General features: G+C 55.2%; 210 protein-coding genes, 9 tRNA genes and 5 pseudogenes (2 of these 224 only partly in view). 133 read left to right on the top strand and 91 right to left on the bottom strand.

The genetic code is table 11. The annotated features are described in order from the left end of the window. The 3 genes from recJ to lysS form a co-directional block, all read left to right on the top strand. Positions 1-1,199, top strand: the 3' portion of a protein-coding gene (gene recJ, locus AC4OVU_RS17835) for a single-stranded-DNA-specific exonuclease RecJ (protein ID WP_110292277.1). Its footprint begins 535 nt before the window's first position; 1,199 of the gene's 1,734 nt are visible here — the last part of the coding sequence; its start codon lies off the left edge, out of view; the stop codon is at positions 1,197-1,199. Positions 1,200-1,289: 90 nt separating this feature from the next. Next, positions 1,290-2,388, top strand: a protein-coding gene (gene prfB, locus AC4OVU_RS17830; protein WP_096147815.1) for a peptide chain release factor 2 whose coding sequence is annotated in 2 segments (ribosomal slippage) — positions 1,290-1,364 and positions 1,366-2,388 — 1,098 coding nt in all. Because the reading frame shifts where the segments join, the coding sequence is not laid out codon by codon here. A gap of 9 nt (positions 2,389-2,397) precedes the next feature. Beyond that, on the top strand, positions 2,398-3,915 hold the full coding sequence (gene lysS / locus AC4OVU_RS17825; RefSeq protein WP_003863452.1) for a lysine--tRNA ligase: 1,518 nt from the start codon (positions 2,398-2,400) through the stop codon (positions 3,913-3,915). 48 nt (positions 3,916-3,963) lie between these two features. On the opposite strand, the gene idi is transcribed toward lysS, so the two are convergent. After that, positions 3,964-4,506: an isopentenyl-diphosphate Delta-isomerase gene (gene idi, locus AC4OVU_RS17820; protein ID WP_003863454.1), complete on the bottom strand. Its 543-nt coding sequence runs from the start codon at positions 4,504-4,506 to the stop codon at positions 3,964-3,966. A gap of 163 nt (positions 4,507-4,669) precedes the next feature. Here idi and actS point away from each other — a divergent pair, with 163 nt between their 5' ends. Then, complete coding sequence (gene actS / locus AC4OVU_RS17815; RefSeq protein WP_022651807.1) at positions 4,670-5,410, top strand: amidase activator ActS; 741 nt, start codon at positions 4,670-4,672, stop codon at positions 5,408-5,410. Between the two features lie 80 nt (positions 5,411-5,490). Next, positions 5,491-5,564, top strand: a tRNA-Gly gene (locus AC4OVU_RS17810). Between the two features lie 251 nt (positions 5,565-5,815). Here the strand turns inward: AC4OVU_RS17810 and AC4OVU_RS17805 are convergent. Continuing rightward, entirely contained in the window at positions 5,816-6,241 is a 426-nt protein-coding gene (locus AC4OVU_RS17805) for a hypothetical protein (RefSeq protein ID WP_110292278.1), read from the bottom strand. 511 nt (positions 6,242-6,752) lie between these two features. Here AC4OVU_RS17805 and AC4OVU_RS17800 point away from each other — a divergent pair. From AC4OVU_RS17800 to AC4OVU_RS17780, 5 genes are all read left to right on the top strand, one after another. Beyond that, positions 6,753-6,896 carry a hypothetical protein gene (locus tag AC4OVU_RS17800; protein ID WP_181419208.1) on the top strand — a complete coding sequence of 48 codons (144 nt, stop codon included), beginning with the start codon at positions 6,753-6,755 and terminating at the stop codon, positions 6,894-6,896. Positions 6,897-7,155: 259 nt separating this feature from the next. Then, positions 7,156-7,824 carry an isochorismatase family protein gene (locus tag AC4OVU_RS17795; protein ID WP_023295377.1) on the top strand — a complete coding sequence of 223 codons (669 nt, stop codon included), beginning with the start codon at positions 7,156-7,158 and terminating at the stop codon, positions 7,822-7,824. A gap of 223 nt (positions 7,825-8,047) precedes the next feature. Next, positions 8,048-9,223, top strand: coding sequence for an OmpP1/FadL family transporter (locus tag AC4OVU_RS17790; protein ID WP_063150902.1), 1,176 nt, complete (start codon positions 8,048-8,050; stop codon positions 9,221-9,223). Positions 9,224-9,286: 63 nt separating this feature from the next. Continuing rightward, entirely contained in the window at positions 9,287-9,916 is a 630-nt protein-coding gene (locus AC4OVU_RS17785) for a winged helix-turn-helix transcriptional regulator (RefSeq protein ID WP_015571785.1), read from the top strand. 100 nt (positions 9,917-10,016) lie between these two features. Next, positions 10,017-10,628, top strand: a complete 612-nt coding sequence (locus AC4OVU_RS17780; protein WP_023295375.1) for an outer membrane beta-barrel protein — start codon at positions 10,017-10,019, stop codon at positions 10,626-10,628. 59 nt (positions 10,629-10,687) lie between these two features. Here the strand turns inward: AC4OVU_RS17780 and AC4OVU_RS17775 are convergent, their stop codons facing one another. Next, on the bottom strand, positions 10,688-11,086 hold the full coding sequence (locus AC4OVU_RS17775) for a hypothetical protein (RefSeq protein WP_110292280.1): 399 nt from the start codon (positions 11,084-11,086) through the stop codon (positions 10,688-10,690). A 171-nt stretch (positions 11,087-11,257) separates the two neighbouring features. On the opposite strand from AC4OVU_RS17775, the gene AC4OVU_RS17770 reads away from it, so the two are divergent. Beyond that, positions 11,258-13,240 (top strand): alkyl/aryl-sulfatase, encoded by a 1,983-nt coding sequence (locus AC4OVU_RS17770; RefSeq protein ID WP_110292281.1) that lies wholly within the window; start codon positions 11,258-11,260, stop codon positions 13,238-13,240. Positions 13,241-13,342: 102 nt separating this feature from the next. Here the strand turns inward: AC4OVU_RS17770 and AC4OVU_RS17765 are convergent, their stop codons facing one another. The 3 genes from AC4OVU_RS17765 to AC4OVU_RS17755 all read right to left on the bottom strand — a co-directional run bounded on the left by AC4OVU_RS17765 (position 13,343) and on the right by AC4OVU_RS17755 (position 16,043). Further along, complete coding sequence (locus AC4OVU_RS17765; protein WP_023295372.1) at positions 13,343-14,227, bottom strand: SDR family oxidoreductase; 885 nt, start codon at positions 14,225-14,227, stop codon at positions 13,343-13,345. A 61-nt stretch (positions 14,228-14,288) separates the two neighbouring features. Continuing rightward, positions 14,289-14,678 carry a YdeI family stress tolerance OB fold protein gene (locus tag AC4OVU_RS17760; protein ID WP_003862868.1) on the bottom strand — a complete coding sequence of 130 codons (390 nt, stop codon included), beginning with the start codon at positions 14,676-14,678 and terminating at the stop codon, positions 14,289-14,291. 384 nt (positions 14,679-15,062) lie between these two features. Next, positions 15,063-16,043, bottom strand: coding sequence for an IS5-like element IS5 family transposase (locus AC4OVU_RS17755; protein ID WP_000019403.1), 981 nt, complete (start codon positions 16,041-16,043; stop codon positions 15,063-15,065). A 53-nt stretch (positions 16,044-16,096) separates the two neighbouring features. Here AC4OVU_RS17755 and AC4OVU_RS17750 point away from each other — a divergent pair, with 53 nt between their 5' ends. The 4 genes from AC4OVU_RS17750 to AC4OVU_RS17735 are packed head-to-tail and all read left to right on the top strand — an operon-like array spanning position 16,097 to position 18,508. After that, on the top strand, positions 16,097-16,519 hold the full coding sequence (locus AC4OVU_RS17750; protein WP_491928760.1) for a hypothetical protein: 423 nt from the start codon (positions 16,097-16,099) through the stop codon (positions 16,517-16,519). A 9-nt stretch (positions 16,520-16,528) separates the two neighbouring features. After that, positions 16,529-16,975, top strand: a complete 447-nt coding sequence (locus tag AC4OVU_RS17745) for a DUF421 domain-containing protein (protein ID WP_006811854.1) — start codon at positions 16,529-16,531, stop codon at positions 16,973-16,975. Positions 16,976-16,986: 11 nt separating this feature from the next. Beyond that, on the top strand, positions 16,987-17,505 hold the full coding sequence (locus tag AC4OVU_RS17740; RefSeq protein WP_110292282.1) for a 2-oxo-tetronate isomerase: 519 nt from the start codon (positions 16,987-16,989) through the stop codon (positions 17,503-17,505). A 16-nt stretch (positions 17,506-17,521) separates the two neighbouring features. Further along, positions 17,522-18,508: an SDR family oxidoreductase gene (locus AC4OVU_RS17735; protein ID WP_015571781.1), complete on the top strand. Its 987-nt coding sequence runs from the start codon at positions 17,522-17,524 to the stop codon at positions 18,506-18,508. Here the strand turns inward: AC4OVU_RS17735 and AC4OVU_RS17730 are convergent, their stop codons facing one another. The 7 genes from AC4OVU_RS17730 to AC4OVU_RS17700 form a co-directional block, all read right to left on the bottom strand. Continuing rightward, the gene (locus AC4OVU_RS17730) at positions 18,509-20,134 is read right to left on the bottom strand and encodes an alpha-amylase family protein (protein WP_017382873.1); all 1,626 of its coding nucleotides are present in this window, start codon (positions 20,132-20,134) and stop codon (positions 18,509-18,511) included. An 8-nt stretch (positions 20,135-20,142) separates the two neighbouring features. After that, the gene (gene cydB, locus AC4OVU_RS17725; RefSeq protein ID WP_015571779.1) at positions 20,143-21,153 is read right to left on the bottom strand and encodes a cytochrome d ubiquinol oxidase subunit II; all 1,011 of its coding nucleotides are present in this window, start codon (positions 21,151-21,153) and stop codon (positions 20,143-20,145) included. Beyond that, positions 21,153-22,556: a cytochrome ubiquinol oxidase subunit I gene (locus AC4OVU_RS17720; protein WP_017382872.1), complete on the bottom strand. Its 1,404-nt coding sequence runs from the start codon at positions 22,554-22,556 to the stop codon at positions 21,153-21,155. Before AC4OVU_RS17720 ends, cydB begins: the two co-directional genes overlap by 1 nt. 70 nt (positions 22,557-22,626) lie before the next feature. Beyond that, the gene (locus AC4OVU_RS17715) at positions 22,627-23,499 is read right to left on the bottom strand and encodes a manganese catalase family protein (RefSeq protein ID WP_015571777.1); all 873 of its coding nucleotides are present in this window, start codon (positions 23,497-23,499) and stop codon (positions 22,627-22,629) included. A gap of 17 nt (positions 23,500-23,516) precedes the next feature. Beyond that, positions 23,517-24,023, bottom strand: a complete 507-nt coding sequence (locus AC4OVU_RS17710) for a ferritin-like domain-containing protein (protein ID WP_017382870.1) — start codon at positions 24,021-24,023, stop codon at positions 23,517-23,519. 60 nt (positions 24,024-24,083) lie between these two features. Further along, a complete protein-coding gene (locus AC4OVU_RS17705) occupies positions 24,084-24,581 on the bottom strand; it encodes a YciE/YciF ferroxidase family protein (protein ID WP_003862851.1) in 498 nt (165 codons plus the stop codon). A gap of 90 nt (positions 24,582-24,671) precedes the next feature. Continuing rightward, the gene (locus AC4OVU_RS17700) at positions 24,672-24,860 is read right to left on the bottom strand and encodes a con-10 family general stress protein (RefSeq protein ID WP_015571775.1); all 189 of its coding nucleotides are present in this window, start codon (positions 24,858-24,860) and stop codon (positions 24,672-24,674) included. A gap of 453 nt (positions 24,861-25,313) precedes the next feature. Between AC4OVU_RS17700 and yjdI the strand changes: the two genes are divergently transcribed. Both yjdI and AC4OVU_RS17690 read left to right on the top strand, forming a co-directional pair. Next, on the top strand, positions 25,314-25,544 hold the full coding sequence (gene yjdI, locus AC4OVU_RS17695) for a 4Fe-4S mono-cluster protein YjdI (protein ID WP_015571774.1): 231 nt from the start codon (positions 25,314-25,316) through the stop codon (positions 25,542-25,544). Positions 25,545-25,554: 10 nt separating this feature from the next. Next, positions 25,555-25,827, top strand: a complete 273-nt coding sequence (locus AC4OVU_RS17690; RefSeq protein WP_003862848.1) for a GNAT family N-acetyltransferase — start codon at positions 25,555-25,557, stop codon at positions 25,825-25,827. A 595-nt stretch (positions 25,828-26,422) separates the two neighbouring features. Here AC4OVU_RS17690 and AC4OVU_RS17685 read toward each other — a convergent pair. Continuing rightward, entirely contained in the window at positions 26,423-27,652 is a 1,230-nt protein-coding gene (locus AC4OVU_RS17685) for an amino acid permease (protein ID WP_003862847.1), read from the bottom strand. 116 nt (positions 27,653-27,768) lie between these two features. Further along, positions 27,769-28,233, bottom strand: a complete 465-nt coding sequence (locus tag AC4OVU_RS17680; RefSeq protein WP_110292283.1) for a multidrug/biocide efflux PACE transporter — start codon at positions 28,231-28,233, stop codon at positions 27,769-27,771. Between the two features lie 101 nt (positions 28,234-28,334). Between AC4OVU_RS17680 and AC4OVU_RS17675 the strand changes: the two genes are divergently transcribed. The 3 genes from AC4OVU_RS17675 to AC4OVU_RS17665 all read left to right on the top strand — a co-directional run bounded on the left by AC4OVU_RS17675 (position 28,335) and on the right by AC4OVU_RS17665 (position 31,473). Continuing rightward, positions 28,335-29,201 (top strand): LysR family transcriptional regulator, encoded by an 867-nt coding sequence (locus AC4OVU_RS17675; protein ID WP_015571771.1) that lies wholly within the window; start codon positions 28,335-28,337, stop codon positions 29,199-29,201. Positions 29,202-29,293: 92 nt separating this feature from the next. Further along, positions 29,294-30,472, top strand: a complete 1,179-nt coding sequence (locus AC4OVU_RS17670; protein ID WP_015571770.1) for an acetyl-CoA C-acetyltransferase — start codon at positions 29,294-29,296, stop codon at positions 30,470-30,472. A 317-nt stretch (positions 30,473-30,789) separates the two neighbouring features. Next, positions 30,790-31,473, top strand: a complete 684-nt coding sequence (locus AC4OVU_RS17665) for an oligogalacturonate-specific porin KdgM family protein (RefSeq protein WP_003862842.1) — start codon at positions 30,790-30,792, stop codon at positions 31,471-31,473. 206 nt (positions 31,474-31,679) lie between these two features. Here AC4OVU_RS17665 and AC4OVU_RS17660 read toward each other — a convergent pair whose 3' ends face one another. Then, the gene (locus AC4OVU_RS17660) at positions 31,680-32,855 is read right to left on the bottom strand and encodes an oligogalacturonate lyase family protein (RefSeq protein ID WP_023295371.1); all 1,176 of its coding nucleotides are present in this window, start codon (positions 32,853-32,855) and stop codon (positions 31,680-31,682) included. 300 nt (positions 32,856-33,155) lie between these two features. On the opposite strand from AC4OVU_RS17660, the gene kduI reads away from it, so the two are divergent. The 3 genes from kduI (at position 33,156) to araE (ending at position 36,545) form a co-directional block, all read left to right on the top strand. Next, positions 33,156-33,992 (top strand): 5-dehydro-4-deoxy-D-glucuronate isomerase, encoded by an 837-nt coding sequence (gene kduI, locus AC4OVU_RS17655; protein ID WP_032649391.1) that lies wholly within the window; start codon positions 33,156-33,158, stop codon positions 33,990-33,992. A 63-nt stretch (positions 33,993-34,055) separates the two neighbouring features. Beyond that, complete coding sequence (gene kduD, locus AC4OVU_RS17650; RefSeq protein WP_063405182.1) at positions 34,056-34,817, top strand: 2-dehydro-3-deoxy-D-gluconate 5-dehydrogenase KduD; 762 nt, start codon at positions 34,056-34,058, stop codon at positions 34,815-34,817. 312 nt (positions 34,818-35,129) lie between these two features. After that, the gene (gene araE / locus AC4OVU_RS17645) at positions 35,130-36,545 is read left to right on the top strand and encodes an arabinose-proton symporter AraE (RefSeq protein WP_023304357.1); all 1,416 of its coding nucleotides are present in this window, start codon (positions 35,130-35,132) and stop codon (positions 36,543-36,545) included. Positions 36,546-36,629: 84 nt separating this feature from the next. On the opposite strand, the gene AC4OVU_RS17640 is transcribed toward araE, so the two are convergent. From AC4OVU_RS17640 to AC4OVU_RS17620, 5 genes are all read right to left on the bottom strand, one after another. Then, positions 36,630-37,916, bottom strand: coding sequence for an ABC transporter substrate-binding protein (locus AC4OVU_RS17640; RefSeq protein ID WP_017382862.1), 1,287 nt, complete (start codon positions 37,914-37,916; stop codon positions 36,630-36,632). A 13-nt stretch (positions 37,917-37,929) separates the two neighbouring features. Continuing rightward, positions 37,930-39,057, bottom strand: a complete 1,128-nt coding sequence (locus tag AC4OVU_RS17635; RefSeq protein ID WP_491928759.1) for an ABC transporter ATP-binding protein — start codon at positions 39,055-39,057, stop codon at positions 37,930-37,932. Between the two features lie 12 nt (positions 39,058-39,069). Next, the gene (locus AC4OVU_RS17630; RefSeq protein ID WP_032649385.1) at positions 39,070-39,972 is read right to left on the bottom strand and encodes a carbohydrate ABC transporter permease; all 903 of its coding nucleotides are present in this window, start codon (positions 39,970-39,972) and stop codon (positions 39,070-39,072) included. After that, positions 39,965-40,855 carry a carbohydrate ABC transporter permease gene (locus AC4OVU_RS17625; protein WP_006811834.1) on the bottom strand — a complete coding sequence of 297 codons (891 nt, stop codon included), beginning with the start codon at positions 40,853-40,855 and terminating at the stop codon, positions 39,965-39,967. The genes AC4OVU_RS17630 and AC4OVU_RS17625 overlap by 8 nt, the downstream gene beginning before the upstream one ends. A 568-nt stretch (positions 40,856-41,423) precedes the next feature. Continuing rightward, a protein-coding gene (locus AC4OVU_RS17620) for an IS1-like element IS1A family transposase (RefSeq protein ID WP_238023931.1) occupies positions 41,424-42,121 on the bottom strand; the annotation gives its coding sequence in 2 pieces (ribosomal slippage) (positions 41,424-41,872 and positions 41,872-42,121; 699 coding nt in all). A 55-nt stretch (positions 42,122-42,176) separates the two neighbouring features. Between AC4OVU_RS17620 and wzz(fepE) the strand changes: the two genes are divergently transcribed. Further along, positions 42,177-43,313 carry an LPS O-antigen length regulator Wzz(fepE) gene (wzz(fepE), locus tag AC4OVU_RS17615; protein ID WP_032669284.1) on the top strand — a complete coding sequence of 379 codons (1,137 nt, stop codon included), beginning with the start codon at positions 42,177-42,179 and terminating at the stop codon, positions 43,311-43,313. Between the two features lie 33 nt (positions 43,314-43,346). On the opposite strand, the gene AC4OVU_RS17610 is transcribed toward wzz(fepE), so the two are convergent. Beyond that, positions 43,347-43,670, bottom strand: coding sequence for a cupin domain-containing protein (locus tag AC4OVU_RS17610; protein WP_110292284.1), 324 nt, complete (start codon positions 43,668-43,670; stop codon positions 43,347-43,349). 135 nt (positions 43,671-43,805) lie between these two features. Here AC4OVU_RS17610 and AC4OVU_RS17605 point away from each other — a divergent pair, with 135 nt between their 5' ends. After that, positions 43,806-44,498, top strand: coding sequence for an aspartate/glutamate racemase (locus AC4OVU_RS17605; RefSeq protein WP_015571762.1), 693 nt, complete (start codon positions 43,806-43,808; stop codon positions 44,496-44,498). On the opposite strand, the gene AC4OVU_RS17600 is transcribed toward AC4OVU_RS17605, so the two are convergent. Beyond that, positions 44,493-45,419 (bottom strand): LysR family transcriptional regulator, encoded by a 927-nt coding sequence (locus AC4OVU_RS17600; protein WP_047734891.1) that lies wholly within the window; start codon positions 45,417-45,419, stop codon positions 44,493-44,495. The genes AC4OVU_RS17605 and AC4OVU_RS17600 overlap by 6 nt on opposite strands. A 120-nt stretch (positions 45,420-45,539) precedes the next feature. Here AC4OVU_RS17600 and lysA point away from each other — a divergent pair, with 120 nt between their 5' ends. Further along, the gene (lysA, locus tag AC4OVU_RS17595; protein ID WP_017692727.1) at positions 45,540-46,802 is read left to right on the top strand and encodes a diaminopimelate decarboxylase; all 1,263 of its coding nucleotides are present in this window, start codon (positions 45,540-45,542) and stop codon (positions 46,800-46,802) included. On the opposite strand, the gene AC4OVU_RS17590 is transcribed toward lysA, so the two are convergent. Then, complete coding sequence (locus AC4OVU_RS17590; RefSeq protein WP_003862814.1) at positions 46,772-47,809, bottom strand: LacI family DNA-binding transcriptional regulator; 1,038 nt, start codon at positions 47,807-47,809, stop codon at positions 46,772-46,774. The genes lysA and AC4OVU_RS17590 overlap by 31 nt on opposite strands. 299 nt (positions 47,810-48,108) lie before the next feature. Here AC4OVU_RS17590 and AC4OVU_RS17585 point away from each other — a divergent pair, with 299 nt between their 5' ends. From AC4OVU_RS17585 to AC4OVU_RS17570, 4 genes are all read left to right on the top strand, one after another. Then, a complete protein-coding gene (locus AC4OVU_RS17585) occupies positions 48,109-49,434 on the top strand; it encodes a PTS sugar transporter subunit IIC (protein WP_032649375.1) in 1,326 nt (441 codons plus the stop codon). A gap of 7 nt (positions 49,435-49,441) precedes the next feature. Beyond that, the gene (locus AC4OVU_RS17580; protein ID WP_110292285.1) at positions 49,442-50,869 is read left to right on the top strand and encodes a glycoside hydrolase family 1 protein; all 1,428 of its coding nucleotides are present in this window, start codon (positions 49,442-49,444) and stop codon (positions 50,867-50,869) included. A gap of 78 nt (positions 50,870-50,947) precedes the next feature. Then, positions 50,948-51,721 carry a GntR family transcriptional regulator gene (locus tag AC4OVU_RS17575; protein WP_110292286.1) on the top strand — a complete coding sequence of 258 codons (774 nt, stop codon included), beginning with the start codon at positions 50,948-50,950 and terminating at the stop codon, positions 51,719-51,721. Continuing rightward, positions 51,718-52,194 (top strand): GNAT family N-acetyltransferase, encoded by a 477-nt coding sequence (locus AC4OVU_RS17570; RefSeq protein ID WP_017382852.1) that lies wholly within the window; start codon positions 51,718-51,720, stop codon positions 52,192-52,194. Before AC4OVU_RS17575 ends, AC4OVU_RS17570 begins: the two co-directional genes overlap by 4 nt. Here the strand turns inward: AC4OVU_RS17570 and galR are convergent. Continuing rightward, positions 52,149-53,171 (bottom strand): HTH-type transcriptional regulator GalR, encoded by a 1,023-nt coding sequence (gene galR, locus AC4OVU_RS17565; RefSeq protein ID WP_003862806.1) that lies wholly within the window; start codon positions 53,169-53,171, stop codon positions 52,149-52,151. The genes AC4OVU_RS17570 and galR overlap by 46 nt on opposite strands. A 617-nt stretch (positions 53,172-53,788) precedes the next feature. Between galR and aas the strand changes: the two genes are divergently transcribed. Then, a complete protein-coding gene (gene aas, locus AC4OVU_RS17560) occupies positions 53,789-55,948 on the top strand; it encodes a bifunctional acyl-ACP--phospholipid O-acyltransferase/long-chain-fatty-acid--ACP ligase (protein ID WP_033487605.1) in 2,160 nt (719 codons plus the stop codon). Continuing rightward, positions 55,941-57,134 (top strand): lysophospholipid transporter LplT, encoded by a 1,194-nt coding sequence (gene lplT, locus AC4OVU_RS17555; protein ID WP_491928758.1) that lies wholly within the window; start codon positions 55,941-55,943, stop codon positions 57,132-57,134. The genes aas and lplT overlap by 8 nt, the downstream gene beginning before the upstream one ends. Before the next feature lie 93 nt (positions 57,135-57,227). Here lplT and AC4OVU_RS17550 read toward each other — a convergent pair whose 3' ends face one another. The 3 genes from AC4OVU_RS17550 to mutH all read right to left on the bottom strand — a co-directional run bounded on the left by AC4OVU_RS17550 (position 57,228) and on the right by mutH (position 59,440). Next, positions 57,228-58,268, bottom strand: coding sequence for an NADP(H)-dependent aldo-keto reductase (locus tag AC4OVU_RS17550; RefSeq protein WP_023295360.1), 1,041 nt, complete (start codon positions 58,266-58,268; stop codon positions 57,228-57,230). Positions 58,269-58,400: 132 nt separating this feature from the next. Then, positions 58,401-58,619 (bottom strand): YgdI/YgdR family lipoprotein, encoded by a 219-nt coding sequence (locus AC4OVU_RS17545; RefSeq protein ID WP_003862794.1) that lies wholly within the window; start codon positions 58,617-58,619, stop codon positions 58,401-58,403. A 128-nt stretch (positions 58,620-58,747) separates the two neighbouring features. Next, positions 58,748-59,440 (bottom strand): DNA mismatch repair endonuclease MutH, encoded by a 693-nt coding sequence (mutH, locus tag AC4OVU_RS17540; protein WP_033487604.1) that lies wholly within the window; start codon positions 59,438-59,440, stop codon positions 58,748-58,750. 683 nt (positions 59,441-60,123) lie between these two features. Between mutH and rppH the strand changes: the two genes are divergently transcribed. The 12 genes from rppH to recD all read left to right on the top strand — a co-directional run bounded on the left by rppH (position 60,124) and on the right by recD (position 78,486). After that, positions 60,124-60,654 carry an RNA pyrophosphohydrolase gene (gene rppH, locus AC4OVU_RS17535; protein WP_003862791.1) on the top strand — a complete coding sequence of 177 codons (531 nt, stop codon included), beginning with the start codon at positions 60,124-60,126 and terminating at the stop codon, positions 60,652-60,654. Positions 60,655-60,666: 12 nt separating this feature from the next. Further along, entirely contained in the window at positions 60,667-62,913 is a 2,247-nt protein-coding gene (gene ptsP, locus AC4OVU_RS17530) for a phosphoenolpyruvate--protein phosphotransferase (RefSeq protein ID WP_015571752.1), read from the top strand. Positions 62,914-63,141: 228 nt separating this feature from the next. Next, positions 63,142-64,017 (top strand): prolipoprotein diacylglyceryl transferase, encoded by an 876-nt coding sequence (gene lgt / locus AC4OVU_RS17525; protein ID WP_003862787.1) that lies wholly within the window; start codon positions 63,142-63,144, stop codon positions 64,015-64,017. 6 nt (positions 64,018-64,023) lie between these two features. Beyond that, positions 64,024-64,818 (top strand): thymidylate synthase, encoded by a 795-nt coding sequence (gene thyA / locus AC4OVU_RS17520; RefSeq protein WP_015571751.1) that lies wholly within the window; start codon positions 64,024-64,026, stop codon positions 64,816-64,818. Between the two features lie 184 nt (positions 64,819-65,002). Further along, positions 65,003-65,467 carry a prepilin peptidase-dependent protein gene (locus tag AC4OVU_RS17515; RefSeq protein WP_110292288.1) on the top strand — a complete coding sequence of 155 codons (465 nt, stop codon included), beginning with the start codon at positions 65,003-65,005 and terminating at the stop codon, positions 65,465-65,467. Next, positions 65,458-66,018, top strand: a complete 561-nt coding sequence (locus AC4OVU_RS17510) for a prepilin peptidase-dependent protein (RefSeq protein WP_015571748.1) — start codon at positions 65,458-65,460, stop codon at positions 66,016-66,018. Before AC4OVU_RS17515 ends, AC4OVU_RS17510 begins: the two co-directional genes overlap by 10 nt. Beyond that, positions 66,015-66,413, top strand: coding sequence for a DUF2509 family protein (locus AC4OVU_RS17505; RefSeq protein WP_017382846.1), 399 nt, complete (start codon positions 66,015-66,017; stop codon positions 66,411-66,413). The genes AC4OVU_RS17510 and AC4OVU_RS17505 overlap by 4 nt, the downstream gene beginning before the upstream one ends. Further along, the gene (locus tag AC4OVU_RS17500) at positions 66,398-66,721 is read left to right on the top strand and encodes a prepilin-type N-terminal cleavage/methylation domain-containing protein (protein ID WP_023295356.1); all 324 of its coding nucleotides are present in this window, start codon (positions 66,398-66,400) and stop codon (positions 66,719-66,721) included. The genes AC4OVU_RS17505 and AC4OVU_RS17500 overlap by 16 nt, the downstream gene beginning before the upstream one ends. A 12-nt stretch (positions 66,722-66,733) precedes the next feature. Next, positions 66,734-70,108: an exodeoxyribonuclease V subunit gamma gene (recC, locus tag AC4OVU_RS17495; RefSeq protein WP_077580450.1), complete on the top strand. Its 3,375-nt coding sequence runs from the start codon at positions 66,734-66,736 to the stop codon at positions 70,106-70,108. 139 nt (positions 70,109-70,247) lie between these two features. Continuing rightward, a complete protein-coding gene (ptrA, locus tag AC4OVU_RS17490) occupies positions 70,248-73,130 on the top strand; it encodes a pitrilysin (RefSeq protein ID WP_032619114.1) in 2,883 nt (960 codons plus the stop codon). Then, positions 73,127-76,669 (top strand): exodeoxyribonuclease V subunit beta, encoded by a 3,543-nt coding sequence (recB, locus tag AC4OVU_RS17485; RefSeq protein ID WP_110292289.1) that lies wholly within the window; start codon positions 73,127-73,129, stop codon positions 76,667-76,669. The genes ptrA and recB overlap by 4 nt, the downstream gene beginning before the upstream one ends. Beyond that, on the top strand, positions 76,666-78,486 hold the full coding sequence (gene recD, locus AC4OVU_RS17480; RefSeq protein ID WP_063150926.1) for an exodeoxyribonuclease V subunit alpha: 1,821 nt from the start codon (positions 76,666-76,668) through the stop codon (positions 78,484-78,486). The genes recB and recD overlap by 4 nt, the downstream gene beginning before the upstream one ends. Positions 78,487-78,519: 33 nt before the next feature. Here the strand turns inward: recD and argA are convergent, their stop codons facing one another. Beyond that, positions 78,520-79,851 carry an amino-acid N-acetyltransferase gene (gene argA / locus AC4OVU_RS17475; RefSeq protein WP_110292290.1) on the bottom strand — a complete coding sequence of 444 codons (1,332 nt, stop codon included), beginning with the start codon at positions 79,849-79,851 and terminating at the stop codon, positions 78,520-78,522. A 227-nt stretch (positions 79,852-80,078) separates the two neighbouring features. Here argA and amiC point away from each other — a divergent pair, with 227 nt between their 5' ends. Further along, the gene (gene amiC / locus AC4OVU_RS17470; protein ID WP_017382840.1) at positions 80,079-81,332 is read left to right on the top strand and encodes an N-acetylmuramoyl-L-alanine amidase AmiC; all 1,254 of its coding nucleotides are present in this window, start codon (positions 80,079-80,081) and stop codon (positions 81,330-81,332) included. An 89-nt stretch (positions 81,333-81,421) separates the two neighbouring features. Here the strand turns inward: amiC and AC4OVU_RS17465 are convergent. The 3 genes from AC4OVU_RS17465 to AC4OVU_RS17455 form a co-directional block, all read right to left on the bottom strand. Beyond that, positions 81,422-81,498 (bottom strand) — tRNA-Met (locus tag AC4OVU_RS17465). Positions 81,499-81,542: 44 nt separating this feature from the next. After that, a tRNA-Met gene (locus AC4OVU_RS17460) sits at positions 81,543-81,619 on the bottom strand. A gap of 171 nt (positions 81,620-81,790) precedes the next feature. After that, positions 81,791-81,867: transfer RNA gene (locus AC4OVU_RS17455), tRNA-Met, on the bottom strand. Between the two features lie 208 nt (positions 81,868-82,075). On the opposite strand from AC4OVU_RS17455, the gene mltA reads away from it, so the two are divergent. Then, positions 82,076-83,173 carry a murein transglycosylase A gene (gene mltA / locus AC4OVU_RS17450; RefSeq protein WP_015571742.1) on the top strand — a complete coding sequence of 366 codons (1,098 nt, stop codon included), beginning with the start codon at positions 82,076-82,078 and terminating at the stop codon, positions 83,171-83,173. A 75-nt stretch (positions 83,174-83,248) separates the two neighbouring features. Further along, a complete protein-coding gene (gene tcdA, locus AC4OVU_RS17445; RefSeq protein ID WP_006811804.1) occupies positions 83,249-84,055 on the top strand; it encodes a tRNA cyclic N6-threonylcarbamoyladenosine(37) synthase TcdA in 807 nt (268 codons plus the stop codon). Here tcdA and csdE read toward each other — a convergent pair. Both csdE and csdA read right to left on the bottom strand, forming a co-directional pair. After that, a complete protein-coding gene (gene csdE / locus AC4OVU_RS17440; protein WP_017382839.1) occupies positions 84,046-84,492 on the bottom strand; it encodes a cysteine desulfurase sulfur acceptor subunit CsdE in 447 nt (148 codons plus the stop codon). The two genes, tcdA and csdE, sit on opposite strands and share 10 nt — an antisense overlap. Then, positions 84,492-85,697, bottom strand: a complete 1,206-nt coding sequence (gene csdA / locus AC4OVU_RS17435) for a cysteine desulfurase CsdA (protein ID WP_015571739.1) — start codon at positions 85,695-85,697, stop codon at positions 84,492-84,494. The genes csdE and csdA overlap by 1 nt, the downstream gene beginning before the upstream one ends. A 191-nt stretch (positions 85,698-85,888) precedes the next feature. Here csdA and AC4OVU_RS17430 point away from each other — a divergent pair, with 191 nt between their 5' ends. The 4 genes from AC4OVU_RS17430 (at position 85,889) to rlmM (ending at position 88,913) form a co-directional block, all read left to right on the top strand. Continuing rightward, positions 85,889-86,116, top strand: a complete 228-nt coding sequence (locus tag AC4OVU_RS17430; RefSeq protein ID WP_015571738.1) for a YgdI/YgdR family lipoprotein — start codon at positions 85,889-85,891, stop codon at positions 86,114-86,116. Positions 86,117-86,467: 351 nt separating this feature from the next. After that, positions 86,468-87,385, top strand: a complete 918-nt coding sequence (gene gcvA / locus AC4OVU_RS17425; protein WP_003862758.1) for a glycine cleavage system transcriptional regulator GcvA — start codon at positions 86,468-86,470, stop codon at positions 87,383-87,385. A gap of 39 nt (positions 87,386-87,424) precedes the next feature. Then, positions 87,425-87,820: a DUF423 domain-containing protein gene (locus tag AC4OVU_RS17420; protein ID WP_003862756.1), complete on the top strand. Its 396-nt coding sequence runs from the start codon at positions 87,425-87,427 to the stop codon at positions 87,818-87,820. Further along, entirely contained in the window at positions 87,813-88,913 is a 1,101-nt protein-coding gene (rlmM, locus tag AC4OVU_RS17415) for a 23S rRNA (cytidine(2498)-2'-O)-methyltransferase RlmM (RefSeq protein WP_003862754.1), read from the top strand. The genes AC4OVU_RS17420 and rlmM overlap by 8 nt, the downstream gene beginning before the upstream one ends. Positions 88,914-88,970: 57 nt before the next feature. Here the strand turns inward: rlmM and xni are convergent, their stop codons facing one another. From xni to queF, 5 genes are all read right to left on the bottom strand, one after another. Then, on the bottom strand, positions 88,971-89,726 hold the full coding sequence (gene xni, locus AC4OVU_RS17410) for a flap endonuclease Xni (protein ID WP_023295348.1): 756 nt from the start codon (positions 89,724-89,726) through the stop codon (positions 88,971-88,973). Positions 89,727-89,838: 112 nt separating this feature from the next. Further along, complete coding sequence (locus tag AC4OVU_RS17405; RefSeq protein ID WP_015571736.1) at positions 89,839-91,206, bottom strand: L-serine ammonia-lyase; 1,368 nt, start codon at positions 91,204-91,206, stop codon at positions 89,839-89,841. A gap of 62 nt (positions 91,207-91,268) precedes the next feature. Then, positions 91,269-92,558 (bottom strand): HAAAP family serine/threonine permease, encoded by a 1,290-nt coding sequence (locus AC4OVU_RS17400; RefSeq protein ID WP_003862749.1) that lies wholly within the window; start codon positions 92,556-92,558, stop codon positions 91,269-91,271. A 504-nt stretch (positions 92,559-93,062) separates the two neighbouring features. Further along, positions 93,063-94,427: a nucleotide 5'-monophosphate nucleosidase PpnN gene (ppnN, locus tag AC4OVU_RS17395; RefSeq protein ID WP_003862748.1), complete on the bottom strand. Its 1,365-nt coding sequence runs from the start codon at positions 94,425-94,427 to the stop codon at positions 93,063-93,065. Positions 94,428-94,544: 117 nt separating this feature from the next. Further along, positions 94,545-95,387, bottom strand: coding sequence for an NADPH-dependent 7-cyano-7-deazaguanine reductase QueF (gene queF / locus AC4OVU_RS17390; RefSeq protein ID WP_015571734.1), 843 nt, complete (start codon positions 95,385-95,387; stop codon positions 94,545-94,547). A 69-nt stretch (positions 95,388-95,456) separates the two neighbouring features. On the opposite strand from queF, the gene syd reads away from it, so the two are divergent. The 8 genes from syd (at position 95,457) to AC4OVU_RS17350 (ending at position 103,791) form a co-directional block, all read left to right on the top strand. Further along, complete coding sequence (syd, locus tag AC4OVU_RS17385) at positions 95,457-96,002, top strand: SecY-interacting protein (RefSeq protein ID WP_017382836.1); 546 nt, start codon at positions 95,457-95,459, stop codon at positions 96,000-96,002. Between the two features lie 632 nt (positions 96,003-96,634). Further along, positions 96,635-96,964 carry a YqcC family protein gene (locus tag AC4OVU_RS17380; protein ID WP_017382834.1) on the top strand — a complete coding sequence of 110 codons (330 nt, stop codon included), beginning with the start codon at positions 96,635-96,637 and terminating at the stop codon, positions 96,962-96,964. Continuing rightward, a complete protein-coding gene (gene truC, locus AC4OVU_RS17375; protein WP_045141978.1) occupies positions 96,961-97,746 on the top strand; it encodes a tRNA pseudouridine(65) synthase TruC in 786 nt (261 codons plus the stop codon). The genes AC4OVU_RS17380 and truC overlap by 4 nt, the downstream gene beginning before the upstream one ends. A 15-nt stretch (positions 97,747-97,761) precedes the next feature. After that, entirely contained in the window at positions 97,762-98,211 is a 450-nt protein-coding gene (locus tag AC4OVU_RS17370; protein WP_015571732.1) for a flavodoxin, read from the top strand. A 308-nt stretch (positions 98,212-98,519) separates the two neighbouring features. Beyond that, positions 98,520-99,875, top strand: coding sequence for a galactarate/glucarate/glycerate transporter GudP (gene gudP / locus AC4OVU_RS17365; RefSeq protein WP_003862734.1), 1,356 nt, complete (start codon positions 98,520-98,522; stop codon positions 99,873-99,875). Then, positions 99,875-101,215: an enolase C-terminal domain-like protein gene (locus tag AC4OVU_RS17360; RefSeq protein WP_045333289.1), complete on the top strand. Its 1,341-nt coding sequence runs from the start codon at positions 99,875-99,877 to the stop codon at positions 101,213-101,215. Before gudP ends, AC4OVU_RS17360 begins: the two co-directional genes overlap by 1 nt. 15 nt (positions 101,216-101,230) lie before the next feature. Next, on the top strand, positions 101,231-102,568 hold the full coding sequence (gudD, locus tag AC4OVU_RS17355; RefSeq protein ID WP_032619132.1) for a glucarate dehydratase: 1,338 nt from the start codon (positions 101,231-101,233) through the stop codon (positions 102,566-102,568). A gap of 77 nt (positions 102,569-102,645) precedes the next feature. Further along, positions 102,646-103,791: a glycerate kinase gene (locus tag AC4OVU_RS17350; protein ID WP_110292597.1), complete on the top strand. Its 1,146-nt coding sequence runs from the start codon at positions 102,646-102,648 to the stop codon at positions 103,789-103,791. 50 nt (positions 103,792-103,841) lie between these two features. Here AC4OVU_RS17350 and barA read toward each other — a convergent pair whose 3' ends face one another. Next, a complete protein-coding gene (barA, locus tag AC4OVU_RS17345; protein ID WP_110292596.1) occupies positions 103,842-106,601 on the bottom strand; it encodes a two-component sensor histidine kinase BarA in 2,760 nt (919 codons plus the stop codon). A 57-nt stretch (positions 106,602-106,658) separates the two neighbouring features. Between barA and rlmD the strand changes: the two genes are divergently transcribed. From rlmD to eno, 5 genes are all read left to right on the top strand, one after another. Beyond that, positions 106,659-107,957: a 23S rRNA (uracil(1939)-C(5))-methyltransferase RlmD gene (gene rlmD / locus AC4OVU_RS17340; protein WP_110292595.1), complete on the top strand. Its 1,299-nt coding sequence runs from the start codon at positions 106,659-106,661 to the stop codon at positions 107,955-107,957. A gap of 51 nt (positions 107,958-108,008) precedes the next feature. Next, complete coding sequence (gene relA / locus AC4OVU_RS17335; RefSeq protein WP_110292594.1) at positions 108,009-110,240, top strand: GTP diphosphokinase; 2,232 nt, start codon at positions 108,009-108,011, stop codon at positions 110,238-110,240. Between the two features lie 67 nt (positions 110,241-110,307). Continuing rightward, a complete protein-coding gene (mazG, locus tag AC4OVU_RS17330; protein ID WP_017382826.1) occupies positions 110,308-111,099 on the top strand; it encodes a nucleoside triphosphate pyrophosphohydrolase in 792 nt (263 codons plus the stop codon). A 223-nt stretch (positions 111,100-111,322) separates the two neighbouring features. Then, complete coding sequence (pyrG, locus tag AC4OVU_RS17325; protein WP_003862718.1) at positions 111,323-112,960, top strand: glutamine hydrolyzing CTP synthase; 1,638 nt, start codon at positions 111,323-111,325, stop codon at positions 112,958-112,960. A gap of 82 nt (positions 112,961-113,042) precedes the next feature. Continuing rightward, positions 113,043-114,341 (top strand): phosphopyruvate hydratase, encoded by a 1,299-nt coding sequence (gene eno / locus AC4OVU_RS17320; protein WP_110292593.1) that lies wholly within the window; start codon positions 113,043-113,045, stop codon positions 114,339-114,341. Positions 114,342-114,393: 52 nt separating this feature from the next. On the opposite strand, the gene AC4OVU_RS17315 is transcribed toward eno, so the two are convergent. Continuing rightward, entirely contained in the window at positions 114,394-115,218 is an 825-nt protein-coding gene (locus AC4OVU_RS17315) for a MurR/RpiR family transcriptional regulator (RefSeq protein ID WP_015571725.1), read from the bottom strand. A gap of 166 nt (positions 115,219-115,384) precedes the next feature. Here AC4OVU_RS17315 and AC4OVU_RS17310 point away from each other — a divergent pair, with 166 nt between their 5' ends. Genes AC4OVU_RS17310 through queE form a run of 3 tightly spaced genes read left to right on the top strand, consistent with a single transcriptional unit; the run spans position 115,385 to position 118,377 of the window. After that, positions 115,385-116,944: a maltose/glucose-specific PTS transporter subunit IIC gene (locus AC4OVU_RS17310; RefSeq protein WP_491928757.1), complete on the top strand. Its 1,560-nt coding sequence runs from the start codon at positions 115,385-115,387 to the stop codon at positions 116,942-116,944. After that, positions 116,944-117,651 carry an N-acetylmannosamine-6-phosphate 2-epimerase gene (locus AC4OVU_RS17305; protein ID WP_045349483.1) on the top strand — a complete coding sequence of 236 codons (708 nt, stop codon included), beginning with the start codon at positions 116,944-116,946 and terminating at the stop codon, positions 117,649-117,651. The genes AC4OVU_RS17310 and AC4OVU_RS17305 overlap by 1 nt, the downstream gene beginning before the upstream one ends. A gap of 54 nt (positions 117,652-117,705) precedes the next feature. Beyond that, positions 117,706-118,377: a 7-carboxy-7-deazaguanine synthase QueE gene (gene queE, locus AC4OVU_RS17300; RefSeq protein ID WP_015571722.1), complete on the top strand. Its 672-nt coding sequence runs from the start codon at positions 117,706-117,708 to the stop codon at positions 118,375-118,377. A 17-nt stretch (positions 118,378-118,394) separates the two neighbouring features. Here queE and AC4OVU_RS17295 read toward each other — a convergent pair whose 3' ends face one another. Together AC4OVU_RS17295 and AC4OVU_RS17290 are read right to left on the bottom strand one after the other, a co-directional pair. Continuing rightward, complete coding sequence (locus AC4OVU_RS17295; RefSeq protein ID WP_110292592.1) at positions 118,395-119,792, bottom strand: MFS transporter; 1,398 nt, start codon at positions 119,790-119,792, stop codon at positions 118,395-118,397. Positions 119,793-119,819: 27 nt separating this feature from the next. Beyond that, positions 119,820-120,989, bottom strand: a complete 1,170-nt coding sequence (locus tag AC4OVU_RS17290) for a M20 aminoacylase family protein (protein ID WP_047738382.1) — start codon at positions 120,987-120,989, stop codon at positions 119,820-119,822. Between the two features lie 171 nt (positions 120,990-121,160). Between AC4OVU_RS17290 and AC4OVU_RS17285 the strand changes: the two genes are divergently transcribed. Further along, on the top strand, positions 121,161-123,515 hold the full coding sequence (locus tag AC4OVU_RS17285; RefSeq protein WP_491928756.1) for a helix-turn-helix domain-containing protein: 2,355 nt from the start codon (positions 121,161-121,163) through the stop codon (positions 123,513-123,515). Here AC4OVU_RS17285 and queD read toward each other — a convergent pair. Continuing rightward, complete coding sequence (gene queD / locus AC4OVU_RS17280; protein WP_110292590.1) at positions 123,500-123,865, bottom strand: 6-carboxytetrahydropterin synthase QueD; 366 nt, start codon at positions 123,863-123,865, stop codon at positions 123,500-123,502. The genes AC4OVU_RS17285 and queD overlap by 16 nt on opposite strands. 303 nt (positions 123,866-124,168) lie before the next feature. Here queD and cysJ point away from each other — a divergent pair, with 303 nt between their 5' ends. The 3 genes from cysJ (at position 124,169) to cysH (ending at position 128,520) form a co-directional block, all read left to right on the top strand. Next, positions 124,169-125,974, top strand: coding sequence for an NADPH-dependent assimilatory sulfite reductase flavoprotein subunit (gene cysJ / locus AC4OVU_RS17275; protein ID WP_032619140.1), 1,806 nt, complete (start codon positions 124,169-124,171; stop codon positions 125,972-125,974). Further along, a complete protein-coding gene (cysI, locus tag AC4OVU_RS17270) occupies positions 125,974-127,686 on the top strand; it encodes an assimilatory sulfite reductase (NADPH) hemoprotein subunit (protein ID WP_015571717.1) in 1,713 nt (570 codons plus the stop codon). Before cysJ ends, cysI begins: the two co-directional genes overlap by 1 nt. Before the next feature lie 99 nt (positions 127,687-127,785). Continuing rightward, on the top strand, positions 127,786-128,520 hold the full coding sequence (cysH, locus tag AC4OVU_RS17265; protein ID WP_017382820.1) for a phosphoadenosine phosphosulfate reductase: 735 nt from the start codon (positions 127,786-127,788) through the stop codon (positions 128,518-128,520). Between the two features lie 93 nt (positions 128,521-128,613). Here the strand turns inward: cysH and AC4OVU_RS17260 are convergent, their stop codons facing one another. Next, positions 128,614-129,657 (bottom strand): aminopeptidase, encoded by a 1,044-nt coding sequence (locus tag AC4OVU_RS17260; protein ID WP_110292589.1) that lies wholly within the window; start codon positions 129,655-129,657, stop codon positions 128,614-128,616. 237 nt (positions 129,658-129,894) lie between these two features. On the opposite strand from AC4OVU_RS17260, the gene cysG reads away from it, so the two are divergent. The 11 genes from cysG (at position 129,895) to AC4OVU_RS17205 (ending at position 138,603) form a co-directional block, all read left to right on the top strand. After that, positions 129,895-131,253, top strand: coding sequence for a siroheme synthase CysG (gene cysG, locus AC4OVU_RS17255; RefSeq protein WP_047055867.1), 1,359 nt, complete (start codon positions 129,895-129,897; stop codon positions 131,251-131,253). Positions 131,254-131,262: 9 nt separating this feature from the next. Beyond that, a complete protein-coding gene (gene cysD, locus AC4OVU_RS17250; RefSeq protein WP_006811770.1) occupies positions 131,263-132,171 on the top strand; it encodes a sulfate adenylyltransferase subunit CysD in 909 nt (302 codons plus the stop codon). A 9-nt stretch (positions 132,172-132,180) separates the two neighbouring features. Continuing rightward, positions 132,181-133,605 carry a sulfate adenylyltransferase subunit CysN gene (gene cysN / locus AC4OVU_RS17245; protein ID WP_045615866.1) on the top strand — a complete coding sequence of 475 codons (1,425 nt, stop codon included), beginning with the start codon at positions 132,181-132,183 and terminating at the stop codon, positions 133,603-133,605. After that, complete coding sequence (gene cysC, locus AC4OVU_RS17240) at positions 133,605-134,210, top strand: adenylyl-sulfate kinase (RefSeq protein WP_015571713.1); 606 nt, start codon at positions 133,605-133,607, stop codon at positions 134,208-134,210. The genes cysN and cysC overlap by 1 nt, the downstream gene beginning before the upstream one ends. 58 nt (positions 134,211-134,268) lie before the next feature. Continuing rightward, positions 134,269-134,595, top strand: a complete 327-nt coding sequence (locus AC4OVU_RS17235; protein ID WP_032649313.1) for a DUF3561 family protein — start codon at positions 134,269-134,271, stop codon at positions 134,593-134,595. Between the two features lie 79 nt (positions 134,596-134,674). After that, positions 134,675-134,986: a cell division protein FtsB gene (gene ftsB / locus AC4OVU_RS17230; protein ID WP_003862095.1), complete on the top strand. Its 312-nt coding sequence runs from the start codon at positions 134,675-134,677 to the stop codon at positions 134,984-134,986. Positions 134,987-135,005: 19 nt separating this feature from the next. Further along, complete coding sequence (gene ispD, locus AC4OVU_RS17225; protein WP_110292588.1) at positions 135,006-135,716, top strand: 2-C-methyl-D-erythritol 4-phosphate cytidylyltransferase; 711 nt, start codon at positions 135,006-135,008, stop codon at positions 135,714-135,716. Next, positions 135,716-136,195, top strand: a complete 480-nt coding sequence (ispF, locus tag AC4OVU_RS17220) for a 2-C-methyl-D-erythritol 2,4-cyclodiphosphate synthase (protein ID WP_015571711.1) — start codon at positions 135,716-135,718, stop codon at positions 136,193-136,195. The genes ispD and ispF overlap by 1 nt, the downstream gene beginning before the upstream one ends. Then, positions 136,192-137,241 (top strand): tRNA pseudouridine(13) synthase TruD, encoded by a 1,050-nt coding sequence (truD, locus tag AC4OVU_RS17215; protein ID WP_017692760.1) that lies wholly within the window; start codon positions 136,192-136,194, stop codon positions 137,239-137,241. Before ispF ends, truD begins: the two co-directional genes overlap by 4 nt. Next, the gene (gene surE, locus AC4OVU_RS17210) at positions 137,222-137,983 is read left to right on the top strand and encodes a 5'/3'-nucleotidase SurE (RefSeq protein ID WP_017382816.1); all 762 of its coding nucleotides are present in this window, start codon (positions 137,222-137,224) and stop codon (positions 137,981-137,983) included. The genes truD and surE overlap by 20 nt, the downstream gene beginning before the upstream one ends. After that, positions 137,977-138,603 (top strand): protein-L-isoaspartate(D-aspartate) O-methyltransferase, encoded by a 627-nt coding sequence (locus tag AC4OVU_RS17205; RefSeq protein ID WP_015571709.1) that lies wholly within the window; start codon positions 137,977-137,979, stop codon positions 138,601-138,603. Before surE ends, AC4OVU_RS17205 begins: the two co-directional genes overlap by 7 nt. A gap of 94 nt (positions 138,604-138,697) precedes the next feature. Here the strand turns inward: AC4OVU_RS17205 and AC4OVU_RS17200 are convergent, their stop codons facing one another. Beyond that, positions 138,698-138,838, bottom strand: coding sequence for a peptidase (locus AC4OVU_RS17200; RefSeq protein WP_223230135.1), 141 nt, complete (start codon positions 138,836-138,838; stop codon positions 138,698-138,700). Here AC4OVU_RS17200 and nlpD point away from each other — a divergent pair. Together nlpD and rpoS are read left to right on the top strand one after the other, a co-directional pair. Then, on the top strand, positions 138,771-139,844 hold the full coding sequence (gene nlpD, locus AC4OVU_RS17195) for a murein hydrolase activator NlpD (RefSeq protein WP_258364700.1): 1,074 nt from the start codon (positions 138,771-138,773) through the stop codon (positions 139,842-139,844). The two genes, AC4OVU_RS17200 and nlpD, sit on opposite strands and share 68 nt — an antisense overlap. Before the next feature lie 59 nt (positions 139,845-139,903). Further along, entirely contained in the window at positions 139,904-140,896 is a 993-nt protein-coding gene (gene rpoS, locus AC4OVU_RS17190; RefSeq protein ID WP_013098493.1) for an RNA polymerase sigma factor RpoS, read from the top strand. 50 nt (positions 140,897-140,946) lie between these two features. Here rpoS and AC4OVU_RS17185 read toward each other — a convergent pair whose 3' ends face one another. Both AC4OVU_RS17185 and AC4OVU_RS17180 read right to left on the bottom strand, forming a co-directional pair. Next, entirely contained in the window at positions 140,947-141,324 is a 378-nt protein-coding gene (locus tag AC4OVU_RS17185; RefSeq protein ID WP_049133119.1) for a DUF4440 domain-containing protein, read from the bottom strand. Positions 141,325-141,455: 131 nt separating this feature from the next. Continuing rightward, positions 141,456-141,749, bottom strand: a pseudogene (locus AC4OVU_RS17180) (MFS transporter); the annotation flags it as partial. Positions 141,750-141,870: 121 nt separating this feature from the next. Here AC4OVU_RS17180 and AC4OVU_RS17175 point away from each other — a divergent pair. Continuing rightward, complete coding sequence (locus AC4OVU_RS17175) at positions 141,871-142,758, top strand: LysR family transcriptional regulator (RefSeq protein ID WP_023304325.1); 888 nt, start codon at positions 141,871-141,873, stop codon at positions 142,756-142,758. Here the strand turns inward: AC4OVU_RS17175 and AC4OVU_RS17170 are convergent. Beyond that, the gene (locus AC4OVU_RS17170) at positions 142,755-143,162 is read right to left on the bottom strand and encodes a MarR family winged helix-turn-helix transcriptional regulator (RefSeq protein ID WP_015571704.1); all 408 of its coding nucleotides are present in this window, start codon (positions 143,160-143,162) and stop codon (positions 142,755-142,757) included. The two genes, AC4OVU_RS17175 and AC4OVU_RS17170, sit on opposite strands and share 4 nt — an antisense overlap. Positions 143,163-143,335: 173 nt before the next feature. Between AC4OVU_RS17170 and AC4OVU_RS17165 the strand changes: the two genes are divergently transcribed. From AC4OVU_RS17165 to AC4OVU_RS17155, 3 genes are read left to right on the top strand one after another with little or no spacing between them, the layout of a single operon-like run. Then, the gene (locus tag AC4OVU_RS17165) at positions 143,336-143,938 is read left to right on the top strand and encodes a non-oxidative hydroxyarylic acid decarboxylases subunit B (RefSeq protein ID WP_003862111.1); all 603 of its coding nucleotides are present in this window, start codon (positions 143,336-143,338) and stop codon (positions 143,936-143,938) included. Continuing rightward, entirely contained in the window at positions 143,928-145,355 is a 1,428-nt protein-coding gene (locus AC4OVU_RS17160) for a non-oxidative hydroxyarylic acid decarboxylases subunit C (RefSeq protein WP_032649307.1), read from the top strand. Before AC4OVU_RS17165 ends, AC4OVU_RS17160 begins: the two co-directional genes overlap by 11 nt. Before the next feature lie 10 nt (positions 145,356-145,365). Continuing rightward, complete coding sequence (locus tag AC4OVU_RS17155; protein WP_003862116.1) at positions 145,366-145,587, top strand: non-oxidative hydroxyarylic acid decarboxylases subunit D; 222 nt, start codon at positions 145,366-145,368, stop codon at positions 145,585-145,587. 139 nt (positions 145,588-145,726) lie between these two features. On the opposite strand, the gene mutS is transcribed toward AC4OVU_RS17155, so the two are convergent. Continuing rightward, complete coding sequence (gene mutS, locus AC4OVU_RS17150; RefSeq protein WP_017692766.1) at positions 145,727-148,288, bottom strand: DNA mismatch repair protein MutS; 2,562 nt, start codon at positions 148,286-148,288, stop codon at positions 145,727-145,729. Positions 148,289-148,401: 113 nt separating this feature from the next. Continuing rightward, complete coding sequence (locus AC4OVU_RS17145) at positions 148,402-148,632, bottom strand: SymE family type I addiction module toxin (protein WP_017692767.1); 231 nt, start codon at positions 148,630-148,632, stop codon at positions 148,402-148,404. 175 nt (positions 148,633-148,807) lie between these two features. Between AC4OVU_RS17145 and AC4OVU_RS17140 the strand changes: the two genes are divergently transcribed. Beyond that, positions 148,808-149,152, top strand: a complete 345-nt coding sequence (locus AC4OVU_RS17140; protein ID WP_022649174.1) for a nitrous oxide-stimulated promoter family protein — start codon at positions 148,808-148,810, stop codon at positions 149,150-149,152. A 61-nt stretch (positions 149,153-149,213) separates the two neighbouring features. Here AC4OVU_RS17140 and flhA read toward each other — a convergent pair whose 3' ends face one another. The 6 genes from flhA to hypA all read right to left on the bottom strand — a co-directional run bounded on the left by flhA (position 149,214) and on the right by hypA (position 154,961). Next, positions 149,214-151,286 carry a formate hydrogenlyase transcriptional activator FlhA gene (gene flhA / locus AC4OVU_RS17135; protein WP_110292586.1) on the bottom strand — a complete coding sequence of 691 codons (2,073 nt, stop codon included), beginning with the start codon at positions 151,284-151,286 and terminating at the stop codon, positions 149,214-149,216. Between the two features lie 62 nt (positions 151,287-151,348). Next, a complete protein-coding gene (gene hypE, locus AC4OVU_RS17130; RefSeq protein ID WP_110292585.1) occupies positions 151,349-152,359 on the bottom strand; it encodes a hydrogenase expression/formation protein HypE in 1,011 nt (336 codons plus the stop codon). Next, positions 152,356-153,477, bottom strand: a complete 1,122-nt coding sequence (gene hypD, locus AC4OVU_RS17125) for a hydrogenase formation protein HypD (protein WP_110292584.1) — start codon at positions 153,475-153,477, stop codon at positions 152,356-152,358. Before hypD ends, hypE begins: the two co-directional genes overlap by 4 nt. Before the next feature lie 3 nt (positions 153,478-153,480). Beyond that, positions 153,481-153,753 (bottom strand): HypC/HybG/HupF family hydrogenase formation chaperone, encoded by a 273-nt coding sequence (locus tag AC4OVU_RS17120; protein ID WP_047732514.1) that lies wholly within the window; start codon positions 153,751-153,753, stop codon positions 153,481-153,483. Further along, positions 153,744-154,607 (bottom strand): hydrogenase nickel incorporation protein HypB, encoded by an 864-nt coding sequence (gene hypB / locus AC4OVU_RS17115; RefSeq protein ID WP_045328201.1) that lies wholly within the window; start codon positions 154,605-154,607, stop codon positions 153,744-153,746. Before hypB ends, AC4OVU_RS17120 begins: the two co-directional genes overlap by 10 nt. Positions 154,608-154,610: 3 nt before the next feature. Then, positions 154,611-154,961: a hydrogenase maturation nickel metallochaperone HypA gene (gene hypA, locus AC4OVU_RS17110; RefSeq protein WP_015571694.1), complete on the bottom strand. Its 351-nt coding sequence runs from the start codon at positions 154,959-154,961 to the stop codon at positions 154,611-154,613. A 210-nt stretch (positions 154,962-155,171) separates the two neighbouring features. On the opposite strand from hypA, the gene hycA reads away from it, so the two are divergent. The 9 genes from hycA (at position 155,172) to hycI (ending at position 162,953) form a co-directional block, all read left to right on the top strand. Then, entirely contained in the window at positions 155,172-155,636 is a 465-nt protein-coding gene (hycA, locus tag AC4OVU_RS17105) for a formate hydrogenlyase regulator HycA (protein ID WP_017382804.1), read from the top strand. Positions 155,637-155,709: 73 nt separating this feature from the next. Continuing rightward, a complete protein-coding gene (locus AC4OVU_RS17100) occupies positions 155,710-156,318 on the top strand; it encodes a 4Fe-4S dicluster domain-containing protein (RefSeq protein ID WP_017382803.1) in 609 nt (202 codons plus the stop codon). Then, positions 156,315-158,129 carry a formate hydrogenlyase subunit 3 gene (gene hycC / locus AC4OVU_RS17095; protein ID WP_110292582.1) on the top strand — a complete coding sequence of 605 codons (1,815 nt, stop codon included), beginning with the start codon at positions 156,315-156,317 and terminating at the stop codon, positions 158,127-158,129. The genes AC4OVU_RS17100 and hycC overlap by 4 nt, the downstream gene beginning before the upstream one ends. 1 nt (position 158,130) lies before the next feature. Next, positions 158,131-159,054, top strand: coding sequence for a respiratory chain complex I subunit 1 family protein (locus AC4OVU_RS17090; protein ID WP_017382801.1), 924 nt, complete (start codon positions 158,131-158,133; stop codon positions 159,052-159,054). A gap of 15 nt (positions 159,055-159,069) precedes the next feature. Beyond that, positions 159,070-160,779: a formate hydrogenlyase subunit HycE gene (gene hycE, locus AC4OVU_RS17085; protein ID WP_015571690.1), complete on the top strand. Its 1,710-nt coding sequence runs from the start codon at positions 159,070-159,072 to the stop codon at positions 160,777-160,779. A gap of 9 nt (positions 160,780-160,788) precedes the next feature. Continuing rightward, positions 160,789-161,331 (top strand): formate hydrogenlyase complex iron-sulfur subunit, encoded by a 543-nt coding sequence (locus tag AC4OVU_RS17080; protein WP_110292581.1) that lies wholly within the window; start codon positions 160,789-160,791, stop codon positions 161,329-161,331. Then, entirely contained in the window at positions 161,331-162,098 is a 768-nt protein-coding gene (locus AC4OVU_RS17075; protein ID WP_032669323.1) for an NADH-quinone oxidoreductase subunit B family protein, read from the top strand. The genes AC4OVU_RS17080 and AC4OVU_RS17075 overlap by 1 nt, the downstream gene beginning before the upstream one ends. Beyond that, positions 162,095-162,505 (top strand): formate hydrogenlyase maturation HycH family protein, encoded by a 411-nt coding sequence (locus AC4OVU_RS17070; RefSeq protein WP_017382798.1) that lies wholly within the window; start codon positions 162,095-162,097, stop codon positions 162,503-162,505. Before AC4OVU_RS17075 ends, AC4OVU_RS17070 begins: the two co-directional genes overlap by 4 nt. After that, positions 162,498-162,953 (top strand): hydrogenase maturation peptidase HycI, encoded by a 456-nt coding sequence (hycI, locus tag AC4OVU_RS17065; protein ID WP_017382797.1) that lies wholly within the window; start codon positions 162,498-162,500, stop codon positions 162,951-162,953. Before AC4OVU_RS17070 ends, hycI begins: the two co-directional genes overlap by 8 nt. An 88-nt stretch (positions 162,954-163,041) precedes the next feature. Here hycI and AC4OVU_RS17060 read toward each other — a convergent pair whose 3' ends face one another. Together AC4OVU_RS17060 and ascF are read right to left on the bottom strand one after the other, a co-directional pair. Further along, on the bottom strand, positions 163,042-164,466 hold the full coding sequence (locus AC4OVU_RS17060) for a 6-phospho-beta-glucosidase (RefSeq protein ID WP_110293105.1): 1,425 nt from the start codon (positions 164,464-164,466) through the stop codon (positions 163,042-163,044). Between the two features lie 18 nt (positions 164,467-164,484). Further along, a complete protein-coding gene (gene ascF / locus AC4OVU_RS17055; protein WP_017382795.1) occupies positions 164,485-165,936 on the bottom strand; it encodes a PTS cellobiose/arbutin/salicin transporter subunit IIBC in 1,452 nt (483 codons plus the stop codon). 189 nt (positions 165,937-166,125) lie between these two features. Between ascF and AC4OVU_RS17050 the strand changes: the two genes are divergently transcribed. From AC4OVU_RS17050 to AC4OVU_RS17035, 4 genes are all read left to right on the top strand, one after another. Further along, on the top strand, positions 166,126-167,163 hold the full coding sequence (locus tag AC4OVU_RS17050) for a LacI family DNA-binding transcriptional regulator (protein WP_322934345.1): 1,038 nt from the start codon (positions 166,126-166,128) through the stop codon (positions 167,161-167,163). 133 nt (positions 167,164-167,296) lie between these two features. Continuing rightward, positions 167,297-167,842 carry an electron transport protein HydN gene (hydN, locus tag AC4OVU_RS17045; RefSeq protein ID WP_017382793.1) on the top strand — a complete coding sequence of 182 codons (546 nt, stop codon included), beginning with the start codon at positions 167,297-167,299 and terminating at the stop codon, positions 167,840-167,842. Between the two features lie 6 nt (positions 167,843-167,848). After that, the gene (hypF, locus tag AC4OVU_RS17040; protein WP_110293106.1) at positions 167,849-170,065 is read left to right on the top strand and encodes a carbamoyltransferase HypF; all 2,217 of its coding nucleotides are present in this window, start codon (positions 167,849-167,851) and stop codon (positions 170,063-170,065) included. Between the two features lies 1 nt (position 170,066). Then, positions 170,067-171,089 carry a HoxN/HupN/NixA family nickel/cobalt transporter gene (locus tag AC4OVU_RS17035; protein WP_033487574.1) on the top strand — a complete coding sequence of 341 codons (1,023 nt, stop codon included), beginning with the start codon at positions 170,067-170,069 and terminating at the stop codon, positions 171,087-171,089. Positions 171,090-171,215: 126 nt separating this feature from the next. On the opposite strand, the gene norW is transcribed toward AC4OVU_RS17035, so the two are convergent. Both norW and norV read right to left on the bottom strand, forming a co-directional pair. After that, positions 171,216-172,349, bottom strand: coding sequence for an NADH:flavorubredoxin reductase NorW (gene norW, locus AC4OVU_RS17030; protein ID WP_062938583.1), 1,134 nt, complete (start codon positions 172,347-172,349; stop codon positions 171,216-171,218). Then, positions 172,346-173,794 carry an anaerobic nitric oxide reductase flavorubredoxin gene (norV, locus tag AC4OVU_RS17025; RefSeq protein WP_015571679.1) on the bottom strand — a complete coding sequence of 483 codons (1,449 nt, stop codon included), beginning with the start codon at positions 173,792-173,794 and terminating at the stop codon, positions 172,346-172,348. Before norV ends, norW begins: the two co-directional genes overlap by 4 nt. Before the next feature lie 187 nt (positions 173,795-173,981). On the opposite strand from norV, the gene norR reads away from it, so the two are divergent. Further along, on the top strand, positions 173,982-175,496 hold the full coding sequence (gene norR, locus AC4OVU_RS17020; RefSeq protein WP_017382788.1) for a nitric oxide reductase transcriptional regulator NorR: 1,515 nt from the start codon (positions 173,982-173,984) through the stop codon (positions 175,494-175,496). Here norR and gutQ read toward each other — a convergent pair. The 7 genes from gutQ to srlA all read right to left on the bottom strand — a co-directional run bounded on the left by gutQ (position 175,493) and on the right by srlA (position 180,420). Beyond that, positions 175,493-176,458 carry an arabinose-5-phosphate isomerase GutQ gene (gene gutQ / locus AC4OVU_RS17015; RefSeq protein ID WP_015571677.1) on the bottom strand — a complete coding sequence of 322 codons (966 nt, stop codon included), beginning with the start codon at positions 176,456-176,458 and terminating at the stop codon, positions 175,493-175,495. The two genes, norR and gutQ, sit on opposite strands and share 4 nt — an antisense overlap. Then, entirely contained in the window at positions 176,451-177,224 is a 774-nt protein-coding gene (gene srlR / locus AC4OVU_RS17010; protein ID WP_015571676.1) for a glucitol operon DNA-binding transcriptional repressor SrlR, read from the bottom strand. The genes gutQ and srlR overlap by 8 nt, the downstream gene beginning before the upstream one ends. A gap of 63 nt (positions 177,225-177,287) precedes the next feature. Continuing rightward, positions 177,288-177,647, bottom strand: a complete 360-nt coding sequence (gene gutM, locus AC4OVU_RS17005) for a transcriptional regulator GutM (RefSeq protein ID WP_015571675.1) — start codon at positions 177,645-177,647, stop codon at positions 177,288-177,290. Between the two features lie 84 nt (positions 177,648-177,731). Beyond that, the gene (gene srlD, locus AC4OVU_RS17000; RefSeq protein WP_017382786.1) at positions 177,732-178,511 is read right to left on the bottom strand and encodes a sorbitol-6-phosphate dehydrogenase; all 780 of its coding nucleotides are present in this window, start codon (positions 178,509-178,511) and stop codon (positions 177,732-177,734) included. A gap of 14 nt (positions 178,512-178,525) precedes the next feature. After that, complete coding sequence (srlB, locus tag AC4OVU_RS16995) at positions 178,526-178,888, bottom strand: PTS glucitol/sorbitol transporter subunit IIA (RefSeq protein ID WP_017692786.1); 363 nt, start codon at positions 178,886-178,888, stop codon at positions 178,526-178,528. A 12-nt stretch (positions 178,889-178,900) separates the two neighbouring features. Next, positions 178,901-179,860, bottom strand: a complete 960-nt coding sequence (gene srlE, locus AC4OVU_RS16990; RefSeq protein ID WP_023304307.1) for a PTS glucitol/sorbitol transporter subunit IIB — start codon at positions 179,858-179,860, stop codon at positions 178,901-178,903. Further along, positions 179,857-180,420 carry a PTS glucitol/sorbitol transporter subunit IIC gene (gene srlA / locus AC4OVU_RS16985; protein WP_015571673.1) on the bottom strand — a complete coding sequence of 188 codons (564 nt, stop codon included), beginning with the start codon at positions 180,418-180,420 and terminating at the stop codon, positions 179,857-179,859. Before srlA ends, srlE begins: the two co-directional genes overlap by 4 nt. 251 nt (positions 180,421-180,671) lie before the next feature. On the opposite strand from srlA, the gene mltB reads away from it, so the two are divergent. From mltB to AC4OVU_RS16890, 19 genes are all read left to right on the top strand, one after another. After that, a complete protein-coding gene (mltB, locus tag AC4OVU_RS16980; RefSeq protein WP_015571672.1) occupies positions 180,672-181,772 on the top strand; it encodes a lytic murein transglycosylase B in 1,101 nt (366 codons plus the stop codon). A gap of 290 nt (positions 181,773-182,062) precedes the next feature. Beyond that, positions 182,063-182,716, top strand: a complete 654-nt coding sequence (locus AC4OVU_RS16975) for a metal ABC transporter ATP-binding protein (RefSeq protein ID WP_017382783.1) — start codon at positions 182,063-182,065, stop codon at positions 182,714-182,716. Beyond that, positions 182,713-183,573 carry a metal ABC transporter permease gene (locus AC4OVU_RS16970; protein WP_015571669.1) on the top strand — a complete coding sequence of 287 codons (861 nt, stop codon included), beginning with the start codon at positions 182,713-182,715 and terminating at the stop codon, positions 183,571-183,573. Before AC4OVU_RS16975 ends, AC4OVU_RS16970 begins: the two co-directional genes overlap by 4 nt. Before the next feature lie 14 nt (positions 183,574-183,587). Further along, positions 183,588-184,466: a metal ABC transporter substrate-binding protein gene (locus AC4OVU_RS16965; RefSeq protein ID WP_045338370.1), complete on the top strand. Its 879-nt coding sequence runs from the start codon at positions 183,588-183,590 to the stop codon at positions 184,464-184,466. Between the two features lie 129 nt (positions 184,467-184,595). Then, on the top strand, positions 184,596-185,093 hold the full coding sequence (pncC, locus tag AC4OVU_RS16960) for a nicotinamide-nucleotide amidase (RefSeq protein WP_003862172.1): 498 nt from the start codon (positions 184,596-184,598) through the stop codon (positions 185,091-185,093). Positions 185,094-185,182: 89 nt separating this feature from the next. Next, positions 185,183-186,241 (top strand): recombinase RecA, encoded by a 1,059-nt coding sequence (gene recA, locus AC4OVU_RS16955; RefSeq protein WP_015571667.1) that lies wholly within the window; start codon positions 185,183-185,185, stop codon positions 186,239-186,241. Between the two features lie 68 nt (positions 186,242-186,309). After that, positions 186,310-186,810, top strand: coding sequence for a recombination regulator RecX (gene recX / locus AC4OVU_RS16950; RefSeq protein WP_110293107.1), 501 nt, complete (start codon positions 186,310-186,312; stop codon positions 186,808-186,810). A gap of 131 nt (positions 186,811-186,941) precedes the next feature. Beyond that, positions 186,942-189,569 (top strand): alanine--tRNA ligase, encoded by a 2,628-nt coding sequence (gene alaS, locus AC4OVU_RS16945; protein ID WP_110293108.1) that lies wholly within the window; start codon positions 186,942-186,944, stop codon positions 189,567-189,569. 241 nt (positions 189,570-189,810) lie between these two features. Further along, entirely contained in the window at positions 189,811-189,996 is a 186-nt protein-coding gene (gene csrA / locus AC4OVU_RS16940) for a carbon storage regulator CsrA (protein ID WP_000906486.1), read from the top strand. A gap of 342 nt (positions 189,997-190,338) precedes the next feature. Then, positions 190,339-190,431: transfer RNA gene (locus AC4OVU_RS16935), tRNA-Ser, on the top strand. Between the two features lie 4 nt (positions 190,432-190,435). Beyond that, positions 190,436-190,512: transfer RNA gene (locus tag AC4OVU_RS16930), tRNA-Arg, on the top strand. A 64-nt stretch (positions 190,513-190,576) separates the two neighbouring features. Next, positions 190,577-190,653: transfer RNA gene (locus tag AC4OVU_RS16925), tRNA-Arg, on the top strand. 64 nt (positions 190,654-190,717) lie between these two features. Next, positions 190,718-190,794, top strand: a tRNA-Arg gene (locus AC4OVU_RS16920). A 64-nt stretch (positions 190,795-190,858) separates the two neighbouring features. Then, positions 190,859-190,935, top strand: a tRNA-Arg gene (locus tag AC4OVU_RS16915). Positions 190,936-191,052: 117 nt separating this feature from the next. After that, the gene (yqaB, locus tag AC4OVU_RS16910) at positions 191,053-191,619 is read left to right on the top strand and encodes a fructose-1-phosphate/6-phosphogluconate phosphatase (protein WP_015571665.1); all 567 of its coding nucleotides are present in this window, start codon (positions 191,053-191,055) and stop codon (positions 191,617-191,619) included. Further along, positions 191,616-192,044 (top strand): YqaA family protein, encoded by a 429-nt coding sequence (locus AC4OVU_RS16905; RefSeq protein ID WP_017692791.1) that lies wholly within the window; start codon positions 191,616-191,618, stop codon positions 192,042-192,044. Before yqaB ends, AC4OVU_RS16905 begins: the two co-directional genes overlap by 4 nt. 83 nt (positions 192,045-192,127) lie before the next feature. Then, complete coding sequence (gene gshA, locus AC4OVU_RS16900; protein WP_023295314.1) at positions 192,128-193,672, top strand: glutamate--cysteine ligase; 1,545 nt, start codon at positions 192,128-192,130, stop codon at positions 193,670-193,672. 152 nt (positions 193,673-193,824) lie between these two features. Beyond that, complete coding sequence (luxS, locus tag AC4OVU_RS16895; protein ID WP_017382778.1) at positions 193,825-194,340, top strand: S-ribosylhomocysteine lyase; 516 nt, start codon at positions 193,825-193,827, stop codon at positions 194,338-194,340. Between the two features lie 53 nt (positions 194,341-194,393). Continuing rightward, positions 194,394-195,158 (top strand): AraC family transcriptional regulator, encoded by a 765-nt coding sequence (locus tag AC4OVU_RS16890; RefSeq protein WP_003862181.1) that lies wholly within the window; start codon positions 194,394-194,396, stop codon positions 195,156-195,158. Here the strand turns inward: AC4OVU_RS16890 and leuA are convergent. The 13 genes from leuA to AC4OVU_RS16825 all read right to left on the bottom strand — a co-directional run bounded on the left by leuA (position 195,145) and on the right by AC4OVU_RS16825 (position 209,956). Further along, positions 195,145-196,800, bottom strand: a complete 1,656-nt coding sequence (leuA, locus tag AC4OVU_RS16885) for a 2-isopropylmalate synthase (protein WP_110293089.1) — start codon at positions 196,798-196,800, stop codon at positions 195,145-195,147. The genes AC4OVU_RS16890 and leuA overlap by 14 nt on opposite strands. 185 nt (positions 196,801-196,985) lie before the next feature. Next, the gene (gene emrB, locus AC4OVU_RS16880) at positions 196,986-198,533 is read right to left on the bottom strand and encodes a multidrug efflux MFS transporter permease subunit EmrB (protein ID WP_006811709.1); all 1,548 of its coding nucleotides are present in this window, start codon (positions 198,531-198,533) and stop codon (positions 196,986-196,988) included. A gap of 16 nt (positions 198,534-198,549) precedes the next feature. Next, positions 198,550-199,722 carry a multidrug efflux MFS transporter periplasmic adaptor subunit EmrA gene (gene emrA, locus AC4OVU_RS16875; protein ID WP_017382776.1) on the bottom strand — a complete coding sequence of 391 codons (1,173 nt, stop codon included), beginning with the start codon at positions 199,720-199,722 and terminating at the stop codon, positions 198,550-198,552. 130 nt (positions 199,723-199,852) lie between these two features. After that, on the bottom strand, positions 199,853-200,383 hold the full coding sequence (emrR, locus tag AC4OVU_RS16870; RefSeq protein ID WP_017694792.1) for a multidrug efflux transporter EmrAB transcriptional repressor EmrR: 531 nt from the start codon (positions 200,381-200,383) through the stop codon (positions 199,853-199,855). Positions 200,384-200,697: 314 nt separating this feature from the next. Beyond that, positions 200,698-201,882, bottom strand: a complete 1,185-nt coding sequence (locus tag AC4OVU_RS16865) for an MFS transporter (protein WP_017692795.1) — start codon at positions 201,880-201,882, stop codon at positions 200,698-200,700. 173 nt (positions 201,883-202,055) lie between these two features. Further along, positions 202,056-203,051, bottom strand: a complete 996-nt coding sequence (gene proX, locus AC4OVU_RS16860) for a glycine betaine/L-proline ABC transporter substrate-binding protein ProX (protein ID WP_017382774.1) — start codon at positions 203,049-203,051, stop codon at positions 202,056-202,058. Between the two features lie 9 nt (positions 203,052-203,060). After that, positions 203,061-204,125 (bottom strand): glycine betaine/L-proline ABC transporter permease ProW, encoded by a 1,065-nt coding sequence (proW, locus tag AC4OVU_RS16855; RefSeq protein ID WP_015571659.1) that lies wholly within the window; start codon positions 204,123-204,125, stop codon positions 203,061-203,063. Further along, the gene (proV, locus tag AC4OVU_RS16850) at positions 204,118-205,320 is read right to left on the bottom strand and encodes a glycine betaine/L-proline ABC transporter ATP-binding protein ProV (RefSeq protein ID WP_015571658.1); all 1,203 of its coding nucleotides are present in this window, start codon (positions 205,318-205,320) and stop codon (positions 204,118-204,120) included. Before proV ends, proW begins: the two co-directional genes overlap by 8 nt. Positions 205,321-205,653: 333 nt before the next feature. Next, the gene (gene nrdF / locus AC4OVU_RS16845) at positions 205,654-206,613 is read right to left on the bottom strand and encodes a class 1b ribonucleoside-diphosphate reductase subunit beta (protein WP_017382773.1); all 960 of its coding nucleotides are present in this window, start codon (positions 206,611-206,613) and stop codon (positions 205,654-205,656) included. Between the two features lie 9 nt (positions 206,614-206,622). Next, on the bottom strand, positions 206,623-208,767 hold the full coding sequence (gene nrdE / locus AC4OVU_RS16840; protein WP_110293135.1) for a class 1b ribonucleoside-diphosphate reductase subunit alpha: 2,145 nt from the start codon (positions 208,765-208,767) through the stop codon (positions 206,623-206,625). Then, positions 208,740-209,150 (bottom strand): class Ib ribonucleoside-diphosphate reductase assembly flavoprotein NrdI, encoded by a 411-nt coding sequence (nrdI, locus tag AC4OVU_RS16835; protein WP_110293134.1) that lies wholly within the window; start codon positions 209,148-209,150, stop codon positions 208,740-208,742. Before nrdI ends, nrdE begins: the two co-directional genes overlap by 28 nt. Next, positions 209,147-209,386: a glutaredoxin-like protein NrdH gene (gene nrdH / locus AC4OVU_RS16830; protein WP_017382770.1), complete on the bottom strand. Its 240-nt coding sequence runs from the start codon at positions 209,384-209,386 to the stop codon at positions 209,147-209,149. Before nrdH ends, nrdI begins: the two co-directional genes overlap by 4 nt. A gap of 243 nt (positions 209,387-209,629) precedes the next feature. Continuing rightward, a complete protein-coding gene (locus AC4OVU_RS16825) occupies positions 209,630-209,956 on the bottom strand; it encodes an ElaB/YgaM/YqjD family protein (protein ID WP_017382769.1) in 327 nt (108 codons plus the stop codon). Between the two features lie 158 nt (positions 209,957-210,114). Here AC4OVU_RS16825 and AC4OVU_RS16820 point away from each other — a divergent pair, with 158 nt between their 5' ends. Next, the gene (locus AC4OVU_RS16820; protein ID WP_006811693.1) at positions 210,115-210,459 is read left to right on the top strand and encodes a DUF2002 family protein; all 345 of its coding nucleotides are present in this window, start codon (positions 210,115-210,117) and stop codon (positions 210,457-210,459) included. Positions 210,460-210,491: 32 nt separating this feature from the next. Here AC4OVU_RS16820 and alaE read toward each other — a convergent pair whose 3' ends face one another. Continuing rightward, entirely contained in the window at positions 210,492-210,941 is a 450-nt protein-coding gene (gene alaE, locus AC4OVU_RS16815; protein WP_015571653.1) for an L-alanine exporter AlaE, read from the bottom strand. A 496-nt stretch (positions 210,942-211,437) separates the two neighbouring features. On the opposite strand from alaE, the gene stpA reads away from it, so the two are divergent. Beyond that, positions 211,438-211,845 carry a DNA-binding protein StpA gene (gene stpA / locus AC4OVU_RS16810; protein ID WP_110293226.1) on the top strand — a complete coding sequence of 136 codons (408 nt, stop codon included), beginning with the start codon at positions 211,438-211,440 and terminating at the stop codon, positions 211,843-211,845. A gap of 34 nt (positions 211,846-211,879) precedes the next feature. On the opposite strand, the gene AC4OVU_RS16805 is transcribed toward stpA, so the two are convergent. Continuing rightward, positions 211,880-212,059, bottom strand: a complete 180-nt coding sequence (locus AC4OVU_RS16805) for a YodC family protein (RefSeq protein WP_015571651.1) — start codon at positions 212,057-212,059, stop codon at positions 211,880-211,882. 342 nt (positions 212,060-212,401) lie between these two features. On the opposite strand from AC4OVU_RS16805, the gene AC4OVU_RS16800 reads away from it, so the two are divergent. Further along, positions 212,402-212,560 (top strand): YqaE/Pmp3 family membrane protein, encoded by a 159-nt coding sequence (locus tag AC4OVU_RS16800; protein ID WP_003862203.1) that lies wholly within the window; start codon positions 212,402-212,404, stop codon positions 212,558-212,560. Here the strand turns inward: AC4OVU_RS16800 and AC4OVU_RS16795 are convergent. After that, positions 212,557-213,486 carry a LysR substrate-binding domain-containing protein gene (locus AC4OVU_RS16795; protein ID WP_110293225.1) on the bottom strand — a complete coding sequence of 310 codons (930 nt, stop codon included), beginning with the start codon at positions 213,484-213,486 and terminating at the stop codon, positions 212,557-212,559. The two genes, AC4OVU_RS16800 and AC4OVU_RS16795, sit on opposite strands and share 4 nt — an antisense overlap. 320 nt (positions 213,487-213,806) lie before the next feature. On the opposite strand from AC4OVU_RS16795, the gene AC4OVU_RS16790 reads away from it, so the two are divergent. From AC4OVU_RS16790 to AC4OVU_RS16765, 6 genes and pseudogenes are all read left to right on the top strand, one after another. Then, positions 213,807-214,412, top strand: coding sequence for an ankyrin repeat domain-containing protein (locus AC4OVU_RS16790; RefSeq protein WP_110293224.1), 606 nt, complete (start codon positions 213,807-213,809; stop codon positions 214,410-214,412). Positions 214,413-214,520: 108 nt separating this feature from the next. Further along, positions 214,521-215,051 (top strand): annotated as a pseudogene (locus AC4OVU_RS16785) (acyl-CoA synthetase FdrA); the annotation flags it as partial. A 1-nt stretch (position 215,052) separates the two neighbouring features. Then, positions 215,053-215,358 (top strand): annotated as a pseudogene (locus AC4OVU_RS16780) (site-specific integrase); the annotation flags it as partial. Next, positions 215,355-217,342 (top strand): annotated as a pseudogene (locus AC4OVU_RS16775) (DNA-binding protein). The pseudogenes AC4OVU_RS16780 and AC4OVU_RS16775, both read left to right, overlap by 4 nt. Positions 217,343-217,356: 14 nt before the next feature. Continuing rightward, the gene (locus AC4OVU_RS16770) at positions 217,357-217,743 is read left to right on the top strand and encodes a hypothetical protein (protein ID WP_001625709.1); all 387 of its coding nucleotides are present in this window, start codon (positions 217,357-217,359) and stop codon (positions 217,741-217,743) included. A 96-nt stretch (positions 217,744-217,839) separates the two neighbouring features. Continuing rightward, a complete protein-coding gene (locus AC4OVU_RS16765; RefSeq protein ID WP_491928755.1) occupies positions 217,840-218,265 on the top strand; it encodes a hypothetical protein in 426 nt (141 codons plus the stop codon). Between the two features lie 50 nt (positions 218,266-218,315). Here AC4OVU_RS16765 and AC4OVU_RS16760 read toward each other — a convergent pair whose 3' ends face one another. The 7 genes and pseudogenes from AC4OVU_RS16760 to AC4OVU_RS16730 all read right to left on the bottom strand — a co-directional run bounded on the left by AC4OVU_RS16760 (position 218,316) and on the right by AC4OVU_RS16730 (position 225,278). After that, complete coding sequence (locus AC4OVU_RS16760; RefSeq protein ID WP_032718102.1) at positions 218,316-218,630, bottom strand: hypothetical protein; 315 nt, start codon at positions 218,628-218,630, stop codon at positions 218,316-218,318. A 19-nt stretch (positions 218,631-218,649) separates the two neighbouring features. Next, positions 218,650-219,036, bottom strand: coding sequence for a hypothetical protein (locus AC4OVU_RS16755; RefSeq protein WP_001625705.1), 387 nt, complete (start codon positions 219,034-219,036; stop codon positions 218,650-218,652). Positions 219,037-219,066: 30 nt separating this feature from the next. Further along, positions 219,067-219,345 (bottom strand): hypothetical protein, encoded by a 279-nt coding sequence (locus tag AC4OVU_RS16750; protein ID WP_001625704.1) that lies wholly within the window; start codon positions 219,343-219,345, stop codon positions 219,067-219,069. Positions 219,346-219,598: 253 nt separating this feature from the next. Further along, entirely contained in the window at positions 219,599-220,801 is a 1,203-nt protein-coding gene (locus tag AC4OVU_RS16745) for a relaxase/mobilization nuclease domain-containing protein (RefSeq protein WP_248899742.1), read from the bottom strand. Between the two features lie 8 nt (positions 220,802-220,809). Continuing rightward, positions 220,810-221,193 (bottom strand): hypothetical protein, encoded by a 384-nt coding sequence (locus tag AC4OVU_RS16740; RefSeq protein ID WP_001624489.1) that lies wholly within the window; start codon positions 221,191-221,193, stop codon positions 220,810-220,812. A 203-nt stretch (positions 221,194-221,396) separates the two neighbouring features. Beyond that, positions 221,397-224,283 (bottom strand): annotated as a pseudogene (locus AC4OVU_RS16735) (TrlF family AAA-like ATPase). Positions 224,284-224,327: 44 nt separating this feature from the next. Then, on the bottom strand, positions 224,328-225,278 hold the full coding sequence (locus tag AC4OVU_RS16730) for an Abi family protein (RefSeq protein ID WP_072003729.1): 951 nt from the start codon (positions 225,276-225,278) through the stop codon (positions 224,328-224,330). Between the two features lie 598 nt (positions 225,279-225,876). Between AC4OVU_RS16730 and hxsD the strand changes: the two genes are divergently transcribed. Next, the gene (gene hxsD, locus AC4OVU_RS16725; protein WP_039102433.1) at positions 225,877-226,149 is read left to right on the top strand and encodes a His-Xaa-Ser system protein HxsD; all 273 of its coding nucleotides are present in this window, start codon (positions 225,877-225,879) and stop codon (positions 226,147-226,149) included. Continuing rightward, a protein-coding gene (gene hxsB / locus AC4OVU_RS16720) for a His-Xaa-Ser system radical SAM maturase HxsB (protein ID WP_032718095.1) crosses the window boundary here: on the top strand, positions 226,149-227,172 show its 5' portion. The gene runs 365 nt beyond the window's last position; 1,024 of the gene's 1,389 nt are visible here — the first part of the coding sequence; its start codon is at positions 226,149-226,151; its stop codon lies off the right edge, out of view. Before hxsD ends, hxsB begins: the two co-directional genes overlap by 1 nt.

Genomic DNA, 227,172 nt, shown 5'->3' with positions numbered 1-227,172 from the left:
TGCGCGACTGCGATTTCCCGTCGAAATCGCTGGCCGGAGTAGGGGTGGCATTTTATCTGATGCTGGCGTTACGCACGTTGCTGCGAGATAAGGGCTGGTTCGAATCGCGTGGGATTGCCGTGCCGAACCTCGCGGAGTATCTCGATCTGGTGGCGCTGGGAACCGTGGCGGACGTGGTGCCGCTCGATACCAATAACCGTATTCTCACCTGGCAGGGCTTAAGCCGCATTCGGGCGGGTAAATGCCGTCCGGGGATTAAGGCGCTGCTGGAAATTGCCAACCGCGATCCGCTGAAGCTTGCGGCAAGCGATTTAGGCTTTGCCCTCGGCCCGCGCCTGAACGCGGCGGGGCGGCTGGACGATATGTCGGTTGGCGTCGCGCTGCTGCTGTGCGAAAACATCGGCGAAGCGCGTGTGCTGGCCAGTGAGCTGGACGCACTCAACCAGACCCGTAAAGAGATTGAGCAGGGGATGCAGGCTGAAGCGCTGACCCTGTGCGAAAAGCTGGAGCGCAGCGGTGATACCCTGCCGGGCGGGCTGGCGATGTATCACCCTGAATGGCACCAGGGCGTGGTGGGCATTCTGGCGTCGCGCATTAAAGAGCGTTTCCACCGCCCGGTGATTGCGTTCGCCCCCGCCGGGGACGGCACGCTGAAAGGCTCCGGTCGTTCCATTCAGGGACTGCATATGCGCGACGCGCTGGAGCGTCTGGATACGCTGCATCCGGGGTTGATGATCAAGTTCGGCGGTCACGCGATGGCGGCAGGCCTGTCGCTGGAAGAGGCGAAGTTCGACGAGTTTCAGCGTCTGTTTGGCGAACTGGTCACCGAGTGGATCGATCCGGCTCTGTTGCAGGGTGAAGTGGTTTCTGACGGTGAGCTTTCACCGGCTGAAATGACCATGGAGGTGGCGCAGATGCTGCGCGATGCCGGCCCGTGGGGGCAGATGTTCCCGGAGCCGCTTTTCGACGGACGTTTTCGTTTGCTGCAACAGCGCATCGTGGGCGAACGCCATCTCAAAGTGATGGTGGAACCGGTCGGCGGCGGACCGCTGCTCGACGGCATCGCCTTTAACGTTGATACCTCCATCTGGCCGGACAACGGCGTGCGCGAGGTTGAGCTGGCCTATAAGCTGGATATTAACGAGTTCCGCGGTAACCGCTCCCTTCAGATCATCATCGACAATATCTGGCCAATTTAGCGTCAGTAATCTCTATAAAAAAGGGCGTGGATTCGGTACAATCCCGCTCTTATCACCGCATTTTGACAAGCTCATAAAAGAAAACAGACCATGTTTGAAATTAATCCGGTAAAAAACCGCATTCAGGACCTCACGGAGCGCTCTGACGTTCTTAGGGGGTATCTTTGACTACGATGCCAAGAAAGAGCGTCTCGAAGAAGTAAACGCCGAGCTGGAACAGCCGGACGTCTGGAACGAACCTGAGCGCGCTCAGGCGCTGGGTAAAGAGCGTTCCTCCCTCGAAGCCATCGTAGATACGCTGGATCAAATGGCGCAGGGTCTGGAAGATGTTTCTGGGCTGCTGGAGCTGGCTGTCGAAGCCGACGACGAAGAAACCTTTAACGAAGCCGTGGCAGAGCTCGACGTGCTGGAAGAGAAGCTGGCGCAGCTGGAATTCCGTCGCATGTTCTCCGGCGAATACGATAGTGCTGACTGCTATCTCGATATTCAGGCAGGTTCTGGCGGTACCGAAGCGCAGGACTGGGCGAGCATGCTGATGCGCATGTACCTGCGCTGGGCGGAAGCGCGCGGTTTCAAAACCGAGATTATCGAAGAGTCCGAAGGTGAAGTGGCGGGTATCAAATCCGTTACCATCAAGATTATTGGCGATTACGCCTACGGCTGGCTGCGAACTGAAACCGGCGTTCACCGCCTGGTGCGTAAGAGCCCGTTCGATTCCGGCGGCCGTCGTCACACCTCCTTCAGCTCCGCGTTTGTCTACCCGGAAGTGGATGAAGATATCGATATCGACATCAACCCGGCGGACCTGCGTATCGACGTTTACCGCGCATCCGGCGCGGGTGGTCAGCACGTTAACCGTACGGAATCTGCGGTGCGTATTACCCACATTCCAACCGGGCTGGTAACACAGTGCCAGAACGACCGTTCCCAGCATAAGAACAAAGACCAGGCCATGAAGCAGATGAAAGCGAAGCTTTATGAGCTGGAGATGCAGAAGAAAAATGCTGAGAAGCAGGCGATGGAAGACAACAAGTCCGATATCGGCTGGGGCAGCCAGATCCGTTCTTACGTCCTTGATGACTCCCGCATCAAAGACCTGCGTACCGGGGTTGAAACCCGCAACACGCAGGCGGTGCTGGACGGCAGCCTGGACCAATTTATCGAAGCAAGTTTGAAAGCAGGGTTATGAGGAACCAACATGTCTGAACAACAAGCACAGGGCGCTGACGCGGTAGTCGATCTTAACAACGAACTGAAAACCCGCCGCGAGAAGCTGGCAGCGCTGCGCGAGCAGGGCGTGCCGTTCCCGAACGATTTTCGTCGTGACCATACCTCAGACCAACTGCACGCAGACTTCGACGGTAAAGAGAACGAAGAGCTGGAAGCGCTGAACGTTGAAGTGTCCGTGGCGGGCCGCATGATGACCCGTCGTATCATGGGTAAAGCGTCCTTCGTGACCTTACAGGACGTTGGCGGCCGCATTCAGCTGTACGTCTCTCGTGACGACCTGCCGGAAGGCATCTACAACGAGCAGTTCAAAAAGTGGGACCTCGGCGATATCCTGGGCGCTAAAGGTAAACTGTTCAAAACCAAGACCGGTGAACTGTCTATCCACTGCACCGAACTGCGTCTGCTGACCAAAGCCCTGCGCCCGCTGCCGGACAAGTTCCACGGTTTGCAGGATCAGGAAGCGCGCTATCGTCAGCGTTACCTGGATCTCATCTCTAACGATGAATCCCGTAAGACCTTCAAAATTCGCTCCCAGATCATGGCCGGTATTCGCCAGTTCATGGTTAACCGCGACTTTATGGAAGTAGAAACCCCGATGATGCAGGTGATCCCAGGCGGTGCCTCTGCCCGTCCGTTCATCACCCATCACAACGCCCTGGACCTGGACATGTACCTGCGTATCGCGCCGGAACTGTACCTGAAGCGTCTGGTGGTCGGCGGTTTCGACCGCGTGTTTGAGATCAACCGTAACTTCCGTAACGAAGGTATCTCCGTACGTCATAACCCAGAGTTCACCATGATGGAACTCTATATGGCGTATGCGGATTACAAAGATCTGATCGAGCTGACCGAATCCCTGTTCCGCACCCTGGCGCAGGACATTCTGGGCACCACCCAGGTGCCTTACGGTGAAGAGGTGTTCGACTTCGGCAAGCCGTTCGAAAAACTGACCATGCGCGAAGCGATCAAGAAATACCGTCCGGAAACCAACATGGCGGATCTGGATAACTTCGACTCTGCGAAAGCGATCGCTGAAAGCATCGGTATCAAGGTTGAGAAGAGCTGGGGCCTGGGTCGTATCGTGACCGAAATCTTCGAAGAAGTGGCCGAAGCGCACCTGATTCAGCCGACCTTCATCACCGAATACCCGGCGGAGGTGTCTCCCCTGGCGCGTCGTAATGACGAGAACCCGGAAATCACTGACCGCTTCGAATTCTTCATCGGTGGCCGCGAAATCGGTAACGGCTTTAGCGAGCTGAACGATGCAGAAGATCAGGCGCAGCGCTTCCAGGATCAGGTTAACGCGAAAGCGGCAGGCGACGACGAAGCGATGTTCTTCGACGAAGACTACGTGACCGCGCTGGAGCACGGCCTGCCGCCGACGGCTGGCCTGGGTATTGGTATCGACCGTATGGTGATGCTGTTCACCAACAGCCACACCATCCGCGACGTGATCCTGTTCCCGGCGATGCGTCCGGTGAAATAAGCCTTTAAGACGTAAAAAAAGCCCCGTGCGTTTATCGCCGGGGCTTTTTTATTGCGCCGCGAAGGCGCTGAGTTTTTCACGCGCGGTGTTCGCTTCCTGCACCATCCACGGGCTAAATGCCCACGGTGTGGCGTCCAGCGCGCGGAATAGCGCGTCCAGCTCCACCCACTGATACTCCATTACTTCATCGTCATTGATTGCGAGGGTATTCGTTACGCGGGCGGCATAGACCGGGCAGATTTCGTTTTCAACGATCCCTGACGGGTCGGCTTCACGGTAGCGGAACTCCGGGGCAATGGGGGTGATGTCTGTGATTTCGGCGCCGACTTCAAAGCGGCAGCGGCGGATAATCGCCTGCTCTGTCGCTTCGTCGGCCTGTGGATGGCCGCAAACGGAGTTGGTCCATACGCCGGGCCAGGCTTTTTTACTTAATGCGCGCCGGGTGATCAGACATTCTCCATTAGCGTTAAACAGCCATGAAGAGAAGGCCAGGTGTAGCGGGGTGTGTGACGTGTGCGCGGCGTACTTCTCCTGAGTGCCAATCACCTTTCCCTGGTCATTTACCAAAATAACGTGTTCTTGAATACTCATTGATGCTCCAGTGCCAAAATGCTTAATGGTTCAGCACCATCAGCGGAATTATTATACTGCATTCTTATGCGAACGGTTTGGCCCACAGAGCGGAAAAGGGCATGACCCGCATCAGTTTGGGCTGCTATCATAGTGCGCCATTCACGCTGACCGAGGAGCTGTTTTGTTTGCAGGAAGCCTGACGAGAAACCCGATCATTGCCGTTTTCTGCCTGACGCTGACGCTACTTGTAGCAGGATGCTCGGGGAGTAAATCTTCGGATATGGGCAGTTATTCCGGTGCAGTCTATACCGTTAAGCGCGGGGACACGCTCTACCGCATCTCACGCGCCACGGGAACCAGCGTGAAGGAGCTGGCGCGCCTGAATAATATCTCTCCACCGTATACTATTGAGGTAGGGCAGAAGCTCAAGGTTAACGGCGGTTCCTCCTCAGGGAAAAAGTCCTCAACGCGTAAAACAGCCAAAGTCACGCCATCCTATCAGGTGCCTAAATCATCCTGGCCGCCGGTCGGTCAGCGCTGCTGGATCTGGCCTGCAAGCGGAAAAGTGGTTGCGCCGTACTCGCTCTCGGAAGGTGGCAATAAAGGTATTGATATCGCTGCCGCACGCGGCACACCGGTTTACGCTTCAGGGGCCGGGAAGGTGGTCTATGTCGGTAACCAGCTTCGTGGATACGGTAACCTGATCATGATTAAGCATGGTGAGGACTACATTACGGCGTATGCGCATAACGACACGATGCTGGTCAATAACGGGCAGAACGTGAAGGCGGGGCAGAAGATTGCGACCATGGGCAGTACCGGGACGGATACGGTTAAGCTGCACTTCCAGATCCGCTATAAGGCTACAGCCATCGATCCGCAGCGTTATCTTCCGGCGCAGGGCAGTAAGCCGAAGTGTTAAGTGATTATTTAATCGCCACTTAGTGGGGTAAAGGCTTGTATGAAGAGGCGTAAGGTCTATAATGCCTTACGCACCTCAAAGCGGGCGTAGTTCAATGGTAGAACGAGAGCTTCCCAAGCTCTATACGAGGGTTCGATTCCCTTCGCCCGCTCCAGAATTTCCCCAAGTAGAACCGTTCAAAAACTTTCTTTATTTCAGTAGGTTGCTCAGTAGCGCTGACTAACTTGTTTAGGCGTTATGTCCTGTAGAGCATTGACGTCCTCCCTGCACACGAAATGCAGGTAACCCTCTGACAGTCTTATGAAATCGCTGTGCTTCGCTTGTCTTCTAACCTCTAAGGGGCTTAATGGTTTCTGTTGTCTAAAACCAGAAGAGAAAGAGCCAGCGTGGCAGCTGGCTATGTTTTTAGTATGGTGATGCGGTTAAATAGACAGGGACGGAGTAGATCGAGCCACCTGCCAGATAATCCGCAGGGCTGTGAAAGGTGTAAATGGTTCCCTTCACGGAAAGGTAGATCGCATTATTCTCGACCTTCTTCAATGCATCTTTGTCCGTGGTGATCATGAAAGGCTGGTGATCGTTCTCCAGACTCGCCATAAACACTTTATCATCTTTGGTTACATCATAGAGATAGAAACGGTAGGAAAAGCCTGTGGTGGCTCCTGCACTCGCTTCTGTGATGTAAAGATTAGCCAGATTGTTAACTTTCACCTTCTTAATAATCACTTGCTCAAGTGGTGAGAAGTACAGCAAGTTGTATATCCCATAGGCGACAACAGCCAACAGGATCAGAAGTAGATACCGCTTCTTAAAAACCTGTGCGTTTTGCATAGTCGATACCCGCTCTTATCCAGTACTGGTCGTTAGGATCATCACCGTAAGGCGTTGAGCCAAACCAATCACCAAAAGCCGGATCCGTTGTTCCTGCGCGGCTTTGCGTTAAGCCATAGGTAAGCTGGAATAGACATTTTCACTTTTTCCTCATGCTGTTATAAAAAAAACCATAGAGAAAGTGTACCTATGTGTGAGAGGGCAATAAACGATTAAATCTAACAAAATCATTAATTTAAATGTGATTAAATTTGAGTTAAGTTAAACTAAAGGGAAGGTAGGCATTGCACCCTCTCGATTATTGCAAAGCCCGTATGTAATCTGGCAAGGCTTTCAATTGGCTATCTTTCATCGCCGGAACAGGAATACCCCTATCAGTCTTTCCTGTACTGGCGTACCTGCTTCCCCCTTTCGTTCATTGTTATGATCGGTTGTCGGCATAACACGCTAAGTTGCACATTTCCTGTACCCTGGATACCCTGAGATTAATCCTAATAACTCAAGGGTGAGTATGGCTACCGGGAAGAGAAAGAACCAAAAGGAATCACCTGAAGAAGAGTTAGATCGCTTGCTGGGTGAGCTTGAACTCACAGAGGAGCAACGGGAGTTTATCGAATCCATGCGGGAGGATAAGGGCGATCCCAGTAGTGAGTAACGCTTGCCTTCAGCCGAGCGAATACGAATGGCCGCATAACGGCATTGTAAAGATCTCTTCTCCTCATGAGGGCTTTCCGTCAGCGTCGATGGCTCAGCGAACCGTGCCAGAAATTGTCCTGAAATGATGCGGTATTCAGACCGGATCGGACTACTATTCATTATGATTTATCAATGCATTATACCCTGACCATGTGCATGTAAAATCGCGGAGCCGGGAGAGTTGACGGCAATGTAAAAGAAATCATGAGGAAAGAAATATGGCTGCTACAAACGGTATGATTGATACTGATGACGCTGTAATTTTACTCATCGACCATCAGAGTGGCTTATTCAACACGGTACGTGATGTGCCTGTGCCAGACCTTCGTAACTATGTGACAGCGATTGCCAAAGTTGCCACGCTTTTAAATATCCCGGTGATCACCACGGCCTCTGTTCCTGACGGTCCCAATGGCCCGCTCATCCCGGAAATTCACAAATATGCACCCCATGCCGTGTATGTTCCACGCACCGGGCAGATTAATACCTGGGATAATCCGGCGTTTGTGAAGGAAGTGGAAAAGACGGGCAGAAAGACCCTGATTATTGCCGGCACGCTCACCAGCGTCTGCATGGCGTTCCCTGCGGTTAGCGCTGTCCAGGAGGGGTATAAGGTTTACTGTGTTGTGGATGCCTCGGGGAACTGGTCCAAAATCGCGACCGATACCACCATCGCGCGCGTGGCTCAGGCGGGGGCGATCCCTACCGATACGTTTGCCATTGTCGCTGAATTAATGAGAACCTGGAACCGCGCGGAAGGCTCTCGCTTTGCTGAGATCCTGGCAGAGCATGTCTGTCCGGAATATAAGTGCCTGATTGAAAGTTTCGGCAAAGCTCAGGAAATTGCCAGAACGGGCCCGGAAACCAATCTGGAGCATTATAAGTAAGTCCGGATAAATCTGTATAAAAGTTCCTGGATTTTATCGTCCTGTACCTGAACGTATTACAGGTGCAGGACGTAGCGGCGTCGTATTCCGGACGTCGCTGAATTGTCAGAGATATTAAGAGGGGCTGAACCGCGCATAATTTAAAATTAAACCCTCTTCCATTTTACGTCATCAGGCGCCCCTGTTATATCTGTCGGCCAATTTTTTATTTCCTGGATCGCAGATGAAAACACGACTCCTCCTGTGCGCGGGCTTATTTGCCGCCTCCAGTGCCCATGCCAGCGCCCTCTATTTTTATGAAGCCGGCACCGAAGATACCGCGCTTGCCGGAGCAGGGCAGGCGGCTCGTGCGCAGGACGCCTCGACAATCATGACCAACCCTGCTGGCATGACGCGCCTGCCGGATCATATGGTCACTGGCGGGTTACAGGTTATGGATGGCTCCATCGACAACCAGCTGGATAACCATGCCCATCAAAGCCCCGGCGACGTGATGAAAACCATCCCGAATGCCAGCGCCTTTTATAGCCAGAAGATAAACGATGATCTTTATGCCGGGATCGGGCTTTACGGTAATTACGGTCTGGGGATCGATTACGGTAGCTGGGCGGGCGACAGGCTGATTAAAAAAAGTACCCTGGTTGCAATGACGCTCAGTCCTTCACTGGCATACAAGCTCAACGACCGACTCTCAATAGGGGCGTCCGCCAACGTTAATTACGGTTATTTCTCGCTGACCCGCAACGTTAATGATAATGACTATCGGCAGCATGATGAGGACTGGGCCATGAGCTATCGGCTTGGGCTACTCATGCAACTGACCGACCAGACGCGAGCCGGTATTACATGGAACAGCGAGACGAACTATCGCTACTCTGTTGACGGCAAAGCTCGCATGCAGAATGGCGCCTACGACCTGCCGGTGTCGGCACAAATCAGCGCGCCGCAGCAAATCATGCTCAGTCTTGTGCATGATATTAACCCGCGGTGGTCGGTTATGGGCGATCTCGGCTGGCAGGACTGGAGCCAGTTCGGTGCCCCGCAAATCGTCGTTGGGGATCGGCAACTGAACAACGTCAGCCGCCTGAAGGATACGTGGCACGGCGCGGTGGGCGTGCAGTATCGTCCAACACCTCAGTGGCGACTGAATATCGGTGTGGCGTTCGACAGCTCGCCGTATGAGAGTCAGAGTGATGTGGCCTTAACTTTACCCACCGGGGATGAGTGGCGATTTGGCACGGGAGCCCAGTATCAGATCACCCCGGCCAGCAATATTGGTATTGCCGTGTCGTATCTTCATATGCAGTCGTCGCATGTGAAATCCCCGACGGCGTTTGCCGGAAGTTACGATCATCCTTATCTTTGGTTTGCCAGCGTCAACTACAGCTATCAGTTTTGATCGGCTAACCGCTTAAAATATATGGTCTATAATGGCAGATATTGAATGTCAGAAGGTTGTACCATGCATATTTTACCGCCTGTTCGACCCGAAAAATCCATCGAACGACTGACCGCCATCCTTGAGCCGATAGCGGAGAAAGTGCACGTTGTTCCGCGTAAACGACTCACCTGGTTACGGAAGGGGAAACAGCAGATGTACCTCTTTCTGGAAGGAGAGCTGTCCCTGCTGCGGGCTTCGGATGGACTGGTGGTAGTGACCGTTTACGAGCCGCATTTGTTTGGTATTGCAGAGATGATCCAGCCTACGCAGGGGCACCTTCTCCGTGCTGAAAGAGAGTCGACTATTTTACGTCTCGATGCGGACAAGGCGGCTGAGTTGTTTCGTGCCGAGGGCGTCTGGGAGGATGTCGCCGCGCTGCTCTCATACCATACGGCCTATTTAATATTCCGTGATGCCCAGGTACTCCAGCAGCGTACCTATTCCGTTATTCGTAACCACCTTCAGGAAATGATTTTGCTCCCGGAAGAGACGCGTTTGCGTACCACGATTCTGGAATATATCCAGGATCGTACGCTGCTCTCTCGCAGCAGTATACTCAATGTATTATCTGCCCTTAAGCAGGGGGAATATATCGCCTTTAAGCGCGGTGGATATCTGCTTGAGGTCAGACATTTACCCGAGTCATTCTAGCGGAAGTTTAAAATTAAACAGAAATGCAATTAACGCTACCGTTAATTTTCTATATCGTTTGCTTTCTCAGATTTAACATTATCAAGTAAACGGTATATTTATGAAAAAGACAGTTATCGCATTGATTATGGCTAATGCATTTACCGCCACTTCCGCGTTCGCCGCCGCTGATGCGGGCACCTGGTATAGCGGGGCGAAATTCGGCTGGTCTCACTATTTTGATACCAATATGGGTTCAAAAGCGTTTGAGAACACGCATTCCGATCACTTCGATTTTAACCATGATAATGTCGGCGGGGGTGTTTATACGGGTTATCAGATTACCCCATGGCTTGCGGTAGAAGGTGGTTATGATTATTTAGGTAACATGCAGATTAAAGGTCAGCATGGCGCCGGGGCGCAAATGAAGACGCAGGGGCTGCAAATGTCTCTGAAGGCCAGTTATGCCCTGACCAGTGACTGGGATATTTACGGCCGTGCCGGCGCAATGGGCTATCGCGCTGAATCCGATGTAAGTGGTCACAATCGTTTTGAAACCGGTGTGCGCCCGCTTGCAGCCGTGGGTACTGAATACGCTTTCAATAAAAACTGGGCGGGCCGCCTGGAATATCAGTGGGTAAGCAACGTGGGCAATGTTAACCAGATCGGCGTGAGCAGCGACCTGAGTTCCGTCACCGCAGGGCTTAGCTATCGCTTTGGTCAGTACGACTGATGCCCGTGATATGCCCATTAATAAAAACCCGGCTGCTTATGTTGCCGGGTTTTTTATTTTCAGCTGGTGAATAACGGTTCAAGAATGATATGAATATTTTGCAGGCCCGTGACATTATTATCTTTCAGGTATTGCTGATTAACCATATCTAACTGTTCCAGTTTGGTCAGCGAGGCATAGACGCGTTGAACGTCACTGTCCGCAACAAAAATTTCTTTTGCGGTGGTGTCTTGTAGATACTGTGATTTTACGCTGCGCGTTAAGGTCTCGAACTGCTGTTTATTTTCCTGATAAAGAGACGCGATATGCGATATCTGTGCCTGCGGCGGTTTTTCCCCCGGCAACACCAGTGGAATTTGCAGATGATTAATTTTTTCAACATTGTCTGGTTGGGGAGAACTACAGGCTGTTAATGTGCTGAGGGTTAATACAGCGAAAAAGAACGGCAGGCTCTTCATCGAATCACTCCGGGGAAATAACTGGACTCAGCATTATCCCTTAAGGACGCAGCGACGAAAGAATAAACTAATTTATTTATAAACGTTATCTCCATAGGTTAAAGATAAGCCTGGTGATAGCCTCCTTTCCCCCCATGTACCGCCAGCGTGAATATAACTCCTCGAGGAAGTATGAAATTTAAAACTCTCGTTAGTGCGATAGCCGTTGCTGGTCTGCTATTAGTGTCGTTGACCTCATTGCCTGTCCTGGCACAAAAGGAAGGGAAGGGAGCCACTGCCCATACGAAAGAGATGAATGATGCACTTTATGATCAACTGCCCTTCTTTGATAAGACGGATTTCCGAAATGCGCACAAAGGCTTTATTGCCCCGCTGCCACCCGCGGTGATTAAAGGCGAAAAAGGCGCCGTTATCTGGAACCCCCAGAAATACGCTTTTATCAAAGAAGGGCAAAAAGGGCCGGATACCGTCAACCCGAGCCTGTGGCGTCAGGCGCAGCTGAATAATATTGGCGGTCTGTTTGAGGTCACGGAAGGCGTCTACCAGATCCGTAACCTCGATCTGTCGAATATGACGGTTATAGAGGGCAAAGAGGGGATCACGGTTATCGATCCGCTGGTGTCTGCGGAAACGGCCAAAGCGGGCATGGATCTTTACGTTCAACATCGTGGCAAACGCCCGGTTGTTGCCGTTATTTATACCCATAGTCATGTCGATCATTATGGCGGCGTGCGTGGCGTAGTCGATGAAGCGGGAGTGATAACCGGCAAAGTGAAAGTCTATGCTCCAGCAGGTTTTATGGAAGAGGCGGTATCGGAAAATATCATGGCCGGAAATGCCATGAGCCGCCGTGCCAGTTATATCTACGGAAACCTGTTAAAGGCCAATGTAAAAGGTCAGGTAGGGGCGGGTCTGGGGACGACCACCTCAGCCGGGACGGTCACGCTTATCGCGCCCACTCACGCCATTACCGAAGACGGGCAGAAAGAGATCATCGACGGTCTCACCTATGATTTTATGCTGGCGCCGGGGTCGGAAGCGCCGTCTGAAATGCTCTGGTATGTGGAAGAGAAAAAGCTGATTGAAGCAGCGGAGAACGTCACTCACACCCTGCACAATACTTACTCGCTGCGCGGGGCGAAAATACACGATCCGCTGGCATGGTCAAAATACATCAATAACGCTCTCGATCGTTGGGGGGATAAAGCGGAAATTATAATCGCGCAGCACCACTGGCCCACATGGGGTAATAAGAAAGTGGTGAAGCTGATGAAAAGCCAGCGTGATATCTACCGCTATATCAACGACCAGACGCTGAGGCTGGCGAATAAAGGGCTGACGAGGGATGAGATAGCCGCTAATTTCGCCCTGCCTTATGGGCTGGCAAAATCCTGGGCAGGCCGTGGCTATTACGGCTCGGTAAGCAACAATGTCAAAGCCACCTATGTCTACTATCTTGGCTGGTTCGACGGCAATCCGGCGACGCTCAATGAACTGCCTCCGGTCGAGGCGGCGAAAAAATATGTCGATTACATGGGCGGAGCCCGCGCGATCCTTGAAAAAGCCCGGGTTGATTATGCCCGGGGAAATTACCGCTGGGTGGCGCAGGTGATGAATAAAGTCGTTTTTGCCGATCCCAATAATAAGGCGGCGCGCGAACTGGAAGCGGACGCGTTTGAACAGCTGGGATACCAGGCTGAGTCAGGACCCTGGCGTAACGCCTACCTCACCGGTGCGCAGGCGTTGCGTAACGGCGTGAAGAGGATGCCGACGCCCAATACCGCCAGCCCGGATGCGGTCCGTGCCATGTCGACTGAGATGATTTTTGACTACTTCGGCGTTCACCTTAACGGCGTCAGAGCCGCGAATGCCAGAGGGATTTTTAACGTTGATCTGGGTCGCGAGGGCGGCAAGTACAAGCTGGAGCTGGAGAATGGCGTGCTGAACCATAGCGCCAACGCTCAGGCAGAAGATCCGGATGCAACCATTACGCTCAGCCGCGAAACGCTGAATAAAATCATCCTCAAAGAGACCACGTTGAAAAAGGCGCAACAGGCAGGAGAGGTGACGATCGTCGGCAATGCCGCGAAGGTAAACGAAATGCTGCGCTGCATGGAGAGCTTCAGCTTCTGGTTTCCTGTCGTCACCCCTTAAACGTAAAAAAGGCTGCTTTCGCAGCCCTTTAGCTTTCGCCTGCAACAATTTGCCGGGTGGCAGCTTCGCCTTACCCGGCCTACACTCTGCGCGCCTTGAGCGCTAGATGACGCCATCCCCGCCGTCTGAACACCACACCTGCCCGGAGGTGTATGAACACTCATCCGAGGCCAGGGTGACATACAGCGGTGCGATCTCCACGGGCTGTCCCGGGCGTCCCAGAGGGGTACTCTCGCCAAAATGTTTCACTTTTTCCTGTGGCTGCCCACCGCTGGGCTGAAGCACGGTCCAGTAAGGTCCCGGCGCTACCGCGTTCACGCGGATCCCCTTCGGTCCCAGCTGTTTCGCCAGCGCTTTGGTGAACACCGCCAGACAGGCTTTGGTCTGCGCATAGTCAAGCAGTACGGCGCTCGGTTTCACCGCCTGTACAGATGAGGTGTTAATGATGGAGGCGGGGGCTTTCATGTGGCGCAACGCCGCCTTTGTGATCCAGAAAGGCGCATAGACGTTGGTCTTAAAGGTCGCGTCAAAATCTTCCGTGGTCAGTTCTTCCAGCGACTCACGGTACTGCTGGCGGCCTGCGTTATTCACCAGGATATCCAGCCCGCCCAGTTTTGAGACGGCCTGCTCCACAAGGCTCTGACAAAAAGTTTCGTCCCGCACATCGCCCGGAAGCGCGACGGCATTCCGTCCTTCCGCTTTAATCAGGGCGATGACTTCCGCTGCGTCTTCTTCCTCTTCCGGCAAATAGTTAATCGCGACATCTGCCCCTTCGCGGGCATAGGCAATGGCTACCGCGCGTCCTATGCCGGAATCGCCCCCGGTAATTAGCGCCTTCTTACCGGCAAGACGACCATGCCCTTTGTAGCTCTTCTCGCCGTGGTCGGGTACGGGTTCCATCTCTGAGGCCAGGCCCGGTGGCGTCTGAGGCTGCTCCGGGAAAGGTGGCGTTGGGTAAGCGTTCGTACGTTGTTCATTATCACTCATAGCTAACTCCTTGTTAGGGGTGAGATTTGATGGATAGTTACAGCGTTAACGCTTCGCTGAATTATTTTTGCAAGTGGCTGACCCGCACTACGGGTGGGGATGATTTTTTATCGAGCGAGCCGCTAATACTGATCATGTTGTCAGGTTCCACGGTTCTGTCGTCAAATACGGCTTTCGGGATAATAACGTCGATTTTCCCGGTTTTATCCTGGAAAACGTATTTATCGCCATTGCCATCAATAAGATTGCCGCGCAATGAAATAGAGGCACCATCATGCATCTCTTTGGCCTGAGTAATGGTCATAATGCGCGCATCATCGGTACCACGATAACCGCTGTCCAGCGCATGCGGCGGTGGCGGCGCGTCACCCTTTTGTAACCCGCCGTTATTATCTGCCCATGCAGTAGGGATAATTAATATTAACAAGGCTGAAATCACTGATAATTTCATCTGATATCCTTCATTTTGGATGTCTTGACTTATTAAGTATTGTTGCTATTCCTTTATGTGGCAAATGTGATAAGTCTTAAAAGCATTTGCACAGGAAAATCATAAATTTCGGCAATTAAGCGAAACGGTGACCACAGCCATGGAACCAAAAAATGAAAAAGTGCCTGGGATAAAAGAGAGTAGCCGTTTACTGACGTTTGAGTATGCATTTCGCCAGGTGGGTTTTATTGTGCTGTTAGGGAAGGTGCGAATAAGCGGGGAAATTCTTCTCGGCTGACTCAGTCATTTCATTTCTTCATGTTTGAGCCGTTTTTTCTCCCGTAAATGCCTTGAATCAGCCTATTTAGACCGTTTCTTCGCCATTTAAGGCGTTATTCCCAGTTTTTAGTGAGATCTCTCCCACTGACGTATCATTTGGTCCGCCCGAAACAGGTTGGCCAGCGTGAATAACATCGCCAGTTGGTTATCGTTTTTCAGCAACCCCTTGTATCTGGCTTTCACGAAGCCGAACTGTCGCTTGATGATGCGAAATGGGTGCTCCACCCTGGCCCGGATGCTGGCTTTCATGTATTCGATGTTGATGGCCGTTTTGTTCTTGCGTGGATGCTGTTTCAAGGTTCTTACCTTGCCGGGGCGCTCGGCGATCAGCCAGTCCACATCCACCTCGGCCAGCTCCTCGCGCTGTGGCGCCCCTTGGTAGCCGGCATCGGCTGAGACAAATTGCTCCTCTCCATGCAGCAGATTACCCAGCTGATTGAGGTCATGCTCGTTGGCCGCGGTGGTGACCAGGCTGTGGGTCAGGCCACTCTTGGCATCGACACCAATGTGGGCCTTCATGCCAAAGTGCCACTGATTGCCTTTCTTGGTCTGATGCATCTCCGGATCGCGTTGCTGCTCTTTGTTCTTGGTCGAGCTGGGTGCCTCAATGATGGTGGCATCGACCAAGGTGCCTTGAGTCATCATGACGCCTGCTTCGGCCAGCCAGCGATTGATGGTCTTGAACAATTGGCGGGCCAGTTGATGCTGCTCCAGCAGGTGGCGGAAATTCATGATGGTGGTGCGGTCAGGCAAGGCGCTATCCAGGGATAACCGGGCAAACAGACGCATGGAGGCGATTTCGTACAGAGCATCTTCCATCGCGCCATCGCTCAGGTTGTACCAATGCTGCATGCAGTGAATGCGTAGCATGGTTTCCAGCGGATAAGGTCGCCGGCCATTACCAGCCTTGGGGTAAAACGGCTCGATGACTTCCACCATGTTTTGCCATGGCAGAATCTGCTCCATGCGGGAGAGGAAAATCTCTTTTCTGGTCTGACGGCGCTTACTGCTGAATTCACTGTCGGCGAAGGTAAGTTGATGACTCATGATGAACCCTGTTCCATGGCTCCAGATGACAAACATGATCTCATATCAGGGACTTGTTCGCACCTTCCTTAGCTATTATCGTGGCCGCGATAGCCGGCCTGTTTTCCAGCGGCGCGGTCAGCGACGTGGAGAAAACAAACGAAGCAAAATCCCTGACCCTGAGCTATGAGCGCTTCGGTCGCCGCCAGACCGAATCGCGGATGGCACTGACGTTTCCGGTGACGTCTGAGGGGAAATATACCCTCAGCATGACCAGCGAAAGCAGCGACGCGTATGAGCCAGGCAGCGTCTGGCCACAGCCGGACAGCATGTACAGCCGGGGGAATACCCTGTTTCTCGTCTACGATCGTTTACAACAGACCGATAAATTTACCGTTTTGTTATTTATCACGCCGTCAAAAGCAGGGAAGTGGACAAACAGTATCCGCGTAAACAACGAGCCAGATATCCATTTCTGGCAGTTTATTTACCCCTAGGAGTCGAATATGGACATGGTTTTTCGTGCCCTGGCAATTTACCTGTTTCTGGTCATTGTGTTTAAAGTTGCCGGGCGACGCGCTCTGCTACAAATGACCAGTTTTGACCTTATTTTGCTCTTAATTATCAGTGAGGCGACACAACAGGCGCTGCTTGGCGAAGATTTCTCCGTCACCGGCGCGATGATTACAATAACGACGCTGGTGGTTGTGGATATTATTTTTGGCCTGCTGAAAAAATATTTTTCCACTGTCGAAAATATTCTTGATGGCACGCCGGTGATATTGGTGGAGAACGGTGTTCCCCTTGCCGATAAACTGAAAAAGGTCGATGTATCCTGTGATGATATATTGGTATCAGCCCGCCAGAATCACGGTATTACAGAATTGAAGGAGATTAAATACGCTATTCTTGAGCGTAATGGTCATATTTCTATTATTCCTGACGAAAATTAAGGGGCAACGCGATGAGCAACCTTATTCACGACAGCAACAGCACCATCAGCGAGCTGACGAAAAAGCTCGCCACTCAGCTTACGGACAGAGGTTTGCGGTTAACCACCGCAGAGTCCTGTACCGGCGGCAATCTCGCTGTTGCGCTTTGTGCCGAAGAGAACACGGCGGAATTTTATGACGTTGGCATGGTGGTGTTCAGCGATGCGGCGAAGGAGAGGATCCTCGGCGTGCGGCACGAAACCATTGAGCGCTTCACCGCCGTCAGTGAACAAACGGTGACCGAGATGGCCGCTAAAATTCGCGAAATTGCCGAGGCGGATATCGGCCTTGCCATCAGCGGCTATGCGGGACCGGAAGGCGGCGACGATGGCACCGCAGCCGGTACGGTCTGCTTCGGCTGGAATATTTGCGGACAGACCGAAACCTGCACCGTGCTGTTTTCCGGTGAATGTCAGGATGTGGTGGATAAAGCGGTGCGTTATTCCCTGTCTGAACTGATCGAAATACTCTCCGGCTGGGATAACGTCTGAAACAAGGGGAAAGGCTATGGCTGTGATCGTTATTACCGGCGGTACGGCGGGCGTGGGGAAAGCCACGGCGCTGCACTTTGCCAAAGCGGGCTACGATGTGGGCATCATTGCCCGCGACGAGCAGAGCCTGCGCTCCACAGAAGAGGAGTTGCGCCGTTTTGGGATCAACGCCCGTGCCGTTCAGGCCGACGTGGCCGACAGCAAGGCGGTGACCGATGCTGCTAACGAGATTGAATACCGGCTTGGGGCCATCGATGTGTGGGTGAATAACGCTATGGGCGGGATGCTGGCGCCGTTTCGCACCATGTCCCCGGAGGAGTTTCGCCGCGTCACCGAGGTGACCTATCTGGGCTATGTTAACGGCACCCGCGCCGCGCTGGAGTTAATGACCCCACGCGATCGCGGAACGATTATTCAGGTTGGCTCCGCGCTGGCCTACCGTTCCATTCCCTTGCAGTCAGCCTACTGCGGGGCGAAAGCCGCAATCCGCGGATTTACCGATGCTGTGCGCACCGAACTGATGCATGAAAACAGCCGGGTGCAGATCGCAATGGTACAGATGCCGGGCCTCAATACGCCGCAGTTCGAGTGGGCGAGGAATAAATTTGCCTGGGCGATGCGCCCGGTTCCTCCCGTTTTTCAGCCGGAAGTAGCTGCCAGCGCTATTTTTAAGGTGGCGCAGAAACCGGTGCGGGAACTGTGGGTGGGCAGCAGCACCGTCCAGTCGATTGTCGGGCAATTTCTTTTCCCCGGCTTTCTGGATCGGCTGATGGTTAAAAAGGCCTGGGAAGGGCAGATGACCGATACGTTAAATGCGGATGACCGTCAGGACTATCTGGATCAGCCGGTTAACGACCTGCATAAAATCCACGGGCACTTCACCGACGAAGCAAAAGAGCGCGCTATCAGCGTCACCTCCGGCATGCCGGGGAAAGTGCTGCTCGGCTCCCTTGCCGTCACGGGCGCGATCGTGGCCCGTCTGCTGCTCTCGCGGAGACGATAATCAGCGCAGTGCGGTACGATCGGTCCAGAACCAGCGGTAGCCATAGCCGCTGAGGTTAAGCGCGACGGTTTTGCCGCACACCAGCGCGTCGTCGTAACGTTTGTCCGCCAGGCAGGCGGTCCAGGTCGCATGCCGGATCCCTCTGGCGGTAAAATTAACGGGCTTATCGCTGAAGTTAACGAAGGTCAGAATGCTGCGCGTGTCGGTTTCGTAATAGATCCCCAGTACCGCATCGCTGTCGATATTAATAAGACGAAACGGCGCGACGCCGATCTCAGGGAATTCCGAGCGCGTATTGGCGATATCGATAATGCAGTGCAGGAGTGAGTTGCGGTGCAACAGCGAATCCGCCACGTTGATTTTTTGATAGCGGTACGGGCCGTGGTCAATCATCGGGGCGACAAAAGTTTCCGGGTCGGCATCTGAGAAACCGCCGCCTTGCGATCCGGCCCACTGCATCGGGGTGCGTACGGCGTAACGCTCCTCAAGATCCAAATCATCCCCCATGCCAATCTCATCCCCGTAGCGCATGACCGGTACGCCCGGTAGCGAAAACAAGACCGCATGGCAAAAGGCCAGCCGCTTTCGATCGCCATTAAGCATCGGCGCCAGACGGCGGCGGATACCTCGCTGATACACACTCATCTCTTCGTCAGGGGCAAAGGTATCGATGACGGTCTGCTTCGCTTTTTTTCCTATCCCTTCCAGATCCAGCTCATCATGATTGCGCAGCCAGTTGGCGAAGCAGCAGGAGTCCGGTGGCACAATCATCTTCTTCACCGCGTTGCGCAGCGGTCGTGCGCTCTTCTCTGCCAGGCTGACGTAAAAGTACTTATTGAGCCAGAAATTCAGCACCAGGTTGAGCCGGTCGTTCTGACCAAAATAATCTTTGTAGGCCTCGACCTCCACGTCGACTTCGCCGAGCAGGATCGCGTCCGGGTTACGCTGCCCGATAAGACGGCGCAGATGCTCCAGGATCCACAGGCCGCGTTTTTCATCCCCACGTCCGGCCTGTTTTGTCAGGTGCGATGCCGCATCCAGGCGAAAGCCCGACACCCCGAGCTTTAGCCAGAAGATGATGATGTTCTCAATCTCCTTTAGCACCGCAGGGGAGGCGAGATTGAGATCCGGCTCGTGGTGATAAAACATATGCCGGTAGTATTGCCCCGCCTCGTCGTCCCATGTCCAGATGCTCTTCTCCACGCCGGGGAACATCGGCGGCGTATCGTCGTCGTCCGTGTCGGACCACAGGTAATAGTCACGGTAGGGTGACTGGGGGTTGCGGCGGGCCTGTTGAAACCAGGGATGCGCATCCGAGGTATGCTGGATCAGCAGCTCAATAATGACCTGCATCCCCAGCTCCCGCGCCTGTTCAATAAAGGCGATGATATCGTTGAGCTTGCCGAAGCGGGGATCGACCTGCAAATGGTCGCTCACGTCATAGCCTTCATCGAGAAAAGGCGTGAGGTAAAACGGGGTGATCCAGATAACCGTCGCGCCCATCCGACGGATGTAGCGCAGCTTCGCGGTGATTCCGGCGATGTCGCCACAGCCATCGCCGTTAAGATCGTAAAACAGGGCGGTATCAATCTGGTAAATAATGGCGCGTGTATGCCAGCCTGCCATAGCAATCCTTAATGATAACCTTCGGTATCAGACACTTTGCCCCGGAAGACGTAATAGCTCCAGGCGGTATAAACCAGGATCACCGGGATGATTAACAGCGTACCAATCAGCATAAACAGCTGGCTGGCAGGCGGCGCGGCGGCTTCCCACAGGGTGATGTGTGGCGGAATAATGTGTGGCCACAGGCTGATGCCCAGGCCGCTAAAGCCGAGGAAGATCAGGCCCAGCGTTAACAGGAACGGACGGGCATGGCTGTCGGGATTGCGCGTCAGCCGCCAGATCCACAGGCTGAATACCGCCACCAGAACCGGAACTGGCAGGAACCAGAAGAAGTTAGGCAGAGTAAACCAGCGCTCGGCGACAAACTGCCAGCCGAGCGGGGTCCAGATACTTACCACCGCAATAACGGCGATCAGCGCCAGCAGCACATGGCGGGTCAGCTCGCGCATCCGGTTTTGCAGCGCGCCTTCGCTTTTCATGATCAGCCACGTGGTAGCCAGCAGGGTATAGGCGACAATTAAGCCCAGCCCGCAGAACAGATTAAACGGGGTGAACCAGTCCAGCGAGGAGCCCACAAAGCGACGCCCTTCCACGTCAAAGCCGTTGATCATCGCGCCAACCACGATCCCCTGGCTGAAGGTTGCCAGCAGGGAACCGCCGGCAAAGGAGTAGTCCCAGAATTTGCGGTGTGAAGGGGTCGCCTTAAAGCGAAACTCAAACGCCACGCCGCGGAAAATAAGCCCGATCAGCATGGCCGTCAGCGGGATGGTCAGGGCATCGATTATTACCGCGTAGGCCAGCGGAAACGCGCCGAACAACCCTGCGCCGCCGAGGACCAGCCAGGTTTCATTTCCGTCCCAGACCGGGGCGACGCTGTTCACCATCACGTCGCGCTCTTTGGCATCGCCCACAAAGCTGAACAGCATGCCGATACCGAGATCGAAACCGTCCATGATGATGTACATCAGCGTGGCGAAGACAATAATGGCAAACCAGATGACCGGGATATCGACGCCCATCAGATCTTCTCCTCTTCCGGAACAGACTCGGCGGCGGACAGCGGACGGGCAGGGGTGCCCGATGTATTAGACGTTAGCGTGCCCACAGGCTGCGGACCTTTCTTAATCAACCGGGCGAGATACACATAACCCACGCCAAATACCGAACAGTAGACCACGATAAAGGCCAGCAGGCTGATGCTCATCTGCAACGTACTGTGCAGAGACACCGCATCTATCGTGCGCAGATAGCCGTAAACGACCCACGGCTGGCGGCCCACTTCGGTGGTGACCCACCCGGCGAGCAGCGCGAGCAGTCCGGCAGGCCCCATACAGAGGGCAAACCAGTGGAATGGCCGCGAGTGATAGAGTCGACGGCGATAGCGCAGCCAGACGCTCAGCACGCCAAGGGTAATCATCAGCAGCCCCATGCCGACCATAATGCGGAAGGACCAGAAGACGATGAGCGAGTTAGGGCGGTCCTCTTTCGGGAAATCCTTCAGCGCCGGGACCTGTTTATCCAGGCTGTGCGTCAGGATCAGGCTGCCGAGCGCGGGAATTTCAAGCCCGTATTTGGTGCGCTCCTCTTCCATATCCGGTACGCCAAACAGCAGCAGCGGGGTGGCCTCGCCGGGCGGGTTTTCCCAGTGGCCTTCAATCGCGGCGATTTTGGCAGGCTGGTGCTCAAGCGTATTCAGGCCGTGCATATCCCCAACCACGGCCTGAATGGGCGCGACCAGCAGCGCCATCCACATGGCCATGGAGAACATTGTGCGAATAGCGGGCGTATCGTTACCGCGCAGCAGATGCCATGCCCCGGATGCGCCCACAAACAAGGCGCTGCACAGGAAGGCGGCGATGGACATATGGATCAGGCGGTAAGGGAATGAGGGGTTAAAGATAATGGCCAGCCAGTCTTCGGGAATGACCTGACCGTTCTGAATACTGAAGCCCTGCGGGGTGTGCATCCAGCTGTTGGAGGCGAGGATCCAGAAAGTGGACATCAGCGTGCCCAGCGCCACCATGCAGGTGGCAAAGAAGTGCAGGCCGGGGCCGACCTTGTTCCAGCCGAACAGCATCACGCCTAAGAAACCAGCTTCCAGGAAGAAGGCGGTTAGTACTTCATAGGTGAGCAGAGGGCCGGTTATGCTGCCTGCGAACTGGGAAAAGCCGCTCCAGTTAGTCCCAAACTGGTAAGCCATGACCAGCCCGGAAACCACGCCCATACCAAAGTTGACGGCGAAAATTTTCAGCCAGAAATGGTATAGCGAGCGCCAGACATCATTTTTGGTGCGAAGCCACATGCCTTCGAGAACCACCAGATAGCTCGCAAGCCCGATGGTGATCGCCGGGAAGAGAATATGAAAAGAGACGGTAAAGGCGAACTGTATCCTGGCCAGATGAAACGCATCAAGCTCGAACATGCTCCGTACCTCTGGAACTGATAGCGCACAAGGCATTGCCAGACAGCCTCAGGCTGCCTGGCAAAACCGGTTACGGTTTTTTCTTACCTGCGCCAAGCTCGGCACCGGTAAGCGGATCGGCATTAGGGTCGGATTTCGTGCGTGCGCACATCGCTTTGACCAGCGTTTCCTGCTCTGTAGTGAGCGTTACGCTTGCGCCGCCGTCACCGCCATCGACCGCTGGCTGAGGAGATTCCACGTAGTCGAAGTGCTTATCGCTGTTCCAGCTGCCGCGAACTTCTCCCCCCTCAGACATATTGTAGTACTTGTTGGTGTACTCTTCGATTGGCGGCAATTTACCCGGTGGGAAATTGTTACGGATCGACTGGAGCGCCTTCTCAAACGAGAGCTGGTGTGCTGCCTCACGCGTCATTAAAAACGCAAGCGCATCTTTAACACCCGGATCGTCCGTTACGTTAATAAGCCGTTCGTAGATAATTTTGGCGCGCGCCTCGGCCGCTATGTTAGAGCGCAGATCCGCGGTCGGTTCGCCAATGGTATCCACGTACGCCGCCGTCCACGGTACGCCTGCGGAGTTAGTAAGCGGAGTACCGCCGCCGTAGAGCAGGGAGGTGATATGACTGTCGTTGCCGTTCTCGGTCATGGAGCGGTACAGTTCCGCTTCATTTTCAACGCCTTCCGCCAGTTCGCCTTTCGCACCCTTATTGAGCATACCCACCAGGGTGCCGATAATTTCCAGGTGACTTAACTCCTCGGTCGCGATATCCATCAGCATATCTTTACGACCGGGATCGTCGTCGCTTAATCCTTGCGTAAAGTAACGACATGCCGCGGCAAGTTCGCCCTGTGGCCCGCCAAACTGCTCAAGCAGAAGATTGGCCAGGCCCGGATTCGGTTCGGCTACGCGTACCGTGTATTGCAGCTGCTTTACGTGTCGAAACATACATTCTCCCTCTTTCGTTATTTTTTAGCTTCAACGCCGTCCGCGTCGGAGCGCAGCAGGAACTGTTCCGTCGTTTGTGGAATATGCTGGAGCAGCCAGTCTGCCATCTGGCGCTCTTCTTCCAGAATGGATTCAAGGGCTGGAATGGAGGCGGTATCGCCTGCTTGTTTGGCCGCAGCCAGCAGAGAGGTGTAGCAGGCAATTTCAAACTGCTCAAAAACGTAGCCGCTGATGGAGCCTTTAACAATTTCGTCGGAAGGGAACATGCCGCCAATGGACTGGCCGAGCGCCGCCATTTTACTCATGGAATCTTTTATGACCGAACGGGAAATATCATTGCGGTCGAGAATTTCTTCCAGCACGGTAATTTGGTGTTTAGTTTCATTAACGTGTTGTTCAATTCGTGCACGTAAGTCGGGATAATTATCAATACGGCTGGCCATTGATTCCAGCATGGATTCGGCTTGCTTTTCCATCGCATGGGCATCGCGTAGCCAATCATGGTAGTGTTCTACATGATTCATAATTAACTCCTGTGATTTATTTTTGGTTAATTTTTGGTGCTGATGCTCATCAGATATTAATTATCCTTTCTGGGCTTTTTGATTAATATTACCGACAGCCAGATCGGTTAATTTGAGATCGGTTTCTTTTTCTTCTTCCAGCGTTTCGGCAAGAAGTTTAACGGCTTTTTTATAGCCTAATTGTTCAGCCAGGGTGGCCAGGGTGCCGTAGCTGGCAATTTCGTAATGTTCAACTTTCTGAGCTGCGGCAATTAATGCAGCGTCACGCACTTCATTTTTCTCAGTGCTCTCAATAACTTCGTTGGCTTCTTCAATTAAGCCTTCCATCGCAACGCATTTCATGCGCTTCAGTTTGAGACCGGATTCCTGCTCAATAATCTGATCGATACGTTCGATCTGTCCCTGCGTCTCTTCGAGGTGAGCCGTGAACGCGGCACTCAGCTTCTCGCTGGATGCGGCGCGAGCTAATTTGCTTAGCGCGCGGGTCAGCTGCTTCTCAGCGCTGTAGGTGTCGGATAACAGGTGAATAAATACATCTTCAACAGTTTTCATATTCATATTTTCGCTCCAGTGAAATAAAGGGAAGGTACTGCGAGCCGACGGGCCCGCAGCATGCTCTCGGTATATTTATAAGAGCTTTAAATAAGATCAGGAGTTATCAGATTTACGGCCTCCGCCGTGACTGCTCTGTCCCCCTTTCTTACCCGCTTCAGATGCGCGTTGCGGATCGTTTTTGAAATTACCGCCGCTGTGCTGGCCGCCTTTACGTCCAGCTTCTGATGCCTTTTCACGGTCTTCAGCGAAATTACCGGAACCACCACGATGTTGCTCTGCCATATATCAACCCTCATGTTGCGTTTATGTCAGGAGATACGATAAGTAATTCGTATCAGTTGTCGTTCAGAAATTAACATTAGTCGTTATGTGAGAAGAGTCAAATTTCTTGTCTGGGTTGTTTTGCGGTAATTTTGCAGGTAGTGAAGAAATACCGCTTCGTTACGAGTTTTAAAAACGGATGGGAAATCCATCAGTTAGATGAAAATAAATCCGGAGGTTAAGGTTGCGCTTAGCTAATAATCCTAATGTGAACGTGGCGTGAATTATTACAAGAATTGACACAGCGCAAAAATATATCTTCGCAACGGGTGTTCTTGTATTCGGAATAATCCTATGAGCGTGACGAAGTCATGCGCTGAAAAGAGTGTGGCTAAACCTCGTTTTTGACGTGGTCAGGTGGATCGGGTGAGGGTATGCTTCTTTTGTCACCACAATAATTACAGAGGCAATGTCATGGATCAGGAGCTACTGGATGCGGGGTACCGGGCCTATACCGGTGAGAAAATCGATGTCTACTTCAACACCGGGATCTGCAAACACTCGGGCAACTGCGTGCGCGGCAGCGCGAAGCTGTTCGATCTGAAGCGTAAACCATGGATCGCGCCGGATGAAGTAGATGCAGAAACGGTTATGCGCGTAATTGATACCTGCCCGAGCGGTGCGCTGAAGTACCGCCAAAAATAAGCGAGGAACCATGGAAATTCTTGAAGGCCATAACAAGTTTTACGTCAACGACGCCGAAGGCAATCAGGTAGCGGAGATCGTCTTTGTCCCGACCGGCGAGCATCTGAGCATCATTGAGCACACCGATGTGGATCCGAGCCTGAAAGGGCAGGGTGTGGGTAAACAGCTGGTGGCGAAGGTGGTAGAGAAGATGCGCGGTGAGAATCGTAAAATTATCCCGCTGTGTCCATTTGCGAAGCATGAGTTTGATAATACGCGGGAGTATGACGATATTCGGGCGTGACTTTCTGATAAAGCTTTCTTTGGCAGGACCGTAGAATTGTTCCGTTCACTACAGCATCTTTGCTATCTGAAACGCCCGCTGCGGTGAACGTGTTAAGGGGGCTATCGCCGCCCCCTTAACAATCCCGGCTCCCGGCAGGAAAATCGCCGCTTCGCGGTGCCCTCAACTTATTCCTTACGGCTTATCGGGGACGGGCGGAGGTAACGTCCGTGTAAAGCCGCCCTCGACGCGCATCCATGCGCGTCGCCCCGGCCTCCAGGAAACGATTCGGCGATTTTCAGCCGGACTCATCCCTGCTCCAGCTTCTTCATTGCCTGAATGGGGCACGGGTGTTGAGTCCCCGCTAAAATCGGCGAGCCGGAGACCGGATGACAAGGGCTGGGCGCCATGGATGGCGACCAGAGGCGAATCGAGACAGGATGTCGAGTTGAGCCGACCGCAGGCAGACGGTCGGGAGGTGAGCGCAGTGCGAAGCACCGATTTTCCGCGGGGCCGCGGGGATTGATAAGGGGGCCGCGGTGGCCCCCTTATCCCGTTCACAGGTTCAGGGGTAAGATTAACAACCAATCGTAAGGTGAACGGAAAAACGACACACTCAACCCACAAACATCACCGACACACACAGCACACCCACAATCAGCGTCAGCAGGTTACCGATGGAGCGGTACGGTTTTAATGACGGGATCAGGTACGTCGACAGCGTCGGCATGATGAACAGGATCATGGCGATAAGCGGACCGCTGATGGCGTAAATCATCGAGATGGCATTCGGGTTAATGCAGCAGACCGCAAAGGTAATCAGCGACACGCCGAGAATCGAAACCGCGCGGTTAAAGGCGCGACTTTTCTTCACACCCACCTGATTCAGCGACGATTTCACAATTTCCGTTGCCCCTTCAATCACGCCAAAATAGGTGCCGAGGAACGATTTCGACATCGCAATAATCGCCACGATAATGCCGGAAATGCCCAGCCATGCCGGGGAAGAAGGCATCATCGACAGCGCGGACAGGATCGTCACCCCTTCCTCTTTTGCCGCCACGATATACGACGGTGGAATCGAAAGCAGGCAACTGAATACAAAGAACAGCACGCTGAGGCAGATGATCAGGTACGCCACTTTCATGATTTTTTTGCATTTACCCATCGCCTCTTCACCGTATTTCTCGCGACGGTCTACGGCGAAGGTCGAGATGATCGGAGTATGGCTAAAAGCGAAAACCATCACCGGGATCGAAATCCACACCTGGTGCAGCGTATGCTGGTCGAAGGCCATCTGGCTGGTCAGCAGCGACGGCTGCCAGCTGCCCGTCAGATACAGCGAGACAAACAGAAAATAGGCGATCAGCGGAAAGACAAGGAAACCCATCACCTTAATGGTGATGTGCCGCCCCATCAGGAAGATCAGATTCAAAATCAGCACTACGCCAAAGCTCACCAGCATCCGCATGCCGGTATCCACCGTCATCCGTTTCGCCAGCTGTTCAGTGAGTGAGTTGGTTATCGCCACCGCGTAAATCAGAACTACCACAAAGAAGGCCACAAAATAGAGCGTGGTGATCAGGTTGCCGATCTTTTTGCCGTAGTAATGCGAAACGGCACCGGTGATCCCTTCGTTGCCTTTCGTCTTCGACGACAGAATAAATTGCGCCAGCGCTTTATGCGGCCAGTAGGTTAAGGGATACGCCACAAGGGCGGTGATCAGCAGGACAATCGCGCCAGCAGAGCCGAGCTGAATGGGCAAGAACAGGGTTCCTGCGCCCACGGCAGTGCCGTAGAGGGCGAAACTCCAGAGAGTCTCTTCTTTTGACCAAATTTTCGACATTAGAGCAACGTATCAACTATAAAACGAACAAAAAGGAGTGCAATTTACCATAATTATGCGTTGAGGTCGCCGTTGCTTCGCAGGGGGTGGGCCGGAGCAGGTCTCCGGCCGGAAGGTTATTCGCTTGCCAGGGCGCGTCGTTGCTGGCGGCGCTTGATGATTTTCTCCCGCAGGGTGTCGTACGCCCAGTTGTAGAGCATGGCGTACGGCAGGAAGAACAGAAAGAAACCAATTTCCAGGGTAAAAGCCTGGAGCAGCGTCACGCCCAGCACGGCGGCAACGATGGTTACGCCAATCACAATAAAGCCGCATTCAAAACCCAGGGCATGCAGGGCGCGCACTTTCGCCGTGCGCTTCACCCGCTGGACGGGCCAGAAACGGTCGAAGCCAAAGTTATAGATAATGTTCCAGAGCATTGCCGTGGTCGCCAGAATAATGGTGAGACCCCCCATTTCAACCACCGAGCGCTTCATTAGCCACGCGGCCGTCGGGGCGAGGATCGCCGTAGCAATGCCTTCAAAACAGACGGCATGGAAGATCCGCTCCGGCAATTTACGTTGGAGTGCATCCTGATGTTGCATATTTACCTCATATAGACGCCAGTATGGGCGTTGATGCGGCCTATTCTTATCGTTTAAGGTGATATATAAAAGATGGTATCCATCGATAAAGTAGATACATCATGCGTTACTCTCCCGAAGCACTGACCGCGTTTGTTGAAACTGTGGCCGCAGGTTCGTTTTCTGCTGCGGCACGGCGGCTGCGTAAAAGCCAGTCCACCATCAGCACCTCCATTGCCAACCTTGAAGCTGACCTTGGCTTTGAGCTGTTCGATCGCTCGGCGCGTCATCCGGTATTAACCGCACAGGGTGAACAGGTGCTGGGCTATGTCCAGTCGATACTCGCCGCCAGCGCGCGCCTGGATGAGCTGGCCGTATCTTTAACCGCGCAAACGGAGGCGCGTTTTACCTTTGTTCTCTCCGATACGCTTAACCCGGCCGTGCTGGAAGAGATGATGAGCCAGTTCGACCAGCGTTTTCCGCACACGGAATTTGAGTGCCTGATTGGAGAAGAGGAGGACGTGATCGATCTGCTGCAAAAGGAGCGGGCGCAAATTGGCCTGACGGAAGCGCGCGACAGCTACCCGACCGATATTGGCGCGACCCGTCTGCCCATGCAGACGCGGATGGCCATCTACGTTTCTGCCGGACATCCTCTGGCAGGGCAACATGAGACACAGGCGGACGAGCTGCATGGCTGGCGCGAGCTGCGGTTGAGCACCTATCTTGAACGGGAAGCGCCCCTTTCGCGCGGGCCGGTCTGGTCTGCGCCGAATTATCTGTTACTGCTGAGCATGGCGGTACAGGGCTTTGGCTGGTGCGCGTTACCCTGCGCGCTGGTCGACGAATTTGCCGCGTCGAAATCGCTGGTGCAGCTGAACGTGCCGGGCTGGCCGAGGTCGATTGCCATCGATCTGGTATGGAACAAACGAACCCCGCCCGGCGTCGCCGGAAGCTGGCTGCGCCAGTACTTACAGGACGCACGATAATCCTGTGACTAAACTCACTAATTTTAAACATTTGCGTCAATTGTTGATAACAATCCTCTACTATCGTCATGTCATTTTGCACAGAGGTCGTGATGAAAGATGTCGTTATAGTGGGTGCGTTACGTACGGCTATCGGCTGTTTTCAGGGAGCGCTTGCGCGTCACTCTGCGGTTGATCTTGGCAGCGTGGTGGTAAGAGCGCTGGTGGAACGCAGCGGGATTGCCGCACATGAAATTGATGAGGTGATCCTGGGCCAGGTGCTGACCGCTGGCGCGGGACAAAACCCTGCGCGCCAGGCGGCGCTGAAGGGCGGCCTGCCTAATACCGTTTCGGCAATAACCATTAACGACGTCTGTGGTTCAGGTTTGAAAGCGCTCCATCTTGCAACGCAGGCCATCCAGTGTGGTGAAGCGGATGTGGTCATTGCCGGCGGGCAGGAGAATATGAGCCGCGCCCCGCATGTCCTGACCGACAGCCGGACCGGCGCGCAGCTCGGGAACAGTCAGCTGCTTGACAGCCTGGTTCACGACGGGCTGTGGGACGCCTTCAACGACTACCATATGGGCGTAACGGCGGAAAACCTGGCGCGGGAATACGGTATCAGCCGCGAGCTTCAGGATGCATATGCCCTCAGCTCACAGCAAAAAGCGCGTGCAGCGATCGACTCCGGGCGTTTTCGCGATGAAATTGTCCCGGTCAGTACCCAGCGCCAGAACGGTGAAGCGCTCATCGTCGATACCGACGAGCAGCCGCGCACCGATGCCAGCGCAGAAGGGCTGGCAAAACTCGATCCGGCCTTTGAAACGCTCGGTTCCGTAACGGCAGGCAACGCCTCATCCATTAACGACGGTGCGGCGGCGGTGATGATGATGAGTGAAAGCAAAGCCCAGGAGCTGGCGCTGCCGGTGCTGGCGCGGATCAAAGCGTTTGCCAGCGTGGGCGTTGATCCCGCGTTAATGGGGATCGCCCCGGTCTATGCCACGCGCCGCTGCCTGGAGCGGGCGGGCTGGGAGTTGAACGATGTGGATCTGATTGAGGTCAACGAAGCTTTTGCTGCACAGGCGATCTCGGTCGGGAAAATGCTGGAATGGGATCCGCTGCGGGTCAACGTCAACGGCGGAGCCATCGCGCTGGGCCATCCCATTGGCGCCTCCGGCTGCCGCATTCTGGTGTCGCTGGTCCACGAAATGAAAAAGCGTAACGCCCGAAAAGGGATCGCAACGCTCTGTATTGGCGGGGGGCAGGGGGTGGCCCTGGCTATCGAACGGTAATTTCTCCCTCTGCGCACAGAAAACCTCCCACGGGAGGTTTTTTTGTGTCCGCAGAATCCTTTTTTAACACTTATGCGTTCTTTCTGAAGCCCGCAATAATTATTGCGCGGTTAATTATTGGCTTTGTGAAGTGCTTAATGTGATCTCACGCCTGAAATTTACGGTTAATACCCTTTTTTTGTTGATGGGGTTCACGTCAATCTTTGCCAAAAAAAATGAAACAAATAATTTCGATCCTTGTCACTAAAATAACGGTGCATAAAAAATAAACTCAAGTTTCATAAAAACGAAACGTTATTTTAATTGAGGGTTTTTTCATGTTTAAGAAATCTCTGCTCCTTGCTTCCCTTATTAGTGCCTCTTTTGCGGCTAGCGCCGTTACCGTCGATCTGCGTCACGAATATATTGACAGCGGCTCGAATGCCGACCGTGTTGCCGTCTCGCACCGCTTTGATAATGGCTTTGGTTTTTCAGTCGAGGCGAAGTGGAAATCAGGCGGGGACAAGGCAGATCAGCCATTCGCGGATGTAGTGGGGAACGGTCACGAAGATCAGATTAGCTGGCGCTGGAAAGCGACAGACAATATCGCCCTGACCCCTGCGTTTACGATTGAAAGCACAGACAGTCGCACCATTTATAAACCGAATCTGCATGTGCAATATAGCTTCGATAATGGCTTCTACGTGGCTGCGCGTTACCGTTACGAATATACCCGCTACCCGTCAAGCTCAAATAAGGACGATGATAAAGTTAACCGTGGCGATGCGTGGGTCGGTTGGGTATTAGGTGACTGGCGTACCGAGCTGAACTATGTTTACGCGAAAAGTTCTGAAGGCGTGGCCCGAAATAACAATAAAGATTATTCCAACGAATATAATGCCAAGCTGGCCTACAAATGGGATAAAAACTGGGCGCCGTATGTGGAGGTGGGCAACGTGGGGGTTAAAGACACGGACGAACGCCAGACCCGGTTCCGTTTAGGCGTGGCGTACTCCTTCTGATAATTTATCTTCTTCGCTAAAACCGCCGGGTGGCGCTAACGCTTACCCGGCCTACACCTTCTTATCCGACCTACACCTTCCTTCCAATCCGTCGTTTCGTAGGCCGGGTAAGCGAAGCGCCACCCGGCAAAAAGCGCCGCGCAGTCACCCAAAAAAAAGCCCTCCGAATCGGAGGGCAAGGCCAGTTACAGAAACACTAACTCAAGTCAGGCATGCAACATTTCAGGTTGCTCAGGGAGTTTCGCGATATAGAGGGCCGGTTTGCCGTCTTTATCGGAACTGTACAGCACCGCTTTTTCGTCCGGCGTGAAGGACGGATGCGGGTGGGTTACCTGGCGGCTGTTCGCCACCGTAGCCCATGAGGTGTCATGACGGGCGATGCGGTAACAGGCTTTCTTCGTCACGTCAAAGGCATACAGATAAGGATCGTTATCAATGGTGTAGCCGCCGGTGTCTTTCACATCGACAGGCGTACCGGAGCCGTCGCCAACCAGCAGGGTGCCGTCGACGTTGCTCATCAGGTGCGAACAGGCGGGCATATTCATTACCGCTTCATTCACGCCGGTGTCCGGGTTGAAGCGGGAGATGGTGCGCCCTTGCTGACCTTTCAGGTAAGAAACGTAGATCAGCGCGGACCCGTCCGGCACCCAAAATTCATGTGTACAGCTTTCACCTTCCGCGTGCGTTTTCACTTTCCGCACGTTGCTGCCATCTTCGTTCACCAGCCACATGCGGGCGTCGACCAGGTCGTGCGGCCCTTCATGACAGAAGGCCACGGTATTGTCATCGAACGGGCGATAAATCGGATGTCCCAGCCAGATCTTCTCGTCATGAATGGTGGTGCTTTCACCCGTTTTCAGATCAACGCGCAGCAGGCGGCAGTGCGGCCCTTTGTGGAAGAAGTCGTGGAAAATTTTCCAGTCGTTGAGTGGCGTCCAGTCACGTCTGGCAATCTCAATACCCACCAGTTTGGTGCAGTCGCTGTTCGCGACCCAGGTGCCGTAGCCGACCCACTCTTCCGGGACGCGGTACACTTCGCGCTCTGCCAGCGTCTGTAAATCCACCTCCAGCAGGGTGCGATCGTTCTTCACATAGTAGAGGGATTTATCGTCCGGAGAGAGGAACCCGCCAAAGGTGTTATCACCCGCGCCTTCGGTCAACTGTACCGCTTCGGCGTTTTTCAGATCCAACAGGTAATAGTTCCAGTGACCGTCGAACTCCCCGGCGAACAGCAGGTGGCTGCCATCGTTAAAGAAGCACTTCTGGTAAAAGTAGTTGCGATGACAGGTTACTTCCGGTGGGGTCAGGCGGGTGACTTCCACGCCTGTATCCGGATCGCGGCTGACCTCATAGTTCAGCTTGACCCGCATACCTTTAGCCATAATGCACTCCTTTGAACGCGTAATGTAGGTTGAAAACTGGGTGTTAAATTATCAAAACGTTGTTTCATTATGTGTGACTGACAGCGCACTTTCTCAGTTTCATTAACCAGATTGAGGGTCTTAAAGATTTATCGTGATCGAAACACCATTTCTGGCATAAACAAGCAGAAAAAATGAAACGTTGTTTTAAATGCAATTGAAAACCCCGTGGTCAGGGGATAATATGTATTCATCACGAAAACGGAACGTTGTTTCGTTATTTATCTTTGCCTTCGGGCACGATCAATTCTGGAGGTTTACGTGGACGTCAGACAAAGCATCCACAGTGCGCACGCTAAAACGCTGGATACTCAGGGGCTGCGCAGTGAGTTTTTAGTTGAGCAAGTGTTCGAAGCCGACAAGTACACCATGGTCTACAGCCATATTGACCGCATTATTGTGGGCGGGATTATGCCGGTAGCGAAAACCGTCTCCGTGGGCGGTGAAGTGGGCAAACAGCTGGGCGTGAGCTACTTCCTCGAACGCCGTGAACTGGGCGTGATTAACATCGGCGGGCCGGGCACCATTACCGTCGATGGCCAGTGCTACGAAATTGGTCACCGCGATGCGCTGTACGTCGGCAAAGGCGCGAAAGAAGTGATGTTCGCCAGCATTGATGGCAGCAAACCGGCGAAGTTTTACTACAACTGCGCCCCGGCTCATACGACTTACCCCACCAAAAAAGTCACGCCAGCGGACGTTGCCCCGGTGACCCTTGGCGATAACCTCACCAGCAACCGTCGCACCATCAACAAATACTTTGTTCCGGATGTGCTGGAAACCTGCCAGCTCAGCATGGGGCTGACCGAGCTTGCGCCGGGCAACCTGTGGAACACCATGCCGTGCCATACCCACGAGCGGCGCATGGAGGTCTACTTCTATTTCAACATGGATGAAGACGCCTGCGTGTTCCACATGATGGGACAGCCGCAGGAGACGCGCCATATCGTTATGCACAACGAGCAGGCGGTCATTTCGCCGAGCTGGTCTATCCACTCTGGTGTGGGAACGAAAGCCTATACCTTTATCTGGGGTATGGTCGGTGAAAACCAGGTCTTCGATGACATGGACCACGTCGCTGTTAAGGATCTGCGCTAGTCGCAGGCAGTTAAGTATATATCTGCCTGTTGCTGACAGGCGCTGAACGATTAAGGAATAAACATGATTCTGGATGCATTTTCTCTGCAAGGTAAAGTGGCTGTGGTTTCCGGTTGTGACACCGGGCTGGGGCAGGGTATGGCGTTAGGTCTGGCGGAAGCGGGCTGCGATATCGTCGGGATTAACATCGTTGAGCCAACGGAAACCATCGAGCGCGTCACCGCGCTGGGCCGCCGTTTCCTGAGCCTGACCGCGGACCTGCGCAAAATCGATGCGATCCCTGAGCTGCTGGATCGCGCGGTGGCGGAGTTTGGGCATATCGATATTCTGGTCAACAACGCCGGCCTGATCCGTCGTGAAGACGCGATTAACTTCAGCGAAACGGACTGGGACGACGTGATGAATCTGAACATCAAGAGCGTGTTCTTTATGTCCCAGGCGGCTGCGAAGCACTTCATCGCCCATGGGAAAGGGGGCAAGATCATCAATATTGCCTCCATGCTCTCTTTCCAGGGCGGCATCCGCGTGCCGTCTTACACCGCATCGAAGAGTGCCGTGATGGGCGTGACCCGTCTGCTGGCGAACGAGTGGGCGCAGCACAACATCAACGTCAACGCGATTGCGCCGGGCTACATGGCCACCAACAATACCCAGCAGCTGCGTGCGGATGAAGAGCGCAGTGCAGCTATCCTGGAGCGTATTCCAGCGGGCCGCTGGGGTCTGCCGAGCGATCTGATGGGCCCGGTTGTGTTCCTGGCGTCCCCGGCTTCGGATTACATTAACGGCTACACCGTTGCCGTTGACGGCGGCTGGCTGGCACGATAATTCAGCCCGAATCAAGAACCTCTGCCCTCGGGTGGAGGTTTTTTTTGCGCCAAAATTGGCTTTATCCATATCCTTAAAGATGAAAAATCCATACTGAAAAGGAATGAATGACAGGTATCACACATTTATTGCTTAAATATTAACTAATTAATAAAAAATAAGGTTAAACCACCCTGATTTTAAATTGTAATGTCCATCACAGATCGGTATGTCGTAGCGAAATAATCCATATCTTCACCAGTTCCGGCCTGACACTTTCTTCCGGTATCTCGTAATTTCACTTAACGAATTTCGCTGTTGAGGCAGGAAACTATGACATCTGTAAATGACTCTACCCTTATGCCCGCTGCGCTGCGCGATACCCGACGCATGAACCAGTTTGTTTCTGTTGCGGCCGCCGTAGCCGGTTTACTGTTTGGTCTGGATATCGGCGTTATCGCTGGCGCACTGCCCTTTATTACCGACCACTTTACGTTAAGCAACCGCCTGCAAGAGTGGGTGGTGAGCAGCATGATGCTGGGTGCGGCCATCGGCGCACTGTTTAATGGCTGGCTGTCGTTCCGTCTCGGGCGCAAATACAGCCTGATGGTCGGGGCGATCCTGTTTGTTGCCGGCTCTCTTGGTTCAGCGTTTGCAACCAACGTTGAAGTGCTGCTGCTCTCCCGCGTGCTGCTGGGCGTGGCGGTGGGTATCGCGTCCTACACCGCGCCGCTTTACCTCTCCGAAATGGCGAGTGAAAACGTGCGCGGGAAGATGATCAGCATGTACCAGCTGATGGTGACGCTCGGTATCGTGCTGGCGTTCCTGTCGGATACGTACTTCAGCTACAGCGGCAACTGGCGGGCAATGCTTGGCGTGCTGGCGCTGCCTGCGGTGCTGCTGATTGTGTTAGTCATTTTCCTGCCGAACAGCCCGCGCTGGCTGGCGCAAAAAGGGCGTCACGTGGAGGCGGAAGAGGTGCTGCGAATGCTGCGCGACACGTCTGAAAAAGCGCGTGAAGAGCTGAACGAAATCCGCGAGAGCCTGAAGCTGAAGCAGGGCGGCTGGTCGCTGTTTAAGGCAAACCGCAACGTGCGCCGCGCGGTGTTCCTCGGCATGCTGTTACAGGCGATGCAGCAGTTCACGGGGATGAACATCATCATGTATTACGCCCCACGCATCTTTAAAATGGCCGGTTTTACCACCACCGAACAGCAGATGATCGCCACGCTGGTGGTAGGGCTGACCTTTATGTTCGCCACCTTTATCGCGGTGTTCACCGTTGATAAGGCCGGACGTAAACCGGCCCTGAAAATTGGCTTTAGCGTGATGGCGCTCGGCACCTTAATACTCGGCTACTGCCTGATGCAGTTCGATAACGGCACGGCGTCAAGCGGCCTCTCCTGGCTCTCCGTCGGCATGACCATGATGTGCATCGCCGGTTACGCGATGAGCGCCGCGCCGGTGGTGTGGATCCTGTGCTCTGAAATTCAGCCGCTGAAATGCCGTGACTTTGGTATCACCTGTTCCACCACCACCAACTGGGTGTCGAACATGATCATTGGCGCGACCTTCCTGACGCTGCTGGATGCGATTGGCGCGGCAGGCACCTTCTGGCTCTATACAGTGCTGAACGTGGCATTTATCGGCGTGACCTTCTGGCTGATTCCGGAAACCAAAGGCGTGACCCTGGAGCATATTGAACGCAAGCTGATGAGAGGGGAGAAACTACGTAATATCGGCGTGTAATGTCATTGCCCGGTGGCGCTTCGCTTACCGGGCCTACGATAGCCTGTAGGCCGGGTAAGGCGTAGCCGCCACCCGGCTTTGTGTTTACCGCATCGCACGTCTCAAAATACGCTCCGCCTGACGCTGGAAGTCAGCGGCCGTCTCTTCCACGGTTTTCTGCCCGTAGTCGATATACTGCAAAGAGGTACCGAACTGCGCCACAATCTGTGGGTCGTCAAAGTATGGCGAGACGGTGAGTTTCGCCGGCAGCGACTGCGCCAGGCGCAGGCCCGCCACGGATGGATCGTCCTCTTTAATGGTGCCGTCTTCGGTCAGATACTGCACCGCCACTTTGCTCAACGGCACGCCGCGCTCAAGACCCAGCGTATCAACCCCTTCTTTGCTGTTGAGCAGGAAGTTAATCAGCTTCGCTGCCGCTTCCGGGTTTTTGGTCGTCTTACCAATCGACAGCATCTGCGCCGGTTTGAAGAACAGACCCGCGTCGGTGGCGCCCGGTAGCATTGGGTAGCTGCCCAGCTCCAGTTTCGCCGGTGGCTTCAGGTTGTCGGAATATTTGTTGATGGTGGAGTTCCACATGTAGGTGCCGCCCCATTCACCCTGGATCCACGGCTTCATCTCATACATGTTGCTCTTACCGAACGAGGCATAGTATTTGGTGTCCGGCATGACGTGGCTGTCGATCAGCTTTTTGTAGGTCTGGAAAAACTCCACCCACTGTTCCTTTGTGTAGCTGAACTTTTTGGTTTTCTCATCCACCGCAGGAATGTTGTACTTCTGGATCATGTACGAATTCAGCAGCGCCAGCGTATCCTGGTGCTCCAGGATCACCGGGTAGTATTGCTTGCCGAGCTTGCTCTCGAAGGTTTTACCGGCCGCCATCAGCTCGTCCCAGGTTTTCGGGTACGCAATACCCGCTTTTTTCCAGGTTTCGTCATTGAAGTAGAACACGCGCGCCGTCACCGAGATCGGAATGCCGTTCAGCTTGCCGTCCACGGTGGTGGTTTGCAGCTCTTTGGGATCGAACTGCGACAGGTCGATCACGTCCTTCATCTTGTTCAGATCGTAGAAGCCATCACCGGTTTTGGAGAAGATCGGCAGCCAGTTCCAGTTGGTCTGCATCACGTCCGGCTCGGTGCCGCCCGCAATCTGGGTGGTCAGACGGGAGAGGTGACCGTCCCAGCCGGTGTATTCCGCTTTTACGTTGATGTCCGGGTTCTGCTTATGGAACTCTTCCAGCGCTTTCAGAGTGACCTGGTGACGGCCATTGCCGCCCCACCAGGACATCCGTAAATCCACATTCTGCGCCATCGATGGCAAAGCGGTAAGGCCGAGGGTCGCGGAGATTGCTGCGCTTAAAAGCACTTTTTTCATTTTTATCACTCCATCAGAGAGAGAGGTTCTGTTCAGTTTTTGCGTCAAAAATATGACACTTGTTCATCTCAAACGTGAAATACACCTTACGATAAAGCCCTTTATCAATCATTGGCTTAGCTTCATCGGACGGGATTCGGGCGGTCAGTTCGTAGTCCGCGACCTTCAGGTACACAAAGAATTCGTGGCCCATGTTCTCCACGCGCACCATCTCCCCGCTACAGCCGCCATTCGGGAAGGGCTCATCAGAGAGCGACACAAATTCCGGGCGCACGCCGTAGAAGATCTCCTGACCCGCGTAAGCCGCGACTTTCTCCTGCTTCTCCGCGTTCAGCGGCATGGTTTCATCGCCAATGGCGATGTGCAGCTGGCCCGCTTTTTCGACCAGCACGCTTTTGCGTATATTCATCTCCGGCGCGCCGATAAAGCCCGCCACGAACATGTTCTTCGGCTTGTGGTAGAGGTTGTCCGGCGTGTCCACCTGCATGATATGGCCGAGCTTCATCACGCAGATGCGGTCGCCCATGGTCATCGCTTCGGTCTGGTCGTGGGTCACGTAAACGGTGGTCGCCGGTTTTCCTGACTTCTTCAACTGCTTGTGCAGGTCAGAAATACGGATACGCATCGAAGCGCGCAGTTTGGCGTCGAGGTTTGAAAGCGGCTCAACGAACAGGAACACATCCGGCTTTTTCACAATCGCACGGCCTACCGCCACGCGCTGCGCCTGGCCGCCGGAAAGCTGGCGCGGCAGGCGGTCGAGCAGCTCTTCCAGCTCAAGAATTTTGGCGGCTTCATTCACCTGAGACTCAATCTGATCTTTCGGCAGTTTGCTCAGCTTGAGACCAAAGGCCAGATTCTCGCGCACCGTCATGTGCGGATAGAGGGCGTAGTTCTGGAACACCATTGCAATACCGCGCTCTTTCGGCGCGAGGTTGTTCACGATCTTGTCGCCGATGCGCACCTCGCCGCCGCTGATGGTTTCCAGCCCCGCCAGCATGCGCAGGGTCGTGGATTTGGCGCAGCCGGATGGGCCGACGATCACCATGAATTCCCCTTCAGCAATTTTAAGATCGATAGCGTGTACCGCTTTAAAGCCGTTGGAGTAGACCTTTTCCAGCTTGTTGAAAATAACTTCAGCCATGGTATTTCCCTCTTAACCTTTAATTCCGCTGCTGGTGACGCCCTGTACGAAGTAGCGCTGTGCCAGGAAGAAGACAATGATGGATGGCAGAATGGAGATGCTCGCCATTGCCAGAATTTCGTTCCACGGCGCGCCTTCGGTGACGTCGATGGACATTTTCAGCGCCAGTGCGATGGGGTATTTATCCACGCTGTAGACGTAAATCAGCGGCCCGATAAAGTCGTTCATGGACCACATGAACTGGAACAGGGCGACGGAGATAATGGCCGGTTTCAGGATCGGCACCACCACGTACCACAGCACCTGAATGGAGTTACAGCCGTCTATCTGCGCCGCCTCTTCCATGTCACGCGGGACGCCGCGCAGGAACTGGATCAGCATGAAGACGAAGAACCCCTGAGTGGCGAAGGCCAGCGGCAGGTACAGCGGCATATAGCTGTTGAGCATGCCCATTTCACGGAACATCAGGTACTGCGGGATCAGCAGCACGGTGCTGGGCAGCAGCATGGTGGTGATTAGCGTGGCGAACCAGAACTTCTTCCACGGGATCTCGAAGCGGGCAAAGCCGTACGCCACGATGGTGGAGGAGATAATGGTCAGGATCACTTTCGGGATCACATACTTAAAGGTATTCAGCATGTAATGGCCGAAGTTGTACTCGGTCCCGGTTTTCCAGCCGTTCACGAAACCATCCCAGGTGGCGTGGGCTGGCCACAGGCTCAGGGTGGTGAAGATCTCGTGGTTCGGTTTGAACGACGCGGAGAACATCCACACCAGCGGGTAAAGCATCAGCAGGCCGACAGCCAGCAGGATCACATAGCGAACGGTGGCGTTGATTTTCTCTCTGCGCAGCGTGCGGGCCACTTCGCGTTCGGCGACGCTTCTTGCCGTGGAGAGTTGTTGAATATCAGCCATTTTTGCCTCCTTTATCGGCGGAGTAGAACACCCAGTATTTCGACGACTTAAAGGCGATACCGGCGAAGACAGCCACCACCAGGAACAGGACCCACGCCAGCGCCGCGCCATAGCCCATATCGAAATACTTAAACGCGGTGTCGTAGATGTAGAGCGAGAACAGATAGGTCGAATAGGTTGGCCCGCCGCCGGTAATCACGTACGGCCCGGTAAATTCCTGGAACGCCTGCGTGGTCTGCATGATGAAGTTGAAGAAGATCACCGGCGTAATCAGCGGCACGGTCACCTTCATGAACATCTGCCATTTCGATGCGCCATCGATCATCGCCGCTTCATACTGGGACTGCGGGACGTTTTGCAGCGCGGCCAGGAAGATGACCATCGCGGAACCGAACTGCCAGACACGTAGCAGGGTAACGGACATCAGCGCCAGCGACGGCTCGCCCAGCCAGTTCACCGGATCAAAGCCAAATACACCGATAAAGCTGTTCAGCAGACCATCAATGGCAAATAAGGCGCGCCACAATACGGCAATGGCGACGGAACTGCCGAGGATCGACGGAATATAGTAGGCCGTTCGGAAAAAGCCGATGCCGCGTAATTTAAAGTTCAGGACAAAGGCAATGCCTAATGCAAAGGCGAGCTTTAACGGGATGGTTAAAAATACATAGGCAAAGGTCACGCCCATGGATTTCCAGAAGAGCGTGTCTTCGGTAAACATGTAGCGATAGTTTTCAATGCCGTTAAACACCGGCGGACTCATCAAATCGTAATCCGTAAAGCTGAGGAAAAACGATGAGACGAAGGGGAATGCCGTAAAGAGTATCAGCCCGATGATGTAGGGTGATATCCATGCGAGCCCCAGCAGCTTGTTTTCATTCATACATACCTACCTGGCAATCAATGGTTTAATACGAAATCTGCTTTGTTACATTTTCCCAGGCCTGCGATGCGCGGCATGAGAGCTCAAATTCAGGGTGCAACGTCTGGCAACGGCGAAATCTATGTTTGTTTTTTAACGCTTTTTTGTCTTTCTTTGTGCTGTAAGCGCTTCTGGTTTCAAAAGAGATGAACCGGCGTTCTTGGATACTAAAACATCGTTTTATTTTATATTATTGCGATTTATTTCTGCGTCATTCGCTTAATGGTGGAAATGTGATCGGCGTCGAAACGCTGTTTCAATATAGTGAGGGAGGTGGCATTTTTGACTTTTCACGAAGCTTTGCCGCCGGCCATGAGGAAGAGATAACGAAGCAAAAAGGGAGCGGGAATAAGAATAGTCACGCAGCGTGGCTAACTACCAGATCTGATAGCAGGTCTACAGATGTACCAATTCGTCATTCAGATAATTCTTACATTCTTGTATGATTTGTTACACCGGAACCAGTCAGGCAGAATTTCACTGCATCCTTAAAAGAAGAACAGTTATGTCAGCGGGTAATGACTCCAACTTATTGATAGTGTTTTATGTTCAGATAATGCCCGATGACTTTGTCATGCAGCTCCACCGATTTTGAGAACGACAGCGACTTCCGTCCCAGCCGTGCTAGGTGCTGCCTCAGATTCAGGTTATGCCGCTCAATTCGCTGCGTATATCGCTTGCTGATTACGTGCAGCTTTCCCTTCAGGCGGGATTCATACAGCGGCCAGCCATCCGTCATCCATATCACCACGTCAAAGGGTGACAGCAGGCTCATAAGACGCCCCAGCGTCGCCATAGTGCGTTCACCGAATACGTGCGCAACAACCGTCTTCCGGAGACTGTCATACGCGTAAAACAGCCAGCGCTGGCGCGATTTAGCCCCGACATAGCCCCACTGTTCGTCCATTTCCGCGCAGACGATGACGTCACTGCCCGGCTGTATGCGCGAGGTTACCGACTGCGGCCTGAGTTTTTTAAGTGACGTAAAATCGTGTTGAGGCCAACGCCCATAATGCGGGCAGTTGCCCGGCATCCAACGCCATTCATGGCCATATCAATGATTTTCTGGTGCGTACCGGGTTGAGAAGCGGCGTAAGTGAACTGCAGTTGCCATGTTTTACGGCAGTGAGAGCAGAGATAGCGCTGATGTCCGGCGGTGCTTTTGCCGTTACGCACCACCCCGTCAGTAGCTGAACAGGAGGGACAGCTGATAGAAACAGAAGCCACTGGAGCACCTCAAAAACACCATCATACACTAAATCAGTAAGTTGGCAGCATCACCATGTCAGCGATGGATTTCAAAAAACATACGGATCTCAACTTTCCTCACTATGCTCCCCCGGCGGTCAGCGCTAAAGAAATAGATCTTCTGGGTCTGCTGGACGTCCTGCTGGCAGCAAAAAAACGCATCATCACCATTGTCTTTGCATTTGCACTGGTCGGCCTGGCAATTGCCTTTCTGATACCGCAAAAATGGACCAGTAAAGCGGTCATTACGCCCGCGGAACAGACGCAGTGGAGTTCGCTACGCCAGATGATGGTGGCGCTCCAGGTGCTTGATGTCGACGTGAAAATTACCCGTGCGGATGTGTTTAATCTGTTTGTTAAAAAGTTTCAGTCCCAGTCTCTGCTTGAAGAGTACATGAAGAGCTCACCTTACGTGATGGCTCAGCTCGATGGCGCTCAGGTTGACCCGCTGGAGCTGCACCGCGCGGTGGTCAATATTGCCGAAAAGATGAAAGCCGTTGATAACACGCAGGAAAAAAATGCCGATAAAGCACCGTACCTCTCCTGGACGTTAAGCTTCACTGCCCCAACGGCAGAGGACGCGCAGAAAGTGTTGAATGGTTACATTCAGTACATCTCCCGCATCGTCGAGCAGGAGACCATGCAAAACATTCGCGATCAGCTGATTCTGAGAACCAAAACGGTTCAGCAGCAGCTGGAGCTGGATCGGGTCCGTCTGACAAATATCCATAATACCAACCTGCAACGCCTGAACTACTCGCTGGAAGTGGCGAACGCGGCAGGGATCAAAAAGCCGGTCTACAGCAATGGACAGGCGGTGAAAGACGATCCGGATTATTCCGTCGCCCTCGGTGCGGACGGGATTGCGCAGAAATTGCAGATTGAAAAAAATCTGAAGGACGTTTCTGAGCTGAACGCCGATTTCCAGAACCGCGAATACTATCTGGCACAGCTGCAAAAACTTTCCTTCGAAGATGTGAGCCTGGAGCCGTTCAAATACCAGCTTTCACCTTCTATGCCGGTGAAAAAAGATGGCCCGGGCAAAGCCCTGATCGTGCTGCTGGCGTGTATTCTGGGTGGACTGTTCGCCTGTGGCAGCGTGCTGCTGCGCGAGGCAATGAGCACCCGCAACCCGCTGCCGGAACAACTTCCTGAGCCGGTTACGGAATAACTTCAAAAAAGGCGCTCAACTGAGCGCCTTTTTTTATTTCAGGAAATCTTCGCGTACCGGCGTAAAGGTATCCAGCAGGGTGCCGGGTTTCAGGCAAACGCAGCCGTGCATCACGTGCGGCGCTTTATAGAGGGTGTCGCCCGCCGTCACCACATGCTTCTCCTCGCCAATGGTGAACTCAAATTCCCCCGAGAGAACGTAGGTGAGCTGCTCATGCGGGTGGTTATGCATCGGGCCAATCGCGCCTTGTTCGAAATTCACTTCCACCGCCATCATCCTGCCGTCGTGCGCCAGAATACGACGCGACACGCCGTTGCCCAGATCCTCAAGCGTGGTCTCTTTATGGAAAATAAACATATTTTCGCCCTGTTATGTAATGAAACATTGTTTCATTTAACTTATCGCACCCGCAGCGAAAAGGAAACGTTTAGCCAAATAACTGGAAAGGCGATCACAAGTTTGCTTCACTGGGTGAAACGCACAGGAGGAAAGATGAAAACGATCGGTCTGTTAGGGGGCATGAGCTGGGAATCAACAATCCCGTACTACCGCCTGATTAATGAAGGCGTCAAACAGCGTCTGGGCGGTCTGCATTCGGCCAGCCTGCTGCTGCACAGCGTGGATTTCCATGAAATAGAAGCCTGCCAGTCGAGCGGGGAGTGGGACAAAGCGGGGCAGATGCTGGCGGACGCCGCGCTTGGGCTGGAGCGTGCGGGCGCGCAGGGTATTCTGCTGTGTACCAATACCATGCATAAGGTGGCGTCGCACATTGAAGACCGCTGTTCGCTGCCGTTCTTACATATCGCGGATGCCACCGGGCGTGCCATACGTGCCGCCGGCATGACGCGCGTGGCGCTGCTGGGGACGCGCTACACCATGGAGCAGGATTTTTACCGCGGGCGGCTGAACAGCCAGTTCGGGATTGAAAGCCTGATCCCTGAAGAGGCTGACCGGGCGCGCATTAACCAGATTATTTTTGATGAGCTGTGTCTGGGCACCTTCAGCGAAACGTCGCGCGCATGGTACGTCAGCGTGATTGAGAAACTGGCGCAGCAGGGGGCGGAAGGGGTTATCTTCGGCTGTACCGAAATTGGCCTGCTGGTGCCGGCAGACCAAAGCCCGATAACGGTCTTCGATACCGCCGCCATCCATGCCGCGGATGCGGTGGAGTTCATGCTGTCATAGTGGTTTTTGCAGGTCAGGTAAGCGAAGCGCCACCTGACGCGCGTGCGCAATCAGGTGTTCACTAAAGGCATCAACCAGCGCTGAGGCGGGCCGGTGCAGCGGGCGGATCAGGCTCACGGTAAAGGGAACGGAAACGCTAAAACGGCGCAGAACCACGCCGCTGCTGGCGTAGTCCATGGCCGTGAGCGGGTTCACCACCGAAATACCCACGCCCGCGCGCACCATCGCGCAAATAGACGCCGCACTGTGCGTTTCCATCACCATCCGCCGCTTCACCTGATGTTCGGCAAACAGGCCATCCAGAAGCTGCCGGTAGCTGTCGGTCTGCGACAGGCTGATATAGTTCTCACCGTGAAAATCCGCCGGGATCAGCTCCGCTTTGTGGGCAAGCGGATGGCAGGCAGGCAGCACGCAGACCTCATCCAGCGACAGCAGCTCCGTGCGTTCCGTTCCCGCTGGCGTGACGAGGGTTTCGGTCAGACCCAGATCGTGGCGCTGGGCCGAAAGCCACTCCTCCAGCAGCGGCGACTCCTGCGGCACGATGGTCAGGCTGACCTCCGGATAGCGGGCCAGAAACGGCTGTAACAGTACCGGCAGGAATGACTGGGAAAAGACCGGCAGGCAGACGATGGACAGCTCGCCCTGGCGGAACTCCCTCAGGCTCTCTGCCGCGCTCACGATCCTGTCCAGCCCGTACCAGGAGCGCTGAACCTCCTCAAACAGGCGTAAACCCTGCACCGTTGGATGCAGCCTGCCGCGGGCGCGTTCAAACAGCTTCAGCCCCAGCACTTTCTCAAAACGCGCCAGCTCGCGGCTGACCGTCGGCTGCGAGGTGTGCAGCATGTGCGCGGCTTCAGTGAGATTGCCGGTGGTCATTACCGCATGAAAAATCTCGATATGGCGTAGGTTAACGGCGGGCATAGGGCACCTGATGGCTGAGCGTAGTCCATATCATTTTTGCATAGACTCACGATAAAACGATATTTTTTATTCTCTTCAGGCTATGGCGTAATGATAAAAAACAGATTTCCGGAGACGACCATGCCACGCCCACTCAACCAGACCGAGACCGATTTGAATGCCGATAACCTGCTGCGCCTGCCTGCCGAATTCGGCTGCCCGGTGTGGGTCTACGATGCGCAGATTGTCCGCGAGAAGATCGCCGCGCTGCATCAGTTTGACGTGGTGCGTTTTGCGCAGAAGGCCTGCTCCAATATTCATATTCTGCGCCTGATGCGCGAGCAGGGCGTGAAGGTTGACTCCGTATCGCTGGGTGAAATCGAACGTGCGCTGGCGGCCGGGTTTGATCCGAAAGCCGACAGCGACGCGATCGTCTTCACCGCTGACCTGATTGACGACGCCACGCTGGCGCGCGTGCACGAGCTGCAAATCCCGGTCAATGCCGGTTCGGTGGATATGCTGGAACAGCTTGGGCAGGTCTCTCCTGGCCATCGCGTCTGGCTGCGCATCAACCCGGGCTTTGGTCACGGTCACAGTCAGAAAACCAACACCGGGGGCGAAAACAGCAAGCACGGCATCTGGTATGCCGATATGCCTGCGGCGCTGGAGGTTTTACAACGCTACAACCTCAAGCTGGTGGGCATTCACATGCATATCGGGTCCGGCGTCGATTACGGCCATCTTGAGCAGGTCTGTGGCGCCATGGTGCGTCAGGTTATCGATTTTGGTCAGGATCTGGAGGCGATCTCCGCCGGGGGAGGGCTTTCGATTCCTTACCGCGAAGGGGAAGAGGCGATCGACACGGATCACTATTACGGCCTGTGGAGCGCCGCGCGTGACAGCATCGCCGCCCATCTGGGCCATGCGGTGAAGCTGGAGATTGAGCCGGGTCGTTTCCTGGTTGCCGAGGCCGGCGTGCTGGTGGCGCAGGTGCGGAGCGTGAAGGAGATGGGAAGCCGTCACTTTGTGCTGATTGATGCTGGCTTCAACGATCTGATGCGCCCGTCCATGTACGGCAGTTATCATCACATCACCGCGCTTGCCGCCGATGGCCGCGATCTGGTCAACGCCCCGCGCATCGAGACCGTTGTTGCCGGCCCGCTGTGTGAATCCGGTGACGTCTTTACTCAGCAGGAAGGCGGGAAAGTCGAAACCCGTTCGCTGCCAGAGGTAAAACCGGGAGATTATCTGGTGCTGCATGATACCGGTGCGTACGGGGCGTCTATGTCTTCCAACTACAATAGCCGCCCGCTGCTGCCGGAAGTGCTGTTTGATAACGGCGTGGCGCGGCTGATTCGCCGTCGCCAGACCATTCAGGAGCTGCTGGCGTTAGAGCTGGTCTGATTAAACCAGGGCCCCGTCGTCACCGAATCGCGTAACACCAGCGTGCCGGTGAACGGCGGGATCGCTTCAACCGGCTGGTTTTTTGCCAGCCGGATCGCCTGGTCGATCGCCGTGACGATCATGTTGTCGATCGGCAGATACACCGACGACAGGGCAGGCTCCAGCCACTTTGCGCTGGGGGCATCGTCAAAACCAAACAGCGAAATATCCTGCGGGATCTTCAGCCCGGCCTGGTGTAATGCTTTGGAGGCGCCCAGGGCCATATCATCGTTACAGGCAAACAGGGCGCTGAACGATGTCTTTTCCGCAATCAGCTCCTTACACAGCTCGTAACCCCGCGTCATGCCTGCATCGCCGTATTTAATCCGCCGCTCGTCGAGACGAATACCGTGCTTCTCCAGCGCCTTACGGTAGCCCATCAGTCGCGCTTTACCCGTTGGCGTGTGGATCGGGACGGTGATACAGGCGATCTCCCGGTGGCCCTGGCTTATCAGGTAATCCACCGCTTTGAAGGCTGCGTCCTGCTGTTCAAAGAAGACGCAGCGATCCGCCGCCTGGCTCACTTCACGGTTAATGATCACCAGCGGCGTCTGCACGCTGTTGATCAGCTTCAGGATCGTCTTTTCGCTCATGTAACGCGTATACAGCACGATGGCGTCGCACTTGCGATCGGCGAGCATCTGGACCGCCTGTTCTTCCTGCTCAGGGGCGTCGTGACCGTCGGTAACAATCAGCTGTTTTCCGTGCTTTTCGGTCTGCCGTGACGCCTGCTGTAGCAAACGACCAAAGTAAAAACCGTCGAACGTCGAGACGACCAGACCAATGCTGTTGCTGGTCTGGTTAGCCAGCGAACGCGCGAGAAAGTTCGGACGATAGCCCAGCTCCTCCATCGCGCGAAATACCTGCTGACGCGTGCTCTCTTTAACCTGACCTGTGCCGTTCAGCACGCGCGAAACGGTGGCCTTCGACACGCCCGCACGCAGTGAGACATCCAGCATTGTTGCCATTCGAAATTCCTGTTTCCACGTAATGGTTTGCAGTTTAACACAGACCATCCGGCGCATAAGCGACGTGGGAAGGGCAAAACCCCATAACGATCACGCTTTTCGGTAACGATCCTCGCCCGCGGGATAAATGCCTGTCATTGGCATGCCAAAATGGTGATAAATCGCAATCTGGAATACCTCTTACCTCATTGAGAGCTTAATCACAGAACAAAGCGCCTGTGGACGCTATTTTTGGCATACCAATAGTATCCGGCTGTCCATCTTATTCAATAAAAGCCCTTTTACTGAGGTATTACCCTATGGCATTTCAGGAAAAACTGATCGACGCTCTGGGCAGTTTTGCCACCACCTTCAACAGCTATCGCTATATCCAGGCGATTAAGTCTGCGTTTATTACCTTAATGCCGGTCATCATTGTGGGGGCGTTCTCGGTACTGATCTCCAATATGGTGCTGGATCCGAAAAACGGCCTGGCGAGCTTTCAGTCGCTGTCGTTTCTGGCGGCGTTAAAGCCGATCACCAGCGCGCTCAACTATGCCACGCTCAACTTTCTCAACATCGGCGCGGTGTTTTTAATCGGCATTGAGCTGGGGCGTATTAACGGCATTAAGTCCCTGTTCCCCGGCCTGCTGGCGGTGATCTGCTTTATCTGCGTGACGCCGACCACGGTGGAAATGCTGGTGGACGGCGAGATGCACGTGGTGAAAGACGTGCTGCTGCGCCAGTTCTCGGATACCCGCAGCCTGTTCCTCGGCATGTTTATCGCCATCCTGTCAGTGGAGATTTACTGCTGGCTGGAAAACCGCAAGGGGCTGAAAATCAGGATGCCAGACACGGTGCCGCCGAACGTCGCCGCGTCGTTCTCTGCGCTGATCCCGGCCATTATCACCACCACCGCCATTGCGACTTTTGGCTTCGTGTTTCATCGGGTTACCGGAATGTATCTCTACGACGCGGTTTACCAGGTGGTGCAACAGCCGCTGGAGCGCGTGGTGCAAAGCCTGCCGGGGATCCTGCTGCTGATGTTTGTCGCCCAGCTGTTCTGGGTGATTGGTATTCACGGCAACCAGATGATCAAGCCGATCCGCGAGCCGCTGCTGCTGGGGGCGATCACCGTTAACATGAGCGCGTTCGAGCAGGGCAAAGAGGTGCCAAACATCATCACCATGCCGTTCTGGGACGTCTATATGAGCATCGGCGGCTCAGGTCTGACCATCGGCCTGCTGATAGCCGTCATGATTGCCACCAAACGTAAAGAGATGAAGGAGATCGCCAAGCTCTCCATCGGCCCGGGTATTTTTAACATCAACGAGCCGGTGATCTTCGGGATGCCAGTCATGCTCAACCCGATCCTGGCTATCCCGTTCATCATCACGCCGCTGGTGACGGGCTCGATTGGCTACTTTGCCACCGTGACCGGATTTGCCGGGAAAGCCGTGGTGATGGTGCCCTGGACCACGCCGCCGCTGATCAACGCCTGGCTGTCAACCGCGGGCTCCATGGGGGCGGTGATCACCCAGTTTATCTGCATCGTGACCGCGGTGATTATCTATCTGCCGTTTGTGAAAATTGCCTCACGCCGCGCAGATCAGGCCGCACTGCAACAAGCCACCGATAACGCATGAGGACAGGATGAGCATAAAACAGATAACCATACCGCCAGATTTTATGCTGGGCGCGGCGGCATCGGCCTGGCAGACCGAGGGCTGGAGCGGCAAAAAGCCGGGGCAGGATTCGTGGATCGATCTCTGGTACAAGAACGATCGTCACGTCTGGCACAACGGCTACGGCCCGGCGGTGGCAACCGACTTTATCAATCGCTTTCGCGAAGACGTGGCGCTGATGAAGCAGGCGGGACTGACGCACTATCGCACCTCGATCAACTGGTCGCGCTTTTTGACCGACTATGAAAACGCCACCGTAGATGAAGAGTACGCCGCCTATTACGACGCGCTGTTCGATGAAATGCACCGTCAGGGCATTGAGCCGATGATCTGCCTGGAACACTACGAATTGCCGGGCGTGCTGCTGGAGACCTACGGCGGCTGGGCGTCGAAGCACGTCGTCGAGCTGTTCGTTCGCTATGCGGAAAAGGTGTTTGAGCGCTTTCACGGCAAAGTCACCCGCTGGTTTACCTTCAACGAGCCGATTGTGGTCCAGACGCGCGTCTACCTCGACGCGCTGCGCTGGCCCTATGAGCAGAACACCAGCACCTGGATGCAGTGGAACCACCATAAGGTGCTGGCGACGGCGAAAGTGGTGAAGCTGTTTCGCGAGAAAGGGTATGACGGCTCGGTGGGCTGTATTCTTAACCCGGAAGTGACCTATCCGCGCTCGCGCGCGCCGCATGACGTGCGGGCGGCAGAGATGTACGATCTGTTCTATAACCGCGTCTTTCTCGACCCGCTGGTGCACGGGCGCTATCCGCAGGCGCTTTTTACCCTGCTGGCGCAGCATCAGGTGCAGTGGGAATACACGGCTGACGAGCTGGCGCTGATTGCCGACAACACCGTCGACGAGCTGGGCATTAACCTCTATTACCCGCATCGCGTCAAAGCCCCGTCCCGCGCCTGGCACCTGGAGACGCCGTTCCACCCGGCGTACTACTACGAGCCGTTCGAGCTGCCGGGGCGGAGGATGAACACCTCCCGCGGCTGGGAGATCTTCCCGCGCATTATTTACGATATGGCGATGCGGATTAAAAACGAGTATCGCAACATTGACTGGTTTGTGGCGGAAAGCGGGATGGGCGTGGAGAACGAAGCGGAGTTTCGCAATCGCGACGGCATTATCGATGACGCATACCGCATCGCGTTTATCAGCGAACATCTTTATTACACGCTGCTGGCGCGGGAGGCGGGGGCTAACTGCCACGGCTATATGCTGTGGGCCTTCACCGACAACGTCTCCCCGATGAACGCGTTTAAAAACCGCTACGGGCTTATTGAGATCGACCTTGAAAACCATCGCGCACGGCGGGCAAAGAAATCGGCATCCTGGTTTCGCCAGCTGCGCGATGAGCATGTGCTGACGCTCAGGGTTGACGATGAATGGAAGTAAGCCTTCTGGTAAAATAGCGCACAAACTGGCCGGGAGGACGTCCGGCCCGCGCATTAACTGAAAAACACAGGTGAAAACGTGGATAAGGCTGTCATCCTGCCGGAAAAAAAACAGTACCAGGAGATTGGCGAGGATTTACGGGCGCAGATTATCCAGGGGAATTATCCCGTGGGATCGCGTCTGCCGCCGGAGCGCAACATTGCCGAGACGTATGGCGTGAGCCGCACTATCGTGCGCGAGGCGCTGCTGATGCTTGAGCTACAGGGGACGGTGGATATTCGCCAGGGGTCTGGCGTGTACGTGATGCGCATTCCGGAGGAGCATGAAAACGAGGAAGAACGTTTTCTGAACAGTGACGTGGGTCCGTTTGAAATTCTCCAGGCGCGTCAGCTGCTTGAAAGCAACATTGCCGCCTTTGCCGCAAAAATGGCAACGCGGGCGGATATTGACAACCTGCGCCGTATCATCGAGCAGGAGCAACGGGCAATTGCCGCCGACGATCGCAGCCAGGACAACAACAAAATGTTCCACCTGGTGCTGGCGGGGGCCACACAAAACCAGATGCTGCTGGCGACCGTTGAAAGCGTCTGGCATCACATGGACAGCAGCCCGCTGTGGCAGCAGTTTAATGGCCACATCGCCAGCCGCGCCTGGCGGCTGAAATGGCTCGGCGACAGGCAAACCATCCTCGCTGCGCTCCGCCGCCGCGACGTGATGGGGGCGTGGCAGGCGATGTTCCAGCATCTTGAAAACGTCAAAAAGAGCCTGCTTGAGCTGTCAGACGAAGACGCGCCCGATTTTGACGGCTATCTCTTTGAATCGGTCCCCCTTTTCCAGGGGAAGCTGGTGTGAATATACTGCCGCTTCACGCTGCGCCGCAGTTTACACAGCGGGTGATCGACTGGATCTGGAACGCGTTTGGTGAAGGTATGCCGCGTGCCTTTTTCCAGAGCATTGTTGAGCACAGCCTGACGCCGGGCGAGTTACCGCTCACCTTTATTGCCGTTGAGGATGACCAGCTGCTGGGCACCGTTGGGTTGTGGCGTTGCGATTTAATTTCCCGGCAGGATCTCCACCCCTGGCTGGCTGCGCTGTATGTCGATGAAGCCGCCCGGGGAAACGGGCTGGCGGGAAAACTTCAGCAGCATGTTATCGGCTACGCGCGACGCGCCGGGTATCACGAGCTTCATCTCTGGTCTGCCTGCCGCGACTTCTACGAACGTTACGGCTGGCACTACATCGGCGATGCGCTGGAATACCCGGATAAAACCGTCCATCTCTATCGCTGTTCGCTCACGGCTTCCGCGGGCGATACCACCGAGTGACGGCGCACTAAGGTTGGGCTGAACAGGTGGGTAATTTCCGGTGGCGGGCGATGCTCGGCCAGCGCTAACGCCAGTTCTGCCGCCTGCGTTGCCATGGTCACAATCGGGTAGCGCACGGTGGTCAGGCGAGGGCGCACGTAGCGCGACACCAGCACATCATCAAAGCCAATCAGCGAAATTTCTGCCGGGACGTCAATCCCGTTATCATTCAGCACGCCCATTGCGCCGGCGGCCATGGAGTCGTTATAGCTGGCCACGGCGGTGAAATTCCGCCCGCGGCCCAGCAGCTCCGTCATCGCCTGCTCGCCGCCACTCTCATCCGGTTCTCCGTACGCCACAAGACGATCGTTGCACGGCAGACCGGCTTCGCGCAGCGCGTCGTAATAGCCCTGAAGGCGATCTTCCGCATCGGAAATTGGATGGTTGGAGCACAGATAACCAATTCGGGTATGGCCCTGCTGGATCAGATGACGGGTTGCGAGCCATGCGCCGTAACGGTCGTCGAGCGCCACGCAGCGGGTTTCAAAACCGGGAATAATACGGTTGATAATCACCATCCCCGGCATCTGTTTCATCAGATGGATCAGCTCGGCGTCGGGGATCATTTTTGCATGGACCACCAGCGCCGCACAGCGATGACGGATCAGCTGCTCAATGGCCTGGCGCTCTTTCTGTTCATTGTGGTAGCCATTACCAATCAGCAGGAAATTTCCGGTGTGATAAGAGACTTGTTCTACGGCTTTGACCATCGCACCGAAAAACGGATCGGATACATCTCCGACCACCAGCCCGATGGTTTCTGTCGACTGCTGGGCAAGGGCGCGCGCGTTGGCGTTAGGGTGATAATTCAGGTTTTCCATGGCGTCCTGCACGGCCTGGCGCGATGCATCACTCGCTTTAGGGGAGTTGTTGATCACGCGGGAGACGGTCGCGACGGAAACACCGGCCAGACGAGCCACATCCTTAATTGTCGCCATTCAATACCTTCTTATAGGGGTAAGCGTTTACACACTAACTAGTGTTGCGGAAAAGCAGCGCGCATTCAAGGGGAGCGGGTGGGCGTCCTCTGCAAACGTGAAGCAGAACATCCCTCGCGGTGTAATCGTTACACGGCCAGTCATGTCTGAATAATGTCAATCTGAACCTTTAGTTACACTTTGCCTCAGGCTGTTGCGATTGTCCGTTAGCAACGATGCGTAGTGAATTGCTAGAGTCGAGATCCCAGAGGTATTGATAGGTGGAATCAACTTCGGTTGATTAACACGATTTACACCAACCTGCGTTTTACGCAGGTTTTTTTTTGCCTGTAAGTTCAACCTGTAACAACAAAAGAGAATATTCACACCTGGTTGCACTTCGGCTCATTCCCTTGCGTTTTCCCGCTGGCGAAGCCTGTCGCCGGAGGCCACAATCAAGATCCCAGAGGTATTGATTGGTGAGAATTCCTGGTACGTTTTCGTACTCTTCTCTTGCACCAACCTGCGCGGATGCGCAGGTTTTTTTTCGCCTCTGTTTTTGCTATCGCTCCCTCACTACTTCTCGTGTAATCTGCCACCATTTATACCTTTTACACTGGCTGGCAAAGGGAGTTGAAATGCTTTTTGGGTTCTTCCGCACACTGTTTCGTGTCCTGTTTCGCATCCGCGTGACTGGCGATACGCAGGCACTCTATGGCGAGCGAGTGCTTATCACACCGAATCACGTCTCTTTTCTTGATGGCGTATTGCTGGCGCTGTTTTTGCCCGTACGGCCCGTCTTCGCGGTGTACAGCTCCATCAGTGAAAAATGGTACATGCGCTGGCTCAAACCGCTGATTGATTTTGTCCCGCTCGACCCAACCAAACCGATGATGATTAAACATCTGGTGCGTCTGGTTGGGCAGGGGCGCCCGGTGGTTATCTTCCCGGAAGGGCGTATTTCAGTGACGGGCTCCCTGATGAAAATTTACGACGGGGCCGGTTTTGTCGCGGCGAAGTCTCAGGCCACCGTCGTGCCGCTACGCATCGACGGGGCTGAGCTGACCTTTTTCAGCCGTCTGAAAGGGCTGGTGAAGCAGCGTCTGTTCCCGAAAATTACCCTGCATATATTACCGCCGACGTCACTGCCGATGCCCGAGGCGCCGCGCGCGCGCGACCGCCGTAAAATCGCCGGGGAAATGCTGCACCAGATTATGATGGAAGCGCGCATGGCCGTTCGCCCGCGCGAAACGCTGTATGAATCGTTGCTGTCGGCGCAGTATCGCTACGGTGCGAAGAAAAACTGCATCGAAGACATCAGTTTTACGCCAGATACCTACCGTAAGCTGTTGACCAAAACGCTGTTTGTCGGGCGTATCCTGGAAAAGTACAGTAAACAGGGCGAAAAGATCGGCCTGATGCTGCCAAACGCGGGTATCAGCGCGGCGGTAATCTTTGGTGCCGTCTCCCGGGGCCGCATTCCGGCGATGATGAACTACACGGCGGGCGTGAAAGGGCTCTCCAGCGCGATTACCGCAGCACAAATCAACACCATCTTTACCTCCCGCCAGTTCCTGGATAAAGGCAAGCTGTGGCACCTGCCGGAACAGCTGACGCAGGTGCGCTGGGTGTTTCTGGAAGATCTGAAAGCAGACGTCACGACCGCTGACAAGCTGTGGATTTTCGCGCACCTGCTGATGCCGCGTCTGGCGCAGGTTAAGCAGCAGCCGGAGGATGATGCCATTATCCTCTTTACCTCTGGCTCTGAAGGTAACCCGAAAGGTGTGGTTCACAGCCACAAAAGCATTCTGGCGAACGTCGAACAGATTAAAACTATTGCTGACTTTACCGCCAACGATCGCTTTATGTCAGCGCTGCCGCTGTTCCACTCCTTTGGTCTGACCGTGGGTCTCTTTACGCCGCTGCTGACCGGTGCTGAGGTGTTCCTCTACCCAAGCCCGCTGCACTACCGCATTGTGCCGGAACTGGTTTATGACCGTAACTGCACGGTGCTGTTCGGGACGTCCACCTTCCTCGGTAACTACGCGCGCTTCGCCAACCCGTATGATTTCTTCCGCGTACGCTACGTGGTGGCGGGCGCGGAAAAACTCCAGGACAGCACGCGCCAGATCTGGCAGGACAAGTTTGGCCTGCGCATTCTGGAAGGCTATGGCGTGACGGAGTGCGCGCCGGTGGTCTCCATCAACGTTCCGATGGCGGCAAAACCGGGAACGGTTGGCCGCATTCTGCCGGGGCTGGATGCGCGTCTGCTGGCGGTGCCGGGTATTGAAGACGGCGGACGTCTTCAGCTGAAAGGGCCGAACGTCATGAACGGCTATCTGCGTGTGGAAAACCCGGGCGTGCTTGAGGCGCCGACGGCCGAGAACGTCAATGGCGAGGTTGAAACGGGCTGGTACGACACGGGCGATATCGTGCGCTTCGACGATCAGGGCTTCGTGCAGATCCAGGGACGTGCAAAACGCTTCGCCAAAATCGCCGGGGAGATGGTCTCTCTTGAAATGGTCGAAACGCTGGCGACCGCCGTCTCGGCGGAGAAAATGCATGCGACCGTGGTGAAAAGTGATGCCAGTAAAGGCGAGGCGCTGGTGCTCTTCACGACAGACGGTGAACTGAAGCGTGACGCGCTGCTCAGGTATGCACGCGAACACGGTATCCCCGAGCTGGCGGTCCCCCGCGATATTCGTTACCTCAAACAGTTACCGGTGCTGGGCAGCGGTAAACCCGATTTCGTGACCCTGAAGGGCATGGTTGAAGAGGCAGAACAGCAAAATGCGTGAGTCAGTGCACACTAACACTTCAATCTGGTCGAAAGGCATGATGGCGGTTATCGCCGCCCAGTTTCTTTCCGCGTTCGGCGATAACGCGTTGCTGTTTGCCACGCTGGCATTGCTGAAAGCTGAGTTTTATCCCGACTGGAGCCAGCCGATCCTACAGATGGTGTTTGTGGGTGCTTACATCGTATTTGCGCCGTTTGTCGGCCAGGTGGCGGACAGCTTCCCGAAAGGTCGGGTCATGATGTTTGCCAACAGCCTTAAGCTTCTGGGCGCGGCAAGTATCTGCTTTGGTATCAACCCGTTTGTCGGCTACACGCTGGTGGGCATTGGCGCGGCAGCCTACTCCCCGGCGAAGTACGGTATTCTGGGTGAGCTCACCACCGGTGATAAGCTGGTGAAGGCCAACGGCCTGATGGAGTCCTCCACCATTGCGGCTATTCTGCTGGGTTCGGTGGCGGGTGGCGTACTGGCAGACTGGCATGTGCTCGCCGCGCTTGGCATCTGCGCCCTGATGTACGTTGGCGCGGTGATCGCCAACCTGTTTATCCCCAAACTGGCCGTGGCGCGTCCGGGGCAATCCTGGCGCTTCGGGCCAATGACCGGCAGCTTCTTCAACGCCTGCCGCGTACTGTGGCGTAACGGTGAAACACGCTTCTCGCTGATGGGCACCAGCATGTTCTGGGGGGCCGGCGTTACGCTGCGTTTCCTGCTGGTGCTGTGGGTGCCGGTGGCGCTGGGCATTACTGACAACGCCACGCCGACTTATCTGAATGCCATGGTCGCCGTCGGGATTGTTGTCGGGGCCTGGGCTGCGGCAAAACTGGTGACGCTGGAAACCGTCGCGCGCTGCATGCCTGCGGGGATCCTGATTGGCGTCGGCGTTCTGTTCTTCTCCCTGCAACATGCCCTATTGCCTGCCTATGCCCTGCTGTTGCTGATCGGCATGTTAGGCGGTTTCTTTGTGGTGCCGCTAAACGCGCTGTTGCAGGAGCGCGGCAAGCAGACCGTTGGGGCGGGTAACGCCATTGCGGTGCAAAACCTTGGTGAAAACATGGCGATGTTACTGATGCTGGGGATTTACTCGCTGGCGGTAAAAGCAGGTGCGCCGGTCGTGGCAATCGGGGTAGGATTCGGCGCGCTGTTCGCGCTGGCGATTAGCGGTCTGTGGGTCTGGCAGCGTCGTCGTTGAATTGTGCGGCCTGATGCCCTCACCCCGGCCCTCTCCCACAGGGAGAGGGTGAAAACCCTAAAAACGGCAACGCACGTTGCCGTTTTGCTTTTATTACGGTGCCGGGTAGGTATAAACCTGATGCACCGCTTCAATCTCCGCTAATACCTCTTCACTCAGGTTCAGATGGAAACTCTCAATATTTGTTTTCAACTGATCCATCGTCGTTGCGCCGAGCAGGGTACTCGCCACAAACGGCTGACGACGCACGAAGGCCAGCGCCATCTGCGCCGGATCGAGTCCGTAGCGTTTCGCGATATCCACGTAGGCCGCAACGGCTTTTTGCGTCTGCTCGCCGCTATAGCGGGTGAAGCGGCTGAAAAGCGTGTTACGCGCACCAGCCGGTTTCGCGCCGTTCAGGTATTTGCCCGTCAGGGTACCGAAGCCCAGACAGGAGTAGGCGAGCAGCTCCACCTCTTCGTACTGCGTCACCTCCGCCAGACCCACTTCATAACTGCGGTTCAGCAGGCTGTACGGGTTCTGAATGGTCACGATGCGCGGCAGATCGTGTTTATCGGCCAGATGCAGATAGCGCATCACGCCAAACGCCGTCTCGTTGGAAACGCCGATGTAGCGGATCTTACCCGCCCGCTGGCACTCCGTGAGCGCTTCCAGCGTTTCCAGCAGGGTAACTGCCGGAGCACTTTCGTTCCAGGTGTAGCCAAGCTTACCGAAGCAGTTCGTCGGACGCTGCGGCCAGTGCACCTGATAAAGATCGAGATAGTCGGTTTGCAGGCGCTTGAGGCTGGCATCCAGCGCGGCACGGATATTCTTCCGATCGAGGATCTGGTTAGGGCGGATCCCGGCATCGTTATTACGGGAAGGGCCGCTGACTTTGGAGGCGATGACCAGCTTTTCGCGATTACCGCGTTTCGCCAGCCAGTTGCCGACATACGTTTCAGTAAGACCTTGTGTTTCCGGGCGGGGAGGAACGGGGTACATCTCCGCCACGTCAATCAGGTTAATGCCCTGGCTGACGGCGTAATCGAGTTGTGCATGGGCATCGGCTTCGCTGTTTTGTTCACCAAATGTCATGGTGCCCAACCCCAGTTGGCTAATCTCCAGAGCGCTGTGGGGGATACGGTGATAATGCATAGCCGGTTTCCTTTTTTAGACATACAGACTGCGTCAGGAACCTCCCGACAAAGGAATATAAACATGGCAGAGGGAAGGCAAAAGGGGAAGGAAAAAATCAAAAAGGCCAGCAAGCTACTGACCTTTATCTGTTTAACGCTCGATGATCTGGGAGACTTCGTCGCGATTAATCTGCATTTGATTGCCTTCGCGATCGCGGTAACTCACCAGACCGGTATCGTCGTCGACTTCGGGTTTGCCATCGGTCAGGATCATACGACCATCTTTCGTTGACATGACATAGTCGCTGCTGCAACCCGATACCGCAAACGCTAAACCGACTGCTGAGATAATTACTGCCCATTTTTTCATCGTTCTCATCCTCACCTGGCTCGTATCAAATCATAGTGTAGTAATAACCTGATATTACGACAGGTGAAAGGGGGGAAATCTTAAAAAGGAGGAGATTATGTTAGCCGGAGCGCAAAATTGGTAAAAAACTATGTTTTCAACAGGAAGTGGCGTGCCAGCAGCGCCCCGGTGAAATTCTTTTTAAGATAGAAACCGCGCGGCAGCGTCAGGATCGGTTCGCCCTGTGCGCCTACCGCTTCAGTGAGCGCTTTGCTGTTGGCGGCTTTGGGACGAAGTTGCAGCACTTCGCCATGCCGGGCGGTGATACGCTCAACCTGTCCCAGCACAATCATGTCCATCAGCTCTTCCCAGTCCTGGGAAAGCTGTCTCTCCTCTTCTTCATTCGGGCTCCAGAGCAGCGGGGCGCCAACGCGACGCTCAGCCAGCGGGATCTGCCTGTCGCCCTCAACGGGTACCCACAACACCCGCTTCAGCTTATGCCTGACGTGGCTGGTTTCCCATGTCACTCCGCTGTTACCCGTGAGCGGCGCAACGCAGACAAAGGTGGTTTCCAGCGGCCGCCCCTGGCTATCGATGGGGATCGTCTTCAGTTCCACCCCCAGCGCCGCAAAATCTTGCTCGGGTTTACTGCCCGCGCTTGCGCCCAGCCAGCGTTCCAGCAACACGCCGATCCAGCCCTTATCACGCTTTAGATCGTTAGGTATCGTCAACCCCGCCATCACGGCCAGCTCGCCCAGTGAATAGCCTGCCAGGCGTTGTGCCTGCTGGAGCAACTGGGCTTCACTGACGGGAGGAGAGAGCAGTGGGGCGAGAGATTGCATGCTAACGACCTTTTGATTAAAAAATGAGCTGATATTTTATCCCTTGTGGACAGAGTTTACCTTTTTCTGTGCACCTATTCCATGTGGATGATTTATATCATCTTTTTTAGAATACAATCCGTCCCGCGGCGGCTAAAAAACAGGTTGTGCAATTCTGGTCACTGACAATAAACAGGATCTTACACCATGTTATCCACAGAAAAATGGGATAACTGGGAATAACTGCCACTACTGTTTCAATTTACAGCCTTGACGTGCGATGAAAATCGAATTTTCACACAAATTGTGCCTAACTTATTGGCACAAACTGTGGATAAAACCGACGCTGTTCGATCTTTCATCAGCAGGAGGATCTTTGATGTGATGATCGTCACGTTTATCGCCCTGGATACCCTTAATTTCAATATAATCATATGAATTTAAATGATTTGTTATAAGCGGGGTAAATTGGCGGCTCGTCGGGTTACAAGGTTGTTCATCGGTAATTCCGCACTTCTTCACAACTATATCCACAGAAAAGGTGAATAAAAATGGTCTCTGTCGCCCGCATCTGTTTATAACTCCGCACTAAATTGTGAGTTATTCAAATGTTATTAGGTTGCAGGCCTGTAAGAGAGTGGTTTACCGCCTCCCTGTAGTGTGAAACAATCATTCATATATCAGATTTAGTTTGGGGTAGTCCGGTGATTGATGACGATGGCTACCGCCCAAACGTAGGAATAGTAATTTGTAATCGTCAGGGCCAGGTGATGTGGGCCCGGCGATATGGTCAGCACTCCTGGCAGTTCCCGCAAGGCGGGATCAATCCCGGAGAGTCCCCAGAACAAGCGATGTACCGGGAGCTGTTTGAAGAGGTTGGTTTAAGCCGAAAAGATGTTCGCATCCTGGCTTCGACCCGCAACTGGTTGCGTTACAAGTTACCGAAACGTTTGGTGCGTTGGGACACAAAGCCGGTTTGTATCGGCCAGAAACAGAAGTGGTTTCTTTTGCAGTTGGTGGGCAACGATTCAGATATCAATATGCAAACCAGCAGCACGCCAGAGTTTGATGGCTGGCGCTGGGTAAGCTACTGGTATCCGGTTCGTCAGGTCGTGTCATTTAAGCGCGATGTATATCGTAGGGTGATGAAAGAGTTCGCAAGTGTCGTGATGCAGCTTCAGGAGACGCCTCCGAAGCCACAGAGCGCACCTGCCTGGCGACGTAAAAGAGGTTAAGCTACGCAAATCATGCTCACCCGCTTGCGAGAAATAGTTGAAAAGGTTGCCAGTGCGCCTCGCCTCAACGAGGCGCTGAATATTCTGGTGACGGACATCTGTCTTGCGATGGAAACCGAGGTCTGTTCGGTCTACCTGGCCGACCATGACCGACGTTGCTACTACCTGATGGCAACCCGCGGTTTAAAAAAACCACGGGGACGCACCGTCACGCTCGCGTTTGATGAAGGTATTGTTGGCCTGGTCGGGCGACTGGCGGAGCCAATCAACCTTGCCGATGCGCAAAAACACCCCAGCTTCAAATATATCCCTTCCGTCAAAGAGGAGCGGTTCCGCGCTTTCCTTGGCGTGCCGATTATTCAGCGTCGTCAACTGCTTGGCGTGCTTGTTGTCCAGCAACGAGAGTTGCGGCAGTACGACGAAAGCGAGGAGTCTTTCCTCGTCACGCTGGCAACGCAGATGGCTGCGATCCTCTCCCAGTCTCAGCTGGCAGCCCTTTTTGGGCAGTATCGTCATACCCGCATCCGCGCGCTTCCGGCCTCGCCGGGCGTCGCGATTGCCGAAGGCTGGATGGATGCCACGCTCCCGCTGATGGAGCAGGTCTATGAAGCCTCGACGCTGGATGAAGCGCTTGAGCGCGAACGGCTTACCGCTGCGCTGGAAGAGGCGGCAAATGAGTTTCGTCGCTACAGCAAACGCTTTGCCGCTGGCGCGCAAAAAGAGACGGCGGCCATTTTCGACCTCTACTCACACCTGCTTTCCGATGCGCGTTTGCGTCGTGAGTTATTTGCCGAGGTCGATAAAGGTTCGGTGGCAGAGTGGGCGGTTAAAAAGGTCATTGAAAAATTTGCCGAGCAGTTTGCGGTGCTGACTGACGGTTATCTGAAAGAGCGCGCCGGCGATTTACGCGCGCTTGGGCAACGTCTGCTGTTCCACCTTGATGATACTATTCAGGGGGCGAATGCCTGGCCGAGCCGGTTTGTGCTGGTGGCTGATGAACTCTCGGCGACGACGCTGGCGGAATTACCGCAGGACAGGCTGGCGGGCGTGGTGGTGCGCGATGGCGCAGCTAACTCCCATGCCGCCATTATGGTGCGCGCGCTCGGTATTCCGACCGTGATGGGGGCGGATATTCAGCCCTCCGTACTGCACCGCCGTACGCTGGTGGTGGACGGATACCGCGGTGAGTTGCTGGTGGATCCTGAGCCGGTTCTCCTTCAGGAGTACCAGCGTCTTATCAGCGAAGAGAATGAATTAAGCAAGCTGGCGGAAGATGACGTCAACCTGCCCGCGCAGCTCAAGAGCGGTGAGCGGGTGAAGGTGATGCTCAATGCTGGCTTAAGCCCTGAGCATGAAGAGAAGCTCGGCAGCCGCATCGATGGCATCGGCCTCTACCGCACCGAAATACCGTTTATGCTGCAAAGCGGCTTCCCGTCAGAAGAGGAGCAGGTGGCGCAGTATCAGGGCATGTTGCAGATGTTTAACGACAAACCCGTCACGTTGCGCACCCTGGACGTCGGCGCGGATAAGCAACTGCCCTATATGCCCATCAGTGAAGAGAATCCCTGCCTCGGCTGGCGTGGGATCCGCATAACCCTCGATCAGCCGGAAATCTTCCTTATCCAGGTTCGTGCGATGCTGCGTGCCAACGCGGCCACGGGGAATCTCAGCATTTTGCTGCCGATGGTCACCAGTATTGACGAGATCGACGAAGCGCGGCGGTTGATAGAACGTGCAGGGCGCGAAGTGGAAGAGATGATCGGCTATGCGATCCCTAAACCCCGTATTGGCGTGATGCTTGAAGTGCCTTCGATGGTCTTTATGTTGCCGCAGCTGGCGACCCGCGTTGATTTTATCTCCGTTGGCACCAACGACTTAACGCAATACATTCTGGCGGTCGATCGCAACAATACGCGCGTTGCCAGCATCTACGACAGCCTGCATCCGGCGATGCTTCGTGCCCTGGCGATGATCGCCCGCGAAGCCGAGCAGCATAATATCGACCTGCGCCTGTGCGGTGAAATGGCCGGCGATCCGATGTGCGTGGCGATCCTGATTGGTCTCGGTTTCCGTCACCTGTCAATGAACGGACGTTCCGTTGCGCGTGTGAAATACCTGTTACGTCACATCGAACAAGATGAGGCGCGCGAACTGGCTGCGCGTAGCCTGGAAGCACAGCTGGCAGCCGAAGTGCGCCATCAGGTGGCTGCGTTTATGGAGCGACGCGGCATGGGCGGTTTGATCCGGGGCGGCCGCTGATCCCCACAAAATAATGACGGCTCCGACGACCCCCTCTCCCTTGAGGGAGAGGGATGGGGTGAGGGGGAACAGCGCGCATGAAACCCTATACACATCTTTTACATCTCAGGCGCATCCTCCACGCCTGCCTTATGCTATGATTCGCAACTTTGGAGCACCTGCCAACGGCGGGAATGCAATTCACCCGCTGTCCACTTTCAGCGGAATAACAACATCTTGTGGTGACAGATGAACAGTGGTTATCTGCATTTTCCGGAATTCGATCCGGTTATTTTCTCAATAGGACCTGTAGCGCTGCACTGGTACGGTCTGATGTACCTGGTGGGCTTCGTCTTTGCCATGTGGCTTGCTGGCCGTCGCGCCAGTCGTCCAGGCAGCGGCTGGACGAAGAACGAAGTGGAAAACCTGCTTTATGCCGGCTTCCTCGGCGTGTTCCTGGGCGGTCGCATCGGTTATGTCCTGTTCTATAATTTCCCGGTATTCCTGAACGACCCGCTCTATCTGTTCCGCGTCTGGGACGGCGGCATGTCCTTCCACGGCGGGCTGATTGGTGTGATCCTGGTCATGGTGATCTTCGCCAGGCGCACCAAACGGAACTTCTTCCAGGTGGCTGATTTTATTGCGCCGTTAATCCCGTTCGGGCTGGGCGCAGGGCGTTTGGGCAACTTCATCAACGGTGAACTGTGGGGGCGTGTCGATCCGAGCGTGCCGTTTACCATGCTGTTCCCGGGTTCCCGCGCGGAGGACATCGCGCTGCTGCCTTCGCATCCTGAGTGGCAGTCTATTTTCGATACCTACGGCGTTCTGCCGCGCCATATGTCACAGCTCTATGAGCTGGCGCTGGAAGGCGTGGTGCTGTTCATCATCCTGAATCTGTATATCCGCAAACCGCGCCCAATGGGGGCTGTCTCTGGTCTGTTCCTGATTGGCTACGGCGCGTTTCGTATCATCGTCGAGTTCTTCCGCCAGCCGGATGCGCAGTTTACCGGTGAATGGGTACAGTACATCAGCATGGGGCAGATCCTCTCCATCCCGATGATTGTCGCGGGTGCCATTATGATGATTTGGGCGTATCGTCGTCGTCCACAGCAACAACTTTCCTGAGGAATCATGAAACAGTATCTTGAATTGATGAAAAAAGTGCTCGACGAGGGCACGCCGAAAAACGACCGTACCGGCACCGGTACGCTCTCCATTTTTGGCCACCAGATGCGCTTCAATCTGCAAGAAGGCTTTCCTCTGGTGACAACGAAGCGCTGCCATCTGCGCTCGATCATTCATGAACTGCTCTGGTTCCTGCAAGGCGATACCAACGTTGCTTATCTGCATGAAAACAATGTCTCCATCTGGGACGAGTGGGCAGATGAGAACGGCGACCTGGGGCCGGTCTACGGCAAGCAATGGCGCGCGTGGCCTACCCCGGACGGCCGCCACATTGACCAGATCACGACCGTCATGAACCAGCTGAAAAATGACCCGGACTCGCGCCGTATCATTGTCTCTGCCTGGAACGTGGGGGAACTGGATAAAATGGCGCTGGCGCCTTGCCACGCGTTTTTTCAGTTCTACGTGGCGGACGGCAAGCTCTCCTGCCAGCTCTATCAACGCTCCTGCGACGTGTTCCTCGGCCTGCCGTTTAACATCGCCAGCTACGCGCTGTTGGTGCACATGATGGCGCAGCAGTGCGATCTTGAAGTGGGCGATTTTGTCTGGACGGGCGGTGATACCCACCTCTACAGCAATCATATGGAACAGACGCATCTCCAGCTGACGCGCGAACCGCGTGCATTGCCGAAGCTGGTGATCAAACGTAAACCGGAATCGATCTTCGATTACCGTTTTGATGATTTCGAGATTGAGGGTTACGACCCGCATCCCGGCATTAAAGCTCCTGTCGCCATCTGATACGGCAAATCCTGACACAACCGGTGCTCTTTAGCGCCGGTTTTTTTTCACGCCCGTTTTGTTTTTCGAGCCTGTTTCCAGAGATGATGCAACGCGTTGCAACGGGTGAAAATCTCCGGAAAGCGGCTCGTAAAGTTCTGGTTTGACGCTCGTACCGTTTCTGCTATTCCGCCACACTCCCGCCATGAAAAACGAACAAGGCTTTACGCTTATCGAAACCCTTATCGCCGTTTCGCTGACAGTGATCCTCAGCGCCACAGGGCTCTATGGCTGGGACAGCTGGCAGCAGCGGCAGCGGCTTTGGCAAACTGCCTGCCATGTGCGGGATTACCTGGTGTTTTTGCGCAATGACGCCAACCGTCACAACAGCGAGCACAGGATCGCGCTGTATAACGACGGTGAAAAGAACTGTCTGGCCAGTTCAGCGGTGACCGGTTGTGACAGCGGCGGACCGTTCGTGATGAAGCCGATGTGGCCCGAGGTCACGATAAGCGACATAACCCCTGCGCTGGGATTTTACGGTTTAAGGGATACCGCATGGGCCGGACATATCCGCGTGCAGAGCCGCGCTGGTGGGTGGTGGGTTATTGTCTCAAATGGCGGACGTATCAGGCTGTGTAATGCCGCAGGAGAAGGTGCATGCCAGTAAATCGAAAAGGGTTTTCCCTGCTGGAAGTGCTTATTGCGATGACGATAAGCAGCATTCTGTTACTCAGCACGTCACGTTTTTTACCGGGGCTACAGCGGGGTGTTTTACTGCAATCTGGACAGCAGGAGCTGGAGGATGAGGTCTGGCAACGTCTGTTCGCGATCGGTAAACAGTTTCAGAGGGCAGGATATTGTGCAGGGCATTGCCAGGGGCAGGGGATGATCATCGGCAGGCAAGGACGATGTGCGATTGTGCTATGGGATGCGAACAGCAACGGCCAGTGGGATAGCACCGCGTCAGAAAACGACAGTACGGGATTCCGGCTTGAGTCCGGATCGCTTGAAACGCTGCGGGGCGCCACATCCTGTGACGGTAAGGGATGGGATAAGCTCACCGACCCGGATCGGGTCCTGATAGAGCAATTTATGGTCACTAAAACCGATCATGATGGCTTTGCGCCGGTCATCAGTATCGAGCTGCGTGCCCGCCGCAAAGGTGAACTGGCCGCACCCTTTTCGGCTCGCCATACCGTAACGGGGTTTAATCTGTGAATCGTCAGCGGGGCATGTCATCGCTGGCGCTGGTCCTGCTATTACTGGTGCTCGGCACGCTGATCCTCACCGGATTAAATCAGCAGCTGCAAACCTTTAGCACGCTGGTAAGTGGCGAGAGTTTGTCTGTTCGCCAGCAGGCTGCCGTGCAATCTGCACTGGAGTGGGGGCGCGTTCAGGAATGGGCTTTACAGCCAGAGGTTCAGTGCAAACAGACACAACGTTTGCGGGTCTGTATAAGGCTGTTTGGGGCGCGTGTGTTGCTTATTGCCGGCAATGACAATCTATTGCTATGGCGAGGCGGGGACATCTCGGAGGGGCAGATACGCTTTTCCGCCCACGGCTGGAGTGATTTCTGCCCCCTTAAGGAAAGTACGCTATGTCAGTTACCCTGAGCAGACAAAAAGGATTTAGCATGGTTGAGGTTTTGCTGGCAATGATGTTGCTGGTTGTGGTTGTGATGGCGTTATCCGGCTATCATCGCGCGCTGGCAGCCCGGTATGCGGCGCTTAGCCAGTATCGTCAGCTATGGCATCATGCGTGGAATCAGTCGCAGATCTCAACATTAACGCTCCCGCCGGGCTGGCAGGTCAGTCGGGGGCAGACAACACAGTCCGGATGTGTCAGCATCACGGTCACACTTATTTCTCCTATGGGGCGGCAGGGCGCGTTGACGCGTCTGCATTGCCCGGTTAGCCGCTAGTCGGGAGCGTTTATGCTAAGGGTTTACCACTCAAATCGTCTGGATGTGCTGGAAGCACTGATGGAGTATATCGTTGAGCAAGAGCGTCTTGACGATCCGTTTGAGCCAGAAATGGTGCTGGTGCAGAGCACCGGTATGGCGCAGTGGCTGCAAATGTCCCTCTCGCAGAAATTTGGCATTGCGGCCAACATCGATTTTCCGCTGCCCGCGAGCTTTATCTGGGAGATGTTTGTTCGCGTCCTGCCGGATATTCCTGAGCAGAGCGCCTTCAACAAACAAAGTATGGCCTGGAAACTGATGACGCTGCTGCCGGACATGCTGGCGCATGATGAGTTTGCCATGCTGCGCCACTACCTGAATGACGACACCGACAAGCGTAAACTTTTCCAGCTTGCCTCACGTACTGCCGACCTTTATGACCAGTATCTGGTTTACCGTGCAGAATGGCTGATTCGCTGGGAAGCGGGAGAATTAGTCGATGGGTTACCGGAAGCGCAAATCTGGCAGGCGCCGCTCTGGAAAGCGCTGGTCGAGCATACCGGGAAACTCGGTCAGCCTAAGTGGCACCGTGCTAACCTGTACGATCGCTTTATCTCAATACTTGAGAACAGCGCAGAACGGCCAACCCGTTTGCCGTCACGCGTGTTCATTTGCGGTATCTCCGCGCTGCCGCCTGTCTACCTGAACGCGCTAAAAGCGCTCGGTAAGCACACTGATATCCATATCCTCTTTACCAACCCGTGTCGACACTATTGGGGGGATATTCAGGATCCGCGCTGGCTTTCACGGCTGGTCACCCGCCAGAGAAAGCGCCTCTTTGAAGAGCGCGCCGTGCCGCTGTTTAAAGACAGTGAAAACGCGGCGCAGCTTTTTGATGAAGAGGGGATTCAGAATCTGCCGAACCCGCTGCTTGCCTCGTGGGGCAAGCTCGGACGCGACTATATTTATCTGCTTTCAGATATCACCTCTTCGGGAGAAGGGGATGTGGATGCGTTTGCGGATATTACGCCGGACAGCCTGCTGCACAATATTCAGCTTGATATTCTGGATTTAGAAAACCGTGCCGTTGCCGGGATCACTGCCGAAGAGTTTGCGCGAAGCGATAAGAAGCGAAAACTGGATCCTGACGATCGCAGTATCGCGATCCACGTTTGCCACAGCCCACAGCGTGAAGTTGAAATTCTTCATGACCGCCTGCTGGCCATGTTACAGGACGATCCAACCCTGACACCGCGCGATATCGTGGTGATGGTGGCGGATATCGACAGCTACAGCCCGTTTATTCAGGCGGTATTTGGCAGCGCAACGGGCGACCGCTATCTGCCCTACGCAATCTCTGACCGTCGCGCTCGTCAGTCACACCCGGCGCTACAGGCCTTTATCAGCCTGCTTTCGCTGCCTGATAGCCGGTTTATCTCTGAGGATGTGCTGGCACTGCTGGATGTGCCTGTTCTGGCCGCACGTTTCAACATTAACGAAGAGGGGTTGCGCTATCTGCGCCAGTGGGTCAACGAATCTGGTGTCCGCTGGGGTATCGACGATGATAACGTCCAGGAGTTCGAACTGCCTGCAACCGGGCAGCATACCTGGCAGTTTGGCCTGACGCGCATGCTGCTGGGGTATGCGATGGAGAGCATCCACGGCGAATGGAATGACGTGCTGCCGTACGATGAGTCCAGTGGGTTGATCGCGGAACTGGTTGGTCACTTAGCCTCGCTGCTTATGCAGCTCAACCGCTGGCGCCGTGCGTTGATGCAGCCCCGCCCGCTCGAAGAGTGGCTGCCGATTTGCCGCGAAATGCTGAGTGATTTCTTTCTGCCGGACAGCGAAACTGAAGCCGCCATGGCGCTTATCGAGAAGCAGTGGCAGGCCATCGTTGATGAGGGGGTTAATTCGCACTATCACGAGGCGGTTCCTCTTTCGCTTCTGCGTGATGAGCTGACGCAACGTCTCGATCAGGAGCGCATCAGCCAGCGCTTCCTTGCGGGGCCGGTGAATATTTGTACCCTGATGCCAATGCGTTCAATCCCGTTCAAAGTGGTCTGTCTGCTTGGCATGAACGACGGTATTTATCCGCGTGCGCTTCCACCTCTGGGTTTTGATCTCATGAGCGCACAACCGAAGCGGGGCGACCGCAGCCGCCGCGATGATGACCGTTATCTCTTTCTTGAGGCGCTGATGTCTGCGCAAAGCAGGCTGTATATCAGCTATATCGGTCGTTCAATTCAGGACAACAGCGAGCGTTTCCCGTCTGTGCTGGTGCAGGAGCTGGTGGATTACATCGGACAGAGTCACTATCTGCCGGGCGATGAAGCCTGCAACTGCGACGAAAGCGAACGTCGGGTGATAGCGCATATCACCTGTCACCATAGCCGTATGCCGTTTGATCCTGTCAATTACGTTCCTGATGAACTGCAAAGCTACGCCCGCGAGTGGCTTCCCGCCGCGAAGAAAGCGGGGACGCCGCAAACCGATTTTATTCAGACGCTCGAACCGCGCGTCATAGATACCCTCTCGTTTGAGCAGCTACAGCGTTTTTGGGCGCACCCGGTCCGGGCTTTTTTCCAGCAACGCTTGCAGGTGAATTTCCGCTCTGAAGAGAGCGAAATCCCCGATGCGGAACCGTTTATTCTTGATGGGCTGGAGCGTTTTAAGCTTAATTCCCAGCTTCTGAATGCGCTGGTTGACGAAGAAGACGCCAGTAAACTGTTCCGACGTTACAGGGCGTCGGGATTGCTTCCGTATGGTGCATTCGGCGAAATCGTCTGGGATGCCCAGTGCGAGGAGATGCGAGCGCTTGCTGACCGCGTTATCGCGTGTCGGCAGCCGGCGAGCAGCATTGAAATCGATCTCGATTGTAACGGTATGCACCTCAGCGGCTGGCTCACGCACGTGCAGTCTGACGGGCTGCTGCGCTGGCGGCCATCCATGCTCAGCGTTTCACATGGCCTGCAACTCTGGCTCGAACATCTTGTCTACAGTGCGAGTGGTCACGAAGGTGAAAGCCGGTTGTTTGTACGTAAGGACGGCGAATGGCGTTTCCCGCCGATGGAGCCTGAGCAGGCGTTGACGTATCTGTCGCTTTATATTGAAGGTTACCGTCAGGGCATGAACAAACCTCTGCTTTTGCTGCCTGAAAGTGGGGGGGCGTGGATAAAAGCCTGTTACGACGCGCAGAATGATGCCATGTTAACGGATGAGGCTTCGCTCCAGAAAGCGCGCAGCAAGTTTTTGCAGGCCTACGAAGGGAACATGATGGTACGTGGCGAAGGTGACGATGTCTGGTATCAACGTTTATGGCGAACGCTGGAGCCAGAATATTTCGACATTATCACCCAGGAGGCGCAACGCTACCTGTTACCGTTGTTCAAATTTAATCAGTCCTGAGTGTTGTATAAAAATTGCGCAGCATGAGGTGTTCATTTATGATGCACCTCTTATCACGGACTGATGTACCCAAAGAAAGAGATGCTGGCGTGTCCAGCACGCACGTTGTTAATGATGTAGCCGTGATAAAGAGGTCGTAATGCCAGGCAGCACCTTGTTCAAAGCGTTTGTTTTGTTTATCGCCCTTTGGGCTCCCGTCACTCAGGCCGATTCCGGTTGGCAACCTGTCAAGGAAACAATCCGTAAGAGCGATAAGGACACCCGTGAGTATCAGGCGATTCGTCTTGATAACGGGATGACCGTGCTGCTGGTTTCCGATCCTCAGGCGGTGAAATCGCTCTCCGCGCTGGTTGTGCCGGTGGGTTCGCTGGAAGATCCTGACGCCCATCCGGGACTGGCGCACTACCTTGAGCACATGACGCTGATGGGCTCTAAAAAATACCCACAGCCTGACAGCCTGTCCGAATTTCTGAAAATGCATGGCGGCAGCCACAACGCCAGTACCGCGCCGTATCGCACCGCGTTTTACCTGGAAGTGGAAAATGATGCGCTTGATGGGGCGGTGGACCGTCTGGCGGATGCCATTGCCGCACCGCTGCTGGATAAAAAATACGCTGACCGTGAACGTAATGCCGTGAACGCCGAACTGACGATGGCGCGCACGCGAGACGGTATGCGCATGGCGCAGGTTAGCGCTGAAACCATCAATCCGGCGCACCCGGGTTCGCGCTTCTCAGGCGGCAACCTTGAAACGCTGAGCGACAAGCCAGGTAGCCCGGTGCTCGATGCGCTGCATGCGTTTCGTGAAAAATACTATTCCGCCAATCTGATGAAAGCGGTTATCTACAGCAATAAACCGTTGCCGACGCTGGCAAACATGGCCGCGCAGACCTACGGCAGGGTGCCAAATAAAAATATCGATCTGCCGCAGATTAACGTGCCGGTTGTCACGGACGCGCAAAAAGGCATTGTTATTCACTATGTGCCGGCCTTGCCGCGCAAGGTGTTACGCGTTGAATTCCGTATTGATAACAACACGGCGCAGTTCCGCAGCAAAACCGACGAGCTGGTGACGTATCTTATCGGCAACCGCAGCCCGGGTACGCTCTCCGACTGGCTGCAAAAGCAGGGGCTGGTGGAAGGTATTCGCGCTGACTCCGATCCCGTTGTAAATGGGAATAGCGGCGTGCTGGCCATCTCCGCGACGCTGACCGATAAAGGGCTGGCTCACCGGGACGACGTCGTTGCGGCCATTTTCAGTTACCTCTCTCTGCTGCGCGATAAAGGCGTCGATAAACGCTACTTTGACGAGCTGGCGCACGTGCTGGATCTCGATTTCCGCTATCCCTCTATCACGCGTGATATGGACTACGTTGAGTGGCTGGCAGATACCATGATCCGCGTGCCGGTGGAACATACGCTGGATGCGGTAAATATTGCCGACCAGTATGACGCCGGAGCGCTCAAAGCGCGTCTGGCGATGATGACTCCGCAGAATGCCCGCGTCTGGTATATCAGCCCGAACGAACCGCATAACAAAATGGCCTACTTCGTTGATGCCCCGTATCAGGTTGAAAAAATCAGCGAACAGACCTTCGCGGGCTGGCAGAAAAAGGCGGGGGAAATTGCGCTGACGTTACCGGAACTTAACCCCTACATCCCGGACGATTTCTCGCTGATCAAACCCGCAAAGGCGTATCCGCACCCGGAGCTGATTGTTGATGAGCCGACGCTGCGCGTGGTCTACACCCCAAGCCGCTATTTCGCCGACGAGCCAAAAGCGGATGTTAGCGTGGTGCTGCGTAACCCCAAAGCAATGGACAGCGCCAGAAACCAGGTGCTGTTTGCGCTTAACGATTATCTGGCCGGTATTGCTCTCGATCAGCTCAGCAACCAGGCTGCCGTTGGTGGTATCAGTTTCTCCACCAACGCCAATAACGGCCTGATGGTGAATGCCAACGGCTATACCCAGCGTTTGCCGCAGCTGTTCCAGGCGCTGCTGGACGGTTATTTCAGCTATACGCCTACGGAAGAACAGCTCGAGCAGGCTAAGTCCTGGTATGCCCAGATGATGGATTCTGCCGAGAAGGGTAAAGCCTACGATCAGGCGATTATGCCAGCACAGATGCTGTCGCAAATTCCGTACTTCCAGCGCGAAGATCGCCGCGCGTTATTGCCCTCAGTCACCTTAAAAGAGGTGCTGGCTTACCGTGATGCGCTGAAAACCAATACCCGTCCGGAGTTCCTGGTTGTAGGGAATATGAGCGAAGATCAGGCTAAAACGCTGGCGCAAAACGTCCGTGCGCAACTGGGTTCAAAAGGCGATGAGTGGTGCCGTAACCAGGATGTGCTGGTAGAGAAAAAGCAGAACGTGATCTTCGAAAAAGCGGGAAGCAGCACGGATTCCGCGCTGGCCGCGGTGTTTGTCCCTGTCGGTTATGACGAATTTACCAGCTCTGCCCAGAGTGCGGTTCTCGGTCAAATTATTCAGCCGTGGTTTTACAACCAGCTGCGCACCGAAGAGCAGCTGGGCTATGCGGTATTCGCTTTCTCTATGAATGTGGGCCGTCAGTGGGGGCTGGGCTTCCTTCTGCAAAGCAGCGACAAGCAACCCGCTTACCTGTGGCAGCGTTATCAGGCGTTCTTCCCGCAGGCGGAAGCAAAACTGCGCGCCATGAAGCCGGAAGAGTTTGCCCAGATCCAGCAGGCGGTTATCGCCCAGGTGATGCAGCCGCCGCAGACGCTGGGTGAAGAGGCCTCGCAGCTGAGCAAAGATTTTGATCGCGGTAATATGAAATTTGATTCGCGTGATAAAATAGTGGCCGAAATAAAACAGCTGACGCCACAAAAGGTTGCCGATTTCTTCCATCAGGCGGTGGTAAAACCGCAGGGTATGGCCATCCTGTCTCAGGTTTCTGGCAGCCAGAACGGGAAAACGGACTACGTAAAATCAAAAGAGTGGACCGTCTGGAAGAGCGTCAGCGCGCTGCAACAAACTATGCCCTGGAGTAAGAAAGAATGACCCATACCGCTGAGCCGCTTGATCCCCTAAGTTTACCTCTACAGGGTGAGCGACTGATTGAAGCCTCAGCGGGAACGGGAAAAACCTATACCATCGCCGCGCTCTATCTGCGTCTGCTGTTGGGGCTCGGCGGCAACGCCGCTTTTTCGCGCCCGTTAAGCGTGGAAGAGCTGCTGGTGGTAACCTTCACCGAAGCGGCCACTGCCGAGCTGCGTGGCCGTATTCGCAGCAACATTCATGAGCTGCGCATCGCCTGTCTGCGTCAGACGACGGATAACCCCCTCTACGCGAGCCTGCTGGACGAGATTGCGGATAAACAACAGGCTGCGCAATGGCTGCTGCTGGCCGAGCGGCAAATGGATGAAGCGTCCGTCTTCACCATTCACGGTTTTTGTCAGCGCATGTTAAGCCTGAATGCGTTTGAATCCGGCATGCTCTTTGAGCAGCAGCTTATTGAAGATGAATCCGAGCTTCGCTATCAGGCCTGTGCGGATTTCTGGCGTCGTCACTGTTATCCATTGCAGCGCGACATTGCCGAAGCGGTTCACGCCCTGTGGAAAGGTCCGGAAGAGCTTCTTCGCGCCATCGACCGTTACCTGCAAGGCGAAGCGCCGGTCATTAAATCTCCGCCGCCTGCCGATGAAACGCTGGCCTCGCGCCATGAAAAGATCGTCGCCAAAATTGCGACGCTTAAGCAGAAGTGGAATGAGTCGGTTGGTGAAATTGATGCAATCATCGAAAACTCAGGCATCGACAGACGCAAGTTCAACCGTGGGAACCAGGGGAAGTGGATCGAAAAGATCAGCGCCTGGGCCCAGGAGGAGACGCGAGGCTACCAGCTTCCGGACGCACTGGAAAAATTTTCGCAGCGCTTTTTGACCGAGCGAACCAAAGCCGACGGCATTGTGCCTGAGCATTCCCTGTTTGTGGCGATTGATGAGCTGCTTGCGGAGCCATTAACGCTCAATGACCTGATGATCACCCGCGCTATGACGGAGATCCGCCAGGCCGTCGCGCGCGAAAAACGTCGCCGGGGCGAGCTGGGGTTTGATGACATGCTGAGCCGCCTGGACGAGGCGCTGTCCAGCGAGAATGGTGAAGCGCTCGCCAGCGCGATCCGTACCCGTTTTCCGGTGGCGATGATTGACGAATTTCAGGACACCGACCCTCAGCAGTACCGCATTTTTCGCCGCATCTGGCGACAGCAGCCCGACACGGCCCTGTTGTTGATTGGCGACCCTAAACAGGCGATTTATGCCTTCCGTGGGGCAGATATCTTCACCTATATGAAAGCCCGTAGTGAGGTTGTCGCGCATTACACGTTAGACACCAACTGGCGTTCCGCGCCGGGGATGGTTGAGAGCGTCAATGCGCTGTTCAGCCGTATGGAGACGGCGTTCATGTTCAATGAAATCCCTTTCCTGCCGGTGAAATCCGCCCCAAAAAACGCATCCCTGCGCTTCGAAGTCAGTGGCGCGGTGCAACCCGCCATGACCTTCTGGCTGCTGGAAGGGGAAGGCTATGGGGTTGCCGACTATCAGGCAGCGATGGCCCAGCACTGCGCCGCGCAAATCCGTGACTGGCTGAGCGCAGGCGCGCGCGGCGAGGCGCTGCTGTGGAAGGGGGAACAGGCAAATCCTGTTAAGGCCTCTGATATTACCGTGCTGGTGCGCAGTCGTCAGGAAGCGGCGCTAATCCGCGATGCGCTAACGCTGCTGGATATTCCGTCAGTGTATCTCTCTAACCGCGACAGCGTGTTCGACACGCTGGAAGCCCAGGAAATGCTCTGGCTGCTTCAGGCGGTGCTGGCCCCGGAGCGCGAAAATACGCTTCGAAGCGCGCTGGCCAGCTCTATGCTGGGGTTGAACGCGCGCGATATTGATGAGCTCAACCATGACGAAAACGCATGGGATACGGTGGTGGAAGAGTTTGTCCATTACCGTGAACGCTGGCAAAAACGCGGCGTCATGGCGATGCTGCGCGAATTGATGACGCGGCGCCAGATTGCCGAAAATATGCTGGCGTCATCGGGCGGTGAAAGGCGTCTTACCGATATTTTACACATCAGCGAACTGTTGCAGGAAGCTGGCACCCAGCTTGAAAGTGAACATGCCCTCGTGCGCTGGCTGGCGCAGCAAATCGCGGATCCAAACAGTAACGCCTCAAGCCAGCAGATGCGTCTTGAGAGCGATAAGCATCTGGTGCAAATCGTCACCATTCACAAATCGAAAGGTCTCGAGTATCCGCTGGTCTGGCTGCCCTTTATCGCCAACTACCGCGTTCAGGATCAGGCCTATTATCATGACCGCGAGACTTTCGATGCGGTGCTCGATCTCAGCAAGGCGGAAACCAGCGTTGAGCTGGCGGAAGCGGAGCGTCTGGCGGAGGATTTGCGCCTGCTTTACGTGGCGCTGACCCGTTCTGTCTGGCATTGCAGCCTGGGCGTCGCGCCGGTTTTCCGCCGTCGCGGGGAGAAAACAGGGGAGAGCGATTTCCATTTAAGCGCCTTAGGGCGGCTTGTTCAGCGTGGTGAGCCGAAAGATGCGGCGGGGTTGCGCCTCTGTATTGAGTCGCTTTGCGGAGACGATATCGCCCTGCATATCCCTTCTCTGCCAGACAACAGCCGCTGGGAAATGGCGCAAGAGCCCGCGACCGATCTTAACGCGCGCCAGATCACACGGGTGCTTGCCGACGACTGGTGCGTCACCAGCTACTCTGGCCTGCAACAGCACGGGCAAAGTATTGCGCAGGATCTCATGCCGAAGCTGGACGTGGATGCCGCAGGGGTGGGCGATGTTCCGGTTGAACCGACGTTAACTCCACATCAGTTCCCACGCGGCGCGTCGCCGGGCACCTTTTTGCACAGCCTCTTTGAAGAGCTTGATTTCACCCAGCCTGTCAGTGAGGAGTGGGTGCTGAAGATGTTGCAGAGCGGAGGCTATGACGCGCACTGGCAGCCCGTTCTCACTGACTGGATCAACGCCATTTTGCAGGCGCCGCTGACGACGCAGGGCTTCTCTCTTCGCCAGTTAACGGCCAAAAATAAGCAGGTTGAGATGGAGTTTTATCTGCCCGTCGCAGGCCCGCTTAAGGCCGACGCGCTCGATGCGCTCATCCGTCAGTACGATCCGCTGTCAGCCGGTTGCCCGCCGCTGAACTTCCGTCAGGTGCAGGGCATGCTGAAAGGGTTTATCGACCTGGTCTTCCGTCACGAAGGACGGTACTACCTGCTGGATTACAAATCGAACTGGCTGGGCGAGAACAGCGAAGCCTATACCCAGCAGGCGATGGCGGCAGCCATGCAAATGCATCGCTACGATCTGCAATATCAGCTCTATACCCTGGCGCTGCACCGCTATTTGCGCCACCGTATTGCGGATTATCGCTACGACGATCATTTTGGCGGTGTCATCTATCTGTTCCTGCGCGGGGTTGATGCTGCCGATCCGCGCTCCGGGATCTTCAGCACTCGTCCGGATGCGGAATTGATTAATAAAATGGATAACCTGTTTGCAGCAAACACGGAGGAGATGGCATGACGATGCAGGACTTATTGCTGGATGCGGTAGAGCAACGCGTGCTGCGTCAGCTGGACGTGCAGTTTGCCATGATGATTGCCGCTGACCAGCCCGCCGTGATGCTTGCCGCTGCCCTGTTGAGTAAAGACGCCGGAGAGGGGCATGTGTGTCTGCCGCTCTCGCGTCTGGTGGTTGACGAGAAAATGCCGCCTGTCCTCCAGTCCTGCTTTGCGCTGCTGGGAGATAAGGTGGACTGGCAGAAAATCTTGCGTGAATCGTCAGCCGTCGGGCCGGGAGACAACCAGGCACCGCTGATCCTTACGGGGGAGCGCTTATACCTGAACCGCCTGTGGCGAAACGAACTGACGGTAGCGCGTTTCTTTAGTGAGACCAATGCGCCGCTTCCCTGCGACGAAGCACAGCTTCGCCAGACGCTGGACAGGCTGTTTGACTCCGGTGAGGCCACAGACTGGCAGAAAGTGGCGGCAGCCGTCGCCCTTACGCGGCGGATCTCGGTGATATCCGGCGGCCCGGGAACCGGGAAAACAACGACCGTCGCAAAGCTGCTGGCAGCCCTGATACAGCTTTCAGGCGAGCAGCGATGCCGTATTCGTCTGGCGGCGCCCACCGGGAAGGCCGCGGCGCGTCTGACCGAATCACTGGGCGGTGCGATGCAACGGCTGCCGCTCACCCAGGAGCAGCTTGCGCTTTTCCCGGGTGAAGCAAGTACTCTGCACCGTCTGCTCGGCGCGCAGCCGGGTAGCCAGCGGCTGCGCTACCATGCGGGCAATCCGCTGCATCTGGACGTGCTGGTGGTGGATGAAGCCTCCATGATCGACCTGACCATGATGTCGCGCCTGATCGATGCGCTACCACCCCATGCGCGCGTGGTTTTCCTGGGCGATCGCGACCAGCTCGCCTCTGTAGAAGCCGGGGCGGTGCTGGGAGATATCTGTACCTACGCCAGTTACGGTTATACCGCCGCGCGGGCGCAGGAGCTCGCCCGTCTGACCGGTTGCTCGCTTGAACCCGATCACACGCCGATCGCGGGCGCACTGCGTGACAGCCTGTGCCTGCTGCAAAAAAGCTACCGTTTCGGTAGCGACTCCGGCATCGGCCAGCTGGCTGCGGCGGTCAACCGTGGCGACAGGCACGCCACGCGCACGGTGTTTGACGGTACCTTCACTGACATTGAAAAGAAATCGCTGCAAAGCGGGGAAGAGTATCAGGCTATGCTTGAGGAGGCTCTCCAGGGATACCAGCATTTTCTGAGCTGCGTGCAGCAGCGCAGTCAGCCCGGGCAGGTCATCGCCGCATTTGGCGAATACCAGCTTCTGTGCGCATTACGGGAAGGGCCGTTTGGCGTCGCGGGCCTGAACGACAGGCTGGAGCAGCTGCTGGTGCAGAAACGCAAAATTAACCGTCAGCTGCATTCGCGATGGTATGAGGGCCGGCCAGTGATGATCTCCCGCAACGACAGTGCGCTGGGGCTGTTCAACGGGGATATCGGCATTGCGCTCGATCGCGGTAACGGTCTGCGCGTCTGGTTCCAGCTACCGGACGGTAGCGTGAAGTCCGTCCAGCCCAGCCGCCTGCCAGAGCATGAAACGGCATGGGCGATGACGGTACATAAATCTCAGGGCTCCGAGTTCAACCATGCGGCGCTGATCCTGCCGACACAGCTGTCGCCGGTTGTGACCCGCGAGCTGGTCTACACCGCCATTACCCGTGCGCGCCAGCGTCTTTCACTGTATGCGGATGAGCGCGTGTTGAGTCAGGCGATTGCCACTCGTACCGAGCGCAGAAGCGGATTAAGCGCGATATTTGAATCTGTCTGAGTGAACGCCCTCTCCAGCAGGAGAGGGTGACTGTTATCCCAGGTCCGCCATTAACACCTTCGAGCGGCGCTGGTAGTTGTACATCTCTTTCTTACTTTCCGGCAGGGAATCAATATCCACCGGCGTGAAGCCGCGCTCCTGGAACCAGTGAATGCTGCGCGTGGTAAGCACGAACAGCTTGCTCAGACCTATCTGGCGCGCCTGTGCCGCCACGCGTTCAAGCAGCAGCTCCCCCCGTGAGGAGCTTCGGTAATCAGGATGCACGGCGACGCACGCCATTTCACCAATCTGCTCTTCCGGGAACGGATAAAGTGCCGCACAGGCAATGGTCAGGTTATCCCGCTGAATGATGGTGAACTTGTCGATCTCCATCTCCAGCTGCTCGCGGGATCGGCGAACCAGAATGCCCTGTTGTTCCAGCGGACGGATCAGCTCCAGAATGCCGCCGATATCGTTGATGGTGGCACGGCGGATCTGCTCGGCGCTCTCCATGACGATCTGCGTACCGATCCCGTCACGGGAGAACAGCTCCTGCAACAGCGCGCCGTCTTCCTGATAGCTGATCAGGTGGCTGCGGCGCACCCCGCTACGGCACGCTTTAACGGCGCCGCGCAGAAAACGCACGGTACCGGAATAGTAATCGCCTTCTGCTTCCAGCGCTTCGACGCGCGCCTGGGCTTCATTCGGAAAAAGTTCTGGCACAATCACGCCCTCATCGTTCACGACACCCTGTGAGGAGCAAAAGCCGATCATTTTTTCCGCTTTTAGCTTGATGGCCAACTGGGTGGCAATCTCTTCTGAGGTCAGATTAAAACTTTCACCCGTTACGGAGACGGCAACGGGTCCCATCAGGACGATCGCGCCATTATCTAACTGGCGGTGAATGGCTTCTTCATCAATACGGCGGATGCGGCCGCTGTGGCAGTAATCCACGCCATCGTCCACGCCGAGCGGCTGAGCGATGACAAAGTTGCCGCTCACCACGTTGATGTGCGCGCCCTGCAACGGCGTATTATTCAGGCTCATCGACAGGCGGGCGGTGATATCGAGCTGCAACAGACCCGCCGCCTGTTTGACCAGCTCGAGGGTTTTTGCATCCGTCACGCGCGTGTGTTTGTGGTAGATCGGCTCATGGTGATGGGCGGCCAGGTTGGCTTCAATTTGCGGACGTGCGCCATACACCACCACCAGACGGATGCCGAGGCTGTGCAGCAGGCCGATATCGTTGACAATACTGGAAAAGTTTTCATGCTCAATGGCTTCGCCGCCAAGCATGATGACAAACGTTTTTCCCCGATGGGTGTTGATATAGGGAACAGAATGGCGGAATCCCTGGACCAGTTCGGTTCTGCGTTCCTTAACCATGACACAACCCTTAGTGAATGTTTATTCGTAATTTCTGTATTTTTATTCGATTGTGGCCGCGTGTGCAAGCCTAAATTTTCTGCGACCCACAGAAAATAATAAGTAATCCGTGCGTTAACGTATGATTGTTTACCCTTTTATAGATGACAGTTTATGCGTCATTCGTTAAAGTTTTCGGTCAATTTGGGCATTTTGTTCATCAATCAGATTTCTTGCTCGGGAGAAGCATGTCGGGATCCAATTCAGCAATAAGCCGCCGCCGCCTGTTAAAAGGGGCCGGGGCGATGTGGTTGCTTAGCGTCAGCCAGGTGGGTCTTGCCGCCACAAGCCAGGTAGTCGCGGTGCGCGTCTGGCCGTCGTCGACCTATACGCGCGTGACGGTCGAGTCCAATCGCGTGCTGAAATACAAGCAATTTGCCCTCAGCAATCCTGAACGTGTGGTGGTTGATCTCGAAGGTGTGAACCTCAACTCCGTGCTTAAAGGCATGGCAGCTCAGATCCGTGGCGACGATCCGTTTATTAAATCGGCGCGCGTCGGGCAGTTCGATCCGCAAACCGTGCGCATGGTGTTTGAGCTGAAGCAGAACGTGAAACCTCAGCTCTTTGCCCTTGCGCCTGTAGCCGCCTTTAAGGAGCGTCTGGTGATGGATCTCTATCCGGCGAATGCGACGGATATTCAGGATCCGCTTCTGGCATTACTTGAGGATTACAACAAAGGCGATCTCGACAGCCAGGTTCCGCCAGCGCAAAGTGGCCCACAGCCGGGCAAGGCGGGGCGCGATCGCCCGATTGTGATCATGCTCGATCCTGGCCACGGCGGAGAAGATTCCGGCGCCGTCGGGAAATATCGCACCCGCGAAAAAGATGTGGTGCTGCAAATTGCCCGTCGTCTGAAGGCCTTGATCGACAAAGAGGGTAATATGCGCGCCTACATGACGCGCAACGAAGATGTCTTTATCCCGCTGAAGGTCCGCGTGGCAAAAGCGCAAAAGCAGCGCGCGGATCTGTTTGTCTCTATTCACGCGGATGCCTTCACCAGCCGCCAGCCGAGTGGATCTTCAGTGTTTGCCCTGTCAACGAAAGGGGCGACCAGTACCGCCGCGAGATACCTGGCGGACACGCAGAACGCCTCGGATTTAATTGGTGGCGTGAGCAAAAGTGGCGACCGTTACGTCGACCATACGATGTTTGATATGGTGCAGTCGCTGACCATTACCGACAGCCTGAAGTTTGGTAAAGCAGTGCTGGGCAAGTTGGGCCGGGTCAACAAGCTGCACAAAAACAGCGTCGAGCAGGCCGGATTTGCGGTACTGAAAGCGCCAGATATTCCATCCATTCTGGTCGAAACCGCGTTTATCAGTAACGTGGAAGAGGAACGTAAGCTCAAGACGGCTAAATTCCAGCAGGAAGTGGCGGAGTCGATTCTGGCGGGGATCCGGGCCTACTTCTCAGACGGGGAAACGCTGGCGCGGCGGGGGTAGGGCATTAAGCCGGGTATCATGCCCGGCATTTTCACAAACGCCAGATACAAAAAAACACCCTTCAGGGTGTTTATTGTTTTAAGAAGTGTTGGTTGCGGGGGCCGGATTTGAACCGACGACCTTCGGGTTATGAGCCCGACGAGCTACCAGGCTGCTCCACCCCGCGTCCGTCTTTCTACACTTGTAGAAACTTACTTCTTCAAATTTGATTGGTTGCGGGGGCCGGATTTGAACCGACGACCTTCGGGTTATGAGCCCGACGAGCTACCAGGCTGCTCCACCCCGCGTCCGTCTTTTTGCTTCGTATTTCAAACCACATCTGCGTTGACTTTCCTCGTTCACCTCAGTCACTTACTGGAGTAAGTTCCTAAGGATTCACTGCGTCGTCGCCTTGCTGTGATTCGAACTACTTCGCAAAAACTTCTACTGTCGTAGAAGATACTTCATCAAATTTTAATTGGTTGCGGGGGCCGGATTTGAACCGACGACCTTCGGGTTATGAGCCCGACGAGCTACCAGGCTGCTCCACCCCGCGTCCGTGGAAGCGCACTATACTCGGATAGGTTTGTGATGCAACCCCTTTTTCACATAATTCATTATTTTGTATGCAAAATGAACGGCAAAAGCTACTTTGGACTATTTTTTGTGCAGAATTTGCCAAAGGGAAGGTGATTGCATTTCATTAACACGGTGGGTTTGTTATCTTCATCTCGCGGAATTGGGCAACTAAAAGACGAGATATAATGAAAGGACGTTGGGCGAAGTATCTGATGACAGGCGCAATGGTGGCGATTCTTGCGGCCTGCTCTTCCAAACCGACCGATCGCGGTCAACAGTATAAAGACGGGAAGTTATCCCAGCCTTTCTCTTTAGTTAACCAGCCAGACGCCGTGGGCGCTCCGATCAATGCCGGAGACTTCTCCGAGCAGGTCTACCAGATCCGCACTGCTTCTCCGCGTTTATACGGTTCGCAGAACAACGTCTATAGCGCCGTGCAGGACTGGCTGCGTGCAGGCGGTGATACCCGCAATATGCGCCAGTTTGGTATCGATGCCTGGCAGATGGAGGGGGCGGATAACTACGGTAACGTCCAGTTTACCGGTTACTACACTCCGGTTGTCCAGGCGCGACACACACGCCAGGGCGAGTTCCAGTATCCCATTTACCGTATGCCGCCGAAACGCGGTCGTCTGCCGTCCCGCGCCGAGATCTACGCTGGCGCGCTGAGCGAAAATTACGTGCTGGCCTACAGCAACTCGCTGATGGACAACTTCATTATGGACGTGCAGGGCAGCGGCTATATTGATTTTGGCGACGGCTCGCCGCTGAACTTCTTTAGCTACGCCGGGAAAAATGGCCATGCCTATCGCAGCATCGGTAAGGTGCTCATCGACCGTGGCGAAGTGAAACGAGAAGATATGTCGATGCAGGCGATCCGCGAGTGGGGCGAAAAACACAGCGAAGCGGAAGTGCGTGAGCTGCTTGAGCAGAACCCATCGTTTGTCTTCTTCAAACCGCAGAACTTTGCGCCGGTGAAAGGGGCGAGCGCCGTCCCGCTGATTGGCCGCGCTTCTGTGGCATCGGATCGTTCGATTATCCCGGCAGGTACTACGCTGCTGGCGGAAGTTCCACTCCTCGACAACAACGGCAAATTCAACGGCAAGTATGAATTACGCCTGATGGTGGCGCTGGACGTGGGTGGGGCGATCAAAGGCCAGCACTTCGACATTTATCAGGGCATCGGCCCGGATGCCGGCCATCGTGCAGGCTGGTATAACCACTACGGACGCGTGTGGGTGCTGAAGGCAGCGCCGGGTACCGGAAACGTATTCAGCGGCTGATTGTGGTATTCTGAGGGCAAGACGGATTACGGTTCAGGGTGAGGAATACCTCACCCTTTTTACATCTGAGGTTTTATGTCTGTGGTAATCAGCGATGCCTGGCGCCAGCGTTTCGGCGGCACGGCACGGTTATATGGTGAAAAAGCCCTGCAACTGTTCGCGGATGCGCATGTCTGCGTGGTGGGCATTGGTGGTGTGGGTTCGTGGGCGGCAGAAGCGCTGGCGAGAACCGGCATTGGCGCAATTACGTTGATTGATATGGATGACGTCTGCGTCACTAACACTAACCGTCAGATCCACGCCCTGCGTGATAACGTCGGTCTGGCGAAGTCCGAGGTGATGGCGGAGCGTATTCGTCTCATCAACCCGGAGTGTAGGGTGACGGTGATCGACGACTTTGTGACGGCAGATAACGTCGCGGAGTACATGAGCAAAGGCTACAGCTATGTGATTGATGCCATCGACAGCGTGCGGCCAAAAGCGGCGCTGATCGCTTACTGTCGTCGTTACAAGGTGCCGCTGGTGACAACGGGCGGCGCGGGTGGACAAATTGATCCGACGCAGATCCAGGTGGCGGATCTGGCGAAAACCATTCAGGATCCGCTGGCCGCTAAGCTGCGCGAGCGCTTAAAAAGCGACTTCAACGTGGTGAAAAATAGCAAAGGCAAGCTGGGCGTGGACTGTGTGTTCTCGACAGAAGCGCTGGTTTATCCGCAGGCGGATGGTTCGGTCTGTGCAATGAAAAGCACGGCGGAAGGGCCAAAGCGGATGGATTGTGCCTCAGGGTTTGGAGCGGCCACCATGGTGACCGCCTCCTTCGGCTTTGTGGCGGTCTCTCACGCCCTGAAGAAGATGATGGCGAAGGCGGAACGTCAGGCCTGAGCCTGACGGGCGGCATCCAGCACCGCGTCGTTTAGCGCAATCAGTCCCTGACCGCGCGAGGCGCTAAGCTGCGCGCGAAGTCCCAACTCATCAAACAGCGCTAGCGGAGAATGCGCCAGCAGCTCTGCGGCGCTTTTCCCTTCGATTGCGGTCAACAGCACCGCCAGCAGACCGCGAACAATGCGTCCCTCGCTGTCGCCGAAGAAATGCAGTTTCTCTCCGGATACACTAAACCCAAGCCAGACGCGGTTCTCGCAGCCTGCGATCTCCTTCGCCTGTGATTTCAGCTCGTCTGACAGCGTGGGCAACTGTTTACCCAGCAGGATCAGCTGACGATATTTATCTTCCCACTGCGTGAGCGGGACGAAGGTCTGTTTTAACGTCTCTTCAGTAATAACGGTGCCGAACGGGTGCCCGGCTAAAGCTGAACTTGTCATTAATCCACCAGTAATTCCAGGGCGCGGTCGACGGCGGAAACCAGCGCATCGACGTCACTTTTTGTATTGTACGGTGCAAACGAGGCGCGCAGGGTACCGCTCACGCCAATAGCCGCCAGCAGCGGCTGGGCGCAGTGCTGTCCGGCACGCAGGGCAATGCCATATCCGGCAAGCAACGTCACCATGTCGCTATGGTGCACGCCCGCGAAATCAAAGGCGAGCAGGCTGGAGTCCTGGACGCGGAACGAGCGAAAACCCGGACGTTTTTTCAGTTCTTCTTCCGCCAGCGTCGCCAGACCCCGGCTCCAGCTTTCAGCCTGAACCACGTCCGTTTCTGCCAACCATTCGAGCGCTGCGCTCAGACCGATAACCCCGGCCACGTTTGGGGTACCGGCTTCCAGGCGGTAGGGTACATCCTGCGTTTTAAAACCGTCGAAGGTGACTTCGGTAATCATCTTGCCGCCGCCGAGCCACGGCGTCATCCGGGCCAGCAGTTCAGCTTTGCCGTACAGCGCGCCGATACCGGTTGGCCCGTACAATTTGTGTCCTGAGAAGGCATAGAAGTCGATATCCAGCGCCTGAACGTCAGCCGGAAAATGCACCACACCCTGCGCACCGTCGACCATCACCACCACGCCGCTGGCATGGGCAATCTCAATGGCACGCGCCAGATCCGGGCAGCCGCCGGTGACGTTGGACATCTGCCCCAGCGCCAGAATACGGCTGCGCGGCGTAATCAGCTCAGGCAGACGCGCCACGTCAGGCAGGAAGTCCGCACCCAACGGGAGCTTTACAACCTGTGCCCCGGTTTGTTCGGCCACCATCAGCCAGGGTACCAGGTTGGCGTGGTGTTCCGCCTCGCTGACGATGATCTCATCCCCGGGCTGCAACAGCGGACGCGCGTAACATTGCGCCACCATGTTAATGGCCTCGGTGGTGCCCCGCGTCCAGACGATGTTCTTACCGCTGTCAGCATTGATCAGGCGCGCGACCTGATCCCGTGCGGCTTCGTATTGCGCCGTTAAGCGCTGCGCGTCGGCATACTGGCTGCGGTGCACGTTCCCGGCGCTCAGGCTGTAAAACTGGCGGGTTGCCTCAATCACCGCCTGCGGTTTAAGGGCCGTGGCGGCGCTATCAAGATAAATGCCGGCATCGGCCAGCGCAGGAAACTGTGCGCGAAACTGCGCAGGACTGAAAGCGTTCATGGAATTCCTCATATCGATTCTACGATCGTCGCGCAAATTCATCGGCAGGGCAAGGAAGTTGATATCTATCAGATTTGTCTGCTTATCCTGGCGAGTCTGAAAAAGCAGGTTATGCTAAATAGTGTTAGGCGGATGTTTTAGCCAGTTATAAATCGAGGTTTGAATAGCATTAATTGCTAAAGGAGATAATCATGAAAAAGACAGCTGCAATCATTTCTGCCTGTGCGTTGACCTTTGCCCTGAGCGCCTGTTCTGGTAATAACTACGTAATGCATACCAACGATGGTCGATCTATCGTCTCTGAAGGGAAACCGACAACCGATAATGATACCGGGATGATTTCTTACAAAGATGCTAACGGGAACAAACAGCAGATCAACCGCAGTGACGTGAAAGAGATGAAGGAAATCGAGCATTAACAGTTAGATAAGCGAAAAAAAAAGCACCGCAAGTTGGCGGTGCTACATTAATCACTATGGACAGACAGGGTAAATGTACAGGAAGTGAAAAATTGGTAGCGTTGCTACCGTGGTCTGAATCGCAGACCAATTGCAAACACAACAACACAACATCACAACCGTAAGCCAAAAGCCCTTCAGAACACGCATTCCAAAAAAAGCTTTTCGTTCCGGCTCAGGAAGTGCCGCCACTATAGGTATTTGCTGGTAGTTCCTCAACGGACAAATTATAATGGCTCAGATAAAAAAAACTAATAGGTTAAACGTTGTTTCCTATATGTTAAATCTCGTTAACATCTAAGCCAGATAACCATGTCCAAGCGATTGCCACCCCTAAATGCATTACGTGTTTTTGATGCAGCAGCACGCCACCTCAGCTTCACCCGCGCAGCCGATGAGCTTTTTGTGACACAGGCCGCAGTAAGTCATCAAATCAAGTCTCTGGAGGATTTTCTGGGGCTTAAGCTGTTCCGTCGACGCAACCGTTCGTTGCTGTTGACCGAAGAGGGGCAGAGCTATTTTCAGGATATTAAAGAGATTTTTTCCCAGCTGACGGAAGCCACTCGCAAGCTTCAGGCCCGGAGCGCAAAAGGCGCTCTGACTGTGAGTTTATTGCCCAGTTTTGCCATTCAGTGGCTGGTGCCGCGACTCTCAAGCTTTAACTCAACTTATCCGGGAATCGATGTCCGAATCCAGGCGGTGGACCGTCAGGAAGACAAGCTGGCAGATGATGTGGACGTGGCGATTTTTTACGGTCGCGGTAACTGGCCGGGCTTGCGTGTGGAAAAATTATACGCAGAATATCTGTTGCCGGTCTGTTCACCGCTGCTGCTGACGGGGGATAAAGCGCTCAAAACGCCCGCCGATCTGGCGCAACATACGCTTTTGCACGATGCTTCGCGTCGCGACTGGCAAACTTATACCCGCCAGTTAGGTCTTAATCATATAAACGTGCAGCAGGGGCCCATTTTTAGCCACAGCGCGATGGTGCTACAGGCTGCCATTCACGGGCAGGGCGTGGCGTTGGCAAACAACGTTATGGCGCAGTCCGAAATTGAGGCAGGCCGTCTGGTTTGCCCATTTAACGATGTACTGGTCAGCAAGAATGCATTTTATCTGGTTTGTCATGACAGTCAGGCAGAACTGGGTAAAATAGCCGCTTTCCGGCAGTGGATACTGGCGAAAGCGGCAAGCGAGCAAGAAAAATTCCGCTTCAGGTATGAACAATAACGTTTGTGTGCCGGGCACGCATCAATTCAGGACTTAAACATGACCAGCCGATTCATGCTGATTTTCGCCGCGGTGAGTGGCTTTATTTTTGTAGCTCTGGGCGCGTTTGGCGCGCATGTCTTAAGCAAATCTCTGGGCGTTGTGGAGATGGGTTGGATCCAGACCGGCCTTGAATATCAGGCGTTCCACACGCTGGCAATTTTTGGGCTGGCGGTGGCGATGCAGCGCCGCATCAGCATCTGGTTTTACTGGAGCAGCGTCTTTCTGGCGCTGGGTACCGTACTGTTCAGCGGCAGTCTTTACTGTCTGGCGCTGTCGCATTTACGCCTGTGGGCGTTTGTTACACCTGTCGGCGGCGTCAGCTTCCTGGCGGGTTGGGTGTTAATGTTTATCGGAGCTATCCGTCTGAAACGCAAGGGCGTTGTTCATGAATAAGGTTGTTTTATATTGTCGCCCGGGGTTTGAGAAAGAGTGCGCCGCGGAAATCACCGATAAAGCGGCGAAGCGTGAAGTCTTCGGATTCGCTCGCGTCAAAGAGAACGCGGGCTATGTGGTATTTGAATGCTATCAGCCTGATGATGCCGACAAGCTGGCGCGCGAACTGCCGTTCAGCTCATTGATTTTCGCCCGTCAGATGTTTGTCGCGGGCGAACTGCTGAAAGATCTTCCGCCGGAAGATCGCATCACGCCGATTGTTGGCCTGTTGCAGGGTGTGGTGGAGAAGGGCGGCGATTTGCGCGTGGAAGTGGCCGACACCAACGAAAGCAAAGAGCTGATGAAGTTCTGCCGTAAGTTCACCGTGCCGCTGCGCGCGGCGCTGCGTGATGCGGGTGTGCTGACAAACTACGAAACGCCAAAGCGCCCGGTCGTGCATATCTTCTTTATTGCGCCAGGATGTTGCTACGCCGGCTACTCGTATACCACCAATAATTCGCCGTTCTTTATGGGGATCCCGCGTCTGCGCTTCCCGGCAGATGCGCCGAGCCGTTCAACCCTGAAGCTGGAAGAGGCGTTTCACGTCTTTATCCCGGCGGACGAGTGGGACGAACGTCTGGCAAACGGCATGTATGCCGTCGACCTTGGCGCATGCCCGGGCGGCTGGACCTATCAGCTGGTGAAACGCAATATGTGGGTTTCGTCTGTGGATAACGGCCCGATGGCGCAAAGCCTGATGGATACCGGGCAGGTCACCTGGCTGCGTGAGGACGGCTTCCGCTATCGCCCGAACCGCAACAACATCTCCTGGATGGTGTGCGACATGGTAGAAAAACCGGCGAAAGTCGCGGCGCTGATGGCCTCCTGGCTGGTGAACGGCTGGTGTCGTGAGACGATTTTCAACCTCAAGCTGCCGATGAAAAAGCGCTACGAAGAGGTGTCGCAGAACCTGGCCTATATTCAGCAGCAGCTGGACGAACACGGGATTAACGCGGAAATCCAGGCGCGTCAGCTTTATCACGACCGCGAAGAAGTGACGGTCCATATCCGTCGCTGGTGGGCGGCAGTGGGTGGGCGTCGCGACGAGCGATAACGTTTGTAACGCCCGGTGGCGCTGCGCTTACCGGGCCTACAAAATCGTGTAGTTGTTTTAACGTTCTAACCTTAACTGCTGTAAATTCCCGTCCAGCTGTAAATCCGTCTGTAGCGTCGCCACCTCCCGGCAGATAAACGCCATCTCTTTATGCGCCTCCAGCTTTTTGCGCCATTTTTCCGGCACTTCATCAAGCCTGGCGTAAATTCCTTCCAGACTCTGAAACTCCGTCAGCAGCTGTGCGGCGCTTTTGGGTCCAATACCGGCGACACCCGGCACTTTAGAGCTGCTGATCCCCGCCAGCCCCCAGTAATCCGGCAGTTGCTCAGGCGATACGCCAAACTCGCTGGCAATGAATGGCGCGTCCAGCCAGCGTTTTTGAAAGTAGTCCCGGATGCGGATCGTTGGAGAGAGCAGCTGGCAGTAACCTTTGTCGGTTGAAACGATAGTCGCCTGATGCCCGGCGCTCGCGACTTTAACCGCCAGCGTTGCGGCTAAATCGTCAGCCTCATTACCGTGGGCGCCCCAGCACGGAACGCCGCGCTGCTCAAAGGCCGCGCGGATAGCGGGCATTTCTGCGTGCAGATCGTCCGGCATCGGCGCTCGTCCGGCTTTGTAGTCCGGCAGGCGCTGGTGCCGCCAGCCGGTATTGCGTGCTTCATCGTCGAATACGGCAACAGCGTGGGTGGGTTCGCTATGGCGAATGAGCTGCTCCAGCGCGTGTAAACAGGTGTCCTTGCAGGGGGTGCCCTGTACTGCATGAATACGGCGAATCAGGTTAAGTGCATCGACGATAAGCAAATGAACGGCCACAGATAATCTCCCTTCTGTCTAATGGGTGAAGGGTAACACTGAGCGCAGCATGAAACTATGAATGGTGGGGAAAACAGGAAGAAGCCTCGCAAAACGAGGCTTCCTGAGAGGCTTAATCGCAGGTGACGATCTTCATCGCCAGGCCACCGCGGGAAGTTTCGCGGTATTTGGCGTTCATATCTTTACCGGTTTCGTACATGGTTTCGATAACCTTGTCGAGGCAGACGCGCGGTTCGCTGGTACGACGCAGCGCCATACGGGCCGCGTTCACCGCTTTCACAGAGGCGATGGCGTTACGCTCGATGCATGGCACCTGGACCTGTCCGCCGACCGGATCGCAGGTCAGCCCCAGGTTATGTTCCATGCCGATTTCCGCCGCAATACAAACCTGCGCAGGACTTGCGCCCAGTAGTTCGGCCAGACCCGCCGCCGCCATAGAGCAGGCGACGCCCACTTCACCCTGACAGCCCACTTCCGCGCCGGAAATCGAGGCGTTCATCTTGTACAGTGAGCCAATCGCACTGGCGACCAGCATATACCGCGCGAGTGAGTTTGCATTCACTTCACGGATAAACTTGTCGTAATACGCCAGAACCGCCGGAACAATTCCGCACGCCCCGTTGGTTGGCGCGGTGACGACGCGGCCACCCGCGGCGTTCTCTTCGTTCACCGCCAGCGCGAACATGTTGATCCAGTCGACGACGGCCATCGGGTCGGTGGTGGTTTTGTCGGTGCTGACCAGCATGCGGCGCAGCGCAGCCGCACGACGCGGAACACGCAGTTTACCCGGCAGCACGCCTTCGGTGGTGATCCCGCGCTCAATGCCGCTGCGCATCACTTCCCAGACGTTAGCGAAGTGCTGTTCCAGCTCCTCTTTGCTGTGCAGGGCCAGCTCGTTTTTCATCATCAGGCCGGAGAGAGAAAGCCCTGTCTCCTGGCAGTGACGCTGTAAGTCGGCCGCGTTTTTGTAAGGGTACGGCACATCAACGGCAGAATTGGTGCTTTGACCAAAATGGTCCTCGTCGACGATAAACCCGCCGCCGATGGAGTAATACGTCTGGCTGTAAACCGCTTTGTCGCCGGCCAGCGCGGTAATGCGCATGCCGTTTTCGTGAAGCGACAGGTTATCCGCATGGAAATTCATGCAGTGATCAACCGGGAATTCAACCTCATGCTCGCCGTTCGCCAGCAGCAAACGACCGTGGGTGTTCACGTCCTGGATAAAGCCAGGTATTGCATCAATATCAACGGTATCCGGCAGATTACCCGCCAGCCCCATGATAATGGCAATATCGGTATGGTGGCCTTTACCGGTCAGGGAAAGGGAACCATATACATCGACAACCACGCGGGTGATGTCGTGCAAAATGCCGCGTGCAATCAAGTCATCCGTGAATTGTTTACCGGCTTTCATTGGTCCGACGGTGTGAGAGCTGGAAGGACCAATACCGATTTTGAAGATATCGAATACGCTAATCATGATGCGTCCATTGCTTCAGTCAGAGGGGAGAAGTGCGCCGTCCGCAGACGGCGCAGGAGGTATTAGCTGAACAGCGAGTAGAAAATAGCGGAGATGGCAATCAGGCCCATCACAACAACGAACACGTTGCTGATATGGCCGCTGTATTTACGCATCGCAGGCACTTTCTGAATCGCGTACATCGGCATCAGGAACAGGATCATCGCGATAATTGGGCCGCCCAGGGTTTCAATCATGCCCAGAATGCTTGGGTTCAGGGTGGCTACCGCCCAGGTGGTCACCAGCATGAACAGCGCAGTGATTTTGTTCAGACGGTTGATTTCAATGGTCTTGCCTTTACCACGCAGAGATTTAATCACCATGCCGTTGAAGCCTTCACGTGCGCCCAGGTAGTGGCCCAGGAAGGATTTGGTGATGGCGATAATTGCGATGATCGGCGCCATCCACGCAATCAGCGGTGCGTTAAAGTGGTTTGCCAGGTAAGACAGAATAGAGATGTTCTGCTCTTTCGCCGCCGCCAGATCCGCCGGGGAGAGGCTCAGCACGCAGCTGAACACGAAGAACATTACGGTCAGTACCATCATGATGTGCGCGCGAGCCAGGATGCTGGAGCACTTCTTCTCTGCACCATTGCCGTACTCTTCACGCTTCGCTACTGCGAAGGAAGAGATGATTGGCGAGTGGTTGAAGGAGAACACCATCACCGGGATCGCCAGCCACAGGGTCAGCAGCAGACCGTTGCCGGTCGTGGATGCGCTGCTCAGAGACAGGGTTTCCAGCGCAGCGCCGTTCCACTGTGGGATCAGGTACAGAGCCAGCACCATCAGAGCCGCAACAAACGGGAACACCAGCACGCTCATCGCTTTCACAATCATCTGCTCGCCGAAGCGCACGATGGTCATCATACCAACGATCAGGATCAGGGACAGAATCGCACGCGGCGGCGGGGTCATCTGAAGCTGGTGCATCATAAAGCTTTCTACGGTGTTGGTGATAGCAACGCTGTACACCAGCAGAATCGGGTAAATCGCGAAGAAGTAGAGCAGGGTAATCAGCTTACCTGCGCCGACGCCGAAGTGTTCTTCGACGACTTCAGTGATGTCTTCGCCCGGGTTTTTACCGGACAGCACGAAGCGGGTCAGGCCTCGGTGCGCAAAGAAGGTCATCGGGAAGGCGATGAGGGCCATGATGATCAGCGGGATCATACCGCCGACACCTGCGTTGATAGGAAGGAACAGTACACCAGCGCCGATTGCTGTGCCGTATAGGCCAAGCATCCACATGGTATCCGTTTTGCGCCAACCGCTTCGGGATTCAATCGAAGCAACGGTGCTGGTTTGAGTGGTTTCCATCTGTATCTCCTGGAGGAAGCAAATTGTCAGGTTTTTAGTCAAATCCGATGAAAAAGCGCCTGACGGTAATATGAAATTCGTTCAGTGACGGTTTTTTAATAATTTTTGCCCGTAACTATTGGCGGGCGGAAAGATACATTCTAGTTATGAATCTATCAGTGATCGCGATCCCAAATGCAATAATCCACTTGTGATGTGGGTATCTTTAGACCATTTATCTGTTAAAAAAACATCAAAGAGAATTTACGGGCGCGAAGGCTACCATTAACGACATGTTTTCGAAAAGGTCGACCCGCGAGATAGGTGTCTTTCGCTGTAAAGAAATGGGATTTTAGGATTTTCTGGCGGGTAATTTCGATTAAGACTGATTATTTACGGTTTCAAAAACGAGGTAATCGTTTGCGCAGGCGTCAGATTTGTTAATAACATTGAAGATCGCTATGAATTGCAACACGAATAAAAAAGCCGGATGACGATCCGGCTTGAGAGGAGAGGAATGTCGCTTTACTTGATGATTTCGTAACACGGAATATAGGCAGAGCCTGGAAGCTTCATGCGGTGCTGAGCGACAAAGCCCTGCAACATATCATCCATGCGGCGCATCATCTCCGGATCACCGTGGATCTTATACGGGCCAAACTCTTCAATTGCGCGTATCCCCACCTCTTTCACGTTCCCCGCCACGATGCCAGAGAAGGCGCGACGCAGGTCGGCAGCCAGTACTTCCACCGGCTGATCCGGATAGAGTTTGAGGTTCGCCATGTTCTCATGCGACGGCTCGAAGGGGATCTGAAGATCCGGTGCGATACGGATGGACCAGTTAAAGCTGTAGGCATCCCCGGTATCACGACGATTCTCTTTCACCAGCGGCATTGCTTTTTTCATCTGACGGGCCACTTCTGCGGCATCGTCAATAATAATGCGGTAGTGACGGCGCGCGTCTTCGCCCAGCGTATGCACGATAAACTCGTCCAGCACGCGGAAGTAGTCGGCGCTCTCTTTCGGGCCGGTCAGGATCAGCGGCAGAACCTGATCTTTGTTGGCCGGGTTCATCAGGATCCCGAGCAGATAAAGCAGCTCTTCCGCCGTACCTACGCCGCCCGGGAAGATAATAATGCCGTGCGCGATACGGACAAACGCCTCAAGACGTTTTTCGATATCCGGCATAATAATCAGTTCGTTAACCAGCGGGTTAGGCGGCTCAGCGGCGATGATCGACGGCTCGGTCATGCCGATAAAACGGCCTTCTTTATAGCGTTGCTGCGCGTGACCTACTGCCGCGCCTTTCATTGGTGCTTCCATCGCGCCAGGACCGCAACCGGTACAGATATTCAGTTCGCGCAGGCCGAGCTGCGTCCCCACGCGGCGGGCATACAGGTATTCGGTTTCGTTAATAGAGTGACCACCCCAGCAGACGACCATGTTCGGCGCTTCGCCCACGTGCAGGGCGCGGGCGTTACGCAGAATGGAGAAGACCAGGTTGGTGATATGAACGGAACTTTCCAGGTCAAGATGCTGGAAACGTCCGGCGTTGCTGATCTGTCCGTTAACAAACAGAATGTCGCGCAGCACGGCAAACAGGTTGGCCTGAAGTGAGCGAATAATACGCCCGTCGACAAAAGCGTCTTCCGGCGGGTTGATCACTTCCAGCTTCACCCCGCGCTCGCGGCGCAGCACGTTGATATCAAAACTTTCGAAGCGGGACAGCAGCTCTTTACTGTTGTCGGTCAGGCTTCCGGAGTTCAGTACGGCAAGTGAACAGTTACGAAACAGTTGATAAAGGTCGCTACTGGCGGTGCGTTTAAGCATGTCCACTTCCAGCTGCGACAACATATCCATAGAGCCAAGCGGGCTAATATGTGTAATCAAGTGAGCTCCTTATGGGACGATTATCGTCTTTCCCTGTTGATTACAATAGCCCTGGCTTATGACGTTTCACAACACTTCGGGCGGAATACCGCCCGAAGTGTTGTGAAAATATTTATCTTACTGGCGCACCAGCCGTCCGGTGGCAGGCACAAAATCGGTATTGGTGCGCCACGGATTGATATCCAGGCCGCCGCGACGGGTGTAGCGGGCGTAAACGCTCAGCTTTTCGGGCTGGCAGAAACGCTGGATGTCGTTGAAGATGCGCTCCACGCACTGCTCGTGGAATTCGTTGTGATGACGGAATGATACCAGGTAACGCAACAGCTTTTCACGGTCAATCTGTGGGCCGCGGTACTGGATCTGTACCGAGCCCCAGTCCGGCTGATGGGTGATAAGGCAGTTGGATTTCAGCAGATGGCTGACCAGCGTCTCGTTGACCACTTTTCCGCCCGCCGCGTTTTCCAGGTAGTCGGTGCTAAATTCATAGCTTTCCACCTCAATGTCCTGATCGTCGATGCAGGTGCCGTGGAAATGGGCGACAGGCTGTCCTTCCAGCTCATGCAGACGGTATAACGAGACGGTTACGTTCCCCTGCGCGCACGCGCTTAAATCACGTTCAAGCGTCTGTTGCACCTCGTCCCAGCTGTTGAATTTGGTCTGGTTAAAGCTGTTGAGATAGAGCTTAAAGCTCTTGGATTCGACCAGGTTTACGCTGGCGTAATCCAGCTCGACGTGGCCCACGGCCACCTGCGGCAGACCGCGCGCATTCAGCCAGGAGAGTTCGTACAGCGTCCAGATGTCGCCGCCGACAAACGGCAGCGCGTCAGCGTGCAGCCCGAGCGGATCGCGGTTCAGACTGCGCGGCACGCCCTGCAACAGGCTTGCATCGTAGGTGTCGCGGTAATCGGTCGATTTACCCAGCGTTAAGCCCGTTAACGCCTGATGATTTTCGTAAGACATGTTTCATAGCCACTTTACAGGTACACTTATGGGCTGAGTTTATCCTGTCTTACAAGAAGAGAGAAATCGGTGGATATCGAAACTGCAAATGCCCTGACGTCCTTCACGACCCGCTATTGCGATGCCTGGCATGAAAAGCGGGGGACGTGGCCGCAAAGTACTGACTTATATGGCGTGCCGTCACCGTGCATTATCGCTTCGCAGGATGATTACGTTATCTGGCAACCGAAACCGTTCACGGGCGAGCAGAATGTAAATGCGGTTGAACGCGCGATGGACCTTGTGATACAACCTGCGCTTCATGCATTTTATACCACGCAGTTTGCCGGGGATATGACTGCATGTATTGCAGGACAGCCGCTGACGCTGCTGCAAACCTGGAGCGAAGACGATCTGCAACGCGTTCAGGAAAACCTCATTGGTCACCTGGTCACGCAAAAACGCCTTAAGCTCTCTCCGACTCTTTTTATTGCGACGCTCGACAGTGAACTGGACGTCATTTCTGTCTGCAACCTGTCTGGCGAGGTCATCAAAGAGACGCTCGGCACCCGCAATCGCGACGTTCTCGCGCCTTCACTTGCGGATTTTCTTACTCAAATTGAGCCGCTTCTGTAATCCATGATGCTACTGGACGTGTGAGAGATCTCTTACACGCTCTGTGAGACATCGCCGAAACAATTAGCGTTGCCTTAGGAATTTCAGATTAATATTAACTTTTCTTTCAACAGGTTAGTGGTTTTCTGAAAGGGAATCCCCCGTTTCGCCTGGCTTACATTGCTTACAAGGTGGGTTGTAAGACGAAGCAGAATAGCGGATTCTATCTGTGTCGACAGGATGCCGACACGAGAAACGAACATCAGGATGATGGCGTTTCTTACCAGGGACACGTCAGGATGACGCCGCAGGAAGGCTTCAGGATGAAGCAAAGTGGATCACGCAGGATGCGTAAGGGACACCTCCAGGAAGGAGAACGAGAGCCGGTCAGGATGGTCGGTGGGTCAGGATGGCCAGGACGTTTCAGGATGAAACCTACACATCAGGACGATGTGAGCAGGAAGCAAAAGGTAAAGGGATGACCAGGCCTTCGGGCATCAGGAAAAGTTGTCACGGATGAGCAGGGAGCACGTATTGTAGCTGGAATGCTGCGAAACGAACCGGGAGCACTGTTTTTACAGTGCTCCCTTTTTTTATTTCTGTCTTCCGCAATGCTATGCTTCGCGCCATTCCGTTTTTCAGTTGAGGTATATATGTCGCATCATGACAACGTTCGTGCGCAGTTGCACGCCATCGAAGCCCTTATGCGCCAGCATCAGCTGTGGCAGGATAACGCGCCGCAGCCAGACGCGTTCGCCAGCACCCAACCGTTTTGTCTGGATACGCTGGCCCCGTTCGAGTGGCTCCAGTGGGTCTTAATTCCGCGTATGCACGCGCTGCTGGAAGGTGGTCACGCGTTGCCCGCGTCTTTTGCCGTCTCTCCCTATTACGAAATGGCGCTGGAAGCGACCCACCCGGCGCGTGCCATGATGCTGGTGGAGCTGGAAAAGCTCGATGCGCTTTTCGCCGGTGACGATGCATGACGCTTGAGATCCTTTATCAGGATGAGTGGTTAGTGGCGGTGAATAAACCGTCCGGCTGGCTGGTGCACCGTAGCTGGCTCGATCGCGATGAGAAAGTGGTGGTCATGCAAACCGTGCGCGATCAGATCGGTCAGCACGTCTTTACTGCTCATCGTCTGGATCGGCCAACCTCTGGCGTTCTGCTGATGGGGCTTTCCAGTGAGGCGGGTCGACTGCTTTCGCAGCAGTTTGAGCAGCACCAGATGCAAAAGCGCTACCACGCCATCGTGCGTGGCTGGCTGACGGATTCCGCCACGCTTGATTATCCGCTGGTGGAGGAACTGGATAAAATCGCCGATAAATTTGCCCGCGAAGATAAAGGCCCGCAGCCTGCGGTGACCGACTATCGCGGTATGGCGACCACAGAACTGCCGGTGGCGACCAGCAAATTTCCGACCACGCGATACAGTCTGGTTGAGCTTTTGCCCAAAACCGGGCGCAAGCACCAGCTTCGCCGCCATCTTGCACATCTGCGCCACCCAATTATCGGCGACAGCAAGCACGGCGATCTGCGCCAGAACCGCAGCGCGGCCGAGCACTTTGGCTGTAACCGGCTGATGCTGCACGCCAGCGAGCTACGCCTGACGCACCCGTTTACCGGCGAACCGCTGACTATTCGCGCGGGGCTGGACGAGGTCTGGATGCAGGCGCTGTCACAGTTTGGCTGGCTGGGACAACTCCCCGAAAATGAAAGGGTTGAGTTTGCCGCAGTCAACGTTCAGGATGAACAGCAAGCGCAATAATTACGGGAGCAAAGCATGGCTGAAGTAGGCATTTTTGTCGGCACGATGTACGGCAACTCGCTGCTGGTGGCGGAGGAAGCGGAAGCAATCCTTGTAAACCAGGGCCATAAAGCAACGGTCTATGAAGATCCGGAGCTGGCGGACTGGGAAAAGTATAAAGATAAATACATCCTGGTGGTGACCTCCACCACCGGGCAGGGCGATCTGCCGGACAGCATCGTCCCGCTTTTCCAGGGCATTAAAGACCAGCTCGGCTATCAGCCAGATGTTCACTATGGCATCATCGCCCTCGGCGATAGCTCTTACGCTAATTTCTGCGGTGGCGGTAAACAGTTCGACGCGCTGTTGCAGGAACAGAGCGCTCAGCGCGTCGGAGAGATGTTGCTGATTGATGCGGGTGAACACCCTGAGCCAGAAAGCGAGTCAAACCCGTGGGTCGAGCACTGGGCAACGCTGCTTAAATAACCCTGCGCTATACCATTGGTAGGCCGGGTCAGGCGTAGCCGCCACCCGGCATTACACCCCGCCCCAAACGCCATTTCCGTGAACCACCTTCCACTCCTCTGGGCTTATGCCCTAAACAACCTCCCTCACGCCCTTCAATACTGTGTTTTTGCACGGTGAGGTGAAGAGGCACTCCTTCATATACTTTTCCCGTCACTATAAAACGGCTTCTGGCCGTACCAAAACCAAACACAAACCTCTCATTCTGATTACCCTACAGGTGCTGTACAGAATGAACCAGGCGAAAGCTATGTTTCAGGAGTGCAACAATGAGTACATTAAGCCACGCGGCGAGCAGCGCTGAGAAGCGCACCAACGCCCGCTACTGGATAGTGGTGATGCTGTTTATCGTCACCTCTTTCAACTACGGCGACCGTGCCACGTTATCCATTGCCGGCTCTGAGATGGCAAAGGACATCGGACTTGATCCGGTGGGTATGGGTTATGTTTTCTCCGCATTTTCATGGGCCTACGTAATCGGCCAAATCCCTGGCGGCTGGCTGCTGGACCGCTTTGGTTCAAAACGGGTCTATTTCTGGTCCATTTTCATCTGGTCGATGTTTACCCTGTTACAGGGCTTCGTGGATATCTTCAGCGGCTTCGGCATTATCATTGCGCTCTTTACCCTCCGCTTCCTGGTGGGCTTAGCGGAAGCGCCATCGTTCCCTGGCAACAGCCGTATTGTGGCCGCCTGGTTCCCGGCGCAGGAGAGGGGAACGGCGGTAGCCATCTTTAACTCGGCGCAATACTTTGCGACGGTTATTTTCGCGCCAATCATGGGCTGGCTGACGCATGAGGTGGGCTGGTCGCACGTCTTCTTCTTCATGGGCGGGCTGGGGATCGTCATCAGCTTCATCTGGCTGAAAGTGATCCACGAACCAAACCAGCATCCGGGCGTGAACAAGAAAGAGCTGGACTACATTGCTGAAGGTGGGGCGCTGATCAACATGGATCAGAAAACCCAGAAAGCTAAAGTTCCGTTCAGCCAGAAATGGGGGCAGATCAAACAGCTCGTCGGCTCACGGATGATGATCGGTATCTATCTCGGCCAGTACTGCATTAACGCCTTAACCTACTTCTTTATCACCTGGTTCCCGGTTTACCTGGTGCAGGCGCGCGGGATGTCGATTCTGAAGGCGGGGTTTGTCGCCTCCGTGCCGGCCATCTGTGGCTTCGTGGGCGGGGTGCTTGGCGGGGTCATCTCCGACTGGCTGATGCGTCGTACCGGTTCGCTGAATATTGCGCGTAAAACGCCAATCGTGCTCGGCATGCTGCTCTCCATGACCATGGTGTTCTGTAACTACGTCAGCGCGGAGTGGATGATTATCGGCTTTATGGCGATGGCCTTCTTCGGTAAAGGCATTGGCGCACTGGGCTGGGCGGTGATGGCAGATACCGCGCCGAAAGAGATCAGCGGCCTGAGCGGCGGTCTGTTCAACATGTTTGGCAACATTTCCGGCATTGTCACCCCAATCGCTATCGGTTACATCGTCGGCACCACTGGCTCCTTCAACGGCGCGCTGATTTATGTAGGCGTCCATGCGCTGGTGGCGGTACTCAGTTATCTGGTGCTGGTGGGTGACATCAAACGAATCGAACTGAAACCTGTTGGGGAGCGCGGATGATGACAACGCAATCAAGCCCGATCGTGACGGAGATGAAGGTCATTCCGGTGGCGGGGCAGGACAGCATGCTGCTCAACATTGGTGGCGCGCATAACGCCTGGTTCACCCGCAACATTGTGGTGCTGACCGACAGCGCAGGGAATACCGGCGTCGGGGAAGCGCCTGGCGGAGAGGTGATTTACCAGACGCTGGTCGACGCCATCCCGCAGGTGGTTGGGCAGGAGGTCGCCCGCCTGAACAAGGTGGTTCAGCGGGTGCATAAGGGTAACCAGTCGGCGGATTTTGATACCTTCGGCAAAGGCGCCTGGACGTTTGAACTGCGCGTTAACGCGGTGGCGGCGCTGGAGGCGGCCCTCCTCGATTTACTGGGCAAGGCGCTGAACGTGCCGGTCTGCGAACTGCTGGGGCCAGGCAAACAGCGTAATGCGGTAACGGTGCTGGGCTATCTGTTCTACGTTGGCGACCGGACGAAAACCGATCTGCCGTATCTGGAACGCTCGCCGGGCAGCCACGAGTGGTATCACCTGCGTCATCAGGAGGCGCTCTCTGGCGAGGCGGTGGTACGCCTTGCAGAGGCGGCGCAGGATCGCTACGGCTTCAAAGACTTCAAGCTGAAAGGCGGCGTTCTGCCCGGCGAGCAGGAGATTGACAGCGTGCGCGCGTTGAAAAAACGCTTCCCGGAGGCACGCATCACCGTCGATCCGAACGGCGCCTGGCTGCTGGATGAAGCTATCGCGCTGTGCAAAGGGCTGGGCGACGTGCTGACCTACGCGGAAGATCCGTGCGGCGCCGAGCAGGGATTTTCTGGCCGCGAGGTGATGGCCGAATTCCGCCGCGCTACCGGGCTGCCGGTTGCGACCAACATGATCGCCACCAACTGGCGTGAAATGGGCCATGCGGTGATGCTGAATGCGGTGGACATACCGCTGGCGGACCCGCACTTCTGGACCCTTTCCGGCGCGGTGCGCGTGGCGCAGCTGTGCGATGACTGGGGGCTCACCTGGGGCTGCCACTCCAATAACCATTTCGACATTTCGCTGGCGATGTTTACCCACGTTGGCGCGGCGGCGCCGGGCAACCCGACCGCCATCGATACGCACTGGATCTGGCAGGAAGGCGAAGCGCGCCTGACCAAAAATCCACTTGAAATCAAAAACGGCACAATTGCCGTACCGGATGCGCCGGGGCTGGGCGTGGAGCTTGACTGGGATCAGATCCACAAGGCGCATGAAGCGTATAAAAAACTGCCGGGCGGCGCGCGCAACGACGCAGGCCCGATGCAGTACCTTATCCCCGGCTGGACATTTGACCGTAAGCGCCCTGTATTTGGACGTCACTGATAAAAGGATCGAACGATGAGCACATTTTCTACCCCTGTAGTCACCTCCATGCAGATCATTCCTGTCGCGGGACATGACAGCATGCTGATGAACCTGAGCGGCGCCCATGCGCCGTTCTTCACCCGTAATATTGTGGTGATCAAGGACAACTCAGGGCATACCGGTGTCGGTGAAATCCCGGGCGGGGAGAAGATCCGTAAAACGCTGGAGGACGCCATTCCGCTGGTGGTGGGTAAAACGCTGGGCGAGTACAAAAATGTGCTGACTCGCGTGCGTACGACCTTTGCCGATCGTGATGCGGGTGGCCGTGGTCTGCAAACGTTTGATCTGCGCACCACTATCCATGTGGTCACGGGCATTGAAGCCGCGATGCTGGATCTGCTGGGCCAGCATCTTGGCGTCAATGTCGCCTCCCTGCTGGGCGACGGCCAACAGCGCAGCGAAGTGGAAATGCTCGGCTACCTGTTCTTTATCGGCAACCGCAAACTTACCCCGCTGCCGTACCAGAGCCAGCCGGACGAAAAATGCGACTGGTATCGTGTGCGTCACGATGAAGCGATGACCCCGGACGCGGTAGTGCGCCTGGCGGAAGCCGCGTATGAAAAATATGGCTTTAATGACTTCAAGCTGAAAGGCGGTGTACTGGCGGGTGAAGAAGAAGCAGAGGCGATCGCCGCGCTGGCGAAGCGCTTCCCGCAGGCGCGCGTCACGCTGGATCCGAACGGTGCCTGGTCGCTTGATGAGGCGATAAAAATCGGTAAGCAGCTTAAAGGCGTGCTGGCCTATGCGGAAGATCCGTGCGGTGCAGAGCAGGGGTTCTCCGGACGTGAAGTGATGGCGGAGTTCCGTCGCGCCACCGGGCTGCCAACCGCCACCAACATGATCGCGACCGACTGGCGTCAGATGGGGCACACGCTCTCGCTGCAATCGGTGGACATTCCGCTGGCAGACCCGCACTTCTGGACGATGCAGGGCTCGGTTCGCGTGGCGCAGATGTGCCATGAGTTCGGCCTGACCTGGGGCTCGCACTCCAACAACCACTTCGACATCTCGCTGGCGATGTTCACCCACGTGGCGGCTGCCGCGCCGGGCAACATTACCGCCATCGACACCCACTGGATCTGGCAGGAGGGCAACCAGCGCCTGACCAAACAGCCGTTTGAAATCAAAGGCGGTATGGTACAGGTTCCTGCTACGCCGGGTCTGGGCGTAGAGCTGGATATGGACCAGGTCATGAAAGCGCATGAGCTGTACCAGAAACACGGCCTGGGGGCGCGTGATGACGCGCTGGCGATGCAATACCTGATCCCAGAGTGGACATTCGACAATAAACGTCCGTGCATGGTACGATAAGCGCATTGGGACCGCTCCCATGGGTGGTCCCTTACGTGGTGTATGCTTAACGTAACTAACATGCGTAAGGATGGCTTATGAAAATTGTTATCGCTCCGGACTCGTATAAGGAAAGCTTGAGCGCGCTGGAGGTGGCGACAGCGATAGAGGTCGGTTTTCGCGACATTTTCCCGTCAGCGGACTATGTCAAATTACCGGTTGCCGATGGTGGCGAAGGGACGGTTGAAGCGATGGTGGCAGCCACGCATGGGCGTCTTGTCCATGTTCCCGTTACCGGGCCTTTGGGTGAACGCGTGGAAGGGTTTTTCGGGTTATCCGGAGACGGGAAAAGCGCCTTTATCGAGATGGCGGCAGCGAGCGGTCTGGAGCTTGTTGCTCCCGCAAAGCGTAACCCGTTAATCACCACCTCCTGGGGAACCGGGGAACTGATCCGTCATGCGCTGGATGCGGGCGTTAAGCATATCATTATTGGCATTGGAGGCAGCGCGACCAATGACGGTGGCGCAGGCATGGTGCAGGCGCTGGGCGTAAAACTGCTGGATGCGAAAGCGCAGCCCGTAGGGCCGGGCGGCGGCGAACTGGCAAGCCTTGCACATATCGATCTTAGCGGGCTGGATAAGCGGCTGGCAGACTGTCGAATTGAAGTGGCCTGCGATGTAACCAACCCTCTGATCGGCGAGACAGGCGCTTCTGCGGTATTTGGTCCGCAGAAAGGGGCGACGCCGGAGATGATCAGGACGCTGGACAACGCGCTGGCGCATTACGCAAAAATTATCGCCCGGGATCTGGATATTGACGTCTTAAACCTGGCGGGGGGCGGTGCGGCTGGCGGAATGGGGGCGGCGCTGTATGCATTTTGCGGCGCACAGCTCCGTCAGGGGATTGAGATTGTCACCGATGCCCTGCATCTTGATGAACAGGTCGCGGACGCCGATCTGGTGATCACGGGCGAAGGGCGTATCGACAGCCAGACGATCCACGGCAAAGTGCCCGTTGGCGTGGCGAGAGTCGCGAAACGCTATAACAAGCCAGTTATCGGCATTGCCGGCAGCCTGACGGCGGATGTTGGCGTGGTGCATGAGCATGGACTGGATGCCGTATTCAGCGTGATCTACACCATCTGCTCGCTGGAGGATGCGCTGGAAAATGCGCAACAGAATGTACAGATGGCCGCAAGGAATATTGCGGCGGTGATAAAGATGGGGCAGGGGATGTCGCGTTAACGTTCGTGCTCCTGTAGGCCCGGTAAGCGAAGCGCCACCGGGCTTTGGTCTTAGCTCCCCAACACCTTCATTGCTTCCCGCGTCACGTTGTCCATCTCGTCCAGCAGCTCCAGGAACTCCGGTTCGAGATCGGATTCTGGCGTACCCGCGCGGAGCTGCTGTTCAAGCAACTGGCAGAGATTTTTCAACCGCGGTACGCCGCTGTAGCCGCAGCTGCCATGCAGTTTATGAATGGCTTCCAGCAGTCCTTCGGGGTTTTCACCCACCAGCTGTTCTTCAACCTTGTTACGGATCTCAGGCAGGAAGTCCACCAGCATTTGCAGCATATCGCGGGCCAGATCGGGTTTGCCCGCCGCCTGGCGCAGCGCCAGTTGCCAGTCAAACGTGGCATTCTGGTTAACGCTGATCTCCGGCGATTCAGCTGTAATGGTGTATGTCCCGCCAATGTGCCCCGGCTTGTAGCGCAGCAGCAGGCTGTGCAGCTTCTCTTCGTCGATCGGTTTCGCCAGATAATCGTTCATGCCCGCACCCAGCAGTTTCTCCTTTTGCCCCGCCATCGCGTGCGCCGTCACGGCAATCACCGGCGTCTGCTGCTGGTGCGGAAGCTGGCGAATCAACTCGCAGGCGCGGATGCCATCCATGCCCGGCATCTGAATATCCATCAGGATCAGGTCGAACTGCATCTGTTTGGCTTGTTCCACGGCTTCGGCGCCGCTGGTACACAGCTCAACATGCTGAACCTGATCCTCAAGCAGCACGCCAATCAGCTTCAGGTTCGCCGGGTTGTCGTCCACGGCCATCACCGTCATCGGCAGCTTATGTTCGTCGTTTTCCAGCGGCAGGGACTGACGCGTCAGACGGCAATATTCGGTCAGCGCAGGTAACAGCCGTGTGGCGGTGAGGGGTTTCAGCAGACACGCCGCCGCTCCGTCGTTTTTCAGCTCTTCGGCGTTGATTTGGGCGTGGCACGGCAGCGCCAGCAGCAGGTAGTCCGTCATTGAGGCCGCCTTCGCCAGGCGTTCCTGCTGCATGGTCAGTTCTCCGGTAAACGTCACCGGAATCCCCAACAACAGGATATCGTAATGATCGTTCGCCAGCGCGGAGAAGGTCGGGCTGTAGATGACCTCCAGCGGCGTGCTGCTTAATACATCCAGCGTACACTGCGCCGCCGCGGCGTTCGGTTCCACATAGGCCAGACGCATCCCCTTCAGGCACCCGGTGACCGGGCCGTCGGTCTGCACGTTCGGGTTAAGATCAAGGTTGATATGGAACCAGAAGGTTGAGCCCCGGTTAGGCTGGCTGTGGAAGGAGATATCACCTCCCATCTCTTTCACCAGCTTTTGGGTGATCACCAGCCCCAGGCCCGTTCCGCCGTGACGACGGGAAATGCTCGCATCGGCCTGGCGGAAAGCCTGGAACAGACGCGTCTGATCGCGCTCCGGAATACCAATGCCGGTATCCCGGATCTGCACTTCAATCTGGACTTTGTTATTACTGAGCGCCCTTTTTTCGACCAGAATGTCGATGTTGCCGCTCTCGGTGAACTTAATCGCGTTGCCCACCAGATTGGTAATGACCTGTTGCAGGCGCAGCGGGTCGCCAATGACGTTATCCGGCACATCATTTTTAATATTGAGCGTCAGTTCCAGACCCTTATCATGCGATGAGTGGGCAAGAAGCGTGACCACGTCATCCAGCGTGCTGCGCAGCGGGAAGGGAATACTCTCCAGAATCAGCTTGCCCGCTTCCAGCTTCGAGAAGTCCAGTACGTCGTTAATAATGGTCAGCAGGTTGTTGGCTGAGCGTTCAATGGTATGCAGATGGTCACGCTGGGTCGGGTTCAGCTCGCTTTTGAGCGTCAGACGGGTGAAGCCAATCACCCCGTTCAGCGGCGTGCGCAGCTCGTGCGACATGTTCGCCAGGAACTCAGACTTAATACGTGCCGCCTCCTGCGCACGTTTTTTCGCCAGATCCAGCTCCACGTTCTGGATCTCCATCTGCTCCAGCGTTTCGCGCAGGTCAGAGGTGGCCTGGTCAACGTTGTGCTGCATCTCTTCGTGATAAGCCGCCAGCGACATCGCCATTGAGTTGATGCCATTTTTCAGCATATCCAGCTCGCCGAGCATAAAGCCTTCCACGCGGCTGTCGAGCTGACCCCGGCGGATCCGGTCAACGGTATTCACCATGTTGCGGATAGGCCCCGTGACGTCGCGCATCAGTCGCCAGCCGAAGATCAGCGCGATGCCGATGCAGAACAGCATCATCACGCCGGAGATGAATATTTCTTTGTACTGCTGGAGCCGTACCGACTTAAGATCCAGCTCCAGCGCCACATATCCCAGCATATTATTGCTGGACTTCGCATCGGACTGGGCGGATTCATCGGGTGAATAGCTTTCGGAGATAATCGGCGTGCGCAGGATCTCGATATCGCCGCGCCGCAACACCGTAAGATGACGCGGGAAGGGGGTACCATCCGGGATTTTCAGCGACGTGGGATCCAGATGGAAATTCGAGGTGACGAACAGACGGTTATGCTCATCGTAAACGGAAATGGCGCGCACAATCTCTGAATGACGGCGGTGCAGCACGCTGATTAACTGACCAATGGATTCACGGTTTTGCAGGTTCATACCGTACTCGCTGGAGACGGCCAGCGGTTCGATAATGCTGGCCCCGGCATCTTCAAGCTGTCTCTGCAAATCGTTATAGCGATGCACCACAAAGAAAATGCTCAGCAGCAAACCGATGAGAACGGTAGGAGCGAGGATCAAAATCATCATGCGCGCGCGCAGGCTGTAGTTGGTCATGGAGTTCCGTTATGGGACAATCAGGCTAATTATGTTTATTTGAGAACAATCTCGGCGATGGCGCAATTCTACTCTGCAAAACGACGCGTGACGACGCGTCAGATCATAACTGTTGAAGCCACGGACCTCGATCCTTTTGGACAGGGGGTGGCGCGTCACAAGGGTAAGGCACTGTTTATCACAGGTTTGCTGCCAGGAGAACGCGCAGATATTACGCTGACGGAAGAAAAACGTCAGTATGCGCGCGGTCAGGTCAAGCGCCGACTTAATGATAGCCCGGAGCGCGTGATGCCTCGCTGCCCCCATTTTGGCGTCTGCGGTGGCTGCCAGCAACAGCATGCCAGCACAGAATTACAGCAAAAAAGTAAAAGCAGCGCGCTGGCCCGCCTGGTCGGACACGACGTGAATGACATCATTGCCGATCGGCCCTGGGGCTACCGTCGCCGCGCTCGCCTGAGCCTCAGCTACCAGTCCAAAACCGAGCGGCTGGAGATGGGTTTTCGCAAAGCCGGCTCCAGCGATATCGTCTCTGTCACGCAGTGCCCTGTTTTGGTGCCCCATCTTGAGGCGTTGCTCCCGGACGTGCACCACTGTCTTGCATCGCTGGATGGCGTGCGTTCGCTGGGCCATGTCGAACTGGTGCTGGCCAACAGTGGCCCGCTGATGGTACTGCGCCACACCGCGCCGCTGTCAAAGGCAGATCGCGAAAAACTGGAACGCTTTTCGCATTCTCATGAGCTTGCGCTTTTCCTCGCGCCGCAAAGCGAGATACTTGAGCAGGTCAGCGGAGAAGCGCCCTGGTATGCGTCAGACGGGCTACGCTTAACGTTCAGCCCGCGGGATTTTATCCAGGTTAACGACGGCGTGAACCAGCAGATGGTGGCGAACGCGCTGGCGTGGCTGGACGTACAGCCCACTGACCGGGTGCTCGATCTGTTCTGCGGTATGGGGAACTTTACCCTGCCGCTGGCCCGCAAAGCAGCAAGCGTGGTCGGGGTGGAAGGCGTTGAGGCGCTGGTGGTGAAAGGCCAGGAAAACGCCCAACAGAACGGCTTGCAAAATGTGACATTTTTTCATCAAAATCTTGAGGATGATGTTACTCAGCAACCGTGGGCTAAGCAGGGCTTTGATAAGATCCTGCTCGACCCGGCGCGCGCAGGTGCGCCGGGCGTGATGCAGCATATAATTAAACTCGCGCCTGAACGCGTGGTCTATGTTTCCTGTAACCCGGCGACGCTTGCCCGTGACAGCGAAGCATTATTGAGCGGGGGTTACCAGATTCGACGTCTGGCAATGCTGGACATGTTCCCGCACACTGGTCATCTGGAATCGATGGTGTTGTTCGAGCACATCTAATGAGTTTGGCTTGTCGACTTCGACAGGCCCTTGTCCCTAAAGGAGAGGACGATGGTTGCGGTAAGAAGTGCACATTTAAATAAAGCTGGTGAGTTTGACCCTCAAAAATGGATCGCAAGTCTGGGGATTTCCAGCCAGCAGTCGTGTGAACGCTTAACCGAAACCTGGGCCTATTGTTTACGCACAATGCAGGGGCATCCGGACGCTGAACTGCTGTTGTGGCGCGGCGTGGAGATGGTTGAAATTCTCTCCATGCTGAACATGGATATCGAAACGCTACAGGCCGCACTGCTGTTCCCCCTGGCGGACGCCGACGTGGTGACGGAAGACGTCCTGCGTGAAAGCGTCGGCCAGTCCGTCGTGGCGCTTATCCACGGCGTGCGTGACATGGCAGCCATTCGTCAGCTTAAAGCCGCGCAAACGGACTCTGTCTCTTCCGAGCAGGTGGATAACGTCCGTCGCATGCTGCTGGCGATGGTAGATGATTTCCGCTGCGTGGTGATCAAGCTGGCCGAACGGGTTGCCCATCTGCGTGAAGTGAAGGATGCGCCGGAAGACGAGCGCGTCCTGGCCGCTAAAGAGTGTACGAATATCTATGCGCCGCTGGCGAACCGTCTCGGTATCGGGCAACTGAAGTGGGAGCTGGAAGATTACTGCTTCCGCTACCTGCATCCGGCGGAATACAAACGCATTGCAAAATTGCTGCACGAACGCCGCATTGACCGCGAGCACTATATCGAGGAATTTGTCAGCGGGCTGCGCCAGTCGATGAAAGAGGAGAATGTGCGCGCCGAGGTCTACGGGCGTCCAAAGCACATCTACAGCATCTGGCGCAAAATGCAGAAGAAACATCTCGCCTTTGACGAGCTGTTTGACGTGCGCGCCGTACGTATCGTGGCGGAGCGTCTCCAGGACTGCTATGCCGCGCTGGGGATAGTGCATACTCACTTCCGCCATCTGCCGGATGAGTTCGATGACTACGTCGCCAACCCCAAACCAAACGGCTATCAGTCTATTCATACCGTGGTGCTCGGCCCTGGCGGCAAAACGGTGGAAATTCAGATCCGTACCAAACAGATGCACGAAGACGCCGAGCTGGGCGTGGCGGCGCACTGGAAATACAAAGAGGGTACCTCCGGTGGCGGTCGCTCCGGTCACGAGGACCGTATCGCCTGGCTGCGTAAGCTGATTGCGTGGCAGGAAGAGATGGCCGACTCCGGCGAAATGCTCGACGAAGTGCGCAGTCAGGTCTTCGACGATCGCGTCTACGTCTTTACCCCGAAAGGGGATGTTGTTGATTTGCCGGCAGGCTCCACGCCGCTCGATTTCGCCTACCACATCCACAGCGATGTGGGACACCGTTGCATCGGGGCGAAGATCGGCGGACGTATCGTACCGTTTACCTACCAGCTCCAGATGGGCGATCAGATTGAAATCATCACCCAGAAGCAGCCAAACCCAAGCCGCGACTGGCTGAATCCGAACCTCGGTTACGTTACCACCAGCCGTGGGCGCTCTAAAATCCACGCCTGGTTCCGCAAGCAGGATCGTGACAAGAACATCCTTGCCGGTCGTCAGATCCTGGACGACGAGCTGGAACATATCGGGATAAGCCTGAAAGAGGCGGAGAAATTCCTGCTGCCGCGCTACAACTTCAACGAGCTCGACGAACTGTTAGCGGCGATTGGTGGCGGCGATATCCGCCTGAACCAGATGGTGAACTTCCTGCAAGCGCAGTTCAACAAGCCAAGCGCAGCGGAGCAGGATGCGGCAGCGCTGAAACAACTCCAGCAGAAAACCTACGCTCCGCAGCAGCGCAGTAAGGACAATGGCCGCGTGGTGGTTGAAGGGGTGGGTAACCTCATGCACCATATTGCCCGCTGCTGCCAGCCGATCCCGGGAGACGATATTGTCGGCTTTATCACCCAGGGGCGTGGGATCTCGATTCACCGCTCCGACTGCGATCAGCTTGCAGAGCTGCAATCGCATGCGCCGGAACGTATCGTGGAAGCCGTCTGGGGGGAGAGCTACTCGGCGGGTTACTCGCTGGTGGTGCGCGTCACTGCCAACGACCGCAGCGGCCTGCTGCGCGACATCACCACCATTCTCGCCAACGAGAAGGTCAACGTGCTGGGCGTTGCCAGCCGCAGCGATACCCGCGAGCAGCTTGCCACCATCGATATGACTATCGAAATCTATAACCTTCAGGTGCTGGGCCGCGTACTCGGCAAACTGAACCAGGTGCCGGATGTGATTGACGCGCGTCGTCTGCACGGCGGCTAAACATCCTCTTCTGTAGGCCGGGTAAGGCAACGCCGCCACCCGGCTCAGGCATTTAATGGAATCTGTTATGACTCAAATCGACCGCCTGCTTGGCATCATGAAACGCCTGCGCGACCCGGAAAACGGCTGCCCGTGGGATAAAGAGCAGACTTTCGCCACCATTGCGCCTTACACGCTGGAAGAGACCTACGAAGTGCTGGACGCGATTTCGCGCGAAGATTTCGACGACCTGCGCGGTGAGCTGGGCGACCTGCTGTTCCAGGTGGTGTTCTACGCGCAGATGGCGCAGGAAGAGGGGCGCTTTAACTTTGACGATATCTGCGCCGCTATCAGCGACAAGCTGGAGCGTCGTCATCCGCATATTTTTGGCGATGCCTCCGCAGGCAACAGTGCGGAAGTGCTGGCGCGCTGGGAGCAGATAAAAAGCGCCGAACGCGCTGAAAAATCCCAGCACTCGGCGCTGGACGACATTCCCCTGAACCTTCCCGCGCTGATGCGCGCGCACAAAATTCAAAAGCGCTGCTCGGCGGTAGGGTTTGACTGGAACTCTCTCGGCCCGGTGCTGGAAAAAGTGCACGAAGAGATCGACGAAGTGATGCATGAAGCGCAGCAGGCCGTTGTGGATGAAGCAAAGCTGGAAGAGGAGATGGGCGATCTGCTGTTTGCGACCGTCAACCTTTCGCGCCACCTCGGTGTAAAAGCGGAAACCGCCCTGCAAAAAGCGAACATTAAATTCGAACGACGCTTTCGCGAAGTTGAGCGGATTGTGGCCTCGCGCGGCCTGGAAATGAGCGGGATTGACCTCGACGCGATGGAAGAAGTCTGGCAGGAAGTAAAACGCCAGGAACATGATCTCTAACGAGATTTTGCGATCAAGCGCAATTTGTGTGATTTTTTAAATGACAAGCGCTTGATTTGCGTCAAAAACATTTACCCAAAAGGGGCTATTTTCTCACTCCTTATGTTTGTCATGGCCTGGAGTGGAGACGGAGAATGAAAGTTTGTGGCGCTCGTCGTGTTCGGGTATACTACTTTCCCGTCCTGGTTATTCCATCGTTTCACCCTAACTTCTCAGGTTCAGCATGACAACGAACTATATTTTTGTGACCGGCGGGGTCGTATCCTCTCTGGGTAAAGGCATTGCCGCAGCCTCCCTCGCAGCCATTCTTGAAGCCCGTGGCCTCAATGTGACCATGATGAAACTGGATCCGTACATCAACGTCGATCCTGGCACCATGAGCCCAACCCAACACGGGGAAGTGTTCGTTACTGAAGACGGCGCTGAAACCGATCTGGATCTTGGCCACTACGAGCGTTTCATCCGTACCAAAATGACCCGTCGTAACAACTTTACGACTGGCCGTATCTACTCTGACGTTCTGCGTAAAGAGCGCCGTGGTGACTACCTGGGCGCGACCGTGCAGGTCATCCCACACATCACTAACGCCATCAAAGAACGTGTCCTTGCCGGTGGCGAAGGGCATGACGTTGTGCTGGTTGAAATCGGCGGTACCGTAGGGGATATCGAATCCCTGCCGTTCCTCGAAGCGATTCGTCAGCTGGCGGTAGATATTGGTCGTGAGCACGCGCTGTTCATGCACCTGACGCTGGTGCCTTACATGGCGGCAGCAGGTGAAGTGAAAACCAAACCGACTCAGCACTCTGTTAAAGAGCTGCTCTCCATCGGTATTCAGCCTGACATCCTGGTTTGCCGTTCCGATCGCGCGATTCCGGCGAACGAACGCGCGAAAATTGCATTGTTCTGTAACGTGCCTGAAAAAGCCGTTATTTCAATGAAAGATGTCGATTCCATTTATAAAATCCCGGGCCTGTTGAAATCACAGGGTCTGGACGATTATATTTGTAAACGATTCAGCTTGAACTGTCCGGAAGCTAACCTGTCTGAATGGGAGCAGGTGATTTACGAAGAAGCCAATCCGGGCGGCGAAGTGACTATCGGTATGGTCGGCAAGTACATCGAACTGCCGGATGCCTATAAGTCAGTTATCGAAGCGCTGAAACACGGTGGTCTGAAGAATCGCGTCTCTGTGAACATCAAGCTGATTGATTCACAGGATGTGGAGACGCGCGGCGTTGAAATTCTTAAAGATCTGGATGCTATCCTCATCCCTGGCGGCTTCGGCTACCGTGGTGTTGAAGGCAAGATCGCCACTGCACGCTATGCGCGTGAAAACAATATTCCATACCTCGGTATCTGCCTGGGTATGCAGGTTGCGCTGATTGAATTTGCGCGCAACGTAGCGGGAATGGAAAACGCGAACTCTACGGAATTTGTGCCAGACTGTAAGTACCCTGTTGTGGCGCTGATTACGGAATGGCGCGACGAAGACGGTAACGTCGAAGTCCGTACCGAGAAGAGCGATCTGGGTGGCACCATGCGTCTTGGCGCACAGGCCTGCCAGCTGTCCGACGATAGCGTGGTACGCAAGCTGTACGGCGAGCCGGTCATCACCGAGCGCCATCGTCACCGCTATGAAGTCAACAACATGTTGTTGAAACAAATTGAAGCTGCGGGTCTGCGTGTTGCGGGCCGTTCCGGGGATGATCAGTTAGTCGAGATCATCGAAGTGCCTAACCATCCGTGGTTCGTGGCCTGCCAATTCCACCCGGAATTTACTTCAACGCCGCGTGACGGGCATCCGCTGTTTGCAGGCTTCGTGAAAGCCGCCAGCGAGTACCAGAAGCGTCAGGCGAAGTAAAAAAAGTTAGAACGGCAACGCGTACCTTTGGTACGCGTTGTTTGTCTGGAGTTTTAGTTTAACTTGTACTGAGGAAAATCTAATGTCCAAAATCGTTAAAGTCATCGGTCGTGAAATCATCGACTCCCGTGGTAACCCGACCGTTGAAGCTGAAGTTCATCTGGAAGGTGGTTTCGTCGGTATGGCAGCGGCTCCATCAGGGGCTTCTACAGGTTCCCGCGAAGCGCTGGAACTGCGTGATGGCGACAAATCCCGTTTCATGGGCAAAGGCGTACTGAAAGCGGTTGGCGCTGTTAACGGTCCTATTGCTCAGGCTATCGTTGGCAAAGATGCTAAAGATCAGGCTGGCATCGACAAGATCATGATCGATCTGGACGGTACTGAAAACAAATCTAACTTCGGTGCGAACGCAATCCTGGCCGTTTCCCTGGCGAACGCCAAAGCGGCAGCGGCAGCTAAAGGCATGCCACTGTTCGAGCACATCGCTGAACTGAACGGCAACCCAGGCAAATACTCCATGCCTGTACCAATGATGAACATCATCAACGGTGGTGAGCACGCAGACAACAACGTTGATATTCAGGAATTCATGATTCAGCCAGTTGGCGCGAAAACCCTGAAAGAAGCGGTACGTATGGGTTCTGAAGTGTTCCACAACCTGGCTAAAGTTCTGAAAGCTAAAGGCATGAACACGGCTGTTGGTGACGAAGGCGGCTACGCGCCAAACCTGGGTTCTAACGCAGAAGCACTGGCTGTTATCGCTGAAGCGGTTAAAGCAGCAGGCTACGAGCTGGGCAAAGACATCACCCTGGCGATGGACTGCGCAGCATCTGAATTCTACAAAGACGGTAAATACGTTCTGGCCGGCGAAGGCAACAAAGCGTTCACCTCTGAAGAGTTCACCCACTTCCTGGAAGACCTGACCAAACAGTACCCAATCGTTTCTATCGAAGACGGTCTGGACGAGTCTGACTGGGATGGTTTCGCATACCAGACCAAAGTACTGGGCGACAAAATCCAGCTGGTTGGTGACGATCTGTTCGTAACCAACACCAAGATCCTGAAAGAAGGCATCGAGAAAGGCATCGTTAACTCCATCCTGATCAAATTCAACCAGATCGGTTCTCTGACCGAAACGCTGGCTGCGATCAAAATGGCGAAAGACGCTGGCTACACCGCGGTTATCTCTCACCGTTCTGGCGAAACTGAAGACGCTACCATCGCTGACCTGGCTGTTGGTACCGCTGCTGGCCAGATCAAAACCGGTTCTATGAGCCGTTCTGACCGTGTTGCTAAATACAACCAGCTGATTCGTATCGAAGAAGCGCTGGGCGAAAAAGCACCTTACAACGGTCGTAAAGAGATCAAAGGCCAGGCATAAGCCTGAACCTTCGTTCTTATGAAAAAACCCGCTTCGGCGGGTTTTTTGTTTTCTATAGCAGAAGCGGCAACGTGGCGCTTGCCGTTTGCTGGCTGACGTCACCGTAATGGCTGTCTACTGCAATAAGGGAAGTGGTTAGCAGTTCAACCAGCAGCATCACGCCAACCTTGGCGTTGAGCGCACCCGCGCTCAGCGGTCCCTCTGGCTTGGCTGCAACCAGCTGCAAATCGCTCAGGGAGGCCAGCGGGCTGCGAGGCGTATTGCTGAGCGCCAGTACCTTAACGCCGCGCTTGCGGGCGAGTTTCACCACGTGAAGCAGATCCCGTGTAGAGCCGGAACTTGAGATGGCCACCACCAGCGTCTCTTTCGAGAGCGTCGTCGCATTCATGGCGGCGCGATGCATATCGCTAAACAGCTGTGCAGGTTTGCCGAGTCGCAGCAGCTTGTAATGCAAATACTCCCCCAGAATCGCGCTGGCCGCCACTCCGTAAATTTGCACTGACTGCGCCTGATGCAGGGCCAGTGTCGCCTGTTCAAGCTGGGCCCGGTCGAGGAGTTTTGCGGTATCTTGCAGCGCCTGGACAGACTCATCCACCACGTTATCTATTGCATCTCCTGCCTGACGCTCCGGCAAACCCTGCTGAATATCCAGCGCAAGCGCCATTTTAAATTCGTTATATCCCTTACAGCCCAGCGTGCGGCAAAGGCGTGTGACGCTGGCCTCGCTGGTGCCGCTTTCACGCGCCAGCTCGGTGATCGTCAGGTAGAGCACCCTGGCAGGATCGTTGAGGACAAACTCCCCCAGTTTTTGTTGCGTTGGGCTGTACCCGGAAGCCTCCTGGCGTAGCTTCAGCAGCAGGTTTTCATGGTCCGACATGCTAGATCCTTAATGCGTTTCTCTGCCAACTAGTGTGGCGGAAAGCGGGGGAGAGATGCCAGTCATTTCGAAAAAGTATGATCGGTGTCCTGGTTTTTGGTGGTAATTTTCACAATTAAAAGTATATATGGTAAAAATTCTCATCAATAACCAGGGGGATAAAAAAATGATGCAAATGTTCAGCGGAGCGTCTTCCGGCGGATGGTTTGAAAAAGCGCAGCGCTTCGGCAAATCCTTTATGTTACCCATCGCCATACTGCCCGCAGCAGGTCTGTTGCTGGGGATCGGCGGGGCGCTATCGAATCCGAATACGCTTACCGCGTATCCATTTTTAGACGTTGGCTGGCTACAGGCCATCTTTACCATCATGAGCAGCGCTGGCTCGATTGTGTTTGCAAACCTGTCGGTACTGTTTGCTGTTGGGGTCGCCGTTGGGCTGGCGAAAAATGATAAAGGCACGGCAGGGCTGGCGGCGTTGCTCGCTTATCTGGTGATGAATGCCACTATCAATGCGCTGCTGATCCTGACCGGAAAACTGGCGCATGAGAACCCGGGCGCCGTAGGGCAGGGCATGACGCTGGGTATTCAGACGCTTGAAACGGGCGTGTTTGGTGGGGTAGTTATTGGGCTGGTGACCTGCGCACTGCATCATCGATTTAATAAAATCGCGCTTCCGCAATTCCTGGGCTTTTTTGGCGGCTCACGCTTCGTTCCCATTATCAGCTCACTGGCGGCGATACTCGTCGGCGCGCTGATGACCGTGGTCTGGCCGCATTTTCAGAAGCTGATCTTTGGCCTCGGCGGGCTGGTGGATGCCACTGGCTATCTGGGGACTTTGCTGTACGGCTTCATCCTGCGCATGCTTGGCCCGTTTGGTTTGCACCACATCTTCTATCTTCCGTTCTGGACCACCGCGCTTGGCGGCAGTGAAATTGTTAACGGTCACCTGGTTGAGGGCACGCAGCGGATCTTCTTCGCCCAGCTCGCCGACCCGAACACGCAGCATTTCTATGAGGGCACGTCGCGCTTCATGTCCGGGCGCTTTATTACCATGATGTTTGGTCTGCTCGGCGCCTGCCTTGCGATGTACCACACGGCCAGGCCGGAGAACAAAAAGCGGGTTGCCGGGCTGCTGCTCTCTGCGGCGTTAACCTCATTCCTGACGGGAATTACCGAGCCCATAGAGTTCTCATTCCTGTTTATTGCCCCGGTGCTGTACGTCATTCATGCGCTGTTTGACGGGCTGGCGTTCATGCTCGCGCACATGCTGCACATCACCATCGGACAAACATTCTCCGGCGGGTTTATTGATTTCGTGCTGTTCGGCATTTTGCAGGGGGAAGCGAAAACTAACTGGATGTTCGTCCCGCTGGTGGGCGTACCGTGGTTCTTCCTTTACTACTGTACCTTCCGCTATCTGATCAAACGTTTTGATCTTGCCACGCCGGGCCGTGAAAAGGAGGCGTTGGCTGACGAGGCTACCCTGCCGCAAAGCGAGCGCGCCGCGGCGGTGATCGCCGGGCTGGGAGGAAAAGACAATCTGGATGACGTTGACTGCTGCGCCACGCGCCTTCGCGTCACGGTGAAAGACGGTAGCAAAGTCAATGAATCTGCACTGAAAGCGACCGGCGCCCGCGGCGTAATCGTCCGCGGCAACGGTGTCCAGGTCATCTATGGACCGCACGTCACCATTATCAAAAACGAAGTAGAAGAGATCTTATCGTAATGAAAACTGTACTGGATAACCTGAAAGGAAAACTGGTCGTCTCCTGCCAGGCGCTGGAAAACGAACCGCTGCACAGCCCGTTTATTATGTCGCGAATGGCGCTGGCGGCGGCCCAGGGCGGTGCCGCTGCGATCCGCGCCAATAGCGTGGTGGATATTGAGGCTATCAAAGGGCTGGTCTCACTGCCGGTAATCGGCATCATCAAACGAGACTATCCGGACAGCGAGGTGTTCATCACCGCAACGCTCAAAGAAGTGGATGAGTTGATGGCGGTCGGCCCGGAGATCGTTGCGCTGGATGCGACCGCCCGGAAACGGCCCGGTGGCGGATCGCTGGACATGCTGATCGCGCAGATCCGCACCCGTTACCCTTCGCTGCTGCTGATGGCGGATATTGCCACCGTGCAGGAGGCCGTGGCCGCGCAGGCGCTGGGGTTTGATTGCGTCGGAACCACCCTTTACGGTTATACGGCGGAGACTGCGGGCCATTCGCTACCGGAAAATGACTGCGCGTTTTTGAAAGAGGTGCTGTCTGCCGTCACGATCCCCGTGATTGCTGAAGGTAACGTGGATACGCCTGAACGCGCGGCCAGGTGTCTGACGCTGGGGGCGCACACGGTTGTCGTCGGCGGGGCGATCACCCGACCACAGCAAATTACGGAACGGTTTATGGCGGCAATTGGCGCGCAAAGCACCGATGGAGCATGATCATCTGACGGGGATCTGCGATACTTATCGTTTATCCCCTTAACAGAGTTGACTATGCAGTACCCGATTAACGAGATGTTCCAGACCCTGCAAGGCGAGGGTTACTTTACCGGCGTTCCCGCTATCTTTATTCGTTTACAGGGATGCCCGGTTGGCTGCGCCTGGTGTGATACCAAACATACGTGGGATAAGCTCGCAGATCGGGAAGTGTCGCTGTTCAGCATTCTGGCGAAAACCAAAGAGAGCGATAAATGGGGCGCGGGCAGCGCGGAAGATCTGCTTGCCATTATTAGTCGTCAGGGCTGGACGGCGCGGCATGTGGTGATCACCGGCGGGGAACCCTGCATTCACGATCTGATGCCGCTCACCGAACTGCTCGAGAAGAACGGCTATAGCTGTCAGATCGAAACCAGCGGCACCCATGAAGTGCGCTGCTCCCATTCAACGTGGGTCACGGTTTCACCGAAAGTGAATATGCGCGGCGGGTATGACGTACTGTCGCAGGCGCTTGAGCGTGCTGATGAGATCAAACATCCGGTGGGGCGCGTGCGTGACATCGAAGCGCTGGATGAACTGCTGGCGACGCTGACGGACGAAAAGCAGCGCGTGATCGCGCTACAGCCTATCAGCCAGAAAGACGATGCGACCCGTCTGTGCATTGAAACCTGTATCGCCCGCAACTGGCGGCTGTCGATGCAGACGCACAAATATCTGAACATTGCCTGATACTTTTGTGGCCCCGCTTAATGCGGGGCTTTTGTTGTTGGCAGTAAAGCCCAGGTCACGACTGCCGACCCAAGGCAAATCGCACTGTTGAAAAGCAAGGCATACTGCGCGGCACTGGCCGTTCCCATCGGCAGCCATAGCGCGTACAGCGATGCGGTGACCGCGATACCCATTGCGCCGCCCAGGGAACTGCCCATCTTATAGATCCCTGAAGCCACCCCCACTTTGTTTTCAGGGGCATTCATTACCGCCGTGTCCGTTGAGGGCGTAGCGTAACATCCGAGCCCCAGCCCGAATAAAATATTGCTCAGAAAAACGGTAACAATGTAGACCTCTTTGCTTAAGAAGGTGCATGAAATCAGCGAAATACCTGTTGCGGTCAGCAGCGGGCCGGTCATCATCGGCAGCCTGGCGCCATAGCGCTGAAGCAGTTTTTCACCCACCCGGATCATCGCCAGTACGGTAGCCAGATACCCCAGCGTCATCATGCCTGTCTGTAGTGGTGACAGATGATGGCCCTGCTGCAACCAGATGCTGGCGATCATCATGGTGCCAATGCAGCCGTTGAGCAGGAAATTTGAGAATACCGAGGCGCTATAGGCCCGGTTTTTAAACAGGGCGAAATCGATCAGCGCCGCATCGCCTTTTCGCCGCCCGGTAACGACAAAGCACATCAGTGCAATCACGGCTCCACACAGTACAAGAAGCGATAAACTGCTGCTCCAGCCCCAGCTGTGTCCTTTGCTGATAAACAGATTGAACAGCACCAGCATAAGGACAAAACTCACCAGGCCGCTGATATCCAGTTTGTGTCGACACGCATCAGGGCTGCGGCTTTCCGGCGTGGCGCGGATAAGCAATAGCGCGACCAGCGCTACCACCATCGAAAAAATAAAAATCCAGCGCCAGCCCAGCGTGGTGGCGATGGCGCCTCCCACAAACGAGCTCAGGCCACTCCCGCCCCATGAACCGATAACCCAGAAACTGATTGCGCGCTGGCGTGCTTTACCTTCATACCAGGTTTTAATCAGCGCCAGCGTGGCGGGCATAATGCAGGCCGCTGATAGCCCCTGTATCGCTCGTCCCAACAGAAACAGGACGGGCTCCCATGAAATGAACAGCAGACCACTCCCGATCATGCTCAGGATCAGGCCAATCATGGTCAGGCGCATGCGCCCAAACTTATCGGCAAACCCACCGCAGGCAACGACAAAACAGCCGCTGAATAACGCGCTCAGGCTGACGGCCAGCGTAAGGGTTTCGAGGGCAATATCGAGGCTATTCTGCATGGCCGGAACCACGTTGATAACCGACTGGGCAAACAGCCAGAATGTCAGAACGCTCATGACGATACCCGCCAGCAGCCGATCGTTACCGGCGTAGGCGGATGCGCCTGTCAGGGAAACGGTACTCATAGTGCAGCCCTCCCGGGAAGGTGCGAATCAGCGCAGATAGTGTTCGGTCAGTGCGGCCCACAGCGCCGCGCCGGTGAGGAGAATGTTGTCGTTAAAGTCGTAGCCCGGGTTATGCACCATGCAGCGGTCAGGCTCATCCCCGGCGCCAAGCGTGAAATAGCAGCCATTGGGATTTTTCTCGAGCATGAATGCAAAGTCCTCGCTGCCCATAAACGCATTCACCTCCGCGACGGCATCCTGACCGAACAGATCGGTGGCGACGCTGCGCACCATCTCGTTGGCTAGCGGATTGTTTTTCAGCACCGGGCTGCCGTTAATGTGTCGAATGGTGGCCGTCGCATTGAAACTTTCCGCCTGTGCAACGGCGATATCATGGATACGCTGTAGCACGGTTTGCCGCACGCTTTCATCCAGCGTGCGCACGGTAAGTTTCATCAATACTTTGTCGTTGATAATGTTAGGGGCGTGCCCGGCCTGAATGCTGCCTACGGTAACGACGGCTGGCTGGAAGGGGGTAATGTTGCGCGAAACAATCGACTGCAACGCGATAGTGATATGACAGGCAACCAGGGTGGCGTCAACGGTGTGTTCTGGCACCGCGCCGTGCCCCCCCACGCCGTTAACCTCAATATGAAGGGTGTCGGAAGAGGCCATCATGGCGCCATCGCGCAGACCAATTTTTCCGAGGGGCTGTGACGGCATATTGTGCAGACCAAAGATGTGGTCGCAGGGGAACAGGTCAAACAAACCGTCCTCTACCATAACGCGTCCGCCATATAGAAGTTCTTCCGCGGGCTGAAAAATAAGGTGCAGCGTGCCGTTAAAATTGCGGGTGCGTGCCAGGTACTCCGCTGCATACAGGAGCGTTGTGGTGTGGCCGTCATGACCGCAGCCGTGGAATTTACCCTCAACGGTACTGCTCCACGCCTTGCCGTTGTTTTCCTGCATTGGCAGCGCATCCATATCGGCGCGCAGGCCCAGGCGTTTATGCCCGTTACCCACCTTCAGTGTGCCGACCACACCGGTTTTCGCCAGGCCGCGATGAACCTCATATCCCCATTCCTGAAGCAGCGCTGCAACGCGATCGCTCGTGTTGTGCTCCTCAAAACCAATTTCAGGATGCTGATGAAAATAGCGACGTAATTCAGTGAACCTAGCTTCGTTGCCACGCAGTGCTTCGATAATTGGATGTGTCATTTTTGTTATCCTTTTTCTGCCAAACGATGATAATTTCGAGTCTATGACGATCGTCCCGCCTGAAAATGCATTTTTTTGTTGTAAAGCGACGGCTTTATTTTGATTGTTTTTCATACAATTCAGTTATGACAAAAAAGATCAGGTCATTTTTTGTCTTTGGTGAGGGGTAAGATGGCGCAACGGGGAGATGAGTTTTGGATAGAGATTCAGGACATTCGCCACTGCGTGGAGGATGAAGGCGATACGCTAACGTTGCTCTGGGTGCTGGAAGGGCGGGCAGAGCTGAACACCGATGCGGGACATGACATCCTGGAGGCCAATACCCTTGCCATCATCAACCGTCATCGGCGCTGGCAGTTCACGAGCGAAACGGCAAATGTCACCCTGCGCGTAACCCTTTCCGGGCGCTGGGTCGTCCAGCTCTGCAATGATTTTTTTGCCCATGATTATGCTGTACCGGCAGAAGCCGGAGGCGTCTGGCCCCAATGCGATGCGCTTCGCGATCTGCTGCGCCAGCTTCTTGTGGTCACCCTCATCAACGACCCGCACCGCTACCGGCTGGAGGCGTACCGCTGGCTGAGCGAGATATTGCTGTTGCTGACCAGCCGCTTTCAACAGCCCGCCCGTATGCTGTCCCGGGAACTTTCATCAGCGCACAGCAAACGCATCGCCCGGGTGATAGAGCGGATCAATGCCAGTTATTCCCGCCGTATTACGCTTGCGGAAATCGCCGCGAGTGAATATGTCTCTGAAGCCTGGCTCTCTCGTCTCTTTCGCAAGGAGGTGGGGATCAGTTTCATGCAGTACATCACCCACCTGCGGCTGGAAAAGGCGGCCGACGCTCTCCGGCTGACGAACCGACCGCTGCACCAGATTGCGCTTGAGCAGGGTTTCGCCAGCACGCGTATGATGAGCGATCGGTTCAGGCGTGTTCACAATATGTCTCCGGGTGAGTTTCGTAAGGCCCGGCGCCAGCACCCGGAGGCGGCACGTATTCGGACGGACAGGCGTGAGCAGCGCTATCCGGTCGCCGTGGACAAGCTGTTTAGCCTGCTCAATGAACCGGTGGCGCGCGGTTGGGGAGCCTCGCCGCTCATCGTTCATCCGCAGCAGGAGCAGAGCCTGGATCTTGAGCAGCTCAATCCTCTTTCTGCCTCGCTGCGCCGTATGCGGGTGGTCATTACCCTGCGTGAGCTCGACGATTTGCTGCGTGAGGACGTCCGACAAAATCTGGAGGCGATAAATGAGGCCATTCCCATTGAGGGAATTGATATCGCCGAACCTTTTCTCAGCAGTCGTCTGTTTGCCACCGGGTGGGATGACCCCCAGATGGCGGGCTACGCCTGCTGGTACAATCTGCATCAGCTCTTCACCTGGCTGGCAAAAAAGCAGTGGACGGTGCTACTGCACACCGGCGTAACGACCCGTCGCGATCTTCTTACCCGTTTTTTACAACAGTCGGTTAATCATTTTTCGCCAGAGATCACCGCGGGCTGGCACTTCGTCATGCACTGGTCAACACAGGCAAGTGAGGAGACCCGGGAGCAGGTCTGGCTGGCCCAGCAAAAGGCAATACGAACTTATCTTCCGCAGGCAAAGTTTGGTTTATGGCACCGATTTGCCCCCGTCAGCGCGGGCGTAAGTGAGGATACCCTGTTCAGTTCAGCCATCCTGATGCAGGCCGATTTTCTTGCCTGTTCGGCCGATGCCAATGAGCTTCTCGATCCCGCGCAGCTGGAGGCAACCCCTCTCTCCTCAACGGAAAATTATCCGATACTGAAGGTCCGCCAGATCCTCGCCGCCCTTCGCCTGCGAAAAAGTTCGCTTCCCGTCTGGCTTCTCTCCTGGAATACCCTCACCGGCAACACGCGGGCGACAAACGGCTGGTTTTTTCGTGGGGCGCTGCTGATGCAGAACCTGCTCGGGCTTTCGGAGCAGGTCTGGCTGGCGGGATTCTGGCTCAATTCGGGCCTTCAGGGAGAAGCTCGTGCGAACAACACCATCGATACCTCAAGCCTGGCGCTACAGTATAACCATGGTCTGCCGCGTCCGGTTTATTGGGTACTCTGGCTCTGGCAACGTCTGCGGGGCGAGGTGCTGGTCAATGATAAGCGTGTCCTGCTTACGCGCCATCGTAATGGTTATCAGCTGTTGCTGCGTAATGTGGTGGTTTTTAATCCGCTCCTGTCCAGTGAAGAAGCATTCATCCAGCGTTTTCGCCAGCAGTATCATTTACACCTGAAGGGAATGCGCGGTAAATGGCGAATTAAATGTCATCTGTTTGATCAGCACAACGGCGCGCTCTATCCGTTACTTGAAGGGGTTGGCAGCGAAAGCGGCCCTGATGAAGAGATGTGGCGCTGGATAGCGCATAAAGCGCGTCCAACGCTTTCCGTACGCGATGAACGCCTTTATGACGGCTGGCAACTGAGTGAATCACTGGAGAGTAATGCGCTGGTGCTCTACGAGTTTACGCCGCTCGTGCCTCGTGAGGCCGCAACGGAGGAGATTCACTCCCCGCGGTAGACGCAGCCTGCCGTGCAGGTCTCTTTGATCATCACTGCGCTCAGCAGCGGCACCAGCGGTTTCATCTGATCCCAAATCCATTTCGCCAGCACTTCGCTGGTCGGGTTTTCAAGGCCCGGAATATCATTCAGATAGTAGTGATCGAGACGATCGTAGGTCGGCTTAAACGCAGCCTTCAGTTCGGCAAAGTCCATGACCCAGCCCGTATGGGGATCGACTTCACCGGTGATTTCAAGACGCACCATAAACGAGTGTCCATGCAGGCGGCCACATTTGTGCCCGGCAGGAACGTGTGGAAGGTGGTGTGCGGCTTCGAAGGTGAAATCTTTAAACAGTGTGGTGGACATCATAGCTCTCAGGAATGCGGAAAAAACCGCCGCATAGTACCGGAAAGCACAATTTTTATCATTAACTAAAACGGCTCTGAACGGTCACCGCCTCGTATTCATGGTGTTTATCGGCCTTTATTGTTTTATTTCAAATAGTTATTTAATCGCTTTTATCGTTAAGAACGATAACTAAAACAGGTTAGTCCATTTGGTTATTTATTATTTCCATCCCTTCTTTAATTGTTATTATCCCCGCCGTTAACCTTATCTTCAGTTTGGATTTATTCGCTTAAAGTCCGCTTTGCTACTGGAACATAACGACGCATGACAACACAGGCCCCACCTTCAAATTTGCTTCCCCTTAACCCGGAGCAACTGGCGCGCCTCCAGGCCGCGACTTCCGATTTTTCACCCACCCAGCTCGCCTGGGTCTCCGGCTATTTCTGGGGAATGCTCAATCAGCAGCCGGGTGCTGTGGCTGGCGTCCCGCCAACGGCCGTTGAAATTCCTGCCATCACGCTTATCTCCGCTTCGCAAACGGGTAATGCCCGTCGTGTGGCCGAAGCGCTGCGTGATGACCTGCTCGCCGCGAAGCTGAACGTTAACCTGGTCAACGCCGGGGATTATAAATTCAAACAGATCGCGTCAGAAAAACTGCTGGTGGTGGTGGCGTCAACGCAGGGGGAAGGCGAGCCTGCGGAAGAAGCCGTCGCGCTGCATAAGTTCCTGTTCTCGAAAAAAGCGCCAAGGCTGGAGGGCACCGCCTTTGCCGTCTTCGGCCTCGGTGATACGTCCTATGAATTTTTCTGCCAGTCCGGTAAAGACTTCGACAGCAAGCTGGCGGAGCTGGGCGCAGAGCGCCTGCTGGATCGCGTAGACGCTGATGTCGAATACCAGGCCGCCGCCGCCGAATGGCGGACGCGCATCGTTGAGGTGCTGAAGGCCCGCGTCCCGAAAGAGACGCCAGCGCAGGCCGCCGTTACCGCAGCGGGCACCGTTAACGAAATCCACACCAGCCCTTACACGAAAGAGGCGCCGCTGACGGCGAGCCTGTCGGTAAACCAGAAAATCACGGGCCGTGATTCGGAAAAAGACGTGCGCCATATCGAAATCGATCTCGGTGACTCCGGCCTGCGTTATCAGCCTGGCGATGCGCTGGGCGTCTGGTATCAGAACGATCCGGCGCTGGTGAAAGAGCTGGTCGAGCTGCTGTGGCTGAAAGGCACGGAGCCGGTCCAGGTGGAAGGTAAAACCTTACCGCTCTCTGAGGCGCTTCAGTGGCATTTCGAGCTGACGGTGAACACCGCCAATATCGTTGAAAACTACGCCACCTTAACGCGCAGCGAGTCCCTTCTGCCGCTGGTGGGGGACAAAGTGAAGTTACAGCATTACGCCGCGACGACGCCGATTGTCGACATGGTGCGTTTCTCCCCGGCACAGCTGGATGCCGACGCGCTGATCGGCCTGCTGCGTCCGCTGACGCCGCGTCTTTACTCCATCGCCTCTTCACAGGCGGAAGTGGAAAACGAAGTCCACATCACCGTTGGCGTGGTGCGTTACGACATCGAAGGCCGCGCGCGGGCGGGCGGGGCGTCGGGCTTCCTGGCCGACCGCGTGGAAGAAGAGGGCGAGGTGCGCGTCTTTATCGAACACAACGACAACTTCCGCCTGCCGGCAAACCCGGAAACGCCGGTGATCATGATTGGCCCGGGCACCGGCATCGCACCGTTCCGCGCCTTTATGCAGCAGCGTGCAGCGGACGAGGCGCCGGGTAAAAACTGGCTGTTCTTCGGCAACCCGCATTTTACTGAAGATTTCCTCTACCAGGTTGAATGGCAGCGCTACGTCAAAGAGGGCGTGCTGACCCGCATCGATCTGGCCTGGTCCCGCGATCAGAAAGAAAAAGTATACGTACAAGACAAACTGCGCGAACAGGGCGCAGAGCTGTGGCGCTGGATCAATGACGGCGCCCACATTTATGTCTGCGGCGACGCCAATCGCATGGCGAAAGACGTTGAGCAGGCACTGCTGGAAGTGATTGCCGAATTCGGCGGTATGGATGCCGAAACGGCGGATGAATTTTTAAGTGAGCTGCGCGTAGAGCGCCGTTATCAGCGAGATGTCTACTAATGAGCGAAAAACATCCTGGCCCACTGGTGGTCGAAGGCAAACTGTCTGATGCCGAGCGCATGAAGGTAGAGAGCAACTACCTGCGCGGTACCATTGCCGAAGATTTAAATGACGGCCTGACCGGCGGTTTCAAAGGCGACAACTTCCTGCTGATCCGTTTCCACGGTATGTACCAGCAGGACGACCGCGATATCCGCGCCGAACGTGCCGAACAGAAGCTGGAGCCGCGTCATGCGATGCTGCTGCGCTGCCGCCTGCCGGGTGGCATCATCACCACCAAACAGTGGCAGGCGATCGACAAGTTTGCCGGTGAAAACACGATTTACGGCAGCATCCGTCTGACTAACCGTCAGACCTTCCAGTTCCACGGCATTCTGAAGAAAAACGTCAAGCCGGTGCACCAGATGCTGCACTCCGTGGGGCTGGACGCGCTGGCGACCGCCAACGACATGAACCGTAACGTGCTTTGCACCTCGAACCCGTATGAGTCCGAGCTGCACGCCGAAGCGTACGAGTGGGCGAAGAAGATCTCCGAGCACCTGCTGCCACGCACGCGTGCCTATGCGGAGATCTGGCTCGATCAGGAGAAAGTCGCGACCACGGACGAAGAGCCGATCCTCGGTCAGACCTACCTGCCGCGCAAATTCAAGACCACGGTGGTTATCCCGCCGCAGAACGATATCGACCTGCACGCCAACGACATGAACTTCGTGGCGATTGCCGAAAATGGCAAGCTGGTCGGCTTTAACCTGCTGGTGGGCGGCGGTTTGTCCATCGAGCATGGGAACAAGAAAACCTACGCCCGCACCGCGAGCGAGTTCGGCTTCCTGCCGCTGGAGCACACGCTGGCCGTGGCTGAGGCGGTGGTTACTACCCAGCGCGACTGGGGCAACCGTACCGACCGTAAAAACGCGAAAACCAAATACACCCTGGAGCGTGTAGGCGTCGAGACGTTCAAAGAAGAAGTGGAGCGTCGCGCGGGGATCAAGTTTGAGCCGATCCGCCCTTACGAATTCACCGGTCGCGGCGATCGCATTGGCTGGGTGAAAGGTATCGATAATAAATGGCACCTGACGCTGTTTATTGAAAACGGTCGTATTCTGGATTATCCGGGCCGCCCGCTGAAAACCGGTCTGCTGGAAATTGCTAAGATCCATAAAGGCGAGTTCCGCATTACCGCCAACCAGAACCTGATTATTGCCGGCGTGCCGGAAAGCCAGAAGGCGAAGATCGAGAAGCTGGCGCGCGATCATGGGTTGATGAATGCGGTTAAACCGCAGCGTGAAAACTCGATGGCCTGCGTGTCGTTCCCGACCTGCCCGCTGGCGATGGCCGAAGCGGAACGTTTCCTGCCGTCCTTCACTGATAAAGTGGAAGCGATTCTGGAAAAACACGGTATTCCGGACGAGCATATTGTTATGCGCGTCACCGGCTGCCCGAACGGCTGCGGTCGCGCGATGCTGGCCGAGCTGGGTCTGGTGGGCAAAGCGCCGGGTCGTTACAACGTGCACCTTGGCGGCAACCGTATGGGGACGCGCATTCCGCGTATGTACCGTGAAAATATTACGGAACCGGAAATTCTTGATTCCATCGACGAGCTTGTCGGGCGCTGGGCGAAAGAGCGTGAAGCGGGTGAAGGCTTCGGCGACTTTACGGTGCGTGCGGGCATCATTCGCCCGGTGCTCGATCCCGCCAGGGATTTCTGGGAGTAACACATCCTTTGCCCGGTGGCGCTTCGCTTACCGGGCCTACGGGTTTTGTAGGCCGGGCAAACGCAGTGCCGCCCGGCAAAACAGGCAAACGAGGTTCTTATGTCCGTACTCGATCTAAACGCCCTAAATGACCTGCCAAAAGTCGAACGCATTCTGGCCCTGGCAGAAACCAACGCCCAGCTGGAAAAACTCGACGCCGAAGGGCGCGTGGCGTGGGCGCTGGAAAACCTGCCGGGTGACTATGTGCTGTCGTCAAGCTTTGGCATCCAGGCGGCGGTCAGCCTGCACCTGGTGAATCGGATCCGCCCGGACATTCCGGTGATCCTCACCGATACCGGCTATCTGTTCCCGGAGACCTACCAGTTTATTGACGAGCTGACGGACAAGCTCAAGCTGAACCTCAAAGTTTACCGCGCGACGGAAAGCGCGGCCTGGCAGGAGGCGCGCTACGGCAAGCTGTGGGAACAGGGCGTTGAGGGCATTGAGAAATACAATGAGATCAACAAGGTCGAGCCGATGAACCGGGCGCTGAAAGAGTTGAACGCTCAGACCTGGTTCGCGGGCCTGCGCCGCGAGCAGTCCGGGAGCCGGGCAACGCTGCCGGTGCTGGCGGTGCAGCGCGGCGTGTTCAAAGTGCTGCCGATCATCGACTGGGATAACCGCACGGTGTACCAGTATCTGCAAAAGCACGGGCTGAAGTACCATCCGCTGTGGGATCAAGGCTACCTGTCGGTAGGCGACACCCACACCACGCGTAAATGGGAACCGGGAATGGCGGAAGAAGAGACGCGATTCTTTGGGCTGAAGCGCGAGTGCGGATTGCACGAAGGGTAATGTTTTTTCGCCCGGTGGCGCTGCGCTTACCGGGCCTGCAACGGCACGAAACGTAGGCCCGGTAAGGCGTAGCCGCCACCGGGCTTAACGACATCAGGCTTTCCCCGCTTTCGCCAGCTCCTTCACCAGCGGCAGCATCACCTTCACGACATCCCGGCTGCGGTGCTCAATCCGCTGCGGCAGCGCTTTATCAATGTGCTGCTGATTATCCAGCCGCACATCATGCCAGCTGGTCCCGTCCGGAAAGGCTTTCGATTTGCTGCGCTGCTGATAGCCATCTTTTTTGCCCAGCGCCCAGTTCGTCGCCTCGACGTACAGCACCGGAATGCCCGCCTTATCAAACACTTCACCGTCATTACAGCAGCCTGTGCCTTTAGGATACTGCGGGTTACCGCCCGGATTTGTCGCGGCATAGACGCCATGTGTGCGGGCAAGCGCCAGCGCGCGGTCGCGGGTGAGTTTACGTACGCTGCTCGGTGTGCTCTGTCCGCTATTAAAATAGAGCTTATCCCCCACGATCAGATTATCGAGGTTAATCACCAGCAACGTATTTTTCTTCTCCTCAGCGCTCATGCGCTTAAGGAGATTCTCAGCGCCGAGTTTTCCTTCTTCTTCGCCGCTGGTCGCAACAAAGCGAATGCTGTATTTCGTCGGAATATTCTTCAGGTGTTCGGCCAGCTCAAGCATCACGCCCAGCCCCGCCGCATTATCATCCAGTCCCTGAAGCGTCAGCCCGCCGAGGTTATTATCGACATCGGCGTCGCTCAACGGCGTGTAGGTATCAAGGTGCGCCATAATAATAATCTGCTCAGCCGCCTTTCCTTCGTGCGCCGCAATAACCGTGCTGCCGGTTACGTTATGCCAGTTTTGCGTTTTATTGCGTGTGGTATAGATGTAGCGGCTGTGGAAAGCGCGAATGTCGCTCTCATAGCCCATATCCGCAAATTGCTGACGGATATAGTCTGCCGAGAGCATCTCGGCTGGGGTTCCGGTCATACGGCCCGGAAAGACCGTCGCAATATGCCGCGCCTGCATACTGGCTATTTCACCGTAAGATTGATTTTTTGCCTGAGCCGGAAGGATAAAGCAAACGCCGAGCGCCAGGGCAACGAATCGGTGGCGCATTGCGGAAAACATAGTGAGTCCTTAAAAACAGAGCAAAATTTTAACCCGCATAGTATGAAACTGTGATCGGGTAGACACAATTTGAATTGCTCCTAAATGCCCGAAATTTCGCGTGTTAAGCACTTTTTGATATTTGCTTTTCCACGGCGTTATTCCATTGAGTAACTACTCATTCCAATTCGTAATTTCATTCGATCTAAGCCGCCCCCTATAGTCCCTTTATTCGTGGTTGTTAGTGAGTTGTTGCCTGTGGACTATCTCCCCCTTTTTGCTGCCTTAAAAGACCGACCGGTACTGGTTGTCGGGACGGGTGAAATTGCCGATCGCAAAATCGCCTTCCTGCAACGCGCCGGGGCGCAGGTGCAGATCGTTGCAGAGGCGGATTTTGAAGAGTCTCAGATCGACAGCGTGGTGCTGGTGATTGCGGCAACCGAAGATCGGGCGCTCAACCGCCGCATCTCCGACGCAGCTCAGGCCCGTCACCGTCTGGTGAACGTGGTAGACGACCAGCCGTTATGTTCATTTATCTTCCCGTCGATTGTCGACCGCTCGCCGCTGCTGGTAGCGATCTCCTCCGGCGGCACCGCCCCGGTGCTGGCGCGCGTGCTGAGAGAAAAAATCGAAGCGCTGCTGCCGACCAGCCTCGGACGCATGGCGGAGAAGGCCAGCTACTGGCGCAACCATTTGAAAACGCGTCTGACCAGCGTGACGGAACGCCGTCGCTTCTGGGAGCGTGTGTTTCGCGGCCGCTTTGCCAGCCTGATGCAGGCCGGTAACGAGACGGCGGCGCAACAAATTCTCGAAGACGAACTGGATAACCCCGGCAGTACGGGCGGAGAGATCATTCTGGTGGGCGCCGGGCCGGGCGATGCCGGGCTGCTCACGCTGCGTGGCCTCCAGGTTCTTCAGGATGCGGATATCGTGTTCTATGACCACCTGGTCACCGACGGTATTCGCGAGCTGATCCGCCGTGACGCGGAGCAAATTTGCGTCGGCAAACGTGCCGGCGAGCACTCCGTGCCCCAGCACGACACCAACCAGATGCTGATTGCCGCTGCGAAAGCGGGCAAGACCGTGGTGCGCCTGAAAGGGGGCGACCCGTTTATCTTCGGTCGTGGTGGCGAGGAGTTGCAGGCGGCAGCCGAAGCGGGCGTCCCGTTCCAGGTGGTTCCCGGTATTACGGCGGCGTCTGCCGTCACGGCCTACGCCGGTATTCCGCTGACCCATCGCGATTACGCCCAGAGCGTGACCTTTGTGACCGGGCACTATAAAGCCGACAGCACGCCGTTTGACTGGTCGCATCTCGCCCAGAGCCGACAAACGCTGGCGATTTATATGGGCACGATGAAAGCGGCTGACATCAGCGAACAGCTTATTCAGCACGGTCGCGATGCGACGACGCCGGTAGCGGTGATCTCCCGCGGGACACGCGTCGATCAGCATGTCGCCATCGGCACCTTACAAGACCTTGCAACCTTGGCGAAAGACGCCCCAATGCCCGCCCTGATCGTGGTGGGCGAAGTGGTGCAGCTGCACAGCACGCTCGCCTGGTTCCAACACACAACCGACACAGAAGGCTTTGGCGCTTCTGTTATAAATTTGGCTTAAGGAACGGTTATGGACCAAAAACGACTTACTCACCTGCGGCAGCTCGAAGCGGAAAGTATCCACATTATCCGCGAAGTGGCCGCCGAGTTTTCTAACCCGGTGATGATGTACTCCATCGGTAAAGATTCCAGCGTCATGCTGCACCTGGCGCGCAAAGCGTTTTATCCGGGTACGCTGCCGTTCCCGCTGTTACACGTGGATACCGGCTGGAAATTCCGCGAGATGTACGAGTTTCGTGACCGTACCGCCAAAGCCTACGGCTGCGAGCTGCTGGTGCACAAAAACCCGGAAGGGGTGGCGATGGGCATCAACCCGTTCGTGCACGGCAGCGCCAAGCATACCGACATCATGAAAACCGAAGGGCTGAAGCAGGCGCTGAATAAATACGGTTTTGATGCGGCCTTCGGCGGCGCGCGACGTGACGAAGAGAAATCCCGCGCCAAAGAGCGTATCTACTCTTTCCGCGACCGCTTCCACCGCTGGGACCCGAAAAACCAGCGTCCGGAGCTGTGGCACAACTACAACGGCCAGATCAACAAGGGCGAAAGCATTCGCGTCTTCCCGCTCTCCAACTGGACCGAGCTGGATATCTGGCAGTACATCTATCTGGAAAATATTGAGATCGTTCCGCTGTATCTGGCGGCCGAGCGCCCGGTGCTGGAGCGCGACGGCATGCTGATGATGATCGACGACGATCGCATTGATTTACAGCCGGGCGAAGTGATCAAAAAACAGATGGTCCGTTTCCGTACTCTCGGCTGCTGGCCGTTGACCGGCGCGGTGGAATCCAGTGCGCAGACGCTGCCCGAGATCATCGAGGAGATGCTGGTGTCGACCACCAGTGAGCGACAGGGCCGCGTGATTGACCGCGACCAGGCAGGCTCCATGGAGCTGAAGAAACGTCAGGGTTATTTCTAAGGAGCCGCCATGAATACGACTATTGCCCAACAAATTGCCGATGAAGGCGGCGTAGAAGCTTATCTGCACGCCCAACAGTACAAAAGCCTGCTGCGTTTCCTGACCTGCGGCAGCGTGGATGACGGGAAAAGTACCCTGATTGGTCGTCTGCTGCACGACACGCGCCAGATCTACGAAGATCAGCTCTCTTCCCTGCACAATGACAGCAAACGCCACGGCACCCAGGGCGAAAAACTCGACCTGGCGCTGCTGGTGGACGGCTTGCAGGCGGAGCGCGAGCAGGGCATTACCATTGATGTCGCCTATCGCTACTTCTCTACCGAAAAGCGCAAATTTATTATCGCCGACACCCCGGGGCACGAGCAGTACACCCGTAACATGGCGACCGGCGCGTCCACCTGTGACCTGGCGATCCTGCTGATCGACGCCCGTAAAGGTGTGCTGGATCAGACTCGTCGTCACAGCTTTATCTCTACGCTGCTGGGGATCAAGCATCTGGTGGTGGCGGTGAACAAAATGGATCTGGTGGACTACAGCGAAGCGCGTTTCGACGAGATCCGCCAGAGCTACCTGACCTTTGCTGAACAGCTGCCGGGCAACCTCGATATTCGCTTTGTGCCGCTGTCGGCGCTGGAAGGGGATAACGTCGCCTCTCAGAGCGCGAACATGCCGTGGTACAGCGGCCCGACGCTGCTGGAAGTGCTGGAAACCGTTGAAATTCAGCGCGTGGTCGATACCCAGCCGATGCGCTTCCCGGTGCAGTACGTGAACCGTCCGAACCTCGATTTCCGCGGCTTCTCCGGTACTCTCGCTTCAGGCTCCGTGAAGGTGGGTCAGCGCGTCAAGGTGCTGCCATCCGGCGTGGAATCGACCATCGCCCGTATCGTCACCTTTGATGGCGATCTGGACGAAGCCGGGGCAGGTGAAGCGGTAACCCTGGTACTGAAAGACGAAATTGATATCAGCCGCGGCGACCTGCTGGTCGACGCGCAGGAAACGCTGGCGGCGGTGCAGGGCGCATCCGTGGATGTAGTGTGGATGGCGGAACAGCCGCTGACCGCAGGCCAGAGCTATGACATTAAAATCGCCGGCAAGAAAACCCGCGCCCGCGTGGACGGCATTCAGTTCCAGGTGGACATCAACAACCTGACCCACCGTGACGTGAGCGAGCTGCCGCTGAACGGCATCGGCCTGGTGGATCTGACCTTCGACGAGCCGCTGGTGCTGGATCCGTACCAGCAGAATCCGGTGACGGGCGGGCTGATCTTCATTGACCGCCTGACCAACGTCACCGTCGGTGCCGGCATGGTGCGCGAGCCTAACGCGCAGGCGAGCGTGACGTCTGAGTTCAGCGCCTTCGAGCTGGAACTGAACGCGCTGGTGCGTAAGCACTTCCCGCACTGGGGCGTACGCGATCTGCTGGGAGGCAAGTGATGGCCGCCCATGATGAGAACGTCGTCTGGCATCCTCATCCGGTCACCGTCGCCCAGCGCGAACAGCTCCACGGTCACCGTGGGGTTGTGCTGTGGTTTACCGGGCTGTCTGGCTCTGGTAAATCCACGGTGGCAGGCGCACTGGAAGAGGCGCTGCATCAGCAGGGGGTGAGCACCTACCTGCTGGACGGCGACAACGTGCGTCATGGTCTGTGCAGCGATTTAGGGTTCAGCGATGAAGACCGTAAAGAGAACATTCGTCGGGTGGGGGAAGTCGCCAGCCTGATGGCGGATGCCGGGCTGGTGGTGCTGACGGCGTTTATCTCACCGCACCGCGCCGAACGTCAGATGGTGCGTGAGCGCGTGGGGCAGAATCGCTTTATTGAAGTGTTTGTGGATACCCCGCTGGCAATCTGCGAAGCGCGCGATCCGAAAGGGCTGTACAAAAAAGCCCGCGCGGGAGAGCTGCGAAACTTCACCGGTATTGACTCGGTTTACGAAGCGCCTGAATCCCCTGAGATTCATCTGGAAGGCCAACAATTGGTAACAAATTTAGTAAGCCAATTATTAGACCTGCTCAGACGGGACGATATTATCAGATCCTGAGACGGTATCGTTCGGGAGCTGTCTTCCCGAGCGATGAGTCACGGTCACAGGATTAGCTATGCGCAACAGTGAAAACTACATGATTACCACCGGGTCGGAACCGTTAACGACCGACGACGAGACGACCTGGTCCTTCCCTGGGGCGATAGTCGGCTTCGCGTCGTGGTTACTGGCGCTGGGTATCCCGTTTTTGATCTACGGTGGTAACACCCTCTTTTTCTTCCTCTATACCTGGCCTTTCTTTCTGGCGCTGATGCCCGTTGCGGTAGTTGTGGGCGTGGCGCTGCACTCCCTTTTCAACGGCAAGCTCCTGTATAGTACGTTCATCACTATCGCCACCGTTGTGGTCATCTTTGGCCTGCTGTTTTTATGGCTGATGGGCTAACTTACGGCATAATTAAAACCCCGCAGTAGAGTCCAGCGGAAAGTTATGGGATGATGATGCCGTTTTTTCAGGGGGCAGGATGGGTAAACTAACGCTGCTGTTGCTGGCTTTGCTGGTCTGGCTGCAATATTCGCTGTGGTTCGGCAAAAACGGACTGCACGACTACAGCCGGGTGAGCGATGACGTCGCGGCACAGCAGGCGACAAACGCCAAACTTAAAGCGCGTAACGATCAACTTTTTGCTGAAATTGATGACCTCAATGGCGGCCAGGAGGCGATTGAGGAGCGCGCACGCAATGAACTCAGTATGACTAAGCCGGGCGAAACGTTTTATCGCCTGGTTCCGGATGCGTCTAAACGCAATCAGGGCTCCGCACAAAACAATCGATAATCAGGCCCAGGATTACGACATGGCAGCAACTTTTTCGGACGTCTGTGCCGTGGTGCCGGCCGCAGGTTTTGGCCGGCGCATGCATACAGAGTGTCCCAAGCAGTACCTCTCAATTGGTGATAAAACGATCCTCGAGCACGCCGTGGCAGCGCTGCTGGCGCATGCCCGGGTGAAACGCGTGGTTATTGCCATCAGCCCCGGCGATGCGCGTTTTGCGCAGCTCCCGCTGGCACATCATCCCCAGATTACCGTTGTTGACGGCGGCGCCGAGCGGGCCGACTCTGTTCTGGCGGGCATTCAGGCTGCCGGGAACGCGCAGTGGGTTCTGGTGCACGATGCCGCGCGTCCCTGTCTGCATCACGACGATCTGTCACGTCTGCTGGCCCTGAGTGAAACCAGTAACGTGGGCGGCATTCTGGCCGCCCCGGTGCGTGACACCATGAAGCGTGCCGAACCGGGTAAACCGGCGATTGCCCACACCGTCGAGCGCGTGGATTTATGGCACGCGCTGACGCCACAATTTTTTCCCCGCGAATTACTCCACGACTGCTTAACGCGTGCGCTTAAAGAAGGTGCGACCATTACGGACGAAGCCTCGGCGCTGGAGTATTGCGGTTTCCACCCAACGCTTGTTGAAGGGCGCGCTGATAATATAAAAGTGACGCGCCCGGAAGACTTACAGCTCGCGGAATTTTATCTTACCCGTACGACCCCTCAGGAGAAGGCATAATGCGTATTGGACACGGTTTTGATGTACACGCCTTTGGCGGCGTTGGCCCAATTATCATTGGCGGCGTGCGCATTCCATACGAAAAAGGTTTGCTGGCGCATTCTGATGGCGACGTGGCGCTGCATGCGCTGACCGACGCGCTGCTGGGTGCCGCCGCGTTGGGCGACATTGGTAAACTGTTCCCGGACACCGATCCTGCTTTTAAAGGCGCAGACAGCCGCGAACTGCTGCGCGAAGCCTGGCGTCGTATTCAGGCCAAAGGCTACACCCTCGGCAACGTTGATGTGACGATCATTGCTCAGGCACCGAAGATGCTGCCGCACATCCCTCAGATGCGCGTGTTTATCGCTGAAGATCTGGGCTGCCATATGGACGACGTCAACGTCAAAGCGACCACCACGGAGAAGCTGGGCTTTACCGGTCGTGGCGAAGGCATTGCCTGTGAAGCCGTGGCGCTGCTGGTGAAGGCGGTCAAATGACGGATTTCGACAACCTGACGTATCTGCACGGTAAACCGCAGGGCAAAGGTCTGCTGAAAGCCAACCCTGAAGATTTCGTGGTAGTGGAAGATCTGGGTTTTGAGCCGGACGGCGAAGGCGAGCACATCCTGGTGCGCATTCTGAAAAACGGCTGCAACACCCGCTTCGTGGCGGACGCGCTGGCAAAATTCCTCAAAATTCACGCCCGCGAAGTGAGCTTTGCCGGTCAAAAGGATAAGCATGCCGTGACCGAACAGTGGCTTTGCGCCCGCGTGCCCGGCAATGCCATGCCCGATTTAAGCAAATTTGAGCTTGAGGGCTGTAAGGTACTGGAGTATGCCCGCCACAAACGCAAATTGCGTCCGGGAGCGTTGAAAGGCAACGATTTCACGCTGGTGCTGCGTGAAGTGACCGACCGCGATGACGTTGAAAAACGCCTGAAGGCCATTACCGAACGCGGCGTGCCAAACTATTTTGGCGCACAGCGCTTTGGCATTGGTGGCAGCAACCTGCTGGGCGCGCTGCGCTGGGCGCAAAGCAGCGCGCCGGTGCGCGACAGGAATAAACGCAGTTTTTGGTTGTCGGCGGCCCGCAGTGCGTTGTTTAATCAGATTGTGAGCGAACGGCTGAAAAAACCGGACGCGAATCAAGTTGTTGTCGGCGATGCGCTACAATTAGCGGGACGCGGAAGCTGGTTTGTGGCAACGGCCGATGAGATGGCCGATGCCCAGTCGCGCGTGGACGCTAAAGCGCTGATGATTACCGCCGCCTTGCCGGGCTCAGGCGACTGGGGAACCCAGGGCGAGGCGCTGGCCGCTGAGCAGTCAGCGGTGGCGGATGCGCCAGAATTACAATCATTGCTGGTGCGGGAAAAAGTCGAGGCGGCGCGCCGTGCGATGCTCCTCTATCCGCAACAGCTGAGCTGGAACTGGTGGGATGACGTAACCGTCGAGTTACGCTTCTGGCTGCCGGCAGGTAGCTTTGCCACCAGTGTTGTCAGGGAACTTATCAACACGTCGGGTGATTATGCGAATATTGCTGAGTAACGATGACGGGATCCATGCGCCAGGTATTCAGACGCTGGCGAAACACCTCCGCGAATTTGCGGATGTGCAGGTCGTGGCTCCCGATCGTAACCGCAGTGGCGCGTCTAACTCATTGACGCTGGAGTCTTCACTTCGCACCTTTACCTTTGAGAATGGCGATATTGCCGTCCAGATGGGGACGCCGACCGACTGCGTGTTTCTGGGCGTAAATGCGCTGATGCGCCCGCGGCCGGATGTTGTGGTCTCCGGCATCAATGCCGGGCCGAATCTTGGCGATGATGTGATTTACTCCGGCACCGTGGCCGCGGCGATGGAGGGGCGTCACCTGGGGTTCCCGGCGCTGGCGGTCTCGTTAAACGGCCACACCCACTATGACACTGCCGCCGCGGTAACCTGCTCTATTCTCCGTGCGCTTGGCCGCGAGCCGCTGCGTACCGGACGTATCCTCAATATTAACGTGCCGGATCTCCCGCTGGACGAGATCAAAGGGATCCGCGTGACGCGCTGCGGCAGTCGCCATCCGGCCGATCAGGTTATTCCCCAGCAGGATCCGCGCGGCAATACCCTGTACTGGATCGGCCCGCCGGGAGATAAATGCGATGCCGGGCCAGACACCGACTTCGCTGCTGTGGATGAGGGTTACGTTTCCGTTACGCCGTTGCACGTAGATTTAACCGCTTATAGCGCGCATGATGTGGTGTCGGACTGGTTAGATCGGGTCGGAGTGAACGCGCAATGGTAAGTAAACGTGTACAAACTCTTCTGGAACAATTACGCGCACAGGGGATCGCCAACGAGCAGGTGCTGGATGCGCTTGCCCAGGTTCCCCGTGAGAAGTTTGTAGATGAGGCGTTTGAACACAAAGCGTGGGAAAACGTGGCGCTGCCCATCGGGCAAGGCCAGACGATTTCGCAGCCTTACATGGTGGCGCGTATGACGGAGCTTCTGGAGTTAACGCCAGACTCCCGGGTGCTGGAAATTGGCACCGGTTCAGGGTATCAGACCGCGATCCTGGCCCACCTTGTGCACCATGTCTGTTCCGTGGAACGGATTAAAGGCTTGCAGTGGCAGGCGCGCCGTCGCCTGAAACAGCTTGATTTACATAATGTATCGACACGCCACGGCGATGGATGGCAGGGTTGGCAGGCTCGCGCCCCGTTTGACGCCATAATAGTCACGGCCGCGCCACCTGAAATTCCCGCTGCACTTCTCTCGCAGCTGGACGAGGGCGGCATTCTAGTTTTGCCCGTCGGCGATGAGCAGCAGCTTTTAAAGCGCGTTCGTCGACGCGGCGGCGAGTTTATTATCGATACCGTGGAAGCCGTGCGCTTTGTGCCCCTGGTTAAGGGCGAGCTGGCCTGAGACTCGGATTTTTCCAGGGTTATTGAGGCAAATTCAGCGTATGGTGTGGCGCGATAGGTTCATGCCATCACGGTTATTTTTAAGTCACTGGTAGTTAACACATTCCTGGGGGATAAATGAGCGCGGGAAGCCCAAAATTCACCATCAGCCGTGTTGCGGCATTATCACTGGTTTCGCTCTGGCTGGCAGGCTGTACAAGTTCTGACAATGCACCTGCGCCCGTCAGTTCCGTCAATGGAACCAGCGGCTCGGGTAACACGTCCAGCGGAATGTTGATTACCCCTCCGCCTAAAATGGGCACGTCCACGGCGCAGCAAACTCCGCAGATCCAGCCGGTTCAGCGTCCAATTACGCAGCCTTCGCAGATTCAGCCAGTGGATCAGCCTGTTCAGACCGAAAATGGCCGCATAGTGTATAACCGTAAGTATGGGAACATTCCGAAAGGTAGCTATACCGGCGGCAGCACCTATACCGTGAAGCGCGGCGATACGCTGTTCTATATTGCCTGGATCACCGGGAACGATTTCCGCGATCTGGCACAGCGAAACAACGTCCAGGCCCCGTATGGTCTGGAAGTCGGGCAAACGCTCCAGGTAGGCAATGCAACGGGTACCCCACTGACGCCTGGCAACACGGTTTCAGCGGCAGATGTGACGGCTCAAAATAACAGCGTTAAGCCTGCACAAAAATCCACCACGGTGGTTGCTTCACAACCTGTAATTACGTATTCTGAGGATTCAGGTGATCAGAGTGCTAACAAAATGTTGCCGAATAATAAAGGTACTGCGACTGTTGTCACAGCACCGACTACGGCACCTGTGGTTAGCTCTACTGTACCGACTGCAAGCAGTCAGAATGCCAGCTCGTCAATCACCACCTGGCGCTGGCCAACTGACGGCAAGATTATCGAGAACTTCGCTACCTCTGAGGGGGGCAACAAAGGGATCGATATCGCAGGCAGTAAAGGACAGGCAATCATCGCGACCGCAGACGGGCGCGTTGTCTATGCCGGTAACGCACTGCGCGGTTACGGTAATCTTATTATCATCAAACATAATGATGATTACCTGAGTGCCTACGCCCATAACGACACTATGCTGGTCCGGGAACAACAAGAAGTTAAGGCGGGGCAAAAAATCGCTACCATGGGTAGCACCGGAACCAGTTCTACACGCTTGCATTTTGAAATTCGTTACAAGGGGAAATCCGTAAACCCGCTGCAATATTTACCGCAGCGATAAATTGACGGGGCATGCCAGCCAGGGTGTCTCGTCCAGGGATCACGGGTAGGAGCCACCTTATGAGTCAGAATACGCTGAAAGTTCATGATTTAAATGAAGACGCGGAATTTGATGAGAACGGAGCAGAGGCTTTTGACGAAAAAGCCTTAGTAGAAGAGGAACCCAGTGATAACGATTTGGCTGAAGAAGAGCTGTTATCGCAGGGTGCCACACAGCGTGTGCTGGACGCGACTCAGCTTTACCTTGGGGAGATTGGTTACTCCCCACTGCTAACGGCCGAAGAAGAAGTCTATTTCGCACGTCGTGCTTTGCGTGGTGATGTTGCCTCGCGTCGTCGCATGATCGAAAGTAACCTGCGACTGGTCGTGAAAATTGCCCGCCGTTACGGCAATCGTGGTCTGGCTCTGCTGGATCTGATTGAAGAGGGCAACTTAGGTCTCATCCGCGCAGTTGAGAAGTTTGACCCGGAACGCGGGTTCCGTTTCTCAACCTACGCGACCTGGTGGATTCGTCAGACCATCGAACGGGCTATTATGAACCAGACCCGTACGATTCGACTGCCGATCCACATCGTCAAAGAGTTGAATGTTTATCTGCGTACCGCGCGCGAGTTGTCCCATAAACTGGACCACGAGCCAAGTGCGGAAGAGATTGCAGAGCAACTCGACAAACCGGTTGATGACGTAAGCCGTATGCTGCGTCTCAACGAGCGCATTACCTCGGTTGACACCCCGCTGGGTGGCGACTCCGAAAAAGCGCTGCTGGACATCCTGGCCGATGAAAAAGACAACGGCCCGGAAGACACCACGCAGGACGATGACATGAAACAGAGCATCGTCAAATGGCTGTTCGAACTGAACGCCAAACAGCGTGAAGTGCTGGCACGTCGTTTCGGTTTACTGGGGTATGAAGCTGCGACACTGGAAGACGTCGGCCGTGAGATTGGCCTGACCCGTGAACGTGTTCGTCAGATTCAGGTTGAAGGACTACGCCGCCTGCGTGAAATCCTGCAAGGGCAAGGTCTGAATATCGAAGCGCTGTTCCGCGAGTAAGCAACCATTCGTCAGAAAAGGCCCGTCGTGAGACGGGCCTTTTTTATGCCTTATGGCTGCGCCGTTTCGTGCAGCAAACGCCAGGTGATGTTATCCCCTTCCTGATTAAGCACTGCGGTTGACCAGCGCACGTTGACGGGCTGGCCTGGCCGGGTTTGCGTCTCCCGGTAATGGAGCACCGCGCCGTTGTCCCATGTCTGAAGCGTTGTTAACGCATCAATGTCGATCCTGAGCCCGGGTCGGGTTCCCCGCTGTGCATATAAAAATTGGGCAAGCGCGTGATGATCTAAAGGGTTGCCACTCGGTGGAACCATCAGAAAATCCGGACGGAAACGGGCGAGCAGGGTGTCCCGATCGCCTTCGCCTGCACCTAACCAGTTTTCAAGGGCGACGTGAATGTCGAGGATCTCTTGTTCGTAATGGGTCATGGTTGCTCCTGTTGCAGTTGCGCAAGTAACTGCGTGTTGTTAAGACGGTAGACGTACAGTACGGGCAGTAGGGTGATGACTGCGGCAAAAACAAACATCCAGTGCCAGGCGGCCAGCGGCGCGACATAATCCTGCATGAAGCTCAGCGCCTGACCAACCGGGATCAGTAACCCCCCTCTGGCGCCCTGTACGACTCGCCAGGCAATCAGACTTTCCAGCGAAGATGAGAGACCCGCCGCAACGGAGGCCGCGCTAAAGAGAAGCAGTGAGAGCAGGATAACGCGCTTCGGCCCGACGCGGCGCGTCAGGATACTGCTGAAAGGGATGACTAGCGTCAGCCCGGCAATGTATCCGTTACTTACCCAGGCAAGCGCGGAAGGTGTGGTATTGAAAGCACGAGCCATCGCCGGAAAGGCGATTTTGCTGCGATACGTCATGGAAGTTCCTCCGGTGAGGTGGCGTATCGTATCGGCCCGCGCGTTACGGATAAACGCGACAAAGCACGATATACTGTCAACATTATTTTGACAGTTAACCAGGCAAGCGATGCTTAATTTACAGCGTACGGCGATGTTTATCGCCGTAGCGGACACCGGCAGTTTCACCGCCGCAGCGGAGGCGATGGGGCTGACAAAAGCGGTGGTCAGCTTTCATATTCGTCAGCTTGAAGAGGAGCTGGGCGTCACCCTGTTGCTGCGAACCACCCGACGCCTGACGCTGACCGAAGCGGGGAAGCTCTTTCATCAACGAAGCGTGATGCTGTTACGGGATGCAGAGCGATTGCAGGATGATGTTCGCGCCAACCACGCCGGGCTGACGGGAGAACTGCGGATCACCACCACGCCCGAATATGGCTCGCAGGTGGTGGTGCCTTTGCTGGCTGAATTTAGCCAGCTGCACCCGGACCTCCGCGTGCGGCATGTCTCGTCCTCTTTGCATGCCGATCTTATCGCCGAGCGCTTCGATGTCGCTATCCGGCTCGGCACGCTTGCAGATTCGCGCTACCACGCCGCGTTGATGACCTCCTTCACCATCCTGCCCGTGGCAACGCCAGGCTGGCTGGCAAACCATCCGGTTAACTCGCTGGAGCAGCTGGCGGAAGCGGACTGGATCATTCACGAGCGTTTAACCTCGCCGCTGCGCTGGCAGATGAGAGGCGTTGATGGGCAGCCGGTTTCTTTTGAGATCAAGAAAGCGCCGCGCCTGTATGCAGACAGCGCCCAGGCGCTGATGGCTTTTGCCCTCGCGGGATGTGGAGTGGCGCTGCTGCCGGAGTGGCTGGTGCGAAACGCACTGGATGCAGGGGAACTGGTCTCGCTGTTACCGGCGTACACGTTCGCTCAGCAGGGCATCTATGCCGTTTATCCTGATGCCCGGCATGTGCCCGCGAAAGTGCGAACATTTATTGATTTTATGCGCGTCAGGGTTACTTAATCCTGCATCATCTTTTTAATGAGCGCTGAAAATTGCTCTCGTTCCGCGCCGTTAAGGCGCCCTAAAAACGCCTCATCCACCTCATTTCCAATCGGTTTACTGCTCTCAAGCAGGGCCTCACCTTCGGCCGTCAGAAAGACAAACCGACGGCGCTTGTCCGCCGGATCGTGCTCGCGCCTGACCAGGCCGCGTGCTTCCATGCGGCTCAGCATTTCTGCCAGCGTCGCTTTGGTGCTCACCGCGACTTCAGTCAGGGCAACCTGCTCAATGCCAGGATTTTCAGCAATTGACCGCATCACCGCATACTGTGGCTTTGTCAGTTCGGGCAATGCGTGCTGCCACTGGGCGGTATGCTGTTGAAAAAGCTGACGTAGCAGGTGGAAAGCTTCTTGTCTTAACTCCATGGACACTCCGACGGAAAAATACTCCCTCTATGATAGCCGCTCTCGGGCTGAATTTTAACGCGAGAGTTTTTTAGCGATTAGTGTGATCGTATACGAACGATCTTGTCAGCAGCAGGATCAAGGCGTAGTTTAATTAATATGTTCGTATACGAACAAACTTATTGAGGTGCTGAATGAGATTGATTGTGGGAATGACGGGCGCAACGGGTGCGCCATTAGGCGTGGCGTTGTTGCAGGCGCTGCGGGAAATGCCGGAGGTGGAAACGCATCTGGTGATGTCGAAGTGGGCAAAAACCACGATTGAGCTGGAAACGCCCTTCACTGCGCATGACGTTGCTGCCCTGGCGGATGTCGTCCATAGCCCGGCCGATCAGGCTGCCACCATCTCCTCCGGCTCGTTTCGCACCGACGGCATGATCGTCATCCCGTGCAGCATGAAAACGCTGGCGGGTATCCGCGCGGGCTACGCCGAAGGGCTGGTAGGGCGTGCGGCAGACGTGGTGCTGAAAGAGGGACGCAAGCTGGTGCTGGTTCCCCGTGAGACGCCGCTCAGCACCATCCATCTCGAGAACATGCTTGCCCTTTCCCGCATGGGCGTGGCGATGGTGCCGCCTATGCCTGCGTACTACAACCACCCGCAAACCGCCGATGACATTACCCAGCATATCGTGACCCGCGTTCTCGACCAGTTCGGTCTGGAGCATAAAAAAGCCCGACGCTGGGAAGGTTTGCAGGCAGCGAAACATTTTTCACAGGAGAATAAAGATGGCATTTGATGATTTGAGAAGCTTCTTGCAGGCGCTCGATGAGCAAGGGCAGCTGCTGAAAATTGAGGAAGAGGTAAACGCTGAGCCGGATTTAGCGGCGGCCGCCAACGCTACCGGGCGCATTGGCGATGGCGCGCCTGCGCTGTGGTTCGATAATATTCGCGGTTTCACCGATGCCCGTGTGGTGATGAACACTATCGGCTCGTGGCAAAACCACGCTATTTCGATGGGGCTGCCGGCGAATACCTCGGTGAAAAAACAGATCGACGAGTTTATTCGTCGCTGGGACAAATTTCCCGTCGCGCCAGAGCGTCGTGCAAACCCGGCCTGGGCGCAGAACACGGTGGACGGGGAAGACATTAACCTGTTCGACATTCTGCCGCTGTTCCGCCTGAACGACGGTGACGGGGGCTTTTATCTCGATAAAGCATGCGTTGTCTCCCGCGATCCGCTCGACCCCGATCACTTCGGCAAGCAGAACGTCGGGATCTATCGTATGGAAGTGAAGGGCAAGCGTAAGCTCGGCCTGCAACCGGTGCCGATGCACGATATTGCGTTGCATCTGCATAAGGCAGAAGAGCGCGGCGAAGACCTGCCAATTGCCATTACGCTGGGTAACGATCCGATCATCACCCTGATGGGCGCCACGCCGCTGAAATACGATCAATCCGAGTATGAAATGGCCGGTGCGCTACGTGAAAGCCCGTATCCGATTGCGACGGCTCCGCTGACCGGTTTCGATGTGCCGTGGGGGTCGGAAGTGATCCTGGAAGGGGTGATTGAAGGCCGGAAACGTGAAATTGAAGGGCCCTTCGGTGAGTTTACCGGTCACTACTCCGGCGGGCGCAACATGACGGTTGTGCGTATCGACAAAGTTTCTTACCGCACTAAACCGATTTTCGAATCTCTCTACCTGGGCATGCCGTGGACCGAGATTGATTATCTGATGGGGCCCGCCACCTGCGTACCGCTCTATCAGCAGCTGAAGGCTGAATTCCCGGAAGTGCAGGCGGTAAACGCCATGTACACCCACGGTCTGCTGGCGATTATCTCCACTAAAAAGCGTTACGGCGGTTTTGCCCGTGCGGTCGGGCTCCGCGCCATGACCACGCCACACGGTCTGGGTTACGTGAAGATGGTGATTATGGTGGATGAAGATGTCGATCCGTTTAACCTGCCGCAGGTGATGTGGGCGCTGTCATCGAAGGTCAATCCGGCAGGCGATCTGGTGCAGCTACCGAATATGTCTGTGCTCGAGCTTGACCCCGGCTCCAGCCCGGCGGGGATCACTGACAAGCTGATCATTGATGCCACCACCCCTGTTGCCCCGGACAACCGTGGTCACTACAGCCAGCCGGTACAGGATCTCCCTGAAACCAAAGCCTGGGCCGAAAAACTGACCGCGATGCTGGCGGCACGTCAATAAGGAGGAAAAAATGATTTGTCCACGTTGTGCCGATGAACATATTGAAGTGATGGCAACATCACCTGTGAAAGGTGTCTGGACGGTATACCAGTGTCAGCACTGTCTGTATACCTGGCGCGATACCGAACCGCTGCGCCGTACCAGCCGCGAGCATTACCCGGAAGCGTTCCGCATGACGCAGAAGGATATTGATGAGGCGCCGCAGGTGCCGACGATCCCGCCGCTGCTGTAAAAAAGCCCGGTGGCGGCTGCGCTTACCGGGCGATAATATTGTGCGGTCCTTTGCCCGGTGGCGCTACGCTTACCGGGCCTACGGGTTTTGTAGGCCGGGTAAGGCGAAGCCGCCACCCGGCAAAAAAGACCGCAGAGAACTAAACCAGACTCTTCAACCGATAAATCCACTCCAGCGCCTGTCGCGGCGTCAGGGAATCCGGGTCAAGATTTTCCAGCGCTTCCACGGCCGGAGAGGTCTCTTCCGGGACCGCCAGCAGTGACATCTGCGTACCATCTATCTGCGTCGCCGCCGCATTCGGTGACAAACTTTCCAGTTCACGCAGTTTCTGACGCGCGCGCTTGATCACCTCTTTCGGCACGCCCGCCAGCGCCGCGACGGCCAGGCCATAACTCTTGCTTGCCGCGCCGTCCTGCACCGTGTGCATAAAGGCGATGGTGTCGCCGTGCTCAAGCGCATCAAGGTGGACGTTAGCCACGCCTTCCATTTTCTCTGGCAGCTGTGTCAGTTCGAAATAGTGCGTTGCGAACAGCGTCAGCGCCTTGATTTTATTTGCCAGACTTTCCGCGCACGCCCAGGCCAGGGACAGGCCGTCATAGGTGGAGGTACCGCGTCCTACTTCGTCCATCAACACCAGACTATTCTCTGTCGCGTTATGCAGAATGTTGGCGGTTTCGGTCATCTCGACCATAAAGGTAGAGCGACCGCTCGCCAGATCGTCCGCCGCACCCACACGGGTGAAGATACGGTCGATAGGGCCAATCTCAACTTTCTGCGCCGGAACGTAGCTGCCGATGTAGGCGAGCAGCGCGATAAGGGCTGTCTGGCGCATATAGGTGCTTTTACCGCCCATGTTGGGGCCGGTAATGATCAGCATTCTTCGCTGCGGTGACAGGTTCAACGGGTTGGCAATAAACGGTTCGTTCAGCACCTGCTCAACCACCGGGTGGCGGCCTTCGGTAATGCGAATGCCGGGTTTGTCAGTAAAGGTCGGACAGGTGTAGTTCAGCGTATCGGCGCGCTCGGCCAGGTTTACCAGGACATCCAGCTCGGCCAGCGCAGCGGCGCTCAGTTGCAGGTCAGCCAGGTGCGGCATCAGGATGTCGAACAGCTCGTCATACAGCTGTTTCTCCAGCGCCAGCGCTTTACCTTTCGACGTGAGCACTTTGTCTTCGTACTCTTTCAGCTCGGGAATAATGTAGCGCTCGGCATTTTTCAGCGTCTGGCGGCGAACGTAGTGAATCGGTGCCAGGTGGCTCTGCCCACGGCTGATCTGGATATAGTAACCGTGTACCGCGTTGTAGCCGACTTTCAGGGTGTCGAGCCCCAGACGTTCACGCTCGCGGATTTCCAGCTTATCCAGATAATCCGTCGCGCCATCGGCCAGCGCACGCCATTCGTCCAGCTCTTCGTTATAACCTGGAGCAATAACCCCGCCATCCCGCACCAGAACAGGCGGCGCATCAATGATGGCGCGTTCCAGCAGTTCGCGAAGCTCGGTAAATTCGCCCATGGTTTCGCGCAGCTTCTGCACTGGCGCGCTGTCGATCTCTCCCAGCTGAGCACGCAGTTCCGGCAACTGCTGGAACGCGTGACGCATACGGGCAAGATCGCGTGGACGCGCGGTGCGCAGTGCCAGGCGCGCCAGGATACGCTCAAGATCACCCACCTGACGCAGCACCGGCTGCAAGTCGGTGTAACGATCCTGCAATGCGGCAATGGTTTGCTGGCGGCCGATCAGCGTGTCGGTATTGCGGATCGGCATATGCAGCCAGCGTTTGAGCATACGGCTGCCCATGGGGGTAACCGTGCTGTCGAGAACCGACGCCAGCGTATTTTCCATGCCGCCAGCGAGGTTCTGAGTGATCTCCAGGTTGCGGCGCGTGGCGGCATCCATGATGATGCTGTCCTGCTGACGCTCCATGGTAATGGAACGGATATGGGGCAGGGCGGTACGCTGCGTATCCTTAACGTACTGCAACAGGCAGCCTGCGGCACACAGCCCGCGCGGGGCATTTTCTACGCCAAAGCCAATCAAATCGCGCGTGCCAAATTGCAGGTTCAGCTGCTGGCGCGCGGTATCAATTTCGAACTCCCACAGTGGACGACGACGCAGGCCGCGGCGACCTTCAATCAGCGCCGTCTCGGCGAAATCCTCTGCATAAAGCAGTTCTGCCGGATTGGTGCGCTGTAGTTCAGCCGCCATGGTTTCACGGTCAGCCGGTTCACTCAGGCGAAAACGACCGGAGCTGATATCCAGCGTGGCGTAGCCAAACCCTTTACCGTCCTGCCAGATCGCCGCCAGCAGGTTATCCTGGCGCTCCTGAAGCAGGGCCTCATCGCTGATGGTTCCCGGCGTCACGATGCGTACGACCTTGCGCTCAACGGGGCCTTTCGACGTGGCCGGGTCGCCAATTTGTTCGCAGATAGCGACAGACTCACCCTGGTTCACCAGCTTCGCCAGATAGTTTTCAACCGCGTGATGCGGGATACCTGCCATCGGGATGGGCTCGCCTGCCGACGCGCCACGTTTCGTCAGGGAAATGTCGAGCAGCTGAGACGCACGTTTCGCATCGTCATAAAAAAGCTCGTAAAAATCGCCCATACGGTAAAACAGCAAAATTTCCGGATGCTGTGCTTTCAGCTTCAGGTACTGCTGCATCATTGGCGTATGCGCGTCGAAATTGTCGATTGTGCTCATGGAGTTATGATATCCATTTCTTTGAAAATATTACGCTTTGAGCGGCTCAATGGCCGATTGTTCCTTCTATTGTCGCATGAAAAAAAGGTGCGGCGCAGAAAAAAGTCACGACTTTACGAGGCATCTTCCACCATTAATTCAATGATGATTTTCCCGTGCTCGACGCCCACCCGAACCTGCGAGTTGGTGGTAAATCCCGCTTGCTCAAGCCAGTCGCCTTTCAGGCTCAGCGCTGCGTGTACGCTGTAGCGTTTTGGAATTTTCGTTTTACGGTCTTCATGACGTTTTCTGAAGTAACCCACTTTCAAGTGACGATAGGGTTTGGCGATCGCGATCTCTTGCATAAGTTCTCCGGTGAATGCGGTCAAAGGTGGTTATTTATGCCTGTATAAAATACCAGTAAAACGCAGCGGGGGGCGGGGTAATTCTGGAAGGGCGCTTCAGAAAATGGAATGCAATGACTGAAAATGTGCGGATAAAAGGGTATTATAAATGCACTTTATTGTTGAGGACGACGTTATGTCCGGTAAACGTATTTCACGAGAAAAAAAGACGATCGCCAGAATGATCGCCCTGTACGAAAACAGGTGTCCGCACGCCATAAAAGAAGAGGGGCACTATTCGGCGCTCAAGGCTTATGCCGATAAGCGGCTGGATAAATGCGTGTTTGGTGAGGAAAAACCTGCCTGCAAACAGTGCCCTGTGCACTGTTATCAACCCGCCCGACGGGAAGAGATGAAGCAGGTGATGCGCTGGGCAGGGCCACGTATGTTATGGCGCCATCCGATTCTGACCATCCGTCATCTGATCGACGATCGCCGTCCGGTTCCGGAATTACCCGAAAAGTATCGGCCCAAAAAATAACCGGCTCCGCGCCGCAGTGGGCGACAAATTACGCGCAGGGCGACGTCGCCGGAATGACGGGTTAATTCAGGCTCTCTTTATCGATTCCCAGACGCTTCATGCGCGAGAGCAGGGTGGTACGCTTCAGCCCCAGCCGTTGCGCCGCACCTTTCGGTCCGGCTACCACGCCGTTGGTCTCCTTCAGCACTCGCATAATGAGCTGATATTCATCTTCTCCCTCTTTCGCAAGCTCGGTTGCGGTCACGGTCGTTTCAGAGAGAGTAACCTCTGGCAGGGAGAGTTGGAGCACGTTCCCGCGCGTCAGCAGGACCGCGCGTTCAATGACGTTTTCCAGCTCGCGCACGTTCCCCGGCCACTCCATCGCCGAGAGTGTGCGTAGCGTTTCGGCAGGAATACTGTCGATATTTCGCCCCATCCGGCGGGCAATCTTCGCGGTAAAGGCTTTCACCAGCAGCGGAATATCTTCCGGGCGCTCGCGCAGCGGCGGCAGGCAGATCGGGAAGACGTTCAGGCGATAGTAAAGATCGCTGCGAAACTCGCGGTCGGCGACCATTTTTTTCAGATCGCGATTGGTGGCGGCAATCAGACGCACGTCGGTCTGGATCAGCTTGTTGCTGCCGAGGCGCTCGAACTCCTGCTCCTGCAAAACGCGCAGCAGCTTGGGCTGAAGCTCCAGCGGCATATCGCCCACTTCGTCGAGGAACAACGAGCTTTTATCCGCCAGTTCAAAACGGCCCAGCCGCTGGCTGCTGGCGCCGGTAAAGGCGCCACGCTCGTGGCCGAACAGGTCGCTTTCCAGTAAGCCCGCAGGCATCGCCGCGCAGTTCATCTTCACCATCCGGCGGCTGTTGCGGTTGCTCAGGTTGTGGATCGCCCGGGCAATCAGCTCTTTCCCGGTACCGGTTTCACCGAGGATCAGCACCGTGCTGTCGCTCTGCGCCACCATTTCCACCTGCTTAAGGACGCTGTACATGGCATCGCTGCGTCCGATGATTTCGCCAAACTCGCTGTCCACGTTGTTGAGCTGCTCGGTCAGCGCCAGGTTTTCGTCCACCAGCCGCTCCTTCAGGCGGTGGATCTCCTGATAGGCGAGGGCGTTATCCAGCGCAATGGAGATACGCTCGGCGATCTGGCGCAGCAGCTTCAGGTTGGCGGTGGTAAATACGGCCTCATCGCACTGCGCCAGTTTAAGCACGCCGAGCATGGTGTTGCCGGACATCAGCGGCAGCAGGCACAGGGTCTGGATCTTGTTGCCCCAGGTGTTGAACAACATCCGCTCGTAGGGGGCTACCGGATCCTGTTCATTGAGATTGAGCAGCAGGATCTCTTTGCTTTTAAATACCCGCTCGGACAGCGTTCCCGCTTCGTCCACTTCGCTCTGCTCGTGCGCCGGGTTGGCTTCATCAAGGTAGTGGGTGGAGTAGATGTTCAGCTTGCCTTTCCGGTTGCCGCGTAGCGCAATGCTGATGGCATCGATTTTAAAATAGTGATGGATCTCTTTTGACACTTCGCTGACCAACTCATCCATGTCCAGGCGGGAGAGCACGGCGTTGGTGATGGCAACCAGAATGCGGAAGTTATCGCGCTCGCGGCTCAGCAGGTCGTAGTCCACGTTATTGGTGACGCGGCTTTGGATCTGCTCCGCGACAACGGCCACAATCTGGGTAAAGGTGTGCAGGCGTTCGTACTCCGCCTCGCTCCAGGGCTGGTCGGTATCACGGATAAACTCGCAGCCGCCAAAAATTTGCCCTTCCACCGCCAGCGGCAGCATGCTGTAGTGGCCGAACGGGTGGTAAAGATTGCTCTCTGCCAGCTTCGGCCAGGCCTGGCGAAACTGGTCAAAATTGCAGTGCAGCGCTTCCGGGCGGGAGAGAATACGCCGCACCGGACCGTGGGCCAGAAACGTTTCATCTTCATATTCGAAGATTTTGCCGTTATCACGCGTTGAGAAATAACTCGCGCGGTGGGTTGCGCTATGCCAGAGCACAATGGCGGCGCTGTCCGCCAGCGCTGATTGCCTGACCAGCCGCGTCAGGGCATCGCTCAGCGCGCCGAGATCGGGCTGTTGTAAAAGTGTGCGCGTGATGTCAAACAGGCCCTGCTGTACAAGATCGCTCATCGGTGTATACGGCATTGTTGCTTTCCAATAGAAACTGGCAAAAAGAGAAATTCAGCGCTGACCGCTTTTGGCGCGGTCTAGCAAATTCGGGGTAACGGTTCAGCGTGCGGCAGATCCAGCGTGCGCTTCACGCCGTAAAGCCCGGTCAGGCGCACCCCTTTGCGCTCAACCACGTCGCCGATGATGGCCGCGTCTTTCCCTAAAGGATGCGTGCGCAGCTGTGCAAGTACGGCTTCCGCCGCCGCGCGTTCCACGCCGATCACCAGCTTGCCCTCATTGGCAAAGTTAAGCGGGTCTAGACCTAGTAGCTCGCACAGCCCGCGCACGGCGGGCTTAACGGGCAGGCCGCGCTCGGTCAGCTCAATCCCGCAGCCGCAGCTTGCCGCGAACTCGTGCACGACGGCATTCACGCCGCCCCGCGTGGCGTCGCGCAGGGCTTTTACGCCCGGCATGTCGCGCAGCGTCTGGATCAGCGGCGTGAGTACCGCGCAGTCACTGCGCAGCTCGCCATCCAGCCCCAGGCCTTCGCGCAGGTTCAGGATGGTTGCCCCGTGGCAGCCCAGCGTGCCGCTGACAATCAGCACGTCGCCTGCGCAAAGCTGCTGCGCGCCCCAGTGAATGTCGGCAGGGATCGCGCCCATCCCGGCTGTGTTGATGAAGAGCTTATCCGCCGCGCCGCGCTGCACCACCTTGGTATCCCCGGTGACGATGGCGATCCCCGCCTCGCGGGCGGTGTGCGCCATGCTGTTGACCACCGCCGTGAGCGTCTCCATTGGTAACCCTTCTTCGAGGATAAACCCGCAGGAGAGGTAGCGGGGGATCGCGCCGCTGACGGCGACGTCGTTTGCCGTGCCGCAGACGGCGAGCTTGCCGATATCGCCTCCCGGGAAGAACAGCGGGTCAATCACGTAGCTGTCGGTAGAGAACGCCAGCCTGTCGCCGTGGGCGGTCAGGGTCGCGAGGTCAATACGCGCCTGATCTTCCTGCTCGGCGAGCCAGGGGTTATTAAAGGCTTCCATAAACAGCCGGTTAATCAACTGCTGCATCGCCAGTCCACCGCTTCCGTGCGCCATTTCCACCGTGTTCATGCTTCACACTCCTGGTTGCGATAGTGATACCACGCGGCGCATGCCCCTTCGGAAGAGACCATCAGCGCGCCAAACGCGGTTTGCGGGTTACAGGCGTTGCCAAATAACGGGCAGTGATGAGGTTTGCATTTGCCGGTGAGTACGTCGCCACAGCGGGCGCGGGGATCGTCGCACACCTGCTGCGGTTGCGGGCGGAAATGCGCTTCGGCGTCGAAGGCGCGATACGTGGGCGTCAGGTGCACGCCGGATTCGGCAATCAGCCCCAGTCCGCGCCACTCGCTGTCGCCTTCGACGCTAAACACGTCGGCTATGGCCTGCTGTGCCCGTCTGTTACCTGCATCGGGCACCACGCGACGATACTGATTTTCCACCGCACTCAGGGCCGCTATTTTCTGCTCAACCAGCATGGTCACGCCTTGCAGTAGATCAAGTGGCTCGAAACCAGCCACCACTAACGGACGATTGTACTGTTCAGCGATAAAACCGTAGGCTTCTGTGCCGATCACCATGCTGACGTGGCCCGGCGCCAGAAACGCGTCGATACCGTTATCCGGCGCTTCAAGCAGGCTGCGCAGCGTGGGAATAAGCGTGATGTGCTGGCAGAAAAAGTAAAAGTTTGTGACGTTGCGGGCTTTCGCCTGCTGGAGGGTAATGGCGGTGGCGGGCATGGTGGTTTCAAAACCCAGCCCGAAAAAGACGACCTTACGCTCAGGATTAGCCATCGCCAGCGTCAGGGCATCCATCGGTGAGTAGACGATCCGCACGTCTGCGCCGCGCGCCTTCGCCTGGAGCAGCGAGCCATTTTTTCCCGGTACACGCATGGCGTCGCCAAAGGTGCAAAAAATCACACCGGGGCGGCTGGCGATGTCGATACAGCTGTCGATGCGCCCCATCGGCAGCATGCACACCGGGCAGCCGGGGCCGTGGATAAACTCGATGTTCTCCGGCAGCAGCTGGTCGAGGCCAAATTTAAAGATGGCGTGGGTGTGTCCGCCGCACACCTCCATGATCCGCAGCGGTTTTTCTTTCGTGTAGTCCAGCAGCGAGGCGCGGGTTTTCAGGCGATCGATAAGCTGCAACACCTGCTCAGGCGCGCGATATTCATCAACGTAACGCATGTGTTAACGTTCCTCCCCATACAACAGGGCGCCCACGTCCGGCTCGACATCGAACATATTCTGTAGCGCGTCCAGCGTGTCGCGGGCTTCTTCCTCATTAATCACGCTCATGGCAAAACCCACGTGGACCAGCACCCACTGGCCGAGACGCGTTGCGCCGGTCTCATCGTGGCTGCCTACCAGCGTCAGGTCGACATCGCGCAGGATGCCGCAGACTTCCACTTTGGCCTGATTGCCGTCGATGGAATAAATTTGTCCGGGGACGCCTATGCACATCGTTCGTTCTCCAGCCAGTTCAGCCAGGCATCCATCCCGTCGCCGCGCGTGGCGGAAACCAGCAGGATCTCAATGTCCGGGTTCACTTCCCGTGCGTAAGCCAGGCACTTATCCACGTCGAAATTCAGGTACGGCAGCAGGTCGACCTTGTTCAGCAGCATGAGGGAGGCGGCGGCAAACATATGCGGATATTTCAGCGGCTTGTCTTCCCCTTCGGTCACGGAGAGCACCGCCACTTTATGCCGCTCGCCGAGGTCGAAGCTTGCCGGGCAGACCAGGTTGCCGACGTTTTCAATAAACAGGATACCGTTATCCGCCAGCGACAGGCGCGGGGCGGCGTCGGCAATCATCTGCGCGTCCAGGTGGCACCCTTTCCCGGTGTTGACCTGAATCGCAGGCGTACCGGTTTCGCGGATGCGCGCGGCGTCGTTTACCGTTTGCTGGTCGCCTTCGATCACGGCGCAGGAGACGCGTTTATTCAGCCGTTTGAGGGTTTCGGTCAGCAGCGTGGTTTTACCGGAGCCGGGGCTGGAGACCAGGTTCAGCACCAGCTGTTCGCGCGCGGCAAAGCGGGCGCGATTGCGGGCGGCGAGCTGGTTATTTTTGTCCAGCACGTTGATCTCCACCTCCAGCATCTGGCGCTGGCTGATGCCCGGCGCGTGCGTACCCGCTTCGCCGTGGCCGTAATGGAGGTCGCCCGCGTCGGAACGCTGCGGGGCAAAGGTGATGCCGGTCAGGGCCGCCGCGGGACGCGGGGCAGGAGAAAAGGGCGCGGAGCGAAACGCGGAGTGGGGACGGTGTTCATCCCCTTCTATATACAGGTTGCCTTCAGCGCAACCGCAGGTACTACACATACATTACTCCTTCTCGATTTCGAGGCGTTGGATCTGCATACCGTCATCCGCCACGATGCGCAGCCCGCTGCTCTGGCACTGCGGACAGCGCTGTACCTTCGATGACAGCAGCGTGACGTACTGCTGACACTGCTCGCACCAGCACTCCGCCTGCTGCTCGTCGATATGCAGCTCGCACCCTTCCGCCAGCGTGCCGCGGCACACCAGCTCAAAACAGAAGGTGAGGGCGCTGGTCTCGACGCAGGAAAACGCCCCGACCTTCAGCCAGACGCCGGTGACGCGTTTCGCGTGGTTTTGCACTGCCTGCTGTTCGATAAGTTCCAGTGCCCGCTGGCAGAGGGTGATTTCGTGCATGACGCCTCCTTAATGAATTGCCCCTTCAATGCAATAACGGTGCCAGCTTGATTTGCGTTACGGCGTGACGATGTCAACGCTGTCGAAATGACACGTCGACACCGCGGCGGTGACAGTGCGCATCTCTTTAAAATCCATTTAAATCAACAAATTAAAAACTGGCACGAAATCTGCCTAACAGCCGCTAACTCCATTAACCGGATACCTTTTATGACTATTTGGGAAATTAGCGAAAAAGCGGATTACATCGCACAACGTCATCAGCAGCTCCAGGAGCAATGGCACCTGTACTGCAATTCACTGATCCAGGGGATCACGCTGTCGAAGGCCCATCTGCATCACGCCATGAGCTGTGCGGCGCAGGGGGATATGCGTTTTGTCCTGTTCGGCCACTTTACGATTTACGTCACCCTGGCGGAGACCTTCAACAGCCACACGATTGAGTACTACGTCGAGACGAAAGAGGGAGACAGGCACTGCATCGCCCGGGCGCAGCTGATGGCGGACGGCATGGTGGACGGTCACGTCAGCAACCGCGATCGCCAGCAGGTGCTGGAGCACTATCTGGAGAAAATCGCGCCGGTTTACAACGGCCTCTACGCCGCCGTTGAGCATGACAGGCCAGTCAACCTGAAACAGCTGATCGACGGAAAATCCTCCGCGAACGTGGCCTGAAAAACGAGTGTCGAGAAGTGTCGATAAGACAGTTTTTTTTCGTCAAAAATGACCATCACCAGAGGATGACCCGGTGAACCGTTTTGTAATTGCTGACTCGACGGTCTGTATTGGCTGTCGGACCTGTGAGGCGGCGTGCTCGGAAACGCACCGCCTGCACGGGCTACAGTCCATGCCGCGCCTGCGCGTCATGCGTAATGAGAAAGAGTCTGCCCCGCAGCTCTGTCACCACTGTGAAGACGCCCCGTGCGCGGGCGTCTGTCCTGTCAATGCCATCACCCGCGTTGACGGCGCGGTACAGCTGAACGAAAGCCTGTGCGTGAGCTGCAAGCTGTGCGGCATCGCCTGTCCGTTCGGCGCCATTGAGTTTTCCGGCAGCCGTCCGCTGCATATTCCGGCGAATGCTAATACTGCGAAAGCGCCGCCTGCGCCACCGGCTCCGGCACGCGTGAGTACGCTGCTGGACTGGGTGCCGGGCATTCGCGCCGTTGCGGTGAAGTGCGATCTGTGCAGCTTCGATGAGCAGGGTCCGGCCTGCGTGCGGACCTGCCCGACCCGGGCGCTGGTCCTGGTCAACATCCGCGACATCGCTCGCACCAGCAAACGCAAGCGCGAGCTGACCATCAATACCGACGTCGGCGATCTTTCGCTGCTGCGGGCGCTTAACGAGGGGGCGAAATGAACGCGATAGTTATGATGACCAGCGGTGTGGCCTGGTTTGCCGCCGCCGCTGTCCTGGCGCTGCTTCTCTCCTTCCATAAAACGCTGAGCGGCGCGATCGCCGGTATCGGCGGGGCGGTCGGCAGCCTGATGACGCTGGCGGCGGGCGGGGTTGTCCTGATCGACGGCCAGTCTGTTGACACCCTCATCCCGCTGATTCACCACGCCGTTGAGCTTACGCCGCTGAACGCCATCTGGCTGATAACCTTTGGCCTGTGCGGGCTGTTTATCAGCCTGTTTAATGTCGACTGGCACCGACATCAGCACACCAAAGCCAACGGCCTGCTGGTTAACCTGTTGATGGCCGCCGCGGTCTGTACCGTTATCGCCAGCAACCTCGGCGCGCTGGTGGTGATGGCAGAAATCATGGCCCTGTGCGGCGTGTTCCTGACCGGATGCAGCGCCTCCGGCAAGCTGTGGTTTGCGCTCGGACGTCTCGGTACGCTGCTGCTGGCGCTGGCCTGCTGGCTGGTGTGGCAGCGTTTCGGCACGCTGGATTTTGCCGTGCTTAACGGCCAGCCGCTGGGCAACGACGTCTGGCTGTTGGGCGTAGTCGGTTTTGGCCTGCTGGCCGGGATAATCCCGCTGCACGGCTGGGTGCCGCAGGCGCATGCCAATGCCTCAGCCCCGGCCGCTGCGCTGTTCTCCACCGTGGTGATGAAGGTCGGTCTGTTCGGCATCCTGATGATAACCCTGTCGGGCGGTCAGCCGCCGCTGTGGTGGGGCGTGGCGCTGCTGATTGCGGGGATGATCACCGCGTTCGTCGGTGGCCTCTACGCGCTGATGGAGCACAACATCCAGCGTCTGCTGGCGTACCACACCCTGGAGAACATCGGGATTATCCTGCTCGGCATGGGCGCGGGCGTCACCGGGCTGGCGCTCAACCAGCCGACACTAATTGCCGCCGGGTTTATTGGCGGTCTGTATCACCTCATCAACCACAGCCTGTTTAAAAGCACCCTGTTCCTCGGCGCGGGTAGCGTCTGGTTCCGCACAGGGCACCGCGATATTGAAAAGCTCGGTGGGATTGGCAAAAAAATGCCCGTCATTTCGCTGGCGATGCTGGTCGGGCTGATGGCGATGGCTGCGCTGCCGCCGCTGAACGGCTTTGCCGGCGAGTGGGTGATTTATCAGTCCTTCTTCGCCCTCGGCCAGAGCGAGGCGTTTATCGGGCGTTTACTCGGCCCGCTGCTGGCGGTGGGCCTGGCGATCACCGGCGCGCTGGCGGTGATGTGTATGGCGAAGGTTTACGGCGTCACCTTCCTGGGCGCGCCGCGTACGCGTGAGGCTGAGAACGCCTGCTGCGCCCCGGTACTGATGGCCACCAGCGTGGTCGCGCTGGCGCTGTGCTGCATCGCGGGTGGGGTTGCCGCGCCGTGGCTGCTGCCGCTGCTGGGCCACGCCATTCCGCTGCCGCTGGTCACGGCGCATACCGTCGTTTCCCAGCCGATGATGGCGCTGCTGCTGATTGCCGCGCCGCTCCTGCCGTTCGTGCTGATGCTGTTCTTCAGACGCGACCGTCTCGCCTCCCGCTCGCGCGGCGCGGCGTGGGCCTGCGGCTACGAACACGAGCAGTCGATGGTCATCACCGCCCACGGTTTCGCCATGCCGGTGAAGGAGAACTTTGCCGCCGTGCTGAAGCTGCGCCACTGGCTGAACCCGGTGGGCTGGGTGCCGGGCTGGCAGGGTGCCGCCGTGCCCGTGCTGTTCCGCCGCCTGGCGCTGATCGAGCTGGCGGTGCTGGTGGTGATTGTCATTTCACGAGGAGCCTGACATGAGTCTGTTACTGGCAATTCTTCAGGCGCTGGTGCTGTTCGCCGCCGCGCCGCTGCTGTCGGGCATCACGCGCGTGGCGCGCGCCCGGCTGCACAACCGTCGCGGGCCTGGCGTGCTCCAGGAGTACCGCGATCTCTTCAAACTGCTTTCCCGTCAGAGCGTCGCGCCGGACGCCGCAGGCTGGGTGTTCCGCCTGACGCCGTTTGTGATGGTGGGCGTGATGCTGACCATCGCCACCGCGCTGCCGGTGGTGACGGTGGGCTCGCCGCTGCCGGTGCTGGGCGATCTGATTACGCTGATCTACCTCTTCGCCATCGCGCGTTTCTTCTTTGCGATTGCGGGTCTGGATACCGGCAGCCCGTTTACGGGTATCGGCGCCAGCCGCGAGGCGATGCTCGGCGTGCTGGTTGAGCCAATTCTGCTGCTGGGGCTGTGGGTCGCCGCGCAGGTTGCAGGCTCGACCCACATCAGTTTCATCACCGACACCGTTTACCACTGGCCGGTTTCACGTTCTCTCCCGCTGGTGCTGGCGCTCTGCGCCTGCGCGTTCGCCACCTTTATCGAGATGGGCAAGTTGCCGTTCGATCTCGCGGAAGCGGAGCAGGAATTACAGGAGGGGCCGCTCACCGAATACAGCGGCTACGGCTTTGCGGTGCTGAAGTGGGGCATCAGCCTCAAGCAGCTGGTGGTGTTGCAGATGTTCGTCGGCGTTTTCTTCCCGTGGGGGCAGATGACGCACTTCTCTGCGGGCGGCCTGCTGCTGGCCGTGGTGGTGGCTGTGCTCAAGCTGCTTATCGGCGTGCTGGTGATTGCCCTGTTTGAAAACAGCATGGCGCGCCTGCGTTTTGTTGAAACGTCACGCATCACCTGGGCCGGTTTTGGTTTTGCATTTTTAGCGTTCGTCTCCTTGCTGGTGGCGTGATTAAAGAGAGTGTTTATGTCTGAAGAAAAGAAAGGTCAGCAGTATCTCGCCGCATTGCATCAGGCTTTCCCGGGCGTGGTGCTGGAGGAGTCCTGGCAAACCAAAGACCAGATCACCGTCACCATTAAGGTGAACTATCTGCCGGAAGTGGTGGAGTTTCTCTACTACCAGCAGGGCGGCTGGCTGTCAGTGCTGTTCGGCAACGACGAGCGTCAGCTGTGTGGCAACTATGCGGTGTACTACGTGATGTCGATGGAGCAGGGGGAGAAGTGCTGGCTCACCGTGCGCGTAGAGGTCGATCCGGCTAAACCGGAATACCCCTCCGTCACGCCGCGCGTGCCTGCCGCCGTCTGGGGCGAGCGCGAAGTGCGTGACATGTATGGTCTGGTGCCGGTTGGCCTGCCTGACGAGCGTCGCCTGGTGCTGCCGGACGACTGGCCGGATGAACTCTATCCGCTGCGCAAGGACAGCATGGACTACCGCCAGCGCCCGGCCCCGACCACCGACAGCGAAACCTACGAGTTCATCAACGAGCTGGGCAGCAAGAAGAATAACGTGGTGCCGATTGGCCCGCTGCACGTTACCTCCGACGAACCGGGCCACTTCCGCCTGTTCGTCGACGGCGAGAACATTATCGACGCCGACTACCGCCTGTTCTACGTCCACCGCGGCATGGAGAAGCTGGCGGAGACCCGCATGGGCTACAACGAAGTCACGTTCCTCTCTGACCGCGTATGCGGCATCTGCGGCTTTGCCCACAGCACCGCCTACACCACCTCTGTGGAAAACGGCATGGGGATCGTGGTGCCGGAACGCGCGCAGATGATCCGCGCCATTCTGCTGGAGGTGGAGCGCCTGCACTCGCACCTGCTCAACCTCGGCCTGGCCTGCCACTTCGTCGGCTTTGACTCCGGGTTTATGCAGTTCTTCCGCGTGCGCGAGGCGTCGATGAAGATGGCGGAGATCCTTACCGGGGCGCGTAAAACCTACGGCCTGAACCTGATCGGCGGGATCCGCCGCGACCTGCTGAAAGACGACATGATCCAGACCCGCCAGCTGGCGCAGCAGATGCGGCGGGACGTGCAGGAGCTGGTGGACATGCTGCTCAGCACGCCAAACATTGAGCAGCGCACCGTCGGGATTGGTCGTCTTGACCCGGAAATCGCCCGCGACTTCAGTAACGTTGGTCCGATGGTGCGCGCCAGCGGCCACGCCCGCGATACCCGCGCCGATCACCCGTTCGTCGGCTACGGCCTGCTGCCGATGACCGTGCACAGCGAACAGGGCTGCGACGTCATCTCCCGCCTGAAGGTGCGCATCAACGAGGTATTCACCGCGCTGAACATGATCGACTACGGCCTCGATAACCTGCCGGGCGGCCCGCTGATGGTGGAAGGCTTCACCTACATTCCAAACCGCTTTGCCCTCGGCTTTGCCGAAGCGCCGCGCGGGGACGACATCCACTGGAGCATGACCGGCGACAACCAGAAGCTCTACCGCTGGCGTTGCCGCGCGGCCACCTACGCCAACTGGCCAACCCTGCGCTACATGCTGCGCGGCAACACGGTTTCCGATGCGCCGCTGATCATCGGCAGCCTCGACCCGTGCTACTCCTGCACCGACCGCATGACCGTCGTGGACGTGCGCAAGAAGAAAAGCCAGGTGGTGCCGTACAAAGAGCTTGAGCGCTACAGCATTGAGCGTAAAAACTCGCCGCTGAAATAAGGACTCGCCATGTTTACCTTTATCAAAAAAGTGATCAAAACCGGCACGCAGACCAGCAGCTATCCGCTGGAGCCGATGCCGGTGGATAAAAACTTTCGCGGCAAGCCGGAGCACAATCCGCAGCAGTGCATCGGCTGCGCGGCCTGCGTCAACGCCTGCCCGTCGAATGCCTTAACGGTGGAAACGGACCTGAAAACCGGCGAGCTGGCCTGGCAGTTTAACCTCGGGCGCTGCATCTTCTGCGGCCGCTGCGAGGAGGTCTGCCCGACGGTGGCCATTCGCCTGTCTCAGGAGTACGAGCTGGCGGTGTGGAAAAAAGAGGACTTCCTCCAGCAGTCGCGCTTTGCGCTGTGCAACTGCCGCGTCTGCAAGCGTCCGTTCGCCGTGCAAAAAGAGATCGACTACGCCATCGCGCTGCTGAAGCACAACGGCGACGTCCGCGCGGAGCATCACCGCGAAAGCTTCGAAACCTGCCCGGAGTGCAAGCGTCAGAAGTGCCTGCTGCCGTCCGACCGTATTGATATCACCCGCCATATGAGAGAGGCCAGCTGATGGAAAACTTACTCGGCCCGCGCGACGCTAACGGCATTCCGGTGCCGATGACGGTGGACGAATCCATCGCCAGCATGAAGGCGTCGCTGCTGAAAAAAATCAAACGCTCGGCCTACGTCTACCGCGTGGACTGCGGCGGCTGCAACGGCTGCGAGATTGAGATCTTCGCCACGCTGTCACCGCTGTTTGACGCCGAGCGCTTCGGCATCAAAGTGGTGCCGTCTCCGCGCCATGCGGACATTCTGCTGTTTACCGGGGCCGTCACCCGCGCCATGCGATCCCCCGCGCTGCGCGCCTGGCAGTCCGCGCCGGACCCGAAAATCTGCATCTCGTACGGTGCCTGCGGCAACAGCGGCGGCATCTTCCACGACCTGTACTGCGTCTGGGGCGGCACCGACAAAATCGTACCGGTGGACGTCTACATTCCGGGCTGCCCGCCGACGCCCGCCGCGACGCTGTACGGTTTTGCCATGGCGCTCGGCCTGCTGGAGCAGAAAATCCACGCCCGCGAGCCGGGCGAGCTGGACAACCAGCCAGCCACTATCCTGCACCCGGATATGGTGCAGCCGCTGCGGGTGAAGATCGACCGCACGGCGCGCAGGCTGGCGGGCTACCGCTATGGCCGCCAGATTGCCGACGATTATCTGCGCCTGCTGAGCCAGGGCGACCATCAGGTGGCGCGCTGGCTGGAGGCGGAAAACGATCCGCGACTCAATGAGATCGTGGCGAACCTGAACAGCATCGTGGATGAGGCGCGTATCCGATGAGTGAAACGGTGGTGTTCAGCCAGCTGAGCCGTAAGTTTATTGATGAGAACGATGCCACGCCGGCTGCGGCGCAGCAGGTGGTCTATTACAGCCTGGCGATTGGGCATCACCTCGGGGTGATCGACTGCCTGGAGGCGGCGCTGAGCTGCCCGTGGGCCGATTACCTGGCGTGGATCGCCACGCTGGAGGAGGGCAGCACGGCGCGGCGCAAAATGGAAGGCGTGCCGAAGTACGGCGAGATCGTGATCGACGCCAACCACATTGCGATGCTCGCCAACGCCTTTGACGAGGCGCTGAGCAGGCAAACCCCCGAGCAGCAGGCGTGGAGCAAAACGCTGCTTAGCATGCTGCACGATATTCATCAGGAGAGCGCCATCTACCTGATGGTGAGGAGATTACGTGACTGACGTTTTACTGTGTGTCGGCAACAGCATGATGGGCGACGACGGCGCGGGTCCGCTGCTGGCGGAACTGTGCGCCGCAAACCCGCCGGGCAGCTGGGTGGTGATTGACGGCGGCAGCGCGCCGGAAAACGACGTGGTGGCCATTCGCGAGCTGCGCCCGGACAGGCTGTTAATCGTTGATGCCACCGATATGGGGCTCAACCCCGGTGAGATCCGCCTGATTGACCCGGACGACATCGCCGAAATGTTTATGATGACGACGCACAATATGCCGCTGAACTACCTGGTCGATCAGATTAAAGACGACGTGGGTGAGGTGCTGTTTCTGGGGATTCAGCCGGACATTGTCGGGTTCTATTACCCGATGACGCAGCCGGTGAAAGAGGCGGTGGACGTGGTCTATTCACGGCTTGCCGGGTGGGTTGGGGATGGGGGATTTTCTCAGCTCTGAGCAGTGCCGGGTGGCGGCTTCGCCTTACCCGGCCTACCAAACCCATCCCCCTCTCCCTGTGGGAGAGGGCTGGGGTGAGGGCAACAGGCTACTCCAGATCCCCCCCGTTACTCGCAATCACCTTCTTATACCACCAGAATGATTTCTTGCGCTTGCGGTCCAGCGTGCCGTTCCCCGCGTCGTCGCGGTCAACGTAGACAAACCCGTAGCGCTTGCTCATCTCACCCGTTGAGGCTGACACCAGGTCAATACAGCCCCAGGTGGTGTAGCCCAGCAGCGGTACGCCGTCCTCAATCGCGTCGCCCATTGCGCGGATATGCTCGCGCAGGTAGCTGATGCGGTAGTCGTCGTTGATCTCGCCGTTTTCATCAATGACGTCCTTCGCTCCAAGGCCGTTTTCCACCAGGAACAGCGGCTTCTGGTAGCGGTCGTACATCATGTTCATGGTGATGCGCAGGCCGAGCGGGTCAATGCCCCAGCCCCATTCGCTCACCTGAATGTGCGGGTTGCGCAGGGACTTCACGATGTTCGCCGCGCTGGTGTTGCCCGCGTTCATGTCCGCCGACGCACAGCGCGAGGCGTAATAGCTGAAAGAGACAAAGTCGACGGTGTTCTTCAGCAACTCGTCGTCGGCAGGGTCTTTAACAATCACTACCCCTTTTTCGCGGAACACGCGGGCAGAGTAGGCCGGATAGCTGCCGCGCGCCTGCACGTCGATAAAGAACAGGTTCTCGCGGTCTTTTTCCAGCGCCATCCACACGTCTTCCGGCTTGCAGGACCAGGGGTAAAAATTGCCGCCCGCCAGCATACAACCGACCTGGTTTTCCGGGTTCACCTCGTGGGCAATTTTGGTCGCCAGCGCGCTCGCCACCAGCTCGTGGTGTGCGGCCTGGTATTTCACCTGATCTTCGTTTTCACCTTCTTCAAATACCAGCCCCGCGCCGGAGAACGGGCTGTGCAGCATGATGTTGATTTCGTTGAAGGTCAGCCAGTATTTCACCAGCCCGTTAAACGCCTCGAAGCAGGTGCGGGCGTAGCGGGCGAAGAAATCCACCATCTTACGGTTGCGCCAGGAGCCGTACTCCGTCACCAGGTGCATCGGCACGTCGAAGTGGCAGAGCGTCACCAGCGGCTCGATGTTGTACTTTTTACACTCCTCGAACACCGCGCGGTAGAAGGCAATGCCTTCCTGATTCGGCAGCGGTTCGTCGCCGTTCGGGTAGAGGCGGCTCCAGGCAATCGAGGTGCGGAACACCGTAAAGCCCATCTCCGCCATCAGGGCGATGTCTTCTTTGTAGCGATGGTAAAAATCAATCGCCTCGTGGCTCGGGTAGAATTCGTCGTCCCGCAACGAAAACCGTTTTTCCTTGCCGACTTTTACCGCCAGACGGTTTGCGCCGTGGGGGATCATGTCGACCGTCGTCAGTCCTTTGCCGCCTTCACGGTAAGCCCCTTCACTCTGGTTGGCGGCAAGCGCGCCGCCCCATAAAAATCCTTGTGGAAAAACAGACATTCTTACCTCGCTTTCAGTTTATGCTTCTGCTGCTTTGTTCTGTACCGGTGCGGTTTGCAGGGCGCGTGCTTTTTCGGCTTCGTCTTCTACCGGGATATCCTCAAACCCTAACAGCAGGGTTAGCACGAACGACAGCACTACCGCCAGACCCATCACGCCAAACACCCAGACGATGGTCATCGGGTTGGCCGGGTCGAAGAACTGCACGCTGGTAAACAGCCCCGGCGCCGCCATCGAATGGCTGGCAAGGCCTGCCATGCCTGCCACCGCGCCGCAGATAAAGCCGCTGATCAGGCTCGCAATCAGCGGACGCTTCAGGCGTACCGCTACGCCGTACAGGGCCGGTTCAGAGATCCCCGCCATGATGGCGGAGGCCGCCGCGGCCAGCGCCGTCTGGCGCAGCTCCGGATTTTTGGTTTTCCACGCCACCGCCAGCGACGAACCGCCGAGCGACAGGTTGGCGCCGATTTCCGACGGCATCACCATCCCTTCTTTGCCCGTTTCGGCAATGGTCTGGATGATGGTCGGCGTAAACACGCGGTGCATCCCGGTCATCACCAGCAGCGGCCACAGCGCGCCCATAATGGCAACGGAGAGCCAGCCCAGATAGCCGTGAATGGTGTAGACCAGCGCGGAGATGGCGCTGCCGATCCAGATCCCGAGCGGGCCAATCAGTACGATGGCGAGCGGGGCGGCAATCAGCACGATCAGCATCGGCTTAAGGAAGTTTTTGGTCACCGCCGGGGTAATGCGATCCACCCAGCGTTCGATATAGGACAGGCACCAGGTCATCACCAGCGCCGGGATAACGGTGTAGGTGTATTTCACCGCCGTCACCGGAATGAAGGCGAACTCAACGTGCTCACCCTGCGCGGCCTTAGCCATCAGCTCGATAAAGCTCGGGTGAACCAGCACGCCCGCGATGGCAATCGCCAGCGACATGTTGGTTTTGAACTTCACCGCCGCGGACGCCGCCACCATCAGCGGCAGGAAGAAGAACGCGCCATCGCCGATAACGGTCAGGATCGTCAGCGTCGGGTCGCCTTTGCCCAGCACGCCGGTCATCTCAAGGATCATCGCCAGCAGCTTGACCATCGACCCGCCGATGATCGCCGGGATCAGCGGAGACATGGTGCCGATCAGCGCGTCGAGGATCCCGGCGCCAATCCGGCGCAGCGTGAGCTTCTGTGGACCTTCCGCTACGGCAGGTTGCAGGTTAGCGGGCAGCAGGCTCACCACTTCACGGTATGCCTGGGACACGGTGTTGCCGATGATCACCTGACACTGGTTGTCGTTGCGCACCACGCCGAGCACGCCGCTGATGCTTTTCAGGCGTGCGGCGTCGGTGAGGCTTTCGTCTTTCAGGACGAAGCGCAGTCGCGTCATACAGTGGGTGACGGCGACGATGTTCTCTTTGCCGCCCAGCGCGCTAACGACGTCGGTCGCCAGCGCAGCGTAATTTTTTGCCATCGGATGTGATCCTGTTATCGTTGTGAGAAGTGTAGGAAACCGGTTTCACACAATCATCATGAGTTTCTTTTAATGAAACAAGACCACTTTTTATGCATTTTTTCGTTTCGTGATGACGATCACTCGTGGCCGTAAAAAGCGTGATAACGCCGCTGCGACAATTTTTCTGCGGTGCAGTACACTGCGCCCATCAGGTTCAGACGGAATAATAATATGACCACGATGCTGGAAGTGGCGAAGCGGGCAGGCGTATCAAAAGCGACGGTCTCCCGGGTACTGTCGGGGAACGGTTACGTCAGCCAGGAGACGAAAGACCGCGTGTTTCAGGCCATCGAAGAGAGCGGGTATCGCCCCAATCTGCTGGCGCGAAACCTGGCGACCAAACGCACCCAGACCCTGGGGCTGGTGGTGACGAACACCCTGTACCATGGGGTCTACTTTAGCGAGCTGCTGTTTAACGCCGCGCGGATGACGGAAGAGAAGGGGCGTCAGCTGATCCTGGCGGACGGCAAGCACAGCGCCGAAGAGGAGCGCGAGGCGATCCAGTACCTGCTCGACATGCGCTGCGACGCGGTAATCATCTATCCGCGTTTTCTGAGCGTGGAAGCGCTGGACGAGATCATTGAGAAATGCGAGCAGCCGATCATGGTGCTCAACCGCCGTTTGCGGAAAAACAGCAGTCACAGCGTCTGGTCCGATCATAAAGCGTCGTGTCAGGACGCAGTATCGCAGCTGATCGCGAAAGGCCACCGGGAGATTGCGTTTATCACCGGTTCGCTGGATTCCCCCACCGGGGTGGAGCGTCTTTCCGGCTACAAGGACGCGCTGGCGCAGCACGGGATTGCAGTTCGCGACGCGCTGATCGCCGAAGGGAAGTGGAACCCGGCCAGCGGCGCGGCGGCGGTCTCTCAGTTGCTCACCCGCGGCGAAACGTTTACCGCGCTGGTGGCGAGTAACGACGACATGGCGATTGGCGCCATCAGGCAGCTGCACGAGAGCGGCGTCGCCACGCCGGGCGCAGTGTCCGTCATCGGCTTTGACGATGTGGCAATCGCGCCCTATATCGTGCCGTCCCTCTCCAGCGTGCGTATTCCAGTAACGGAGATGATTCAGGAGACCATCAGCCGTATGATTTTCATGCTCGACGGCGGTGAGTTTAAGCCTCAGCAAACCTTCTCCGGCGAGCTTATCCTGCGCGACTCCGTCATTGACGGCCCGCATCGCTGACGTCGACATCTGTCATCGTCACTAATGACGATGACAGATCCTTCTCTTTTAAATTTCCCTAAAAAATCAATGCATTAAATATTGGCACGGTTTATGAATAGCTTCGCGCATAACAGTTATGCCGGAGAAGCAGATGAACCGTTTTATTATGGCCGATGCCAGCAAATGCATTGGTTGCCGTACCTGTGAAGTGGCGTGCGTGGTGTCCCATCAGGCAGAGCAGGATTGCGCCTCTCTCACCCCTGATACCTTCCTGCCGCGCATCCACGTCATTAAAGGCGTGAATATTTCTACCGCCGCTATCTGTCGCCAGTGCGAAGATGCGCCGTGCGCCAACGTCTGTCCGAACGGGGCGATTAAGCGCGAGAAAGGCTTCGTGCATGTGATGCAGGAGCGCTGCATCGGGTGCAAAACCTGTGTGGTGGCGTGTCCGTATGGCGCGATGGAGGTGGTGGTTCGCCCGGTGGTGCGCAACAGCGGTATCGGGCTGAGCGTACGCGCGGAGAAAGCCGAAGCCAATAAATGTGACCTCTGCTACCACCGCGATGCCGGTCCGGCGTGTATGGAAGCCTGTCCGACGCATGCGCTGGTCTGCGTCGATCGCGACAAGCTCGAACAGATGAGTGCCGAAAAACGCCGCCGCGCGGCGTTCGACACCTCGTCATCGCTGCTGTTTTAAATTGCGATGCGCGTTAACGGCGTACAGCTTCGGGTGCGCGGCAAGGTGCAGGGGGTAGGATTTCGTCCCTTCGTCTGGCAGCTTGCGCACCAGCTGGGGCTGGCAGGCGACGTCTGCAACGACGGAGAGGGTGTCCTGGTGCGTCTCGCGGGCAGTGGGGGTGACTTTACCGCGAGACTGCGCCAGGACTGCCCACCGCTGGCGCGCATCGATCGCATTGAAACGCAGCCGTTCAGCTGGACGACGCTGCCGGACGAGTTTGTCATCCGCCACAGCGAGAGCGGGGCGATGGACACGCAAATCGTCCCGGATGCCGCCACCTGTCCCGCATGCCTGGCGGAGATGCGCGATCCCCGCGAACGTCGCTACCGCTACCCGTTTATCAACTGCACCCACTGCGGGCCGCGGTTTACCATTATCCGCGCCATGCCCTATGACCGCCCGGCCACGTCAATGGCGCCATTCCCGCTCTGTGTGCCCTGTGAAACGGAGTACCTCAACCCGGCTGACCGGCGTTTTCACGCCCAGCCGGTGGCCTGCCCGGATTGCGGACCGCAGCTGGAGTGGCGAGCCGGGGAGGCTGCTGCCACCCGCGAATCGGCGTTAAGCGCGGCGGTGGCGATGCTGGAAGGCGGCGGGATTGTGGCGGTCAAAGGGCTGGGCGGTTTTCACCTGGTCTGCGACGCGCTTAACCCGCAGGCGGTTCGGAAATTACGGGCACGCAAGCAGCGCCCGACCAGGCCGCTGGCGGTGATGATCCCGCATGCGGACGATCTGCCGGAGGCCATCCAGACGCTGTTACGTTCACCCGTTGCGCCGATTGTGCTGACGCCAAAAGCCTGCCTTCCTGCGTTTCCTGAGGAGATTGCGCCGGGGCTGGATACGGTCGGCGTGATGCTGCCTGCGAACCCGCTCCAGCATTTGCTGATGCTGGACTGCCAGCGCCCGCTGGTGATGACCTCCGGCAACCTCAGCGGCCATCCACCCGCCATAAGCAACCAGCAGGCGCTGGAAGAACTCAGTGACATCGCTGACGGCTTCCTGCTGCACAACCGCGACATCCTGCAACGGATGGATGATTCAGTGATGGACCAGGAGGGCACGATGCTGCGTCGCGCACGCGGTTTTGTGCCGGATGCCATCACATTGCCCGCCGGATTCCGCGACATCCCGCCCATGTTATGCACCGGCGCGGAGATGAAAAACACCTTCAGCCTGGTGCGTGGCAACCAGGCGGTGCTGAGCCAGCATTTTGGCGATCTGAGCGACGAGGGGGTAGAGGTGCAGTGGCGCAGTGCGCTCTCGACGATGCAGGACATCTACGCCTTTCAGCCTGAGCGCGTGGTGTGCGATGCCCATCCGGGTTATCACGCACGACTGTGGGCCCGGGCGCAGGCGCTGCCCGTTGAGACCGTGCTGCATCATCATGCGCATGCGGCAGCGTGTCTGGCGGAGAATGGCTGGCCGCTCGACGGCGGGGATGTTATTGCCCTGACCCTGGACGGGATCGGCATGGGCGAGAACGGCGCGCTGTGGGGCGGCGAGTGCCTGCGGGTGAACTATCGCGACTGCGAACGGCTGGGCGGTCTGCCAGCCGTTGCGCTGCCGGGGGGCGATCTGGCGGCAAAACAGCCGTGGCGCAATTTGCTCGCCCACTGTCTGGCGTTCGTACCTGACTGGCAGCAGTACCCGGAAACTGAGGTGGTACAGCGTCAAAACTGGCCGCTGCTGGCAACGGCTGTGTCGCGCGGTATCAATGCGCCGCGGGCCTCCTCCTGTGGTCGTCTGTTCGACGCTGTGGCCTGTGCGTTGGGTATTGAAACGCAACGCTATGAGGGCGAAGCCGCGTGCCGGCTGGAGGCGCTGGCCGAACGCTGCGCAGGGGTTGATCATCCGGTGACGCTCCAGACGGATAACCTTGCGCTGTTCTGGCAACAGTGGCTTACCTGGCGGGCGGAGCCCGGCGAGCGCGCCTGGGCTTTTCACGATGCGCTGGCAAAAGGGCTGAGCGTACTGGCGGCAACGCATGCCCGCCGACGGTCGCTCACGACGGTGTGTTTCAGCGGAGGCGTCCTTCACAACCGCCTGCTGCGCGCGCGCCTTCGTCATTACCTTTCTGATTTCACGCTTCTTTTTCCTTCGCGCCTGCCCGCAGGCGACGGAGCGATCTCCTTCGGGCAGGCGGTGGTTGCTGCCGCCCGATCATGTTCACAAGGGATTTAAAATGTTACGACTTTTACGCAATGAACCTCGTGCAGCGTGCCTGCTGCTGGCTCTCGGGATGGCTAACCTGCTGGCCTGGGGGCTGGCGTGGCACACCTTTAGCGGCAGTACGGCGCTGATGGCCGCCAGCCTGCTGGCCTGGTGTTACGGACTGCGTCATGCGGTGGATGCCGACCATATCGCCGCGATTGATACCGTGACGCGTAAAATGATGCAGCAGGGCAAGCGCCCGTCCGGCGTGGGCGCATGGTTTTCCCTCGGACACTCCACCATCGTGGTGCTGGCCTCCATTGCTATCGCCGCTACCGCCACGGCGTTTCAGAAAAACATGGCATGGTTCCACGAAACCGGCAGCCTGATTGGCACCGCCGTCTCCGCCACCTTCCTGCTGGCGATGGCGCTGGTGAATATGGTGATCCTGCGCGGCGTCTGGCGCAGTTTTCAGGCGCTGAAACACGGCAATCCCGTGCAGGGCGACATCACGCTGCCTGCACAGGGCGGCGTCATGAACTGGCTGTTCGGCAAAACCTTCCGCCTCGTCAATAAAAGCTGGCAGATGTACCTGGTCGGTTTCCTGTTCGGCCTGGGGTTCGACACCGCCACCGAAATCGGCGTGCTGGGGATCTCCGCCGCCAGCGCCTCCAGCGGGATGTCGGTGTGGTCGATCATGATCTTCCCGGCGCTCTTCGCCAGCGGCATGGCGCTGGTGGATACGCTCGATAACCTGCTGATGGTGGGTGCCTACGGCTGGGCGTTTAACAAGCCGCAGCGCAAGCTCTACTACAACATGACCATCACCGGCACTTCGGTGGTGGTGGCGCTGTTTATCGGCGGCCTGGAAGCGCTGGGTCTGCTGATGGACAAGTTCGCCCTCAGCGGCGGCGTGTGGGATCTGATTGGCGCGGTGAACGATAACCTGGGCGACGCCGGATTTGTGGTGGTCGGGCTGTTTGTCGCCTGCTGGCTGATCTCGATGGCGAACTATCGCTGGCGCGGTTATGACGCGCTGGTGGTGCGCTCCTGACGCTGAAAGTGTAGCGATAAAAAAAGCCCCGGGACATCGGGGCGGTGGACAACAAAATCCAAAGGTTAAGTAAGCGTGGCAGTACTGTAGGCCGGGTAAGCGGAGCGACACCCGGCATGACGAGGGTTAAGCTGGTAGCGATTTCAGCAGCGCGAAGGCCTCCTTCATTCTGTCTTCGCTGACGACAAAGGCGCGCATCTGACCGTCGGTATCGGTGCCGCGCGCCACCATGCCCTGAGGCGAAAGGACAATCTCCCAGTCCAGATCCTGACGCTGCGTTTCACCTGCGAGATGCAGCGGTAGTTCCGGCGTTTTTACCTTCACCAGCATGGCGGGTAATTTCACCGGGGCGTTGCCGCCGAGCAGGTTTTTCGCCAGGAACATGGCGCTTAACTGAATCGGTTGCAGGAACGGCAGCACCTGGCCGTTAATTTCCGCGCAGTCGCCCAGGGCATAAATGTCCGGCTGGGTGGTTTGCAGGTAGCTGTCCACCTTCACGCCGCGATTGATCTCTGCGCCCGCGCGGTGCGCCAGCGCGGTTTCCGGGCGCAACCCCGTCGCCGCAATAACCACATCCACTTCCACGCTGCGGTTGCGGTCGAGCGTCGCACAAATGCCGGTTTCGGTTTTGCTCAGGCTCTGTAACTGCGATTTCAGCAGCAGATGCACGCCCATGTCGGTCAGACGATGCTGTAAGCGACTGCTTACTTCTGCTGGCATCAGCGCTGACAGAATGCTGGCCGCGTGGTCAACCAGGGTGACGGATTTTCCCGCCCGGCAGAAGTCCATCGCCAGCTCGGTGCCAATCAGTCCGCCGCCGACAATCATCACCCGCATGGCGTCGCGTAACAGGGTCTCGCTGGCCTGATACTCCTGCTGGCTGTTGAGCGTGACCATCAGCTCGCGGCCCTCAACCGGCGGCACAAACGCCGATGCCCCCGTCGCCAGCACCAGCTTGTCGTACTGCCAGGTTTTATCTTTCGCGTTCACCACGTGGGCGTCGGCGTCGATATCGGTGACCCAGGTGTACGGAAACAGACGCAGGTTAAACTGTTCTGCGAACTCCCCCGCCGTCTGGCGGGTGAGATCGTCGGCGCGCTGATTCTGGCTAATGACGTGGCTTAAATCAGGCTTGTTGTACTCATCCATGCTGTCGGCGGCGATCACCGTCAACGGCACGTTAGCATCCTGTTTGCGGATATTTTTCACCAGCTGGCGGGCGGCAAAGCCCGAGCCGATAATGACGATGCCGTGGCTCATTTTGCCTCCGTTGCCAGTTCATCAAAGACGTCTTTCCCGAGGGAACATTCCGGGCAGAGGAAGTTGTCCGGCACCTCGCTCCACGGCGTACCCGGCGCGACATCCTGCAACGGCTCGCCCAGCTCAGGATCGTAAATCCACTGGCAGACGCTGCACTGCATGCAAGGGCCGAGGTCGGCAGCGGCAGGAGCGGCTTCTGCTACAGCTTTCGGCGTAACCGCCGCGGCGGGTGCGGTTTCCGGCAGCGGCGCAAGCGCCCACTGGCGGGCAATGTCGCGACCGTGCTGACGACAGATTTCCAGCGCGTCGAGATCCGGACGCCATTTCGCCTTCAGGCTCAGGGACATCTCAAAACCAGCATCCTGTAAACGGGTGGAGAGACGGTCTACCGCGCCGCCGCTCCAGCCGTGTGAACCAAAGGCGCTGGCGCGTTTGTTACGAAAGCGCAGGCCGGTCATCTCTTCCACCAGTCCGGCAATTTTCGGCATCATCACGTTATTCATGGTGGAGGTACCCACCAGCACGCCTTTGGAGCGGAAGACGTTGGTCAATACCTCATTCTTATCGCTGCGCGCCACGTTGAAGATTTTCACCGCCACGTTCGGGTCAACTTCGTTGATGCCCTGGGCAATGGCGTCCGCCATCATGCGGGTGTTGTTGGACATGGTGTCGTAGAAGATGGTGATGCGATCTTCCTGATAGTCCGCCGCCCACTTCAGGTACAGTTCGACAATCTGGGTTGGATTTTCACGCCATACCACGCCGTGGGAGGTGGCAATCATATCCACCGGCAGGTTGAAGCCGAGGATCTCGGTGATTTTTGGCGTGACCAGACGGCTGAACGGGGTCAGGATGTTGGCGTAGTAGCGCTGGCACTGTTCGAACAGCTCGGTCTGATCCACTTCGTCGTTGAACAGACGTTCGTCACAGTAGTGCTGGCCGAAGGCGTCGTTACTGAACAGCACCGCGTCACCGGTCATGTAGGTCATCATGCTGTCCGGCCAGTGCAGCATTGGGGTTTCCACGAAGATCAGCTGTTTGCCATTGCCGATATCCAGCGTGTCGCCGGTTTTCACGGTGTGGAAGTTCCACTCCGGATGGTGGTGGTGGCCGTTGATGGAGTCAATGGCGTTGGTGGTGCAGTAGATTGGGGTATCCGGAATGTGGGACATCAGCTCGGTCAGCGCCCCGGCATGATCCTCTTCCGCGTGGTTGATGATGATGTAGTCGATGTCGTTCAGATCGATTTCGCTGCGCAGGTTCTGCACGAACTCGCGGCTGAATTTGTGATCGACGGTATCGATCAGGACGTTTTTACCTTCACGAATGAGATAGCTGTTGTAGCTGCTGCCGCGCAGCGTTTTGTATTCCGTCCCGTGAAAATCACGTACTTCCCAGTCACGTTGACCCACCCAATGAATGTTATTTTTAACCAGAATAGACATAGCAACCTCAACTTAATACGGCGTTTTCAAATAAGATGACTGTCATATATCAAGTTGCGTGCCAACTTTTTAACTCATTGAAAATAATGTATTTATATTTTGATGCTCCCTAATGGGTAGTCATTTTGACTATCTTAAAAATTGTCAATATGACACTATGCATTGTCAAAATGACAGTGAGGCAGAGATGAGCTTTTCCGTAGATGTGCTGGCGAAGATCGCCATAGAACTGCAAACCGGTATTGGTCATCAGGACCGCTTTCAGCGGCTGATCTCCACGTTGCGCCACGTGCTGGATTGCGATGCGTCGGCGCTGCTGCGTTACGAAGGGCGGCAGTTTATTCCGCTGGCTATCGACGGTCTGGCGAAGGACGTACTCGGGCGGCGCTTTACCCTGGAGGGCCACCCGCGTCTGGAAACCATCGCCCGTGCGGGTGACGTGGTGCGTTTCCCGGCAGACAGCGATCTGCCCGATCCTTACGACGGCCTGATCCCCGGACAGGAGAGCCTGAAGGTGCACGCCTGTATCGGCCTGCCGCTGTTTGCCGGGCAGAACCTGATTGGCGCGTTAACCCTCGACGGCATGTCGCCTGATCAGTTCGATACCTTCAGCGATGAAGAGCTACGGCTGATTGCCGCGCTGGCGGCCGGGGCGCTGAACAACGCCCTGCTGATAGAACAGCTGGAGAGCCAGAATATTCTTCCGGGTAGCCCGACGGCGTTTGAGCAGGTGGCGCACACCGAAATGATCGGCCTTTCGCCGGGCATGGCGCAGCTCAAAAAAGAGATTGAGATTGTCGCCGCGTCTGATTTGAACGTGCTGATCTTCGGGGAGACCGGCACCGGTAAAGAGCTGGTGGCAAAAGCGATCCACGAAGCCTCGCCCCGTGCGGTGAATCCGCTGGTCTATCTCAACTGCGCGGCGTTGCCGGAAAGCGTGGCGGAAAGCGAGCTGTTCGGACACGTCAAAGGGGCCTTTACCGGGGCGATCAGCAACCGCAGCGGCAAGTTCGAAATGGCTGATAACGGCACGCTGTTCCTCGATGAAATTGGCGAACTCTCCCTTTCGCTTCAGGCCAAACTGCTGCGGGTGTTGCAGTATGGCGATATTCAACGCGTGGGAGACGATCGCAGCTTACGCGTGGATGTGCGCGTGCTGGCGGCGACGAACCGCGATCTGCGCGAAGAGGTGCTGGCGGGGAATTTCCGCGCCGATCTGTTCCACCGTCTGAGCGTGTTCCCGCTCACGGTGCCGCCGCTGCGCGAGCGGGGCGAGGATGTGGTTCTGCTGGCGGGCTTTTTCTGCGAACAGTGTCGGCTCAAAATGGGGCTTTCCCGCGTGGTGCTAAGTCCCGGCGCGAGGACGCACCTGCTGAGCTACGGCTGGCCGGGTAACGTGCGTGAACTGGAACATGCGATCCACCGCGCGGTGGTGCTGGCGCGGGCAACGCGTTCGGGGGATGAAGTGGTTATTCATGCGCGCCATTTCGCGCTGCATGAGGAAACGATGCCGCCCGTGAAGCCGGTGATACCTGAGAGCGTGAACGAAAACCTGCGCGAGGCGACGGATGCGTTCCAGCGTCAGATGATCGCCCGCGCGCTGGAGCAGAATAACCGCAGCTGGGCGGCGTGCGCGCGGGCGCTGGAGATGGACGTCGCCAACCTTCACAGGCTGGCGAAACGTCTGGGGCTGAAGGGTTAAATAATCCCCGCCTGGTAGAAGTCTTGCAGGTTGATCGCGCCGCACAGCCTGCCGTGCTCGTCCACCACCGGCGCGGCGGTGATTTTGCGCTTCATCAGCACCTCTTTGGCTTCAATCGCGCGGCTGTCGGCATTCAGCGTCAGCCCGCCCTGGGTCATTGCTTCGGATACCCGCGCCTCCAGCTTGCCGCCGCCCACCAGCCAGCGGCGCAGGTCGCCGTCGGTGAAGACGCCCTTCACCTGGCGGTCATTGTCGCATACCGCAACCAGCCCCAGCCCGGTGCGGCTCAGCTCCAGCATGGCGTCCATCACGCTGGTGTCGAGTTTGACCTGAGGAATGGCATCGTCCGTGCGCATCAGGTGGTGAACTTTGTTGAGCAGACGAGCCCCAAGCGCGCCCGCAGGATGGGAACGGGCGAAATCTTCCTCATTAAAACCGCGCGCCTGCATCACCGCCATCGCCAGGGCGTCACCCATCATCAGCGTGTTGACGGTGCTGGAGGTCGGTGCCAGGTGCATCGGACAGGCTTCGCGCTCAACGGAAATATCCAGCGTTGCTTTCGCGGCCAGCGCCAGCGGCGAACGGGATTTGCCGGTCATCGCTAACAGGGCCACCGATTTTTCTTGCAGGCGAGGGATGATGAGATCCAGCTCTTTGGCTGAACCGGAGTAGGAGATAAACAGCATCACGTCGCGGCTTTCGATCATCCCCAGATCGCCGTGCAGCGCTTCGGCAGGATGCACGAAGAACGCCGGGGTGCCGGTGCTGGCAAGCGTCGCGGCAATCTTCTTGCCGATATGACCGGATTTACCGATACCCGCCACGATCACTTTGCCCTCGCAGTGGATAATGGTGTTGGCTGCACGAACAAAATCCTCACCCAGACGTTCCGGCAGGCGGCTGGCTTCCTGTAGCTCCAGCAGCAGGGTCTGACGGCCTGCGTTTAACAGAAAATCACTCATTTTTCTCTCCGGTTACGATCACGTCGATGCCCTTCGCTTCCAGCGCTTTTTTAAATGCCGGATCGATACCTGCGTCGGTAATCAGCTTATCGACGCTTTCAAGGCTACAGACAATGTTGGGGCTTTTACGGCCAAATTTCGACGAGTCCGCCATCAAAATCACTTCCCGCGCGGCGTTGCACATCGCTTTGCTGACGCTGAACACCTCGTTGAAGGTGGTCACGCCCGCGTTGAGGTCGATGCCGTCCGTGCCCATAAACAGCTTATCGAAGCTGAAGTGGTCGAAGGCATTCTCCGCCAGCTGCCCGTGAAACGACGCGGATTTTTTACGGAAGGTGCCACCGGGCATCAGGATGGTCTGCTCGCTGTCGAACTCTGACAGGGCATTGACGATGTGCAGGCTGTTGGTCATCACGGTGATGTTATTAAAGCGGCTGAGCAGCGGGATCATCTGTAGGACGGTACTGCCTGCGTCGAGGATAATGGAATCGCCGTCCTGGATAAATTTGACGGCGGCTTCGGCAATCAGCGCTTTCTGGTGAGTATTGATCAGCGTTTTGTGGTCGATAGGCGGGTCGGCTTCGTCTTTATTGAGCACCACGCCGCCGTAGGTACGAATGACGGCGCCGGAGTTTTCGAGCAACACCAGGTCCTTGCGTATTGTCGTGCCGGTGGTGTCAAAGTAGTGGGCCAGATCCTCTACCGAGCACTTTCCCTGCTTTTGCAGATGCTCAAGTATGGCCGCCTGCCGCTGACGTGGTTTCATAGGCGCTTCGTTCCTTACGTTGCGAAATGATAATTCCGCAAGTTTATAACTTTCACAACGAAATTATCCATGTTTCAGATTAAGCGCTAATGATAGTGCATTCTGACAGAGTGAATCATGGGGGAAGATCACATCAGGTTGTAATTCATGCAGCGAAATGCCGTCGATCGCCTGGATTTTGGTCGGACGGGCAAACACCGTTACGCCGCGCATGATGAGGGAATCGCAAACCATATTGTTTTCATCCAGCGCAACAGCGACGACAACCCGCGGTTTAAAGCGTCCCCCGGAACGCCCGACGCCCACGCGTCCCTTCTGACACAGGGCATCAAAGGCGCGGTTAAACTGACGGATTTGCCAGCCGCCAAACGCCATCTGGCAAAGCCAGGCGAGGGCGGCGACGGTGATGAGTGCAGTGACCATATCGGCTCCTTAACTGCCGGGTGCGTCTTACCCGGCCTACGGGGATTGTAACCCCGGTAAGCGCAGCGCCACCGGGGAATGAACTCAGAACATCACCTGCCCACCGGTAACGTTAATCGACTGCCCGGTGCAGTACGAGGCTTTCGGGCTGGCGTAAAACAGCAGCATGTTCAGCACGTCCTGATAATCGCACCCGCGCTTCAGCGGCACTTTGTCGATGTAGTACTGTTCGACGTCCTCTGCTTTGATGCCAAGTTTGGCGGCATACTGCGGCAGCAGGGACTGGAACATCGGGGATTTCAGCAGATTACCCAGCATCAGCGCGTGCACGGTTATGCCGTATTCGGCCAGATCCAGCGCCAGAGACTGCGTCAGCCCGACGCCGCCAAACTTCGCCGCGCTGTAGCCGGAGTTGTGCTTGCTGCCCACTTTCCCCGATTTTGAGTTGATCTGAATGATGCGACCCTGAATACCGTCGCGGATCATCAGACGGGAAAATTCGCGGGCGCAGAGGAAATAGCCCACCAGATTCACCTGCAACGAGCGATCAAAATCCCCCAGTTCGAAATCGCTGATAAAGGCCGCTTTCGCAATCCCCGCGCTGTAGACCAGCAGATCGGTGCGACCAAAAATCTCATCCACGCCGCGGGCCAGCGCCATCACGCTCTGCTCGCTGGTGGCGTCGGCGCCAAATCCATACGCCATCCCTTCGCCAAATTCGGTGTTGATGGCGTCCGCTACGCGGGCGGCTTTCTCACTCTGAATATCCACGACCGCCACGCGGTAGCCCTCTGCGGCAAGCCCATGGCAGAGGAACTCGCCTAAGGTTTGTCCCCCACCAATGACAACGGCAACCTGACTCATGTGTCTCTCCTTTATTACGAAATAAATTTTAACGTGCAGCCTGGGGTGACAGCCTGCGGAACCGGCCCCTCAACGTGAACCGTGCCGGGATACTCCGCCCGCGGCTGGCCGTCGAAACGCAAGGTGATGTGCCCCAGCTCGCGCAGGTTTTGCTCGGCGACGTCACCGACGGCGGTTACGGCATAGCGCGCCTTGCCCAGCTCCAGCTGGCCACCGGCCTTCAGCTCGCCGTTTAACTCGCCGTGGCAGTGGATAAAGCAAAACTCTTCGATATCTGCCGGGGCGCCTTCGCGGAAGGTGATCAGCATCTGGTCGCTCAGCGCATCGGCCGCGCTCTGGCCGATGCGGGTAATGGTGGTCTGGTAAATCACGGTCATGGCAGGAACCTCTTATTGATAAATAAAGCCGGAGACAAACCAGGCAATTAGCACCGTTGGCGCGCCCGTCAGGAAGCGGCTCACCAGCACGGAGGGGACGCCCACGCGCACGGTCTCCTGGCGCGCTTCCGCCAGCGACAGCCCGACGGGGATGAAGTCGCACGCCGCCTGAGCGTTAATGGCAAACAGGGCGGGCAGGGCGAGGTGCGGGGGAATATTCCCCAGACCAATCTGCACGCCAATCAGCACGCCGATGACCTGGGCAATCACCGCGCCCGGGCCAAGAAACGGCGACAGCAGCGGGAAGGAGCAGATCAGCGCCAGCGTCACCAGGCCGAGCGGGTGGCTGGCGAGCGGGGCGAGGCCGTGGGCAATCCAGTCGCCGAGGCCGGAGGCCATGATGATGCCGATCAGCGCCGAGACGAACGCCATAAACGGCAGAATGGTTTTCAGCACCGTGTCGATGGTGTCGCGCCCGGACTGAAACAGCACCGCCACGGCGGACCCCATCCCCATCCCGACCTTCGCCAGCAGGCCGTCGCTCTGCTCGGTGATTTTTTTGCTGGTGTCGTAGTCGCGCGGGGATGCTTTTTGCGGCGCGGGTGTGCCATTCACCAGCGTGATGTTGTCCTCCTTCACGCCCGAGACATAAATGTCCTCAAGGATGTACTGCGCCAGCGGGCCTGATTTGCCCGTGGAGTGAATATTCACCGTCGGAATGCGGCGCTTCGGGTAGATGCCGCAGCGCAGGGTGCCGCCGCAGTCGATTACCGCCACGCCGATTTCCGCTTCCGGCGGCTCGCCTTCCTTGAAGCCGTCGACCGCTTCCCAGCCGGTCAGCTCGCGCAGCCTGTCGACGATCGCCGGGCGCGTGCCCGCGGTGATGTAGACGATCTTTTTGCCTTCGGTGGCGTCGAACTCCAGCGGGCCGCCCCAGCCGCCCGTGCCTTTATCTATGCGGATCCGGTTCATACTGTGGCTCCCGAAAGCTGGACTTTCTCATCAAGCTGAATGCCCATTTTTTTCTCAAAAATGGCGGTAGTGAGGTCCGTTACCCAGCCGCGGAAGAAGTTGGTCACCAGGCCGACCAGCAGATAGCTCACCGCCAGCGGGCCGAGCGGCAGTCCCAGCGTAGTGAGACCGCTGGCAATCCCGAGGTAAACAAACAGCTCGCCGGGGTTAATGTGCGGGAACAGGCCGTTCATTGAATGGCAGCTGTAGGAGGCGGCGGCGTAATAACTCGGCTTGTACTTCTCTGGCATAAAGCGGCCGAGGCTTAAGGTCATCGGGTTGCAGAACACAAAGGTGCCGATGAAGGGCAGGATCAGGTAGCGGGACAGCGGATTGCCGGCACAGCGCTGGGCGAAGCGTTCAATACGCTGCTGGCCGATAAAGTTAATCAGGGCGTTCATGATCACCAGCAGGCTGATCAGCAGGGGCAGGATCCCGGTCACCATGCCGGTGAATACCTCGCCGCCTTTCTGAAACAGCCCGATGAACCACTCGGCGCCGTGGGTGATGGTTTCTATCATTCTTCTCTCCTGTAGGGCGTTTGTTTTTGTCTATCTGCGGCTAATAATAATCACTTTGAAAGGTTTTAAAGTGTTAATCAGATCTCACAATGAAAGAAAAATGTATTATTTTGAAAGTTTATTGGTGAGGTGAATAATTTTTGGTGGAAAAAAGCACGGATTTGCGTTGGGGAGGTGCGTACCGCTTCCTTGAGGAGTTGGGGATGCTTTACCATACTGGGTTCTTACCGAACTCGTTAAATGGATGCCACATGTTCAAGCGTCGTTATGCAGCGCTGTTGCCTGCGCTTATTCTCCTGTCCGCCTGTAGTAGCAAACCCAAGACCGAAGCCGCTCAGCCAACGGCGGGCGCGCCTTCCGGAGGATTCCTGCTGGAGCCGCAGCACAATATGATGCAGATGGGCGGCGACTTCGCGAATAACCCTGCGGCCGAACAGTTCATCGATAAAATGGTGAGCAAGCACGGTTTTGACCGCCAGCAGCTGCATGCCATTTTGTCTCAGGCGAAGCGTCTGGACTACGTGCTGCGCCTGATGGACAGGCAGGCGCCGACAGCCCAGGTGCCGACCGGGCCAAACGGCGCGTGGCTGCGCTATCGCAAACAGTTTATTACCCCGGACAACGTGCAGAATGGCGTGGTGTTCTGGAATCAGTATGAAGACGCCCTGAACCGTGCGTGGCAGGTCTATGGCGTGCCGCCGGAGATCATCGTCGGTATTATTGGGGTCGAGACCCGCTGGGGACGCATTATGGGTAAAACCCGCATCCTTGATGCGCTGGCGACGCTCTCCTTCAACTACCCGCGCCGCGCCGAGTATTTCTCTTCCGAGCTGGAAACCTTCCTGCTGATGGCGCGAGACGAACAGGACGATCCGCTAGATCTGAAAGGGTCGTTCGCCGGGGCAATGGGCTACGGCCAGTTTATGCCGTCCTCCTATAAGCAGTACGCGGTAGATTTTAACGGGGATGGTCACATCAACCTGTGGGATCCCGAAGACGCCATTGGCAGCGTGGCCAACTACTTCAAAGCGCATGGCTGGACGCCGGGCGGCCAGGTGGCGGTGCAGGCGAACGGCGAGGCGTTTGGTCTGGAAAACGGATTTAAAACCAAATACAGCGTGGCGCAGCTGGCAGCGGCAGGCTTAACGCCGTCGCAGCCGCTGGGCAATGTTGACCAGGTGAGCCTGCTGCGCCTGGATGTCGGAACCGGTTATCAGTACTGGTTCGGGCTGCCGAACTTCTACACCATTACCCGCTACAACCACAGCACGCACTATGCGATGGCGGTGTGGCAGCTGGGGCTGGCGGTGTCTCAGGCGCGTGTGCCGGCAGCGTCACCGTTTAGCCAGTAAGTTACCCTGACGGGTAGGCCGGGTAAGGCAACGCCGCCACCCGGCATGGCTGCCCGCACCCTGACCCTCTCCCACGGGAGAGGGAAGTTTGCAGAAACATTTCGCCACACTCCCATTTCACTCCCACCGTTTACATCTTAATCGTCTTTCATTATTGTTATGTTATAACATCATTATTGAATTGAGATTTCCATGTCCCTGTTTTCTCTCTCATCCCCAGTTCGGCTGCTGCTGGCGCTGGTGCTCATTCTGTTTCTCGGCCTGGCCGTGCGCTGGGCGGTGACGTTGCCATGATCGTGATGAACGACCTGGTGGCGGGTTACGATCGCCAGCCCGTTACGCGCGCGCTGTCCGGCGTGATTGAACGCGGGAGCATGACCGCTATCGTCGGGGCCAACGGCTGCGGCAAATCCACGCTGCTGAAAACGCTCGCCGGCTTTATTCCGCCCGTCAGCGGTACGTTTCGCTGGCAGGGGAGACGTCCGGTGGTGGGCTGGCTGGCGCAGCGTCACGCGCTGGAGGCGCAATTTCCTCTGACCGTGCAGGACGTGGTGAGTATGGGCTGCTGGCCAGCAATCTCACTGTTTGCCGGTTTTCGTCGGGATACCCGCATGCGCATTGCTGGCGCGCTGGAGCGCGTGGGGCTGGAGTCCATGGCGTTCTCTACCATAGATGAACTTTCCGGCGGCCAGTTTCAGCGCATGCTGTTTGCCCGCGTTTTGGTGCAGCAGGCGCCGCTGGTGATGCTGGATGAGCCTTTCACCGGCGTCGATGAAGCGACCTGCAACGTGCTGATGGATCTGATGCTGGAGATGTATATGCAGGGGCAGACCCTGCTGGCGGTACTGCACGACAGCGAACGCGTCTCGCGCCACTTCCCACAAACGCTGCGGCTGGACGCTGATACGCCGCACTGGAAAACCGAGCGGGTGAGGGTGGCATGATCTGGCATCTCTTCTTCCAGCCGTTTATTGAGTACGGCTTTATGCGGCGCGCGCTGGTGGTTTGCCTGGCGCTCTCCGTCAGCACCACTGCGCTGGGCGTATTTCTTCAACTGCGTCGGATGAGCCTGATGGGGGACGCCCTTTCTCACGCCATTTTGCCGGGTGTCGCGGTGGGCTATCTGCTCAGCGGGATGTCGCTGCTGGCAATGACTGTCGGCGGGTTTATTGCCGGGATCGCCGTTGCGCTGGTGGCCGGGCTGGTCAGCCGCCGCACGCCGCTTAAAGAGGATGCCAGCTTCGCGGGGTTTTACCTGGGCTCGCTGGCGCTGGGCGTCACGCTGGTGTCGCTGCGCGGTTCAAATGTCGATCTGCTTCATCTTCTGTTTGGCTCCATTCTCGCCGTGGATAGCGCGTCAGCCCTGTTCGTGACGGGCGTTTGCATGTTCACGCTCCTCACGCTGGCGATTTTTTATCGGGGGCTGGTCAGCGAAGCGTTTGATACCGCGTGGTTGCAGGTGAACGCGCGCTGGCTGCCCGGGATGTTACACGGTCTGTTTCTGGCGCTGCTGGTGCTCAACCTGGTAGCCGGTTTTCAGGTGCTCGGCACGCTGATGGCCGTCGGGCTGATGATGTTACCCGCCGTGGCGGCACGCTGCTGGGTGCGCACACTGCCAGGGTTACTTTTGATGGCGGGTATCAGCGGTATTTTTTGCGCGTGGCTGGGCTTAAGCCTTTCCTGGGCAGTGAGTCTGCCCGCCGGGCCCTCCATTGTGCTGACCGCCAGCGCATTGTTCTTTATTTCAGTTTTATTTGGCACGCGCAGCAGGCTGGCGGATAGCCTGCGGGCGCTTTTTTAACGCAAGGGGAAACGATGAAAAGTACAGGATTAGCCGTGGCGCTCGCGCTCGGCATGATGACGCACGGCGTAATGGCGAAAACGCTTAATGTGGTGACCAGCTTTTCCATCCTGGGAGACATCACGCAGCAGGTTGGCGGCGATCGTGTGAAGGTGACGACGCTGGTGGGGCCGGACGGTGATCCCCATACTTTCGAACCTTCGCCCAAAGACAGCGCGGCGCTGAGTAAAGCTGACGTGGTGGTGGTCAATGGGCTGGGGCTGGAGGGCTGGCTCGACCGTCTGGTGAAAGCCTCCGGATTCAAAGGCCAGCTGGTGGTTGCTTCGGACGGCGTGAAAACGCACACGCTGGAAGAGGACGGTAAAACCGTGACCGATCCGCACGCGTGGAACAGCGCGGCGAACGGCGCGCTGTATGCGCAAAATATTCTCTCAGGGCTGGTGAAGGCCGATCCTGAAGATACGGCGGCGCTTGAAGCTACCGGTAAACCCTATATTGCGCAGCTCTCTCAACTGGACGGTTGGGCTAAAAAGCGTTTCAGCGACATCCCACAGGCGAAGCGCAAAGTGCTGACCAGCCACGACGCCTTCGGCTATTTCAGCCGCGCCTACGGCGTGACGTTTATGGCGCCGCAGGGGCTGTCGTCTGAGAGTGAAGCCAGCGCGGCGCAGGTAGCGGAGATCATCAATCAGATTAAAGCTGACGGCGTGAAAACCTGGTTTATGGAAAACCAGCTTGACCCACGCCTGGTGAAGCAGATTGCGACCGCAACGGGCGCCCAGCCGGGTGGTGAACTTTACCCGGAAGCGCTGTCCGCGAAGGGCGGCGTGGCGGACACCTACGTCAAGGCGTTTCGCCACAATGTGGACACCCTCGCTAACAGCATGAAATAAGCGTCTCTCTGGCCGATGCGTCCGCATCGGCTTTTTTCTGAAGCCCCCTCGTAAAACCCGACGCGCATCCCCATATTTGATGAGAAAGTGCTATCTTGTGCTGCATGTTTTTCTAAGGCTGGAGCGAGAATGACTGACCATGAATTGATGCAGCTAAGCGAAGTGGTGGGGCTGGCGCTGAAACAGCGCGGCGCGACTCTCACGACCGCAGAATCCTGCACCGGCGGCTGGGTGGCGAAAGCAATTACCGATATTGCTGGCAGTTCCGCCTGGTTTGAACGCGGCTTTGTGACCTACAGTAACGAGGCGAAAGCGCAGATGATCGGCGTGCGTGAAGCCACGCTTGAGCAGCATGGCGCGGTCAGCGAGCCGGTGGTGATCGAGATGGCGATTGGCGCGCTGAAAGAGGCGCGCGCAGATTACGCTATCTCCATCAGCGGTATCGCGGGGCCGGACGGCGGCAGCGACGTGAAGCCTGTCGGCACCGTCTGGTTTGGCTTTGCCACCTCAAAAGGTGAAGGGATCACCCGCCGGGAATGCTTCAGCGGCGACCGCGAAAGCGTGCGTCGTCAGGCAACGGAATACGCGTTAAAAACGCTCTGGCAACAATTTCTACAAAATACTTGATACTGTATGACTATACAGTATAATTGCCTCAACAGAACAGAAGTCCATGGTGAAGCGCAGTTGCTTCTCCCGGCATGACAGGAGTAATAATGGCTATCGACGAAAACAAACAGAAAGCGTTGGCGGCAGCACTGGGCCAGATCGAAAAGCAATTCGGTAAAGGCTCCATCATGCGCCTGGGTGAAGACCGTTCCATGGATGTGGAAACTATCTCCACTGGTTCGCTTTCTCTTGATATCGCACTGGGCGCTGGCGGTTTGCCGATGGGCCGTATCGTAGAAATCTACGGTCCGGAATCCTCGGGTAAAACTACCCTGACGTTGCAGGTTGTTGCGGCGGCACAGCGCGAAGGTAAAACCTGTGCGTTTATCGATGCCGAGCACGCGCTGGACCCGGTCTATGCCCGTAAACTAGGCGTTGATATCGACAACCTGCTGTGCTCCCAGCCGGACACCGGCGAGCAGGCACTGGAAATTTGTGACGCGCTGGCGCGCTCAGGCGCGGTTGACGTGATCATCGTCGACTCCGTTGCGGCGCTGACGCCAAAAGCGGAAATTGAAGGTGAAATCGGTGACTCTCACATGGGCCTCGCGGCACGTATGATGAGCCAGGCGATGCGTAAGCTGGCGGGTAACCTGAAGCAGTCCAATACGCTGCTGATCTTCATCAACCAGATCCGTATGAAAATTGGTGTAATGTTCGGTAACCCGGAAACCACCACCGGCGGTAACGCTCTGAAATTCTACGCTTCTGTCCGTCTGGATATCCGCCGTATCGGTGCGGTGAAAGAGGGGGATAACGTAGTCGGTAGCGAAACCCGCGTGAAGGTTGTGAAGAACAAAATCGCAGCACCGTTCAAACAGGCTGAGTTCCAGATCCTCTACGGCGAAGGTATCAACTTCCTCGGCGAGCTGGTTGACCTGGGCGTGAAAGAGAAGCTGATTGAAAAAGCGGGCGCATGGTACAGCTACAACGGTGACAAGATTGGTCAGGGTAAAGCGAATGCTATCTCCTGGCTGAAAGAGAACCCGGCGGCGGCGAAAGAGATTGAGAAGAAGGTGCGTGAACTCCTGCTGAACAACCAGGACTCTAAACCTGATTTCGTGGTCGACGGCGCGGATGCTGAAGAAACCAACGAAGACTTTTAATCCTCTCGGATAAAAATGAAGGGCTGCTGATGCGGCCCTTTTTGCATTTCTGAATCGACAGGTTTTTTATGAGTGAACCGACATCACGCCGACCAGCCTACTCACGCTTGCTGGATCGGGCCGTGCGTATTCTTGCCGTGCGTGACCATAGCGAACAGGAGCTGCGGCGGAAACTGTCAGCGCCCGTCATGAGCAAAAACGGTCCGGAAGACATTGATGCCACCGCGGAAGATTATGACCGCGTGGTTGCCTGGTGCTACGAGCATCACTATCTGGATGACGGCCGTTTTGCCGCTCGCTTTCTTGCCAGCCGTGGTCGTAAAGGCTATGGGCCAGCGCGTATCCGCCAGGAGCTGAACCAGAAAGGGGTAGCCCGTGAATCGATTGAAAAAGCCATGCGCGAAAGTGAAATTGACTGGTGCGAACTGGCGCTTGAGCAGGCGGTACGAAAGTACGGTGAGCCGCTGCCGCGTGAATTTTCAGAAAAAGTTAAAATCCAGCGCTTTTTGCTCTACCGCGGCTTCCTGATGGAAGATATTCAGGATATCTGGCGTAATTTTACCGATTGAACGCATGCGGGATTTTACTTCCCACTAAAGAAAACTTATCTTATTCCCACTTTTTCCAGTAGCTGGTCCGTCCAACTGTTTACAGATACAGATCTGCTGCGACATTTCGTTAGCTTGATTTCAGGATAATTATGAGCAAGAGCACCGCTGAGATCCGTCAGGCGTTTCTCGATTTTTTCCATAGTAAGGGACACCAGGTTGTTGCCAGCAGCTCCCTGGTACCGAACAATGACCCGACTCTGCTGTTTACCAACGCCGGGATGAACCAGTTCAAGGATGTGTTCCTTGGTCTCGACAAGCGTAATTATTCCCGCGCCACAACCTCACAGCGTTGCGTGCGTGCGGGCGGTAAACACAACGATCTGGAAAACGTCGGTTACACCGCGCGCCACCACACCTTCTTCGAAATGCTGGGTAACTTCAGCTTCGGCGACTATTTCAAACACGACGCCATTCAATACGCGTGGGAACTGCTGACCGGTGAAAACTGGTTCAATCTGCCGAAAGAGCGTCTGTGGGTGACCGTGTATGAGACCGATGACGAAGCGTTCGACATCTGGGAAAAAGAAGTGGGTATCCCTCGCGAACGTATCATCCGTATCGGTGACAACAAAGGCGCGCCTTACGCGTCTGATAACTTCTGGCAGATGGGCGACACCGGCCCTTGCGGTCCGTGCACCGAGATCTTCTACGATCATGGCGACCACATCTGGGGTGGCCCTCCGGGAAGCGCGGAAGAAGATGGCGATCGCTACATTGAGATCTGGAACATCGTCTTCATGCAGTTCAACCGTCAGGCCGACGGCACCATGGAGCCGCTGCCAAAACCGTCCGTAGATACCGGTATGGGCCTTGAGCGTATCGCGGCCGTTCTGCAACACGTTAACTCCAACTATGAGATTGACCTGTTCAGCACCCTGATCAAAGCCGTTGCTGAGGTAACGGGCGCAACCGATCTGAGCAACAAATCACTGCGCGTTATCGCAGACCATATTCGTTCCTGTGCGTTCCTGATTGCTGACGGCGTTATCCCGTCGAATGAAAACCGTGGCTATGTGCTGCGTCGTATCATTCGTCGTGCGATCCGTCATGGCAACATGCTGGGCGCGAAGGACACCTTCTTCTATAAACTCGTTGGGCCACTGATTGGCGTGATGGGCTCTGCCGGTGACGAGCTGAAACGCCAGCAGGCGCAGGTTGAACAGGTTCTGAAAACCGAAGAAGAGCAGTTTGCCCGTACGCTGGAGCGCGGTCTGGCGCTGCTGGACGACGAGCTGGCGAAACTCAAGGGCGACACGCTGGATGGCGAAACCGCTTTCCGCCTGTACGACACCTACGGCTTCCCGGTTGACCTGACGGCGGACGTTTGCCGCGAGCGCAACATCAAAGTTGACGAAGCAGGCTTTGAAGCCGCAATGGAAGAGCAGCGTCGTCGTGCGCGTGAATCCAGCGGTTTTGGCGCGGACTACAACGCGATGATCCGCGTTGATAGCGCGTCTGAATTTAAAGGCTACGAAGAGCTGGCCCTGACCAGCAACGTGACCGCGCTGTTTGTTGACGGTAAAGCCGTAGACAGCATTAGCGCGGGTCAGGACGCGGTTGTTATCCTGGATAAAACGCCGTTCTATGCGGAATCGGGCGGTCAGGTTGGCGATAAAGGCGAACTGAAAGGCAATGGCTTCAGCTTCAACGTAAGCGATACCCAGAAATACGGTCAGGCGATTGGTCACCAGGGCAAACTGGTTTCCGGCTCTCTGAAAGTGGGCGAGGGCGTTCAGGCCAACGTTGACGAAGCTCGCCGCGCGCGCATTCGTCTGAACCACTCGGCAACCCACCTGATGCACGCAGCCCTGCGCGAAGTGCTGGGTACGCACGTTGCCCAGAAAGGTTCTCTGGTTAATGACAAAGTGCTGCGTTTCGACTTCTCGCATTTTGAAGCGATGAAGCCGTCTGAAATTCGTGCGGTGGAAGACCTGGTGAATGCCCAGATCCGCCGTAACCTGCCAATCGAAACCCACATCATGGATCTCGAGGCAGCGAAGAAGAAAGGTGCGATGGCGCTGTTTGGCGAGAAATATGACGACCGCGTTCGCGTGCTGAGCATGGGCGACTTCTCTACCGAACTGTGTGGTGGTACTCACGCATCCCGCACCGGTGACATCGGCTTGTTCCGCATCGTTTCCGAGTCGGGGACGGCGGCAGGCGTGCGTCGTATTGAGGCGGTGACCGGGGAAGGCGCAATTGCCAGCCTGCATGCGCAGAGCGATCAGCTGCACGAGATCGCGCAGCTGCTGAAAGGCGATAGCCAGAACCTGGGCGAAAAAGTGCGTGTCGCGCTGGATCGTACCCGTCAGCTGGAAAAAGAACTCCAGCAGCTGAAAGAACAGGCTGCGGCGCAGGAGAGCGCAAACCTCTCCAGCAAAGCGGTAGACATTAAGGGCGTCAAACTGCTGGTCAGCGATCTGGCGGGCGTTGAGCCTAAGATGCTGCGTACCATGGTCGACGATCTGAAGAACCAGCTTGGTTCGACGGTTATCGTGCTGGCAACGGTCGCAGAGGGTAAGGTTTCTCTGATTGCGGGCGTCTCTAAGGATGTGACGGATCGTGTCAAAGCAGGGGAACTGATTGGCATGGTCGCCCAGCAGGTGGGTGGCAAAGGTGGCGGTCGTCCGGACATGGCGCAAGCCGGTGGTACGGATGCGGCGGCACTTCCCGCGGCATTAGCCAGCGTTGAAAGCTGGGTAAGCGCGAAACTGTAATAACTACAAAGCACAAGCAGACGCCATAGCGGTAACGTTATGGCGTCTTGCTCACTGCGCTATCGATAACGATAAAGTCAGGTTGAGTTTGTGTATATCGGCTAAACTTACGTTTAACAGAATGTGATGCCGTGACTGCTTACACTTTACGTGTTTGTCATCGCTTACTTTTTGGCGTTATATGATGGATAATGCCGGGATACAAGAGACCCGACTCTTTTAATCTTTCAAGGAGCAAAGAATGCTGATTCTGACTCGTCGAGTTGGTGAGACCCTCATGATTGGGGATGAGGTCACCGTGACAGTTTTAGGGGTAAAGGGTAACCAGGTACGTATTGGTGTTAACGCTCCTAAAGAAGTATCTGTCCACCGTGAAGAGATCTACCAGCGTATCCAGGCTGAAAAATCCCAGCAGTCCAGTTACTGATATTGTCGCGTCTCGCTGTCGGGCGAGACGCAACCCTCCTGCTATTTTTGCTGCATAAAGTTACCGTTCTATTTCAAACGCTTCGTTTTTGACCACTCTCATAATCTTATCTCATCCAAAAGACGCGCTTCTCTCAACACAATTCTGTGAAGATGCCTGCAAAATCCGCTTATAAAACACTTTCTTTGCGGCTTTTACATGCGAATTGGGTGCGAATTGTGCAAACGAAAAAAGCATGTGGAAAATTGTTTGACTTATAAGTCCCAGAAAGTAATATATGCGCCACGCAGCGACGAGAAGCTCTTAACGAGTTGCTCGAAGCACTCGAAAGAGGCGTTGTGTGGTGAGGTGGCCGAGAGGCTGAAGGCGCTCCCCTGCTAAGGGAGTATGCGGTCAAAAGCTGCATCCGGGGTTCGAATCCCCGCCTCACCGCCATTTTGCATCCGTAGCTCAGCTGGATAGAGTACTCGGCTACGAACCGAGCGGTCGGAGGTTCGAATCCTCCCGGATGCACCATCTATTACTTCATATTGCTTTCGAGGTGATATGAATATCGAGCAGTACAGTAGTAAATCCCGATGCATCCGTAGCTCAGCTGGATAGAGTACTCGGCTACGAACCGAGCGGTCGGAGGTTCGAATCCTCCCGGATGCACCATTTTTTACTTCATATTGCTTTTGAAGTGATATGAGTATCGAGAAGTACAGCAGTAAATCCCGATGCATCCGTAGCTCAGCTGGATAGAGTACTCGGCTACGAACCGAGCGGTCGGAGGTTCGAATCCTCCCGGATGCACCATTTTTTAATTCATATTGCTTTTGAAGTGATATGAGTATCGAGAAGTACAGCAGTAAATCCCGATGCATCCGTAGCTCAGCTGGATAGAGTACTCGGCTACGAACCGAGCGGTCGGAGGTTCGAATCCTCCCGGATGCACCATATTCTCCCCCTTTGTTTATTCCTTCGACGTTTCGTCAGCAATCACTCTCTCTGTCAGCGACAAAAATCCCCTTTTACGATAAAGTAATGCTTTGTTAATCGTTTAGCGAGAGCACGATGTACGCACAGTATGACGGTTTGATCTTCGACATGGACGGCACCCTCCTGGATACCGAACCCACGCATCGTCAGGCCTGGACCGAAGTCCTGGGCCGTTACGGTATGCGTTTCGATTTACAGGCGATGATTGCCCTCAATGGATCGCCCACCTGGCGTATCGCACAGGCCGTGATTGAGCTGAATCAGGCCGATCTCGACCCGCATCAGCTCGCGCGTGAAAAAACCGACGCGGTAAAAGCCATACTGTTAGACACCGTGCAGCCTTTACCACTCATTGACGTCGTCAAGGAGTGGCACGGGCGTCGTCCTATGTCTGTCGGTACGGGCAGCGAGAGCGCGATTGCTGAAGCGCTACTCAACCACCTTGGCCTGCGCCACTATTTTTCTGCCGTCGTTGCCGCCGATCATGTTAAACATCACAAACCCGCACCGGATACCTTCCTGCTCTGTGCAGAATTAATGGGTGTTCCACCTGCAAAATGCGTGGTGTTTGAAGATGCTGATTTTGGCATTCAGGCCGCGCGTGATGCCGGAATGGCGGCGGTGGACGTTCGCTTACTGTGAGTGACGCGCTGTCACTCGCTTCATTATTCGCCAGCAGTTTTTTAAGCTCCACCCTCTTACCGGGGAATTCGGAAGTGGTGCTGGTGGCGATGCTGTTGTCCGGCGTAAGTCAGCCCTGGTTGCTGGTCTTAATAGCAACAATGGGTAATAGCCTTGGAGGGCTGACTAACGTTATTCTTGGACGTTTCTTTCCGCTACGCGAAAAATCTCGCTGGCAGGAAAAGGCAGTCGGCTGGCTAAAACGCTATGGCGCTGCCACGCTGTTATTAAGCTGGATGCCTGTAATAGGCGATTTACTGTGTCTGCTGGCGGGATGGATGCGCATCTCCTGGGGACCGGTGCTCTTTTTTTTGTGCCTTGGCAAGGCGTTACGCTATGTTTTACTGGCATGGGTAACACTACAGGGTATGACGTGGTGGCACTAATTGGTGGAATGAATTCGCGACCTTCAATCGTCAACCATTACAATTATGCTGAGTGACAATTTTTTGACAGGCGGGAGGTCAAATTGATCCCGGACGTATCACAGGCGCTGGCCTGGCTGGAAAATCACCCTCAGGCACTGAAGGGTATTCAGCGTGGGCTTGAGCGCGAAACGCTGCGCGTAAATGCGGATGGTAGCTTAGCGACTACGGGACACCCGAAGGCGTTAGGCTCGGCGCTGACACATAAATGGATCACAACCGATTTCGCCGAAGCGCTGCTGGAGTTCATCACGCCAGTAGACGGTGATATTGATCATATGCTGACGATCATGCGCGACGTGCATCGCTTCACCGCCCGCAACCTCGGCGACGAGCGTATGTGGCCGCTCAGCATGCCGTGCTATATCGAGCAGGGGCAGGATATCGAGCTGGCGCAGTACGGCACCTCGAATATTGGTCGGCTGAAAACGCTGTATCGCGAAGGACTGAAAAATCGCTACGGCGCACTGATGCAGACGATCTCTGGCGTGCACTACAATTTCTCTCTGCCGATGGCGTTCTGGCAGGCGAAGTGCGGTGAAACGGATAAAGAAGCGATCTCCGCGGGCTATTTCCGCCTGATCCGCAACTACTACCGTTTTGGCTGGGTTATTCCGTATCTGTTCGGCGCTTCACCGGCCGTCTGTTCTTCGTTCCTGCAAGGGAAACCGACCACGCTGCCGTTCGAGAAGACCGAATGTGGCATGTATTACCTGCCGTATGCGACCTCCCTGCGCCTGAGCGACCTTGGCTATACCAATAAATCGCAAAGTAATCTCGGAATTACGTTTAACGATCTGCACGAATATGTGGCAGGCTTGAAGCGGGCGATAAAAACCCCGTCGGAAGAGTACGAAAAAATCGGCCTCGAAAAAGACGGTAAGCGCCTGCAAATTAACACCAACGTGTTGCAGATTGAAAATGAACTGTATGCGCCGATTCGTCCGAAGCGCGTGACGCGCAGCGGTGAAACGCCGTCGGATGCGCTACAGCGCGGCGGGATCGAATACATTGAAGTGCGCTCGCTGGATATCAACCCGTTCTCACCGATTGGCGTTGACGAGCAGCAGGTTCGCTTCCTTGACCTGTTTATGGTCTGGTGCGTACTGGCGGATGCGCCGGAAATGAGTTCCGACGAACTGCTGTGTACCCGTGCCAACTGGAATCGCGTGATTCTGGAAGGGCGCAAGCCGGGTCTGACGTTAGGTATTGGCTGTGAAACGGCTCAGTTCCCACTGTCTAAGGTAGGGAAGGATCTGTTCCATGACCTGAAGCGTGTAGCCCAGACGCTGGACAGCGTGTACGGCGGCGAAGCTTACCAGAAGGTCTGCGACGAACTGGTTGAAAGCTTTGATAACCCGGAACTGACATTCTCAGCACGTATTCTGCGTTCTATGATTGAGCAGGGAATTGGTGGCACAGGGCGTTCACTCTCAGCGGAGTACCGTGAGATGCTGATGCAGGAGCCGTTAGAGATCCTGAGCGAAGCGGATTTTGTGACAGAGCGTGATGCGTCCGTTGTGCGTCAGAAAGAGGTCGAAGCGGCGGATACGGAGTCGTTTGAGGCGTTTCTGGCGAAGCAGGCCTGAACCAAAAAGAAAAAGGCCACATCGCTGTGGCCAAAATATACATCTCTGAATTCAGGGATGATGATAACAAATGCGCGTCTTTCATATACTCAGACGCGCATTCTGTAGAAGAGTTCAGTTTATTTTAAAAAAATCACTATCGGAGGTGACGTATGCCGTTATTAGATAGCTTTACTGTCGACCATACCCGTATGGAAGCACCCGCAGTCCGCGTGGCGAAGACCATGAACACCCCGCACGGCGACACGATCACCGTTTTCGACCTGCGCTTCTGCGTGCCCAATAAAGAAGTGATGCCAGAGAAAGGCATTCACACGCTGGAACACCTGTTCGCCGGATTCATGCGCGACCACCTGAACGGCAACGGCGTGGAGATCATCGATATCTCTCCGATGGGCTGCCGCACAGGTTTCTACATGAGCCTGATTGGTCAGCCTGATGAGAAACGCGTCGCGGATGCGTGGAAAGCGGCGATGGAAGACGTGCTGAAGGTGAAAGAGCAGAACCAGATCCCTGAGCTGAACGTTTACCAGTGCGGCACTTACCAGATGCACTCTCTGGAAGAAGCTCAGGAGATTGCCCGTCATATCATCGAACGTGATGTTCGTGTAAACAGCAATGACGAGCTGGCCCTGCCAAAAGAAAAACTTCAGGAACTGCACATTTAGTATCGTGCCTGTGGATGCCCGGTGGCGCTTCGCTGACCGGGCCTACAATCCTGATGACGACAACCACCACCTTCTCCTTTACCCATCGCCCGCTTGTGCCGTTTTCGCATGATTATGCTCATGGCGACAGCGAGCCGTGGCATCAGCACGACTGCGCGCAGCTCCTGCACAGCCTCACCGGCGTCGTGCGGGTCGATACCGCATCCGGCTGCTGGGTGGTGCCGCCCGGTCGCGGCGTCTGGCTACCTGCGGGTACGCAGCACGCCTTGCGCATCACCGGCAACGTTGCTGCCCGCACGCTGTTTATCGACCCGCTGGCGCGCGCCGATCTCCCGGCGACCTGCCAGATCGTGCAGATCTCGCCCCTGCTGCGCGAGCTGATCCTGACCTCCCTTACGCTTCCTGAATCTTACGCACCCGGAAGCCGCGATGAACGTGTTTATGAGCTGATCCTCGATGAAATTCGCCTCATGCCGGTACTGCCGTTTCACCTGCCCGAGCCGGAAAGCGAAGCGCTGCGCCACCTCTGCCAGCAGATTCGAATGGCCCCGGGAGAAAGCTGGAGCAGCGCTCAGGCCGCAGGTATTGTGGGGATGAGCGAACGCACGCTGAACCGCCATTTTCAGCAGCAGACAGGCCTGAGCTACGGCGAGTGGGTGAGAAGGGCGCGACTGCTGGAAGCCTTAGTGCGGCTGGCACAGGGCCAGCCGGTATTACGCGTGGCGCTGGATCTGGGGTATGGCAGCCACAGCGCCTTTACGGCAATGTTTCGCCGGGTAATGGGTCTCTCACCCAGCGATTACTTCAGGAACGACTGACCGCGTTAAAAAGCGCCTGAATCGACGCGCGTGCCACGTCGCTGTCGATGCCCACGCCCCAGCGGCTGGTCCCATCCTGGAACAGGCAGCGGATATAGGCCACCGAGCGGCTGTCGCTGCGTTCGCCTAACGTATGTTCGTGATAATCCTTGATCACAAACGGTGCGTTGATCCAGCGGCTTAAGCCGTGAGCGGCGGCGGAGAGCAAACCGTTTCCCTGGCCTTCCAGCTGGCGGGTGCCCCCTTGCGTGGCGACGCTTGCCGTCAGCCGCAGCTGGCCGTCCTGCTGGCTGTCGCTGCGGTACGATTGCAGCGCTAATGGCGGGCTCGCCACCAGGCCGTAGCGGGCGCGGAACAGCTGCCAGAGCGCATTCTGCGTCATCTCTTTTCCATGGTTATCCGTTTCCTGCTGCACGTGCTGGCTAAAATCCTGTTGCAGGGTGCGAGGCAATTTCAGGCCGTGGTTTTGCTCAATAAGCCAGGCGCTTCCGCTTTTTCCTGACTGGCTGTTCACGCGGATCACCGCTTCATAGGTACAGCCAATATCCTGCGGGTCGACGGGCAGATAGGGCATCTCCCAGCGTTCGCCAGGCTTACGGGCATCGAAACCTTTCTTGATGGCATCCTGGTGCGAGCCGGAGAAGGCGGTGTAGGCCAGACGACCGGCCCACGGATGGCGCGGATGGACGGGTAGCTGGTTGCAGGTCTCAACCGTTTCAACCACCCGATTCATATCGCTGAAATCCAGGTTCGGGCTAATGCCCTGGCTGTAGAGGTTCATCGCCAGCGTCACCAGGCAGACGTTGCCCGTGCGCTCACCGTTACCAAACAGGCAGCCCTCCACGCGGTCAGCCCCGGCCATAACGGCCAGCTCCGCGCTGGCGACGCCCGTTCCGCGATCGTTATGCGGATGTACGCTGATACAGACGTCACTGCGGCGGCTGAAGTGGCGGCAGAAATACTCGATCTGGTCGGCATAGACGTTCGGCGTGCTCACCTCGACGGTCGCGGGCAGGTTGACGATCATCGGACGCGCCGCGCACGGCTGCCAGATCTCCGCCACGGCTTCACAAATCTCCAGCGCAAACTCCGGTTCGGTAAAGCAGAAGGTTTCCGGGGAGTACTCGTACTGCCAGCAGGTGTCAGGGTTCTCTTCACACAGCTGACGAATCAGGCGCGTCGCGCGCGTCGCCAGCTCGACGATTTGCGCTTTTTCCATGCCGAATACCAGACGGCGGAACAGCGGGGCGGTGGCGTTATACAGGTGAACGGTGGCCTGCTTCGCGCCGCGCAGGGAGTCGAAAGTGCGACGGATAAGATCGTCCCGCGCCTGCGTTAACACCTGAATGGTGACGTCATCCGGGATGCGGTTCTCCTCAATCAGCTGACGCACAAAATTGAAGTCCGTCTGCGAGGCGGACGGGAAGGCGACTTCGATTTCTTTAAACCCGCAGCTCAGCAGCAGATCCCAGAATTGCAGCTTGCGCGCGCTGTCCATCGGCTCGGCCAGCGCCTGGTTACCGTCGCGTAAGTCGGTCGAGAGCCAGCGCGGGGCGCGGGTGATAATCTGCTCCGGCCAGCGGCGGTCGGGCAACGAAAGGGTGGGGTAAGGCTGGTATTTTTCGGCGGGTGTGTTCAGCATGGTGCGCTCCTGTTGTCTTTTCACTATCGTGAATCGATTTCAGGCGCACTGCTTTATCGGAACTGACAATCGCTGTCGCGTTTTGGACAAGGGGGGCGATTGTTGCCCGGTGGCGCTGCGCTTACCGGGCCTACGATCGTAGGCCGGATAAGGCGTAGCCGCCACCCGGCAACCCGTGCACAGGGCTAGTGCGCCCCACCGCCCCCGCTACCGGCCCCAAAAGGCGGTTTGGCAAACCACACCAGCCCCAGCAGGACGATGAAGATCCCCGCCGATATCCAGAAAATCTCGTTTGCCGAGATAATCAGCCCCTGGTTGGTGATCTGCTGGGCAAGCCAGCCGGACGCCTGCTGCTCCGTCATCCCCATCCCCTCAAGCTGGCTATACATCTGCTGAGCGTTAGGGTTGAACGGGTTCACCGCTTCGGTGAGTTGAGCATGGTGCATCGATTCCCGGTTGGTCCACAGCGTGGTGGTGATCGAAGTCCCGATGGAGCCCGCCAGCGTACGGGTGAAGTTCGACAGGCTCGATGCCGCCGCCATCCGCTCAGGCGGTAAGCCGGAAAGCGTAATGGTGGTCAGCGGCATAAAGAAGCACGCTACGGCGAAGCCCTGAATAAACTGCGGCCACGCGGAGGCGCCAAAGTCCATTCCCGGTTCAAACGTATACGCGCGCCAGTAGAAGCACACGGCGTACATGATGAAGCTGAACGTCACCAGCCTGCGCATGTCGAGCTTATGGGCGAAACGGCCAATAATCGGCGACAGCAGAACCGGAATTAACCCCACCGGCGCGGAGGCCAGCCCCGCCCAGGTTGCGGTATAGCCGTACACCTCCTGCAACAGCTGCGGCAGCAGAACAATCGCGCCGAAGTAGAGCATATAGGCGAGACTGATACAGAGGCAGCCGATGGTGAAGTTTCGCGATTTAAACAGCGAGAGGTCGACTATCGGATTATCGTCCGTCAGCTCCCAGACAATCAGGAAGCTGATGGCCACCACGGCGACCACCGTCAGCACAATGATTTCCGTAGAGGCAAACCAGTCCAGCTCTTTGCCGCGGTCGAGCATGATTTGCAGGCTGCCGATGCCGACAACCAGCAGTGCCAGCCCGATGCCGTCGATCCGCCGCTGTTCGGTCCGCGTTTCGCGACCACGCAGAGACTGTAGCGTCATTAGCACCACCAGCGCACCGATGGGCACGTTGATGAAGAAGATCCAGCCCCAGTGATAGTTATCGCTGATATAGCCGCCGAGGATTGGCCCGCATATCGGGGCGACGATCACCGTCATCGACCACAGCGCGAGCGCGATGGAGCGCTTGGCGGGCGGATAGTTGTTCAGCAGCAAACTCTGCGACAGCGGAATCAACGGCCCGGCGACAATCCCCTGGATGACGCGGAAGAAAATCAGCATCGTCAGGCTGCTGGACATGCCGCAGGCCCAGGAGGCCAGCACGAACAGGATCGTCGACCAGAGGAACAGCTTCACTTCACCGACGCGCTTCGCCAGCCAGCCGGTGATGGGAATGGAGATGGCGTTCGCCACCCCGAACGAGGTAATGACCCAGGTCCCCTGGCTCAGCGATGAGCCAAGGTTCCCGGCGATCGTAGGGATCGCCACGTTTGCGATGGTGGAGTCCAGCACCTGCATGAATGTCGCCAGCGACAGCGCAATGGTCATAATGACCAGCTGCGCCCCCTCCAGCGGTTTTTGCGGCTTTTGCTGTTGCATAACGCTCACCTTCGGCTTAACCGGCGTTTGCCTTCACGATGTCATCGATCAGCTTATTGACCGGATCGAGGCTAATTTCACGGGCGTTACTTTCATAAGCTGGCGTACTGCGCACCTGGCTTGCGAGGATCTGACCGTCGCGGTTGGCGGTATCGACCGTCACCAGCGTGGAAAGGCCAATTCGCAGCGGATGGTCTGCCAGCTGCTTAGGATCCAGCTCGATACGCACAGGCAAGCGCTGTACCACTTTGATCCAGTTGCCGGTGGCGTTCTGTGCAGGCAGCAGGCTGAACGCGCTGCCGGTCCCCATGTCCAGACCGACCACTTTTCCGGTGTACTTGACGTCATCGCCGTAAATATCGCTGACCACGGTCGCGGTCTGGCCGATACGCATATGCGCCAGCTGAGTCTCTTTGAAGTTCGCATCGACCCACAGATTGTTTGCCGGAACGACCGCCATCAGCGGCGTGGTGGTGCTAATCTGCGCCCCAGGCTGTACGGAACGACGGGAAACGTAGCCGGTCATCGGGCTGACGATTTTGGTACGTTGCAGGGCAAGCCATGCGTTACGCACTTCGGTCGCCGCCTGTTTCACCGCTGGCTGGTTTTCCAGAGAGGTACCCAGCACCATCGCCTGATTAGCGTTGTACTGTTGGATCGCCACGTCCAGCTGCGCCTGTGCGCTGGCCACCGCGTCGCGGGCGTGCTGCAACTCTTCACGGCCAATCAGGTTGGCGGTGCCGAGAGGAACACGACGATTGAGGTCGCTCTGCGCCTGAGCCAGGGCCGTTTTCTGCACGTCGATATTGGCCTGAAGCTGCTTGCTGTTGATCATCAGCTGGCGGGTCTGGCGTACGCTGGAGGCCAGCGCCGTCTGTGCTTTTTCAAACGCCTGTTGGGCGTCGGTCGGGTCGAGCGTGACCAGCACATCGCCTTTTTTCACAAAGTCGGTGTTATCAGCCCAGACTTTCGTCACGCTGCCTGACACCTGGGCCATGATTTGAACCTGATTCCCTGCCACGTATGCATCGTCTGTCTCTTCAACATGACGCAAGACTAAAAACCAATAGATCCCATATGCCACGGCAATAATAATAAAGAGCAAGGTCAGCAGAATAAGGGCGCTCTTACGTTTGCCCTTTTTGTTGGCCGGTTGCTGCGGGAGGGTGTTCTCCGCATTTGCGCTCATTGTTGTTCTCCACGATCTTTTTATTTTCACATCGGCTGAGCCGACCTGTTGTCAGAAAGGCCAGCAGTTTCACGTGCTGGCCTGTCAGTTTTTCTTTTTAGCAATCTGGAATGTTGAGCGGATCGTCGCGTTAGCGCAGCGCCTCAAGGATGACGCCGTCTTCATCCATCTGGTCCAGACGGGTGAGCAGCTTGCGAGTAATGTGCTCAAGCTGGTCGCGCTCGGCGGTGCTGAGGGCAGACCAGAGCTGGTGCAGGCAGTTGTGCTGCGGTGGCAGCACTTCGCGCAAGAATTCGTGACCTTTCTCGGTCAGTTGCAGATGCAGGCAGCGGCGATCGTTATCGCTTTCACGGCGTTCAATCCAGCCGCGCTTTTCCAGTTCATCCGCGATACGGGTCGCATTGGTACGGGATGACCCCAGCGCACAGCTCAGTTCCGACGGCTGAATGCTGTGATTTTCCTGAGACTCCAGCGTAATCAACGCCATAAACAACGTCTCGTTAATCCCCTGCGCTTTCAGCATCTTGTTACGATTTTCCAGCAGCTTACCCTGCATGTGCATGCACAGGCGGGTCAGCAGGATTTCCTGATACGGGAAGTCCTCATGACGACTGGCGCGGAACTTAAGCATTTGTTCAATGGGCGTAAACGAACTATCCATTTTGGGCATAACCTCATTAATTACAGCCGATATAGTAACGACAGTGACAAATAATGTAAATGAATTATTTGTGCGGTTATATCCGCCAAACGTATGTCACCATCAGAAAGCGCCGGGTAAATCCGTGACCCGGTGAGCACAGAGAGCGTGGGGTGTGTACCCGCGAAAGAGGGGATGTGAGGACAGGGGTCTGAACTATTCATGCCGGTAGTAAATATGTCACCCACAGTAAAATTTCTGGGATAAATGATTACCGTTACCTTAACAGATGCAGGCCCCCTTTACACCCCAGGGGGCCCAAAGCAATGTAAAACTTAGTGAATTGCTTCCTGACGGTGATAGCCGCGCCACCATACCAGCAGATTTATCGCCGCGACGATGGCGCCGATGGCGCACACGCCCGTCCAGCCCGCATGCTGCCAGGCGGAGGCTGAGATTAGCGAGCCCGCCGCGCCGCCGATAAAGTAGCTGGTCATGTACCCGGCCGTCAGACGGTTACGGGCATCCGGCTTCACGCGGTAAATCACGGTCTGGTTGGTGATATGTACACCCTGCACGGTGAGGTCGAGCACCAGAATACCGACAATCAGCGCCAGCACAGAGACGTGTCCGTACCAGATGGCCGCCCAGGAGAGCAGGAGTAAAACCAGCCCTGCGGAGGTGGTCATATGAGATTTGCCTTTGTCGGCCAGCCCACCCGCCGGGCGCGCGCCCAGTGCGCCAGCCGCGCCTGCCAGCCCGAACAGGCCAATCACGCCTTCTGAGTAGTTAAACGGCGGTGCGGCGAGCAGAAACGCCATCGACGTCCATAAGATGCTGAAGTTAGCGAAGGTAAGACACCCCAGAACGGCGCGCGTGCGCAGGAGTTTATCCCGGGTGAAGAGGCTGAAAACGGAGGCGAGGAGCTGCGGATAGTTCAGGTGATTTTCCTGCTTCACCTTTGGCAGGCCGCGCCACAGGGCCAGCGCCATGATAACCATCAGCACGCTCGCCACCCAGTAAACGGTGCGCCAGCCGCCGAGGCTCGCCAGCAGCCCGGCAACGGTTCGCGCCAGCAGGATGCCCAGCAGCAGGCCGCTCATGATAGTGCCGACCACTTTGCCGCGTTTTTCCGGGGAAGCCAGCGTCGCGGCGAGGGGAACCAGAATTTGCGCCACCACCGAGAACAGCCCCGTCAGCGCGGTGCCGATAATCATCATCGTTAACGACTGGCTGCTGGCGGTGATCAACATCCCGCCTGCCGCCAGCAGCGTCATGGAGACGATCAGCATCCGGCGCTCAAACATATCGCCTAATGGCACCAGGAACAGCAGCCCGGCCGCATAGCCGAGCTGTGCGGCGGTGACAATAAACCCGGCGGAGCTGGCTGAAAGATCGAAGGCGCGTGCGATGGTGTCGAGCAGTGGTTGTGCGTAATAGTTGCTGGCGACGGCCAGACCCGTTGCCACGGACATTAAAAGGATGAGTGCGGGGCTAAGCCCTTGAGTTGTTTTTGTCATTAGTTTCAGGAATCGTGAGTTAAGTGATTATTTTTCCGGAAACATAATAACCAATGATGGTGAATGTTGGGGAATTGTTACGTGATGGATTGTGCGGTTAAGGTTGGGTGCGGTTTGATCCCCTCACCCCGGCCCTCTCCCAGGGGGAGAGGGTTAGGGTGAGGGAAAATGTTTTACTTCTGCGCCTCAAGCGCCTCTTTCACCCAGCCATCGAACTGCTGCTGGTGGGCTTTGATCCAGCCATCCACGTGGCCTTTGATATCAGCTTCGGATGATTTACCCGCGTGCATCATCGCGTTCTGGGCGTTAATGTCTGCCAGCGGCAGTTTCATCACCGAGAACAGCTTCGCCGCCGCCGGGTTTTTCTCGGCCCAGGCTTTGTTCGCCACAATATGCATGGTGTTCACCGGGAAGCCATAGTTCATGCCGTTTGGCAGTTTGGTGTCGATATCTTTCTGCTCGCCTGGCAGGGAGGAGAAGGGCACCTGCAACCACACCACGTCTTTGCCCGGCTTCAGCACGTCGCTCACCCAGTACGGCGTCCAGGTGTAGTAGATCACCGGCTTGCCTTCTTTAAAGCGGGCGATGGTGTCGGCCATCATCGCAGAGTAATTGCCGTGGCTCACGTCGACGGTCTTCGCCAGATCGAAAGCTTTGTTCTGGTGGTTAATCACCGCTTCACAGCCCCAGCCCGGCGAACAGCCCATCATGTCGGCTTTACCGTCACCGTTGGTATCAAACAGTTTTGCGATCTTCGGATCTTTCAGCTGTTCAATATTGGTGATGTGATATTTATCGGCGGTTTTCTTGTCGATCAGATATCCCTGCGCAGCGCCGGTCACAAAGGTGCCTTCGCGGTAGAATTTCTTGTCACCGCCTGCGGCGGCATACATGTCGTCGTGCAGCGGCTGCCAGTTCACGGCGGTAAAGGTGGCATCACCGGAGGCAATGGAGGTATAGCCCACGTTGTAATCCACTTCGCTGGCGGTATTCACCGTATAGCCCAGTTTCTCCAGCGCACGGCTGACAATCTGGGTCTGGAAGGACTCTTCCGAAATGGTGCTCTGCACCGGCTGCACGGTAATGCCTTTGCCCGGCAGGTCAGCGGCAACTGCGCTGGTGGAGACAAGGGTCGCAAACGCTGTGGCAAAAAGTACATTATGTCGCATCGTTGTTCCTTATTTTGTAAATGGGCGGGTGAGTAACCCGACAGGGCCGGTGGTGTACCAGCGACGGTTGCCGCGACTACGTGAATCACGACCGACAGCCTGGGTCAGGCGGTCAAGAATGATGGCGAGGATCACAATCCCGACGCCGCCGACGGTCGCCAGCCCCATATCGAGACGGCCAATGCCGCGCAGTACCATCTGACCTAACCCGCCAACGGCAATCATCGAGGCGATCACCACCATCGACAGCGCCAGCATCAGCGTCTGGTTAACACCTGCCATAATGGTCGGCATCGCCAGCGGAAGCTGAACCTTAAACAGCATCTGACGCGGGCTGGCGCCGAACGAGCGCGATGCCTCTATCAGATCCGCAGGCACCTGGTTAATGCCCAGAATAGTCAGGCGAATAATCGGTGGCAGGGCGAAGATAATGGTCACGACCACCCCCGGTACGTTACCGATGCCGAACAGCATCACGATAGGCACCAGGTAAACGAACGCTGGCGTGGTCTGCATCGCATCCAGCAGCGGGCGGATAATCTTCGCGGCCCTGGGGCTGCGCGCCAGCCAGATCCCCATCGGCAGGCCGATCACCACGCAGAACAGCAGGGCGGTCAGCACCAGCGCCAGGGTGATCATCGCCTGAGACCACGCGCCAATCGCGCCGATGGCAATCAGGGAGATGAGCGTGGCGATCCCCATACCCGCGCTGCCGAACTGCCATGCGATCAGCGAGAACAGGATAATCGCCACCGGCGCGGGCATGCCCAGCATCAGCTGCTGGAAGCCGTTCAGGATGTAATCCACCGGGATGCGGATCCCCTGGAACACCGGACGGAAGTGGGTAACGACCCAGTCGATCCCCTCCGTTACCCAGCTATCCAGCGGGATCAGCGTCTTGTGGAACGGATCCATAATATTGAAATGCTCTGGGGCAGGCGCTGGTGCGCTGTTGAGCCAGTCTGCCGCGCCGCCGCCATCGGCAGGCGCAGGCGTCGACCCCCACGCATCGGCAGATTGCGCCGCGCTGTCCGCTGCTTCAGTGGTGCCCCATGGGTTTGATTGATCAGCCATTGTTTGTCCCCTCGCGATCTAAAGCCTGTAGCAGCATCCGTTTTGAGATGATGCCAACGTACTGTTGTTCTTCACCGACGACCGGCACGGCGCACGGCGCCTGACCCACGTGAGAGAGCAACTCGCTGAGCGGCGTTTCGGCGTCCACGGCAAGCGGAGCGTCAATCAACGCCGCATCGATTCCCTGGTTTTCGCTCAGGGCGGTTTTTAGAGAGTCGATGGAGACCACGCCGACAAATTTATTGCCGCGTTCAACCAGATAACCGTATTCACGGTCTTCGTCCTGCAACAGCTTCAGCGCGGAGCGCGGGCCAAAACCTGGCGTTTTACGAATAATGCCGTTTGGTGTTCGACGGGCAATATCTTTCGCACTGAATACGTGGCTAATATCCACGCCGCGGAAGAAGGTGCGCACATAATCATTCGCCGGATTATTGAGAATTTCATCCGGTGTGCCGACCTGCACCACTTCACCATTTTGCATAATGGCGATACGGTCGCCAATACGCATGGCTTCATCCAGATCGTGAGAAATAAAAACAATGGTGCGCTGATGTTTGGCCTGTAATTTTACCAGCTCATCCTGCATCTCGGTGCGAATTAAGGGATCGAGCGCCGAGAAGGCTTCGTCCATTAATAAAATGTCCGGATTAATTGCTAATGCGCGCGCTAATCCCACACGCTGACGCATACCGCCGGAGAGTTCATCCGGATACGCATGAGCATAATTTTCCAGCCCGACCTGACGCAGTGCATCAAGGGCTTTTTCCTGACGTTCCTGAGCGGGCGTGCCGGCTAACTCCATGCCAAAGGCGGTATTATCGAGTACCGTCATGTGCGGCATCAGTGCAAATGACTGAAACACCATCGCAATTTTCTTTCTGCGCACCTCACGGAGATCTGCGTCTGATATTCTGGCGATATCCACGCCGTCTATCAGCACCTGTCCGCGGGTGGGTTCAATCAGGCGATTGAGAAGGCGAACCATAGTGGATTTACCCGAACCGGATAATCCCATGATGACAAAAATCTCGCCTTCTTCAATGGCCAGACTGGCGTCTTTAACGCCAAGCGATAGCCCGGTTTTTTCCAGAATTTGCTCTTTCGTAAGGCCTTTCTCAATATATTTGAATGCGCGCTGCGGGTGCTCGCCAAATACTTTATAAAGATTTTTCACTTCTAATTTAATTGCCATGCAATAGAGAGTGTCCTGTTATTTGTTTATGTCGATATGATTACCATGGTAAATAGTTAACTGGCATTACCCTAACATACTCAGAATCTGAGACAACCCTGGACCGGCCTGAGGCCGGAATTTTGCCGCAAGCGAAACGGCTGAATTTCCCATGAATAAAGGGCTGAGGGCGGTTTGAATTTTTCTCAATTTTTTGCTGTTGCATGGGAGAATTTCGCCTGAATCGGTGTGATTCAGGCGAATATGACGGGGAAATTACAGTGTAGTACGTCGTGGAATATTCGGCTGGAAATAATGAAATGCAGAGTTAATTAATGAACGTTAAGTCATTCATTAAAAATCCCAGTCCTCGTCTTGCGTTTCCACCGCTTTACCCATCACGTACGACGAGCCGGACCCGGAAAAGAAGTCGTGGTTTTCATCGGCGTTGGGCGACAGCGCCGCGAGGATCGCCGGGTTCACCTCCGCCATTTCTGGTGGGAATAACGCTTCGTAGCCCAGGTTCATCAGCGCCTTGTTGGCGTTATAGCAGAGGAAAGCTTTTACGTCCTCTTCCCAGCCCGTTCCGGCGTACAGCTCTTCGGTATAGCTCAGCTCGTTGTCATACAGATCCATCAGTAAATCGAGGGCAAAACCTTTGAGTTCCTCGCGTTTTTCCGCGCTGACTTTCTCCAGCCCTTTCTGATACTTATAGCCGATGTAATACCCGTGTACCGCTTCATCGCGGATGATGAGGCGAATCAAATCGGCGGTGTTGGTGAGCTTGCCCCGGCTCGACCAGTACATAGGCAGCCAGAAGCCGGAATAGAAGAGGAAAGATTCCAGGAACACGCTGGCGATCTTCTTCTTCAGCGGCTCGTCGGCCCGGTAATATTCCAGCACCAGATCTGCCTTGCGCTGCAATGACGCGCTCTCTTCACTCCAGGCGTAGGCCGCGTCCACGTCTCTGGTCTGGCACAGGGTGGAGAAAATCGAGCTGTAGGAGCGGGCATGGACCGCCTCCATAAAGCTGATATTCGACATTACCGCCTCTTCGTGCGGGGTCAGCGCATCACTCATCAGCGCGGGCGCACCCACGGTATTCTGAATGGTGTCCAGCAGCGTCAGGCCGGTAAAGACGCGGATTGTCAGCTGCTGCTCGGCATGGCTCAGGGTTTGCCAGGCCGGAATATCGTTGGAGAGCGGGACCTTTTCCGGCAGCCAGAAGTTGCTGGTCAGGCGGTTCCAGACCTCCAGGTCTTTATCATCCTGAATTTTGTTCCAGTTAACGGCACTTACGCGTGACAGTTTCATCCTTTCTCCTTACAGCGCGCAGGACACGCAGCCTTCAATTTCGGTGCCTTCCAGCGCGAGCTGGCGCAGGCGAATGTAGTACAGCGTTTTGATGCCTTTCTTCCAGGCGTAGATCTGCGCTTTGTTGATATCCCGCGTGGTGGCGGTGTCCGGGAAGAAGAGCGTCAGCGACAGCCCCTGGTCCACATGTTTAGTCGCCTCGGCGTAGGTATCAATGATCTTTTCCGGGCCAATCTCATAGGCGTCCTGGTACAGCGCCAGATTCTCGTTGGTCATAAACGGGGCAGGGTAGTAGACACGCCCGGTTTTGCCTTCCTTACGGATTTCAATCTTCGACACGATGGGGTGGATGCTCGACGTGGCGTGATTGATATAGGAAATGGAGCCGGTTGGCGGCACCGCCTGAAGGTTCTGGTTATAAATGCCGTAGCGCATCACCTCTTCACGCAGCTGTTGCCACATCTCACGCGTCGGCAGGGTGATGCCAGCGCGGGCAAACAGCGCGCGTACTTTTTCGGTTTTCGGCTGCCAGTCGCCTTCCAGATACTGGCTGAAATACTCTCCGCTGGCGTAGCGGGACTGCTCAAAGCCTGCGAACCGCTGGTGGCGTTCGCGCGCCAGCATCATCGAGGTATGCAGCGCATGCCAGGTGATGGTGTAGAAATAAAGGTTGGTGAAATCCAGCCCTTCCGGGCTACCGTAGGCGATGCCCTCCCGCGCCAGATAGCCGTGCAGGTTCATCTGCCCAAGGCCGATGGCATGCGACGCGGCGTTGCCTGCCTCAATGGACGGTACGCTGCGGATGTGGCTCATGTCCGATACCGCCGTCAGCCCACGAATGGCGGTCTCTACCGTGCGGCCAAAATCGGGTGAATCCATGGTATGGGCAATATTCAGCGACCCGAGGTTACAGGAGATATCCTTGCCCACGTCCGCGTAGTCGAGGTTTTCGTCGTAGCTGGACGCGCTGTTGACCTGCAAAATCTCCGAGCACAGATTGCTCATGTTGATGCGCCCGGCAATCGGGTTAGCGCGGTTCACCGTGTCCTCGTACATGATGTACGGATAGCCGGACTCAAACTGAATTTCAGCCAGCGTCTGGAAGAAATCGCGGGCGTTGATGGTTTTTTTGCGAATGCGATCGTCGGCCACCAGCTCGTCGTACAGCTCGCTTATCGCCACGTCGCCAAAGGCTTTGCCGTAAATCCGCTCAACGTCATACGGTGAGAAGAGCGCCATGTCGGCATTCTCTTTAGCCAGCTTAAACGTGATATCCGGGATCACCACGCCGAGCGACAGGGTTTTGATGCGGATCTTTTCGTCGGCGTTTTCACGTTTGGTATCCAGAAAACGCAGAATGTCCGGGTGGTGCGCGTGCAGATAAACCGCGCCCGCGCCCTGACGTGCGCCGAGCTGGTTGGCGTATGAGAAGGCATCTTCCAGCATCTTCATCACCGGGATGACGCCGGAAGACTGGTTTTCGATGCGCTTAATCGGCGCGCCCGCTTCCCGCAGGTTCGAAAGCAGAAACGCCACGCCGCCGCCGCGTTTCGAAAGCTGTAGCGCCGAATTCACCGCACGGCCAATCGACTCCATATTGTCTTCAATACGCAGCAGGAAGCAGGAGACCAGCTCGCCGCGCTGGGCTTTCCCGCAGTTAAGGAACGTTGGCGTGGCGGGCTGGAAGCGACCGGAGAGGATCTCCTCCGTGAGTCTTTCGGCCAGCGCTTCATCGCCCTGCGCCAGCGTCAGCGCCACCATCACCACCCGATCTTCAAAGCTTTCTAAATAGCGTTTGCCGTCAAAGGTTTTCAGGGTGTAGCTGGTGTAATACTTCCACGCGCCGAGAAACGTCTGGAAGCGAAAACCGCTGGCGTGCGCCCGTTCAAACAATGCCACCACGAAGGCGCGGTCGTAGGGTGTCAGGACACGCTCTTCGTAATAACCCTCTTTTACCAGCCAGTCGAGACGTTCCTGCTGGCTGCCAAAGACGACGCTGTTCGGGCGTACATGAGCGGCAAAAAAGGCGTCCACCGCCTCATGATCTTTGCCAAACTGAATGCGCCCCTCGCGGTCATAGAGGTTTAGCATGGCGTTTAATGCGTGGTAATCCGGCGTCGCCTGAATCACGCGTTCTGCGGTTGTCGTTGCCAAAATTCGTTCACTCCTTTACGCACGTTCTCTACGTCCTGCTGTGTCCCCATCAGTTCAAAACGATAGAGATACGGCACGCCGCATTTTTGAGAGATGACATCCCCGGCGCGGGCAAAGGCCTCGCCGAAGTTGCGATTGCCTGCGGCGATCACGCCGCGAATCAGCTGCCGGTTATGGGGATCGTTCAGAAAGCGGATCACCTGACGAGGCACAGCCCCTGCGGTGCCGCCACCGCCATAGCTGGGCACCACCAGAATGTAGGGTTCGTCTACCTGAATACGCTCCCGCTCGTTCAGCGGAATGCGTATCGCGGGCAGCTCGAGACGCTCCATAAACCGAAGCGTGTTTTCCGAGCTGCTGGAAAAGTAGACCAGCGTGCTCATGCACTGACGCCCTGAGCGGCAAGGCGGTTGATCATGTCCGGACGGAAGCCAGACCAGCTGGTGTCGCCGGCAACGACAACCGGAAGCTGACGGAAACCCTGCGCCCGCAGGGTGTCTGCCGCGTCGGGCACCTGATCAATATTGACCATCTCAAATGCCACGCCGCGGCTCTCCATCGCCCGTTTCGTGGCGTGGCACTGAACACAATCGTTACGAGTGTAAATAATAATGCTCATGATTCGTATTTCCATTTAGAATGAGAGAACGGCGCGAGTAAACGCGTCATGTTGTGTGTGTCTTTCTAAAGGGAATACTAGATGTAGTTGCGATAAGTTTCAACCACACAAGATATGGGAAATACAGATTAATAAGGCCCCAACGATGAGCCTGGCGGGGCAGGGCGGGCTGTGCGGGTTTTTCAGGCTGTCAGGCAAAGAAAAGCCCCGGCGCCTGAGGCGACCGGGGCTGAGAACGCGCGCTTACTTACGCAGGCTAAGCAGGGCGCCGACAAAAATCCCGACCGCCGCGACCGTTCCCAGCGTACAAAGTGGTTTTTCACGTACGAAGGTGGTGGCGCAGCTGGCCATGTCGCAGGCCGCCTGAGTGGTACGTGAGCGGCCATTCATCCTTGCCCGCGTTTCACGCAGCAGAGACTGAGCCTTACGTTTCGCGGCATCTGCTTCGTCCTTCGCGTCAGAGCCCCAGGATTTCAATACGGCTTCCAGCGTGTCCGCTAATTGGCTGACATCGTTACGAATATCCTGTGTGTCGTCATTAATATCGTTTCGGTTCGGTCTGTTAAACATACGATCCTCCATAATTTGTGTTCCCGTTTAGTTTAGTCCAGAAATGTAATATCTGAAGCGAGTCACGGCTTATCGGGCAGTTTATGGAATATTCTGAAAGCCCTGCTAATGCTGAATACTGTAAGGTTGCCGGGCAGGAATGATAATGAGGAAAAGATATGTATTTACGACCCGATGAGGTGGCGCGCGTTCTTGAAAAAGAAGGGTTCACCATGGATGAGGTAACATCAAAAGCGTACGGATATCGCCGTGGTGAGAATTATGTTTACGTCAACCGTGAAGCAAGAATGGGGCGTACTGCTCTCATTATTCACCCGACACTCAAAGACAGAAGCCTGTCATTTGCTGAGCCCGCCTCGGATATTAAAACCTGCGATCATTATCAGCAATTTCCGCTCTATTTAGGCGGCGAGACGCATGAACATTATGGTATTCCGCACGGTTTCAGCTCGCGTATGGCGCTGGAGCGGTTCCTGAAAGGGCTGTTTGGCGACGTACAATAACTCTGCGACTGGCCTGAGCCAGTCGCCTTACCTTACGCTTTTGCCTGGCTATAAGGGCTGACTTTAAACAGGCGGCGGCAGTAGTCAAGAAAGTAACCGTACACCGCACCCATCAGCATGGATACCACGATATTTGAACTTACCGCAGCGGCGATTTGATGCCAGTCTGCGCCCACCGTCAGCAAAATAACCACATACACCGGGGACTGGAACGTTACGTAAGCCAGCACGTCCGCCAGGTTTTTTACCCAACCCGCCGGGCTAATACGCCGGGCTAAACGCATCACTGCATCGCGATACAGGCCGTACGGCCAGGCAATCATGATATTCACCGGAATGGCCACCAGGCGCGACGAGAGGGATTGCTCAAAGGACATTCCCGACAGGAAAATTTCAATCAGCATATTCACGACGGAACAGTAAACGACCATCGCGAACGTATCCGCTACCGCATGGCGCAGGCGAGACTGCGGTGAGAACATGTCTGAACTCCTCGAACAGGACAAAAAAGTGGCGTTTTACCTGCGGCCTTTAGTGCTTTAGGTTGGTTTGTTATGAGTGTATAGCGTATCTCTCTGGCTTTTAACTAACAAGTAGTGATTAATTTTTATTTACTGGCGCTTTAGCCATAAAATTCTCTAAAGTTGTGCGTTTTTTGCGCGCTTCGTTATTTTCTCTCCTTGTCCATATTTTATTAAAATAAATCAATGGATTAGTTTATCAGTGCGCGTGTGAAACCTCTGTTGTGTGGGAGAGTGGAGGCGGTTTTTTGAACTGTTTTAAACAGGGGTTTTTGGCCTGGGGAAGGGCGGTATATTACGCATTAAAACAGACATATATTTCGGGGTTATATTAACGGGGTATTCTAAAACATTTACAATAATGTCAAAACGTCAGGGTGGGTAGATATCAGAACAAAAATCAATTATTCTGTTGCCTGATTTATGTTATACACACGAAGAAAGGTTTTTCATTATTATGGCTTTAACGTTACAGAATCTTAATAATATTCGTACCCTCCGGGCGCTGGCACGTGAATTATCCATGGATGTTCTGGAAGAAGTGCTGGAAAAATTCCGGATTGTCACTGAAGAAAAACGCAGCGAGCAGGCTGAATTAGAGCGTCAACGCGCTGAACAGCAGGATAAAATTAATGCTCTGCTGGAACTGATGAAAGCTGACGGTATTTCTCCGAGCGATCTGTTAGGCAGTGATCTGGCGCAGGCGGGTCAGCCGACGAAAAAACGTAAAGCGCGTGCGGCGAAATATCGTTTTACTGACGCGAACGGTGAAGAAAAAACCTGGACCGGCCAGGGGCGTACGCCAAAGCCAATTGCAACCGCACTGGCAAACGGTAAATCGCTGGACGATTTCCTGATCTTATGATTATTCGGGCGGTGTATTCCGCCCGATTATTGACTTAGCAGACGCCAAAGTCACCGTCTTCGGAGTACAGAACCACGTCCGCCGCTTTCAGGTGATATTTCTCGCCCTGCTCATTGCTGGCCTGCACAGCCACAATGTTTTCACCATTCACTTCGAGCACTTTCAGTTTCGGACCGCCCTGACGCGGTTGGACATAATCACCGACAGAAAACATAGCACCTCCTCATCATTGTCATGATCTTCACCATAGCCCACGTCCGGGGGCGGGGTACAGCCTAATCTTTCAGATACTCCTTATCAGGTACGTCGGTTCCACGGCATCACTTTCAGCAATCAGCGCGTTTGCCTGCTGCGGCGAAATAAGAGGAAGAGACATTGCGTTTCCTTACGGTCAATTTCAGAACAGTAGAGCATTTAAGGCGGGGGTTTAAGCCAGTGTAAAGAGGGTAAAGGCAGGTAAAAGCGCGAGAGACGAATGGCAGTTAACCGTAAACTGGCTACGCTTAGAGAAGTGTCTTTTATAATTTTCAATTGGTTAGCTTGCACGGAGTTTTTTATGGGTTTTTGGCGCGTTGTTTTTACGATTATTCTCCCGCCGCTGGGCGTGCTGCTTGGCAAGGGGCTGGGCTGGGCGTTTATTCTGAATATCCTTCTGACCATCCTGGGCTACTTCCCCGGTCTTATCCACGCGTTTTGGGTTCAGACGAAGAGCTAGGTACGCCACAGTAAGTCACTGTAGATCCGGGTCAGCACGCCTTCCGGGCCAAACTGCTGTTTGATCCAGCGCGTGACCTGACCGGTCGCCGCATGCTGCGTGGCGAGCAGCATGCGCGAATCCTGACGTGGATTATTGATCCGCCGCGTTACCAGCAGCCCGTCCTCCACCGCCTCACGCGTCATATATTCCGGTAAAAAGCCAATACCTTCCCCCAGGATCTGACACTGGCATTTCGTGTTGAAGTCCGGCACCAGAATCGCCTCCTGACCGTGAAGCAGCCAGCCCACCTTCTTGTTGATGGTATGCGCGGTGTCCTCGACCATGATATTGGGATACAGACGCAGCTGACTTTCGGAAATGGGCTCCGGGGCGAACGCCAGCGGATGCGTGGGCGCGATGGCAAATACCCAGCGGATCGCCCCTATCTCGGTGTAATCAATGCCGCCGCCGTCCAGCAGCGTATCCGGCGCGCCAATGGCGATATTGGCCTGATTATTAATGATGGAATCCCAGACGCCGTTATACACCTCGGTCGTCACTGTGATCTGGCAGGTGGGAAACTGTTTTTTCAGCACCTGGAGCAAACGCGCGGTATGGCGTGGCGTATACAAAAGCTGATTTATGCAGATGCGCACCCGCGTCTCAATGCCCTGAGAAATGGTATCAATCCCGCGCTTGATGGCATGAAAGTCATTCAGCAGGTCGGTCGCTTTACGATAAAAATAAAAACCGGATTCGGTCAGCTCAATGCTGCGCGTGTTGCGTACAAACAGCACCACGTCCAGTCCGGTCTCCATGCGTTTGATGGTGTAACTGATGGCGGAGGTGGTCACGCCCAGCTCGGCAGCCGCTTTGCTAAAACTGCCAAAACGTGCCGCGGTGGTGAAGGCCAGCAAATTCTCTTCGGTAAAGGTGGAATTCATATTATGGCTCCTGGTGACCATCAGTTTTGAACATATTTTAACAGCGGCGTTACATCATAGTTGATGTCGATCACAATTCTGGATTTTTACGTAGAACCGCGCTGTGTAAGGCTTTTTCAGCCATAAGGATAATGCAGCCTGAAGCGCGTAAAAGCGGTAAAACATAAGAAAAAGGTTGCACAGACGCACATTTCTCCCGGACTGTTGAATTTAACTCAACAATGAATTGCGTGTCGATGAATCATTTTTAAGCGGATTCTTTTATGACCAGGCTGTTGCTATTCTCAGGTCATCAGAAGTGAAACATAGGGAGTCTGAATATGTCTGCAACTGCACTGGTTACAGAATTTCTGCTGGCGGCAGAAGAGGGCAATATCGATGCGCTAAAAGCCTGCCTGGAGAAAGGCGTGGATATTAACGCGACCAACCGCCAGAAAAGAACCGCCATTATTATTGCCAGTCTGAAAAGGCATTACGCCTGTGTGGAGTTTTTAATTGCCGCCGGGGCGGATATTGATAAACAGGACCAGACCTGTTTTAACCCCTTCCTGATCGGCTGCCTGACCAATGATTTAGCCCTGCTGCGCATTGTCCTTCCGGCAAATCCGGATCTCGATCGTCTGACGCGCTTTGGCGGCGTGGGCATTACCCCTGCCAGTGAAAAAGGGCACGTTGAAATCGTGCGTGAGCTGCTGGAAAAAACCGACATCAACGTCAACCACACCAATTTTGTCGGCTGGACGCCGCTGCTGGAGGCCATCGTATTAAATGACGGCGGCGCAAAGCAGCAGGAAATTGTGAAGCTGCTGCTGGATTACGGCGCGAACCCGCACATGACCGATAAATACGGCAAAACCCCGCTCGAACTGGCGCGGGAAAAAGGCTTCAACGCGATCGCAGACCTGCTGCTGGCGGCAGGCGCATAGCGCATTCGGTCAGCCTTCCCCTGGCTGGCCGTTAATCAATAAACGCATTGTTACCGACGTGCATTTAGCACGACGGCGGCCCCCTTTTATCTTAAACAGGTGAAAATAATGCCAACCAAAATCGTCATAAAAAAGAATACGTATTTCGATTCGGTTTCCTTAATGTCGGTTTCCACCAAAGCCAATAAATTGCCGGGCGTCGAGCAGGCGTTTGTGGCGATGGCGACGGAAATGAACAAAGGCGTATTAAAAAACCTCGGGCTATTAACGCCGGAATTAGCGGACGCCAAAAACGGCGACCTGATGATCGTTATTAAAGGCGACGCGGCGAATGAGGAAACCCTGGCCGCCATTGAAGCGTTATTCACGCGTAAAGAGCGCACTGGCTCCCATGAAGCACGCTACGCGACGATTGCCAGCGCCAAAACCCATCGTCCGGACAGCAACCTTGCGGTGATTTCCGTCAACGGCACCTTCGCCGCACGGGAAGCGCGCCAGGCGCTGGAAAACGATCTTAACGTGATGCTGTTCTCCGATAACGTATCGCTCGACGACGAGCTGGCGCTGAAGCAGCTGGCGCATGAAAAGGGTCTGCTGATGATGGGGCCAGACTGCGGCACCGCCATTATCAACGGCGCGGGCAACTATGCTGGCTAAGGATGGGCATAATGTTAATACTATAGCTGAATTATTGGATCATTCCTCTACTTCAAGTGCGGGGATTTATATTAAAAATCATGCTGACAGTGTTGAAAGGATTGATTCCGCTGTTTCAGAACAATTGTCATTTGTCGCTGATATTTTTATGAACGGAATCAAATCGAAAAAGAGTTGTCATTTCAAATTTTTTTCTTCAAGTAGATGCCAGAGTCAGAATTCAGGATTCCCTTGCAATCAATGTATATTTTTTATTCCGATTGATCGCAGTGAGGTGAATCAACTATGAATAATATTATTTTGTTCAAATCAAAAAAACATATTCTTGTAGAAGAAAATTATAATGAGTTTATAAAATTTTGTCGCTATCAACTGCCCGGACTAACCCAAACTCAGGATTGGGAGCAGTATGCCTGGAAAGGATATGTAACATTTAGAAAAATAGGGGTTGGAAATAAAGTCTTTGATTCCATTGATGCAATGCACGAAGATTATATCAATTTTGCGAAAGCATATATCAGATATCAACACTCATTGAAACCATTGAAAAATTATGGGGTTATTATGATGGCCTTGCGATGTCTCGAACAGGCCCTTTTGCAGGTTCAGAACACTGGTCTCATTTATAATGTTACAGCCGTTGTTTTCGATGAGGCAATGCAGATCGGGAGTAAATATTTTGAAGGTAACGTTTTAGCTAAATGTGGAATACAGCTTGAAAAAATATCAAAGTTTCTATGTGAACATAATCTTGTGAAGTCAGGATATATCTCATGGAAAAATCATATAAAACAGAAAGTCAAAAACAATTATCTTCCTGAGATTGAGGATTATCACCGAAGCGATAAGTTACCAGATGAAGAGGCATTACTCGCTATTGCTGATATTTTTTCACAAAATGATGAGTTACTGAGTCCAAGGGATAAGTTCACCAGTTCAGTATTTGCACTTCTACTTTGTTGTCCGAGCAGAATCTCTGAAATTTTAGCCTTACCTGCTGATTGTGAGATTACACAAATAGATGGCAAGGGTATCGAAAGATATGGGTTGAGATTTTATTCGGTAAAAGGGTATGGTCCTAAGGAAGGTGCGAATAAGTCACCAAACGCAAAAAAACGCCTATGTAAGTGATTGAATTTAATTGACTAAAAGTTTCATTTTCGTTGCGGAGGGTACTTATTCGCACCCTCCCTAATATCAAATGGATTCCACGGGTTATGATACCAGTTGCAAAGAAAGAGATTAGAAGATTACTTTCCTTATCACAACATGCAAGAGCACTTGCTCACTGGTGCGAAAAGTACCCGGATAAATTTTACCGACATGAGCTTTGCCCAACAGTTGATGAAAAAGCTAAATTGACCGTTGTACAAGTTTGCCATGCACTGGGATATCATTTATTTGATCATAAATCATGTGTTTTAAAAATTAAAAGAACGAGTTTGGATGGTGGGAAAAGCTTCTTAAACCACAATGATTACAACTATTCATTGAGTGATTTGTGGGAAATTATTAGTTCTAATTTTAGCAGAGACTTTCCATGGTATGATAAAGAAAAATCCATAAAATTTAGTAATGCTTTATGCTTGCTCAATACTGATCAATTTTCTTTATCAAGAATGACTTCAATTTTCACATTTTATAAGCCTACTAAAAGTTTCTTTTTCAGTGATATACAAAGTAAAAAAAGCTATGAGATGAATTATAAAAATATATTTTCCCGATATGGGTATTATGATGATGAAGGTAAACCACTACTTATTCGCTCACACCAGCCACGGCACCTTTTAAACACAATAGCCCATTATGGTGAAATGTCTGAACTGGATATAGCTAAATGGTCTGGTCGTATCAATGCGAATCAGAACAGAGTTTATAACCATGTGTCAGAAGAAGATATGTTAGATAAAATCAAAGCTATTAAATTGAATAGGAGTAATTACTGTCAAAGGGAGTCAATACCCACAAATGAATTGACAATTGATTTTGATAACCTTAATCAAGGTGCAATACACTTAACTGAATTTGGTTACTGTGTACATAACTATTTAATCAAGCCTTGTGCAAAAATTAATCAGGTTATTGAGTGTGATAATGAAACACTGGGCATTAATTCAGTAGATAGAATTAGACTGCAATCTGTACGAGAGAAAGTAATGCAATTAAAGAGAATAACTCAGATCGCTTATGAAAATGGTGATTATGGTGCAGACAAATGGTTGCAACACCATGAAAAAAATTTGGAAAGAATTAATAAGCTTTTGAATAATTAAAACAGGAGATACTTATGGCAAAACATTTGAACAGGAGTGAGATAAAGGCAATTAAACACATTATACTGACTTGGGACGGTAAAATCACATGGAGTGATTTATGTGAATCAGTTTATAAGAATCTAAACAGAACTATCACAAGGCAATCTTTAAGTGCTCATGATGAAGTTGTTGAAGCATATAGAACAAAGAAAAGTTTGTCCAATTTGAAAAAATCTGGTCTAAAGAAACCAGCTAACTTAACTATTGCGGCACAACAAATAATAAACCTTAAAGCCGAAAACGAAATGTTGAAAAAACAGAACAATAGATACAAAGAGCAATTTAGCTATTGGCAGTATAATGCTTATAGACACGGTCTTACTATGGAACAGTTGAATAGGCCATTTAATAAAAAATAATATTTGATAGGTTACACCTATTGACAAGTTAAATAAATGCGATAGATATAAATATATGGTCAGGAAGACTATTTCAATTATGCAAGGATGCATTTTATGGACAAAAACAAAATCACTCCAGAGTTTACTCTGGAAGAGCAACTTATACTTATAATTGATAAATATATATCAAAACGATATCAGCTACATGATAAAAGTTTCTCATACAAGCTATACTTAATTTTTGTAGGATATCATTTAAAATATTTCTACCCTAAAAGGATTTATTCCAATTCCAATCGTAATATTGATAACATAATGGCTATGTTTAGCTCAGTATACAAAAGTCTGACAAGCAATCTACTACAACGATTAAATAACAAAGAAGGTGTTCTTAGAGAGCTAAACTCGCTTGTTAATTACATAGATAACAATCAGGAAAAAGCAGAAGAAATCTATGCTACTGTCAGAGCACAATATGAAATGAAAGTAATTGAGAAAGAGTTAATCAATGAAGTTCGCGTGAGAACCGTCAGATTATAGGCAATAAAAAGCCCCTATGCAGGGGCTAAGAGAGTTCTCGATATAAACTACTACTGAACTTCTTTCCATACACCATCAGCTTTCACAAGCTTAACAGGCTTTGTCTGTTTCATATTGCTAATCGAGGCATCGACAATGCAGTTATAAACATTGTTTGCTTCTTCTGTGCAACTAACCTTTTTCACATAATCGATTTTTAGAAGATATTTTTCTGGAATTCTTGAATCGAGAGCTTTCATACTGGCATTTGATCTATCTACAACACTTTTAAAAATATTGAATATATCTTTGTCAGAAGGTTCTGAATTACAGGCTGTTAATAGAAAAGTAGAAAGGATAACTGCGATAATTGAGTATGTTTTCATTTTCTTGTCCAGAAAGTAATTAATTAAGAATGCCTGTCTTCGAGTTGTTATTCTCCGAAGATAAAGTCCATTTACTGACTGTTTGACCATTAAACTCAATATCAAGTGTTTTAGATTGTGTCTGTGAACCACCAGTAAACAGCCCTACAACTGGAATAAAAGTTGTTGCATTGAACTGATTGTTATACATAAAGTATCTCCACTGTTCGTTGCCACTGTCGAGTGTAGTTCTTGTATCAGGCTCACCAAGTTGAGCGAGTAGCTCCGTCTTAGTTGTTTTGTTTTTAATGATTTTTGATTGTAAACTTTGAGCAGTTTCATTTTTTATTTTTTGGTTGCCTGATGTAGAACAGCCAGTAATTAAAAATGACGCAATAAAAAAGGAGGCAACAACAAATTTATTCATTCTATCTTCCTTATTGTTTTTTTTAAATGGTTAGCTTCTATGTGTAAAAATAGCTCTGTGTGCAAATTTCTTGCGAATATATAATTTCATTAAAATTACTAATGTAAAAAAAGTAATGATACCTACTAATAAATTTTGACTTATATAAAGTATGATGTAAGTAATAGCTAATAAAATAAATACTATTAGCAAAGCAGCCCATCCTGAAACTTCGCCATAACTAATCTTGGAATGACAGCCAGTGCAAACACGGACCCCAAATTCGCTTTCTTTAAAGCAAAATGGGCACTTAATGGTTTCTTTATTCATACAAACTCCGTTTATTAATCAGGTTCCTGATACTGCAAATTGGTTAAAAATTATCAGGCTCTTTTCAGGGATTCTCGATGAATAATTCTCTTTAGTAAAATCACTTGTACCGATCGATGTTTGTTGCTTGATAGTTATATCCTATCATAAATAGTTTATCGATCTGTAATAACGATCAATTGTTTGTTGACTTATCTTAAATTAACTACTAAAGAACTGACGTCTAAGAATGGTGTTGGCAATAACCAATTGTCTATAAACGAATTTTTCTCGCCTTGTTTAGAGGTTGCATTGCATGGATTTTTGAGAAGTTTGTGTAGGTTTTGTGAAGAATGCTCTTACCATAGCTTCGGAGAAGCTCTGCGAGCCTTCTTAGAAATGGAATCCAGCCGATAAGCCTGAGATGCTTTTGCTGGTTAACCGCATTCTTTTGGAGAATCTTCTCAACGATCTCGTTTCGTCTGTCTTTTCTGAGTCGCAGTTCGAGTTCAGCAATTTTTTCACTGATACTTTCCTTTCTCTCAGTGGTTTTTAAAATGGTTGCAGGAGCAGGAGCAGGAGCAGGAGCAGGAGCAGGAGCAGGAGCAGGAGCAGGAGCAGGAGCAGGAGCAGGAGCAGGAGCAGGAGCAGGGATAGCCTTCTTGGTCGCTCGTATAGCTTCTAAGTGGTCAGGATTGTAGTTAAGTTGCTTTTGAAGATTTGCCCAAGAGTAGCCCTTACCCAATTGCGAAGCTTTGAAAGCTATATCGCGGTATGAGAATGAGAACCCGTTCATTTTCCCGGTAGAAGCGACATTCGCTGTCCAGCCGACTTCGGCTTCTTCCAGCCTCTTGATAAACGTTAAAAGATCAGGTGTATCTGCCAAACTTTTATCTATGATCTGTTGAAGGGACTTCTTGGGGCAGGGAACACCAGTTCGTTCTGATAGCATCTGTTCGTTGCGAGAGATTCTCTTCCGCTTCGGTTGCTTTGGTGCAATTGAAGAGGCTGTCCTGGTCACTGTCAGACCATGAGCGAATTCGAGTTCACTGATTATGCGGGTGCTGATGAGGTTTTCGTTCCTTCCCAAGTAGAGCTTCCCGCCATTGAGATCTATGCGACTTGCAATAATGTGTATGTGCTGACCAGCCTGATCATCATGAAGAACATAGCAACGGAGGTGTGTATCACCGAACCCCATTCGCTTCATGTAATCGTCAGCAATTCGTTTCCATTGTTCGTTGGTAAGAGATTCTCCCTGGGGTAATCGAAGTGAATTGTGCCAAACAGGTTTTGCCACATCTGAGCGAAGCTCTTTCGTAAGGTTAAATTCGTCGATTAACTCTTGTGAGCAATCACCTGTCATGTTGCCACCAATTACTTCTGGAACGGTTCTATGGTGTGAGCCTGGCTTTAACACATAGAGAACCACACCTGAGAAGCTCTTACCTCTTTTGATCTTCTGCATTCCTTTCATGCGAAAAACTACCTTACGGACGGATCAGAACCTGTAAGACATGAGCGAAGCTCTTTAATCTGCTTTTTAACAGCGAAGATCTCTGTTTTCGTCAGTTCACTATTACTGCTTTTAGTATCAAGGTGGATTATTAGACGGTTTAGCTTTTGAGATATATCAGACAATGATTGCCAAACTTCTAAATTGATTGCAGGAATGGTCGGAGGAAGCTTTTGAAGTGATGCCATGCGAAGCCATTCACCTTTGCGTTTATCACCACGGCTTGCATTGAGAAGCTCTAACTCTTCTTTATTTAATCGTACACTTACACAGTGTATTCGCAATGATTGAGATTTATTATCGTTAATAGGCTTAAAATTATTTGTATACGACAATGTTATTATTTTACCCATATAAACTCCTTTTTATATGTTTATTCGCTTTAAAGTGAGCAATTCCTTTGCAACACATTATATATTTATAGTGGAAATGCAATTCATGTCAATGAGTTAGGTTAGACTTTGACTTTCTTTTTCAACCGAAGGGCGAAAAACAAGGGAACTCAAAGAAGCGGAGCTTCGATGAGTTAGCCCTTGCTAACAACCCTATAGAAAATTTAGAATTTCAGGCCATATTTTATTTCTCTTTCTTTAAATGCATCTTGACCTCCTTCCAGAATTTCACATACATGCTGCCTTATACCCATGCTCTTAAGAAGGCAAGTATCTTGTATCTTTTCAAAAGTATTTTCAAGTGCATTATTGATATATTCAAACTGATACTCTTCATTCTCACCATCTTTAATTTGACCAGATTGGTTTGCAACAATAACACATTCTGAATCAGCGGAAACAACAAGGTTTGCGTTATGAGTAACCAATATTATTTGTCTCGTTTTTTTGCGTTGCTTAATGAACCTGTTCAACTGTTCATAGATAGTTCTGTTATCTAAGTTATCTTCTGGTTGATCTATGAGTATTGGATGCGATGCATTGCTCAGGTGCAGCAATAAATTCAAAAGAACTAACCCTCTTTTACCCGGAGACATTTTTATTATTTCATCATTATTATAGATAATTTCATAATCAATGAAGAAATAGTCATCGTAGAGTGTATAAAGGATATCCTTTTTAGTAATTCCTTTTTTCAATTTTGGACAAGTTTCTTTCTTTGTATTTGCAAAAATGGTATTTATTTTTTCTATATGGTTTACTACATCAAAAGCAAAAATTTCTTTAGGGTCATATGCATCACCCATTAAAAGTTGTAAATTACCTCTCATATCATAATTATCTATGAATTTATCAAATCCATCTTTATTGAAACTGAGTTTAGGGATTATTTTCATATCATCAGAAATACTATATTGCTCTGATGATAACTCAATAATGTAGTCTTGATATAAAGACATTAATTCTGCATAATTTGTTTGTAAATTAGAAAGGTTATCTTTTGCATCTACTAATAATTTATCTATTACTTGTTGCAGTCCATTTATTTTACTTAGTTTTTCTCTTTCAATACTTATTTTTTTTGGTAAATAAGTCGAGGCTTTCTTTTTCCTTAACTTTTAATAATAAAGGAGTGATCTCTAACTCTGATTTTTCTTTTATTTGTGTGATTTTATCGATAAGTTCTGGTATTTTATTTGTTTTCAACTCAAAATGCTTTTGAGTTTCTAATCGAATGCTTTCCATACCTTTTTCAATAATGGCATAGTATTTTTTGGAAAAAATAGCAGTATCCGCAACACTTAATGAGGATGCTAAATCAGATTTTAAAGCATTAGTGTAATCTAGAAATCTTTCGTGTAAGCCAGTTATTAGCTTTGTGGAGTTTAAATGATAGTTATCAACTACTCTTAGTCTATTCTCAGAGTTTTTTATAATGGCATTTAGCTTATTGTATTTTATTATTTCCTGCTGATTAAATCCTGATTTTTCTCTTAGTTTTTTACATTGTTCTTCTAATGAACTGATCTCCTTTTCAATCGAGGATTTATCACCAATCTTATTTCTTTCTTCACATAATGTTGTGTAATTATCTGAGAATGACTGATGAAGTTCAATTTTTTCTTTTATCTCTTTGTTTTTTAACTTAATTTCAGAGTCTTTTACTTCACTAAACTCATAAAAATCTCTATTCTGCTTCAGAATCGACTCGATAAGTTTTTTTAGCTGATTTTTTCCTTCAACTTCCGCAAGTTTATTAATATACAATTGAGGTATGTAAGTTATAGGTTTTGTATCTTCTAAGTTAGAGAGCAAACTAATACTTCCATCATCCCACTCTACCTCAAAGTCAATACCTTTTGTATCATAGTTGTCGGTGTCAGCTAAGTTTATATTTTCTAAAACAGCACTTTTATTTATAGCCGCTGCAATGAAGTAAAGTAGAAGTGATTTTCCAGAAGACTTTCCACCTATTATTGTATTCAAATCTTTATTTAAATATATCCAATCTTTGGGGAATTTTTTATCTTCACATATGAATCTTACTCTTAATATCGTTTGATATCCGGCTTTTGTCTGCGGGTGAGATTCTTGAATTTTAACTCTCGACTCAGGCTCATATATTATTTGTTTTAGCCCATTGAAGCTGAGATTAGCTTTTATCCAAGTATGCCTATTATCGTCAGGTTTAAACATTTTATCTGAGGAGTGTGCATCTGAACCCCAAACGCAAGGTTTTAGATTTCCAAACTCTTTCAGATAGTCTCTTATCGTCTCGTGTTTTTCACCTTTGCAAAAATCAATTGTGCCACTATTTGAAGTGAAGAGCATGTGTGATTGCATTATGAGATGCTTCCGAACGCCATGGCCTTGACTCTTCCAACTGACTTTACTTAGATCTTCATCTGCTGGTAAAGCTAATATATATTTTCCTTTAAATTTTCCGTTCGTGTTTAATATGTCTTTGAGTTCATCAAGATTGAAGCATGAATTTATCATCCCTACAAATAGGGGATTCTGTCCAGCAAAATTATCTTGATGTTGGCATAGTTTTTCGCCAAACTCGATTATATTCTCTTTTGTGAAGTTTCTTCTGTCTGTCCTGGCACCTGGTTCTGAATAAAAATCAAATTTCAGACAGTTTATAATTTCTTTTTCTATGATTTCTGGAGGAACAGAATCACATAATAAGAGATGATAATTTACTTTTCTATTCCACTTCAAATCTGATTCTTTTCCGATAACTAATTTATCAATTCTAAACTCGATGTTTGGTAATACCTTTATTTCTTTAACTAACTTATATTTTTCAGTACCTAATAATTGCTCCATTCTTTCAGGGTTAGCTAAGTAGTCATTTTTTATCTTTTTATATCCATCTATGAAAAAATAATCAGTAATCCCTATTACTTTTACATTTTCTTCGATAGCTTTAGTGAATAAATCAATAATATATTTATCCCAGTCGTCCCCATATTCGCTTCTCAAAACTGATGCAGGAGTATGGACATGAAGATCCCATTTGTTCCATTCTGAGCCTCTACTGATCATTTCTTTCTCCATCTAGATTTAATTTATTTTGTTTAATAAGGTGTTCACCTAAACTTATTCAGCACATAACTTGAATTTGAGTGTGCAAGGAGTATCGATTCATTGTTCTTTGATGACTTAGAATATACTCCCCTAAGTAATCTGCTTTGTTTTTTAGTCAATTTTTCAGGTTTTTTAATATAAGTATATATTTCAAGCTCTTCAATTGTGCAAACTCTTCTGATTTTTCTAAATAAACCTACTTTATGCAAAATGTCGAGTATTCTTGTGTCAATTGCACAAATGACTTTTTCAATATTATTGATTTTTGCTCTTATAGTATCTATTGCGGTGGAAGGGCTCGTTACTGTTGGTGCTTTGACCCAAAGCGGCTCATGATGAAACAATCGATTTCTATACTGTCTTAAATCAAATATCAAATCACTTAATTCTTTATTTATTTGTGATTGATCAGGATTAATAGAAGCATAATTTTTGAATGCAGTGCTTAAGGACTTAGGCCAAAGATATTTATGATTCAGCCCTGGGTTGTTTGAGATAAATTCTTTATTCAAAATATAATGCCATGCTGAAAAATCTGTTGCTGCTATGATTTTATCGTGAGGCCATATGGGTATAACACTTGTAGCTGGTAAACTATCCCACGGTTTTAAACCCAATCTTTTTTTCTCAAAATCGACCCATTCTCTGTCCAGCTTATCGATAGCAGAATCAATTTTTTTCATAAAATTAGTCGAGTTAATGTTCTTATTGCAATAGATCTGTTTCCACCAATAATCACCAAATCTTTTCTTTGCTGCATTGTCTATAGCATTTCTAACTGTAATTTCTAAATTTTGAATCAAAGGGTATAAGTTTCCACCAACTTGTTGGCACCATAGATAAGCCCCATAGAGTTCATAATCATTAGAAGTGTGAAAGGTTATCTGATAACTTTTTATTCTTGGAAGCGAGACCAAATCTAAGATTGGTGTATAGTTAGTGGTTTTTGGCAAAGTTCTATCCTCCTTTTTCTGATTAATATAAATTATACATTGACAGTTTGCACTACTTTATGTATGATTTCTGTATCAACTCGATGCCTGTGCTGTTTACTTCCCCTCTTTGTAGGTTCTGGTTACACACATTTAAAGGCAAAGCGCAGTCGAAAGCCCACCGCAGGTGGGCTTTCACCTTTCTAGCTCCTGATCTTTACTGCTTTTATAACACCTATCTCGTTTACCTGTTTACCTCAAACTTATGAAGTCAGTGTGGATTATCCTAATAGGTTAATAGGATTTGTTCGTAATGAACTTCGCAGATGGCGATTTAATCTAAGGTAAAAATATTCTTTCTAAGAAATGTAGCCCATGTGTATACCAAATTTAGCTGAAATGATTTTTATCTAAGTAAATCAATAGGTAAAAACTCAAAAAAAAGTACTGCTGCATCATGTGAGTGCTTGATTCGATTAATTTCTAGTTGAACTGAATCTCAGAATTTTGACATACTCAGTAACATGTTTTGAAAGGTGTTATATCATTAATCTATAAGAAAAATCCCTAGATGGAATAAGTTTCTTTCCGTTATTATTTCTTTTGGAAGGTAATGGCGATGTGGGAAAAGATATTACAAAAAAATCTTTATTCTGAATGGGTTATCCGAAACACCCTATACTGGATGACTCCTGTAAGTCCATGGAAACTTGAAGAAAACACATCCTATTGGATTATCTTCTTTGAGATAAGTGGCCCTGAATGTGAGTTTGAATTCGGAAGGCTGTTAAACGATTTTAGCCTCCGCGAGAAACTTCATCATCAAACCGGTCAATTGCGTGATGCCATTGTCAGCAAGGTTCTCCGAAGCATAGATGACAGGCTTGCATAATGATACTGATGCCTTTCAACTTCGACAGGATGCCTGACGGCCGGGTATTCATCAGTAACCTCGCTGGCTTTCATCATTTTTTAGGAGAGCAGGAATTTCTCGATCTGGTAAACGGTCACATCAGTCAAGAACAGTCCTCATCGCTTGAAAGCAAACTTTTCATTTGCGGAGATGAATCTTCCTCCGTTACCCCTTATGCACTAAGTTCGGCTTTTGCCAAACGACTCATGAATGAACTGGCGATCAGGCCAATCTTCATGATTGTACCTACTCTTCGTTGTGATCATACTTGCAAATATTGCCAGGTCAGTAGGGCATCGGTCACCGCTGATGGTTATGACCTCAATCCTGAACTGATACCGCAAATTGTCAGCACCATAAAGAAACTAGGTACACCTCCCTACAAGATAGAAGTACAGGGCGGTGAACCACTTCTCAGGTTCGATCTTGTTCAGTCAATCTATCACGAGTGTGAGATTTCATTGGGTAGTGATGCTTTTGAAATGGTGATTGCTACAAGTCTGTCATTACTCGATGAAAGCATTCTCTCATGGGTTAAAGAGCGGAATATCACCTTCTCGGTCTCGCTCGATGGGAATGAAGCTGTCCATAACAAGAATCGCATCCTTACTGACTTTCAAGCTCATAACAAAGCAGTAACTGGTATTCGGAAAATCACAGAAGAACTTGGCGCAAACCGGGTAGCTACGGTTACCACAGTTACTAAGGAGCTGACTAAAGAGCCAGCTTCCATAGTAGATGCTCATTTGTCTCTGGGTCTTACAGACATGTTTATCAGGCCTGTTAGTCCTTATGGGTTTGCTCAGAAGCAGAGCTTCACTTTTTCAATGCCAGAGTATTTTGCTTTTTATAAAGAGTTGATGCAGGAAGTGTTGATTCAGAATGAAAAGGGAATGCCTGTCATTGAGCACTCGGCTGCTATTCATCTCAAGCGAATTTTCAATCCAGGCTTCAGTGGTTATGCAGATCTAAAATCGCCAAGCGGAGTTGTGCTGAACTGCA

The sequence above is a fragment of the Enterobacter sp. 6722112 genome (assembly GCF_058661685.1).
This window is presented reverse-complemented; position numbering and strand designations above follow the sequence as displayed.

What these genes read in the sequence shown, in the direction of transcription:
- lysS (WP_003863452.1), top strand. Translation starts at nt 2,398, where the DNA reads ATGTCTGAACAACAAGCACAGGGCGCTGACGCGGTAGTCGATCTTAAC.
- idi (WP_003863454.1), bottom strand. Translation starts at nt 4,506, where the DNA reads ATGAGTATTCAAGAACACGTTATTTTGGTAAATGACCAGGGAAAGGTG.
- AC4OVU_RS17805 (WP_110292278.1), bottom strand. Translation starts at nt 6,241, where the DNA reads ATGCAAAACGCACAGGTTTTTAAGAAGCGGTATCTACTTCTGATCCTG.
- AC4OVU_RS17800 (WP_181419208.1), top strand. Translation starts at nt 6,753, where the DNA reads ATGGCTACCGGGAAGAGAAAGAACCAAAAGGAATCACCTGAAGAAGAG.
- AC4OVU_RS17795 (WP_023295377.1), top strand. Translation starts at nt 7,156, where the DNA reads ATGGCTGCTACAAACGGTATGATTGATACTGATGACGCTGTAATTTTA.
- AC4OVU_RS17790 (WP_063150902.1), top strand. Translation starts at nt 8,048, where the DNA reads ATGAAAACACGACTCCTCCTGTGCGCGGGCTTATTTGCCGCCTCCAGT.
- AC4OVU_RS17785 (WP_015571785.1), top strand. Translation starts at nt 9,287, where the DNA reads ATGCATATTTTACCGCCTGTTCGACCCGAAAAATCCATCGAACGACTG.
- AC4OVU_RS17780 (WP_023295375.1), top strand. Translation starts at nt 10,017, where the DNA reads ATGAAAAAGACAGTTATCGCATTGATTATGGCTAATGCATTTACCGCC.
- AC4OVU_RS17775 (WP_110292280.1), bottom strand. Translation starts at nt 11,086, where the DNA reads ATGAAGAGCCTGCCGTTCTTTTTCGCTGTATTAACCCTCAGCACATTA.
- AC4OVU_RS17770 (WP_110292281.1), top strand. Translation starts at nt 11,258, where the DNA reads ATGAAATTTAAAACTCTCGTTAGTGCGATAGCCGTTGCTGGTCTGCTA.
- AC4OVU_RS17765 (WP_023295372.1), bottom strand. Translation starts at nt 14,227, where the DNA reads ATGAGTGATAATGAACAACGTACGAACGCTTACCCAACGCCACCTTTC.
- AC4OVU_RS17760 (WP_003862868.1), bottom strand. Translation starts at nt 14,678, where the DNA reads ATGAAATTATCAGTGATTTCAGCCTTGTTAATATTAATTATCCCTACT.
- AC4OVU_RS17755 (WP_000019403.1), bottom strand. Translation starts at nt 16,043, where the DNA reads ATGAGTCATCAACTTACCTTCGCCGACAGTGAATTCAGCAGTAAGCGC.
- AC4OVU_RS17745 (WP_006811854.1), top strand. Translation starts at nt 16,529, where the DNA reads ATGGACATGGTTTTTCGTGCCCTGGCAATTTACCTGTTTCTGGTCATT.
- AC4OVU_RS17740 (WP_110292282.1), top strand. Translation starts at nt 16,987, where the DNA reads ATGAGCAACCTTATTCACGACAGCAACAGCACCATCAGCGAGCTGACG.
- AC4OVU_RS17735 (WP_015571781.1), top strand. Translation starts at nt 17,522, where the DNA reads ATGGCTGTGATCGTTATTACCGGCGGTACGGCGGGCGTGGGGAAAGCC.
- AC4OVU_RS17730 (WP_017382873.1), bottom strand. Translation starts at nt 20,134, where the DNA reads ATGGCAGGCTGGCATACACGCGCCATTATTTACCAGATTGATACCGCC.
- cydB (WP_015571779.1), bottom strand. Translation starts at nt 21,153, where the DNA reads ATGGGCGTCGATATCCCGGTCATCTGGTTTGCCATTATTGTCTTCGCC.
- AC4OVU_RS17720 (WP_017382872.1), bottom strand. Translation starts at nt 22,556, where the DNA reads ATGTTCGAGCTTGATGCGTTTCATCTGGCCAGGATACAGTTCGCCTTT.
- AC4OVU_RS17715 (WP_015571777.1), bottom strand. Translation starts at nt 23,499, where the DNA reads ATGTTTCGACACGTAAAGCAGCTGCAATACACGGTACGCGTAGCCGAA.
- AC4OVU_RS17710 (WP_017382870.1), bottom strand. Translation starts at nt 24,023, where the DNA reads ATGAATCATGTAGAACACTACCATGATTGGCTACGCGATGCCCATGCG.
- AC4OVU_RS17705 (WP_003862851.1), bottom strand. Translation starts at nt 24,581, where the DNA reads ATGAATATGAAAACTGTTGAAGATGTATTTATTCACCTGTTATCCGAC.
- AC4OVU_RS17700 (WP_015571775.1), bottom strand. Translation starts at nt 24,860, where the DNA reads ATGGCAGAGCAACATCGTGGTGGTTCCGGTAATTTCGCTGAAGACCGT.
- yjdI (WP_015571774.1), top strand. Translation starts at nt 25,314, where the DNA reads ATGGATCAGGAGCTACTGGATGCGGGGTACCGGGCCTATACCGGTGAG.
- AC4OVU_RS17690 (WP_003862848.1), top strand. Translation starts at nt 25,555, where the DNA reads ATGGAAATTCTTGAAGGCCATAACAAGTTTTACGTCAACGACGCCGAA.
- AC4OVU_RS17685 (WP_003862847.1), bottom strand. Translation starts at nt 27,652, where the DNA reads ATGTCGAAAATTTGGTCAAAAGAAGAGACTCTCTGGAGTTTCGCCCTC.
- AC4OVU_RS17680 (WP_110292283.1), bottom strand. Translation starts at nt 28,233, where the DNA reads ATGCAACATCAGGATGCACTCCAACGTAAATTGCCGGAGCGGATCTTC.
- AC4OVU_RS17675 (WP_015571771.1), top strand. Translation starts at nt 28,335, where the DNA reads ATGCGTTACTCTCCCGAAGCACTGACCGCGTTTGTTGAAACTGTGGCC.
- AC4OVU_RS17670 (WP_015571770.1), top strand. Translation starts at nt 29,294, where the DNA reads ATGAAAGATGTCGTTATAGTGGGTGCGTTACGTACGGCTATCGGCTGT.
- AC4OVU_RS17665 (WP_003862842.1), top strand. Translation starts at nt 30,790, where the DNA reads ATGTTTAAGAAATCTCTGCTCCTTGCTTCCCTTATTAGTGCCTCTTTT.
- AC4OVU_RS17660 (WP_023295371.1), bottom strand. Translation starts at nt 32,855, where the DNA reads ATGGCTAAAGGTATGCGGGTCAAGCTGAACTATGAGGTCAGCCGCGAT.
- kduD (WP_063405182.1), top strand. Translation starts at nt 34,056, where the DNA reads ATGATTCTGGATGCATTTTCTCTGCAAGGTAAAGTGGCTGTGGTTTCC.
- araE (WP_023304357.1), top strand. Translation starts at nt 35,130, where the DNA reads ATGACATCTGTAAATGACTCTACCCTTATGCCCGCTGCGCTGCGCGAT.
- AC4OVU_RS17640 (WP_017382862.1), bottom strand. Translation starts at nt 37,916, where the DNA reads ATGAAAAAAGTGCTTTTAAGCGCAGCAATCTCCGCGACCCTCGGCCTT.
- AC4OVU_RS17635 (WP_491928759.1), bottom strand. Translation starts at nt 39,057, where the DNA reads ATGGCTGAAGTTATTTTCAACAAGCTGGAAAAGGTCTACTCCAACGGC.
- AC4OVU_RS17630 (WP_032649385.1), bottom strand. Translation starts at nt 39,972, where the DNA reads ATGGCTGATATTCAACAACTCTCCACGGCAAGAAGCGTCGCCGAACGC.
- AC4OVU_RS17625 (WP_006811834.1), bottom strand. Translation starts at nt 40,855, where the DNA reads ATGAATGAAAACAAGCTGCTGGGGCTCGCATGGATATCACCCTACATC.
- AC4OVU_RS17610 (WP_110292284.1), bottom strand. Translation starts at nt 43,670, where the DNA reads ATGTTTATTTTCCATAAAGAGACCACGCTTGAGGATCTGGGCAACGGC.
- AC4OVU_RS17605 (WP_015571762.1), top strand. Translation starts at nt 43,806, where the DNA reads ATGAAAACGATCGGTCTGTTAGGGGGCATGAGCTGGGAATCAACAATC.
- AC4OVU_RS17600 (WP_047734891.1), bottom strand. Translation starts at nt 45,419, where the DNA reads ATGCCCGCCGTTAACCTACGCCATATCGAGATTTTTCATGCGGTAATG.
- lysA (WP_017692727.1), top strand. Translation starts at nt 45,540, where the DNA reads ATGCCACGCCCACTCAACCAGACCGAGACCGATTTGAATGCCGATAAC.
- AC4OVU_RS17590 (WP_003862814.1), bottom strand. Translation starts at nt 47,809, where the DNA reads ATGGCAACAATGCTGGATGTCTCACTGCGTGCGGGCGTGTCGAAGGCC.
- AC4OVU_RS17585 (WP_032649375.1), top strand. Translation starts at nt 48,109, where the DNA reads ATGGCATTTCAGGAAAAACTGATCGACGCTCTGGGCAGTTTTGCCACC.
- AC4OVU_RS17580 (WP_110292285.1), top strand. Translation starts at nt 49,442, where the DNA reads ATGAGCATAAAACAGATAACCATACCGCCAGATTTTATGCTGGGCGCG.
- galR (WP_003862806.1), bottom strand. Translation starts at nt 53,171, where the DNA reads ATGGCGACAATTAAGGATGTGGCTCGTCTGGCCGGTGTTTCCGTCGCG.
- aas (WP_033487605.1), top strand. Translation starts at nt 53,789, where the DNA reads ATGCTTTTTGGGTTCTTCCGCACACTGTTTCGTGTCCTGTTTCGCATC.
- lplT (WP_491928758.1), top strand. Translation starts at nt 55,941, where the DNA reads ATGCGTGAGTCAGTGCACACTAACACTTCAATCTGGTCGAAAGGCATG.
- AC4OVU_RS17550 (WP_023295360.1), bottom strand. Translation starts at nt 58,268, where the DNA reads ATGCATTATCACCGTATCCCCCACAGCGCTCTGGAGATTAGCCAACTG.
- AC4OVU_RS17545 (WP_003862794.1), bottom strand. Translation starts at nt 58,619, where the DNA reads ATGAAAAAATGGGCAGTAATTATCTCAGCAGTCGGTTTAGCGTTTGCG.
- mutH (WP_033487604.1), bottom strand. Translation starts at nt 59,440, where the DNA reads ATGCAATCTCTCGCCCCACTGCTCTCTCCTCCCGTCAGTGAAGCCCAG.
- ptsP (WP_015571752.1), top strand. Translation starts at nt 60,667, where the DNA reads ATGCTCACCCGCTTGCGAGAAATAGTTGAAAAGGTTGCCAGTGCGCCT.
- lgt (WP_003862787.1), top strand. Translation starts at nt 63,142, where the DNA reads ATGAACAGTGGTTATCTGCATTTTCCGGAATTCGATCCGGTTATTTTC.
- thyA (WP_015571751.1), top strand. Translation starts at nt 64,024, where the DNA reads ATGAAACAGTATCTTGAATTGATGAAAAAAGTGCTCGACGAGGGCACG.
- AC4OVU_RS17515 (WP_110292288.1), top strand. Translation starts at nt 65,003, where the DNA reads ATGAAAAACGAACAAGGCTTTACGCTTATCGAAACCCTTATCGCCGTT.
- AC4OVU_RS17510 (WP_015571748.1), top strand. Translation starts at nt 65,458, where the DNA reads ATGCCAGTAAATCGAAAAGGGTTTTCCCTGCTGGAAGTGCTTATTGCG.
- AC4OVU_RS17500 (WP_023295356.1), top strand. Translation starts at nt 66,398, where the DNA reads ATGTCAGTTACCCTGAGCAGACAAAAAGGATTTAGCATGGTTGAGGTT.
- recC (WP_077580450.1), top strand. Translation starts at nt 66,734, where the DNA reads ATGCTAAGGGTTTACCACTCAAATCGTCTGGATGTGCTGGAAGCACTG.
- ptrA (WP_032619114.1), top strand. Translation starts at nt 70,248, where the DNA reads ATGCCAGGCAGCACCTTGTTCAAAGCGTTTGTTTTGTTTATCGCCCTT.
- recB (WP_110292289.1), top strand. Translation starts at nt 73,127, where the DNA reads ATGACCCATACCGCTGAGCCGCTTGATCCCCTAAGTTTACCTCTACAG.
- recD (WP_063150926.1), top strand. Translation starts at nt 76,666, where the DNA reads ATGACGATGCAGGACTTATTGCTGGATGCGGTAGAGCAACGCGTGCTG.
- argA (WP_110292290.1), bottom strand. Translation starts at nt 79,851, where the DNA reads ATGGTTAAGGAACGCAGAACCGAACTGGTCCAGGGATTCCGCCATTCT.
- amiC (WP_017382840.1), top strand. Translation starts at nt 80,079, where the DNA reads ATGTCGGGATCCAATTCAGCAATAAGCCGCCGCCGCCTGTTAAAAGGG.
- mltA (WP_015571742.1), top strand. Translation starts at nt 82,076, where the DNA reads ATGAAAGGACGTTGGGCGAAGTATCTGATGACAGGCGCAATGGTGGCG.
- tcdA (WP_006811804.1), top strand. Translation starts at nt 83,249, where the DNA reads ATGTCTGTGGTAATCAGCGATGCCTGGCGCCAGCGTTTCGGCGGCACG.
- csdE (WP_017382839.1), bottom strand. Translation starts at nt 84,492, where the DNA reads ATGACAAGTTCAGCTTTAGCCGGGCACCCGTTCGGCACCGTTATTACT.
- csdA (WP_015571739.1), bottom strand. Translation starts at nt 85,697, where the DNA reads ATGAACGCTTTCAGTCCTGCGCAGTTTCGCGCACAGTTTCCTGCGCTG.
- AC4OVU_RS17430 (WP_015571738.1), top strand. Translation starts at nt 85,889, where the DNA reads ATGAAAAAGACAGCTGCAATCATTTCTGCCTGTGCGTTGACCTTTGCC.
- gcvA (WP_003862758.1), top strand. Translation starts at nt 86,468, where the DNA reads ATGTCCAAGCGATTGCCACCCCTAAATGCATTACGTGTTTTTGATGCA.
- AC4OVU_RS17420 (WP_003862756.1), top strand. Translation starts at nt 87,425, where the DNA reads ATGACCAGCCGATTCATGCTGATTTTCGCCGCGGTGAGTGGCTTTATT.
- rlmM (WP_003862754.1), top strand. Translation starts at nt 87,813, where the DNA reads ATGAATAAGGTTGTTTTATATTGTCGCCCGGGGTTTGAGAAAGAGTGC.
- AC4OVU_RS17405 (WP_015571736.1), bottom strand. Translation starts at nt 91,206, where the DNA reads ATGATTAGCGTATTCGATATCTTCAAAATCGGTATTGGTCCTTCCAGC.
- AC4OVU_RS17400 (WP_003862749.1), bottom strand. Translation starts at nt 92,558, where the DNA reads ATGGAAACCACTCAAACCAGCACCGTTGCTTCGATTGAATCCCGAAGC.
- queF (WP_015571734.1), bottom strand. Translation starts at nt 95,387, where the DNA reads ATGTCTTACGAAAATCATCAGGCGTTAACGGGCTTAACGCTGGGTAAA.
- AC4OVU_RS17380 (WP_017382834.1), top strand. Translation starts at nt 96,635, where the DNA reads ATGTCGCATCATGACAACGTTCGTGCGCAGTTGCACGCCATCGAAGCC.
- truC (WP_045141978.1), top strand. Translation starts at nt 96,961, where the DNA reads ATGACGCTTGAGATCCTTTATCAGGATGAGTGGTTAGTGGCGGTGAAT.
- AC4OVU_RS17370 (WP_015571732.1), top strand. Translation starts at nt 97,762, where the DNA reads ATGGCTGAAGTAGGCATTTTTGTCGGCACGATGTACGGCAACTCGCTG.
- gudP (WP_003862734.1), top strand. Translation starts at nt 98,520, where the DNA reads ATGAGTACATTAAGCCACGCGGCGAGCAGCGCTGAGAAGCGCACCAAC.
- AC4OVU_RS17360 (WP_045333289.1), top strand. Translation starts at nt 99,875, where the DNA reads ATGACAACGCAATCAAGCCCGATCGTGACGGAGATGAAGGTCATTCCG.
- gudD (WP_032619132.1), top strand. Translation starts at nt 101,231, where the DNA reads ATGAGCACATTTTCTACCCCTGTAGTCACCTCCATGCAGATCATTCCT.
- AC4OVU_RS17350 (WP_110292597.1), top strand. Translation starts at nt 102,646, where the DNA reads ATGAAAATTGTTATCGCTCCGGACTCGTATAAGGAAAGCTTGAGCGCG.
- barA (WP_110292596.1), bottom strand. Translation starts at nt 106,601, where the DNA reads ATGACCAACTACAGCCTGCGCGCGCGCATGATGATTTTGATCCTCGCT.
- rlmD (WP_110292595.1), top strand. Translation starts at nt 106,659, where the DNA reads ATGGCGCAATTCTACTCTGCAAAACGACGCGTGACGACGCGTCAGATC.
- relA (WP_110292594.1), top strand. Translation starts at nt 108,009, where the DNA reads ATGGTTGCGGTAAGAAGTGCACATTTAAATAAAGCTGGTGAGTTTGAC.
- mazG (WP_017382826.1), top strand. Translation starts at nt 110,308, where the DNA reads ATGACTCAAATCGACCGCCTGCTTGGCATCATGAAACGCCTGCGCGAC.
- pyrG (WP_003862718.1), top strand. Translation starts at nt 111,323, where the DNA reads ATGACAACGAACTATATTTTTGTGACCGGCGGGGTCGTATCCTCTCTG.
- eno (WP_110292593.1), top strand. Translation starts at nt 113,043, where the DNA reads ATGTCCAAAATCGTTAAAGTCATCGGTCGTGAAATCATCGACTCCCGT.
- AC4OVU_RS17315 (WP_015571725.1), bottom strand. Translation starts at nt 115,218, where the DNA reads ATGTCGGACCATGAAAACCTGCTGCTGAAGCTACGCCAGGAGGCTTCC.
- AC4OVU_RS17310 (WP_491928757.1), top strand. Translation starts at nt 115,385, where the DNA reads ATGATGCAAATGTTCAGCGGAGCGTCTTCCGGCGGATGGTTTGAAAAA.
- AC4OVU_RS17305 (WP_045349483.1), top strand. Translation starts at nt 116,944, where the DNA reads ATGAAAACTGTACTGGATAACCTGAAAGGAAAACTGGTCGTCTCCTGC.
- queE (WP_015571722.1), top strand. Translation starts at nt 117,706, where the DNA reads ATGCAGTACCCGATTAACGAGATGTTCCAGACCCTGCAAGGCGAGGGT.
- AC4OVU_RS17295 (WP_110292592.1), bottom strand. Translation starts at nt 119,792, where the DNA reads ATGAGTACCGTTTCCCTGACAGGCGCATCCGCCTACGCCGGTAACGAT.
- AC4OVU_RS17290 (WP_047738382.1), bottom strand. Translation starts at nt 120,989, where the DNA reads ATGACACATCCAATTATCGAAGCACTGCGTGGCAACGAAGCTAGGTTC.
- AC4OVU_RS17285 (WP_491928756.1), top strand. Translation starts at nt 121,161, where the DNA reads ATGGCGCAACGGGGAGATGAGTTTTGGATAGAGATTCAGGACATTCGC.
- queD (WP_110292590.1), bottom strand. Translation starts at nt 123,865, where the DNA reads ATGATGTCCACCACACTGTTTAAAGATTTCACCTTCGAAGCCGCACAC.
- cysJ (WP_032619140.1), top strand. Translation starts at nt 124,169, where the DNA reads ATGACAACACAGGCCCCACCTTCAAATTTGCTTCCCCTTAACCCGGAG.
- cysI (WP_015571717.1), top strand. Translation starts at nt 125,974, where the DNA reads ATGAGCGAAAAACATCCTGGCCCACTGGTGGTCGAAGGCAAACTGTCT.
- cysH (WP_017382820.1), top strand. Translation starts at nt 127,786, where the DNA reads ATGTCCGTACTCGATCTAAACGCCCTAAATGACCTGCCAAAAGTCGAA.
- AC4OVU_RS17260 (WP_110292589.1), bottom strand. Translation starts at nt 129,657, where the DNA reads ATGTTTTCCGCAATGCGCCACCGATTCGTTGCCCTGGCGCTCGGCGTT.
- cysD (WP_006811770.1), top strand. Translation starts at nt 131,263, where the DNA reads ATGGACCAAAAACGACTTACTCACCTGCGGCAGCTCGAAGCGGAAAGT.
- cysN (WP_045615866.1), top strand. Translation starts at nt 132,181, where the DNA reads ATGAATACGACTATTGCCCAACAAATTGCCGATGAAGGCGGCGTAGAA.
- cysC (WP_015571713.1), top strand. Translation starts at nt 133,605, where the DNA reads ATGGCCGCCCATGATGAGAACGTCGTCTGGCATCCTCATCCGGTCACC.
- AC4OVU_RS17235 (WP_032649313.1), top strand. Translation starts at nt 134,269, where the DNA reads ATGCGCAACAGTGAAAACTACATGATTACCACCGGGTCGGAACCGTTA.
- ftsB (WP_003862095.1), top strand. Translation starts at nt 134,675, where the DNA reads ATGGGTAAACTAACGCTGCTGTTGCTGGCTTTGCTGGTCTGGCTGCAA.
- ispD (WP_110292588.1), top strand. Translation starts at nt 135,006, where the DNA reads ATGGCAGCAACTTTTTCGGACGTCTGTGCCGTGGTGCCGGCCGCAGGT.
- ispF (WP_015571711.1), top strand. Translation starts at nt 135,716, where the DNA reads ATGCGTATTGGACACGGTTTTGATGTACACGCCTTTGGCGGCGTTGGC.
- truD (WP_017692760.1), top strand. Translation starts at nt 136,192, where the DNA reads ATGACGGATTTCGACAACCTGACGTATCTGCACGGTAAACCGCAGGGC.
- surE (WP_017382816.1), top strand. Translation starts at nt 137,222, where the DNA reads ATGCGAATATTGCTGAGTAACGATGACGGGATCCATGCGCCAGGTATT.
- AC4OVU_RS17205 (WP_015571709.1), top strand. Translation starts at nt 137,977, where the DNA reads ATGGTAAGTAAACGTGTACAAACTCTTCTGGAACAATTACGCGCACAG.
- rpoS (WP_013098493.1), top strand. Translation starts at nt 139,904, where the DNA reads ATGAGTCAGAATACGCTGAAAGTTCATGATTTAAATGAAGACGCGGAA.
- AC4OVU_RS17185 (WP_049133119.1), bottom strand. Translation starts at nt 141,324, where the DNA reads ATGACCCATTACGAACAAGAGATCCTCGACATTCACGTCGCCCTTGAA.
- AC4OVU_RS17175 (WP_023304325.1), top strand. Translation starts at nt 141,871, where the DNA reads ATGCTTAATTTACAGCGTACGGCGATGTTTATCGCCGTAGCGGACACC.
- AC4OVU_RS17170 (WP_015571704.1), bottom strand. Translation starts at nt 143,162, where the DNA reads ATGGAGTTAAGACAAGAAGCTTTCCACCTGCTACGTCAGCTTTTTCAA.
- AC4OVU_RS17165 (WP_003862111.1), top strand. Translation starts at nt 143,336, where the DNA reads ATGAGATTGATTGTGGGAATGACGGGCGCAACGGGTGCGCCATTAGGC.
- AC4OVU_RS17160 (WP_032649307.1), top strand. Translation starts at nt 143,928, where the DNA reads ATGGCATTTGATGATTTGAGAAGCTTCTTGCAGGCGCTCGATGAGCAA.
- AC4OVU_RS17155 (WP_003862116.1), top strand. Translation starts at nt 145,366, where the DNA reads ATGATTTGTCCACGTTGTGCCGATGAACATATTGAAGTGATGGCAACA.
- mutS (WP_017692766.1), bottom strand. Translation starts at nt 148,288, where the DNA reads ATGAGCACAATCGACAATTTCGACGCGCATACGCCAATGATGCAGCAG.
- AC4OVU_RS17145 (WP_017692767.1), bottom strand. Translation starts at nt 148,632, where the DNA reads ATGCAAGAGATCGCGATCGCCAAACCCTATCGTCACTTGAAAGTGGGT.
- AC4OVU_RS17140 (WP_022649174.1), top strand. Translation starts at nt 148,808, where the DNA reads ATGTCCGGTAAACGTATTTCACGAGAAAAAAAGACGATCGCCAGAATG.
- flhA (WP_110292586.1), bottom strand. Translation starts at nt 151,286, where the DNA reads ATGCCGTATACACCGATGAGCGATCTTGTACAGCAGGGCCTGTTTGAC.
- hypE (WP_110292585.1), bottom strand. Translation starts at nt 152,359, where the DNA reads ATGAACACGGTGGAAATGGCGCACGGAAGCGGTGGACTGGCGATGCAG.
- hypD (WP_110292584.1), bottom strand. Translation starts at nt 153,477, where the DNA reads ATGCGTTACGTTGATGAATATCGCGCGCCTGAGCAGGTGTTGCAGCTT.
- AC4OVU_RS17120 (WP_047732514.1), bottom strand. Translation starts at nt 153,753, where the DNA reads ATGTGCATAGGCGTCCCCGGACAAATTTATTCCATCGACGGCAATCAG.
- hypB (WP_045328201.1), bottom strand. Translation starts at nt 154,607, where the DNA reads ATGTGTAGTACCTGCGGTTGCGCTGAAGGCAACCTGTATATAGAAGGG.
- hypA (WP_015571694.1), bottom strand. Translation starts at nt 154,961, where the DNA reads ATGCACGAAATCACCCTCTGCCAGCGGGCACTGGAACTTATCGAACAG.
- hycA (WP_017382804.1), top strand. Translation starts at nt 155,172, where the DNA reads ATGACTATTTGGGAAATTAGCGAAAAAGCGGATTACATCGCACAACGT.
- hycC (WP_110292582.1), top strand. Translation starts at nt 156,315, where the DNA reads ATGAACGCGATAGTTATGATGACCAGCGGTGTGGCCTGGTTTGCCGCC.
- AC4OVU_RS17090 (WP_017382801.1), top strand. Translation starts at nt 158,131, where the DNA reads ATGAGTCTGTTACTGGCAATTCTTCAGGCGCTGGTGCTGTTCGCCGCC.
- hycE (WP_015571690.1), top strand. Translation starts at nt 159,070, where the DNA reads ATGTCTGAAGAAAAGAAAGGTCAGCAGTATCTCGCCGCATTGCATCAG.
- AC4OVU_RS17080 (WP_110292581.1), top strand. Translation starts at nt 160,789, where the DNA reads ATGTTTACCTTTATCAAAAAAGTGATCAAAACCGGCACGCAGACCAGC.
- AC4OVU_RS17075 (WP_032669323.1), top strand. Translation starts at nt 161,331, where the DNA reads ATGGAAAACTTACTCGGCCCGCGCGACGCTAACGGCATTCCGGTGCCG.
- AC4OVU_RS17070 (WP_017382798.1), top strand. Translation starts at nt 162,095, where the DNA reads ATGAGTGAAACGGTGGTGTTCAGCCAGCTGAGCCGTAAGTTTATTGAT.
- AC4OVU_RS17060 (WP_110293105.1), bottom strand. Translation starts at nt 164,466, where the DNA reads ATGTCTGTTTTTCCACAAGGATTTTTATGGGGCGGCGCGCTTGCCGCC.
- ascF (WP_017382795.1), bottom strand. Translation starts at nt 165,936, where the DNA reads ATGGCAAAAAATTACGCTGCGCTGGCGACCGACGTCGTTAGCGCGCTG.
- hydN (WP_017382793.1), top strand. Translation starts at nt 167,297, where the DNA reads ATGAACCGTTTTATTATGGCCGATGCCAGCAAATGCATTGGTTGCCGT.
- hypF (WP_110293106.1), top strand. Translation starts at nt 167,849, where the DNA reads ATGCGCGTTAACGGCGTACAGCTTCGGGTGCGCGGCAAGGTGCAGGGG.
- AC4OVU_RS17035 (WP_033487574.1), top strand. Translation starts at nt 170,067, where the DNA reads ATGTTACGACTTTTACGCAATGAACCTCGTGCAGCGTGCCTGCTGCTG.
- norW (WP_062938583.1), bottom strand. Translation starts at nt 172,349, where the DNA reads ATGAGCCACGGCATCGTCATTATCGGCTCGGGCTTTGCCGCCCGCCAG.
- norV (WP_015571679.1), bottom strand. Translation starts at nt 173,794, where the DNA reads ATGTCTATTCTGGTTAAAAATAACATTCATTGGGTGGGTCAACGTGAC.
- norR (WP_017382788.1), top strand. Translation starts at nt 173,982, where the DNA reads ATGAGCTTTTCCGTAGATGTGCTGGCGAAGATCGCCATAGAACTGCAA.
- gutQ (WP_015571677.1), bottom strand. Translation starts at nt 176,458, where the DNA reads ATGAGTGATTTTCTGTTAAACGCAGGCCGTCAGACCCTGCTGCTGGAG.
- srlR (WP_015571676.1), bottom strand. Translation starts at nt 177,224, where the DNA reads ATGAAACCACGTCAGCGGCAGGCGGCCATACTTGAGCATCTGCAAAAG.
- gutM (WP_015571675.1), bottom strand. Translation starts at nt 177,647, where the DNA reads ATGGTCACTGCACTCATCACCGTCGCCGCCCTCGCCTGGCTTTGCCAG.
- srlD (WP_017382786.1), bottom strand. Translation starts at nt 178,511, where the DNA reads ATGAGTCAGGTTGCCGTTGTCATTGGTGGGGGACAAACCTTAGGCGAG.
- srlB (WP_017692786.1), bottom strand. Translation starts at nt 178,888, where the DNA reads ATGACCGTGATTTACCAGACCACCATTACCCGCATCGGCCAGAGCGCG.
- srlE (WP_023304307.1), bottom strand. Translation starts at nt 179,860, where the DNA reads ATGAACCGGATCCGCATAGATAAAGGCACGGGCGGCTGGGGCGGCCCG.
- srlA (WP_015571673.1), bottom strand. Translation starts at nt 180,420, where the DNA reads ATGATAGAAACCATCACCCACGGCGCCGAGTGGTTCATCGGGCTGTTT.
- mltB (WP_015571672.1), top strand. Translation starts at nt 180,672, where the DNA reads ATGTTCAAGCGTCGTTATGCAGCGCTGTTGCCTGCGCTTATTCTCCTG.
- AC4OVU_RS16975 (WP_017382783.1), top strand. Translation starts at nt 182,063, where the DNA reads ATGATCGTGATGAACGACCTGGTGGCGGGTTACGATCGCCAGCCCGTT.
- AC4OVU_RS16970 (WP_015571669.1), top strand. Translation starts at nt 182,713, where the DNA reads ATGATCTGGCATCTCTTCTTCCAGCCGTTTATTGAGTACGGCTTTATG.
- AC4OVU_RS16965 (WP_045338370.1), top strand. Translation starts at nt 183,588, where the DNA reads ATGAAAAGTACAGGATTAGCCGTGGCGCTCGCGCTCGGCATGATGACG.
- pncC (WP_003862172.1), top strand. Translation starts at nt 184,596, where the DNA reads ATGACTGACCATGAATTGATGCAGCTAAGCGAAGTGGTGGGGCTGGCG.
- recA (WP_015571667.1), top strand. Translation starts at nt 185,183, where the DNA reads ATGGCTATCGACGAAAACAAACAGAAAGCGTTGGCGGCAGCACTGGGC.
- recX (WP_110293107.1), top strand. Translation starts at nt 186,310, where the DNA reads ATGAGTGAACCGACATCACGCCGACCAGCCTACTCACGCTTGCTGGAT.
- alaS (WP_110293108.1), top strand. Translation starts at nt 186,942, where the DNA reads ATGAGCAAGAGCACCGCTGAGATCCGTCAGGCGTTTCTCGATTTTTTC.
- csrA (WP_000906486.1), top strand. Translation starts at nt 189,811, where the DNA reads ATGCTGATTCTGACTCGTCGAGTTGGTGAGACCCTCATGATTGGGGAT.
- yqaB (WP_015571665.1), top strand. Translation starts at nt 191,053, where the DNA reads ATGTACGCACAGTATGACGGTTTGATCTTCGACATGGACGGCACCCTC.
- luxS (WP_017382778.1), top strand. Translation starts at nt 193,825, where the DNA reads ATGCCGTTATTAGATAGCTTTACTGTCGACCATACCCGTATGGAAGCA.
- AC4OVU_RS16890 (WP_003862181.1), top strand. Translation starts at nt 194,394, where the DNA reads ATGACGACAACCACCACCTTCTCCTTTACCCATCGCCCGCTTGTGCCG.
- leuA (WP_110293089.1), bottom strand. Translation starts at nt 196,800, where the DNA reads ATGCTGAACACACCCGCCGAAAAATACCAGCCTTACCCCACCCTTTCG.
- emrB (WP_006811709.1), bottom strand. Translation starts at nt 198,533, where the DNA reads ATGCAACAGCAAAAGCCGCAAAAACCGCTGGAGGGGGCGCAGCTGGTC.
- emrA (WP_017382776.1), bottom strand. Translation starts at nt 199,722, where the DNA reads ATGAGCGCAAATGCGGAGAACACCCTCCCGCAGCAACCGGCCAACAAA.
- emrR (WP_017694792.1), bottom strand. Translation starts at nt 200,383, where the DNA reads ATGGATAGTTCGTTTACGCCCATTGAACAAATGCTTAAGTTCCGCGCC.
- AC4OVU_RS16865 (WP_017692795.1), bottom strand. Translation starts at nt 201,882, where the DNA reads ATGACAAAAACAACTCAAGGGCTTAGCCCCGCACTCATCCTTTTAATG.
- proX (WP_017382774.1), bottom strand. Translation starts at nt 203,051, where the DNA reads ATGCGACATAATGTACTTTTTGCCACAGCGTTTGCGACCCTTGTCTCC.
- proW (WP_015571659.1), bottom strand. Translation starts at nt 204,125, where the DNA reads ATGGCTGATCAATCAAACCCATGGGGCACCACTGAAGCAGCGGACAGC.
- proV (WP_015571658.1), bottom strand. Translation starts at nt 205,320, where the DNA reads ATGGCAATTAAATTAGAAGTGAAAAATCTTTATAAAGTATTTGGCGAG.
- nrdF (WP_017382773.1), bottom strand. Translation starts at nt 206,613, where the DNA reads ATGAAACTGTCACGCGTAAGTGCCGTTAACTGGAACAAAATTCAGGAT.
- nrdI (WP_110293134.1), bottom strand. Translation starts at nt 209,150, where the DNA reads ATGAGCACGCTGGTCTACTTTTCCAGCAGCTCGGAAAACACGCTTCGG.
- nrdH (WP_017382770.1), bottom strand. Translation starts at nt 209,386, where the DNA reads ATGAGCATTATTATTTACACTCGTAACGATTGTGTTCAGTGCCACGCC.
- AC4OVU_RS16825 (WP_017382769.1), bottom strand. Translation starts at nt 209,956, where the DNA reads ATGTTTAACAGACCGAACCGAAACGATATTAATGACGACACACAGGAT.
- AC4OVU_RS16820 (WP_006811693.1), top strand. Translation starts at nt 210,115, where the DNA reads ATGTATTTACGACCCGATGAGGTGGCGCGCGTTCTTGAAAAAGAAGGG.
- alaE (WP_015571653.1), bottom strand. Translation starts at nt 210,941, where the DNA reads ATGTTCTCACCGCAGTCTCGCCTGCGCCATGCGGTAGCGGATACGTTC.
- stpA (WP_110293226.1), top strand. Translation starts at nt 211,438, where the DNA reads ATGGCTTTAACGTTACAGAATCTTAATAATATTCGTACCCTCCGGGCG.
- AC4OVU_RS16805 (WP_015571651.1), bottom strand. Translation starts at nt 212,059, where the DNA reads ATGTTTTCTGTCGGTGATTATGTCCAACCGCGTCAGGGCGGTCCGAAA.
- AC4OVU_RS16800 (WP_003862203.1), top strand. Translation starts at nt 212,402, where the DNA reads ATGGGTTTTTGGCGCGTTGTTTTTACGATTATTCTCCCGCCGCTGGGC.
- AC4OVU_RS16795 (WP_110293225.1), bottom strand. Translation starts at nt 213,486, where the DNA reads ATGAATTCCACCTTTACCGAAGAGAATTTGCTGGCCTTCACCACCGCG.
- AC4OVU_RS16790 (WP_110293224.1), top strand. Translation starts at nt 213,807, where the DNA reads ATGTCTGCAACTGCACTGGTTACAGAATTTCTGCTGGCGGCAGAAGAG.
- AC4OVU_RS16770 (WP_001625709.1), top strand. Translation starts at nt 217,357, where the DNA reads ATGGCAAAACATTTGAACAGGAGTGAGATAAAGGCAATTAAACACATT.
- AC4OVU_RS16765 (WP_491928755.1), top strand. Translation starts at nt 217,840, where the DNA reads ATGGACAAAAACAAAATCACTCCAGAGTTTACTCTGGAAGAGCAACTT.
- AC4OVU_RS16760 (WP_032718102.1), bottom strand. Translation starts at nt 218,630, where the DNA reads ATGAAAACATACTCAATTATCGCAGTTATCCTTTCTACTTTTCTATTA.
- AC4OVU_RS16755 (WP_001625705.1), bottom strand. Translation starts at nt 219,036, where the DNA reads ATGAATAAATTTGTTGTTGCCTCCTTTTTTATTGCGTCATTTTTAATT.
- AC4OVU_RS16750 (WP_001625704.1), bottom strand. Translation starts at nt 219,345, where the DNA reads ATGAATAAAGAAACCATTAAGTGCCCATTTTGCTTTAAAGAAAGCGAA.
- AC4OVU_RS16745 (WP_248899742.1), bottom strand. Translation starts at nt 220,801, where the DNA reads ATGAAAGGAATGCAGAAGATCAAAAGAGGTAAGAGCTTCTCAGGTGTG.
- AC4OVU_RS16740 (WP_001624489.1), bottom strand. Translation starts at nt 221,193, where the DNA reads ATGGGTAAAATAATAACATTGTCGTATACAAATAATTTTAAGCCTATT.
- hxsD (WP_039102433.1), top strand. Translation starts at nt 225,877, where the DNA reads ATGTGGGAAAAGATATTACAAAAAAATCTTTATTCTGAATGGGTTATC.